The sequence below is a fragment of the Mycetocola sp. CAN_C7 genome, assembly GCF_015752285.1.
Lineage (GTDB): Bacteria > Actinomycetota > Actinomycetes > Actinomycetales > Microbacteriaceae > Mycetocola_A.
Window position 1 is genome coordinate 170990 of the sequence record NZ_JADOUY010000004.1, and the last position, 230686, is coordinate 401675.

General features: G+C 65.9%; 212 protein-coding genes, 6 tRNA genes, 1 pseudogene and 1 riboswitch (2 of these 220 cut by a window edge). Of the genes and pseudogenes, 139 read left to right on the plus strand and 80 right to left on the minus strand.

What is annotated here, in order from left to right:
- Positions 1-203: the beginning of an EamA family transporter gene (locus IWX78_RS10200; protein WP_196833423.1), read on the minus strand. The gene continues 775 nt to the left of window position 1, outside the view; 203 of the gene's 978 nt are visible here — the first part of the coding sequence; it begins with the start codon at positions 201-203; its stop codon lies beyond the left edge, outside the window.
- A 98-nt stretch (positions 204-301) separates the two neighbouring features.
- On the opposite strand from IWX78_RS10200, the gene IWX78_RS10205 reads away from it, so the two are divergent.
- Positions 302-859 (plus strand): CGNR zinc finger domain-containing protein, encoded by a 558-nt coding sequence (locus IWX78_RS10205; protein ID WP_196833424.1) that lies wholly within the window; start codon positions 302-304, stop codon positions 857-859.
- Positions 860-914: 55 nt separating this feature from the next.
- Here the strand turns inward: IWX78_RS10205 and IWX78_RS10210 are convergent, their stop codons facing one another.
- Positions 915-1586: a pentapeptide repeat-containing protein gene (locus IWX78_RS10210; RefSeq protein WP_196833425.1), complete on the minus strand. Its 672-nt coding sequence runs from the start codon at positions 1584-1586 to the stop codon at positions 915-917.
- 88 nt (positions 1587-1674) lie between these two features.
- Positions 1675-2472 (minus strand): Bax inhibitor-1/YccA family protein, encoded by a 798-nt coding sequence (locus tag IWX78_RS10215; RefSeq protein ID WP_196833426.1) that lies wholly within the window; start codon positions 2470-2472, stop codon positions 1675-1677.
- A 161-nt stretch (positions 2473-2633) separates the two neighbouring features.
- Between IWX78_RS10215 and IWX78_RS10220 the strand changes: the two genes are divergently transcribed.
- From IWX78_RS10220 to panD, 3 genes are read left to right on the plus strand one after another with little or no spacing between them, the layout of a single operon-like run.
- A complete protein-coding gene (locus tag IWX78_RS10220) occupies positions 2634-3647 on the plus strand; it encodes a glycerophosphodiester phosphodiesterase family protein (RefSeq protein ID WP_196833427.1) in 1014 nt (337 codons plus the stop codon).
- A gap of 47 nt (positions 3648-3694) precedes the next feature.
- Complete coding sequence (locus tag IWX78_RS10225) at positions 3695-6094, plus strand: ATP-dependent helicase (protein WP_196833428.1); 2400 nt, start codon at positions 3695-3697, stop codon at positions 6092-6094.
- A complete protein-coding gene (gene panD / locus IWX78_RS10230; protein WP_196833429.1) occupies positions 6094-6504 on the plus strand; it encodes an aspartate 1-decarboxylase in 411 nt (136 codons plus the stop codon). The genes IWX78_RS10225 and panD overlap by 1 nt, the downstream gene beginning before the upstream one ends.
- A 124-nt stretch (positions 6505-6628) precedes the next feature.
- On the opposite strand, the gene IWX78_RS10235 is transcribed toward panD, so the two are convergent.
- A complete protein-coding gene (locus IWX78_RS10235) occupies positions 6629-7396 on the minus strand; it encodes an oxygenase MpaB family protein (RefSeq protein WP_196833430.1) in 768 nt (255 codons plus the stop codon).
- Positions 7397-7558: 162 nt separating this feature from the next.
- On the opposite strand from IWX78_RS10235, the gene sucC reads away from it, so the two are divergent.
- The 8 genes from sucC (at position 7559) to IWX78_RS10275 (ending at position 18658) form a co-directional block, all read left to right on the plus strand.
- Complete coding sequence (gene sucC / locus IWX78_RS10240) at positions 7559-8722, plus strand: ADP-forming succinate--CoA ligase subunit beta (protein ID WP_196833431.1); 1164 nt, start codon at positions 7559-7561, stop codon at positions 8720-8722.
- A 16-nt stretch (positions 8723-8738) separates the two neighbouring features.
- On the plus strand, positions 8739-9626 hold the full coding sequence (gene sucD, locus IWX78_RS10245) for a succinate--CoA ligase subunit alpha (RefSeq protein ID WP_196833432.1): 888 nt from the start codon (positions 8739-8741) through the stop codon (positions 9624-9626).
- 99 nt (positions 9627-9725) lie between these two features.
- Positions 9726-11003, plus strand: coding sequence for a cell division protein PerM (locus IWX78_RS10250; RefSeq protein WP_196833433.1), 1278 nt, complete (start codon positions 9726-9728; stop codon positions 11001-11003).
- Between the two features lie 51 nt (positions 11004-11054).
- The gene (purN, locus tag IWX78_RS10255; protein WP_196833434.1) at positions 11055-11666 is read left to right on the plus strand and encodes a phosphoribosylglycinamide formyltransferase; all 612 of its coding nucleotides are present in this window, start codon (positions 11055-11057) and stop codon (positions 11664-11666) included.
- A 2-nt stretch (positions 11667-11668) separates the two neighbouring features.
- On the plus strand, positions 11669-13258 hold the full coding sequence (gene purH, locus IWX78_RS10260) for a bifunctional phosphoribosylaminoimidazolecarboxamide formyltransferase/IMP cyclohydrolase (RefSeq protein WP_196833435.1): 1590 nt from the start codon (positions 11669-11671) through the stop codon (positions 13256-13258).
- A 94-nt stretch (positions 13259-13352) separates the two neighbouring features.
- On the plus strand, positions 13353-14564 hold the full coding sequence (gene ddaH, locus IWX78_RS10265) for a dimethylargininase (RefSeq protein ID WP_196833436.1): 1212 nt from the start codon (positions 13353-13355) through the stop codon (positions 14562-14564).
- Between the two features lie 399 nt (positions 14565-14963).
- Positions 14964-16844 (plus strand): ABC transporter ATP-binding protein, encoded by a 1881-nt coding sequence (locus tag IWX78_RS10270; RefSeq protein WP_196833437.1) that lies wholly within the window; start codon positions 14964-14966, stop codon positions 16842-16844.
- Positions 16841-18658 (plus strand): ABC transporter ATP-binding protein, encoded by a 1818-nt coding sequence (locus tag IWX78_RS10275; protein ID WP_196833438.1) that lies wholly within the window; start codon positions 16841-16843, stop codon positions 18656-18658. Before IWX78_RS10270 ends, IWX78_RS10275 begins: the two co-directional genes overlap by 4 nt.
- A 69-nt stretch (positions 18659-18727) precedes the next feature.
- Here IWX78_RS10275 and IWX78_RS10280 read toward each other — a convergent pair whose 3' ends face one another.
- Positions 18728-19051 carry an MGMT family protein gene (locus tag IWX78_RS10280; protein ID WP_442929238.1) on the minus strand — a complete coding sequence of 108 codons (324 nt, stop codon included), beginning with the start codon at positions 19049-19051 and terminating at the stop codon, positions 18728-18730.
- A complete protein-coding gene (locus tag IWX78_RS10285) occupies positions 19035-19484 on the minus strand; it encodes a GNAT family N-acetyltransferase (protein WP_196833439.1) in 450 nt (149 codons plus the stop codon). Before IWX78_RS10285 ends, IWX78_RS10280 begins: the two co-directional genes overlap by 17 nt.
- Positions 19485-19627: 143 nt before the next feature.
- On the opposite strand from IWX78_RS10285, the gene IWX78_RS10290 reads away from it, so the two are divergent.
- The gene (locus IWX78_RS10290) at positions 19628-20842 is read left to right on the plus strand and encodes an NADP-dependent isocitrate dehydrogenase (RefSeq protein ID WP_196833440.1); all 1215 of its coding nucleotides are present in this window, start codon (positions 19628-19630) and stop codon (positions 20840-20842) included.
- Positions 20843-20908: 66 nt separating this feature from the next.
- Here the strand turns inward: IWX78_RS10290 and IWX78_RS10295 are convergent, their stop codons facing one another.
- Positions 20909-21328: a hypothetical protein gene (locus IWX78_RS10295; protein ID WP_196833441.1), complete on the minus strand. Its 420-nt coding sequence runs from the start codon at positions 21326-21328 to the stop codon at positions 20909-20911.
- 116 nt (positions 21329-21444) lie between these two features.
- Between IWX78_RS10295 and IWX78_RS10300 the strand changes: the two genes are divergently transcribed.
- Positions 21445-22224 (plus strand): glucosamine-6-phosphate deaminase, encoded by a 780-nt coding sequence (locus tag IWX78_RS10300; protein WP_334684679.1) that lies wholly within the window; start codon positions 21445-21447, stop codon positions 22222-22224.
- Positions 22225-22404: 180 nt separating this feature from the next.
- Here the strand turns inward: IWX78_RS10300 and IWX78_RS10305 are convergent, their stop codons facing one another.
- From IWX78_RS10305 to purU, 3 genes are read right to left on the minus strand one after another with little or no spacing between them, the layout of a single operon-like run.
- Entirely contained in the window at positions 22405-23757 is a 1353-nt protein-coding gene (locus IWX78_RS10305; protein WP_196833443.1) for an FAD-binding oxidoreductase, read from the minus strand.
- Positions 23754-24110, minus strand: a complete 357-nt coding sequence (locus IWX78_RS10310) for a YrdB family protein (protein ID WP_196833444.1) — start codon at positions 24108-24110, stop codon at positions 23754-23756. Before IWX78_RS10310 ends, IWX78_RS10305 begins: the two co-directional genes overlap by 4 nt.
- Before the next feature lie 20 nt (positions 24111-24130).
- Positions 24131-25006: a formyltetrahydrofolate deformylase gene (gene purU, locus IWX78_RS10315; protein ID WP_196833445.1), complete on the minus strand. Its 876-nt coding sequence runs from the start codon at positions 25004-25006 to the stop codon at positions 24131-24133.
- 172 nt (positions 25007-25178) lie between these two features.
- On the opposite strand from purU, the gene IWX78_RS10320 reads away from it, so the two are divergent.
- The 7 genes from IWX78_RS10320 to mnhG all read left to right on the plus strand — a co-directional run bounded on the left by IWX78_RS10320 (position 25179) and on the right by mnhG (position 32741).
- Positions 25179-26396, plus strand: coding sequence for an MFS transporter (locus IWX78_RS10320; RefSeq protein ID WP_196833446.1), 1218 nt, complete (start codon positions 25179-25181; stop codon positions 26394-26396).
- Positions 26397-26482: 86 nt separating this feature from the next.
- Positions 26483-29398 (plus strand): Na+/H+ antiporter subunit A, encoded by a 2916-nt coding sequence (locus IWX78_RS10325; protein ID WP_196833447.1) that lies wholly within the window; start codon positions 26483-26485, stop codon positions 29396-29398.
- Complete coding sequence (locus IWX78_RS10330; RefSeq protein WP_196833448.1) at positions 29395-29913, plus strand: NADH-quinone oxidoreductase subunit K; 519 nt, start codon at positions 29395-29397, stop codon at positions 29911-29913. The genes IWX78_RS10325 and IWX78_RS10330 overlap by 4 nt, the downstream gene beginning before the upstream one ends.
- Complete coding sequence (locus IWX78_RS10335; protein ID WP_196833449.1) at positions 29910-31472, plus strand: Na+/H+ antiporter subunit D; 1563 nt, start codon at positions 29910-29912, stop codon at positions 31470-31472. The genes IWX78_RS10330 and IWX78_RS10335 overlap by 4 nt, the downstream gene beginning before the upstream one ends.
- On the plus strand, positions 31469-32050 hold the full coding sequence (locus IWX78_RS10340; protein WP_196833450.1) for a Na+/H+ antiporter subunit E: 582 nt from the start codon (positions 31469-31471) through the stop codon (positions 32048-32050). The genes IWX78_RS10335 and IWX78_RS10340 overlap by 4 nt, the downstream gene beginning before the upstream one ends.
- Positions 32050-32313 carry a monovalent cation/H+ antiporter complex subunit F gene (locus IWX78_RS10345; RefSeq protein ID WP_196833451.1) on the plus strand — a complete coding sequence of 88 codons (264 nt, stop codon included), beginning with the start codon at positions 32050-32052 and terminating at the stop codon, positions 32311-32313. Before IWX78_RS10340 ends, IWX78_RS10345 begins: the two co-directional genes overlap by 1 nt.
- Positions 32310-32741 (plus strand): monovalent cation/H(+) antiporter subunit G, encoded by a 432-nt coding sequence (gene mnhG / locus IWX78_RS10350; protein ID WP_196833452.1) that lies wholly within the window; start codon positions 32310-32312, stop codon positions 32739-32741. Before IWX78_RS10345 ends, mnhG begins: the two co-directional genes overlap by 4 nt.
- Before the next feature lie 23 nt (positions 32742-32764).
- Here mnhG and nagA read toward each other — a convergent pair whose 3' ends face one another.
- The 7 genes from nagA to IWX78_RS10380 form a co-directional block, all read right to left on the minus strand.
- Positions 32765-33934, minus strand: coding sequence for an N-acetylglucosamine-6-phosphate deacetylase (gene nagA, locus IWX78_RS10355; RefSeq protein ID WP_334684680.1), 1170 nt, complete (start codon positions 33932-33934; stop codon positions 32765-32767).
- The gene (locus IWX78_RS16380) at positions 33931-34053 is read right to left on the minus strand and encodes a hypothetical protein (RefSeq protein WP_334684681.1); all 123 of its coding nucleotides are present in this window, start codon (positions 34051-34053) and stop codon (positions 33931-33933) included. Before IWX78_RS16380 ends, nagA begins: the two co-directional genes overlap by 4 nt.
- Positions 34050-34895 (minus strand): class II fructose-bisphosphate aldolase, encoded by an 846-nt coding sequence (locus IWX78_RS10360; RefSeq protein ID WP_196833453.1) that lies wholly within the window; start codon positions 34893-34895, stop codon positions 34050-34052. The genes IWX78_RS16380 and IWX78_RS10360 overlap by 4 nt, the downstream gene beginning before the upstream one ends.
- A 13-nt stretch (positions 34896-34908) precedes the next feature.
- Positions 34909-35826 carry a 1-phosphofructokinase family hexose kinase gene (locus IWX78_RS10365; RefSeq protein ID WP_196833454.1) on the minus strand — a complete coding sequence of 306 codons (918 nt, stop codon included), beginning with the start codon at positions 35824-35826 and terminating at the stop codon, positions 34909-34911.
- A complete protein-coding gene (locus tag IWX78_RS10370) occupies positions 35823-36770 on the minus strand; it encodes an ROK family protein (RefSeq protein WP_196833455.1) in 948 nt (315 codons plus the stop codon). The genes IWX78_RS10365 and IWX78_RS10370 overlap by 4 nt, the downstream gene beginning before the upstream one ends.
- Positions 36767-37660, minus strand: a complete 894-nt coding sequence (locus IWX78_RS10375) for an SIS domain-containing protein (protein ID WP_196833456.1) — start codon at positions 37658-37660, stop codon at positions 36767-36769. Before IWX78_RS10375 ends, IWX78_RS10370 begins: the two co-directional genes overlap by 4 nt.
- A gap of 79 nt (positions 37661-37739) precedes the next feature.
- Complete coding sequence (locus IWX78_RS10380; protein ID WP_196833457.1) at positions 37740-39266, minus strand: beta-N-acetylhexosaminidase; 1527 nt, start codon at positions 39264-39266, stop codon at positions 37740-37742.
- A gap of 219 nt (positions 39267-39485) precedes the next feature.
- Positions 39486-39590: riboswitch (ZMP/ZTP riboswitch) on the plus strand.
- Between the two features lie 42 nt (positions 39591-39632).
- On the opposite strand from IWX78_RS10380, the gene glyA reads away from it, so the two are divergent.
- The 3 genes from glyA to IWX78_RS10395 all read left to right on the plus strand — a co-directional run bounded on the left by glyA (position 39633) and on the right by IWX78_RS10395 (position 42371).
- Entirely contained in the window at positions 39633-40904 is a 1272-nt protein-coding gene (gene glyA / locus IWX78_RS10385) for a serine hydroxymethyltransferase (RefSeq protein WP_334684682.1), read from the plus strand.
- Complete coding sequence (locus tag IWX78_RS10390; protein ID WP_196833459.1) at positions 40901-41782, plus strand: bifunctional methylenetetrahydrofolate dehydrogenase/methenyltetrahydrofolate cyclohydrolase; 882 nt, start codon at positions 40901-40903, stop codon at positions 41780-41782. Before glyA ends, IWX78_RS10390 begins: the two co-directional genes overlap by 4 nt.
- Positions 41783-41885: 103 nt before the next feature.
- Positions 41886-42371 (plus strand): YbaK/EbsC family protein, encoded by a 486-nt coding sequence (locus tag IWX78_RS10395; RefSeq protein ID WP_196833460.1) that lies wholly within the window; start codon positions 41886-41888, stop codon positions 42369-42371.
- A gap of 87 nt (positions 42372-42458) precedes the next feature.
- On the opposite strand, the gene galK is transcribed toward IWX78_RS10395, so the two are convergent.
- The gene (galK, locus tag IWX78_RS10400) at positions 42459-43619 is read right to left on the minus strand and encodes a galactokinase (RefSeq protein ID WP_196833461.1); all 1161 of its coding nucleotides are present in this window, start codon (positions 43617-43619) and stop codon (positions 42459-42461) included.
- Positions 43616-44737, minus strand: a complete 1122-nt coding sequence (galT, locus tag IWX78_RS10405; RefSeq protein ID WP_196833462.1) for a galactose-1-phosphate uridylyltransferase — start codon at positions 44735-44737, stop codon at positions 43616-43618. The genes galK and galT overlap by 4 nt, the downstream gene beginning before the upstream one ends.
- Positions 44738-44838: 101 nt before the next feature.
- Here galT and IWX78_RS10410 point away from each other — a divergent pair, with 101 nt between their 5' ends.
- Together IWX78_RS10410 and IWX78_RS10415 are read left to right on the plus strand one after the other, a co-directional pair.
- On the plus strand, positions 44839-45651 hold the full coding sequence (locus IWX78_RS10410) for a DeoR/GlpR family DNA-binding transcription regulator (protein WP_196833463.1): 813 nt from the start codon (positions 44839-44841) through the stop codon (positions 45649-45651).
- A gap of 48 nt (positions 45652-45699) precedes the next feature.
- A complete protein-coding gene (locus IWX78_RS10415) occupies positions 45700-46632 on the plus strand; it encodes an aldose 1-epimerase family protein (RefSeq protein ID WP_196833464.1) in 933 nt (310 codons plus the stop codon).
- On the opposite strand, the gene IWX78_RS10420 is transcribed toward IWX78_RS10415, so the two are convergent.
- Both IWX78_RS10420 and IWX78_RS10425 read right to left on the minus strand, forming a co-directional pair.
- The gene (locus IWX78_RS10420; protein ID WP_196833465.1) at positions 46629-47138 is read right to left on the minus strand and encodes an FBP domain-containing protein; all 510 of its coding nucleotides are present in this window, start codon (positions 47136-47138) and stop codon (positions 46629-46631) included. The two genes, IWX78_RS10415 and IWX78_RS10420, sit on opposite strands and share 4 nt — an antisense overlap.
- Positions 47139-47367: 229 nt before the next feature.
- Positions 47368-48549, minus strand: coding sequence for a methyltransferase (locus IWX78_RS10425; protein WP_196833466.1), 1182 nt, complete (start codon positions 48547-48549; stop codon positions 47368-47370).
- Positions 48550-48724: 175 nt separating this feature from the next.
- Here IWX78_RS10425 and IWX78_RS10430 point away from each other — a divergent pair, with 175 nt between their 5' ends.
- The 3 genes from IWX78_RS10430 to IWX78_RS10440 are packed head-to-tail and all read left to right on the plus strand — an operon-like array spanning position 48725 to position 54489.
- The gene (locus IWX78_RS10430; protein WP_196833467.1) at positions 48725-49453 is read left to right on the plus strand and encodes a hypothetical protein; all 729 of its coding nucleotides are present in this window, start codon (positions 48725-48727) and stop codon (positions 49451-49453) included.
- Positions 49450-51036, plus strand: a complete 1587-nt coding sequence (locus IWX78_RS10435; protein WP_196833468.1) for a DNA polymerase Y family protein — start codon at positions 49450-49452, stop codon at positions 51034-51036. The genes IWX78_RS10430 and IWX78_RS10435 overlap by 4 nt, the downstream gene beginning before the upstream one ends.
- Positions 51037-51075: 39 nt before the next feature.
- Positions 51076-54489, plus strand: coding sequence for an error-prone DNA polymerase (locus IWX78_RS10440; protein ID WP_196833469.1), 3414 nt, complete (start codon positions 51076-51078; stop codon positions 54487-54489).
- On the opposite strand, the gene IWX78_RS10445 is transcribed toward IWX78_RS10440, so the two are convergent.
- Positions 54403-55359, minus strand: a complete 957-nt coding sequence (locus IWX78_RS10445) for an EamA family transporter (RefSeq protein ID WP_196833470.1) — start codon at positions 55357-55359, stop codon at positions 54403-54405. The genes IWX78_RS10440 and IWX78_RS10445 overlap by 87 nt on opposite strands.
- A gap of 90 nt (positions 55360-55449) precedes the next feature.
- Between IWX78_RS10445 and IWX78_RS10450 the strand changes: the two genes are divergently transcribed.
- Together IWX78_RS10450 and IWX78_RS10455 are read left to right on the plus strand one after the other, a co-directional pair.
- Positions 55450-55608 carry a hypothetical protein gene (locus tag IWX78_RS10450; RefSeq protein ID WP_196833471.1) on the plus strand — a complete coding sequence of 53 codons (159 nt, stop codon included), beginning with the start codon at positions 55450-55452 and terminating at the stop codon, positions 55606-55608.
- Positions 55609-55926: 318 nt separating this feature from the next.
- Positions 55927-57426, plus strand: coding sequence for a phosphatase PAP2 family protein (locus IWX78_RS10455; protein ID WP_334684683.1), 1500 nt, complete (start codon positions 55927-55929; stop codon positions 57424-57426).
- A gap of 65 nt (positions 57427-57491) precedes the next feature.
- Here the strand turns inward: IWX78_RS10455 and IWX78_RS10460 are convergent, their stop codons facing one another.
- On the minus strand, positions 57492-58241 hold the full coding sequence (locus IWX78_RS10460; protein WP_196833472.1) for a DUF429 domain-containing protein: 750 nt from the start codon (positions 58239-58241) through the stop codon (positions 57492-57494).
- 238 nt (positions 58242-58479) lie between these two features.
- Between IWX78_RS10460 and IWX78_RS10465 the strand changes: the two genes are divergently transcribed.
- A complete protein-coding gene (locus IWX78_RS10465) occupies positions 58480-59316 on the plus strand; it encodes an oxidoreductase (RefSeq protein WP_196833473.1) in 837 nt (278 codons plus the stop codon).
- Positions 59317-59347: 31 nt separating this feature from the next.
- Here the strand turns inward: IWX78_RS10465 and IWX78_RS10470 are convergent.
- Positions 59348-59420 (minus strand) — tRNA-Lys (locus IWX78_RS10470).
- A 101-nt stretch (positions 59421-59521) separates the two neighbouring features.
- Here IWX78_RS10470 and IWX78_RS10475 point away from each other — a divergent pair.
- The 4 genes from IWX78_RS10475 (at position 59522) to IWX78_RS10490 (ending at position 63726) form a co-directional block, all read left to right on the plus strand.
- Positions 59522-60151, plus strand: a complete 630-nt coding sequence (locus IWX78_RS10475; protein ID WP_196833474.1) for a DNA-directed RNA polymerase subunit beta — start codon at positions 59522-59524, stop codon at positions 60149-60151.
- Between the two features lie 25 nt (positions 60152-60176).
- The gene (locus tag IWX78_RS10480; protein ID WP_196833475.1) at positions 60177-61754 is read left to right on the plus strand and encodes a phosphatase PAP2 family protein; all 1578 of its coding nucleotides are present in this window, start codon (positions 60177-60179) and stop codon (positions 61752-61754) included.
- Positions 61755-62236: 482 nt separating this feature from the next.
- Positions 62237-62836 (plus strand): sigma-70 family RNA polymerase sigma factor, encoded by a 600-nt coding sequence (locus IWX78_RS10485; RefSeq protein WP_196833476.1) that lies wholly within the window; start codon positions 62237-62239, stop codon positions 62834-62836.
- A complete protein-coding gene (locus tag IWX78_RS10490) occupies positions 62833-63726 on the plus strand; it encodes an anti-sigma factor (protein WP_196833477.1) in 894 nt (297 codons plus the stop codon). The genes IWX78_RS10485 and IWX78_RS10490 overlap by 4 nt, the downstream gene beginning before the upstream one ends.
- A gap of 135 nt (positions 63727-63861) precedes the next feature.
- On the opposite strand, the gene pstB is transcribed toward IWX78_RS10490, so the two are convergent.
- From pstB to IWX78_RS10530, 8 genes are all read right to left on the minus strand, one after another.
- A complete protein-coding gene (gene pstB / locus IWX78_RS10495) occupies positions 63862-64641 on the minus strand; it encodes a phosphate ABC transporter ATP-binding protein PstB (RefSeq protein ID WP_196833478.1) in 780 nt (259 codons plus the stop codon).
- A gap of 14 nt (positions 64642-64655) precedes the next feature.
- Positions 64656-65774 (minus strand): phosphate ABC transporter permease PstA, encoded by a 1119-nt coding sequence (gene pstA, locus IWX78_RS10500; RefSeq protein WP_442929239.1) that lies wholly within the window; start codon positions 65772-65774, stop codon positions 64656-64658.
- On the minus strand, positions 65774-66733 hold the full coding sequence (gene pstC / locus IWX78_RS10505; RefSeq protein WP_196833479.1) for a phosphate ABC transporter permease subunit PstC: 960 nt from the start codon (positions 66731-66733) through the stop codon (positions 65774-65776). The genes pstA and pstC overlap by 1 nt, the downstream gene beginning before the upstream one ends.
- A gap of 109 nt (positions 66734-66842) precedes the next feature.
- The gene (locus IWX78_RS10510; protein ID WP_196833480.1) at positions 66843-67940 is read right to left on the minus strand and encodes a phosphate ABC transporter substrate-binding protein PstS; all 1098 of its coding nucleotides are present in this window, start codon (positions 67938-67940) and stop codon (positions 66843-66845) included.
- Positions 67941-68078: 138 nt separating this feature from the next.
- Positions 68079-69014 (minus strand): NUDIX hydrolase, encoded by a 936-nt coding sequence (locus IWX78_RS10515; protein ID WP_196833481.1) that lies wholly within the window; start codon positions 69012-69014, stop codon positions 68079-68081.
- Complete coding sequence (locus IWX78_RS10520) at positions 69011-71185, minus strand: RNA degradosome polyphosphate kinase (RefSeq protein ID WP_196833482.1); 2175 nt, start codon at positions 71183-71185, stop codon at positions 69011-69013. The genes IWX78_RS10515 and IWX78_RS10520 overlap by 4 nt, the downstream gene beginning before the upstream one ends.
- 105 nt (positions 71186-71290) lie before the next feature.
- Positions 71291-72169 (minus strand): mycothiol synthase, encoded by an 879-nt coding sequence (gene mshD, locus IWX78_RS10525; protein WP_196833483.1) that lies wholly within the window; start codon positions 72167-72169, stop codon positions 71291-71293.
- Positions 72141-72830 (minus strand): response regulator transcription factor, encoded by a 690-nt coding sequence (locus IWX78_RS10530; protein WP_196833484.1) that lies wholly within the window; start codon positions 72828-72830, stop codon positions 72141-72143. Before IWX78_RS10530 ends, mshD begins: the two co-directional genes overlap by 29 nt.
- Before the next feature lie 97 nt (positions 72831-72927).
- Here IWX78_RS10530 and IWX78_RS10535 point away from each other — a divergent pair, with 97 nt between their 5' ends.
- The 3 genes from IWX78_RS10535 (at position 72928) to ygfZ (ending at position 75076) form a co-directional block, all read left to right on the plus strand.
- Entirely contained in the window at positions 72928-73218 is a 291-nt protein-coding gene (locus IWX78_RS10535) for a hypothetical protein (RefSeq protein ID WP_196833485.1), read from the plus strand.
- Between the two features lie 137 nt (positions 73219-73355).
- Positions 73356-73952: an FABP family protein gene (locus tag IWX78_RS10540; RefSeq protein ID WP_196833486.1), complete on the plus strand. Its 597-nt coding sequence runs from the start codon at positions 73356-73358 to the stop codon at positions 73950-73952.
- On the plus strand, positions 73952-75076 hold the full coding sequence (ygfZ, locus tag IWX78_RS10545) for a CAF17-like 4Fe-4S cluster assembly/insertion protein YgfZ (RefSeq protein ID WP_196833487.1): 1125 nt from the start codon (positions 73952-73954) through the stop codon (positions 75074-75076). Before IWX78_RS10540 ends, ygfZ begins: the two co-directional genes overlap by 1 nt.
- A gap of 145 nt (positions 75077-75221) precedes the next feature.
- On the opposite strand, the gene IWX78_RS10550 is transcribed toward ygfZ, so the two are convergent.
- Entirely contained in the window at positions 75222-76025 is an 804-nt protein-coding gene (locus IWX78_RS10550; protein ID WP_196833488.1) for a class I SAM-dependent methyltransferase, read from the minus strand.
- Between the two features lie 54 nt (positions 76026-76079).
- Here IWX78_RS10550 and IWX78_RS10555 point away from each other — a divergent pair, with 54 nt between their 5' ends.
- Positions 76080-76829, plus strand: coding sequence for a phosphoglyceromutase (locus tag IWX78_RS10555; RefSeq protein ID WP_196833489.1), 750 nt, complete (start codon positions 76080-76082; stop codon positions 76827-76829).
- A gap of 73 nt (positions 76830-76902) precedes the next feature.
- Here IWX78_RS10555 and phoU read toward each other — a convergent pair whose 3' ends face one another.
- On the minus strand, positions 76903-77559 hold the full coding sequence (gene phoU / locus IWX78_RS10560; protein ID WP_196833490.1) for a phosphate signaling complex protein PhoU: 657 nt from the start codon (positions 77557-77559) through the stop codon (positions 76903-76905).
- A 184-nt stretch (positions 77560-77743) separates the two neighbouring features.
- Between phoU and IWX78_RS10565 the strand changes: the two genes are divergently transcribed.
- The gene (locus IWX78_RS10565) at positions 77744-78937 is read left to right on the plus strand and encodes a sensor histidine kinase (protein ID WP_196833491.1); all 1194 of its coding nucleotides are present in this window, start codon (positions 77744-77746) and stop codon (positions 78935-78937) included.
- Between the two features lie 12 nt (positions 78938-78949).
- On the plus strand, positions 78950-79630 hold the full coding sequence (locus IWX78_RS10570) for a response regulator (protein ID WP_196833492.1): 681 nt from the start codon (positions 78950-78952) through the stop codon (positions 79628-79630).
- A 36-nt stretch (positions 79631-79666) separates the two neighbouring features.
- Here IWX78_RS10570 and IWX78_RS10575 read toward each other — a convergent pair whose 3' ends face one another.
- Positions 79667-80137 (minus strand): hypothetical protein, encoded by a 471-nt coding sequence (locus IWX78_RS10575; protein WP_196833493.1) that lies wholly within the window; start codon positions 80135-80137, stop codon positions 79667-79669.
- 159 nt (positions 80138-80296) lie between these two features.
- Between IWX78_RS10575 and IWX78_RS10580 the strand changes: the two genes are divergently transcribed.
- The 4 genes from IWX78_RS10580 (at position 80297) to rlmB (ending at position 84467) form a co-directional block, all read left to right on the plus strand.
- Positions 80297-80779, plus strand: a complete 483-nt coding sequence (locus IWX78_RS10580; RefSeq protein WP_196833494.1) for a CarD family transcriptional regulator — start codon at positions 80297-80299, stop codon at positions 80777-80779.
- 105 nt (positions 80780-80884) lie between these two features.
- Positions 80885-82060 carry a 2-C-methyl-D-erythritol 4-phosphate cytidylyltransferase gene (gene ispD, locus IWX78_RS10585; protein WP_196833495.1) on the plus strand — a complete coding sequence of 392 codons (1176 nt, stop codon included), beginning with the start codon at positions 80885-80887 and terminating at the stop codon, positions 82058-82060.
- A gap of 9 nt (positions 82061-82069) precedes the next feature.
- A complete protein-coding gene (gene cysS, locus IWX78_RS10590; RefSeq protein ID WP_442929247.1) occupies positions 82070-83482 on the plus strand; it encodes a cysteine--tRNA ligase in 1413 nt (470 codons plus the stop codon).
- On the plus strand, positions 83472-84467 hold the full coding sequence (gene rlmB / locus IWX78_RS10595) for a 23S rRNA (guanosine(2251)-2'-O)-methyltransferase RlmB (protein WP_196833497.1): 996 nt from the start codon (positions 83472-83474) through the stop codon (positions 84465-84467). Before cysS ends, rlmB begins: the two co-directional genes overlap by 11 nt.
- 21 nt (positions 84468-84488) lie before the next feature.
- Here the strand turns inward: rlmB and IWX78_RS10600 are convergent, their stop codons facing one another.
- Both IWX78_RS10600 and IWX78_RS10605 read right to left on the minus strand, forming a co-directional pair.
- Positions 84489-85778 carry a DUF4032 domain-containing protein gene (locus tag IWX78_RS10600; protein ID WP_196833498.1) on the minus strand — a complete coding sequence of 430 codons (1290 nt, stop codon included), beginning with the start codon at positions 85776-85778 and terminating at the stop codon, positions 84489-84491.
- Positions 85779-85840: 62 nt separating this feature from the next.
- On the minus strand, positions 85841-86941 hold the full coding sequence (locus IWX78_RS10605; protein ID WP_196833499.1) for an ABC transporter ATP-binding protein: 1101 nt from the start codon (positions 86939-86941) through the stop codon (positions 85841-85843).
- Between the two features lie 275 nt (positions 86942-87216).
- Here IWX78_RS10605 and IWX78_RS10610 point away from each other — a divergent pair, with 275 nt between their 5' ends.
- The gene (locus tag IWX78_RS10610) at positions 87217-88155 is read left to right on the plus strand and encodes a DsbA family protein (RefSeq protein WP_196833500.1); all 939 of its coding nucleotides are present in this window, start codon (positions 87217-87219) and stop codon (positions 88153-88155) included.
- 7 nt (positions 88156-88162) lie between these two features.
- Here IWX78_RS10610 and IWX78_RS10615 read toward each other — a convergent pair whose 3' ends face one another.
- Positions 88163-89500 (minus strand): threonine/serine ThrE exporter family protein, encoded by a 1338-nt coding sequence (locus IWX78_RS10615; protein WP_196833501.1) that lies wholly within the window; start codon positions 89498-89500, stop codon positions 88163-88165.
- Positions 89501-89582: 82 nt separating this feature from the next.
- Between IWX78_RS10615 and IWX78_RS10620 the strand changes: the two genes are divergently transcribed.
- Together IWX78_RS10620 and IWX78_RS10625 are read left to right on the plus strand one after the other, a co-directional pair.
- Positions 89583-89656 (plus strand) — tRNA-Thr (locus tag IWX78_RS10620).
- Between the two features lie 29 nt (positions 89657-89685).
- The gene (locus IWX78_RS10625) at positions 89686-90657 is read left to right on the plus strand and encodes a DMT family transporter (protein WP_196833502.1); all 972 of its coding nucleotides are present in this window, start codon (positions 89686-89688) and stop codon (positions 90655-90657) included.
- On the opposite strand, the gene IWX78_RS10630 is transcribed toward IWX78_RS10625, so the two are convergent.
- Positions 90626-91159, minus strand: a complete 534-nt coding sequence (locus IWX78_RS10630; protein ID WP_196833503.1) for a nitroreductase family protein — start codon at positions 91157-91159, stop codon at positions 90626-90628. The genes IWX78_RS10625 and IWX78_RS10630 overlap by 32 nt on opposite strands.
- 7 nt (positions 91160-91166) lie before the next feature.
- Positions 91167-91568 (minus strand): peptide-methionine (R)-S-oxide reductase MsrB, encoded by a 402-nt coding sequence (msrB, locus tag IWX78_RS10635; protein ID WP_196833504.1) that lies wholly within the window; start codon positions 91566-91568, stop codon positions 91167-91169.
- Between the two features lie 212 nt (positions 91569-91780).
- Here msrB and IWX78_RS10640 point away from each other — a divergent pair, with 212 nt between their 5' ends.
- From IWX78_RS10640 to groL, 4 genes are all read left to right on the plus strand, one after another.
- Positions 91781-92065 carry a DUF3263 domain-containing protein gene (locus IWX78_RS10640; RefSeq protein WP_196833505.1) on the plus strand — a complete coding sequence of 95 codons (285 nt, stop codon included), beginning with the start codon at positions 91781-91783 and terminating at the stop codon, positions 92063-92065.
- A 76-nt stretch (positions 92066-92141) separates the two neighbouring features.
- Complete coding sequence (locus IWX78_RS10645) at positions 92142-92711, plus strand: LytR C-terminal domain-containing protein (RefSeq protein ID WP_196833506.1); 570 nt, start codon at positions 92142-92144, stop codon at positions 92709-92711.
- Positions 92712-92967: 256 nt separating this feature from the next.
- Positions 92968-93171, plus strand: coding sequence for a cold-shock protein (locus IWX78_RS10650; protein WP_196833507.1), 204 nt, complete (start codon positions 92968-92970; stop codon positions 93169-93171).
- Positions 93172-93388: 217 nt separating this feature from the next.
- A complete protein-coding gene (gene groL / locus IWX78_RS10655) occupies positions 93389-95008 on the plus strand; it encodes a chaperonin GroEL (RefSeq protein ID WP_196833508.1) in 1620 nt (539 codons plus the stop codon).
- A gap of 84 nt (positions 95009-95092) precedes the next feature.
- Here the strand turns inward: groL and IWX78_RS10660 are convergent, their stop codons facing one another.
- The 3 genes from IWX78_RS10660 to IWX78_RS10670 all read right to left on the minus strand — a co-directional run bounded on the left by IWX78_RS10660 (position 95093) and on the right by IWX78_RS10670 (position 98053).
- Positions 95093-95383, minus strand: a complete 291-nt coding sequence (locus tag IWX78_RS10660) for a WXG100 family type VII secretion target (protein ID WP_196833509.1) — start codon at positions 95381-95383, stop codon at positions 95093-95095.
- Positions 95384-95632: 249 nt separating this feature from the next.
- Positions 95633-97348: a HAMP domain-containing sensor histidine kinase gene (locus IWX78_RS10665; protein WP_196833510.1), complete on the minus strand. Its 1716-nt coding sequence runs from the start codon at positions 97346-97348 to the stop codon at positions 95633-95635.
- Positions 97349-97363: 15 nt separating this feature from the next.
- Positions 97364-98053 (minus strand): response regulator transcription factor, encoded by a 690-nt coding sequence (locus tag IWX78_RS10670; RefSeq protein WP_108391630.1) that lies wholly within the window; start codon positions 98051-98053, stop codon positions 97364-97366.
- A gap of 85 nt (positions 98054-98138) precedes the next feature.
- Between IWX78_RS10670 and folP the strand changes: the two genes are divergently transcribed.
- Both folP and IWX78_RS10680 read left to right on the plus strand, forming a co-directional pair.
- Positions 98139-99053, plus strand: coding sequence for a dihydropteroate synthase (gene folP, locus IWX78_RS10675; protein WP_196833511.1), 915 nt, complete (start codon positions 98139-98141; stop codon positions 99051-99053).
- A complete protein-coding gene (locus IWX78_RS10680; protein ID WP_196833512.1) occupies positions 99046-99807 on the plus strand; it encodes a pyrimidine reductase family protein in 762 nt (253 codons plus the stop codon). The genes folP and IWX78_RS10680 overlap by 8 nt, the downstream gene beginning before the upstream one ends.
- A gap of 19 nt (positions 99808-99826) precedes the next feature.
- Here IWX78_RS10680 and IWX78_RS10685 read toward each other — a convergent pair whose 3' ends face one another.
- From IWX78_RS10685 to IWX78_RS10695, 3 genes are read right to left on the minus strand one after another with little or no spacing between them, the layout of a single operon-like run.
- The gene (locus tag IWX78_RS10685) at positions 99827-101467 is read right to left on the minus strand and encodes a DNA repair helicase XPB (RefSeq protein ID WP_196833513.1); all 1641 of its coding nucleotides are present in this window, start codon (positions 101465-101467) and stop codon (positions 99827-99829) included.
- A gap of 45 nt (positions 101468-101512) precedes the next feature.
- Entirely contained in the window at positions 101513-103393 is a 1881-nt protein-coding gene (locus IWX78_RS10690) for a helicase-associated domain-containing protein (RefSeq protein WP_196833514.1), read from the minus strand.
- An 18-nt stretch (positions 103394-103411) separates the two neighbouring features.
- Positions 103412-103684 (minus strand): multidrug ABC transporter ATPase, encoded by a 273-nt coding sequence (locus tag IWX78_RS10695; RefSeq protein ID WP_334684684.1) that lies wholly within the window; start codon positions 103682-103684, stop codon positions 103412-103414.
- A 178-nt stretch (positions 103685-103862) separates the two neighbouring features.
- Between IWX78_RS10695 and IWX78_RS10700 the strand changes: the two genes are divergently transcribed.
- Entirely contained in the window at positions 103863-104246 is a 384-nt protein-coding gene (locus IWX78_RS10700; protein ID WP_196833515.1) for a cold-shock protein, read from the plus strand.
- Positions 104247-104293: 47 nt separating this feature from the next.
- Complete coding sequence (locus IWX78_RS10705; RefSeq protein ID WP_196833516.1) at positions 104294-105214, plus strand: DUF3027 domain-containing protein; 921 nt, start codon at positions 104294-104296, stop codon at positions 105212-105214.
- An 85-nt stretch (positions 105215-105299) separates the two neighbouring features.
- On the opposite strand, the gene serC is transcribed toward IWX78_RS10705, so the two are convergent.
- A complete protein-coding gene (gene serC / locus IWX78_RS10710; protein WP_196833517.1) occupies positions 105300-106412 on the minus strand; it encodes a phosphoserine transaminase in 1113 nt (370 codons plus the stop codon).
- Between the two features lie 127 nt (positions 106413-106539).
- Between serC and IWX78_RS10715 the strand changes: the two genes are divergently transcribed.
- From IWX78_RS10715 to IWX78_RS10725, 3 genes are all read left to right on the plus strand, one after another.
- The gene (locus tag IWX78_RS10715) at positions 106540-107235 is read left to right on the plus strand and encodes a metal-dependent transcriptional regulator (RefSeq protein WP_196833518.1); all 696 of its coding nucleotides are present in this window, start codon (positions 106540-106542) and stop codon (positions 107233-107235) included.
- Between the two features lie 274 nt (positions 107236-107509).
- Entirely contained in the window at positions 107510-108376 is an 867-nt protein-coding gene (locus IWX78_RS10720) for a C40 family peptidase (RefSeq protein ID WP_334684685.1), read from the plus strand.
- A 354-nt stretch (positions 108377-108730) separates the two neighbouring features.
- The gene (locus tag IWX78_RS10725; protein WP_196833519.1) at positions 108731-109231 is read left to right on the plus strand and encodes an HNH endonuclease; all 501 of its coding nucleotides are present in this window, start codon (positions 108731-108733) and stop codon (positions 109229-109231) included.
- Between the two features lie 3 nt (positions 109232-109234).
- Here the strand turns inward: IWX78_RS10725 and IWX78_RS10730 are convergent, their stop codons facing one another.
- On the minus strand, positions 109235-109615 hold the full coding sequence (locus tag IWX78_RS10730; RefSeq protein WP_196833520.1) for a VOC family protein: 381 nt from the start codon (positions 109613-109615) through the stop codon (positions 109235-109237).
- 212 nt (positions 109616-109827) lie between these two features.
- Here IWX78_RS10730 and IWX78_RS10735 point away from each other — a divergent pair.
- Positions 109828-109899 (plus strand) — tRNA-Arg (locus IWX78_RS10735).
- 88 nt (positions 109900-109987) lie between these two features.
- On the opposite strand, the gene IWX78_RS10740 is transcribed toward IWX78_RS10735, so the two are convergent.
- Positions 109988-110257 (minus strand): hypothetical protein, encoded by a 270-nt coding sequence (locus IWX78_RS10740; protein WP_196833521.1) that lies wholly within the window; start codon positions 110255-110257, stop codon positions 109988-109990.
- A 611-nt stretch (positions 110258-110868) separates the two neighbouring features.
- Between IWX78_RS10740 and IWX78_RS10745 the strand changes: the two genes are divergently transcribed.
- Together IWX78_RS10745 and IWX78_RS10750 are read left to right on the plus strand one after the other, a co-directional pair.
- Complete coding sequence (locus tag IWX78_RS10745) at positions 110869-114621, plus strand: AAA family ATPase (protein WP_442929240.1); 3753 nt, start codon at positions 110869-110871, stop codon at positions 114619-114621.
- Between the two features lie 64 nt (positions 114622-114685).
- Positions 114686-114910 (plus strand): hypothetical protein, encoded by a 225-nt coding sequence (locus IWX78_RS10750; protein ID WP_196833522.1) that lies wholly within the window; start codon positions 114686-114688, stop codon positions 114908-114910.
- Between the two features lie 35 nt (positions 114911-114945).
- Here IWX78_RS10750 and mscL read toward each other — a convergent pair whose 3' ends face one another.
- Genes mscL through IWX78_RS10765 form a run of 3 tightly spaced genes read right to left on the minus strand, consistent with a single transcriptional unit; the run spans position 114946 to position 116306 of the window.
- Positions 114946-115350, minus strand: coding sequence for a large conductance mechanosensitive channel protein MscL (gene mscL, locus IWX78_RS10755; RefSeq protein WP_196833523.1), 405 nt, complete (start codon positions 115348-115350; stop codon positions 114946-114948).
- Between the two features lie 26 nt (positions 115351-115376).
- Complete coding sequence (locus IWX78_RS10760) at positions 115377-115685, minus strand: FmdB family zinc ribbon protein (RefSeq protein WP_196833524.1); 309 nt, start codon at positions 115683-115685, stop codon at positions 115377-115379.
- Positions 115686-115727: 42 nt separating this feature from the next.
- Positions 115728-116306, minus strand: coding sequence for a 5-formyltetrahydrofolate cyclo-ligase (locus IWX78_RS10765; protein WP_196833525.1), 579 nt, complete (start codon positions 116304-116306; stop codon positions 115728-115730).
- An 85-nt stretch (positions 116307-116391) separates the two neighbouring features.
- Between IWX78_RS10765 and galU the strand changes: the two genes are divergently transcribed.
- The 5 genes from galU to ppk2 all read left to right on the plus strand — a co-directional run bounded on the left by galU (position 116392) and on the right by ppk2 (position 120036).
- Positions 116392-117285 (plus strand): UTP--glucose-1-phosphate uridylyltransferase GalU, encoded by an 894-nt coding sequence (gene galU / locus IWX78_RS10770; protein WP_196833526.1) that lies wholly within the window; start codon positions 116392-116394, stop codon positions 117283-117285.
- Positions 117286-117311: 26 nt separating this feature from the next.
- Positions 117312-117977 (plus strand): GNAT family N-acetyltransferase, encoded by a 666-nt coding sequence (locus tag IWX78_RS10775; RefSeq protein ID WP_196833527.1) that lies wholly within the window; start codon positions 117312-117314, stop codon positions 117975-117977.
- A gap of 76 nt (positions 117978-118053) precedes the next feature.
- Entirely contained in the window at positions 118054-118983 is a 930-nt protein-coding gene (locus tag IWX78_RS10780) for a large exoprotein (protein ID WP_196833528.1), read from the plus strand.
- Positions 118984-119026: 43 nt separating this feature from the next.
- Positions 119027-119099: transfer RNA gene (locus IWX78_RS10785), tRNA-Ala, on the plus strand.
- Between the two features lie 112 nt (positions 119100-119211).
- Positions 119212-120036, plus strand: a complete 825-nt coding sequence (ppk2, locus tag IWX78_RS10790) for a polyphosphate kinase 2 (protein ID WP_196833739.1) — start codon at positions 119212-119214, stop codon at positions 120034-120036.
- Positions 120037-120048: 12 nt separating this feature from the next.
- Here ppk2 and IWX78_RS10795 read toward each other — a convergent pair whose 3' ends face one another.
- The 4 genes from IWX78_RS10795 to IWX78_RS10810 are packed head-to-tail and all read right to left on the minus strand — an operon-like array spanning position 120049 to position 125409.
- Positions 120049-120909 carry an Fpg/Nei family DNA glycosylase gene (locus IWX78_RS10795; protein WP_196833529.1) on the minus strand — a complete coding sequence of 287 codons (861 nt, stop codon included), beginning with the start codon at positions 120907-120909 and terminating at the stop codon, positions 120049-120051.
- Between the two features lie 42 nt (positions 120910-120951).
- Positions 120952-122949: a glycosyl hydrolase gene (locus IWX78_RS10800; protein ID WP_196833530.1), complete on the minus strand. Its 1998-nt coding sequence runs from the start codon at positions 122947-122949 to the stop codon at positions 120952-120954.
- Positions 122950-122992: 43 nt separating this feature from the next.
- Positions 122993-123724, minus strand: coding sequence for an HlyD family efflux transporter periplasmic adaptor subunit (locus tag IWX78_RS10805; RefSeq protein ID WP_196833531.1), 732 nt, complete (start codon positions 123722-123724; stop codon positions 122993-122995).
- Positions 123721-125409 carry a glycosyltransferase family 2 protein gene (locus IWX78_RS10810; protein ID WP_196833532.1) on the minus strand — a complete coding sequence of 563 codons (1689 nt, stop codon included), beginning with the start codon at positions 125407-125409 and terminating at the stop codon, positions 123721-123723. The genes IWX78_RS10805 and IWX78_RS10810 overlap by 4 nt, the downstream gene beginning before the upstream one ends.
- A gap of 265 nt (positions 125410-125674) precedes the next feature.
- Between IWX78_RS10810 and IWX78_RS10815 the strand changes: the two genes are divergently transcribed.
- Complete coding sequence (locus tag IWX78_RS10815) at positions 125675-126097, plus strand: hypothetical protein (protein WP_196833533.1); 423 nt, start codon at positions 125675-125677, stop codon at positions 126095-126097.
- Positions 126098-126102: 5 nt separating this feature from the next.
- Here the strand turns inward: IWX78_RS10815 and IWX78_RS10820 are convergent, their stop codons facing one another.
- The 4 genes from IWX78_RS10820 to IWX78_RS10835 form a co-directional block, all read right to left on the minus strand.
- Positions 126103-126267: a hypothetical protein gene (locus IWX78_RS10820; protein ID WP_196833534.1), complete on the minus strand. Its 165-nt coding sequence runs from the start codon at positions 126265-126267 to the stop codon at positions 126103-126105.
- A 31-nt stretch (positions 126268-126298) separates the two neighbouring features.
- Positions 126299-127474, minus strand: a complete 1176-nt coding sequence (locus IWX78_RS10825; RefSeq protein ID WP_196833535.1) for a glycosyltransferase family 4 protein — start codon at positions 127472-127474, stop codon at positions 126299-126301.
- Positions 127475-127554: 80 nt separating this feature from the next.
- Entirely contained in the window at positions 127555-128820 is a 1266-nt protein-coding gene (locus IWX78_RS10830) for a DUF445 domain-containing protein (RefSeq protein ID WP_196833536.1), read from the minus strand.
- A gap of 47 nt (positions 128821-128867) precedes the next feature.
- Positions 128868-129890, minus strand: a complete 1023-nt coding sequence (locus IWX78_RS10835) for a DUF4349 domain-containing protein (RefSeq protein WP_196833537.1) — start codon at positions 129888-129890, stop codon at positions 128868-128870.
- 288 nt (positions 129891-130178) lie between these two features.
- On the opposite strand from IWX78_RS10835, the gene IWX78_RS10840 reads away from it, so the two are divergent.
- Entirely contained in the window at positions 130179-130745 is a 567-nt protein-coding gene (locus IWX78_RS10840) for an NADPH-dependent FMN reductase (protein ID WP_196833538.1), read from the plus strand.
- A gap of 23 nt (positions 130746-130768) precedes the next feature.
- Here IWX78_RS10840 and IWX78_RS10845 read toward each other — a convergent pair whose 3' ends face one another.
- On the minus strand, positions 130769-131977 hold the full coding sequence (locus IWX78_RS10845; RefSeq protein ID WP_196833539.1) for an MFS transporter: 1209 nt from the start codon (positions 131975-131977) through the stop codon (positions 130769-130771).
- A gap of 379 nt (positions 131978-132356) precedes the next feature.
- Here IWX78_RS10845 and nrdH point away from each other — a divergent pair, with 379 nt between their 5' ends.
- From nrdH to IWX78_RS10895, 10 genes are all read left to right on the plus strand, one after another.
- Positions 132357-132590 (plus strand): glutaredoxin-like protein NrdH, encoded by a 234-nt coding sequence (nrdH, locus tag IWX78_RS10850; RefSeq protein ID WP_196833540.1) that lies wholly within the window; start codon positions 132357-132359, stop codon positions 132588-132590.
- A gap of 114 nt (positions 132591-132704) precedes the next feature.
- Positions 132705-133106 carry a class Ib ribonucleoside-diphosphate reductase assembly flavoprotein NrdI gene (nrdI, locus tag IWX78_RS10855; protein WP_196833541.1) on the plus strand — a complete coding sequence of 134 codons (402 nt, stop codon included), beginning with the start codon at positions 132705-132707 and terminating at the stop codon, positions 133104-133106.
- Positions 133107-133120: 14 nt separating this feature from the next.
- Positions 133121-135238, plus strand: coding sequence for a class 1b ribonucleoside-diphosphate reductase subunit alpha (gene nrdE / locus IWX78_RS10860; RefSeq protein ID WP_196833740.1), 2118 nt, complete (start codon positions 133121-133123; stop codon positions 135236-135238).
- Positions 135239-135307: 69 nt separating this feature from the next.
- Positions 135308-136282, plus strand: coding sequence for a class 1b ribonucleoside-diphosphate reductase subunit beta (gene nrdF / locus IWX78_RS10865; protein ID WP_196833542.1), 975 nt, complete (start codon positions 135308-135310; stop codon positions 136280-136282).
- Positions 136283-136399: 117 nt separating this feature from the next.
- Positions 136400-137593 carry an HNH endonuclease signature motif containing protein gene (locus IWX78_RS10870; RefSeq protein ID WP_196833543.1) on the plus strand — a complete coding sequence of 398 codons (1194 nt, stop codon included), beginning with the start codon at positions 136400-136402 and terminating at the stop codon, positions 137591-137593.
- Positions 137594-138042: 449 nt separating this feature from the next.
- Positions 138043-139593: a molybdopterin-dependent oxidoreductase gene (locus tag IWX78_RS10875; protein WP_196833544.1), complete on the plus strand. Its 1551-nt coding sequence runs from the start codon at positions 138043-138045 to the stop codon at positions 139591-139593.
- 242 nt (positions 139594-139835) lie between these two features.
- A complete protein-coding gene (locus tag IWX78_RS10880; protein ID WP_196833545.1) occupies positions 139836-140990 on the plus strand; it encodes a BtrH N-terminal domain-containing protein in 1155 nt (384 codons plus the stop codon).
- A gap of 66 nt (positions 140991-141056) precedes the next feature.
- Positions 141057-141953 carry an ABC transporter substrate-binding protein gene (locus tag IWX78_RS10885; RefSeq protein ID WP_196833546.1) on the plus strand — a complete coding sequence of 299 codons (897 nt, stop codon included), beginning with the start codon at positions 141057-141059 and terminating at the stop codon, positions 141951-141953.
- Positions 141954-141967: 14 nt separating this feature from the next.
- Entirely contained in the window at positions 141968-142951 is a 984-nt protein-coding gene (locus IWX78_RS10890; protein ID WP_196833547.1) for an amino acid ABC transporter permease, read from the plus strand.
- Positions 142948-143715 (plus strand): amino acid ABC transporter ATP-binding protein, encoded by a 768-nt coding sequence (locus IWX78_RS10895; protein ID WP_334684686.1) that lies wholly within the window; start codon positions 142948-142950, stop codon positions 143713-143715. Before IWX78_RS10890 ends, IWX78_RS10895 begins: the two co-directional genes overlap by 4 nt.
- Here IWX78_RS10895 and hrpA read toward each other — a convergent pair.
- Positions 143712-147557, minus strand: coding sequence for an ATP-dependent RNA helicase HrpA (hrpA, locus tag IWX78_RS10900; protein ID WP_196833548.1), 3846 nt, complete (start codon positions 147555-147557; stop codon positions 143712-143714). The genes IWX78_RS10895 and hrpA overlap by 4 nt on opposite strands.
- Positions 147558-147686: 129 nt before the next feature.
- On the opposite strand from hrpA, the gene IWX78_RS10905 reads away from it, so the two are divergent.
- The 8 genes from IWX78_RS10905 to IWX78_RS10940 all read left to right on the plus strand — a co-directional run bounded on the left by IWX78_RS10905 (position 147687) and on the right by IWX78_RS10940 (position 154620).
- Positions 147687-148409 carry a hypothetical protein gene (locus IWX78_RS10905; protein ID WP_196833549.1) on the plus strand — a complete coding sequence of 241 codons (723 nt, stop codon included), beginning with the start codon at positions 147687-147689 and terminating at the stop codon, positions 148407-148409.
- Positions 148402-148698: a transcriptional regulator gene (locus IWX78_RS10910; RefSeq protein WP_196833550.1), complete on the plus strand. Its 297-nt coding sequence runs from the start codon at positions 148402-148404 to the stop codon at positions 148696-148698. Before IWX78_RS10905 ends, IWX78_RS10910 begins: the two co-directional genes overlap by 8 nt.
- Complete coding sequence (locus tag IWX78_RS10915; protein WP_196833551.1) at positions 148695-149612, plus strand: ABC transporter ATP-binding protein; 918 nt, start codon at positions 148695-148697, stop codon at positions 149610-149612. Before IWX78_RS10910 ends, IWX78_RS10915 begins: the two co-directional genes overlap by 4 nt.
- Entirely contained in the window at positions 149609-150361 is a 753-nt protein-coding gene (locus IWX78_RS10920) for an ABC transporter permease (RefSeq protein ID WP_196833552.1), read from the plus strand. Before IWX78_RS10915 ends, IWX78_RS10920 begins: the two co-directional genes overlap by 4 nt.
- Positions 150362-150419: 58 nt before the next feature.
- Positions 150420-151259, plus strand: a complete 840-nt coding sequence (locus IWX78_RS10925) for an aldo/keto reductase (protein ID WP_196833553.1) — start codon at positions 150420-150422, stop codon at positions 151257-151259.
- A gap of 21 nt (positions 151260-151280) precedes the next feature.
- On the plus strand, positions 151281-152093 hold the full coding sequence (locus IWX78_RS10930; RefSeq protein WP_196833554.1) for a DUF1684 domain-containing protein: 813 nt from the start codon (positions 151281-151283) through the stop codon (positions 152091-152093).
- 71 nt (positions 152094-152164) lie between these two features.
- On the plus strand, positions 152165-152761 hold the full coding sequence (gene msuE / locus IWX78_RS10935) for an FMN reductase (protein ID WP_196833555.1): 597 nt from the start codon (positions 152165-152167) through the stop codon (positions 152759-152761).
- Positions 152762-152790: 29 nt separating this feature from the next.
- The gene (locus IWX78_RS10940; protein ID WP_196833556.1) at positions 152791-154620 is read left to right on the plus strand and encodes a thioredoxin domain-containing protein; all 1830 of its coding nucleotides are present in this window, start codon (positions 152791-152793) and stop codon (positions 154618-154620) included.
- Positions 154621-154623: 3 nt separating this feature from the next.
- On the opposite strand, the gene IWX78_RS10945 is transcribed toward IWX78_RS10940, so the two are convergent.
- The 6 genes from IWX78_RS10945 to IWX78_RS10970 form a co-directional block, all read right to left on the minus strand.
- The gene (locus tag IWX78_RS10945; RefSeq protein ID WP_196833557.1) at positions 154624-155490 is read right to left on the minus strand and encodes a sulfurtransferase; all 867 of its coding nucleotides are present in this window, start codon (positions 155488-155490) and stop codon (positions 154624-154626) included.
- 107 nt (positions 155491-155597) lie between these two features.
- On the minus strand, positions 155598-156965 hold the full coding sequence (locus IWX78_RS10950) for an L-serine ammonia-lyase (RefSeq protein WP_196833558.1): 1368 nt from the start codon (positions 156963-156965) through the stop codon (positions 155598-155600).
- Between the two features lie 161 nt (positions 156966-157126).
- Complete coding sequence (locus IWX78_RS10955) at positions 157127-157699, minus strand: CoA-binding protein (RefSeq protein WP_196833559.1); 573 nt, start codon at positions 157697-157699, stop codon at positions 157127-157129.
- Entirely contained in the window at positions 157696-158985 is a 1290-nt protein-coding gene (locus tag IWX78_RS10960; protein WP_196833560.1) for an O-acetylhomoserine aminocarboxypropyltransferase/cysteine synthase family protein, read from the minus strand. The genes IWX78_RS10955 and IWX78_RS10960 overlap by 4 nt, the downstream gene beginning before the upstream one ends.
- Positions 158986-159061: 76 nt before the next feature.
- Positions 159062-160081, minus strand: a complete 1020-nt coding sequence (locus tag IWX78_RS10965) for a putative sulfate exporter family transporter (protein ID WP_196833742.1) — start codon at positions 160079-160081, stop codon at positions 159062-159064.
- Positions 160078-161736: a dolichyl-phosphate-mannose--protein mannosyltransferase gene (locus IWX78_RS10970; protein ID WP_334684688.1), complete on the minus strand. Its 1659-nt coding sequence runs from the start codon at positions 161734-161736 to the stop codon at positions 160078-160080. The genes IWX78_RS10965 and IWX78_RS10970 overlap by 4 nt, the downstream gene beginning before the upstream one ends.
- Before the next feature lie 59 nt (positions 161737-161795).
- Here IWX78_RS10970 and rsmI point away from each other — a divergent pair, with 59 nt between their 5' ends.
- The 6 genes from rsmI to IWX78_RS11000 all read left to right on the plus strand — a co-directional run bounded on the left by rsmI (position 161796) and on the right by IWX78_RS11000 (position 168955).
- Positions 161796-162614 carry a 16S rRNA (cytidine(1402)-2'-O)-methyltransferase gene (rsmI, locus tag IWX78_RS10975; protein ID WP_196833561.1) on the plus strand — a complete coding sequence of 273 codons (819 nt, stop codon included), beginning with the start codon at positions 161796-161798 and terminating at the stop codon, positions 162612-162614.
- A 105-nt stretch (positions 162615-162719) separates the two neighbouring features.
- Positions 162720-164300, plus strand: coding sequence for a methionine--tRNA ligase (metG, locus tag IWX78_RS10980; protein ID WP_196833562.1), 1581 nt, complete (start codon positions 162720-162722; stop codon positions 164298-164300).
- A gap of 57 nt (positions 164301-164357) precedes the next feature.
- Complete coding sequence (locus tag IWX78_RS10985) at positions 164358-165293, plus strand: TatD family hydrolase (RefSeq protein ID WP_196833563.1); 936 nt, start codon at positions 164358-164360, stop codon at positions 165291-165293.
- Positions 165290-166129, plus strand: coding sequence for a 16S rRNA (adenine(1518)-N(6)/adenine(1519)-N(6))-dimethyltransferase RsmA (rsmA, locus tag IWX78_RS10990; protein WP_196833564.1), 840 nt, complete (start codon positions 165290-165292; stop codon positions 166127-166129). Before IWX78_RS10985 ends, rsmA begins: the two co-directional genes overlap by 4 nt.
- 35 nt (positions 166130-166164) lie before the next feature.
- On the plus strand, positions 166165-167100 hold the full coding sequence (locus IWX78_RS10995) for a 4-(cytidine 5'-diphospho)-2-C-methyl-D-erythritol kinase (protein ID WP_196833565.1): 936 nt from the start codon (positions 166165-166167) through the stop codon (positions 167098-167100).
- A gap of 40 nt (positions 167101-167140) precedes the next feature.
- On the plus strand, positions 167141-168955 hold the full coding sequence (locus IWX78_RS11000) for an ABC-F family ATP-binding cassette domain-containing protein (protein WP_196833566.1): 1815 nt from the start codon (positions 167141-167143) through the stop codon (positions 168953-168955).
- Between the two features lie 148 nt (positions 168956-169103).
- Here IWX78_RS11000 and IWX78_RS11005 read toward each other — a convergent pair whose 3' ends face one another.
- On the minus strand, positions 169104-169307 hold the full coding sequence (locus IWX78_RS11005) for a cold-shock protein (RefSeq protein WP_090712708.1): 204 nt from the start codon (positions 169305-169307) through the stop codon (positions 169104-169106).
- Between the two features lie 326 nt (positions 169308-169633).
- On the opposite strand from IWX78_RS11005, the gene IWX78_RS11010 reads away from it, so the two are divergent.
- From IWX78_RS11010 to IWX78_RS11050, 9 genes are all read left to right on the plus strand, one after another.
- A complete protein-coding gene (locus IWX78_RS11010) occupies positions 169634-170728 on the plus strand; it encodes a fatty acid desaturase family protein (RefSeq protein WP_196833567.1) in 1095 nt (364 codons plus the stop codon).
- Between the two features lie 129 nt (positions 170729-170857).
- Complete coding sequence (locus tag IWX78_RS11015; RefSeq protein ID WP_196833568.1) at positions 170858-172177, plus strand: extracellular solute-binding protein; 1320 nt, start codon at positions 170858-170860, stop codon at positions 172175-172177.
- Positions 172178-172191: 14 nt separating this feature from the next.
- Entirely contained in the window at positions 172192-173139 is a 948-nt protein-coding gene (locus IWX78_RS11020) for a carbohydrate ABC transporter permease (RefSeq protein ID WP_196833569.1), read from the plus strand.
- Complete coding sequence (locus IWX78_RS11025; RefSeq protein ID WP_196833570.1) at positions 173136-174038, plus strand: carbohydrate ABC transporter permease; 903 nt, start codon at positions 173136-173138, stop codon at positions 174036-174038. The genes IWX78_RS11020 and IWX78_RS11025 overlap by 4 nt, the downstream gene beginning before the upstream one ends.
- A 25-nt stretch (positions 174039-174063) precedes the next feature.
- A complete protein-coding gene (arfA, locus tag IWX78_RS11030; protein ID WP_196833571.1) occupies positions 174064-175596 on the plus strand; it encodes an arabinosylfuranosidase ArfA in 1533 nt (510 codons plus the stop codon).
- A 479-nt stretch (positions 175597-176075) separates the two neighbouring features.
- A complete protein-coding gene (locus IWX78_RS11035; RefSeq protein WP_196833572.1) occupies positions 176076-176978 on the plus strand; it encodes a MetQ/NlpA family ABC transporter substrate-binding protein in 903 nt (300 codons plus the stop codon).
- Between the two features lie 78 nt (positions 176979-177056).
- A complete protein-coding gene (locus IWX78_RS11040) occupies positions 177057-178085 on the plus strand; it encodes a methionine ABC transporter ATP-binding protein (protein WP_196833573.1) in 1029 nt (342 codons plus the stop codon).
- Positions 178086-178087: 2 nt separating this feature from the next.
- The gene (locus IWX78_RS11045; protein ID WP_196833574.1) at positions 178088-178747 is read left to right on the plus strand and encodes a methionine ABC transporter permease; all 660 of its coding nucleotides are present in this window, start codon (positions 178088-178090) and stop codon (positions 178745-178747) included.
- An 85-nt stretch (positions 178748-178832) separates the two neighbouring features.
- Positions 178833-180803 carry a BCCT family transporter gene (locus tag IWX78_RS11050; protein WP_196833575.1) on the plus strand — a complete coding sequence of 657 codons (1971 nt, stop codon included), beginning with the start codon at positions 178833-178835 and terminating at the stop codon, positions 180801-180803.
- Positions 180804-180838: 35 nt separating this feature from the next.
- Here the strand turns inward: IWX78_RS11050 and IWX78_RS11055 are convergent, their stop codons facing one another.
- Entirely contained in the window at positions 180839-181339 is a 501-nt protein-coding gene (locus IWX78_RS11055; RefSeq protein WP_196833576.1) for a MarR family winged helix-turn-helix transcriptional regulator, read from the minus strand.
- Positions 181340-181417: 78 nt separating this feature from the next.
- Between IWX78_RS11055 and IWX78_RS11060 the strand changes: the two genes are divergently transcribed.
- The 3 genes from IWX78_RS11060 (at position 181418) to IWX78_RS11070 (ending at position 184024) form a co-directional block, all read left to right on the plus strand.
- A tRNA-Gln gene (locus tag IWX78_RS11060) sits at positions 181418-181489 on the plus strand.
- Positions 181490-181568: 79 nt separating this feature from the next.
- Positions 181569-183008: a bifunctional UDP-N-acetylglucosamine diphosphorylase/glucosamine-1-phosphate N-acetyltransferase GlmU gene (gene glmU / locus IWX78_RS11065; protein ID WP_196833577.1), complete on the plus strand. Its 1440-nt coding sequence runs from the start codon at positions 181569-181571 to the stop codon at positions 183006-183008.
- 38 nt (positions 183009-183046) lie between these two features.
- Positions 183047-184024 (plus strand): ribose-phosphate diphosphokinase, encoded by a 978-nt coding sequence (locus IWX78_RS11070; protein WP_196833578.1) that lies wholly within the window; start codon positions 183047-183049, stop codon positions 184022-184024.
- Positions 184025-184225: 201 nt separating this feature from the next.
- On the opposite strand, the gene IWX78_RS11075 is transcribed toward IWX78_RS11070, so the two are convergent.
- The 4 genes from IWX78_RS11075 to IWX78_RS11090 all read right to left on the minus strand — a co-directional run bounded on the left by IWX78_RS11075 (position 184226) and on the right by IWX78_RS11090 (position 187674).
- Positions 184226-184468: a hypothetical protein gene (locus IWX78_RS11075; RefSeq protein WP_196833579.1), complete on the minus strand. Its 243-nt coding sequence runs from the start codon at positions 184466-184468 to the stop codon at positions 184226-184228.
- Between the two features lie 108 nt (positions 184469-184576).
- Complete coding sequence (locus IWX78_RS11080) at positions 184577-185401, minus strand: CPBP family glutamic-type intramembrane protease (RefSeq protein ID WP_196833580.1); 825 nt, start codon at positions 185399-185401, stop codon at positions 184577-184579.
- A gap of 202 nt (positions 185402-185603) precedes the next feature.
- Entirely contained in the window at positions 185604-187061 is a 1458-nt protein-coding gene (gene gndA, locus IWX78_RS11085; protein ID WP_196833581.1) for an NADP-dependent phosphogluconate dehydrogenase, read from the minus strand.
- A 151-nt stretch (positions 187062-187212) separates the two neighbouring features.
- On the minus strand, positions 187213-187674 hold the full coding sequence (locus tag IWX78_RS11090) for a hypothetical protein (protein WP_334684689.1): 462 nt from the start codon (positions 187672-187674) through the stop codon (positions 187213-187215).
- Between the two features lie 247 nt (positions 187675-187921).
- Here IWX78_RS11090 and IWX78_RS11095 point away from each other — a divergent pair, with 247 nt between their 5' ends.
- The 5 genes and pseudogenes from IWX78_RS11095 (at position 187922) to IWX78_RS11110 (ending at position 191964) form a co-directional block, all read left to right on the plus strand.
- Positions 187922-188773 (plus strand): sugar phosphate isomerase/epimerase family protein, encoded by an 852-nt coding sequence (locus tag IWX78_RS11095; RefSeq protein WP_196833582.1) that lies wholly within the window; start codon positions 187922-187924, stop codon positions 188771-188773.
- A pseudogene (locus IWX78_RS16455) lies at positions 188770-188988 on the plus strand (Gfo/Idh/MocA family oxidoreductase); the annotation flags it as partial. The gene IWX78_RS11095 and the pseudogene IWX78_RS16455, both read left to right, overlap by 4 nt.
- 415 nt (positions 188989-189403) lie before the next feature.
- Positions 189404-190570: a Gfo/Idh/MocA family protein gene (locus tag IWX78_RS11100; protein ID WP_196833583.1), complete on the plus strand. Its 1167-nt coding sequence runs from the start codon at positions 189404-189406 to the stop codon at positions 190568-190570.
- 91 nt (positions 190571-190661) lie between these two features.
- The gene (locus tag IWX78_RS11105; RefSeq protein ID WP_334684690.1) at positions 190662-190814 is read left to right on the plus strand and encodes a hypothetical protein; all 153 of its coding nucleotides are present in this window, start codon (positions 190662-190664) and stop codon (positions 190812-190814) included.
- 88 nt (positions 190815-190902) lie between these two features.
- Entirely contained in the window at positions 190903-191964 is a 1062-nt protein-coding gene (locus IWX78_RS11110) for a LacI family DNA-binding transcriptional regulator (protein WP_196833584.1), read from the plus strand.
- Between the two features lie 54 nt (positions 191965-192018).
- Here the strand turns inward: IWX78_RS11110 and IWX78_RS11115 are convergent, their stop codons facing one another.
- Positions 192019-192666, minus strand: a complete 648-nt coding sequence (locus IWX78_RS11115; protein ID WP_334684691.1) for a sugar phosphate isomerase/epimerase family protein — start codon at positions 192664-192666, stop codon at positions 192019-192021.
- 162 nt (positions 192667-192828) lie between these two features.
- Between IWX78_RS11115 and uxaC the strand changes: the two genes are divergently transcribed.
- The 8 genes from uxaC to IWX78_RS11155 all read left to right on the plus strand — a co-directional run bounded on the left by uxaC (position 192829) and on the right by IWX78_RS11155 (position 201478).
- Positions 192829-194241 carry a glucuronate isomerase gene (uxaC, locus tag IWX78_RS11120; RefSeq protein ID WP_196833586.1) on the plus strand — a complete coding sequence of 471 codons (1413 nt, stop codon included), beginning with the start codon at positions 192829-192831 and terminating at the stop codon, positions 194239-194241.
- A complete protein-coding gene (locus IWX78_RS11125) occupies positions 194238-195737 on the plus strand; it encodes a mannitol dehydrogenase family protein (RefSeq protein ID WP_196833587.1) in 1500 nt (499 codons plus the stop codon). Before uxaC ends, IWX78_RS11125 begins: the two co-directional genes overlap by 4 nt.
- The gene (gene manD, locus IWX78_RS11130; RefSeq protein ID WP_196833588.1) at positions 195734-196972 is read left to right on the plus strand and encodes a D-mannonate dehydratase ManD; all 1239 of its coding nucleotides are present in this window, start codon (positions 195734-195736) and stop codon (positions 196970-196972) included. The genes IWX78_RS11125 and manD overlap by 4 nt, the downstream gene beginning before the upstream one ends.
- A 16-nt stretch (positions 196973-196988) precedes the next feature.
- Positions 196989-197540 carry a gluconokinase gene (locus tag IWX78_RS11135; RefSeq protein WP_196833589.1) on the plus strand — a complete coding sequence of 184 codons (552 nt, stop codon included), beginning with the start codon at positions 196989-196991 and terminating at the stop codon, positions 197538-197540.
- Positions 197541-197683: 143 nt separating this feature from the next.
- Positions 197684-198199 carry a gluconokinase gene (locus IWX78_RS11140; RefSeq protein ID WP_334684692.1) on the plus strand — a complete coding sequence of 172 codons (516 nt, stop codon included), beginning with the start codon at positions 197684-197686 and terminating at the stop codon, positions 198197-198199.
- Positions 198196-199596, plus strand: a complete 1401-nt coding sequence (locus tag IWX78_RS11145) for a GntP family permease (protein ID WP_196833590.1) — start codon at positions 198196-198198, stop codon at positions 199594-199596. The genes IWX78_RS11140 and IWX78_RS11145 overlap by 4 nt, the downstream gene beginning before the upstream one ends.
- 54 nt (positions 199597-199650) lie before the next feature.
- Complete coding sequence (locus IWX78_RS11150; RefSeq protein ID WP_196833591.1) at positions 199651-200424, plus strand: SDR family oxidoreductase; 774 nt, start codon at positions 199651-199653, stop codon at positions 200422-200424.
- Positions 200425-200434: 10 nt separating this feature from the next.
- A complete protein-coding gene (locus IWX78_RS11155; protein WP_196833592.1) occupies positions 200435-201478 on the plus strand; it encodes an L-idonate 5-dehydrogenase in 1044 nt (347 codons plus the stop codon).
- On the opposite strand, the gene IWX78_RS11160 is transcribed toward IWX78_RS11155, so the two are convergent.
- A complete protein-coding gene (locus IWX78_RS11160; protein WP_196833593.1) occupies positions 201471-202205 on the minus strand; it encodes a FadR/GntR family transcriptional regulator in 735 nt (244 codons plus the stop codon). The two genes, IWX78_RS11155 and IWX78_RS11160, sit on opposite strands and share 8 nt — an antisense overlap.
- Positions 202206-202519: 314 nt before the next feature.
- On the opposite strand from IWX78_RS11160, the gene IWX78_RS11165 reads away from it, so the two are divergent.
- The 15 genes from IWX78_RS11165 to IWX78_RS11235 all read left to right on the plus strand — a co-directional run bounded on the left by IWX78_RS11165 (position 202520) and on the right by IWX78_RS11235 (position 218943).
- Positions 202520-203122, plus strand: coding sequence for a 50S ribosomal protein L25/general stress protein Ctc (locus tag IWX78_RS11165; protein WP_196833594.1), 603 nt, complete (start codon positions 202520-202522; stop codon positions 203120-203122).
- A gap of 124 nt (positions 203123-203246) precedes the next feature.
- Positions 203247-203831, plus strand: coding sequence for an aminoacyl-tRNA hydrolase (gene pth, locus IWX78_RS11170; protein ID WP_334684693.1), 585 nt, complete (start codon positions 203247-203249; stop codon positions 203829-203831).
- Between the two features lie 56 nt (positions 203832-203887).
- The gene (mfd, locus tag IWX78_RS11175) at positions 203888-207502 is read left to right on the plus strand and encodes a transcription-repair coupling factor (protein ID WP_196833596.1); all 3615 of its coding nucleotides are present in this window, start codon (positions 203888-203890) and stop codon (positions 207500-207502) included.
- Positions 207503-207572: 70 nt separating this feature from the next.
- Entirely contained in the window at positions 207573-208451 is an 879-nt protein-coding gene (locus tag IWX78_RS11180; RefSeq protein WP_334684694.1) for an SDR family NAD(P)-dependent oxidoreductase, read from the plus strand.
- Complete coding sequence (locus IWX78_RS11185) at positions 208448-209875, plus strand: aldehyde dehydrogenase family protein (RefSeq protein WP_196833598.1); 1428 nt, start codon at positions 208448-208450, stop codon at positions 209873-209875. The genes IWX78_RS11180 and IWX78_RS11185 overlap by 4 nt, the downstream gene beginning before the upstream one ends.
- Positions 209865-210524, plus strand: a complete 660-nt coding sequence (locus IWX78_RS11190) for a MazG family protein (RefSeq protein ID WP_196833599.1) — start codon at positions 209865-209867, stop codon at positions 210522-210524. The genes IWX78_RS11185 and IWX78_RS11190 overlap by 11 nt, the downstream gene beginning before the upstream one ends.
- A gap of 36 nt (positions 210525-210560) precedes the next feature.
- Positions 210561-211853 (plus strand): histidine--tRNA ligase, encoded by a 1293-nt coding sequence (gene hisS, locus IWX78_RS11195; protein WP_196833600.1) that lies wholly within the window; start codon positions 210561-210563, stop codon positions 211851-211853.
- Between the two features lie 132 nt (positions 211854-211985).
- Positions 211986-213266, plus strand: a complete 1281-nt coding sequence (gene eno / locus IWX78_RS11200; RefSeq protein ID WP_196833601.1) for a phosphopyruvate hydratase — start codon at positions 211986-211988, stop codon at positions 213264-213266.
- A gap of 89 nt (positions 213267-213355) precedes the next feature.
- Entirely contained in the window at positions 213356-213910 is a 555-nt protein-coding gene (locus IWX78_RS11205) for an FtsB family cell division protein (protein WP_196833602.1), read from the plus strand.
- A gap of 43 nt (positions 213911-213953) precedes the next feature.
- A complete protein-coding gene (locus tag IWX78_RS11210; protein ID WP_196833603.1) occupies positions 213954-214487 on the plus strand; it encodes a DUF501 domain-containing protein in 534 nt (177 codons plus the stop codon).
- Positions 214484-215758: a S8 family serine peptidase gene (locus tag IWX78_RS11215; protein WP_334684695.1), complete on the plus strand. Its 1275-nt coding sequence runs from the start codon at positions 214484-214486 to the stop codon at positions 215756-215758. The genes IWX78_RS11210 and IWX78_RS11215 overlap by 4 nt, the downstream gene beginning before the upstream one ends.
- Before the next feature lie 44 nt (positions 215759-215802).
- Positions 215803-217230, plus strand: coding sequence for an NAD(P)/FAD-dependent oxidoreductase (locus IWX78_RS11220; protein WP_196833604.1), 1428 nt, complete (start codon positions 215803-215805; stop codon positions 217228-217230).
- A 290-nt stretch (positions 217231-217520) separates the two neighbouring features.
- Positions 217521-217593: transfer RNA gene (locus IWX78_RS11225), tRNA-Leu, on the plus strand.
- Between the two features lie 133 nt (positions 217594-217726).
- The gene (locus tag IWX78_RS11230) at positions 217727-217987 is read left to right on the plus strand and encodes a zinc-ribbon domain-containing protein (protein WP_196833605.1); all 261 of its coding nucleotides are present in this window, start codon (positions 217727-217729) and stop codon (positions 217985-217987) included.
- A gap of 92 nt (positions 217988-218079) precedes the next feature.
- On the plus strand, positions 218080-218943 hold the full coding sequence (locus IWX78_RS11235) for a class I SAM-dependent methyltransferase (RefSeq protein WP_196833606.1): 864 nt from the start codon (positions 218080-218082) through the stop codon (positions 218941-218943).
- Between the two features lie 8 nt (positions 218944-218951).
- Here IWX78_RS11235 and IWX78_RS11240 read toward each other — a convergent pair whose 3' ends face one another.
- Positions 218952-220619: a bifunctional 3'-5' exonuclease/DNA polymerase gene (locus tag IWX78_RS11240; RefSeq protein WP_196833607.1), complete on the minus strand. Its 1668-nt coding sequence runs from the start codon at positions 220617-220619 to the stop codon at positions 218952-218954.
- Between the two features lie 56 nt (positions 220620-220675).
- The gene (locus IWX78_RS11245) at positions 220676-222673 is read right to left on the minus strand and encodes an Ig-like domain-containing protein (protein ID WP_196833608.1); all 1998 of its coding nucleotides are present in this window, start codon (positions 222671-222673) and stop codon (positions 220676-220678) included.
- A gap of 234 nt (positions 222674-222907) precedes the next feature.
- On the opposite strand from IWX78_RS11245, the gene IWX78_RS11250 reads away from it, so the two are divergent.
- The 4 genes from IWX78_RS11250 (at position 222908) to IWX78_RS11265 (ending at position 227123) form a co-directional block, all read left to right on the plus strand.
- Positions 222908-224155: an alanine racemase gene (locus tag IWX78_RS11250; protein WP_196833609.1), complete on the plus strand. Its 1248-nt coding sequence runs from the start codon at positions 222908-222910 to the stop codon at positions 224153-224155.
- A complete protein-coding gene (locus IWX78_RS11255; protein ID WP_196833610.1) occupies positions 224152-225465 on the plus strand; it encodes a D-arabinono-1,4-lactone oxidase in 1314 nt (437 codons plus the stop codon). The genes IWX78_RS11250 and IWX78_RS11255 overlap by 4 nt, the downstream gene beginning before the upstream one ends.
- 129 nt (positions 225466-225594) lie before the next feature.
- The gene (locus IWX78_RS11260; protein WP_196833611.1) at positions 225595-226161 is read left to right on the plus strand and encodes a LemA family protein; all 567 of its coding nucleotides are present in this window, start codon (positions 225595-225597) and stop codon (positions 226159-226161) included.
- A gap of 80 nt (positions 226162-226241) precedes the next feature.
- Positions 226242-227123 carry a M48 family metalloprotease gene (locus tag IWX78_RS11265; RefSeq protein ID WP_196833612.1) on the plus strand — a complete coding sequence of 294 codons (882 nt, stop codon included), beginning with the start codon at positions 226242-226244 and terminating at the stop codon, positions 227121-227123.
- Between the two features lie 76 nt (positions 227124-227199).
- Here the strand turns inward: IWX78_RS11265 and IWX78_RS11270 are convergent, their stop codons facing one another.
- The gene (locus IWX78_RS11270; protein WP_196833613.1) at positions 227200-228636 is read right to left on the minus strand and encodes a hypothetical protein; all 1437 of its coding nucleotides are present in this window, start codon (positions 228634-228636) and stop codon (positions 227200-227202) included.
- 90 nt (positions 228637-228726) lie between these two features.
- Positions 228727-229974: a winged helix-turn-helix domain-containing protein gene (locus IWX78_RS11275; protein ID WP_196833614.1), complete on the minus strand. Its 1248-nt coding sequence runs from the start codon at positions 229972-229974 to the stop codon at positions 228727-228729.
- A 51-nt stretch (positions 229975-230025) separates the two neighbouring features.
- Between IWX78_RS11275 and IWX78_RS11280 the strand changes: the two genes are divergently transcribed.
- A protein-coding gene (locus IWX78_RS11280; RefSeq protein WP_196833615.1) for an AI-2E family transporter crosses the window boundary here: on the plus strand, positions 230026-230686 show its 5' portion. Its footprint extends 617 nt past the window's final position; 661 of the gene's 1278 nt are visible here — the first part of the coding sequence; its start codon is at positions 230026-230028; the stop codon falls past the right edge of the window.

A 230686-nucleotide genomic window follows, 5' to 3' on the forward strand; every position in this document is an offset into this window, starting at 1 on the left:
GGCACGAGCAAGACCACCGCTGCTCCCGCGATCCGCACGAGGACGGCGGCCCCGGGTGACCAGCCCGACTCCATCAGCGATTTCGCGAATGGACCGCTCAGCGCGAACATCAGCGCCGAACTCAACGCGATGACGATGCCGGATGCCTGCGCGCGGGTCGAGGGCGCGAGAACGGCATCCGTCTGGCTGCTCTGCGTCGTCATGGGATCTCCGTCCGTTTCCGCACCTCGGCCGGCCGGCTGTCAGGAGTGAAAGTGCGTTATGATCATGACAGTAGACCCGAACTGCGTCAGGAGTCAACATGCTCTTTGCACATGACACCGAAGTGTCACTCGCGACGACCGCTGCCCTCATCAATACCGTGCCTGGCGCGTCGCACAGCGGAATCGACGAGATGTCGACGGCCGAGCACGTTGTCGCCTTCCTCGACCGGTTCGAATTCACCGGATCCCGCACGGGCGACGCCGGGGAACTCGACGAGCTGCGCGCTCTGCGGCCGCGGCTGCGCGAACTGTGGACGCGAGACGAAGAGGGTGTCGTCGATCTCATCAATGGACTGCTGCGGGAATCGAACGCCCTGCCTCAGCTGGTCAGGCACGACGCCTGGGACTGGCATCTGCACGCGACCCCGGCGTCTGCGCCCGTCGCCGTCCGAGCGCAGGTGGAAGCCGCCATGGCCGTCATCGACCTCGTGCGCGCCGGTGAGCTGTCACGCCTCCGCGAGTGTGCGGCGGACGACTGCACGGCCGTCGTCGTCGATCTGTCCAAGAACCGGTCGCGCCGCTATTGCGATGTCGGCAACTGCGGAAACCGGGCGAACGTGGCGGCGTACAGGGCGCGACGATCGAGAGTGCAGTAGCGGCTCACAAGGGGGACGTTTTCGAGCCACAACTGCACTGTCGATCGGGAAGGACCTAGCCTTCGACCACGATTCCCAGCTGAGCGGCGAACAGTGCAGCGAGCTCCGTGACCTGGAATTCGTTGACGGTGGCTCCGGCGAGACCCTCGAGACCGTGCACAGCGCGGAAATCGAGGCCGCGCAGGTCGACGTGTTTGAGGGTGGCGCGCGTCACGTCGAGTGTTTTCACCGAACTGCCCGGGAACGCGACCCGGGTGGCCGTGACGCCGCCGAGGTCGAGCTCGTCGATGGTGCAGTCCTCGAACACCACATCGGTCAGGCGCGATCCACGCAGGTTGACGTAGCCGAGCTTGCACGAACTGATGCGCACCGCGTTCCACGTGGTGTCGAACAGTTCAGCGGAGCCCAGTCGCGAGCGCTCGAGAACGACGTCGCGCCAGGTTGACCGTGACATCCGCAGGACCGGTGCGTGCACTGTGCTCAGTCTGGTCTCGATGAATCGTGCTCCCCGGAGGTTCGCGTCGTCGATGTCGAGTCCGTCGAAGGCGCACTCCCGCAGGGTGAGCCCGGTGAGATCTCGCCCGCTGAGGTCGGAGTCGCTGAAGAATTCGAGTTCGCGCTCGTCATCGGATTCGATGGCTGCCGCGTCGCCGGCTGAGCGGTGGCTGGCCGCGCGGTCGGGACTGTCGCGGGAATCGATCCGTGGTGGGTGGGTCTGCGATTTCACGGGCGGATCCTGTTCTCGGGGGAGTGGGCAGAAGAAAACCCCCGCCGCGCCGGCGATGCCGGGCGGCGGGGGTCGGAGATCGGGTCGCTCAGTCGCGAGCGATCGCGAGCATGCGGAGGATCTCGAGGTACAGCCAGATCACCGTGACCATGATGCCGAAGGCGCCGGTCCAGCCGTACTTGCGCTGTGCCTTGTTCTGCACGCCCTTCTGGATGAAGTCGAAGTCCAGGACGAGCGAGTAGGCACCGAGGACGACGCAGAGGATTCCGAGGATCACTCCGAGAGGAATCCCGAAAACCAGCTCGCTGCGAAGACCGAACGCGTTGTCCGTGAGGCCGAACATCTGCATGCCGACGTTGATGAGAGAGAACACGAGATAGCCGACCATCGCGATCATGAAGACCTTGGTGGCCTTCTTCGATGCGCGGATCTTGCCGCTCGCGAACAGCGCCAGCGTCACGCCGACGACGGTCAGTGTCGCCAGGACGGCCTGGATCACGATGCCGGGGGCGGTCTGCTCGAAGATGTAGGAGATTCCACCGACGAAGATGCCCTGAGCGGCCGCGTACGCGAGGATCAGCGGAGCGGACGGCTCCTTCTTGAAGATGTTCACCAGCGCCAGAACGAAGCCGATGATGGCAGCGCCGAAGACGAGGGCGGGCATCGTTGCTCCGACGAACCAGCCGGCGATCGCACCGACGATGAGCACGCCGAAAGCGATCGCGCTCTTCATCACGGTGTCTTCGACCGTCATGCGGTCGGCCTGCACTGCCGGGCGGTTGTAGATGTCGTCGAGCTCGCTCGCGGTCGCGGTGCGGTGAGCAAGTACCTGCGCGCCTTGCTGGGCGAATGCCGGGTTGTTGAACGCCGGGTTGTTCATTGCCATGTCTGTGTTGTTCCTTCTCAGTCGTAACGGCTGGAATGTGGTCGGACCGCGAAGCGGAACCTGCACCCAATCTAGCGGTCTTTCCTGAGAAACATCGAGGATGACGGGCGTATTCCGAGTGCATCCTCTCTCGGCGGAGAGGGGCGAACTAGGCTCGGACCATGACACCGGCCCGGCCCCTCATCATCGGCCATCGCGGGGCGCCCGGGTATCGCCCCGAGCACACGCGGTCGTCGTATGAACTCGCCTTCGCCCTCGGCGCGGATGCCGTCGAGCCCGACATCGTCGCGACGAAGGACGGCGTGCTCGTGCTGCGCCACGAAAATGAGATCTCCGGTACCACCGATGTGGCGATCCGTCCCGAGTTCGACGGTCTCCGCACCACGAAGACCGTCGACGGCGTCGAGTTGACTGGCTGGTTCACCGAAGACTTCACCTGGCAACAGTTGTCGACGCTCCGGGCGAGCGAACGCATTCCCGACCTTCGACGTTCGAGTGCGAGCTTCGACGGGACGAACGGCATCCTGCGGTTACTCGACCTGCTCGAGATCATCGACGCGGCTTCCGACCAGACCGGGCGGGCGCTCGGACTGGTCGCCGAGATCAAGCACGCCACCTATTTCGAGCAGATCGGGCTGCCCCTCGATGAGCTGCTCGCAGCCGAGCTGGCCGGAACCGCCTTCGGCGACGGCAACGACCTGATCGTCGAGGCCTTCGAACAGACCATTCTGCAGAAGCTCTTCGCTCGAGGCCAGGCGGCCAGCTACGTCTACCTTCTCGAGAAGAAGGGCATGCCGTTCGATCAGGTCGCCCTCCATGGCACCGCAGCTCCGCGCTATGCGGATTCCCTGACGGATGCCGGTCTGGATGCGCTCGCCGCTGCGACAGACGGGTTCCGTCTCGACGGCATCAGCGTCGACAAGGCCGTGCTGCTCGCAGATGGAGCGTCGAGCGACCTCGTCGCGCGCGCCCACCGCAGGGGTCTCGCCGTCTACACCTGGACGCTGCGCCCCGAGAACGCCTTCCTTTCCCGACCGTTCAGGCTGCACGGGAAGAAATCGGAGTACGGCAACTGGCAGGAGGAGTTCCAGCGCATCATCGCGACGGGCGTCGACGGTGTGTTCTGCGATCACCCCGACCTCGGTGTTGCCGCGAGGGATACATTCGGCGAATGACCGCGGCGGCGGGCAGTGTCGGTCTCCCGGCCTAAACTGGAGGGGATATGGCGAGCACTCCAACCCCAAACACCCACCCTGCAGGCACCCCATCGGCGACCCCCGTCATTCTGGACGGCCGGTCGACGACCGCGCTGCCCGGCTCGGGCGGTTCGCAGCCCGGGGGGAGCCGGCTCCTCGATGGACTCAACCCGCAACAGCGCGAGGCCGTGGAGTACCGCGGGCAAGCACTGCTCATCGTCGCAGGCGCAGGGTCAGGCAAGACGAGCGTGCTCACCCGCCGCATCGCGAGCCTGCTCGAGAACCGCGAGGCCTGGCCGAGCCAGATCCTCGCCATCACGTTCACCAACAAGGCCGCGGCCGAGATGCGCGAACGCGTGCGTGCGCTCGTCGGTCAGGCGGCAGAAGGTATGTGGATCTCCACCTTCCACTCCGCCTGTGTGCGCATTCTCCGTCGTGAAGCCGAGAACTTCGGCTTCACGAGGAACTTCACCATCTACGACTCCTCCGACTCCCGTGTTCTCATCAAGCGGATCATCAAGGAGCAGGGCGCAGACGTCCTCGGCTTCACCCCGTCGAACGTCTCAGCCAAGATCTCCAAACTCAAGAACGAACTGGCAGACGTCGACAGCTATGCGCGGAACGCCAACCTGGAAGACCCCAACGAGGCGGCATTCGTTCAGATCTTCCGGGCATACACCCGCGCACTCACCGCGGCGAACGCCTTTGACTTCGACGATCTCATCGGTCAGACGGTGTTCCTGTTCCGGGCCTTCCCCGAGGTCGCCGCGGCATACCGGACCCGGTTCGCCCACGTCCTCGTCGACGAGTACCAGGACACCAACCACGCCCAGTACGCGCTCATCCGCGAACTCACCCGTCCGCCTGCTGTCGAAGACGGGGCACTCGTCGCCTCGGGCAACGGAGCATCCCTCACCGTCGTCGGCGACTCCGACCAGTCGATCTACGCGTTCCGCGGCGCAGACATCCGCAACATCGTCGAGTTCGAGCGCGACTTCACCGGTGCGAAGGTGATTCTGCTCGAGCAGAACTACCGCTCGACGCAGAACATCCTGACCGCCGCCAACTCGGTCATCGCCAACAACTTCGACCGCAAGGACAAGAAGCTCTGGACAGCGGTCGGCGACGGCGAGAAAATCGTCGGCTACACCGGTTACTCGGGCCACGACGAAGCACAATTCGTCGCAGACGAAATCGAGAAGCTCCACGCCGCCGGCACCCCGTACAGCGACGTCGCTGTCTTCTACCGCACCAACTCGCAGACCCGTGCGCTTGAAGAGATCTTCATCAGGTCGGCCCTGCCATACCGGATCATGGGCGGCACGAAGTTCTACGAGCGTGCCGAGGTGAAGGATGCCATGGCGTACCTCATCTCCGTGGCGAATCCGGCAGACATGCTCGCGCTCCGTCGCATCCTCAACACCCCGAAGCGCGGTATCGGCCCGGCCACCGAGACGGGACTGTTCAGCTTCGCCGAAGACAACGGCATCAGTTTCCGTGAGGCCATGCGCGAGGCCACCGGGCTCGGGCTCGGACCGAAGGTCACCAACGCGATTCTCTCGCTCTCCGCTCTCCTCGACGAGGGCGAGAAGCTCGTCGCCGATGGGAAGGTGTCAGAGGTCCTCTCGTTGCTCGTCACGAAGAGTGGTCTGATCGAAGCGCTCCGGGCATCCCGCGACCCGCAGGACGAGGCGCGCGCCGAGAACATCGAGGAGCTCGTCGCCGTCGCGAAGGACTTCGAACGCAACAACCCTGACGGCGAGCTCGTCGACTTCCTCACCGAAGTGTCCCTCGTCGCTGCAGCAGACGACCTGGACGACTCCAGCGGAACGGTGTCGTTGATGACTCTGCACACCGCGAAGGGGCTCGAATACGACGCCGTCTTCCTCACCGGAATCGAAGAAGATCTCCTCCCGCATCGGATGTCGGCGTCCGAACCCGGCGGGCCAGCAGAGGAACGCCGCCTGTTCTACGTGGGCATCACCCGCGCCCGCAAGCGGCTGTACCTGTCGCTGGCGATGACGCGGGCGCAGTACGGCGAGACCGCAGTGGCGATGCCGAGCCGTTACCTGCAGGAGATCCCGGCCGAGCTCATCGAGTGGCGCCAGTCGCCTGGCATGGCGAACTCACGCGGTGGCTCCCAGCCTCGAGCGCTCAACGCCAACCGCGGGCGGTATCCGGGCGGAGACCTGGCCAACAAGCCGTTCACCGAGAAGCGGGACTGGCCGAACCGCATCACCAACCAGGTACGAGACAACGGTGACCTCGAACTCGCCTCTGGCGATCGCATCCGTCACTCCGACTTCGGCGACGGGCGGGTGCAGACCGTCACAGGCGAGGGCGCCAAGCGCATCGCCCACGTCGCCTTCGACTCCGCCGGCCTCAAAAAACTGCTCATCAAGATCGCCCCGATCGAGAAGATCTGATGTTGCGCACGATGTTCACGGGGAAGATCCACCGTGCAACCGTCACCCATGCCGACCTGCACTACGTTGGCTCGGTCACGGTCGACCTCGACCTGCTCGACGCCGCAGACATGCTCCCTGGCGAACTCGTCGCCATCGTCGACGTGACCAACGGTCACCGGCTCGAGACCTACACGATCGCGGGGGAGCGGGGCAGCGGTGTGATCGGCATCAACGGCGCCGCCGCCCATCTGGTGAACGTCGGTGACCTCGTCATCCTCATCTCCTACGGCCAGATGACGACAGAAGAGGCGCGGGCTCTCGCTCCGAGCGTCGTCCACGTCGACGGGAACAACCGCATCGTCGCTGTCGGCAGTGACCCGGCAGAAGCGGTCGTCGCCGGGGTCGAATCGCCGCCGCTCGCGCTCTGAACGTACGTTCTCGGCCGCACAGCGGTTCATCCGTCGCGCGTGCCGGTTGTGGTCGTGGGTTCCTGGCCGTAGCGACGGATGAACGCGGGTGCCGGGAACGGGTGCGGATGAACGCCGTGTCTGCTCAACTGCGAAGCCGCCCGAGGTAAAACCGAACGGGCAGGTGACGGATGCCCCGGGGAATTCTGGGCCAGACGAAACGGATGACGCGAAGCATCCGATCGAACCGGCGCTGTTGCCGTTGCGTCCATCGGAAGCCGAACGGTTCTCGGAGTCGTTGAGGCAGCAGCCCGGCCGTCACCAGACGCACGGTGGGCAGGAGCGCCCGCACCCACAGCGGAGCAGCACGCGCCATGAGGAGCTCCCTGGAGACAGCGCGGGCTTCTTCCGTCACGTGGAGGTCGTCGATGTGTCGGTCGAACCAGGCACGGAAGTGCGTACGGGTTTCCGGCCAGAGGTCGGCAGGCATTTGCAGTGCCGTTCCGATGATCGCGTACTCCGCGTACACCTCTTCGGCCGCTTCGTCCTCGAGTGGACCGTGGACGAGGTCGTGAACCCGGGTGGCAGTGTCGTACAGGGTCGCGGCGACCCAGAGTTGCAGGTGGGGGTCGAAAGCGGAATAGGAGGGAGCATCCGCCGAGCGCTCGCCTGCCACAGGACCATGGGCCCGGTTCACCTGCCTGGACACGAGAGCTCGCTCAGCGTCGGTTCCGTACACCTGGGTGTAGACGAAGGTGAGCGTGGCATGAAGCCGGTCGAGAGGGCGGGAAGAAAAGTCGCTGTGAGCTGCAACACCGGCGCCGACCGCCGGATCCGCGATCTGCAGCAGGATTGCCCGGCCGCCACCGGCGATCAGGACGGCATCGCCGGCGATGTCGCGCAGAGTGCTCACCCGGGACACTGTAGTCCAGCCCCCTGCGCAGCGTGCCCGCGGTTCGCCCTGACGAAGTAGAGTGGAACCGGCCAAAATTCTCTCGGCATCGAGATACCTGACGCCGGGGGCCCGCCACCTCACGCGAACATCAGCAATGCACTCAGCGGAACGGAAACCCACGTGGATCTTTACGAATACCAGGCACGAGACCTGTTCGAAAAATACGAGGTCCCGGTGTTGCCGGGTATCGTCGCCGAATCGCCGGAGGAGGTGCGCGCCGCAGCCGAAAAGCTCGGTGGAGTCGTCGTCGTCAAGGCCCAGGTGAAGGTCGGCGGCCGCGGCAAGGCCGGCGGCGTCAAAGTGGCGAAGACGCCCGATGAGGCATTCGAGGCGGCGAAGGCCATCCTCGGACTCGACATCAAGGGTCACGTCGTCAAGCGCGTCATGGTCGCCGGCGGCGCCCGCATCGCCCAGGAGTTCTACTTCTCTGTGTTACTCGACCGGGCCAACCGTTCCTACCTCTCGCTCACCAGCGTCGAGGGTGGAGTCGAAATCGAGGTCCTCGCCGTCGAACGGCCCGAGGCTCTCGCCCGCATCGAGATCGACCCGATCGACGGCATCGACGCCGCGAAGGCGCACGAGATCGCGGTTGCGGCGAACTTCCCGGCTGAGCTCGTCGACAAGGTCGCCGACGTCTTCGTGAAGCTCTACAACGTCTACATCGGCGAAGACGCCACGCTCGTCGAGGTCAACCCGCTCGTCCTCACCGAGGAAGGCGACATCATCGCCCTCGACGGTAAGGTCTCGCTCGACGAGAACGCCGGATTCCGTCACCCCTCACACGAGAAGCTCGAAGACAAGGACGCCGCAGACCCGCTCGAGGCAAAAGCCAAGGCAAGCGACCTCAACTACGTCAAACTCGACGGTGAAGTCGGCGTCATCGGAAACGGTGCAGGACTGGTCATGTCGACCCTCGACGTCGTCGCATACGCCGGCGAGAGCCACGGTGGCGTGAAGCCCGCCAACTTCCTCGACATCGGCGGCGGAGCATCCGCAGAGGTCATGGCTGCCGGCCTCGACGTCATCCTCGGCGACCCGCAGGTGAAGAGCGTCTTCGTCAACGTCTTCGGCGGCATCACCGCATGCGACGCTGTAGCGAAGGGCATCGTCGGCGCCCTCGCCGAACTCGGTTCAGCCGCCAACAAGCCCCTCGTCGTCCGCCTCGACGGCAACAACGTCGACGAAGGCCGCCGCATCCTCAACGAGGCCAACCACCCGCTGGTCACCCTCGCCGCAACCATGGACGAAGGCGCCGACAAGGCCGCCGAGCTGGCTTCGAAGTAAAAGGACGAACGAAAACATGTCAATTTTCCTCAACAAGGATTCCAAGGTCATCGTCCAGGGCATCACCGGCGGTGAAGGCACCAAGCACACCGCTCTGATGCTCAAGGCAGGCACCAACGTCGTCGGCGGCGTCAACGCGCGCAAGGCCGGCACCACCGTCCTCCACGGTGACGTCGAACTGCCCGTCTTCGGCACCGTCGCGGAGGCGATGGAAAAGACCGGCGCAGACGTGTCGATCGCCTTCGTGCCGCCGGCATTCACCAAGAATGCTGTGATCGAAGCCATCGACGCTGAGATCCCCCTGCTCGTCATCATCACCGAGGGAGTCCCTGTCGGCGATTCGGCCGAATTCTGGGCCTACGCGCAGAAGAAGGGCAACACGACCCGGATCATCGGCCCGAACTGCCCCGGCATCATCACCCCTGGTGAGGCTCTCGTCGGAATCACCCCCGCGAACATCACGGGCAAGGGTCCGATCGGACTCGTCTCCAAGTCGGGCACCCTGACCTACCAGATGATGTACGAACTTCGTGAGATCGGGTTCTCGACGGCGATCGGCATCGGCGGAGACCCAATCATCGGTACCACGCACATCGACGCCCTCGCCGCGTTCGAGGCCGACCCCGAAACCCAGGCGATCGTCATGATCGGTGAGATCGGTGGAGACGCTGAAGAGCGTGCCGCCGACTACATCAAGGCGCACGTCACCAAGCCCGTCGTCGGATACGTCGCCGGTTTCACCGCACCTGAGGGCAAGACCATGGGCCACGCCGGCGCCATCGTCTCCGGCTCTGCCGGCACGGCTGCAGCCAAGCAGGAAGCTCTCGAGGCTGCGGGCGTCAAGGTCGGCAAGACCCCGTCTGAGGCAGCACGCCTCATGCGCGAGATCATCGCCGGACTCTAGCCCGACCGCGTTCGCGCACCGAAGGGCGGCAGGAAACTGCCGCCCTTCGTCGTGTTCCGGCCGGGGTTCCGGCTAACGGCCAGCTAAACTTCGAGTCGAATGAACCGCACAACGACAGCCCTGCTCGCCGCGCTCGAGGCCCTCATCACCGTGGCCATCGGCATCGGCATCTCCCTTGTTCCGCTCACCCTGCTGTGGGCCATCGAACACGGATTCTCCGCAGACTGGTTCTCGCTGTGGCGCGCAGCCGTCGACATCTGGCTCCTCGGAAACGGGGTCGCAATCCAGGTCGAACTCCCATCGGCCGTCGTCGCAGGGACCGGTCTACCGGCAGCGGCCGACCCGTTCACCGTCAGTCTCGCCCCGCTCGCCCTCACCCTGTTCTCGGTGGTCATGGGCGCGCGCGCCGGAGTACGGGCTGCGGCCACACGGTACTGGCAGAGCGCCGTGGCGGCCGGAATCGGCACCGTTGTCGTGCTGGCCACCGTCACTGCCGTCAGCGCTGCCGACCGTGCTCTCAGCCCGTCACTTGCCCAGGCCGTGATCTTCCCTGCGCTCGTCTACGGACTCGGTCTCGCCATCGGAGTCGTTCGCGGGTGGCACCGGATGCCGGCCGGCCACGATGGCAGGATCGGTCGCCTTGCCGAGCGGATCCAGGACCGGCTCGACGAGAAGTTCGACCGGTTCGACCGGGCGGTGGTCGGTGCTGCCCTCCGCGGGGGAGTCGCAGCAGTCACCGGCATCGTCGGGGTGTCAGCCGTGCTCCTCGGCCTGCTCATCCTCGGAAACTTCGGTCTCGTGACGAGTCTGTACCAGAGCGCCCAGCTCGGGGTCGCCGGGGGTGCGGTGACGACACTGGCCCAGATCGCGTTCGTCCCCAACCTCGTCGTCTGGGCGGCCTCGTGGCTCGTTGGCCCCGGATTCGCCCTCGGCACCGGGAGTTCCATCTCTCCGGTGAACACGATCGTCGGACCGATTCCCGGGCTCCCGATTCTCGGCGCTGTCCCGAGCGGCGACCTCACCTTCGGATTCCTCGGTCTCCTCGTTCCCGTCGCGATCGGATTCCTCGCGGCAACCCTGGTGCGACCGCGCCTCATCGCCGCCCTCCGCGGGCGCCCGCTGGTCGGGCGTCTCCTGCTCGCGGCCGTCGGCATCGGTGTGGTGTCCGGTGTGATGCTCGGATTGCTCGCCTGGTTCGCGGGCGGAGCCGTCGGGCCCGGGCGACTCGTCGACGTCGGGCCGAACCCCTGGCTTGTCGCCGCGTTCACCGCCGTCGAAGTGAGTGTCGCCGCCGCGATCGGTATGGCATCCGGTTCGACGTCGTCTGGTGAGCGCCACGCGCCCGTCTCCCTCCGGACCGCAGACCGTTCCCGCTGAGCGGCGCGACATCTGGCTGGGCGACCGGGCGCTCACCGGTAGAATCGGCCTGTGCTGAAAATCGTCGTGCTGATCTCGGGCACGGGGTCCAACCTCCGTGCTCTCCTTGACGCCTCCGCCGACGCGGCCTACCCCGCGCGCGTGGTCGCGGTCGGGGCTGACCGCGAGGCACCCGGCCTGCAGCACGCCGAAGCGTACGGCATCCCGTCATTCACGGTGCCGTACGGCTCGTACGATTCCCGCGCGGCCTGGGGTGATGCGCTCCTCGAGCAGATCCGGGTCTGGGAACCGGACCTCGTTGTTCTCAGCGGTCTGATGCGCCTCGTGCCGCCGAAGGTCGTCGACGCGCTGGCGCCGAACCTCATCAACACCCACCCGGCCTACCTGCCTGAGTTCCCCGGCGCCCACGGTGTTCGCGACGCCATCCGCGCCGGTGTCGACCAGACCGGAGCATCCATCATCGTCGTCGACAACGGAGTCGACCAGGGTCCGATCATCGTGCAGGAACGCGTCCCAGTGCTCCCCGGTGACACCGAACACGAACTTCATGAACGCATCAAACCCGTCGAGCGGCGGCTGCTGGTGCAGACCGTGCTCGACATCGCCAACGGACTCGACCTCACCGCGCTGTCGACCCGTCTTCCCGCCTCAATCAAGGAGTAACCATGGCAGGCCCCAGTCACGACAAGAGCCTCTACCGGGAACGCGACATCGTCCCCATCAAACGCGCGCTGATCTCGGTCAGCGACAAGACCGGCCTCATCGACCTGGCCCGGTCGCTCGCCGGAGCGGGCATCGAGATCGTCTCGACGGGTTCGACCGCGCAGACGATCAGAACCGCCGGCTTCGATGTCGTCGACGTCGCCAACGTCACCGGCTTCCCTGAATCGCTCGACGGCCGGGTCAAGACGCTGCACCCGTCGGTGCACGCCGGGCTCCTCGCCGACCTCAGGCTGGCTTCGCACGAGCAGCAACTCGACGACCTCGGCGTCGAGCCGTTCCAGCTGGTCGTCGTCAACCTGTATCCGTTCGTCGAAACCGTCGCCAGTGGTGCGGAGAACGACGACGTGGTCGAGCAGATCGACATCGGGGGACCCGCGATGGTCCGGGCCGCAGCGAAGAACCATCCGAACGTGGCCATCGTCGTGTCTCCGGCCAGTTACGCGGAAGTCATCGAGGCGGTGAACACCGGCGGTACGACACTCGCACAGCGGCGTGAATTCGCCGCGAGGGCGTTCTCACACACCGCCGCATACGACACTGCCGTCGCCGGCTGGTTCACCGACACCGCTGAAGGCTTCGGGGCCTCGCTGACGATCCAGGCCGAACTCGCGCACGTTCTTCGCTACGGCGAGAACTCCCACCAGGAAGCAGCGCTGTACCTCCGCTCAGGCGGCCAGGGCATCGCGCAGGCGACACAGCTGAACGGCAAGGAGATGAGCTACAACAACTTCGTCGACGCTGACGCCGCCGTGCGCGCCGCCTACGACTTCACCGAGCCGGCCGTTGCCATCATCAAGCACGCCAACCCGTGCGGCATCGCGGTCGCAGCGCCGAAAGCCCCTGATGCCATCGCCAGCGCACACAGCCGTGCGCACGCGTGCGACCCGGTGTCGGCGTTCGGTGGTGTCATCGCCGCCAACCGCATGGTCACGCTCAAGATGGCCGAAACGATCAAGGAGATCTTCACCGAGGTGCTCGTCGCCCCCGGCTTCGACGAGGATGCGCTCGACGTGCTGCGGACGAAGAAGAACCTCCGAATCCTCCGACTGCCCGAGGGCTTCACGCCTGAGCCCCTCGAGGCCAAGCAGGTGTCAGGCGGCATCCTCGTCCAGCAGGCTGACCGCTTCCCCCGCGAATCGGTCAGCTCGACCTGGACGCTCGCGGCCGGCGAACCGGCAGACGCCGAGACGCTCGCCGACCTCGCCTTTGCGTGGAAGGCCTGCCGTTCGGTGAAATCGAATGCCATCCTGCTCGCCAGCCATGGAGCATCCGTCGGTGTCGGAATGGGACAGGTGAACCGGGTCGACTCCTGCCAGCTCGCCGTCACCCGCGCGGGCGACCGTGCCGCCGGATCCGTGGCCGCGTCCGACGCGTTCTTCCCGTTCGCCGACGGTCTGCAGGTGCTTCTCGACGCCGGGGTCCGCGCCGTCGTGCAGCCGGGCGGTTCCGTCCGCGACCCTGAGGTCATCGCGGCAGCCCAGGCTGCCGGCGTGACCATGTATTTCACCGGAGAGCGCCACTTCTTCCACTGAGTCGGGTATGAACCGGCCGGGAGACTCCTGAGTCGTCTCCTGTGGGTGTCGCACGCGCACCGTGCCACTCCCGCAGGAGGCTAGGCTCGAGCCCATGACTGTTTCGTGGGGCCGACGGCTCGTTTCTTCCGCTCTGGCCGCTCTCTCCGTCGGTGTGGTCACGCACGCGGCGAGCGTGTTCATCTTCTTCATCGCCCAGGAGTACCAGGCGGCGGTGATCGGCCAGGTCAGCGACTTCTACTTCCTTGCCACCGTGTTCAGCGTTGTGCTGCTGTTCGTCTTCGGGATCGTCGGCGGGATGACACGCTGGTACACGGCGCTGGCAGCAGGGCTCTTCACCGGAATCGTCGCCTGCCTCATCGGAACAGGCATCACCACCGTCGCAGGAGGGTTCGCCCTCGACGCCGAGACGATCAGTTACCTCTGGAGCACCTTCGTCAGCATCAACGGTGTCTACGTCGTCGTCATCACCGTCCTCGCCGCGACCATCGGCCGGGCCGTCTACAACCGCATCGCAGGCGGGCGCAGTGCGGTCCCGGTCGCCGAGCGACGCATCGCCCTCGTCCGGATGCCCGCAGCGAACCTCGCCGACGGCCAGCTGACTCACCTCGAACGCTCAGACGTCGACACCGAGCTCGCCGACAAGCAGTGGGACGGATACGTCTCTGCTCTCGAGGAAAACGGCTGGACGACCCGCGAGGTCGGCTTCGCCGATTCACTGCCGGATTCCGTCTTCGTCGAGGACACCCTGGTGCTCCTCGGCGGCACCGCCGTGGTCACCCGCGCGGGAACCGACAGCCGCCGCGGTGAAACCGAGGCCGCTGAAGAGACGGCTACGGACCTCGGTCTCACCATCGAACGCATCATGAGCCCGGGAACGCTCGAGGGCGGCGACGTGCTCAAGGTCGGTTCGACCCTGTACGTGGGCCGTTCCAGCCGGAGCAACGCCGACGGCATCCGGCAGCTCCGCGCGATCGCAGCACCACTCGGGTATTCGGTCGTGGCCGTTCCGGTCACCCGGGCGCTCCATCTGAAGTCCACCATGACAGCGTTGCCAGACGGAACGATCATCGGTCACCCCGACCTCGTCGACGACCCGGCCTTCTTTCCGCATTTCCTCGCTGTTCCCGAGCGCGAAGGCGTTGCCGTCGTCGCACTGTCAGATGACACGGTGCTGCTGTCGTCGTCGGCCCCGGCAACGGCTGCCCTGCTCGAAGACCGCGGGTACACGGTGGTCAGCGTCGACGTCAGCGAATTCGAGAAGCTCGAGGGCTGCGTCACCTGCCTGTCGGTCCGCGTGCGCTGAGCCGAAAATAGTTCTTGCCCCTCGGTGCGATCCGGGCATAGGGTAAAAGGCTGTCGCGGTTCAGCGCCTGGTCGTTCGTTCGACCGGCGGCGTGCTGCAGGGGGCAGCAGAGCAGAAAGAACTGTGGTTCGAGGAGGACTGTCATGACGTATCACATCGCCGCGCCGACATCAGGGTCGACGGTATCGCGTGTCTCAGTCCGTGGTGCACTCGCCGTGCGCCGACCGGCCGTCGTGGGTGCCTGACCCGGCTTCTCCGCGCCGAAGCGCGGCCCGCTGAATTCCGGTAGTCCGGAATCCCTCGCCATCGTTCGACGTTCACCACAGGTGAGCACCCCCGCATTCCGGGAACATACCGCGCTGCCTTTCTGCCGGCAGCGCACGGAAGAGAAGTCCTCACATGCCTCGTCTCACTGACGACAAGAAGTCCCATAAGTCCGAGCTGTCGACAGCCGCAGCGCTGTGGCGCATCCTGCCGTATGCGCGCAAAGCCCTGCCGCGCATCGCGCTCGGCATGGTCGCCGCGCTCGGTGCCGGCCTCGTCGCGCTCGGAATTCCGCTGATCCTCGAAGCCCTCGTCGACGGTCCACTGGCGACCGGTGACACCTCACAGATCTGGTGGGCGGTGCTTGCCGTACTCGGGCTCGGTGTGCTCGAAGCCATCATGATCGCGCTCCGGCGGTGGTTTGTTCTCAAGCCGGGAACATATGTCGAGGCCGGAATGCGCAACGCGCTGTACGCCCGGCTTCAGGACCTGCCGGTGTCGTTCCACGACCGGTGGCAGTCGGGTCAGTTGCTCTCCCGCGCGGTCAGCGACCTCAACCTCATCAGGCGGTGGTTGTCGTTCGGCCTCGTCCTTCTCGTCGTCAACACGGTCACCATCGTCATCGGCGCCGTCGTGTTGTTCTACTGGCACTGGCTGCTCGGCACGATCTTCCTCGTGCTCGCTGTGCCGATCTGGATCTACGGGTTCGTCTTCGAGAAGAAGTACTCGGTCATCGCCCGTCGCAGCCAGGACCAGGCGGGTGACCTCGCGACCGCCGTCGAAGAGTCCGTTCACGGCATCCGGGTGCTCAAGGCGTTCGGCCGGGGAAAGTACGCGCTGCGCAATTTCGAGTCGCAGGCGGAGAGCCTGCGCGGCACCGAGATCGAGAAGGCCAAGGCCATCGCCGGTATCTGGCTGTGGCTGCTGCTCCTGCCAGACGTCGCATTCGCACTCTGCCTGCTCACCGGGGTGTGGCTGGCGTCGACCGGCGAGATCTCGGTCGGCCAGTTGTTCGCGTTCTTCGCCACGGCGACCGTTCTCCGCTTCCCGATCGAGTCGATCGGCTTCCTGCTCTCGATGACCTTCGACACGCGGACAGCGACCGACCGCTTCTTCGAGGTGCTCGACACCCCGAACTCGATCACCGACCCGGAACATCCGAAGACCATCCGAGACCCGCGCGGCCGGCTCAGCTTCGAGGACACCCACTTCCGGTACCAGGATTCGCCCGAACGCTTCCCCGACCTGCTCGACGGCGTCACCCTGACGCTCGAGCCGGGGGAGACCATGGCGCTCGTCGGACTGACAGGGTCGGGCAAGTCGACGCTGACCGCGCTCACCACACGGCTCTACGACGTGACCGGCGGCGCCGTGAAGCTCGATGGGGTGGACGTTCGCGACCTCACCCGCGAGGAACTTCGCAGGCACATCGCCATGGCCTTCGAAGACGCGATCCTGTTCTCGGCGTCCGTTCGGGAGAACGTCCTTCTCGGCCGGGGTGATCTCGACCCCCGCAGTCCTGAGGCCGAGGCCGTGCTCGACGAGGCGCTCGACATCGCGCAGGCCAACTTCGTCCGCGACCTGCCTGAGGGCGTCGAAACCCGGGTCGGTGAAGAGGGACTCAGTCTCTCGGGCGGGCAGCGTCAGCGACTGGCGCTCGCCCGTGCGGTGGCAGCCAGGCCGGCCGTCCTCGTGCTCGACGACCCGCTCTCAGCGCTCGACGTCGACACCGAAGCGCTCGTGGAAGCGGCGCTGCGCCGCGTGCTCGCCTCGACGACGGCTCTCATCGTCGCTCACCGTCCGTCGACGGTGATGCTGGCCGACCGGGTCGCCCTGCTTGAAAACGGCCGCGTGACCGCTGTCGGACGACACAGCGCACTCCTCGCGACGAACGAGCACTACAAGTTCGTGATCTCCAGCCTTGAAGACGAAGAGAAACGCGAAGCAGCAGATCAGATCGACAAGAGACTCGATGAATCGACGGCCGACGCCGATTCCGTGGAGGCGGGAGCATGACCAACACCTCAGTCCAGGGCGTCGAAGGCGAAGAGCGCGACGACTTCAGCACAAGCGAGAGCGCCCAGATCCGGTCGCGCTCGCTGCGGCTGCTCGGGTCGCTGCTGCGCCCATTGCGACTGCGGGTCGTGCTCACCATGCTCGTCGTCGTCGTGTCGACGGCCGCACAGGTGGCCGGACCGGCACTGATCGCGTTCGGCATCGACAGGGGGCTGCCGGCGGTTCTCGAGCAGAACGACTGGATGCCAGCGTTCCTCATCGTCGGGATCTACCTCGTGACCGGTATCGCCGGTGCCGGCCTGATCGCCTGGTACACGGTGCTCAGCGCCCGGATCAGCCAGACGATCCTCATCGACCTGCGCAAACGGGTGTTCCTCCAGACCCAGAAACTGAGCCTCGAGTTCCACGAGAGCTACACGTCCGGGCGGATCATCTCGCGCCAGACCAGCGACCTCGACGCCATCAGGGAACTCCTCGACTCCGGCATCAACCAGCTCGTCTCCGGGTTTCTCTACATGCTGTTCACGGGCATCGCGTTGTTCCTTCTCGACGGCACCAGCGGCCTCGTGCTGCTCGGGGCGCTGATTCCGCTGTACATCCTGACCCGGTGGTTCCAGAAACGCTCGCAGGTGCTGTTCAGGCAGTCGCGCGTGCAATCGGCCCGAGTCATCGTGCAGTTCGTCGAAACGATGACCGGCATTCGTGCCGTGAAGGCGTTCCGCAAGGAGAAGCGCAACGAGAAGGAGTTCGGTGCGATCGTCGAGGACTACCGCGACGTCAACGCGCGGGTGATCCAGCTGTTCGGGGTCTTCGACCCCGGCCTTGTGCTCATCGGGAACGTCGCCGTCGCGACGGTGCTGCTCATCGGTGCCTTCAGGGTGGTCGACGGTTCGCTCGCCATCGGTGCGCTGCTCGCTGTGGTGCTGTACACCCGCCGGTTCTTCGACCCGATGGAGGAGATGGCGATGTTCTACAACTCCTACCAGTCTGCAGCGGCAGCTCTGGAGAAGATCTCCGGCGTGCTCGAGGAGAAGCCGACCGTTCCTGACCCCATCGAACCCATCGACCTCTGGACGGCTCGCGGACACGTGAGCTTCGACGCGGTCACCTTCGCATACAAGGGCGACACGGTCGTTCTGCCCGAGTTCACCCTCGACATCCCCGCCGGACAGACCATCGCGCTCGTCGGTTCGACCGGCGCGGGCAAGTCGACGCTCGCGAAGCTCATCTCGCGCTTCTACGACCCGACAGACGGAACGGTGACGCTCGACGACGTCGACCTGCGAGACCTCCATCCCAAGGACCTGCGGCGAGCCATCGTCATGGTCACCCAGGAGGCGTACCTGTTCTCCGGCTCGGTCGCAGACAACATCGCAATCGGAAAACCGGATGCCACTCGTGACGAGATCACGGCGGCCGCGCGGGCGGTCGGCGCCGACACGTTCATTCGTGCGCTGCCGAACGGCTACGAAACCGACGTGAACAAGCGGGGCGGCCGGGTGTCAGCCGGGCAGCGGCAGCTCATCTCGTTCGCCAGGGCATTCCTGGCCGATCCGTCCGTTCTCATCCTCGACGAGGCCACCGCTTCACTCGACATCCCGAGCGAGCGGCTGGTACAGGAAGCGTTGCAGACGCTGCTCGCCGACCGTACGGCCGTGATCATCGCCCACCGGTTGTCGACGGTGGCGATCGCCGACCGTGTGCTCGTGATGGAGCACGGCCGCATCGTGGAGGACGGCACCCCGCGCGACCTCATCTCGGGCACCGGACGGTTCGCACAACTGCACGCGGCCTGGCGGGACTCGTTGGTCTAGTTCGGGGGCGCACGATTGTCAGGGCCGATGCTGCGAAAGCATCCTGATAACCGTGCGATCTCCTGTACCTCACACGAACGCGGATGCCGCCAGTCGGTAACCGCCGTCGGCCCGCGTGGCGAGCGGGGTCGCCTCCGCGCGGTAGTGCTCGAGCGCTTCGGAATCGTGGCCGGACGGAGGGAGTCCTCCCGCCCTGACCACGCGCCACCAGGGAACCTCACTGCCGTGGTGCGCCAGAACGCGTCCGACGCCGCGGGCCGATCGGGAGCCGAACGTGGCGGCAACCTGGCCGTAGCTCATCACGCGCCCGGGCGGAATCGTCGCGACGACATCGAGGACGGCGTCGACGAAGTCGTCCGGAGACATCCGCTCGTCGTCAGAGCGTGCGGACACCGATGGTTTCGCCGTACTGGGTCTCTCCGACCGGCTCGAAACCGACGCGCAGGAAGAAGGCTTCAGGGCCGGATTCCCCGGGCTCATAGATCACGTTGACATGATCGAAGCCGCGTTTCGCCGCCTCCTCGCTCAGCGCTTTGACGGCATACGTGCCGACCCCGCGACCCTGGTCGTCTGCATCGACATTGATTCGCCAGAGAATGCTGGCAAACTCGTCCTGCCCGTCCTGGTCGAAATTGGCCTGCACGAATCCGACGACTTCCTCGCCGTCGAGGATGACCCGCTGCCAGCTGGTCTCCGGGTTGACGACGGCAGCCGCGACCGAATACGACACCGGGGCGACGAACTGTTCCTGGCCGGGCTTGAGTGTGAGCGCGTTCACAGCGACGATCGTTGAGGCGGACAGTTCTTCAAGTCTGAGCTCAGGCATGGTTCAAGGGTATCCGGAAGCGCCTGAGATCGGGTAGCAGCGTTACTTTCCGCGTCGTCGAGATCTCTCGATATCAAGACAGTTGCCGCTCTCGGGTAAGCTTGTCCGCGGCCCGTCAGGCCCCACAAGCTAGGAGCTCTCCATTGTCAAAAATTAAGGTTGAAGGCACCGTCGTCGAACTCGACGGCGACGAGATGACCCGCATCATCTGGCAGTCCATCAAGGACACCCTGATCCACCCGTACCTCGACGTGAACCTCGAGTACTACGATCTCGGCATCGAGAAGCGCGACGAGACCGACGACCAGATCACCATCGACGCTGCGCACGCCATCCAGAAGCACGGCGTCGGCGTCAAGTGCGCGACCATCACGCCGGACGAGGCCCGTGTCGAGGAGTTCGGCCTGAAGAAGATGTGGAGAAGCCCGAACGGGACCATCCGCAACATCCTCGGTGGCGTCATCTTCCGCGAGCCGATCATCATCTCGAACATCCCGCGCCTGGTTCCCGGCTGGAACAAGCCGATCATCATCGGCCGTCACGCGTTCGGCGACCAGTACCGCGCCACCGACTTCCTGTTCAAGGGCAAGGGCACGCTCACCGTCGAGTTCACTCCCGAAGACGGTTCGGAGCCGCAGAAGTTCGAGGTCTTCCAGTCGCCTGGCGACGGTATCGCCCAGGTGCAGTACAACCTCGACGCGTCCATCCGTGACTTCGCCCGTGCGAGCCTCAACTACGGTCTCACCCGCAACTACCCGGTGTACCTCTCCACGAAGAACACCATCCTCAAGGCATACGACGGCCGGTTCAAGGACATCTTCCAGGAGATCTTCGACGCCGAGTTCAAGGAGCAGTTCGACGCTGCAGGGCTGACATACGAGCACCGTCTCATCGACGACATGGTTGCCTCAGCCATGAAGTGGGAGGGCGGCTACGTCTGGGCGTGCAAGAACTACGACGGCGACGTGCAGTCCGACACCGTCGCACAGGGCTTCGGCTCGCTGGGTCTCATGACGAGCGTGCTCGCGACTCCAGACGGCAGGGTCGTCGAGGCCGAGGCCGCACACGGGACAGTGACCCGTCACTACCGCATGCACCAGCAGGGCAAGCCGACGTCGACCAACCCGATCGCGTCGATCTTCGCCTGGACCCGCGGGCTCTCGCACCGCGGCAAGCTGGACGGCAACGATGCGCTCATCGAGTTCGCCAACACCCTCGAAGACGTCGTCATCAAGACCGTCGAGTCGGGCAAGATGACCAAAGACCTCGCGCTCCTTGTCGGCCCCGAACAGGCCTACCAGACCACCGAGGAATTCCTCGCTGAGATCACGGCGAACCTCAAGGCCCGCCTGGGCTGACACCCCGGAAACACGAAATGCCCCCGATCACCTGATCGGGGGCATTTTCGTTTTTCGGCCGGGGAGTCAGGCTCCGCAGACCTCCTGCACGTCGGTGAAGGTCGTTTCGATGTCGCCGAGAGCATCGGTGAGCGCGTCGGAGTCGACGTTGGCCTGGTCGGCTGCCGCTTTCTCCATCTCGGCGGCGAAAGCATCCAGTGCCTTCTCTGCCTTGTCGGTCGTGGTCTTGACCTCGGTGTTCGAGATCTTGCCGTTCGCGTCGGAGAACGCCGTTGCGAGATCGTCAACGGCGGTCGCGCCGGCCTCGGGGTCGTTGCCGAACTCGGCGACGCTCGCGCTCAGGTCTTCCTGCGCCTGAACCATGGTGGTCTGAACGATGGAGCAGGCGTCAGCCGTGCTCTGGCCGCCGGCGCACCCGGTGAGCAGAAGCCCGCCGACGGCGACGACACCGAGAACGGATGCTGTTCTGAAGCGATTTCTGGGCACGGAGAATCCTCTGGTCGATGGGAGGGAATCCGAAAACACTAGCAGCAGGGTCCGGGAGCAAACCGAGAGCCGCCTTCTGCCAGACTGAGAACAATCAACGGGGAAGGCAGGCGACTGTGGCAGAAGTAGTGATCGTCGGGAACGCGCAGGCGGCCGGGGAACTCGTCGCGGATGCGATCGCCGCGCTGATAACACGCAAGCCAGATGCCGTACTCGGCCTCGCCACCGGATCGACGCCGTTGCCGGTCTACCAGGCTCTCGCGCAACGCGCAGGCGGCCTCGAGCTCGCCGGGGTGTCCGGCTTCGCGCTCGACGAGTACGTCGGCCTGGCCGTGTCACATCCGGAGAGCTACCGCTCGGTGATCACCCGCGAGGTCGTCGAACCGATCGGTCTCGATCCCCACAGGATCCACGTGCCGGACGGACGCTCCGAAACCATCGAGTCAGCCGGATCCGACTACGAGAAAGCCCTGGTGGCTGCCGGGGGAGTCGACCTGCAGATCCTCGGTGTCGGCACAGACGGACACATCGGATTCAACGAGCCCGGTTCGTCGTTCGCGTCACTCACCCGGGTGAAAACCCTGACGGAACAGACCCGTCGAGACAATGCGCGCTTCTTCGACTCCCCCGATCAGGTTCCGATGCACTGCATCACCCAGGGTCTCGGGACGATCCTCCGGGCACGGCACCTGGTGCTGCTCGCGTTCGGCGAAGGAAAAGCGGATGCCATCGCCGCGTCGCTCGAAGGACCTCTGGCCGCCATGGTTCCCGGGTCAGCGATCCAGTTGCACCCGCACGCAACGGTGGTCGTTGATGAAGCGGCGGCATCGAAGCTCCGGCTCGCGGACTACTACCGCTACACCTACGCCAACAAGCCCGGGTGGCAGGGCATCTAGACGAGGTCGCGTGGCCGAGATGGCCGGGGGTCGCCGTCTCGTGGTCGGGATTGCCTGTGTCCGGGCTGCCGCCTTTCACGATGCTGCGCCTCGTGGGCAGGGCATCTAGACGAGGTCGCGTGGCCGAGATGGCCGGGGGTCGCCGTCTCGTGGTCGGGAATCCAGCCACGGATGGTCGCTTCAGAAGACCTTGCCGGGGTTGAGGATGCCCTGCGGGTCGAACACCTTCTTGATCTGCCGTTGCAGCTCGAGTTGGTCCTCCCCGAGCTCCTGACCCAGCCAGCGTTTCTTGAGGATGCCGATGCCATGCTCTCCGGTGAGCGTTCCGCCGAGTCTCAGTGCCGTTGAGAACAGGTCGTCAGCCGCCTGCCAGATGTGATCGGGAACGTCCGGCCCCTCGAAGATGAAGTTGGGGTGGAGGTTGCCGTCCCCTGCGTGGGCGACGGTCGGGATGCGGATGCCGTAGAGCTGCTCGATCCGCACGATCTCCGCGAACATCGCCGGGAGTGCCGTGCGCGGAACCGAGACGTCCTCGATCAGGGTCGTGCCGAGCGCCTCCATGGCCGGGTGCATCGCGCGACGCACAGCGAGCAGCCGTTCCCCTTCGACGGGGTCAATGGAGAGATCGGCGCGGCCACCGAGTGAGCGGATCACCGCGAGCGCTGCGTCTGCCTCTTCGGATGCCGCCGCGCCGTCGGTCTGCACGACCAGGTGCGCCTCACCTGGTGCGGTGTTCGCGAGGCCGAGAAGCGACGCCACCGCCGCCAGTGATGCGGAGTCCATCAGTTCCATCACGGCCGGCTGGATGCCCGCTGCCGTGATTGCGGCCGCGGCAGCTGCGGCATCCGTCACGGTCGGGAAGTACGCAGCGACGGTGGCGATCGTACCGGGGACGGCACGCCGGATTCGCACGGTCGCCTCGACGATGACGCCGAGGAGTCCCTCAGACCCCACCATCAGGGCGGTGAGGTCGAAGCCGGTGACGCCCTTCACGCTGCGGTGGCCGAGATCGAGCAGACGACCGTCCGCAAGGACGACCTTGAGGCCGAGTACGGCGTCGCGGGTCACCCCGTATTTGGCGCAGAGGAGGCCGCCGGCGTTGGTGGCGATGTTGCCGCCGACGGTGGAGATCGCCTTCGACGCCGGGTCTGGTGCGAACCAGAAGCCGTGGCCGGCGAGGATTCCGTTGAACGCTCCGTTGAGGATTCCGGGCTCGATGACCGCGAGTTGGTCTGCTTCGTTGATTTCCAGGACGCGGTCCATGGCGAGGGTGGAAAGCACGATCTCGCCGCCGGATGCGATCGAGGCGCCTGCGAGGCCGGTACCGGCGCCGCGGGTGACCACGGGTGTTCCGGTCGCCGTCGCGATACGCATCGTTTCCTGGACGTCAGCGATCGACCTGGCCGAGACGACGGCCAGCGGAGCTGACAGCGACCGGTGGCCTGATTTGTCTGCCTGTGTGACCGCCAGCGCGGCGGCATCCGTCGACACTGCATCGCCGAGGGCGGCGACGAGCCGGTCGACGACGGTCATTCCGACAGTTCCCTGCGGCCGTTCACCACACCGCTGATCACGGCGAGAACGCCGAAGACGATCGCGACGACGGGGACGCCCAGATCCCACCAGGCCAGCGCGGCCGCGCCCATCACGGCGATCTCGACGATGGCCTTACCGAACACATCGATCGAGAAGACGGCCTTCGGCGAGCGGAACAACGCCCAGAGCAGGATGGCGACAGCGGGAAGTGCGATGCCGAGCACGATGTTCCACGGCAACGGCCAGGCGGAGAAACCCCAGATGGCGAGGCTGACGACGGCGAAGATTTCGAGGAAGAACCTCAGGATGTCGTTCGGGGTGAGCGAGACATGATCAGTGGATTCCGGCACCGGTCCAGTGTAGATGCTCGTCACTTGAAGATGATCGTGCGGGCGCCGTCGAGCAGCACGCGATCCTCCGCGAACCACTTCACAGCCTGGGTGAGCGTGCGGCTCTCCTCGTCCTGGCCGATGGCCACGAGTTCGGCTGCGTTCCTGGAATGGTCGACCCGCACGACGTTCTGCTCGATGATCGGTCCCTCGTCGAGGTCGCTCGTGACGAAGTGGGCGGTCGCGCCGATGAGCTTGACCCCGCGGGCGTGCGCCTGCCGGTACGGGTTGGCGCCCTTGAAACCGGGCAGGAACGAGTGATGGATGTTGATGGCGCGACCGGCGAGTCGCTCGCACAGTTCGGGGGAGAGGATCTGCATGTACCTGGCGAGGACGACGAGTTCGATGTCGAACTCGTCGACGGCGTCGAGGATGCGCTTCTCGAACGCGGCCTTCGAAGGTGCATCCGTCACTGGCTGCGACTCGAACGGCACACCGTAGAACGCGGCGAGGTCACGGAGGCTGCCGTGGTTGGAGAGAACAAGGGGGATCTCGACGCTCAGCTGCCCCGCGCGCTGACGGAACAGCAGATCGTTGACGCAGTGGGCGGCCGTCGACGCGAGAACGAGGGTCCGCAGCGGGCGACCGACCACGTCGAGTCGCCAGGTCATGCCGTAACGGTCAGCCACTGGGGCGATCACGGACTCGAACTCGGCGCGGTCGCCGGGAGACTCGACCTGGAGCCGCATGAAGAACCGGCCGGTGTCAGCGCTCGAGAACTGCTGGCTCTCGGTGATGTTGCCTCTCGCCGAGACGATAGCCCCGCTGATGGCGTGCACGATGCCCGGCTGGTCGGCGCACACGAAGGTGAGGACCCAGTGGTTGAGGTGTTCGCGCGGGGCGACGTCAGCAGTCATCCTCCAAGGCTATTGCAGGACAGGCAGCTGCACTGTCTGTTGCCGCTGGTCTCGGGTACACTGGACGGTGGTCGGCGCATTCCGCTTGGCCCTGGGCGCGCACATCGGCGCGTAGACGAACTCGGATCATGCGGACTCCGCGACCGAGTGAACGCCGTCGTTGGATTCACCGATGACCACTTCTCCTCTTCCTGTCGCGCCCCGCGCGATACAGCCCCCGCCCGGACCGCGTCCCTTCCCGTGGATCGGCCTGATCGCCCTGTCCGCGACGGTCTTCCTCTCCATCTCGAGCGAGATGATCCCGACCGGTCTGCTCCCTGAGATGAGCAGTTCGCTCGGCGTCACCCCGTCACAGGTGGGGTTGCTCGTCACCGTGTTCGCTTTCACCGTCGTGGTGTCGAGCGCGCCGCTCACCGCGCTGACAGCCCGGGTGCCGCGCCACGCGCTGATGGTCGCCATCCTCGTCATCCTCGGCCTGAGCAATCTCCTGACGGCCGTCGCGCCTACGTACGAACTCGTCGTCGCCACCCGGATACTCGGCGGACTCGCACACGGTCTGTTCTGGGCCATGGTTCCGGCGTACTCCGCGCACCTCGTCGACCGCGAACACATCGCCCGCGCCGTGTCGATCACGCTCGCCGGTGGCACCATCGCTCTCGTCCTCGGTGTTCCACTCGGGACGGCTCTCGGGCAGAGCATCGGCTGGCGGTGGGCGTTCGCGGCCATCGCCTGCGCGCTGTTCGTCGGAGCGCTCGCCGTGATCCGCTGGCTTCCCCCGGTAGAGCGTGATCCGAAACCGGCAGCGGATGCGACGGCGAAACGCGATCCGTCTGTCCTTCCCGTCCTGCTCCTGTGCGTGACGGTAGCCATCGTGATGATCGGCAACTACGCGTTCTACACCTACATCGCCCCGTACCTCATCGATCGGATCGGCATCGCACCCGAGCACCTCAGCGTCGTGCTCTTCGGGTACGGCATCGCCGGGGCGCTCGGGCTCGTGTTGACGGGAACCGTGTTCGCGCGCCACACCAGTGGCGGTCTCGTGATGGCGCTCACCGTGAGCGCCGCGATCGTCGGGGTTCTGGCGGTCAGCGCCGGATCGCTGTGGATCTCACTCGTCGGCGTTCTGCTCTGGGGTCTCGCGTTCGGGCTGGTCCCGCCGCTGCTGCAGACGCGGCTCCTGCAGACCGCGAGCGCCCGGTTCCGTGACACCGCAAGCGCGTTCTACACGACGGCGTTCAACCTCGGCATCGGCGGGGGTGCGCTTCTCGGCGCGGTGCTGCTCGACAGTCGCGGTCTCGGTGCACTCCCGGTCGCGAACGTCGCACTTGTCGTGCTCGGTCTCGCCGTCGTCCTGGTCACCCTGCGACTCTCGGCGAGACGCGGCTGACCCGCCCGGGCCGACAGTCCATGGTCAGCCGGCTCCGGTTCACCGGTTAAACTGGACGGACACCCTGACGCAACCGAGAGACCTCCATGGCGCTGATCCTGCTGGCCTTCCTCGTCGTTTCGTGCGCCACCAGGACGCTCACGCGGGTCATGTCCACCCGGGTCTTCTACCTGATCTCTGTCCTGCCGTTCGCGGCATTCGCCTACACCCTCACACAGACCCCGACGGTGCTCAGCGGTGGAGAGGTCACCGAATCATACGAGTGGATTCCTCAACTGGGAATCTCGCTGTCGTTCCGGGTCGACACTCTCGCCTGGCTGCTCGCCCTCATCGTGACCGGCATCGGCGGCCTCGTGCTGGTCTACTGCGCCAGGTACTTCTCGAAAGACGAATCAGGGCTCGGCCGGTTCGCCGCATTGCTGCTCGCGTTCGCCGGAACGATGTACGGACTCGTCACCGCAGACGACATCCTCGTCATGTTCATGTTCTGGGAGATCACGAGCGTTCTGTCGTACCTCCTGATCGGTCACTACGTCGACCGCAAGGAGAGCAGGGGGGCCGCGCTCCAGGCCCTCCTCGTCACCACGCTCGGCGGGCTCATCATGCTCGTCGGCGTCGTGATGATCAGCGTGCAGGCCGGAACCACATCGATGGCCGCCATCATCGACGCCGGGCTCACCGGCCCGGCGACCACCGTGGCCATCCTGCTCATCCTCGTCGGCGCTCTCTCCAAATCGGCGATCGTGCCGTTCCACTTCTGGCTCCCCGCCGCCATGGCGGCTCCGACGCCGGTGAGCGCCTACCTGCACGCCGCCGCGATGGTCAAGGCCGGCATCTACCTCGTCGCCCGGTTCGCTCCCGGCTATGCAGACACCCCGGGCTGGGCGCCCGTGCTCATCGGACTCGGTGTCTGGGCCATGCTTGTCGGGGCGTGGCGTTCGCTCCGGCAATACGATCTCAAACTCGTCCTTGCATACGGCACCGTCAGCCAGCTCGGCTTCCTCATGGTGATCGTCGGCTTCGGAGGGCGGGATGCCGGTCTCGCGGGTGCCGCGCTCCTGCTGGCACACGCTCTCTACAAGGCCGCGCTCTTCCTCATCGTCGGAATCATCGACCACCGCGCAGGAACGAGGGACTGGCGGCAGCTTTCGGGCGTTGGCCGACGCAACCGGTCGCTCGCGGTCATCGCCTTCGTCGCGGTCGCGTCGATGGCCGGAATCCCGCCGCTGTTCGGCTTCGTGGCCAAGGAAGCCGTGTTCAGCGCGTTCCTCGAAGCCGCGCTCGCCGGCGATGTCTGGGGCTGGGTGGCGCTGATCGGAACAGCGGTCGGCTCGGTCCTCACCGTTGCATACAGCGCCCGGTTCTTCTGGGGCGCGTTCGCCTCACGCCCGGGAGTCGAGCCGTGCACGCTCCACGCGGACGGCTGGGGAATCCTCATCGCCCCCGCTATCCTCTCCGGAATCACCATCGCCCTCGGCTTCGCGGCCGCCCCGGTCTCGACGGCGCTCGAGCCGTACGCGGACACGATGGGTGACGGCGACTACCACCTCGCTCTCTGGCACGGCCTCGAACCGGCCCTCGGTATCTCGGCTGTCGTCGTGCTCGCCGGTCTCGCCCTGTTCTGGCGCCGCAGGTGGGTCGCTCGCATGCAGGAAGCGGTCCCGCCGACGATGGACATGTCGCGTGGATACTGGATGAGCGTACGGTTCATCGACCGGCTCTCAGCCAGGACGACGCTCTTCGCCCAGCGCGGCGGTCTCCCGCAGTACCTCGGAACGATCCTCGTGGTCTTCGTGGTCACCCTCGGCGCGGCCGCGACCATGAACAGGACCTGGCCAGACAGCATCCGACTCTTCGACTATCCGCAGCAGATGTTCATCGCGGCAGCGATGGCCATCGCCGCTGTCATGGCCGGGCAGGCGACGCAACGGATGTCGGCAGTTCTGCTCGTCGGCGCCACCGGTTTCGGCATGGTCGCCCTCTTCGCCCTGCACGGAGCCCCGGACATCGCCCTCACTCAGGCCCTTGTCGAACTCGTCACCCTCGTCGTCTTCGTGCTCGTTCTCCGGCGCCTGCCGATCAAGATCGCGCAGCGCAACAAACCGGTGAAACGCATCCTCCGCTCGGCCGTCGGCATCAGTGTCGGCGTCATCATGGCGATCGTCGCCGTCATCGCACTCGGCGCGCGCCAGGAGGAGAGCATCGCGGGCGAATGGCCGAGGCTCGCCTTCGAGGAGGGCCACGGCAGGAACATCGTCAACGTGGTGCTCGTCGACATCCGTGCGTGGGACACCATGGGCGAGATCGCCGTGCTCGTCGTCGTCGCGACGGGAATCGCCAGTCTCCTCTTCGTCACCGGCCGTGCCGGTCCGCTTCCACGGCTCAGCGGGTCGAAGCAGCAGCGCAGAGGGCGCAACAGGCGCAAGGTACTCACCGACCCGGTCGCTCCGGGCGCCGAGGCGAGCTCCAACCGGATGAGCTGGCTGCTCGCCGGTCGCACCCTTGCCCCTGACCACCGGTCCGTGCTGCTCGAGGTGCTCGTCCGGCTGCTCTTCCACCCGGCGATCGTCGTGTCCATCTACTTCCTCTTCGCCGGGCACAACTCGCCTGGAGGCGGTTTCGCCGGTGGCCTTCTCGCCGGTCTTGCGCTCGTCGCGCGATATCTCGCCGGCGGACGATTCGAACTCGCCGAAGCCATCCCCGTCGATGCGGGGAAGATCCTCGGCGCCGGCATCGTGCTCGCCGTCGGAACAGCCATCGGCTCCCTGTTCTTCGGGGCCGAGGCACTGCAGTCCGCCTACTTCGAGACCGATGTGCCGCTCCTCGGTCACCTGTCGTTCGGCACGTCGACGATCTTCGACTTCGGGGTGTACCTCGTCGTGGTGGGCCTCACCCTCGACATTCTCCGCAGCCTCGGCGCTGAGATCGACCGCCAGCAGGAGGAAGCCGACCTGTCGGCCGAATCCCGCGACGACTTCTCAGAGACCGAGGCCACCCGATGACCGCCTCGCTCACCCTCATCATCCTCATGGCCGTGATGTACGCCGTCGGCATCACCGTCATGCTCGAACGCAGCCTGACCCGGGTGCTCATCGGTTTCATGCTCGTCGGCAACGCCACCAACCTGCTCATCCTGATCGTGGGAGGGGAGAACGGAAGCGCACCGATCGTCACAGGAACCGCATCCGACGCGGCCATGGCCGACCCGGTCCCTCAGGTACTCATGCTGACGGCCATCGTCATCAACTTCGGCATCACCGCGTTCGTGCTCGCTCTCATCTACCGGTCCTGGTGGCTGGCCCAGCTCGGCGACCAGGGTGATGTGGTGCCAGACCAGCACGTCGACGACACCGAGGCGGCGACGGATGCCACCTTCGATGCGGTCGACCTGGACGACGCCGCCGTGCAGGAGGTCCTCGACGCCAGCAACGAACGGTCGGATGCCGCCGCGCCCATCGAGGTGGACCCGACACCCCCGGTCGACAGCGAACCGAAACCCGAAGAGGAGGCCAGATGAACGCCATCGTCCCCCTCGTCGTGCTCCTGCCGCTGGCCGGCGCTGCTGTCGCACTCGTCCTCGGCCGGTTCCGCCGTGCCCAGATCGCGGTGTCGACGCTCAGCCTGACCGCTGTGACGGTTCTCGCCATCATCCTTCTCGCCCACGTCGACACCCACGGCACCGTCGTCGTCGAGATCGGCGGGTGGGATGCGCCGTTCGGTATCGTCCTCGTCGCTGATCGGCTCGCGGTGATCATGGTGCTGATCTCGGCGCTCATGCTCCTCGGCGTTCTCATCTTCGCCGTCGGGCAGGGTATCGCCGATGGCGACCGCGAGACGCCGGTGTCGATCTTCCATCCCACCTATCTGATCCTGGCCGCAGGCGTGTTCGACGCCTTCGTTGCCGGTGACCTGTTCAACATGTATGTGGCATTCGAAATGCTGCTCGCCGCGAGTTACGTTCTGCTCACCCTCGCAGGCACCGGTGCCCGTATCCGTGCAGGCGTGACCTACATCATCATCAGCCTGACCTCGTCGATCATTTTCCTGGCCGCGATCGCGTTCATCTACGCGGCGACCGGGACGGTGACGATGGCGCTCATCGCCGAGCGCGTCCGCGACCTGCCCGCCGACGTGCAACTGATCCTCTGCATCGCCCTGCTCACGGCCTTCTGTGTGAAGGCGGCGGTGTTCCCGATGTCGTTCTGGCTGCCGGACTCCTACCCGACGGCTCCAGCACCGGTCACGGCGGTGTTCGCCGGGTTGCTCACCAAGGTGGGCGTCTACGCCATCATCCGCACAGACACTGTCCTGTTCACCGACGTCGACATCGACATACCGCTCATGGTGATCGCGTTCCTCACGCTCATCGTCGGCGTGCTCGGAGCACTCGCGCAAGCCGACATCAAACGGCTGCTGTCGTTCACCCTGGTCAGCCACATCGGGTACATGATCTTCGGCATCTCGATCGGGTCGACCGCGGCGCTCGCCGCAACCATCTTCTACATCGTCCACCACATCACGGTGCAGACCACGCTGTTCCTCGCGACGGGACTGGTGGAGCGCGTGGGCGGAACGACATCGATCAACCGGCTCGGCGGCATCCTGCGGGCGTCACCGCTCGTCTCGGTACTTTTCTTCATCGGAGCGATGAACCTCGGGGGAATTCCCCCGTTCTCGGGCTTCCTGGGCAAGGTCGGCCTGTTCCAGGCCGGCGTCGAACTCGGAACCCCCCTCAGCTACGTGCTGATCGGGGCCGGGGCGCTGACCTCCCTTCTCACCCTGTACGCGCTCGTGAGAGTGTGGAACATGGCGTTCTGGCGTTCGAGTGCCGACGTTGCCGGGTATTCGTCACCGCTTCTCGATTCGCTGGCCGAAGGCCCGGAAGACGAGGGGGAGACCGTGGGATCGAAGCGTGTACCCGCCCTCATGGTTGCTGCGACCACCGGAATGGTGGCACTGACGATCGGACTGACCGTCTTCGCCGGACCACTCTTCGAACTGGCGTCCCGCGCCGCAGCGAACACGGGCAACGAGTCGACCTACGTCGAATCCGTCTTCCCCGGAGGCATCCAGTGAGTCCGGAATCGCCTCGCCGCACCAGCCTGCGGAGCCAGCTCGCTCTCCTCGCCGGACTGGTGGTTCTGTGGTGCCTCGTGTGGGGCCAGTTCACTCCGCTGAGCGTGCTCACCGGGGTCGTCCTCGCCATCCTCGTCTCGCTGCTGTTCTATCTGCCGGCGATCGACCTCTCCGGCCGGGTGAACCCCTGGTTCCTGCTGGTGTTCTTCCTGCGACTCATCGTTGACATCGTCCGGGCGTCGATCGGAGTCGCCTGGCTCGTCGTCAAGCCCGGTTTCAGCCCGTCGAGTGCGATCCTCGCCATCCCGCTCGACACCCGCTCCGACCTCATCATGATGCTCACGGCCGAGTCCATCTCACTCGTTCCAGGATCGCTCGTCGTCGACATCGACCGTGAGGAATCCGTGCTCTACGTCCACGTCATCGACGTCAGGACCGACGAGGAACTCGAGGACTACCGGGGGAAGGTGTTCGCCACCGAGAGGCGCCTGGTCATGGCCATCGGATCCCGCGACGACGTCTGGCGCGTGAACCAGCCCAACGAACTCACCCGTGCGAGCAGGGAAAGGCCCTCCTGATGCAGATCGCCCTCATTCTCGCCGGAGTGCTGTTCAGCATTGGCGGTGTCTCCGCCCTCTACCGGATCATCCGCGGGCCGAGCCTGCTCGACCGCGTCATCGCCACAGACGTGTTCATCGTCACCATCATGTGTGTGCTCGGCACTGAGATGGCCCTCAACCACCACACCGATTCACTTCCGGTGATGCTCGTGCTCGCTGCATTCGGCTTCGTCGGCTCGGTGAGCTTCGCCCGGTTCATGGCTCAGCAGGACGAAGCATGATCCCCGACGGCATCCGCGATGGAATCACCGTCTTCCTCATCCTCCTCGCCGCGCTGATGTGCGCGGCAGCCGGGGTCGGGCTGTTCCGTTTTCCTGACGTGCTGTCACGACTGCACGCAGCAACGAAGCCGCAGATCCTCGGTCTCATGGCCATCTGTCTCGACATCGCCCTGAACTCGATCAGCGTCGGCTCGTTCGCCCTCATCACCGCGATCATCATCTTCCAAAGCCTCACGGCGCCGATCTCCGCTCACATGGTCGGTCGCGCAGCCTATCGCTCGGATCACGTGCGACGGGAGCTGCTCGTTCGCGACGAGCTTGCCGAGAGCATCGACCGGGCCGAACAGGACGCATCCTCCCGTCGGGCGGCCGCGGGGCGATCGTCGTCGCTCGCCGAGGAGAGCAGCGCAGCGCCGGCTGAGGACTAGGAGCCACGGCTCGGGCCCCGGGGTCAGCGCAGGCGTTCGCCTGCTGCCCAGACCGCGGTGACCGACAGGTCTGCGTCGAGGAGCACGAGGTCGGCCGCGTATCCTGCGGCGATCCGGCCGAGGTCCGCTCCGCGCCCGATCGCCCGGGCGGGAGTCGCCGTCAGGGCGGAGACCGCGTCGGCCAGGCTGATTCCCACCTCGGTCACTGCGCGCCGGAGCGCCGCGTCGAGGGTGAGTGTCGAGCCGGCGATCGAGCTCCCGTCGCTGAGCCTCGCGACCCCGTCGGTCACGGTGACGTCGAGCGTCCCCAACCGGTAGACGCCGTCGTCGGATCCCGCAGCGGCCATGGCATCCGTCACGAGCGCGATTCGCCCCGGAGCTGCCGCGAAAGCGATGCGGACCACTTCGGGGTGCACGTGGACGCCGTCGTTGATGAGTTCGAGCACGACCGACTCACTCGACGTGGCCGCCGCGACCGGGCCGGGGGCGCGGTGATGCAGGCCGTTCATCGCGTTGAACGCATGGGTGAGGATGCCAGCTCCCGCGTCGAAAGCGTGCCGCGCCTGGTCGACGTCGGCGTCGGTGTGTCCGATGGCCGCCGTGACGCCCGCGTCGGCGAGCTGACGGATGGCGTCGAGCCCGCCGGGCAGCTCAGGCGCCAGGGTGACCTGCCTGAGCGTGCCGCGAGCAGCATCGATAAGCCGGGCGACCGTGTCGGAGTCCGGCGCTCGGAGCAGGGCGGGGTCGTGCGCTCCCTTGTGGCCCGGGTCGAGGAACGGCCCCTCGAGGTGCGAGCCGAGGATCGTGGCGTCGGCGGCGGCGAGGTCGGCGATGACGCCGAGCTGGGTGATCAGCTCGTCGACCGGCGCCGTGACGAGGGAGAGCACCGACCGGGTGGTGCCTGCTGCGCGATGGACAGCGAGGGCGGTCCGGATGCCGTCGACGTCGTCACCGAACGAACGCCCGCCTCCGCCGTGGCAGTGGATGTCGATGAAACCGGGGCTGAGGTACGCTCCACCGGCGTCGACGACGGTAGGGGTGGCGTCGGGAAAACGGGAATGCCAGCCGGTGCCGATGCCGACCTCGGAGATGATCCCGTCGGAGACGGCGACCCAGCCGTCTGTCGAAACGGTACCGTCGGCGATGAGGGTGGCGGAGTGCACGATGAACGGTGCTGCGGAAGCTGTGGTCACGGGGCAACGATAACGGTGATACCCGTGGCTGTGAACGCGTCGACCTGCGCTGCGTCGATGCCGGCGTCGATGCAGGCAGCGGCGCTGAGCGGCGCGAACAGGCGGTCGGCGCGATTCATCCGGCTGGACGCGTCGCGAACAAGGTGAGCAGGCGCTCCGCTTCGGCGCTCAGAGCGGTTCGCCCCGCGGCGAGGTATCGCCGGGAGTCGACGAGGGCGGGGTCGGCGTCGAGGGCGTCGCGGACCGCGCGGGTGAAGAAACCGTTGAGGTGGGTGGAGACGTTGATCTTGGTCATCCCTGCGGCGATAGCGAGCACGATCTGGTCGTCCGGGACACCGCTCGATCCGTGCAGCACGAGGGGTGCGGGCACGGCTTCGGCGATCCGGGCGATGAGGTCGATGTCGAGAGACGCGTCTCGGTTCGACATGGCGTGTGACGAGCCGACCGCAACCGCCAGGGCGTCGACGCCCGTTTCAGCGGCGAACGCGGCGGCTTCTGCGGGGTCGGTGCGCACTCCGGGTGCGTGCGCGCCGTCCTTGCCCCCGATGGTTCCGAGCTCAGCCTCGACGAAGACGCCGGTCGCGTGTGCTGCCGCGACGACGCGCCGGGTGGCGGCGACGTTGTCGGAGTACTCGAGGTGCGCGCCGTCGAACATCACCGAACCGAAGCCCTGATCGATGGCCCGGATGGCGAGCGTCTCATCGGTTGCGTGGTCGAGGTGCACGGCGACGTCGGCCGTCGAAGCGGCTGCGATCGCGAGGGTGGCGGCCGCGATCGGCTCAAGCCCGCCGTGGTACGCGATGCAGTTCTCCGAAATCTGCAGGATCACGCCCCGACCGGAGCGCTCGGCCGCCGAGACGAGGCCCTCAGCGGTCTCGAGGGAGATCACGTTGAACGCGCCGACCCCGGTGTGATCGGCCGCCGCGCGGGCGACGAGGGTGCGTGTGGGGGTGAGTGGCATGGTTGGGACCTCGTCAGCTGGAGCGGGTTGTCAGGGTGAGTCGACGTTCGAGGGCGTCGCAGTCGGGGTGGATGCTCCCCGCCTGCGGTTCGAGCACGGCGGCGGCACCCCATGCGGCGGCTCGGGAGAGAATGGCACGGACGTCGCCGACACCGGCGCCGATCACTGATGCTGCGCCGGCGACGGCGGCATCCCCTGCACCCGTGGGGTTCCCCGGCAGCACGGCGTCGAGCGTGGCCCGCCAGACGGTGCCGTCTCTGGGGACGGCCATCATGCCGTCCTCTCCGAGTGAGACGAGGATGAGTCCTGCTCCCGCCGCCTGGAGCGCGCGGGCACCGGCCAGCGGGTCCGCCTCGCCCGTGGCCTCGGCGAGTTCCCGACGGTTGGGTTTCAGCAGACCGGCCCCGGCGGCAGCGGCGGTCAGCAGGTGTGACCCGGATGCGTCTGCAATCGTCGGCACCCCCGCGGTGTGAGCGAGCGCGACGAGGTCGGCGACGATCGAATCCGGTGCTCCAGGAGGGATGCTCCCCGAGACGACGAGGCAGCGGATGTCTGAGAGACGGGACCGTACGGCATCCAGCACCAGCGACCAGGTTCCCTCCGGCGCGATGCGGCCGGTCTCGTTGAGCACGGTGGTGCGCCCGGCAGAGGTCTCGACGATCGCCATCGACCGGCGGAGAGGACCGGGCACGGGAAGGAGCACGGAGGGGATATCGCCCAGGTCCCGTTCGAATTCGGCGAGGTCGTCTTCGCCCACGGGAGCGACGGCCACGGTGGCGAAGCCGCGCTGAGCGAGCACCCTGGCGACGTTGATGCCTTTGCCGCCGGCACGGGTCACAGCGGGGGCGACCCGGTGGGTCTCGCCGAGGTCGAGCTCGTCGAGGGTGACGGTGCTGTCGAGCGCCGGGTTGGCGGTGACGGTGAGGATCATGAGCGCACCCCGGCGAGGCGCTCGCGAGCGCCGATCGCCGCACCGACGAGCCCGGCATTCTCTCCGACCGAGGCGAGGAGAAGAACAGGTCGACGGTGGAACGTGAGCAGGGAGTTCATCCGTTCTTCGACCGGTTCGAAGAGTGCTGCGCCGGCCTGGGCAAGGCCGCCGCCGAGCACGATCGCCTCAGGGGCGAGCAGGGCGACGGACTGGGCCAGGGCGAGTCCGATGGCATCGGTCGCGTCCTTCCAGACGGATGCCGCGAGAACGTCTCCGGCGCGAGCCCGGTCGAGAACCTCCCGGGCTCCGTTGACCTGCGCGGCAGCATCGCGGTTGTAGAGCCGGGTGATGGCGCCGGCGGAACCGATCGATTCGAGGCATCCGTTGCCGCCGCACGCGCACGCGTTCCCACCGGGTTCGATGACCGCATGGCCGATCTCACCGGCGTAGCCGTGTGCCGAGTACGGCATACCGTCGAGAAAGATGGCGCTCGCGATGCCGGTTCCGATCACGACGACCAGGACATCGGCGTAGTTCCCGGCGGCTCCGAGCCTGTACTCCGCCGTTCCGGCCGCACGCACGTCGTGGGTGAACGCGACGGGAACGCCGAGCGCCGCGCTCGCCTGGTCGCGGAACGGCACGTCACGCCAGCCGAGGTTCTCGGCGTACCTGCCCACTCCGGCCTCGTCGTCGACGAGACCGGGGACGATGAGCCCTGCGGCCTCCGGCTGGATGTCGGGGAACCGATCAGCGAAGCCCCTGGCCAGGACGGTCAGCTGCGCAACGACCGCGTCGCCGCTGCCATCGGTGCTGTACGGCGTCGGAACCCGCACGACCTCGCGCAGCACGCCGTGCTCGTCGATCAGGCCGGCTTTGGTGTCTGTTCCGCCGACGTCGAAGGCGAGGACGGCGGAACCTTCACCGAGAAGAGAAGCAGTGGTCATGCGTCGAGGATGACAGACCGGGTGAGGTTGCGGGGAAGATCCGGGTTGAGTCCGGCGGCCAGCGAACGTTCGAGCGCGACCCGGTGCGCCCGTACGAGGTCGGCCAGTGGATCGAGGTCGGAGTTCTCGAACCTGGCGCCGGTGACGGCGATGTCGGCGTCGAGGCCGGACGGGGCGTCGCCGAACATCCAGACGGCCCGACCGGGTGCGGCGATGGCGAGCGGTCCGTGCCTGTATTCCATGGCCGGGTATGACTCGGTCCACGCCTGGCAGGATTCGCGCATCTTCAGGGCGGCTTCATGGGCGATGCCGACGGTCCAGTCCCGCCCGAGGAAGGTGACCTGCTCAGCGTCGATCAGTTCGGGGGAGAGGTCTTCGCCCAACGCCCGCTCGGCGTCGCGGATCGAATCGGTGACATCCGCTCCGGTCGACGCACGCAGGAGGGTGAGTGCCGTGGTGGCGAAGCGCGTCTGCACGACGCTCTTTTCGTCGGCGAACGGGAGTCCGATGATGTCGTCGGCGAGGTCGACGAGCGGGCTGGAGACGTCCCCGACGATGCCGATGGTCCTGATCCGCCCGCGGAGGCCGTCGACCAGTTCGAGCACCTCGGAGGTGGTGCCGGAGCGGGTGATCGCGATGACCGCGTCGTAGTCACGATCGAGGAACGCTTCTGATGCCGCGAAGGCATCGGTCTCGCCCTGCCCGGCGCCCTCACGCAGGGCGGCGTACGACTGGGCCATGAACCACGACGTTCCACACCCGACGACGGCGATGCGCTGGCCGACCGCGGGCAGCAAGGCGCGTTCGGCCGTGAGCTCGACTGCGCGGCTCCAGACTTCGGGCTGGCTGCCGAGCTCTTCTCTCATCCAGGCGCCGGGGGATGTCGTCATGGAAACTCCTGCCATTGTCGGCTCAGCGCCGCAGTTTGATCGATAGTGATTGAAATGCATGTTTTCCAATCACTATCGATCATTCCAGAGTTGACGACGAAACGCCAGACGGATCGAAGGCGCTGATTCCCAGGGCGCTGAAGCGCGGGTACCAGGAATCGAGGCGGCCGGAGAAGTGCTCCCAGTCGCGCCCCTGCGCTGGCGGCGCGACCGACCAGGCGATCTCGGCGATCGCGGCCAGCCGGGGGAATGTCAGAAAGTCGATGTCTGCCGGCGTGGCTACGGTCTCGGTCCACAACGGCGCCTCGACCCCGAGGATCGCGTCATCCGTCACTCCGGCGAGAATGGCACCCGGTTCCCACTCGTAAGCGTCGCGGACCGAGGTCGGTCCGCCGGCCCAGGCCTGGCCGATCGGCGTCGATTCGTCGTAGGTGATGTCGAGGTAGGCGACGTCGGCGGGGGAGAGGATGAGCGACCCACCCTGCTCGACGAAGGATGTCGCCAGCTCGGCCGCATTCTCTTGCGGTTCGACGAAGCTCCAGTATTGCCCGATCGTTCCCGGCGCGAGATCCCGACTGCGCCCGGCTTCATGCCAGGCGATCGGGATCTTGCCGTGACGCGCAACGAGCGCCGTTGCCCTCGCGATGAAACCGGGGAATTGTTCAGGCGGCGTCGTGTGCGATTCGTCTCCACCGATGTGCAGGTAGGGGCCGGGCGTCTGCGCAGCGACAGACCGGAAGATCTCGTCGAGGAACTGCCAGGTGGACGCGCTGTCTACGTCGAGGCTGGAGAACCCCACGTCGATGCCGGTGTACGGTTCGCGGGCGGTGTCATCTGCGTTGAGGTCCGCGTATGCGCTGAGCGCGGCATTCGTGTGGCCAGGGACGTCGATCTCCGGAACGACGGTGATGAACCGCTCGGCGGCGTACGCGACGATGTCCGCGTATTCCTCTTCGGTGTACGAACCTCCCGGCCCGCCTCCGACTTCGGTGGAGGCGCCGATGCCGGTGAGTTCCGGCCGACCGGTGATGGGGATGCGCCAGCCCTGGTCATCGGTGAGGTGGAGGTGGAGCACGTTGATCTTGAACAGGACGATCTCGTCGATGAAGTGTTTGACGGCATCCGGGTCGAAGAAGTGGCGCGCGACGTCGAGCATCGCGCCCCGCCAGGTGAATCGCGGGCGGTCGGTGATGACGGCGGCGGGGGCCTGCCAGGCTTCACTCTGCACCGATCGCCGCTCGATCGCAGCCGGGAACAGCTGGCGGAGCGACTGCACCGCATAGAACAGGCCGGCGGGTGTCGCGGCTGTGAGGGTTGCCCCGTCTCCTGCGGAGACCAGACGATAGCCTTCCGCGCCGAGGTCTGGGGCGTCTGCCGGGTCGAGATGCAGTGTGATGTCAGCCGCCCCGGCCGGGTCGGAATCGGTGGGGTCCTGCACGGGAAGCCTGTAGCCGGTGCTGGGGCGCAGGATCCCGGCCAGAAGATCGCCGACGGATGCTGCTGCTCCCGTTGCGAGGATTCGCGACGACTCGACCAGCGTGAACGGCGTTTCGCTGGCGATCGCGTGCAGATCGGTCGGTTGCGGGATGATGCGTACCGGGCTCATGGGTCAGACGCTCCTCTGGTGGGGTCATCGGGGGGTGTGGGCACTATCCAAGCACGCGCGGGCGCCGATTCCGCGGACGGTGTGCTGATCGGGTGATCTTCGCCCGTGAACCACGACCGTTCGACATCGGTGAGGTGCCTGACCGTCCGGAAAAGTGTGCCGGTCCGGCCGGCGGTGCCGACAGCCGAGAGGTGGGCCGGATCGCATCCGCTGCTATGATCGGACTGTCGTAACTGGCGTGCAGGCGGGGAGTGATTCCCGCCTCGGATGGTCACCATCGGGGAGCGACTGACACGGATTCGGCCGAACGCCTGGGTTGATACGGATTACCTTGAATTTGTCCGCCGCTGTCTAAAGGAGCCAGTTTTGTCCTCAACGTTCAATGCGCCTCTCTCCGAGGTCGACCCGGAGATCGCCGCCGTCCTCGAGCAGGAACTCGGGCGTCAGCGCGATTACCTCGAGATGATCGCCAGCGAGAACTTCGTACCCGTCTCCGTGCTGCAGTCCCAGGGCAGCGTGCTCACCAACAAGTATGCAGAGGGCTACCCCGGTCGCCGCTACTACGGCGGATGCGAGTATGTCGACATCGCCGAATCGCTCGCCATCGAACGGGCCAAGAGCCTCTTCGGCGCCGCATACGCGAACGTCCAGCCCCACTCGGGAGCGACCGCGAACGCCGCCGTGCTCTCGGCGATCGCCACTCCTGGCGACACCATCCTCGGTCTCGAGCTCGCCCATGGCGGTCACCTCACCCACGGTATGAAGCTCAACTTCTCCGGCAAGCTCTATAACGCCGTGTCGTACGGTGTCGATCCCGAGACGTTCCTCGTCGACATGAACGTCGTGCGCGACAAGGCGCTCGAGCACCGTCCGCAGGTCATCATCGCCGGCTGGTCGGCGTACCCGCGTCAGCTCGACTTCGCCGCATTCCGTGCCATCGCCGATGAGGTCGGCGCGAAGCTCTGGGTCGACATGGCACACTTCGCCGGACTCGTCGCAGCCGGCCTGCACCCGTCGCCCATCCCGTTCGCCGACGTCGTGTCGTCGACGGTGCACAAGACCCTCGCCGGGCCGCGCTCGGGAATCATCCTCAGCCGTGACATGGAGCTCGCCAAGAAGCTCAACTCCAACGTGTTTCCCGGCCAGCAGGGGGGCCCGCTCATGCACGTCATCGCAGCGAAGGCGACCGCGTTCCTGCTCGCGGCCCAGCCGGAGTTCACTGACCGCCAGGAGCGCACCCTCCGTGGTGCACACATCCTCGCTGAGCGACTCACTGCTGACGACTCCCGTGCCGCTGGCATCGACGTGCTCACCGGCGGAACCGATGTGCACCTCGTGCTCGCGGACCTGCGTCACTCCGAGATCAACGGCCAGCAGGCCGAGGACGCGCTCCACGAGGTCGGCATCACCGTGAACCGCAACTCGGTTCCGTTCGACCCCCGCCCGCCGATGGTCACGTCAGGTCTTCGGATCGGAACGCCTGCTCTCGCCACCCGTGGTTTCGACGATGCCGAATTCACCGAGGTCGCCGACGTCATCGCCACCGCTCTCAAGCCCGGTGCAGACATTCCTTCCCTGCGCACGCGGGTGAAGGCGCTCACCGACCGGTTCCCGCTGTACCCGGGTCTCGCCCAGTGACCGCTCGGATCCTCGACGGGAAAGCCGTCGCATCCGTCATCAAATCCGAGCTGAAGGAGCGCGTCACCGCTCTCCGCGAACGGGGCGTCGTGCCCGGGCTCGGCACCGTGCTCGTCGGTTCGGATCCTGGCTCGCAGTGGTATGTCGCAGGCAAGCACCGTGACTGCGCTGAGGTCGGGATCGAGTCGATCCGTCGCGATCTGCCCGAGTCGATCACGCAAGAGGAACTCGAGGTCGTGCTCGACGAGCTCAATGCCGACCCGGCCTGCACCGGATACATCGTGCAGCTGCCCCTGCCTGCACACATCGACACCGATGCGATCCTCGAGCGGGTCGACCCGGAGAAGGATGCAGACGGACTGCACCCGACCAACCTCGGGCGGCTCGTTCTCAATGTGAACCGGCCGATCCACACGCCACTGCCGTGCACGCCCCGTGGGGCGATCGAACTGATGCAGCGGCACGGCATCGAGCTCGCAGGCAAGCACGTTGTGGTCGTCGGCCGTGGGGTCACCGTCGGCCGGGCGATCGGTCCGCTGCTCACCCGCCGCGAGTTCAACGCGACAGTGACGCTCACCCACACCGGGACCGTCGGCCTCGACGACCTGCTGCGCACTGCCGATGTCATCGTCGCCGCAGCCGGTGTGCCCGGAATCGTGACGGCGTCGGCCGTGAAGCCGGGAGCCGTCGTGCTCGATGTGGGTGTCAGCCGTGAGACAGATCCGGAGACCGGCAAGAGCCGCGTCGTCGGAGACGTCGACCCGGCCGTTACCGACGTCGCGGGGTGGATCTCACCCAACCCGGGCGGGATCGGTCCGATGACACGCGTGCAGTTGCTCACCAACGTGGTCGACACGGCGGAGCGTCAGAACCCGTAGTCCGTGGAGAGAGCGCAGTTGTGGCTCGAAAACCTTATGTTTTCGAGCCACTACTGCGTTCTCGACGGGTACAGGGCGGCGACCGGGTCAGTAGGATTTCGCCATGACCGACAACCGGCCCAGCCATCCCACCGTCGAACGTGTGCTCGCCGAACTTCGGGCGGGCGGAATCGGCGGCGATGTGCGTTGGTTCGATGATGCGACGCCGACGGCCGTCCACGCCGCTGAAGCGCTCGGTGTCGAGGTCGGAGCCATCGCCAACTCACTCGTCTTCACGCTCGACGGCGAGCCGGTCCTCGTTCTCACCTCAGGCGCCCACCGCGTCGACACGCTCTGGCTGGGTGAACAGCTCGGCGGGCGACTCAAGCGAGCGGATGCCGCCACGGTCCGGTCGGCGACGGGGCAGGTGATCGGTGGGGTGGCCCCGATCGGTCACCCGGCTCCTGTGCGCACCTTCGTCGACACGGCGCTCGCCGACTACCCGGAAGTCTGGGCCGCTGCCGGGCATCCGCACACGGTATTCCCGACCACGTTCGAGCAGCTCGTCCGGCTCACTGGAGGGACCGCGACCGCAGTCGAGCCCGGCTGACCGCGCGAGGAGCGCTCGGGCTGTCAGTCGACACGCTCACCGGCTGCCGGACTCCGGCCTGGGCACCTGGTGAGGGTGTGGGCGCGGCTAATCGAGGCGCGACGCGCCGTCCGCTGCTGTCACCGTGAAGAGTTCCGGTTCGCGGAAGCCCCGGGCGGCGAACGCCGCCGTGACCGCGTCTGCCACGACCGGAAGCTCGGAAGCACGCACGAGCGCGATAGCCGCCCCGCCGAAACCTCCGCCGGTCATCCTGGCGCCGACAGCACCGGCTGCGCCGGCGGCCTCGACGGCCACATCGAGTTCAGGCACCGAGATCTCGAAGTCGTCGCGCATCGACACGTGGGAAGCGGTGAGCAGGTCTCCGATGGCCTCAGGCCCCTCCAGGCGCAGGGTACGCACCGTATCGAGCACCCGCTGGTTCTCGGTGAGAATGTGCCGCACGCGGCGGAACGTCTCCTCGTCGAGCACCTGGGCGGCGCGGTCGAGGTCGTCGACATCGAGGTCTCGCAGGGAGGACACACCCATTTCTCGTGCCCCGCGTTCGCACGACGCCCGACGGTCGGCATACCCACCGGTGGCGTGGGCGTGAGAGACACGGGTGTTGATGATGAGGAGCACCAGCCCTGCAGCGTCGAAGCCCAGCGGAATGACCTCGGCGTCAAGGCTGCGGCAATCGAGGAACACGGCGGCATCCGCACGGCCGAGCAGTGACGCAGACTGGTCCATGATTCCCGTGGGCGCCCCGACGGCCTTGTTCTCGGCGAGCTGCCCGACCCGGGCGAGGCGCTCGCGGTCGAATCCCAGGTCCCAGACCTCGGTGAGCGCGACGGAGACCGCGCATTCGATCGCCGCCGATGACGACAGTCCTGCTCCGATGGGGACGTCCGAGTCGATGTGGGCGTCGAAACCGCGGGCGGCCGCGAGGTCGGCCCCGAACTCGCCGAGTGCCCAGACCACGCCGAGCGGGTAGGCGGACCAGCCCGAGAGCGCGGCCGGTGTCACATCGTCCAGACCGATCCGGACGATGTCGTCGGTGTACGCCGTCGTGATCTGGATCGTTCGGTCATCCCGCGGCGCGAGGGCGACGACGGTGGAACGGTCGATCGCGAACGGGAAGACGAAGCCGTCGTTGTAGTCGGTGTGCTCCCCGATGAGATTGACCCGGCCGGGTGCGCGCCAGACGCCGGAGGGCTCACGCGAGAACCGCTCGGTGAAACCGGCTCGCGCCCTGCTGCTCAACTCGCTCATACGGGGTTCTCCTTCTCGGCGCGGGCGATCGCCTCGCGCACACGTTCTGCGGTCTGCTCCGGAGGGATGTCGCCGATCCAGGCGCCCATCGCCGCTTCGGAACCGGCCAGGTATTTCAGTTTGTCTGCTGCCCGACGGGGTGACGTGAGCTGCAACATCAGACGGATGTCGTCGCGCCCGACGGCGACGGGCGCCTGGTGCCAGGCGGCGATGTACGGCGTCTGGGTGTCGTAGAGCGCATCGACGCCGCGCAGGAGCCGCAGATACAGTACGGCGAGTTCGTCGCGCTCGTCGTCGGTGGTGCCGGCGAAGTCCGCGATGTGTCGGTGGGGGAGCATGTGCACCTCCACCGGCCAGCGCGCGGCGAACGGCACGAACGCCGTCCAGTGCTCGCCACGCAGGACGACACGATCCCCGGCCTGCTCACTGGCAAGGATGTCGGCGAACAGCGTCGGTCCGTAGGTGTCGACGGATGCCAGCAGCCGTTGTGTTCGCGGCGTGACAAAGGGGTAGGAGTAGATCTGACCGTGCGGATGCAGCAGCGTCACGCCGATCTCCACGCCGCGGTTCTCGAACGGGAAGACCTGCTGGATGCCGGGAAGGACAGACAACGCGGCGGTGCGTGACGCCCAGGCTTCGATCACGGTACGGGCGCGGGATCGGCTGAGCGACCCGAACGACCCCTCGTGTTCGGGGCTGAAGCAGACGACTTCGCAGCGTCCGACCGATGTGCGCGTCCTGCCGATGCCGACCTCGGCGAGATCGTCGAGTCCGCCAGGGGCGTTGTCATCCTCGAGCAGGGGACCGAACGACGGCGAACGATTCTCGAAGACGGCGACGTCGTAGTTGCTCGGAACCTCAGACGGGTTGGTCGCGGTTTGCGGAGCGAGCGGGTCGAGGTGAGCTGGTGGCAGGAAGGCACGGCTCTGGCGAGCGGAAGCGATCGAGATCCACTCGCCTGTGAGGGGATCCTGCCGCATGGATGCTGTCACCGGCCGGCCAGGCAGCTCGCGGCTGTCTGCCGATCGCTCAGGGCCGAGAGTGCTGTCGGCGTCGTCGAAGTAGATGATCTCGCGACCGTCGGCGAGGACATCCGACTGTGAGGTGATGGCAGACATCGTGGAGGAGCCTTCCGAGCGAGGGGCTTTCGAATACGTAAATGATTGTAGGCATGTGTTGAGCCATTGACAAGCAAACGAAAGTAAATGAAGATATGGCCATGCCGTCCCTCAAGCAGTCCGCCGACCTCGGCGAAGCGGTCCCCGCGCTGGTCCGCCGCGAGCGAATGGCGGAACTCATTGCCGGGCGTGGCTTCGTCCGCGTTGCGGAGCTGGCCGAGGCATTTTCGGTCAGTGAGGTGACGGTGCGCACCGACCTGGCCGCCCTCGACGAGGGTGACGGCATCCGTCGGGTACACGGAGGGGCGGTCCCGCGGGGTGCCCGCGCCCGGGAGACGAGTGTCGAGGAGTCGCTCGAGGCATCCGCTTCGGCCAAGCAGGCCATCGGCCGACTGGCCGCTTCGCTCGTCAGCTCCGGTCAGAGCATCCTGCTCGACGTGGGCTCGACGACACTCGCCGTCGCTCAGGCTCTGAAGGCGCGCACCGATCTCGAGGACGTCGTCGTGATCACGAACGGCCTGCACATCGCGCTCGAGCTCGAATCGGAGATCCCACGCTTCACCGTGATCGTGACCGGTGGGGCGCTGCGACCGCTCCAGCACTCACTCGTGCACCCGCTCGCCCGGACCGTTCTCGACCAGGTCCACGCCGACATCGCCATCCTCGGCTGCAACGGCGTCGATGTCGACGGTGGCGTCACGAACATCAACCTGCCGGAGGCCGACGTGAAACAGCTCATGGTCGCGGCGGCCGAGCGGATCGTCGTCGTCGCGGATGCCTCGAAACTCGGCCAGGTCAGCCTCGGGGCGGTGGCGCGGCTCGATCAGGTCGACCTGCTCGTCACGAGTGGTGGCGCAGATCACACCCTGATCGCCGAACTGGCCGCTGCCGGCGTCGAGATCCTCACAGCCTGACCGGCCTCGACTACGCTCGACACATCCACCGCCCAGAGGAGAATCCCCATGAACGCTGTCACCGGTGAGCAGTTCGACCTCAGCCTGGAGACGTCGTCAGGCGGCATCGTCGAGGCCACGATCACACAGGTGGCCGCTGGCATCCGTCGGCTGAGCGTTCACGGAATCGACATCGTGCCGCCATATGAGGCCGGCGTGCAGCGCCCCCTCGGCAGTGGGATGGTTCTCGTTCCGTGGCCGAATCGCATCCGTGACGGTCGGTGGATGCTCGACGGCGCTGAGCAGCAGCTTGCTCTCACTGAACCCAGGAAGAACAACGCCAGCCATGGGCTGCTTCGCTTCAGTCCGTATTCGGTCGCTGCCCGCACCCCGTCGACGCTGAGGCTCGATGCGCGGGTGTTCCCGCAGTCCGGATATCCGTTCCTGCTCGACACGATGGTCACCTACCGGCTCGTCGACGCCGGCATCGAGGTCACGCACACTCTCACAAACCAGTCGGATGCCGCGGCACCGGTCGCGATCGGAGCTCATCCGTTCTTCACCGTCGGCGACGTCGAGCCTGACGACCTCACGGTCACCGTTCACGTCTCCTCCCGCATCGAGGTCGACGAGCGCTCGCTGCCGACCGGTCAGGAAACGCCCGTCGACGGGACATCGTCCGACCTGCGCGGAGGCGTGCGCCTCGGCGACCTCGAGATCGACGCGGGCTTCAGCGGCGCTGAGTTCACCGACGGCATCTCCGAACATTGGATTTCAGCGCCGGACGGCCGCACCGTGACCGTCTGGGGCGACGAGAACTTCGCGTACTGGCAGGTGTTCACCACCGAGTTGTACCCCGGGCAGTCGAAGGCCGTCGCGATCGAGCCGATGACGGCTCCCGCCGACGCCTTCAACTCCGGCCAGGGACTGAAGTGGCTCGCCCCGGGCGAAACCTGGGAAGCCAGCTGGGGTGTGCGCGCCGACGGTTTCGCGCCGGTCTAGGGAATCTCGACGGCGTCCGGTCCCACACCGACGTCGTCCACGAACCGGCTGACCCGCTCCTGCAGACCGACGATCTGTTTCTCCCGCGCGGCCTTCACGTCGAAACCGAGGTAGGCGACTGCGGGGAGTTTGCGGGCGTTGATCGAGCAGCCGAAGTCAGCGCACACGAGCGTTCCGATCGTGTTGCCTTTGCGGCCGGCAGCGCCGGCTCGTTTGACGCCGTAGAAGACAACGTCATCGGCGAGGGTGATGTCCTGGCACCAGGAGCAGAGCACGCGTGCGCGGGGCAGGGCTTCGGCCTGCTGCAGGAGGATGCTGACGAGAACGCCGCCGCGGCGAAGCGTGACGTACGCGCGCCGCGGCATTTTGCGGTCGCGCCAGCCGAAGAAGTCGAGGCGGTCCCAGGTGATCGCGTCGAAGTCGAGGGGCAGGGTCATGTCGCTGACCTCCTTGCGGGAGGCATTGATGAACGATGAACGGATGTCTTTTTCGGTCAGGGAAAGCATGTGAGAGGTCTCCAGGCAGTCGGCTCGATGAGCCGGTTTCGATCCGGGCGGGGTGCGCCAGGCAGAGGGATCGCACAGGGGTCTGACCTCTGGTCAGGCAGCGATGCGCGAGTCTCACTGGAAGGTGAGACGGGTCGGCGAGGCGGAACTACCTCGTGCCGGCGAAGACAACGCCGGCAACCTCCTGACGCCCCGAGGGCGAATCCTGGTGGGACTGCATGGTCCAAGCCTATAGTGCAGTCGTGGTGTGCTGAGCGTTCCCGAGCCGCCAGAGAGACGTGACCTCTGCCGCCCTCGCGGCATGCAGGGGATCCCGACTGTCTGTCGACCTGGCGTGGGTCGGTCGGGTGTCCATCCGTCCGAGAACCGTGAGTCCGGCGTCGTCGATGGCGTCGAGGAGGTCGCCGCGGGAGCGCAGGCCGAGCCGTTCGGCGATGTCTGAGATGACCAGCCAGCCCTCTCCGGTCGGGGTCAGATGAGCGCTGAGCCCGGCAAGGTAGCCGGCGAGCATCCGTCCGTCCTCGTCGTAGACGGCGTAGTCGGTCGCCACCTTCGGCGTCGCAGGAATCCACGGCGGGTTGCAGACGACGATGTCTGCCCGGCCGTCGGGGAACAGGTCGGTTTCACGAACGGTCACGGTGTCGGCGAACCCCAGGCTGGCGATGTTCTCGCGTGCGCAGGCGATCGCGCGCGAGTCCAGATCGGTGGCGACGATGGTGCGGATGCCGCGGCTCGCGAGAAGCACTGAGAGCACGCCGGTTCCGGTGCCGATGTCGAACGCGGTCGATGCGGCTGCCGGGAGGGGTGCTGTTGCCACGAGGTCGAGGTATTCGCCGCGCACAGGAGAGAAGACGCCGTAGTGCGGGTGGATGCGGTCACCGAGAGCGGGCACTTCGACTCCGGTCGAGCGCCATTCCTCTGCCCCGATCACGCCGAGCAGCTCACGCAGCGAGACGACGGATGCCTCGCAGGCCTCACCCCACGCATGAGCGGCGGCAGAGCGGATGTCGGGGGAGCGGCGCAGGGGAACGGTGCCGTCCGCGGCGATCGGAACGAGGAGCATCCCGAGGATCGTTGCGCGTCTCAGCGCGGTTTCGCGCGAGCGGACGAAGGCCGCGGTGATGTCGTCGTTCTTCGGGGCGCGGCTCTCTGGCAGCCGTCTGCCCATCGCACTGAGCAGCTGCCTGGCATTGTGGAAGTCGTCGGTCCAGAGGATTGCGGTTCCGGCGGAAGCCAGCCGGAACGCGGTCGCCGCCGTCATCGAGTCGTCTCCGAGCACGACCCTGACCGGTGCAGGCCAGCCGCTCTCCGAGCGCCAGAGGGCGGATCGTGGCGAGCCGTTCTCGACCCAGTCGATGCGGGCGGGATCGACTGATCCGCTCGGTGTCTGGGTCTGAGTCCTCTCGGACATGGGTCTGCTTTCGGAGCATTTCTGACGGGTCGGGATGTGGTGTCCAGTATTCCATGGGGCGGGGCGGAGGGTGCTCGGGAGGGCAGGCGGGCGACCTGAGGCGGGTATCTCGAGCGACTCTCCCGGGCTGTTTCACCCGATTGACTTAATCGAACATGTGTTCGATTATTAACGCATGTCCCTGTCCGTCGCCCCCGTTCACTACCCCGGGAATCCGGGGCAAGCGACGAGCCAGGTGGCCGAACTGCAGGCGCGCATCAGGGGAATGCAGCGGACCCGGATAGATTCGCACGGGCTACCGACATCACCGGGCGTCGCTGAGCTGCTCCCCGGGGGAATGCTCCGCGCCGGCACCGCCTATTCGGTGCACGAATCGACGAGCCTCGCCCTTGCGCTCCTCGCTGGTCCGAGCGCCGCAGGGGCGTGGTGCGGCGTGGTCGGGATGCCGTCGCTCGGCGTCGAAGCGGCAGCGGCAGCAGGCGTCGACCTCGACCGTCTCGTCCTCGTTCCTGAGCCGGGAGCCCAGTGGCTGCAGGTCACCGCTGCACTCGCCGACGTCGTCACCGTCGTGCTCGCCCGCCCACCTGCACACCTCAGCGCCGCCGAGGTCTCACGGCTGGGCTCCCGGTTGCGGCAGCGGGGGTCGACACTCATCGCCCTGGGCGACTGGCCGCAGAGCGAGGCGACGTTGCGGGTCACAGATGATCGCTGGATGGGGCTCGGAGACGGCCACGGTTACCTGGCCGCCCGTCGGGTGACGGTCGCGGTCAGCGGACGCACCCTCACCGGCAAACCGCGGCGCAAGGAGCTGTGGCTTCCTGACACCGAGCAGGTGATCCGCCCGGCCGGACTGGCTGGAGTGTCCGCCCGTCCAGAGAGATATGACGATGCGGCCGTCTCATGACCACCGCATCTGTATCTTCCTCGCCTCTACCGGTGCGGACCCTGCTGCTCTGGTGTCCGGACTGGCCAACGAACGCCGCAGCTGTGGAACACAGCATCTCCTCGGAGGCGCCCCTGGCTGTGATCGACCGCGGCGAAGTGTTCGCTTGTTCGCCTTCGGCCCGCCGTGACGGCGTCCGTCGGGGCCTCCGGGTGCGTGAGGCACAGTCCCGCTGCCCCGACCTGATCGCGCTGCCATACGACCCGGTGCTCGACCATCGGGCATTCGAGCCGGTCATTGCGGCGGTCGAACAGATCGTCCCTGGCGTCCAACTCTCCCGTCCTGGGACGTGCGTGATGCGGGCGCGGGGACCGAGCAGGTACTACGGCGGTGAACGGCCGGCCGCCCAGGCGCTCTACGACACGCTCGCTGCCCTCGGGGTGCCCGGAGCCCGGCTGGGAATCGCCGACGGCCCCTTCGCCGCCGAACAGGCCGCGAAACTGCGTTCACCGACAGTGACGGATGCCGTCCGCATCGTCCCCGTCGGCAGTTCGCCCGAGTTCCTGTCCGGCTTCGGCGTCGACATCCTCGACCGCCCTGGACTGACCGGCCTGTTGCGCCGGCTCGGCATCAGGACTCTCGGCGACTTCGCCGCCCTCGATGAGATGCAGGTCCGCGACCGGTTCGGCCCTGACGGTGTGCTCGCGTACCGGCTGGCCTCCGGATCGGACCCGGGCGACATCGATGCCCGAACTCCACCGGCAGATCACTCGAGCGTCGTCGAGTTCGAACCTCCGCTCGACCGGGTCGACCAGGTGGCGTTCGCCTTCCGAACCGCCGCCGAGGAGTTCGTGGCGCGGTTGCAGGCCTCAGCTCTCGTCGCGACGGCGATTCGGATCGAGGTGTCGACCGATGGCGGCGATTCCCGTTCACGGACCTGGCTGCATCCGCGCTGGTTCACCGCGGGCGATGTGCTCGACCGGGTGCGCTGGCAACTGCAGGGTACTGGGCTGGTTGAGAGCGGACTCAGCAGCGCCATCTCCCGGCTCCGGGTCGAACCCGAGAGCGTCGACCCGGCAGGCAACCACGAGAACGGGTTGTATGGGGGAGCGACCGATGAACGCATCCACTCGGGATTGTCGCGGGTGCAGGGCATGGTCGGCCATGCCGGAGTGCTCACCGCGCGTATCGCCGGTGGCCGGCAGCCAACTGATCGCCGGGTGCTCGTTCCGTGGGGTGACCTGCCGCCGGGCGGGGAAGCATCCGTCCGTGCGGCGCAGGCGCTCCCGTGGCCGGGGCGGCTGCCCGGGCCGCCACCCGCCACCGTTTTTTCTGAGAGACAGCGGGTGCTGGTGCAGGCGGCAGGCGGAGGGGAGATCGCCGTCGACGACCGCGGGGAGCTCTCAGCCGTTCCCGTGCAGTTCACCGGGCCTGGGCGTGTTTCAGGACCTGTCAGCGCCTGGGCGGGCCCGTGGCCGGTCACCGAACGCTGGTGGGACGGTGGCCGTCGGCTCAACAGGTTTCAACTGGTCGACGGGAGCGGGGGAGCCTGGCTTCTCGTGCTCGACGAGTCCGGCTGGTGGGCTGAGGCCCGCTATGACTGAGCGGATGCAACACCGCGCGAGATCCGCGGGGGTGCGCTGATGGGCTGGCACAACCCTCCTGTGCCGTGGGCCGAGTTCGAACGCGCGCTCTCGGATGCGAGCCGCCCCGGCTCGCCTCCTCCGGGTGCAGACGGCGGAGACAGTCCCGCCTGGTCACGCAAACGGCTGGCATACGTTCCAGAACCACCCACACGTCCTGCCCCTGCAGGCGAGGCGGTGCCATACGTCGAACTGCACGCGCACTCCAACTTCAGCTTCCTCGACGGTGCATCGTCACCCGAGAAACTCGTCGAGGAGGCAGCGCGGCTGGGTCTTGACGGGCTCGCCCTCACCGACCATGACGGACTGTACGGGATCGTGCGGTTGGCCGAAGCCGCCGAAGCCCACCCCGGGCTGCGCACGATCTTCGGAGCCGAACTCTCGCTCGGTCTCAGCAAACCGCAGAACGGCGAGCCAGACCCGGAGGGCACCCACCTCGTCGTGCTCGCCAGGCGTGAAGAGGGGTACCACCGGCTGGCGGGTGCGATCACAGCGGCGCAGCTTGCGCACGGTGCCGAGAAAGGGCGGCCGCGCTACGACATCGACGACCTCGCCTCTGCGGCAGACGGAACCTGGCTGGTGCTGAGCGGATGCCGCAAAGGCGCAGTCCGCACCGCCCTCGCGACGGAAGGCGCGTCTGGGGCTCGTCGGGAACTCGCCGAGCTCGTCCGGCTGTTCGGCGACGGCAACGTGGTCGTCGAACTGTTCGATCACGGAAACCCCGGAGACACCACAGCGAACGACACTCTCGCTGAGTTGGCCGCTGCACTCGGGCTGCCGGTGGTCGCAACGACCGGGGCGCACTACGCGACGCCGGCGCAGCACCCGCTCGCCTCGGCGCTTGCCGCCGTTCGTGCCCGCAGGAGCCTCGACGACCTCGACGGCTGGCTGCCGGCATCCGGTGCCGCGCACCTCCGCAGCGGCGCCGAGATGGCCCGCAGGTTCGCGCGCTACCCGGGTGCTGTCGCCCGCACCGTCGACCTCGCCGACGAGCTGGCGTTCCGGCTGCGGAGCGTGAGACCCGGGCTGCCCCTGCAGGAAGTCCCTGAGGGGCACACGCCGATGAGCTGGCTGCGTGAACTCACCTGGCAGGGCGCCGCGAGACGGTATCCGGGCGCGGACGCCTCCGTCACCGAACGGATCGAACGGGAACTCGACGTGATCGAGCAGAAAGACTTCCCGGGCTACTTCCTCATCGTGCACGAGATCGTCCAGTTCGCCCGCAGCCGTGGCATCCTCTGCCAGGGGCGTGGCTCCGCCGCGAACTCGGCCGTCTGCTATTTGCTCGACATCACCGCCGTCGACTCGATCGCATACGGACTGCCGTTCGAACGGTTCCTTTCGAGCATGCGCGACGAAGAACCAGACATCGATGTCGACTTCGACTCCGACCGGCGTGAAGAGGTGATCCAGCATGTCTATGAGAGGTACGGGAGGTTCAACGCAGCCCAGGTGGCGAACGTCATCACCTACCGGCCCAAGTTCGCCGTCCGCGACATGGCCAAGGCGCTCGGGCACAGTCCCGGCCAGCAGGATGCCTGGTCGAAGCAGGTGGAACGCTGGGGATCCCTCAGTCCGAACGATGAGCACGACATTCCCCAGCCGGTGGTCGACCTCGCCAGGCAGGTGCTGACCTTTCCACGCCACCTCGGCATCCACTCCGGGGGAATGGTGCTCACCGATCGCCCGGTCGGCGAAGTATGCCCGATCGAGCATGGGCGGATGGCTGGCCGGACCGTTCTGCAATGGGACAAAGACGACTGCGCCTGGATGGGCCTGGTGAAGTTCGACCTGCTCGGCCTCGGCATGCTCGCCGCCCTGCAGTATTCGTTCGACCTGGCCGCTGAGCACTGCGGTGAGCGGTGGGACCTCCAGTCGATGCCGAAAGAAGAGCAGGGCGTGTACGACCAGCTCTGCCGCGCAGACACCGTCGGGGTGTTCCAGGTCGAGAGCAGGGCGCAGATGGGCATGCTTCCCCGGCTGCAGCCGCGGTGCTTCTACGACCTCGTGATCCAGATCGCCATGGTGCGGCCCGGTCCGATCCAGGGCGGCGCCGTGCATCCGTACATTCGGAGGCGAACGGGTGGTGAGCCTGTGACCTACCTGCACCCCGACCTCGAACCGGTGCTCAAACGCACCCTCGGTGTTCCGCTGTTCCAGGAGCAGCTCATGCAGATGGCCATGGTTGTCGGTGGCTGCACCGGTGAAGACGCCGACCTGTTGCGCCGGGCGATGGGCTCGAAGCGTGGGCAGGAGAAGATCGAGTCGCTCAAGGCCAAGCTCTACGCGGGAATGGCAGACAACGGCATCACCGGAGACGATGCAGACACGATCTACCTGAAGATCCAGGCCTTCGCGAACTTCGGGTTCGCCGAGAGCCACTCGATCAGTTTCGCCCTGCTCGTCTACGCAAGCGCCTGGATGCGCCTGCACTATCCGGCGGCGTTCCTCGCTGCCCTGCTCCGTGCACAGCCGATGGGCTTCTACTCACCGCAGTCGCTGGTGGCGGATGCCACGCGGCACGGCGTCGAGACGCTGCGTCCAGACATCCTGCTCTCCGGGGTGGAGGCGGTACTCGCGCCGCTCGACGCCGGATCTTCCGCTGAACCCCCCGGCCCTGACGCCTGTGTCGACGCGCACCAGCCTCCCGTCGAAGCGTTCGACCTCTCCGCCGACTTCGACCCGGCGACCCATCGTCGTGACGGTCGCTACGCCGTGCGTCTCGGGCTCGCCGGCGTGACATCCATCGGGGTGCGCAAGGCCGAGCAGATCGTGGCCGAACGGGAACGCGGGGGAGGCTACCGCGACATGCGTGACCTCGCCCGCCGGGTCGGCCTCACCTCCGCCCAGCTCGAAGCGCTCTCGGCAGCCGGAGCCTTCGACGTCTTCGGCATCTCACGGCGGGGCGCCCTGTGGGACGCCGAACAGGCATCCCAGGAACGCCCTGACCAGTTGCAGGGCAGCCACCTCACCGTGCAGCCGCCCCTGTTCGCGATGCTCTCCGGTGAGGAACAGGTGATCAACGACCTGTGGTCCACCGGGATCACCCCGGATGATCACCCGATCAGGTACGTGCGTCCCGCGCTCGCCGAACGCGGGGTGAAGAGTGCCGAGCAACTCAAGACCACCGAGTCAGGCCGGCGGATCGAGGTCGGCGGCGTCGTCACCCACCGGCAGCGGCCGGCAACAGCGAGTGGAATCACCTTCATGAACCTCGAAGACGAGACCGGGCTGGTCAACGTGATCTGCAGTGTGGGGGTGTGGGGTCGTTACCGCAGGACAGCCAGGGAAGCTCCTGCGATGATCGTTCGCGGCATCCTGGAACGGTCACCGGAGGGAATCGTCAACCTTCTCGCCGATCGGCTCGAGCCCCTGCCCCTCAGCGCCAGGACCAGATCCAGGGACTTCCAGTGATCCTCCGCGACTGGTCTTCCGCAGCCGGATCACGGCCATTGCCAGCCCGGTGAGCATCACAGCGCCACCGAGAAGTTCGCTGAGGGTCGGCACCTCACCCTGCACCAGCCATGCAGCGGCGATGCCGATGACAGGCACGAGCAGGGTGAACGGCACAACAGCGCTTGTCGGGTATCTGGCCATCAGGGTGTTCCAGATGCCGTACCCGATGAGCGAGGCGGCGACCGCCGTGTAGAGGGTGCTGAGGATGGCGACGAGCGAGAGGCTGGACAGTGCGCCGAAGACGGTGCCAGGGCCATCGAGCATGAGCGCGAGGGCGAAGGTCGGGATCGGCACGATGAGGGCAGACCACACCACGAGGGAGAGACCGGATGCCGCCTTTGCCCGGCGGCTGAGCACGTTGCCGATGGCCCACGACAGAGCTGCTCCGAGGGTGACGACAAGAGGCACCCATGGCGCCGTGACGCTGTGGCCGACCACGACGATGCCGAGACCGAACGTTCCGATGACGATACCGACCAGCTGGCGCCGGGTGGGACGCTCGCCGAGGAAGCCGGCCGAAATGACGACCGTCAGGATCACCTGCGTCTGCAGGAGCAGCGACGCCAGACCTGCAGGCATTCCCAGGTGGAGGGCGACATAGAGCAGGCAGAACTGGCCCAGGCTGAGGAACGTGCCGATGGCCAGGATGTTCCGCCAGCCGATGGTCGGTGGACGGACGAAGAAAACAGCGGGAATCGCGACGAGAACGAACCGGAGGGCCACGAAGACAAGAGGAGGGACACCGTCCAGTCCTTCGTCGATAATGACGAAGTTGACACCCCAGATCACCGCGACGAGCACGGCGAGGAGACTGTGTTTGAGGGTCACGTTCCCACTGTGGCACAGTCCCCGACCGGCCATCGCCGACCAGGCGGCGTCGACGACCACTGGCGCACGGATTTTCGCTAGACTGGATGTATGGCTTTCGTCCTCTCCTTCGCGCTGTTCATCGCCGGCTGTTTCCTCTTCGGCTTCGCGTTCACCATCGAGAGCTTCCAGGCCATCGTTTTCTTCGCCGGTATCGTCGCCATCGCGTTGTCGTTCGGTATCCCGGCACACGTCCTCGCCAAGCGCTAGGTTTCCTGTGGCCGGCTTCGGCTGGGAACGCTCGTCGCGAGCAGCTGATGAGCGTGTTCGGTCTCATCTGGCCTGGTCCTGCCACGCGTCGAGCGCGAGCCGCCGAGCCACCCTGAGCGACCGGCGGTCCCGCCTTCCTCCGAACGTCGACGTCGCGCGCGGATAACGCTTTCCAGATTTCCTTGCGCCCCGAACAGGGCTGTTGTCATAATGTCAGGACGTATTGATGTTCTGGGGGCGAACGCTCTGCCTTCCGGCGGTCGGTGCGTGATCGAGTGGTCACCGAGATCGCCGATTCCGTTTCAGGAGGACTCAAAGATGAAGCAACTCCCGTTCACCCGGAGGCCCGACGCCTCTCAGAGGATCGCCGTCGCACGCTCCGGCGCAACCGGACGCTCGCGAGCGTCCCGCCGCCGTGCAAGCGGTATGGTCGCAGCCGGTACCGGGCTGAGTATTCTGCTCTCCGGCGCAGGCGCAGGCGCCGCTGTCGCTGCTGCACCGTTCCCCGCCGACGATCTCACTCGCTCGTACCCGTCGAACGTTTCCTATCGCTATGAATTGATCATGGATTCGTTCACCGTGCTTCGGGACGACGAGGCGATCATCGCCCATAACGACGCGACGACGATCGCGATCAACAACTCGGCGTCACCCGAGCAGGTCGATCGCGCGATCGTCGACCAGTACGCCGATATGTCCATCTCCATGGCAGACGCTTTCGGGCAGAACCTTGGCGCCTTCTACACCGAGGGCCGGCTGAACGGTGAACTGCCCAAGGTGGAGGCGTTGATGGCGAAAGAGGGTGGATTGATCGGCTACCACTCGTCGTCAAACCCGTCGAAGGAGTTTTTCTCCTACGATCGTCCATACATCCGGATCCCTGAGCTGTTGCAGTACCGTGACAAGCCCGACGGTGACGCCTGGGAATCGACGAGCGGCTCGTTCCCCAGCGGGCATACCTCGCAGGCCTACTGGCAGGGAACCGCGTTCGCCGTCATGCTGCCCGAGCTCGCTCCCCAGATTCTGGCGCGAACTTCTGAGGCGAGCAACAATCGAATCGTCATGGCGGCTCACTATCCGCTCGACGTGATCGGCGGACGGATGATGGGCAACCACATCCTGGAACGCCGAATGACAGACAGCGAGTTTCGGCCTCTCATCGCTGCTGCCGCCTCTGAGTTGCGCGATTATCTGGAAACCCGATGCGGAGACACCATCGAGGTGTGCATCGCCGAGGACACTCCGTACCTGAACGATGAGGAATCACTCGCTGTCTACGAAGAGCGGATGACATACAGCTTCCCGCGGGTCGCCGCGAGCGGCCTGCCCGTCAGCGTCCCGGACGACGCCGAATCGCTCTTGCTCACGAGTCACCCGGACCTCACCGCTGAGCAGCGTCGTCGCGTGCTCGAACTCACCGCGATCGACTCCGGTTACCCCCTCGACCAGGGCAACAGTATCGGTGGATGGCAGCGGATCAATCTTGCCGCGGCCATGGCGGCTGAGGTCGTCGTCGCTCCTGACGGTTCGGTGTCACTGGCAGATGACGCTGCGCCGTCGCCGGAGCCTGAGCCTGATCCGTCCGACCCGGGCACCTCGCCTGATCCGTCGGACCCGGGCAACGCACCCGAGCCGAACGCTCCCGGGATGCCGGCGGACGTGGACGGCGCGATGCCGACCGCTGACGATTCCGCGGCCGCTGATGACCTCGCCGATACCGGAGCCGACCTGCCGGTCAGCGGGTTGGGCGCTGCCCTGATGGCGCTGGTCGCCGGGGCCGCCCTGCTGGTACTCCGCCGGCGTATCGCCCGTCAGTAATACAGAAACCGGGAGGGCGGGGGTCGGAACGTGGCGCCCCCGCCCTGACGCATCCCGGCCGGGCGCTACGTCGCCTGCGACACCAGATCGGCGAGTCGCCCTGATGGCAATGCGATCCAGCCTTCCCGCCTCGCCCGGTCGACGAGAGGCGGGGGCGGTGCCTCGTATCCGCCGAGCGCGGCATTCCGCGCGGCGAGCGCCGCGATGACCGCGTCGAGGGCATCCGCTGACCTGATCATCAGGTCGCTGTGACCTTCGAGTTCCAGCCACGGCGCGGCCTCCCTGAGCGCCAGGAGAAGCAGTGATCGGCTCCGTGGGTCGGCGCGGTATCCGGCCGTCGGGAGTCCCCACAGTCGCAGACTGGCTCCCGGGTACACCTCGACAACCACTCCGGAGCCGGAGCGGTCCACGGGAACGCCCGTCTCCTCGATCCGGCCGAGCAATCCGGCGCAGCGCATGGCGGTGAGCCCGAGACGGTCGGTTGACACACTGAGTGGCCACCGCCCCGTGAGGCGTCGAACCTCTCTGTCGGTCTCCCGGTAGGCGAGGGTGCGGCGCCAGTCCATCCCGCCGTCGACCCGCACCGAGCGGTTGTCGCCCGTGGCATGGGCGGTGACGAACTGAACGAACTCATCGGGCCAGCCGAGTGCACAATCGATCCCCAGCTTGTCGACGGTCCCCGCCGACTCGGCGATCTGGGCATCTGCAACGCCCAGATGGAGTTCTCGAAGCGACGCAGCCTGCCCCTGCCAGTCGATGACCGCGAGAGCGGTGCCCCTGCTCTCAGCGGCAAGGTCGACACCGGCTGTCAGCATCTCACCAGACTAAGCCGTCGCGCCGGGCCTCCGGGCGCCTGCGGGGCGGCACTGGACGCATTTTCGTGCGGGCGCGGAGCAAGCCTCCGCCAGAGCGGGTGCGGTCGAGTCGGAACTGGTCGTCTGACGCTGCGCCGCCGGGCGGCCTCCCGGCTGAGCAGGCGGGGTAGTGAGTCGGTGACGGGTAGGGTTTCCCAACACCGGCCGTCTTCTCATTCACCGACGAAGGAGTTCTCACATGCCCACATGGTTCATCACCGGATGCTCGACCGGCCTCGGCCGCGCCCTCGCCGAAGCCGTGCTCGACCGTGGCGACAACGCCGCCATCAGCGCACGCGACGTCGACAGCATCCAGGACCTCGCGGATGCTCACCCCGCGTCGACCCTCGCCCTCTCGCTCGATGTCACGAATCAGGCGCAGGTCACGGCTGCCGTCAGGGCGGCGGAAGAGCGCTTCGGCTCGATCGACGTGCTCGTGAACAACGCCGGCTATGGGTATCGTGCGGCCGTCGAAGAAGGAGCTGACGGCGATGTCCAGCAGCTCTTCGCCACCAACTTCTTCGGACCGGTGTCGCTGATCAAAGCCGTACTACCCCGCATGCGGGCACGACGATCGGGCACGATCGTCAACCTGTCGTCGATCGGGGCACGGATCTCTCCTCCCGGCTCCGGATACTACGCAGCAGCGAAGGCCGCGCTCGAGGGCATGACCGCCTCGTTGAAGAAAGAGGTCGAACCTCTCGGCATCGCCGTCATGGCCGTCGAACCCGGTGGATTCCGCACCGATTTCGCCGGGCGATCCCTGACCCAATCTGCCGAGCCGATCACTGACTACGCCGAGACCGCCGGTAAACGTCGCAAAGAGGTCGACACCGCTCACGGCACCCAGCCGGGCGACCCGCGCAAAGCAGCATTGGCACTTATCGAGGCCGTGGACTCGCCCGCGCTGCCCGGGATCCTCCTGCTCGGCGACGACGCCGTCGATGGTTTCCGTGACGCGCTCACCGCACTGCTCGCCGAGACAGAGAAGTGGGAGGAGCTGAGCCGGAGCACCACGATCGGGAGTGGATCGTGACGTCGCCTGCGGAAACGGCGACTGCGGAGGGTGGGCCCCGCCGGGCTCGAACCGGCGACCCGCGGATTAAAAGTCCGATGCTCTACCAACTGAGCTAGAGGCCCCAACACAGTTAATCTACCGGTTCCCGCTGGGAGCTGTGACCACCCCGATCCAGCCGCCGCGGAGTAGCGTTGAGCCGAGTCAGATGGGAGAGGGGACAGTGATGGCTGAAGACTTCCACAAGCCGACCAAGCTGCCGGGCAAGATCATCGAATCGTTCGTGGGCGGTATCGACCCGGCAGAGTCGAGCCGGATCGCCCATGAGACGGCGATGGCCCTGCTCGCCCGGGTTCGGCAGGACCCCGACCCCGACGTCGTCGATCGGCTCATCGCCTACACGGACGAACACGGGATCGACACCATCGCCGAACTGTGGTCGCGGGCGACGCCCCGCAGCCTGCCAGGTGCGCTCTGGCGGATCTACCTGCTTCGCCTGATGATCCGCGAAGACCCCCACGAGTCGAGTTTCCTGTTCCAGCGGGGCAGCGAGATCATCGGCACCATCGACCCTGTCGTGGCCGGTGCCTCGATGCCGACAGGTCCCGACGAGATCATCGTGCTGGCCGATCAGATTCTCCGCGGACTGTTCGAAGGCGACTTCGCCGTCGCTCTGGAGCGAGCGGCGGCATTCTGCCGCGTGTCTGCGGCGGGCAGCGCGAGCGTCGCAGACGATTCGGATGCCACTGCACCGGCGCGGTCGGCCGAACTCACCACCCGCGCACTTCGGCTCTCCACCCTCGCCGCTGAGCTCGGCAGTTGCGCGAAGCTCTGGCGGCACGAATCGCTCGACTGACATCCTGCCGCATTACTGTTGGGTCATGAGCCCGAGCCGCCTGGCACACCCGATCCTTCTGCTCAGGCGCGTCGCCGCACTGCCCGCCTGGGTCCGTCGCGTCGACGCGCGAGCCGGCAGACGGATCAACGCACGCGGGGTGCATCCTGGCGTCGACAGGAGCATGGTCCGACTCTCGCGCTCCGCTGACCGCGGCGTGCTCTGGTTCGGTGCCGCTGCGGTGCTTCTGCTGCTGACGAAGTACCGACCGGCTGTGCGCGGGGTGGCATCCCTCACCGTGGCGAGTGCAGTGACCAATCTGGTCGGCAAGGAGCTCTTCGGTGGCAGCCGGCCGCTCCTGAAAGACATTCCGGTCGGTCGCCGGCTCGTCAGCCGGCCCGAGTCCGGATCCTTCCCGTCGGGGCACTCGGCCAGCGCGGCGGCGTTCGCCGCCGGTGTCGCCCTCGAATCGCCGGCGATCGGTGCGGTGGTCGCCCCGGTCGCCGGTGCCGTCGCCTACTCACGACTGCACACCGGCGCACACTGGCTGTCAGACGTGCTCGGCGGTGTCGCGATCGGTGCCGGAGTGGCTGTTCTCGGCAAGCTGCTGTTCCCCGTTCCGCGTCGCCCTCCGAAGCGGGAAGGCGGTACACCTGTCGACTCGGCGGCGTCTCCGACCGGCGACGGGGTGTTCCTCGTGCGCAACCCGTCGTCAGGGGCTGCCGTCCTCGGGCGAGCCGATCCCGTTCCCACCCTGGAACGGCGTCTGCCAGACGCCCGCATCCATGTGCTCACCGACGACGAGGATGTCACCGCCGTCGTTCGAGCGGCGATCGATTCCGGGCAGCGCCCCCGCATCCTTGGGGTCTGCGGCGGCGACGGGATGGTCGCCACCCTGGCGCAGCTCGCCCGGACAGCAGGGTTGCCGCTCCTTGTTGTGCCCGGTGGGACGTTCAACCACTTCGCCCGCACCGCCGGAATCGACACGGTAGACGATGCGCTCGATGCGCTGGCCGCCGGCGACGGGCTTCGCGTGGACGTCGCCGAGCTGAAACTCGGAACGGTTGCTCCTGAGACGGTGATCAACGCGGCATCCGTCGGTCTTTATCCGGACTTCGTCGCCGCTCGAGAAGAGCTCCAGCCCGTGCTGGGCAAATGGATCGCCGGGGTCGTCGCGGCAGTGCGGGTGATCGGTCGGTCAGACCCGGTCGAACTCGTCGTCGACGACCGGCGGATCATGGCCTGGTCTCTCTTCGTCGGCATCAACCGCAACCACCCGCACGTCCCCGCCCCGATGCAGCGCCGCCGCCTGGACGACGGTGTGCTCGACGTTCGCATCCTGCACGCGCGCAGCCGGATCCAGGCCATCAGCGCGCTGTCGTTCGGCCGGCGCAGCAGCGCCGTGCTCGCCCGACTGGGCCTGTTGCCCGTCTCCTCTGTCGAATCGTTCACCACGCGGAACCTGCAAACGGCCGTCCGCCCCCGGGAAGGGCAGCCGACTGGCTTTGCACACGACGGCGAGGTGCGACTCGAGATCGACGGCGCAGAGACGCCGCAGGGCGGCTACCTCTCGCGGGTCAGGATTCTCGATGGCGGGCTCACCATCTACGCGCCGCGCCGCTGAACGGGCTCTGATTCTGTACAACGCCGGACGCCGCCAGCGCCCGGGCTGTTCGCGATTGGAGAACAGGGAACATCCGGAGCAGCAAGTTGTTACACTGATTCAGGCCGGGCCGCATAACCCCGGGCTCCAATTTTTGCCGCCGCGAGCGGCCTTCCGCCGAGAGGCGTTTTGCGGCCCGGCTCCTTTTCTTTTCAGCACTTCTCCCACCGCGAAGAGTCTGACAGTTGGCTGAAATCAGATACCCGGAGCAAACCGCTTGGGCGATCGCACCGAATCGTTGGTATGACCACACAGATTCGGCTGAACACCAGGTTCGCCCTCCCGGTGAATCTCGTGCCAGGCCTCCCCGCCGCTTACCCGACCGGCGATTGGCGAAAACACCGCCAGGATTTTGGGTAGGGGCTCGATCCCGGCAGCCGGGCGAACGATATCAAACCCGTCACTCGCCTGCATGCCGTCAACGCAATCGCGACAGACCTGACATGCTAGTCCTTGTGGAAAATGCTCCTGGTACCGAAAGCGAGATCGGCACGCCGTCGTCGACGCTTGAGGACTACCTCGGTCGCGTTGCTGCAGGGGACCAGCAGGCTTTCGCTTCGCTCTACGACCTGATGGCTTCGCGAGTTCTCGGCCTGATCCGCAAGGTCCTCATCGATCACGCGCAGTCCGAAGAGGTCGCCCAGGAAGTCTTCCTCGAGATCTGGCAGAACGCCACGCGGTTCGAGGTCGGCAGGGGAGCGGCAGCATCCTGGATCATGACCATCGCTCACCGCAGGGCGATCGATCGGGTCCGAGCTTCACAGGCCGGTCGAGACCGTGACGTGAAGATCGGCATCCGGGACTTTCCCACCGCATTCGACGAGGTCGCCGAATCGGCCGAAATCTCCATCGAACACGAGAGAGTGAGCCGTGCAATGGCAAACCTCACGGAGATCCAGCGACAGGCCGTATCGCTTGCGTACTACGGCGGATACAGCCAGAGCGAGGTGGCAGACATTCTGTCTGTTCCCCTCGGAACCGTGAAGACCCGTCTCCGCGACGGAATGATCAGACTACGAGACGAGTTGGGGGTGGCATCATGACCGAGCAGCAGAATCCTTCTGAGCTTGCGGGCGCATACGTCCTCAACGCCCTCAGCGACCAGGAACGGGTCGAGTACGAGCGTCACCTCGCGTCATCGGCCGACGCTCGTCGTGAGGCTGACAGCCTCGAAAACACCGCAGCACTGCTGGGGTTCGACGCCGAACCTGTCGAGCCGCCCGCCTCGCTGCGTGCCGACCTCCTCGCTGCCATCGCAACAACTCCTCAGCTTCCCCGCCAGACCGCGACGGATGTCTCCGACGCGGTCGCGACGCCTGCTCCGGTGGCGTCATCGGCCGCTACTCCCCAGCAGCAACAGCCTGCACGCCCGACGATCGTCCCGGCCGCTCCCGGCACGAAAGCGGCGACCACCAGGGCGTCCTCGACCAAGGCTCAGCGAAAAGCCGAGCGACGCTGGTATACACAGCCGCTGGCCTTCGCCGTTGCCGCCGTCGCTCTCGTCGCTGTGCTGCTCGGCGTCAACACCGTCACCAGTGCCCTCAACAACGGGAACGGCCTCACCCAGGCTCTCCAACTGGCCCAGATCAACGCCCAGCCCGATGCGCAGCGCGAGACGATCAAGCTGACCAACATCAACGACGACCAGCGCGTCGTCGCCACCCTCGTGTGGTCGGGTGACCTCGGCCAGTCCGTGATCATCGTCGACGGGCTTGCCTCGCTCCCCGATGAGAAGACCTATGAACTCTGGTACATCAATGACGAGGGGCCGGTCTCAGCCGGAACGTTCAACACGAGCGGCAACGGAGACAGCTGGCGCATCCTCGACGGAGAGATGGGAGCGGGGGACGCTGTCGGCGTCACGGTCGAACCCGCTGGCGGCTCCGAGCAGCCGACCACCGATCCGCTGATCGTCATCCACACCGCTGCTTAGGCAGCATCCGCTGCACGCTCGCATGGCAGCTGCCAATACGAACGATCGGTCCCGACGGGCTGCCCGCCGACTCGGCGAGTAACCATGCGGGACCGATCGTCATCCCCCCGGTGTCGAACCCAGGGTCGCGGATGTCTACCCGAAACGACCCGAAACGTAGTCTTCAGTCGCCTGAACGGTCGGCTGGGTGAAGATGGTGTTGGTGTCGCCGTACTCGATCAGCTTGCCCGGCTTGCCGGTGCCGGCAATGTTGAAGAAGGCGGTCCGGTCGGAGACACGCGATGCCTGCTGCATGTTGTGAGTGACGATGACGATCGTGTACTCGTTCTTGAGTTCTTCGATCAGGTCCTCGATGGCGAGGGTCGAAATCGGGTCGAGGGCTGAGCACGGCTCATCCATGAGCAGGATATCGGGGGAGACAGCGATCGCGCGCGCGATGCACAGACGCTGCTGCTGACCACCGGAGAGGCTCGAGCCCGGCTTGTCCAAGCGGTCCTTGACCTCTTTCCAGAGGTTGGCACCCTGCAGGGACGACTCGACGAGCTCGTCTGCGGCAGGCTTCGAGATGCGGCGGTTGTTGAGCGACACGCCGGCGAGCACGTTCTCACGGATCGACATGGTCGGGAACGGGTTCGGGCGCTGGAACACCATACCGATGTTGCGGCGGACGAGCACAGGATCGACCCCTGCCGCGTACAGGTTGTCGCCGTCGATGAGGACCTGTCCCTCGACGCGGGCACCTGGGATGACCTCGTGCATCCGGTTGAGGGTGCGGAGGAACGTGGACTTGCCGCAGCCGGACGGGCCGATGAATGCGGTCACGCTGCGGGGTTCGATGGAGAGCGAGACGTCTTCGACGGCGAGGAACTTGCTGTAGTAGACGTTGAGGTCTTTGACTTCGATGCGCTTGGACATGGTTTCCTTTGGTGCTAACGGCCGAGCTTGGGGGAGAAGATGCGGGCGACGATCCTGGCGATGAGGTTGAGCGCCATTACGATGAGAATGAGGGTGAGCGCTGCGGCCCATGCGCGGTCGATGTATGCCTGAGCGTCCGTACCCTGGCTGACGTACGAGCTGTAGACGAAGACCGGAAGGCTCTGCATGCGCCCGTCGAACGGGTTGTAGTTCATGTTCTGCGTGAACCCGGCAGCGACGAGGAGCGGAGCGGTCTCGCCGATGACGCGGGCGATGGCGAGCATGACGCCGGTGGTGATACCGGCGATCGACGTGGGCAGGACCACCTTGAGAATGGTCAGCCACTTCGGTACACCGAGTGCGAACGCCGCCTCGCGCAGTTCGTTCGGGACGAGACGCAGCATCTCTTCACTCGATCGCACGACGACGGGGATCATCAGCACGCTCAGTGCGACGGCCCCGGCGATTCCGAGCCGGATGCCCGGTCCGAAAATGAGGGTGAAGAGCGCATAGGCGAACAGGCCGGCGACGATCGACGGGATGCCGGTCATCACGTCGACAAAAAAGGTGATCGCGCGGGCGAGGGCGCCGCGGCCGTATTCGACGAGGTAGATCGAGGTCAGCAGGCCGATGGGAACGGAAATCACCGTTGCGATGCCGGTCATGATCAGAGTTCCGACGATGGCGTGGAGCACACCGCCGCCTTCACCGACGACGTTGCGCATCGACTCGGAGAACAGCTGCAGGTCGAATCGGGCTGTTCCTCGCGAGAGGACGGTGATGAAGAGCGAGATCAGGGGAGCGAGGGCGATGATGAACGCGCTCGACACGAGAGTCGTGACGAGGCGGTCCTTCGCCTGGCGTACACCTTCGACGAGAAGTGCGGTGATGTAGATGAACAGTCCGTTGAGCACACCGGTGAGGACGATCGCCCCTGCGACGTTGTAGGCGTCGCCTGACGCCATCTGGAACAGCGCGAAGATCGCGACGCTCACGGCGAGGGAGATGCCGAGGACGATCCAGGGAACGGGTTTGCCGAGGCGCCCGCTGGCGTAGACGTTGCTCATCTGGCCGTTGGACGGGCGGTTGAGGGGTGCTTTGCCCTGGGGCGGAGCTGCCACTGTCTGTGCCATTAGTTCGCTCCCGAGAATTCTTTGCGGCGGTTGATGACATAGCGCGCGAGGGCGTTGATGACGAGCGTGATCGCGAAGAGCATGAGGCCGGTCGCGATGAGGAGGTTCACGTTGTAGCCGTACGCCTCGGGGAAGCTCAGTGCGATGTTCGCGGCGATGGTGCTGGGGTTCGATGAGGTCAGCAGGGCGAAGGTGATCGCGCCGGAGGAAGAGAGCACCATGGCGACGGCCATCGTCTCACCGAGGGCACGCCCGAGGCCGAGCATCGCTGCGGAGATGATGCCCGCGCGACCGAACGGGAGCACGGCGATCCGGATCATTTCCCACCGGGTGGCGCCGAGGGCGAGGGCGGCCTCCTCGTGCAGCACGGGAGTCTGCAGGAAGATCTCGCGGCAGAGTGCGGTGATGATCGGAAGGATCATCACCGCGAGCACGACCGCTGCCGTGAGGATGGTGCGACCGGTACCGGATGCCGGCGGGGCGAACAACGGGAACCAGCCGAGGTTCTCGGTCAGCCAGCTGTAGAACGGCTGAACGGCAGGGGCGAGGGTGTTGGCGCCCCAGAGGCCGAAGACGACCGAGGGGACGGCCGCAAGGAGGTCGATGATGTAGCCGAGGCCCTGGGCCAGTCGGCGCGGTGCGTAGTGCGAGATGAAGAGTGCGATTCCGATCGCGACCGGAACAGCCATGACGAGGGCGATCGCCGCTGACCAGATGGTTCCGAACACGAGGGGGACGACATACGACCAGAAGTTCTCGCCTGCGAGGATCGAGATGTCTTCGGGGTCGGTCGTGATCGCAGGAACGCTCTGCACCACGAGGAAGGCCGCGACCGCAGCGAGGGTCGCGAGGATCAGGGAACCTGCGGTGAGCGCCGCGCCGGAGAAGACCCGGTCGGCGAGCCGCTGGACCGGCTTGGGGGGAGCGCTGGGCGCCTGGGCGACCGCTGGCGACGTCATCTGCTGGTTGTCTCCTGTAGTGGTGGACGAGTTGCTGCGGATGCAGCTCAACCCGGGAGAACCCCGGTTGCGCCTGTGGATCAGGCGCAACCGGGGTCATGAGGCGGTGTTACTTGATGAGTTCGATCGCAGCCTGTGACTTCTCTGCAATGGTGGAGGAGATCGGGGCGGAACCTGCGGCATCCGCGGCGACCGTCTGGCCCTCTTCGCTCACGATGTAGCTGAAGTACTCCTTCACGAGCGTTGCAGCGTCGGCATCCTCGTACTCGACGCAACCGATGAGGTAGCTGATGAGAACGATCGGGTAGACGCCCGACTCGGTGGATGCACGGTCGAGTTCGATGGCGAGGTCGCCTTCTCCGCGACCTTCGGCTGCGGGGGAGGCGTCGACGATCGCTGCTGCTGCTTCAGCGGAGTACGGGACGTACTCGTCGCCGACCTTGATCGCGACGGTTCCGAGGTCACCGGCACGCGAAGCATCCGCGTATCCGATGGTTCCGGTTCCACCGGTGACGGCGTCGATCACGCCGGAGGTCTGCGATGCAGCCTCTCCGCCATCGACCGGCCACACGCCGTCAGCTTCCCAGGTCCACACGTCCGGTGCGACGACGTTGAGGTAGTCGGTGAAGTTCTCGGTGGTTCCCGAGTCATCCGCCCGGTGCACTGCGGTGATCGCCAGGTCGGGCAGTTCAGCGTCTTCGTTCTGCGAAACGATGGCCTCATCGTTCCAGTTGGTGATGGTTCCTGCGAAGATGCCGGCGACCGTCGCCGCGTCGAGGTTGAGCGTGTCGATGCCCTCGAGGTTGAAGATCACGGCGATCGGGGAGATGTAGGCGGGCAGTTCGACGATGCCGCTGCCGGGAACGCAGGAGGCGAACTCGTCTGCGGCCAGTTCCTCATCGTTGAATGCGCGGTCGGAACCGGCGAATGAGCTTCCGCCTGCGATGAAGGTGTCGCGGCCGGCGCCGGATCCGGCGGGGTCGTACTCGACGGTCACATCGGGGTTGGTGCCCTGGAAGGCGGCGACCCAGGCTTCCTGTGCCGACTGCTGCGACGAAGCGCCGCCGCCGACGAGGGTTCCCTGGAGGTCGCTGGTGACCTCGTCGGTGGAACCGGATGCGGCGCCTTCGTTCGTGGCGCAGGAGGTCAGGGTGATCGCAGCGAGAGCTGCAACGACCGCGACGCGGCCGGCTTTCGAGAACTTCACGGAATTGTTTCCATTCGTTGTGATTTCGGGACGGGCCGGTGCAGGCCCACAAGGAACGGTAAGCAGGCGGTCTTACGAGATTCCCTCACAATGGTGAACGGAAGGTTAACGACTGGGGACGGCTCCCGGAAACGCGGCTCAGGCGCGGGGTTCGTGTGTCTCAATCGTGATGATTCCTGAGCTCGGATTCGTGACAGACAGGTGCACGATGCTGAACGCGCCCGTCGGAAGGTCTGCAGCGGTGGAGAGATACGAGCCAGTGATGCTCCCGGTGGCGAGGGCGATCTCGCGCAGGATCTCGGGAAGTACAGGCCCGTGGCTGCAGAGCACGGCGGTCTTCCGCGCCCGAACGCGCTTGCCGACGACCTTGCGCACATCCGCCTCGCCCTGTTCCCAGGCATCCTGGCTGATGAGATCGGTGCGGCGCAGGTCGATCCCGGTCGCCGCGGCAAGAGGGGATGCCGTTGTGACGCAGCGAGCGGCAGTGCTGGTGATGATCCGCCTCACCCCGAACGCCTGCAGCGAGGGAACGATGCTTGCTGCCTGCTCGACGCCTCTTGCGGTGAGCGGGCGGCTCGCGTCTGTGCCGTCCCACCCGGATGCCTGTACCGCTTTCCCGTGACGGAGGGCGACGATCGCGAACGTCGACGTGACTCCCTCCTCGAGCAGCTTCAGAAACGCATTGACGATGTCGACGTCGCGGTCGTAACTGAGGTAGCTCCGGGCTTTTCGCGGGGAGACCCATTCCAGGGCGGCGACTTCGCCGTTGGGCACGAACGTGGATGCCCGCACAGCGGCGTCGCTCACCTCGGCCGCCCAGTAGTGGACGACCTTTTCGCGGCCGCTCGTCAGGTGATAGCGGGAGACGCCGAGAGGGACGCCGAGGGCGACGGTGAGCCCGGTCTCTTCGAGGATCTCGCGAACGGCCGTCTGGGGGAGCGATTCACCCGGGTCGACCTTGCCCTTGGGCAGGGTGACGTCGGCGTACTTGGTGCGGTGGATGACGAGGAGGTGGACTTTCCCCTCGATCACCCGCCAGCAGACCGCCCCGGCTGCGTAAACCGCGCTCGTCACCGGCGCGACCTCGGCCGCCGCCTGAGGCTGGTCTTCAGCATCAGGCGATCCTGCAGGTCGACGAGTGGAGTGCCGTCTTCGTCGGTGGAGTGGCGTTCCCACAGGCCGTCGTTGCCGAGGTGCCAGGACGACGTGCGGCCATCCATGGCGACATCGAACAGACCCTCGATCTCGCTGAGGTGCGCTGGCGCGACGAGCCGCACGAGCGCCTCGACCCGACGGTCGAGGTTGCGGTGCATCATGTCTGCGCTGCCGATGAAGATGTGGGGGTCGCCGTCGTTGACGAAGGAAAAGATGCGGGAGTGCTCGAGGAATCGGCCGAGGATCGACCGCACCCGGATGTTCTCGCTCATTCCGGGCTGACCGGGTTTGAGGCTGCAGATGCCGCGGACCCAGATGTCGATGGGCACACCGGCCTGGCTGGCCCGGTACAGCCCGTCGATGATGGCTTCGTCGACGATCGAGTTCACCTTGATGCGGATGCCGCTCTGCTTGCCGGCTTCGGCGTTCCTGCGTTCCTGGTCGATGTGCTTGAGCAGGCCCTTGCGCAGGTGCAGCGGAGCGACGAGGAGACGCTTGAACTTCTTCTCGATCGCGTACCCCGAGAGTTCGTTGAACAGGCGCGTGAGATCCTTGCCGACCTGGGGATCGGCGGTGAACAGGCCGAGGTCCTCGTAGATCCGGCTGGTCTTCGGATTGTAGTTGCCTGTGCCGATGTGGCTGTAACTCTTGAGAGTGCCCTTTTCCTCACGGATGACGAGCGCCAGCTTGCAGTGAGTCTTGAGTCCGACGAGTCCGTAGACGACGTGAACGCCGGCCTTCTCGAGCTTGCGCGCCCAGGAGATGTTCGCCTGCTCATCGAAGCGCGCCTTGATCTCGACGAGGGCGAGCACCTGCTTGCCTGCCTCGGCCGCGTCGATGAGTGCTTCGACGATGGGCGAGTCTCCTGAGGTGCGGTACAGGGTCTGTTTGATGGCGAGGACCTGAGGGTCTGCCGCAGCCTGCTCGAGGAACGCCTGCACGCTCGTGGCGAAGGACTCGTACGGGTGGTGGACGAGGACGTCCTGCCGCGAGATCGCGCCGAAGATGTCGGCCTTGGCTGCGGGTTCTGCTGGCTGGAACTGCATGACGGTCGTCGGGACGCGGGGAGGGTAACGCAGGTCCGGGCGGTCGATGCCGGAGAGGCTGAACAGGCCGCCGAGGTCGAGCGGCGCAGGAAGGCGGTAGACCTCCTGGTCGGTGACGTCCAATTCGCGAACGAGCAGGTCGAGGGTCACGTCGTCCATGTCCTCGGTGATCTCGAGGCGGATGGGCGGGCCGAACCGGCGGCGCAGCAGTTCCTTCTCGAGCGCCTGGATGAGGTTCTCTGTCTCGTCTTCCTCGATTTCGACATCCTCATTCCGCGTGACACGGAAGACATGGTGTTCGATGATCTCCATGCCGGGGAACAGGTCGCCGAGGTGATTGGCGATGAGGTCCTCGAGCGGGATGTACTGCACGTTCTCCAGCGACGCGGAGGGGTCGACCGGCACGAAGCGCGGCAGCATCTGCGGCACCTTGAGCCGGGCGAATTCCTGGCGGCCGGTCTTGGAGTTGCGGACCCGGATGGCCAGGTTGAGTGACAGGCCGGAGATGTACGGGAACGGATGTGCCGGGTCGACGGCGAGTGGCATGAGCACGGGGAAGATCTGCTGGCCGAAGTAGTCGCGGAGTCGGTCGTGGTCGTCGTCTGTGAGAGAGTCCCAGGTCACCACGCTCACACCGGCGGCCTCGAGGTCGGGTTTGACCAGGTCGGCCCAGGCGCGGGCGTGGCGGCTCTGCAGTTCGTGCGCCGTGTCCGAGATGTCGCTCAGGACATCCGCCGGCGCACGTCCGACGTTCGTGGGAACCGCGAGACCGGTGAGAACGCGCCGTTTCAGACCGGCGACACGCACCATGAAGAATTCGTCGAGGTTCGAGGCGAAGATGGCCAGGAAGTTCGCACGTTCCAGGGCGGGGACCGTGGGGTCCTCGGCCAACTCCAGCACCCGCTGGTTGAAGGCGAGCCAGCTCACTTCGCGGTCGAGGTACCGTCCTTCAGGGAGGGCCGGATCGTCCCTCTCGAAGACCGGGTCGAAGTCGTCGTCGTCGCCGCCAAGACCCGAGTCGAGCGCAATGCTGTCTGCAGTCATGCCAACATCTTGTCACCTCGGCGATGCCGTCGGGGACAGGCCGGTGACATCGCCCGTGAACAACGTGTAACGGTGCGAAGAGGTGCGCGGGTGGTCGGGATGCCGTCAGGCTGCGGGGGTGCGCCTGTACTGCACATCGACCGTGTGATCGGTGAAACCGAGCGACCGGTAGAGGTTCACCGCCGCCTCATTGTCTTGCTCGACGTAGAGCGACGCCGTCGTCACCCCGCGTTCACGCATCCGTTGCAGACCGGCGAGCATGAGCGAACGACCGAGGCCACGCCCGGGTTCGCTGACCCCGATGACATAGATCTCGCCGTGGCTGTCGTCGATCTTCAGCCAGTTGTATCCGATCATCCGGCCGGAGTCCTCCCGGGCGAGGAGGAAGTCCCCGGCATCGAACCAGGGTTCGGCCCGTCTGGCACGCAGGTCGTCGACGGTGAGCCGACCCTGTTCCGGGTGGTGTGCGAATACCCGGGCGTTGAGCTCGATCCACTCGTCGTCGTCGACGTCTGGCCTGAATGTGGTGATGGTGTCGACGGGAGCTGCTGACGGTGCGTTACCGAGCGGCATCCGCAGCTGGAGCAGGACGCGGACCCGTTCGAAACCGGTTCGTGCAGCGAGGGCCCGTGCGGCCGGGTGGTCGCCGTGCGCCCAGGCGAGAAGCGACGGCGGCACGTTGCCGAGCAGTTCGCGAAGCATGGACGAACCGAACCCCGCTCCGCGCCACTCCGGATCGATGACGAACTCGAGTTCGCCCTGGCCGAGCACGGCAGCGCCGACCACGATCTCGACGGCACTCGGTGATTCGGGTGGTGCGAGGACGACGATGAGCGACCGGGCGCCGGTCTCGAGGTCGACGAGGGCCTGGTCGTTGAATGGTGAGGCGCCGTCGCCGGCGACTGCACGCCGGATCAGCTGGTCGAACGCAGCCCGGGTGCCGGCATCCCCGATGTCACGGACGCGGAGCGTTGGCCTGGGCATTGTCGTCCTCGTACACGTTGAAGCGATACCCGACGTTGCGGACCGTTCCGATCAGCTGTTCGAGGTCGCCGAGCTTCGCGCGCAGCCGCCGAACGTGCACGTCGACGGTGCGGGTGCCACCGAAGTAGTCGTATCCCCAGACCTCGCTCAGCAACTGTTCACGCGTGAACACGCGCGACGGGTGCGTGGCCAGGAAGCGGAGGAGCTCGAACTCCTTGTAGGTGAGGTCGAGCGGTTTGCCCTGCACCTTCGCCGAGTAGCTGGCCTCATCGATGACCACGCCGGAGGTCTGGATCTTGGTCGACGTCTGTTCGAGGGCCTGGCGTCCGATGGCAAGGCGGATGCGGGCGTCGATCTCAGCAGGCCCGGCCGCGTCGACGAGGACGTCGTCGACGCCCCAGTCGGCGCTGACTGCGCTGAGCCCGCCTTCGGTGAGCACGACGAGCAGGGGCACAGTGAGCCCGGTGGTGCGCAGGATCTTGCACAGCGACTTGGCCCCGGCGAGGTCCGTTCGCGCGTCGATGATGATGACATCGCTCGATGGCGCGTTGACGAGCTGAGCCGGCTGAGCCGGGATTTGACGCACACGGTGACTGAGCAGGCCGAGGGATGGCAGTACGTCGTTATCGACCCGTGAGGTCAGAATCAGCAGTTGCGCCACGCGTGACCTCCAGTGATTACCTGAACCCATACTAGCTTTCGCTGGTCAGTGGTCTGAACGCTCACCCGTCGGCAGCCGGATCAGGCAAGATAGAGGTATGACCGACGCCCCGCTGACGCCTTCGCGATCCTGGCGTGAAATCTTCGCGGTCTGGGGAGTCGCGCTCGTCGGCGCCATCCTCGTGGCCGTGTTCGCACCCCACGACCTGCGGTTCACCTGGCTCGCCATCGCCCTCGCCGCCTGCACGCTGCTGACGTTCGTGCTGCAGCTTCTCACCCACCAGAAGGTCGGCTTCATCGACCGGCTGTCGATCAGCGTCGTCGGAGTACTGGGGATTCTCACTCTGGCCGCCGCGATCATCGGCTTCTCCACTCTTTTCGAGGGATAGACTGCCGGTATGGATCTCGTCGCGCTCGAACTCTTCTTTGTCGGACTGCTCGTCCTGGCCAGCCTCGCGATCGCCGGCATCTCTGTCGTCGTACTCGTCAACCTGTTCCGCGGCCAGCGCTGACTTCCGGCACGCCGATGATCGAGATTCCGACCGGCCTGCCCGCCGAACTCGTCCCGCTGTCCTGGCTTCTCGGGGTCTGGGAAGGCAGTGGCGTCGTCGACTACGCGACCGCCGACGGGACGATCAGTTCCGAGTTCGGCCAGCGGGTCAGCTTCAGCCATGACGGAATGCCGTACGTCAACTACACCTCGTACACCTGGCTGCTCGACGACGAGCGCACCGGTCTTGTCGCCGAGACCGGCTACTGGCGGCTGCACCGCGCGCAGGCCCAGGGCGATCCGGGGCCTGCGATGCTCCCCGGCGTCGGTGACCGCCCGTTCCAGACCGCCGAAGACGTCGAGACGCTCCGTAACGCTGAAGGCGGGTTCGACGTCGAAGTCGCGCTCGTGCATCCGACCGGTGTGAGCGAGTTGTATCTCGGTCAGATCCGCGGCCCGCGCATCGATCTGGCGACCGATGCCGTGATGCGGACGGCAGGAGCGAAGGAGTACGCCGCGGCGACGCGACTGTACGGACTCGTCGACAACCACCTGCTCTGGGCCTGGGACATCGCCGCGCTCGGCCAGGATCTCCGCACCCACGCGTCCGGCCGACTCGCGAAGGCCGACTGATGGTCGACCCGTCACCCTTCCTGTCCCGCCCGGCCGCTGTCGCCCTCCCTGACGCGGTCGACTCCGGGGTTCCGTCCCATTACGGCAGTCCGTCGATCGAACAGCGGATGCTCGCCGCAGGTGAGGCGATCGTCGACCTGTCGAATCGCGGCGTCGTGTCGATCGCCGGCCCGGATCGTCTGAGCTGGCTGAACTCGATGACCTCAGCCGAGCTGACACGTCTCGCCCCTGGCGGGTCGAGCGAGACGCTCTTCCTGGACCCCAACGGCCGCCTCGAATATGCGGCCGGGATCATCGACGACGGTGTGACCGCCTGGTTGCTCGTCGAGCCCGACGCGGTCGAACCGCTGGTGGCCTGGCTCAACCGCATGAAGTTCATGCTGCGGGTGGAGATCGACGATCGCACCGCAGAGTTTGCCCGGGTCGGTTTCGTTCGCACCGATTCGTCGCCTGAGCTGCCCGTTGCTGCGCCGAACGGGGTTCCGCTCGTGTGGACGGACCCGTGGCGTGAGGTCGCGCTCGGTGGGCACCAGTACGCGCGCGGCGAGCATCCGTCTGCCGACTGGTCGTGGGCCGAGGCCCTCGTTCCGCGAGACGCTCTCGATGCGCTTGCTTCCGGTCCCGTGCCCGCTGCCGGCTCCCTCGCCGCGGAGGCGCTGCGTGTCGCCGCCTGGCGTCCGCGGCTGGCGACCGAGGTCGATGAGAAGACGATCCCGCATGAACTCGACTGGCTGCGCAGTGCCGTTCACCTGTCGAAGGGTTGCTACCGCGGCCAGGAGACGATCGCCAAGGTGCACAATCTCGGGCATCCGCCCCGGAGGCTCGTTCTGCTTCATCTCGACGGCTCCGACTCGGTACTCCCCGGGCGTGGTGCCGAGGTGCGAGCCGACCGCAATGGCGAACCGACGACGGTCGGATCGGTCACGACGGCCGTGATGCACCACGAGCTCGGCCCGATCGCCCTCGCGGTCGTCCGGCGCAACGTCGACCCGGCCGCTGTGCTCACCGTGGATGAGGACGGCATCAGCATCGCGGCTGCCCAGCAGGTGATCGTGCCGTCGGACGCCGGTGCCGTCGCCGATGTGCCGCGTTTGCCACGGCTCGGAGCTGTGCGCCGCTCATAGCCCGGCCGGCACTGCGGGGACAAGAACGGTTGCTCACCGGCAGCGTTCCCAGCCAATAGTGTCGTCGCTGGATGCCGCGCGCGGTGCGGCGACACGAACGGTTGCCCGGCCGCGAACGTTCCAGCCCTTCGTGTCGTCTGAGCGGTCAGGCGACCGCCGCCCACGCCACCGTGAACTCGCCGAGTCGCCACCTCGTGCGCCGTCCTTCGAGCGGCCAGCCGGCATCCGCCACCCCGGCCAGGGCGGCCTGCCACCGCTGCACCGGTCCGTAGACGGCCAGCGGCGCGGCGTATTGCCACTGCCGATCGAGTTCGGCCATCAGATCGTAGATGCGTTCACCAGGCACATTGTGATGGATGAGTGCCTTCGGCAGGCGCTCGGCCACGATCGACGGCCGCTCCAGGTCGGCGAGTCGCAGCGACACCGTCAGCGACTGTGGTCCGTCCGGCGACACGGCGATCCAGCTCGCGACCCGCCCGATCTCATCGCAGGTGCCTTCGACCAGGATGCCTCCGGGTTGCAGACGCGACGTCATCAGCGACCACGCGTTCGTCACCGCAGACTCGTCATACTGCCGCAGCACATTGAACGCACGGATGACCGCTGGTCGCCTCGCGCCGGCCAGCGGCACCTCGAATCCTCCAACGGCGAAGGAGACGTCTGCGGTGGGGGAGAACGACGTGCGTCCCGCCCGCACCCCGACGAGCTGCGCACTCGCGCTGCGCACCCGCGCTGGATCGATCTCGAGCCCGATCACCTCGACATCGGACCGCACCGTCGACAGCCGGGTGTGCAGTTCGAGACTCGTGACGGCACTCGCCCCGTATCCGAGGTCGACGACGAGAGGATCGTCTGAGCGCGCGACGACGTCGAGGGTCTGCATCCAGCGGTCCACCCGGCGGAGCCTGTTCGTGTTCGTCGTCCCGCGCGTGATGGTTCCGACAGGCATCCGTCCATCCTCTCAGTCCGCAAATCGGAATCTGCTGATCGCTAGAGTGGAGGCATGTCTTTGCCATATACCCTCATCCTGCTGCGCCACGGGAACAGCGACTGGAACCAGAAGAACCTGTTCACCGGCTGGGTCGACGTGCGTCTGAGCGACCAGGGTGTCGCCGAGGCGAACCGCGCCGGAGAACTGTTGAACGAATCAGGACTCGCTCCGGACATCCAGTACACGTCACTGCTCACGCGCGCCATCCAGACCGCCAACATCACGCTCGATGTCGCCGACCGCGCCTGGATCCCCGTCAAGAGGACCTGGCGACTGAACGAGCGTCACTACGGCGCACTGCAGGGCAAGGACAAAGCCCAGACCCTCGCGGAGTACGGCCCCGAGCAGTTCCAGACCTGGCGTCGCTCGTTCGACGTTCCGCCGCCCCCCATCGACGACGACAACGAGTACTCGCAGGCCCACGACCCGCGCTACGTCGGCATCGACGGAGACATTCCGAAGACGGAATGCCTCAAGGACGTCATCGACCGGATGCTCCCGTACTGGCACTCGGACATCACCGTGGACCTCGCAGCAGGCATGACGGTCCTCGTCACCGCGCACGGCAATTCGCTCCGCGCCCTCGTGAAACACCTCGACGGTATCTCGGACGACGAGATCGCCGAACTGAACATCCCGACCGGCATCCCGCTGGTCTACCGACTCGACGAGAACTTCGAGCCGATCGGAACGGCGGAGTACCTCGACCCGGATGCCGCAGCTGCCGGCGCCGCTGCCGTGGCCGCTCAGGGCAAGAAGTAACAGTCAGCGGCTGAACAGAGAGAAGAGGCGCGAACCGAACGGTTCGCGCCTCTTCTCTCTGTTCCTCGGACGATCAGTCTTCGGTGTCGGGGATCCAGTCACCGGTCGCGAGGTACTGGACCTTCTTGGCGATCGACACAGCGTGGTCGGCGAACCGCTCGTGGTAGCGCGAGGCGAGTGTCGCGTCGACGGTCGCGATCGGCTTGCCCTTCCAGGTCTCACCGAGAACCTTGTCGAACACGCTGACGTGCAGGTCGTCGACCTTGTCGTCTTCGTTCCTGATCTCCTCAGCAAGACGGACGTTCTGGGTGCGCAGGAGCTCAGTCAGTTTGTGTGAGATCTCGACGTCGAGGCGACCCATCTCGGCGAACGTGGTGCGCAGTCCCTTGGGGACGGCGCGTTCGGGGAAGCGGTAACGGGCGAGCTGGGCGATGTGCTCGGCCATGTCTCCCATGCGCTCGAGCGACGAGCTGATCCGCAGCGCGCTGACGACGATCCGCAGGTCTCGGGCAACCGGCTGCTGCCTGGCCAGGATGTTGATGGCGAGTTCGTCGAGGGCGACGGTGAGCTCATCAATGCGAACGTCGTTCTCGATGACCTCTTCGGCCACGGTGACGTTCGATTCGTTGAACGCCTGCACCGCACTGGTGATGGAGATCGTCACGAGCTCCGAGATGGCGACGAGCCTGTCTTGAACTTCGGCCAGCTCCTGCTGGAATACTTCACGCATCGAATCTCCGTTTCGGATGTCTGGCCCCGCCGTGACTCGCGGGCGCCGGGGGACACAGGCCCCTGTGCAACCCTGTCGTGGCCAGGTTAACGTTTGGTGGCGCCCGCCTGAACACTTGCATAAATGCCCTGATGCCAGGCCTGGTCCGGCCGGGGCGGTCCGGCCATGCCTCTAATCTAGTCGTATGGACTCCACCTGGCTGGTGCTCGTTTCGCTGGTTCTCGGCCTTCTCATCGGCGCGGGTTTCGTCGTCGCCGTCTTTGCAGCAGCGCGACGCGGCGAACGTGTCGCCAAGGTCGTCACTCCTTCCGTTCCAGACGGGGTGAGCCAGGTGCTCGACGCGCTCGACAGCGCCGGGATCGTGGTCGACCCCTCCGGGAACGTGGTCAAGGCATCACCGGGTGCTCTCGCGCTCGGCCTCGTTCGCGACGGGAAGATCGCGAACGCCGAGTTCGTCCGGCTCGCCAGTCAGGTGCGCGACACCGGTGATCCCGTCACCGAAGACGTCGACATCACTCGAGGACCGTTCAGCGACGTGAGCCTGAACCTCACCGTCAGGGCCGCGCGACTCGGTACACGCTATGTCCTTGTCCTCGCGCAGGACCACACCGAATCCCGCAGGCTCGATGAGGTCCGCAGGGACTTCATCGCCAATATCAGCCACGAGCTCAAAACCCCGATCGGAGCGGTCAGTCTGCTCGCCGAGGCGCTCGACTCCGCCGCAGACGACGCCGGCCAGGTTCGCCGATTCGCCGCGCGGCTGAGTACCGAAGCCAAACGGCTGGCTCGGATCACCGGCGAGATCATCGACCTCTCGCGACTGCAGGCCGCTGACGCCCTGCACCAGCCCGAACTCCTCGCCATCGACACCGTCATTGCCGCTGCCGTCGACCAGAACCGGGTTGCAGCGGATGCCTGCGGGGTCACCCTCGTCGCGTCGCGGGATCCGGATGCCCGGGTCTACGGCGACGAGGCGCTCCTCGTCGTCGCCATCCACAACCTCATCGCCAACGCGATCGCCTACTCGCCGACTCGGGGGCGAGTCGGCGTCGGCGTCTCCCGCCGCGATGGACTGGTCGAGATCGCCGTCACCGACCAGGGTGTCGGCATCCCCGAAGAGGACCGCGCCCGGGTGTTCGAGCGCTTCTACCGCGTCGATCAGGCGCGTTCCCGGCACACCGGGGGCACAGGGCTCGGGCTCTCCATCGTCAAGCACGCCGTTCAGAACCATGGAGGGGATGTGCGGGTGTGGTCGCTGGTCGGCAAAGGGTCGACATTCACCATCCGACTCCCCGAAGCCCAGGAGAAACCGCTCACCGGGCAGATCCCCATCACTGGTTCAGCGGAGAACGCCGCCAGTTTCGACAACGCAGGTTAGGACCAGACACCGATGACACGAATTCTTCTCGTCGAAGACGAAGTAGCGCTCAGCGAGCCACTCGCCTACCTTCTGGGACGAGAGGGATACGATATCGACGTCGTGCAGGACGGGCGCAGCGCTATCGCCTCGTTCCTCGCGGAGGAACCGGATCTCGTGCTCCTCGACCTCATGCTTCCCGGCATCCCCGGCACCGAGGTGTGCCGACAGATCCGTGCCGTCTCGTCGACGCCGATCATCATGCTGACCGCGAAGGACTCCGAAGTGGACATCGTCGTCGGGCTTGAACTCGGGGCAGACGACTACGTGACCAAGCCGTACTCCAGTCGTGAACTCCTCGCGCGGATCCGCGCTGTCCTGCGTCGCCGGACCTCCGAAGACGAGATCGACGATTCGGTGCTGGAGGCAGGGACCGTGCGAATGGACCTCGAGCGTCACACCGTCGAGGTGAGCGGCTCCGAGATTCCTATGCCTCTGAAGGAATTCGAGTTGCTTGAATTGCTGCTGCGGAATGCGGGCAGGGTGCTGACTCGCGGGCAACTCATCGACCGGGTGTGGGGAAGCGACTACTTCGGTGACACCAAGACGCTTGACGTACACATCAAGCGCATCAGGTCACGGATCGAAGAGAGCCCGTCCGAACCGCGGATGCTCGTCACCGTTCGGGGTCTCGGTTACCGCTTCGAAGCCTGAGCGCCGCTGCCCGTCGGCGAGGACGGGCGGCGGTGATTACTCTGCTGAGCTTTCCGGGACGAACTCGCTGTATTCCTCAAGCGATCCGTCGAGTACAGGAACGAGGAGTTCGACGCCGGTCTCGTCGCCGTACTGGAAATAGACGGGGAGCAGGGCACCTGGCTTGGTGTCGATGCCCTCGAGGAGGATCGGATCCTCGTCTTCAGCGCCGAACGACACCGTCGACTGCCGGGGGATGCCCGTGACGAGCGACTCGCCGTCGCCGAACTGGACTGTGAGGTTCTGGGAGACGCCCGAGTTGGTGATCGAGAGGAGAAGGTTGCCGTCTGTGCCGTCGCCGCTGATGATGACAGCGTTGCGCAGTTTGAGGTCGCCGATGCGCCCCGAGACACCGTCGCTCGCGTCATAGTGCTCGGTCGTGCTCTGAGGAGAGATCAGGTTGCACGCACTCGTGCCCAGTACGACGGATGCCGCCAGTACGACGGATGCGATCAAACGCGCCTTCACAGGTCCTCCAAGAACACAGGGGGTGCATGAGCGCTGTCGCGATCAATGCGGAACGAGTCCGAGTTTAGCCTAGCGAGCGCTGGCGTCCGGTCGGGGCAGGGCGAACTTTAGTGCATGCCCACTGTGGTATTCTGGTAGATGCTGAAGGGATACACATCCATGCTTTTTGAGGTTGGCGAAACCGTCGTATACCCCCACCACGGAGCCGCAACTATTGCGGAAGTGAAAACTCGGGTCATCAAGGGAGAAGAGAAGCTTTATCTGAAGCTTCGCGTCACCCAGGGTGACCTCGTTATCGAGGTGCCCGCTGAGAACGTCGACCTGGTCGGCGTTCGTGACGTGATCGGAAAAGAAGGACTTGAACGCGTGTTCGACGTTCTTCGTGCGCCGTTCACAGAAGAACCCACGAACTGGTCGCGCCGATACAAGGCCAACCTGGAGAAACTCGCCTCAGGCGATGTCATCAAGGTGAGTGAGGTCGTCCGCGATCTGTGGCGTCGTGACCAGGACCGCGGCCTGTCTGCAGGCGAGAAGCGGATGCTCGCCAAGGCGCGCCAGATTCTCATCTCGGAACTCGCCCTCGCGGAGAAGACCGATGAAGAGAAGGCGTCTACCGTCCTCGACGAGGTCCTCGCTTCTTAACAGTCCCGACACGCTGAAGTCTCGACAAGCTCGACCACCGGGTATCCGGTGGTCGAGTTTTTGTCGTACCTGGAGTGATGCGCGGGGTGGCTAAGCTCGGGAACTATGAACAGTCGCCCCCCGATCGTCGGCGTCATCGTCGTCGCCGCCGGCAGCGGCACCCGGCTCGGTGCCGATCGCCCCAAAGCGTTCGTCGAACTGGCCGGTCGCACCATTCTCGAGCGCAGCCTGTTCCCCATCTTCGGGATGCACCGCGAAGCGCAGGTCGTCGTCGTCGCACCTCAGGACCTCGTGGTCGAGGCCGGCGACATTGCGGCACGGGCAGCCGGCCCGGCCGCAGCAGCCGTCTCAGTCGTCGCAGGAGGACCCAGCAGGCAGCAGTCGGTCGCGGCCGGCCTGGCCGCCCTCACCGACAGCATCCGCATCGTCCTCGTGCACGATGCCGCTCGCGCTCTCACTCCGACGTCTGTTTTCGACGGCGTCGTCGCCGCTGTCGCACAGACCGGTTCCGGCATCGTCCCCGGCGTCGCCGTCCAGGACACGGTGAAGCGGGTCGACGGCGACGAGACGGTCGTCGAGACGGTCGACAGGTCCGAGCTGCGGTCGATCCAGACGCCGCAGGCGTTCCCCCGGGCGGCGCTCGACGAGGCATACGCGGCGGCAGACGCCGAACACACCGACGACGCTGCGCTCTTCGCCGCCGCTGGGAACACCGTTTCGGTCGTCGACGGGGATGCAGCCTCGTTCAAGATCACAACACCGTGGGACCTGCGCAGGGCTGAGGGGCTGATCGCGGCGCAGGGGTCAGGCATCCGCACCGGGATCGGCGTCGACGTCCACGCCTACGACGAGTCGGCGGAACTGTGGCTCGCCGGTCTTCACTGGCCAGGAGAGCCTGGGCTCGCCGGGCACAGCGACGGCGACCCGGTCAGCCATGCCGTTACTGACGCGTTGCTGTCAGCCGCCGGCCTCGGAGACATCGGCAGCGTCTTCGGCACAAGCGATCCCGAATTCTCCGGCGCACACGGTGAGGTTTTCCTGCGTGCGACGGTGTCGAAGCTGCTCGACGCCGGTTTCACCATCGGCAACGTCGCCGTGCAGCTGATCGGGAACAGCCCGCGCTTCTCGCCCAGACGGCAGGAGGCAGAATCGCTCCTCAGCGGCCTGCTCGGGGCACCGGTCAGCGTATCGGCGACGACGACCGACGGTCTCGGTTTCACTGGCAGGTCTGAGGGTGTCTGCGCGATCGCGACGGCGACGGTGATGCCCCAGTACTCTTGAGTGGTGGCAATGCAACTCTATGACTCCCGGGCGCAGGCCCTCCGTGACTTCGTTCCCCTCGTCGACGGCAAGGTCGGGCTCTACGTCTGCGGACCCACGGTTCAGTCCTCTCCGCACATCGGTCACCTGCGTTCAGCGCTCGTCTACGACCAGCTGCGCCGCTGGCTCAACTACTCCGGCTACGACGTCACCCTCGTGCGCAACGTCACGGACATCGACGACAAGGTGCTCGTCAACGCGACCGGCGCTGAAGAGTGGTGGGCGCTCGCGTACCGAACCGAACTGGAGTTCTCAGCCGGATACCGTGCTCTCGGCATCCTTCCCCCGACGTACGAGCCGCGCGCGACGGCGAGCATCCAGCAGATGCATGCCATCATCGACCGACTCCTCGCCAACGGCCACGCCTATGCCGCGGAAGACGGCTCTGGCGACGTGTACTTCGACGTGCGCAGCTGGCCCGCGTACGGCGAGCTGACCAGGCAGAACATCGACAGCATGGAAGCGGCGACGGATGCCGACCCGCGCGGCAAGCGCGACGCTCGCGACTTCGCCCTGTGGAAGGGGCACAAGTCCGACGAGCCGGCTTCCGCGTCGTGGCCGAGCCCCTGGGGAGACGGTCGACCCGGCTGGCACATCGAATGCTCCGCCATGTCGAGCAGGTACCTCGGCGCGGCTTTCGACATCCATGGGGGTGGCCTGGACCTCCGGTTCCCGCATCACGAAAACGAACTGGCTCAGTCCAGCGCGGCAGGAGATCCGTTCGCGAGCTACTGGGTGCACAACGGTCTTGTGAACGTGAACGGCCAGAAGATGTCGAAATCGCTCGGCAACTCGATCTACGCCGCCGATCTGCTCGGTGCAGCGCGGCCGATCGTCGTCCGGTACTACCTGGGGCAGGCGCATTACCGTTCCACCATCGACTACCACGACGGCGCGCTGACCGAGGCCGAGGCCGCGCTCGACCGCATCGAGAGCTTCCTCGACCGGGTGTCCAGGCGCCTCACCGGAACCCGGTTCGCCGGCACAGGAACCGAGCAGATTCCGGATGCCTTCGCCGCCGCAATGAACGACGATCTGTCGATCCCGCAGGCGCTCGGCGTATTGCATGACACAATAAGGCAAGGCAACGCGAGCATCGACAGCGAAGATCTTGCTCGCGCCGCGTCCGCGCAGGGGCAGGTGATCGCCATGACCGAGGTTCTGGGCATCAATCCGCTCTCGGCCGAGTGGTCGCACGGTCAGGACCGTGCCGTCCATGGGGTGCTCGACACCCTCGTCGACCAGCTGCTCGATCAACGCCAGAAAGCCAGGGCGGCCCGCGATTTCGCGGCCGCAGACAGAATCCGCGATCTCTTCACCACTGCGGGTATCACGATTGAAGACACCTCGACAGGTGCACATTGGAGTATTGATGGCCAGTAAGTCACGCCCAGGGGCGGTACGCAAGACCAAGAAGGGCCCGGTGAAGGGCACAGGTGGCCTCGGCCGCAAGTCGCTCGAGGGCAAAGGACCGACGCCGAAGGCCGAAGACCGCACCTATCACGCCGCAGGCAAGCGCAAGATCGCCAAGGATCGGCTCAATCAGGCGCAGGCCAAGACCGGTGCTCGCACCGGAACGGCGCCGGTCGCCGGTCGGAAGCCGAAACAGAAGCAGTCGGATGACAGCGAGATCGTGACCGGTCGCAACTCCGTGCTCGAGGCACTGCGGGCGAAGATCCCCGCGTCCGCCCTGTACATGGCCACCAGGATCGAGTTCGACGACCGGGTGAAGGAGGTCCTGGCGCTCGCCACAGCTCGTGGCCTGCCGATCCTCGAAGTGATGCGCCCGGAACTCGACCGGCTGGCGGGCTTCGACTCGGTGCACCAGGGCCTCGCGCTCAAGGTGCCTCCGTACTCGTACGCCCATCCCACCGAACTGCTCGAGCTGGTCGTCTCGCGCGGCCACAAGCCGCTGTTCGTTGCTCTCGACGGCATCACCGACCCCCGCAACCTCGGCGCCATCATCCGCTCCACGGCCGCATTCGGCGGCCACGGCGTGATCGTTCCTCAGCGCCGTTCGGTCGGACTGACGGCGTCAGCGTGGAAGACCTCGGCCGGCGCAGCAGCACGGACACCCGTCGCCATGGCGACGAACCTGACGCAGACCCTCAAGGCATTCAAGTCGGCCGGTGTGTTCGTGATCGGCCTCGACGGCGACGGCACCACCGACCTGCCGGGCCTTCAGCTGGCTGATCGTCCTGTGGTCATCGTTGTGGGCAGCGAGGGCAAGGGACTGTCGCGTCTGGTCGCCGAAACGTGCGACGCAATCGTGTCGATCCCGATCTCGGCGGCGACAGAATCGCTCAACGCCGGGATCGCGGCATCCGTCACGCTGTACGAGATCTCGAAACTGCGCGCGAAGAAGTAGCCGCTCGACCGCGACCGGGTCTCAGACCCGGTCGCGCCAGTTGGCGTCGTTCCCGTCGGCGACGACGTCTGTGGGCATGGTGATCGAACCCGTCAGGGGCACGATCACCGTGGCCTCGTCACGGCGGTGCCTGAGGATGTCATTGATGTATGAGGTCAGCGCCTCCGAGAGGGGGATGTCACGTGCCTCGCGCTGCGACATGAACCAGCGGTGTTCGAGCAGCTGGTGGAAGACCTCGGCGGGTTCGAGCTTGCCCTTGAGGTCACGGGGGATCGACTTGACGACCGGTTCGAACACCCGGATGAGCCACTCGTGGGCCATCATCTCCTCGTCCATATTCGATTTTCCGAACGTGGCGTTGTAGGAGTCGAGGTCGTTGAGGAGCCTGCGTGCCTGGTTCTCGCCGGCGTCCAGTCCGGTGAGCCGCAGCAGTCGGCGCTGGTGGTGACCGGCGTCGACGACCTTCGGCTGGATCCGCACCTTCGTGCCCCCGGCATCCGTCTTGATCGCGAGCTCTTCGATGTCGAAACCGAGGGCGTTGAGACGGTGCACGCGCTCGTTGATGCGCCAGCGCTCACTGGATGAGAAGGATTCCGCTCCGGTGAGCTCGGCCCAGAGCGAGCGGTAGGCGGCGACGATGCCGTCGGAGAGCTGGATGGGGTCGAGTTCGACGTCGACCCGTCCGCCGGCTTCGAGGTCCATCAGTTCGCCGGCAATGTTGACGCGGGCGATCTCGAGGTCGTTCTCGCGCTGCCCGTTCGACAGGCCACCCTCGTAGAGCTTGCCGGTCTCGGCATCGACGAGGTAGGCAGCGAATGCTCCAGCGTCGCGACGGAAGAGGGTGTTGGAGAGGGAGACGTCTCCCCAGAAGAAACCGGCGATGTGCAGCCGGACGAGGAGCACAGCGAGGGCATCGACAAGCCGTCCGGCGGTGTCTGGACGGAGCTGCTGGGAGAAGAGTGCACGGTAGGGGAGGGAGAACTTCAGGTGCCGGGTGACCAGCACGCTCGGCAGCGGCTCGTTCGAGTCGTCCGCCCGGCCGGTGATGACCGCAACGGGGTCGACGCACGGAATGTCGAGGCGCTGCAGGGTGCGGAGCATGTCGTACTCGCCGCGTGCCATCTCTGACGTCGTCTCCTTGACGGCGACGACGTAGCCGGAGAGGTTGGCGAACCGGACCAGGTGGCGGGAGATGCCCTTGGGCAACGAGGCGATCGTCTCGTTCGGCCAGTTCTCCAGCGGCAGGTCCCAGGGCAGGTCGAGCAGGGCTGGATCGACAGTCGCTGCTGTGATGTTGAGTGAAGCGCTCATGGTGGCTTAAACAGTAGCGCCGGCTGACGGAGGACAAGTCCCCATCAGCCGGCGCGATGCTGTTAGTCGACGGAGACTGCCGCGTTGAGGCGCAGGCCGGACTCGGTGTCGAACAGGTGCACGTGGCGCGGGGTCGGGATCAGGAAGACCTTCTCGCCTGCGTGCGCGTGGAGACGGCCGTCGACACGGGCAACGAGGTCCGTACGCTTGCCGTTCACGTCAGCGTGACCGTAGAGGTAGCCGTCCGCTCCCAGCTCTTCCACGAGGTCGACCTGGACCTCGAGGCCGTTGCCCGGCTCGGTCGAGACTTCGATGTCCTCGGGGCGGACACCGACGGTGACCTGCTTGGCACTGGCCTGACCCATGACGTCACGATCGACCGGAACGACGCGGGCGCCGAACTGGATGCCGCCGTCAGCGACGTCTGCGGTGAGCAGGTTCATCGCAGGCGAGCCGATGAAGCCGGCCACGAAAACGTTCTGCGGCTTCTCGTAGAGGTCACGGGGAGTTCCGACCTGCTGCAGGACGCCGTCCTTGAGCACAGCGATCCGGTCACCCATGGTGAGCGCCTCGGTCTGATCGTGCGTGACGTAGACCGTGGTGACGCCGAGACGACGCTGGAGCGAGGCGATCTGCGTCCTGGTCTGGACGCGGAGCTTGGCGTCGAGGTTCGACAGCGGCTCGTCCATGAGGAACACCTGCGGCTGACGCACGATGGCGCGGCCCATGGCGACGCGCTGACGCTGACCGCCCGAGAGGGCCTTCGGCTTGCGGGTCAGGTACTCCTCGAGGTCGAGCAGCTTGGCGGCCTCGAGCACGCGGGTCGCGCGCTCATCCTTGTTGACTCCGGCGATCTTCAGGGCGAAGCCCATGTTCTCGGCGACGGTCATGTGCGGGTACAGCGCATAGTTCTGGAAGACCATGGCGATGTCGCGGTCCTTCGGCGGCACATCGGTGACGTCGCGGTCACCGATGAGGATGCGGCCGTCGTTGACCTCTTCGAGGCCAGCGAGCATGCGCAGGGACGTGGACTTTCCGCAACCGGACGGGCCAACCAGAACGAGGAACTCGCCGTCGGCGACCTCGAGGCTGAGCTTGTCAACGGCGGCGCGGGTGCCACCGGGGTAGAGCCGGGTGGCGTTGTCGAACGTGACGGATGACATGTTGTATTGCTCCTTCACCGGCAGGTACGTGCCGGACGATCCGAGTGAATGGATACATGCAGTGCGTGCTGCGTTGCATGCGCGCTTCCGTGCTGATGCACGGTCACGATAATCCTCAGTATGCCATGAAGCTCCCGAATGCGGGGTACCGGGCCTGTGTGCGCTCTCGCCGTCCAGCATCCGTTTGGGCATTTCCCAGACTGCGCAACTACGATCGGTGGGTGTTGGGTTCGGCAGGCCGTGCCCGGCTGCCTACCTACCCGAAGCGAGGATTCATGGACAACGGCGGATCGAAGGTTCCTCCGACGAAGAACCAGCGTCGTGAGGCGACTCGGGAGAAAGCGAAGGAACTTCGGGACGCCCAGCGCAAGCGGGAGCGCCGGAACCGGGTCTTTCTCCAAGGTGGAATCGTCGTCGCCGTTCTGGCCGTCATCGCCGGTGTTGCTTTCATCATCACCAGTGCGATCCGCCCACCGACTCCCGGCCCGGCCAACATGGCCAGTGGCGGAATCGTGATTGGCGAGCAGCTCGATGTCGTCGAGAGCCCCGCGTTGGCAGCGGGCGCAGACCCTGTCCCGACGACCATCGATCCGAACGTTCCGAACATCCGGATCTTCGTCGATTACCTGTGCCCCCTCTGTGGACAGTTCGAGGACACTAACGCCGAGCAGCTCGCCACCTGGGCCGACAACGGCACGGCGACCGTCGAATACCACCCCATCGCGATCCTCACAGGCAAGTCCGCGGGCACACAGTTCTCGTTGCGTGCGGCCAATGCGGCTGCGTGCGTGGCGAACTACACGCCGAACAACTTCTTTGCCTTCAACACCCTGATGTTCGAGAACCAGCCGGAAGAGGGCACAGAAGGGCTCTCGGACGAGGAACTGAAGGACATGGTCGCGACAGCGATCGAGACCGACGCAGGAACGGCACCGGCCGGCCCGGCGCAGAGCAGGATCGAAACCTGCATCGATGACGCCACCTACAAGTCCTGGGTCCAGGCGGCGACGGACCGCGCCACGACCGAGGCTGTTCCCAACTCGTCACTCGACAAGGTCAAGGGCACGCCGACCGTTCTCGTCAACGACAAGCAGTACACCGGGTCGATCACCGACGACAAGGAATTCCAGGCGTTCGTGCTCTCGGTTGCGAGTGAGACCTACGCGAAGTCGAGTCCGAGCCCGAGTCCGAGCCCGTCAGCACCGGCCGAGTAGGCCGCAGCTAGATCTTCTCGTCCTGTTTGCGGCTCAGCCGCACCTGGACGCCCATCAGCGGACCGACGAACCGGCGCTGGATGCGACGGGCGGGGCCGAGCGCGTTCTGCACGAGGTACTGACCGAGCAGGGCTCCTGCTGCGAGGGCGACAGCGACCGACGCGGCCTCCAGCATGCTCAGCAGCCCGTCGATGGACCCGTCGCTCAACTCCAGCAGCCCGCGGAACAGGATGAGGCCGGGGACGAGCGGCACGAGGGCCGACACGACGAGCGGCAGCGGGGGAGTGCGCACCACCCGCGATGCGACCGCAGACAGCACTCCGACCACGAGGGCCGCTGCCGCTGCCGCCCAGGCCACGCCGAAACCGGCGGCCTGCGCGGTCGAGAAGACGAGATAGGCGACGATCCCCAGCGCGCTGACCGCCCAGATCGCTCGGGGAGGCACTTCGACGGCGAGGGCGAACCCGACGATGATGACGACGGATGCGGCGAGCAGCAGCGGGATCTCGGCGAGGGTGGGCGCGACATACGGCTCGATGTCGAGAACGAGGCCGAACCGCGCAAGAAGCGTTGTCGCGCCTGCGACCCCAGCAACGAGTCCCCCGGTGATGAGCAACGCCTCGAGCACACGCGCTGTTCCTGTCACGTAGAACCCGGAGAGTACGTCCTGGACGGCACCGAACGACGTCACCCCGGCGAGGAGCATGATGATGGTTGCCACCACGACCAGCGAGGAGTTCGCTGCCGGGTCGATGAAATGGACGATCGCAGCGACAAGCGGACCGATCGCACCGCCGGCGAGCGTCTGGTAGAACACCGAGATCCGGGTCCGCGCGAGCCTGCCGGTGAGGAGGTCGACGACGAAGGTCGCCACGAAAGCAGCGACAATGACGAGCGGCCCGCCACCCAGCAGGAACGCGGCTCCGGTTCCGACAAGGCTCCAGCCGATCCGCCGGACGATGACCGGGTAGATCGGGCGCGCCGCGATGATGGCGTTGACCCGGGCTCGGGCTTCGCCCACCGGGATCGGGTCGTGCAGCAGGTCGTCGATGAGCGTCGACGTGTTCGTCAGCCGGGTGTAATCCAGCGTGCGGTACTTGACGTTCCTGGACCGGGTGATGCTGTCACTCGAGGCGGGATCATCCCAGGAAAGGGTGATCACCGTGTGCGTGACATCGGCTTCGCACCCTTTCAGGCCGTAGGCACGGGTGACGGCGATCATCGTGGCCGTGGCATCCTCGGCACTCGCACCTGAAGCGAAGATCACTTCTCCGCACCGGATGGCCAGGTCGAGAACCGGCCGGCTGAGGTCGATGGATCCGGTCGATGGGGACTGGTCTGGCATGCGTGTCTCTCGTCGGGGTCCGTCAGTCAAGGATGCCATGGCAGATGCATGTGCGAGCGTTCGTTATGCTTGTTGGGTCCATGCCGCCTTAGCTCAGTTGGCCAGAGCAGCGCACTTGTAATGCGCAGGTCGTCGGTTCGAATCCGACAGGCGGCTCTCATGAACGATCTCCACTCTTCAGCCCGATGAACGCCCAGGCATCATCCGGCAGCGTCCCCCCGTGGCTCGCCGTCACTCTCGCAGCGATCTGCGGTGCGCTCGCAGCGGTGCAGACCCGGCTCAACGGGACGCTCGGCGCGACCCTGGGCGACGGATTCGTGGCCGCAGCCATCTCGTTCGGCTCCGGGCTCCTCATTCTCACCGTCGGTCTCGCTGTCGTCAGACGGGGCAGGGTCGGCCTCGCGCTCGTGGGTCGCGCGCTCGCGGCCAGGGAGATGCCGTGGTGGACGGCGCTCGGCGGGTTGTCCGGAGCGTTCCTCGTGCTGTCGCAGGGCATCACCGGGGCGGTTGTTGGCGTCGCCCTGTTCAGCGTCGCGCTCGTGGCAGGTCAGACCGTCTCGGGCCTCGTGCTCGACCGGATCGGTTTCGGCCCGCACGGCGTGGTGGCGGCCAGCTGGACGCGGGTGGCAGGAGCCGCCCTGGCGATCATCGCTGTTCTCTGGTCGGTCTCCGGCCAGATCGGGGGTGACGTCCCGCTCTGGATGCTCGGGATGCCGCTTCTCGCCGGATTCGGGGTCGGCTGGCAGTCGGCGGTCAACGGCCGGGTCAAGGCGGCAGCAGACAGCGCCTTCGCTGCCACCTTCATCAACTTCGTCGTCGGAACGACGGCGCTCGTCACCGTCATGCTCGTGCGGGCGGGATTCGTCGGCTGGCCGGATGGGTTGCCCGCCGAGCCGTTGCTCTATCTCGGCGGTGCGATCGGGTGCATCTTCATCGGTGTGAACGCGTTCCTCGTCTCCCACACCGGTGTGCTGATTCTCGGCCTCGGCACCGTGGCCGGGCAGCTGGTCGGTTCGATCATCATCGACGCCGTCGTTCCCGGTGGAGCCGCTCTCGGGTTCGCGACGATCAGCGGTGCAGCGCTCGCCCTGGCGGCCGTTGCCATCGCGACCCTGCGAGTTCGTCCTACAGCGCCGAGAGGAACTTCTCCGGGTTGATGCGGGGGCGGTGCCCCGGTCGGGCTCCTGCCGGGATTCCGCCGACGTAGAGCCACCCGAGGAGCTGTTCGTTCTTCGCGAGCTTGTGCATCTTCCGAACCGGCTTGGATCGCGTGTGGTGGCCGGTCCGCCAGAGCACCCCCCATCCGGCGTCGTGGAGAAGGAGGCTGAGGACGTGCGCCACACCGGATGCCACGGCCTCCTGCTCCCACGCGGGAACCTTCCCGCTCTTCTTCACCGTCACGACGACGGCGATCAGGAGCGACGCCCTGAGCGGTTTCGTGGAGGGCCTGTCGTCGCCTTCAGCCTTGGCGATGGCCCGGCCGAGCTTGTCGCGGGCTTCGCCGCGCAACTCGATCAGCCGCCAGGGCTGAAGGGCCCCGTGGTCGGCGACGCGGGCCGCCGCCGCGACGAGGGGCAGCAGCTCCTCGTGCGTCGGTGCATCCGCCGTCACCTTCGACCAGGAGCGCCGTCCTGAGACGACGTCGACGAGATTGGACACGTGACCGCTATTCGGCCGGAGCGAAGTTGAGAGCGAGCGAGTTCATGCAGTAACGGTCGCCCGTCGGAGTGCCGAACCCGTCGTCGAACACGTGCCCGAGGTGGGAGTCGCAGGCAGCGCAGCGCACCTCGGTGCGCACCATGCCGAGCGTCGTGTCTTCGATCAGGGTGACGGCCTCGGGCTTGACCGACTCGTAGAAGCTCGGCCAGCCGCAGCCCGAGTCGAACTTCGTGCCGCTCTTGAAGAGCTCCGCCCCGCAAGCCGCACAGGTGTACAGGCCCGAACGGCTCTCGTCGAGGAGTTCACCCGTCCACGGGCGCTCCGTCGCAGCTTCGCGGAGTACCGCATACTGCTCGTTCGACAGTTCCTGGCGCCACTCTTCGTTGCTCTTGTTGACCGGCTGGGTCATCGGTATCACTCCTCATGGATAAGTTTCCTGCGTCTTATCTAACCTGCTTCGCGCCCGTGATGTTCCCCGAGACCCCCGTAACTGGGCAAACACTGTGCGTCGTCAGCCAGGCTTGCCCCGGATCCCGTGCGGTGCAGCGTTTCTCCGGTCGCGTCAGGATTAGTATGGCGACACGGCCATGGGCAGGACCGAGATGTGAACGGTGGTGGACGATGAGCGGAAAGCCGGATGGATCGGCGCACGGGCACGCAGTCCTCGACGAACGGGACCTCGCCATCCTCGATTTCGAGAACCAGTGGTGGCAGCACGCCGGGCTGAAAGAAGAGGCGATTCGTTCCACATTCTCCTTCTCGCCCACCCGGTACTATCAATTGCTGGGCGCTCTCATCGATTCGCCCGCCGCTCTCGTGCACGATCCCCTTCTGGTGAAGCGCCTCCAACGGCTCCGCGACACCCGACAGGCCGCACGGCGGGCGCGAGCGCGGAACGCGGACTGACAGTCAGGATGCCGGCGCCGACGGCACTTCTCAGCACCGCTCAGCACGCAATAGCGAAGGATTTCTCAGCACCGATATGCCACACCACTACGCCAGGGACAGGTTCGACGACGTTCCAGCCGACCTGAAGCGCGTCGGAGCGCACCGCGCACCCCTCCGCCCTGGCCGTCGCTGGATGATCGTCCTCTGGTCGGCTCTCGCTGTCGTCGTTCTCGTCGCCGGCGGCATCCTCGGTCTCAACCTGCTCGGTGACCGGATCGACTTTGTCGATACGTCGACCCCGGTGCCCTCAGCCGCTGAGCCTACCGAGACCCCGACCGCCGCTCCGACGATCGACCCGGACTCCATGGTCACCGTGCTCAACGGAACTGAGACGCGGGGACTGGCCACCGCCGCCATCGAGAAACTCAACGCCGCAGGCTGGACACAGAGCATCACCCCAGGAAGCGCGTCCGCCTCGGATGTGGAGTCGACGACGGTCTACTACGAGGATCCGTCCCAGGAAGGTGCAGCGCGAGGGCTCGCCGAGGCCCTGGGCATCGGGAACATCGGACTGTCGACGCAGTTCCAGATCCCGGTCGGGGAGGGCGAGGAACCCATCCTGCAGCTGACCGTAGTGCTCGGGTCGGACTACGCCGCCCTCTAGCGCGCCCCTGCCCGTCGGCGGTTGAGTGTTTCCGCGGTGTTTCGGCGGTATTGAGGAACGGAAAACTCCCGATTCTGCGGCAGAAACTCCTGTCGGATCAGCCTGTGTGCTCGCTAGTATCTGGAACTGGTCACACATTGTGCTTCACCTCACGGCCCTCCTGGCAGGCGCGGCTCGGCACGATCGCCTGGCAGCGCCACGGCAGACCCGGGTGGGCGATTGCCTGCACGGAGAACACAGCAATTGGGAGTAACACATGGCGAATGGAACCGTGAAGTGGTTCAACGCTGAAAAGGGCTACGGCTTCATCACCGTCGACGGAGATGGGCAGGACGTCTTCGTCCACTACTCCGCCATCGACAGCAGCGGGTACAAGTCGCTCGAGGAGGGCCAGCAGGTCAGCTTCGAGATCGGCACCGGAGCCAAGGGCCCGCAGGCAGAGGCGGTCCGTCCGGCCTGATCCGCACCGATCCTCACCATGCCGTCCGCGTTCAACGCGGGCGGCATGGTGTCGTTCGGATGCGTGGCATCGCCTCCGGGTTCCGCCCCCGGCGTAACCTGCCGCTCTCGGTCGGGTGAGCTTGCACTCGCAGGGGCAGAGTGCCAGAATCGTGTTAGCACTCGCATTCGTTGAGTGCTAACCACGTTCATCACGTCCGGGAGGGACGAAAAACCACATGGCAAAAATCATTGCTTTTGACGAGGAAGCCCGCCGCGGCCTCGAGCGCGGCCTGAACATTCTGGCCGACACCGTCAAGGTCACGCTTGGCCCCCGCGGTCGCAACGTTGTCCTTGAGAAGAAGTGGGGCGCCCCCACGATCACCAACGATGGCGTGTCCATCGCCAAGGAGATCGAACTCGACGACCCCTACGAGAAGATCGGCGCCGAGCTGGTCAAGGAAGTCGCCAAGAAGACGGACGACGTCGCCGGCGACGGAACCACCACCGCTACGGTCCTGGCCCAGGCGCTCGTCCGCGAGGGCCTGCGCAACGTCGCAGCCGGCGCTGACCCCATCTCGCTGAAGCGGGGCATCGAGAAGGCCACTGCGGCCGTCATCGAAGAGCTCATCGCCAACGCGAAAGAGGTCGAGACCAAGGAAGAGATCGCGGCTACGGCCTCCATCTCGGCCGGCGACGCCGAAATCGGCGCGATCATCGCCGAGGCGATCGACAAGGTCGGCAAGGAAGGCGTCGTCACCGTCGAGGAGTCGAACACCTTCGGTACCGAGCTCGAACTGACCGAGGGCATGCGCTTCGACAAGGGATTCCTGTCGGCGTACTTCGTCACGGACCCGGACCGCCAGGAAGCTGTGTTCGAGGACCCCTACGTCCTCATCGCGAACTCGAAGATCTCCAACATCAAGGACCTGCTCCCGATCGTTGACCAGGTCATCCAGTCGGGCAAGCAGCTCCTCATCATCGCCGAGGACGTCGACGGCGAAGCTCTCGCGACTCTCGTCGTCAACAAGATCCGTGGCATCTTCAAGTCGGTCGCCGTCAAGGCTCCCGGCTTCGGCGACCGCCGCAAGGCTCAGCTGCAGGACATCGCGATCCTCACCGGTGGACAGGTCATCTCCGAAGAGGTCGGCCTCAAGCTGGAGAACGTCACCCTGGACCTCCTCGGCCGTGCACGCAAGGTCGTCATCACCAAGGACGAGACCACCATCGTCGAAGGTGCCGGAGACGTCGAGCAGATCGCGGGCCGTGTCGCCCAGATCCGCAAGGAGATCGAGAACACCGACAGCGACTACGACCGTGAGAAGCTGCAGGAACGTCTGGCCAAGCTGGCCGGCGGCGTTGCGGTCATCAAGGCCGGAGCAGCGACCGAGGTCGAGCTCAAGGAGCGCAAGCACCGCATCGAGGACGCTGTCCGTAACGCGAAGGCTGCCGTTGAAGAGGGCATCGTCGCCGGTGGTGGCGTTGCACTCATCCAGGCGGGTAAGACCGCTTTCGAGAAGCTCACCCTCACGGGTGACGAGGCAACCGGCGCGAACATCGTCAAGGTCGCCATCGACGCTCCGCTCAAGCAGATCGCACTGAACGCCGGCCTCGAGCCGGGTGTCGTTGCAGACAAGGTCCGCAACCTGCCCGTCGGACACGGCCTCAACGCCGCGACCGGCGAGTACGTCGACATGCTTGCTGCCGGCATCAACGACCCGGTGAAGGTCACCCGCTCGGCGCTGCTCAACGCATCGTCGATCGCCGGATTGTTCCTCACGACCGAGGCCGTCGTCGCCGACAAGCCGGAGAAGAACCCGGCTCCGGCCGGCGACCCGACCGGTGGCATGGACTTCTAAGTCCGGAACACTCGTTCAGGCAGCGGGGCGTCTCCTTCGGGAGGCGCCTCGCTGTCGTGTGTGGCGGCCGGGCGCGGGGTGCCGTCAGATCCGGAAGAGGTCGGTGTTAGACCGCTCGATCTCCTGGTACTGCGCCCCGGCTCGTTCGAGCGCCGTCGTGATGTGCACAGCGCTCTCCTCGACGCGTCGCTGGGTGACGCGCCAGTCGGCGATCACTCCCTGGAACGCCGCAGACGCCTCACCCGTCCACGACGACTGCAGGTCGGTCAACTGATTCATCATCGCGTTGACCTCACCCTGGATGGTCTCGATCCGGGCCCGGACCGATCCGGTTGCTCCTATGACGGCGTCACTGTCGACCTGGTACCTGGTCATGTTCTCCTCCTCGTGCGGATGCCGGGCGGCACCCGTCGGTCGACGCTACGGCGGGCACCGCCGGGGAGCGCCTGCCTGGCCGGGGTGGGGGAGGGAGGATCACTGCCGCCCCGCTGTTGAGGGCGCTGATGAGGCGCTGGTGAGGGGCGCCAGGAGCCGTCGCTGCTGCTCTGTCACTGAGTTGCTGTCCTGCTCTGTCACTGTGTCGCTCTGTCGCTGGGTTGCTGCGGGCGCGTCACCGGGAAGGCGTCAGATGGTCGGAGCCGACGGTTCGCTGCTGGTGCCGGCGAGCGGCAGGGTGATCCGGAACGTGGCGCCACCGCCAGGCGTCTCTGAGACGCTCACCGTTCCGTTGTGTGCGGCGACGATCGACGACACGATCGCGAGCCCGAGGCCTGAGCCGCCTGTCTCGCGTGTGCGTGAACTGTCTGCGCGCCAGAAGCGCTGGAAGATTTTCTCGCGGATCTGCGGAGGAACCCCGGGTCCGTGGTCGATGACGGCGATCGTCGCCTGCCCGGTCGCGGGATTCGCCGACACACCGATCTCGAGCGGGCTGTCCTGAGGTGTGAAGCGGAGAGCGTTGCCGACGAGGTTGGTGACGACCTGGCGCAGCTTGTTCTCCTCACCGAGAACGATCGCCGGTGTCTGCGGTTTGCTCGCAGGAGTGATCGAGAGGTGCGGGTCGATCCTCACAGTTGATCCGGTGTCTGTGGACTTCTTGGGGCGGCGCTGACGCAGGCGGGCCAAGGTGGCACCCGCGAAGGCGATCGGTCCGGTGGCCGTCGGATCGTCGCTTCCCTGCTGGGGTCTGGTCACACCGGTCGCCGGCGTGGCCGGTTCGGTCGTCGGCTGTTCGGGTGCGGGCCTGGGCGGGTTGTCGACGACCACCCTGACGGTGCGGCCGGGAGATGACGCGTTGGTGTCGAGGGCGGCATCCCGCGCGATGGGGGAGAGGTCGACAGGGGTGAGCACCATGGGCTTCGTCTCGTCGAGCCTGGCCAGTTCGAGAAGGTCCTCGACGAGTCCGCCCATGCGGATCGCTTCTTTCTCGATCCGGTCCATTGCCTGGCTGAGTTGATCGGAGTCCTGAAGCGCACCCATCCGGTACAGCTCGGCGTAGCCGCGCACCGTCACGAGGGGAGTGCGGAGCTCGTGGCTGGCGTCGCCGACGAATCGCCTCATCTGGTCGATGGTGCGCGCGCGGTCGGAGAACGCCTGGTCGATGCGCGCGAGCATGGTGTTGAGGGATCGGTTGAGCCGGCCGACCTCGGTGTTCGGAGTAGCAACCGCGAGCCGCTGGCTGAAGTCGCCGTCGGCGATGGCGGCTGCGGTGTGTTCGACCTCACGCAGCGGATGGAACGTACTCGTGACGAGCAGCCGGGTGAGGAGAGCGCCGATGATGATGACGCCGAGCCCGAGGCCGAAGAAGATGGTGAGGTAGGTGGCGATGATCGTCTCGGTCTCTCGCATCGAGATCGCGACGAGCACCACTCCGATCGAGCCCTGGTGGTCCCACTGGTACGGCACGACGACGGCGTGGTAGGTCGTCTTGCGGTCTGCACTGTGCAGCTCGAAGACATTGTCCTGTTTCACGGCGTCGCTCAGCATGAAGGTCGGGCTGATCACCGGGAGTGTGCGGGTCGGCCGGTCCTGCCAGGTCGCAGCCTCGAACTCACCGTCGGCGTTGTAGATCGCCGTGAAGTAGTCAGATGACAGGTTGTCGCGGACCATGTCGCCGGCGTTGTCGTCCTCGGCTGCGTCGAGGTTGAGGAAGCCTGGCGGCACAGGGGACTGCGCCGCGGCGACGAGATCGGAATCAACCTTGCTGATGAGCGCAGGGCGCAGCATCACCACGGTTCCGACGCCGGCGACGAGCAAGCCGAAGGTCAGGACGAGCACGGTCACGCCGGTGATCTTCGTGCGCAGTGAAATCGCGTTCCACCACTCGGCTACTTGATCGTGCATTTACCCGTATTCGGTCTACGCCTTCGCTGTCTTCAGCATGTAGCCGAATCCGCGCTTGGTCTGGATGAGAGGTTCCGTCGAGAACTGATCCAGCTTGCGTCGCAGGTAGGAGATGTAGCTCTCGACGATGCCGGCGTCCCCGTTGAAGTCGTACTCCCAGACATGGTCGAGGATCTGTGCTTTGCTCAGCACCCGGTTGGGATTGAGCATGAGGTAACGCAGAAGCTTGAACTCGGTGGGACTCAACTCGATCGGCGTCTCACCGACGAGAACCTCATGGGTGTCCTGATCCATGGTGAGTTCGCCCGCGCGGATGACGGCATCCTCATCAGCATGCATTGTGCGCCTGAGGATTGCCTTGATGCGGGCCACGATCTCGTCGAGGCTGAATGGTTTCGTGACGTAATCGTCACCACCGACGGTGAGGCCCATGATCTTGTCTTCGGTGTCGTCTTTTGCGGTGAGGAACAGGATGGGGGCGGTGTACCCGGCGGAACGGAGGCGTTTCGTCACGCCGAACCCGTTCATGTCTGGGAGCATGACGTCGAGGATGATCAGGTCAGGCTCTTCTTCCAGAACGGCCGAGATGGCCTGGGCGCCGTTTCCGACGGCTCGCACGGCAAAGCCGGCGAAACGGAGGCTCGTGGTGAGCAGGTCGCGGATGTTCGGTTCGTCATCGACGATAAGGATGCGTGGTCCAGTCATGTACCCAGTATCTGCGTGTTGGCTGAATTGTTCCTGAACGTCGCCGGTGCACGAGTTGAGGGGAGAGGTGAGGCACGATGGACCTATGACTGACACCGGGTTGCCACGGTCCGCTGAGCGGCTCGCCCTGATGCGCACGATCGGTGCCCACTCGTTCGATTTCTCCCGGCAGGTGGCGGTGATGGCTGTCGTCAATCGCACGCCGGACTCGTTTTACGATCGAGGCAGTACATTCGCGTTCGATGCGGCGGTGGCTGCCGCACTCGCAGCCGTTGATGACGGAGCCGACATCATCGACATCGGAGGCGCCCCGTTCGCGCCCGGACCAGAATTGCCCGTGTCCGACGAGGTGGATCGGGTCGTCCCGGTCATCAGGGCCATTCGCGCAGCATCCGACGTCGTCATCTCTGTCGACACCTTCCAGCCCGAGGTGGCGCGCGGGAGCATCGAGGCGGGCGCCGACCTCATCAACGATACGACGGGGCTCCGTGACCCCGAGATGGCTCGCGTCGTCGCTGACAGTGACGCCTCCATCGTGATCACCCACAGCCTCGCCGAACCACGCACGCCGGTCGCCCGGCCGACGTACGACGACGTCGTCGCCGATGTCGTCGCCTTTCTCAGCAACCGGATCGACGCTGCCGTGAGCTCCGGAATCCCCGCCGCACGCATCCTGATCGACCCGGGCCACGACCTCAACAAGAACACCCTGCATTCGCTTGAACTGACCAGGCGGTTCGGGGAGGTCGCGGCGCTCGGCTACCCGGCGCTCGCCGCGGTCTCGAACAAGGATTTCATCGGCGAGACCCTCGACCGTGACCGGGGCGACCGGGTCGACGGATCGCTGGCTGCTGCTGTCGTCGCCATCATGAATGGCGCACGCATCATCCGCATGCACAACATCCGACCGGCGGTGGATGCCGCCCGCATGACCGAAGCGATCCTCGGCTTCCGCGCTCCCGCCTACCTGCGGCACAACATGGGGGATGCCAATGACTGAGCCTGCCATCCGATCTCTTGTTCCCGGCGGAGGTGATCTCGACGACGGTGCGATCCTCGAGCTCTACACCGTCGCGGACCGCACCGAGCAATGGCTGCGAGTGAACTTCATCTCGAGCGTCGACGGTGCCGCGACCTCCGACGGCTTGTCTGCCGGGCTCGGTTCGGCGGCAGATCTCCGGGTTTTCGACCTGCTGCGCCGGCTGTGCGACGTCGTCGTCGTCGGCGCGGGAACGGTGAGGGCTGAGGGCTACGGCCCGATGCGGCTGGAGTCCTCCGCTGTCGACTGGCGTCGTGCGCACGGCCTGCCTGCCCACCCGGTGTTCGCGATCGTGTCTGCCGGGCTCGACCTCGACCCGGAGTCCCGAATCTTCACCGACGCTCCCGTCCGACCGATCGTCATCACCGTCGAGGGAGCGCCGATCGAGAGGAGAAAAGCGCTCTCCGTCGTGGCCGACGTGCTCATCGCGGGCACATCAGACGTCGACCCCACACGGATGCTCCGCCTGCTGGCGGAGCGCGGACTCGCGCAGGTGCACTGCGAGGGTGGCCCGCGATTTTTCGCCGACCTCGTGCGCGGCGACGCGGTCGACGAGATCTGCCTGACCATCGGCCCGGCACTCGAGGGGCCTGGCGCTCCCCGGATCGTCGCGGGAGCCACAGCAACAGAACGGCGCCCGATGGATCTCGCTCATGTCCTGGAATCCGACGGAACGCTGCTTCTCCGGTACACCCGACCGCACACGAACGCCTGACCTGCAGGCCGGCGACCGCTTACGCGGCGAGGGCGTGCGCGTCGAGGATCGTGTAGCTGTACCCCTGCTCGGCGAGGAACCGCTGACGGTTCTGCGCGAAGTCCTGGTCGACGGTGTCGCGGGCAACGAGCGTGTAGAAGTTCGCACTGAGCCCTGACTCCTTCGGTCGGAGGAGACGACCGAGGCGCTGCGCTTCCTCCTGACGCGAACCGAACGAGCCGGAGACCTGGATAGCCACCGTCGCCTCGGGGAGGTCGACCGAGAAGTTGGCGACCTTCGACACGACGAGGACGGAGATCTCGCCGACCCGGAAGGCCTGGAAGAGTCGTTCACGTTCGTCGACAGCTGTGGCGCCAGTGAGCTTCGGAGCGTTCAGGGCTTCTGCGAGCTCGTCGATCTGGTCGAGGTACTGGCCGATCACGAGGATGCGTTCACCCGGATGCCGCGCGACGAGGTCGCGAACGACTCCGAGCTTGGCGGGAGCGGTCGCTGCGAGCCGATACCGGTCGTCGTCGGATGCCGCGGCGTAGCTGAGCCGGTCGGTCTGTGGGAGGTCGATTCGCACCTCGTAGCAGGAAGCGGGGGAGATGAAACCCTGGGCCTCGATCTCCTTCCACGGCGCGTCGAATCGCTTCGGACCGATGAGGCTGAACACGTCGCCCTCGCGACCGTCTTCGCGCACCAGGGTGGCCGTGAGGCCCAGTCGACGCCTCGCCTGCAGTTCGGCGGTCAGCTTGAACACCGGTGCGGGCAGCAGGTGCACCTCGTCGTAGACCACGAGGCCCCAGTCCATCGCGTCGAGGAGTGCGAGGTGAGCGTACTCGCCTTTGCGGCGTGCGGTGAGGATCTGGTAGGTGGCGATCGTCACCGGCTTCACCTCTTTGAGCTGGCCGGAGTACTCGCCGATCTCGTCTTCGGTGAGGGTGGTGCGGCGCAGGAGTTCATCCCGCCACTGCCTCGCCGAGACGGTGTTCGTCACGAGGATGAGGGTATTCGTCTTGGCGGTCGCCATGGCGCCTGCACCGACGAGGGTCTTGCCAGCACCACAGGGGAGCACGACGACTCCGGAGCCGCCCTCGAAGAAATTGTCGATGGCCTTCTGCTGGTAGTCGCGCAGATGCCAGTCATCCTCGAGCAGGCCGATCTCGTGCGGTGTACCCGGGGTGTACCCGGCGAGGTCCTCGGCCGGCCAGCCGATTTTCACGAGCTCCTGCTTGAGCTGACCGCGCGCCCACGGTTCGACGAGGTAGGAGTCGGGTGTGGGGTGGCCGATAAGAAGAGGGGCGATGCGCTTGGCGTGCGAGATCTCGGTGAGCACCGCTTCGTCGTTGGACTGCAGCACGAGTTCGCCGTCATCGTTGCGTTCGATGATGAGGCGACCGTAGCGCCCGACGGTTTCGGTGATGTCGATGGACACCGTTGGCGGGATCGCGAACTTCGAGTACTTTTCGAGCGTCGCCAGCATGTCGGCCGAATCGTGGCCGGCTGCCCGGGCGTTCCACAAACCCAGCCGGGTGATCCGGTAGGTGTGGATGTGCTCGGGGGCGCGTTCGAGCTCCGCGAAAACGGCGAGGTCGTGCCGGGCGTCCTCGGCGAGGGGGTGCGCGACCTCGAGCAGGACAGTGCGGTCGCTTTGGACGATGAGAGGGCCATCAGACATAGCTAGCCAGCCTAGTCGGGTCGCCTGTGAACTCGGTGCGCGCGCCTACTTCAGTTCGAGGATGCTGGAGAGCGGCAGGGTGCGCTCGATGTCGGCTTTCTTGTCGCGGCCGCGAAGGCGCCCGCCTGACACACCCGTCGGTTCGAGAACGAACTCCATCGGTCCGGAGCGCGGCACATCGACCGTGACAGTGATGGTCTGTTTCGCGCGGATGGCCGCGTCGATCTGCCGGGCGATCCACGCCAGGTCTGTGCCTCCGGATGCGTCGGCCTCCGCCTCACGCAACCGTGCGATGAGGTCGCCATGGTCGACCTCCGCCGGTGCCGAGACCGGGTGAGCGACACGACGACGCCGAAGGCTGATCGTCTCGCCCTCCGTATTCTCGGCGGCGACCGGATACCGCGCGTCGCTGAGCGCCCAGAACACGACCTCGAAATCGAAGCGGCTGATCATCCGATGCACGCCGGAACGGCGCAGGCCGAGCGAGCTGAGTGCCTGATCGACATCGAGCAGCCCGATCATCGCGCTGTCGTCCGAACGGACGTAGCTGCTCGCCCCGCTCGACGCGGCATCCGCTGTCTCGACCGTCAGAGGCCCGACCCGGACCATGCCGAAGCGGGAGGCGGCCTGTGAGATGAGGTACTCGACCGGCTGCGGGATGCCGGTGAGCGAGAGGGCAGACAGGAATTCCAGCATTCCTTCGGCGGTCTCGCCCGAAGAGAGGGCCCTGTTCACGCTCTCGGGTGACAACCGGTAGCTGAATGCCTGGGCGCGGCCTTCGAGGTCGGCGAACGCGCGCAAACGCACATCGGTGCGGGGTTCGAGCGGCCCGGGAGAGATGATCGTGAGGTCGTGCTGGAGGTACACCTGGCGCACGTGGGTGGGAAAGTGGGAGGACATCGCTGCTGCGGCGGCCGTCGCATCCGTTTCGAGGAGGATTCTGCCCGCGGTGCTCGGTACCTGGGCTCCGGTGGACGGGCCACTGGTGATGCCCAGCATCCTGGCCTGATCGGTGACCCGCGAGACCTGGGTGGAGATCCAGTCTCCGCCTGCCGGGTAGAGCCAGTGCGCGTACTCCTGCAGGGCACCGCCCCACGTGGAGCGGGTCCGTCCGCTGAGAACCTGTCGCACCTGCGGAGGAAGGGCGCCGAGCCACGCGTCGGCGAGCACGCGCCACCGTTCGCCAGCCGTCAGTTCGAGCCAGTCCTCACCGGCCGGTGCTGTGAGCCACATTCCGGGTTCGTGGCTGACGAGACCGGCACGCACGGTGAGATCGAGGTAGGAGTCCACGGCCGCGTGATCGACCTGCATGGCGTGGGCCAGGCGTTTGCGTTCCGGCAGCGCCGGACCGCCCTTGCCCAGTTCCCTGGCCGGATGCACGAGCAGTTCGGTGAGCAATTCAGCGCTCGCCGAAGTGGTCTGGAAGGCGTGCTCGGCGGCGCTGAGATCGGTGAGCGCGGCTGCCTCGGCCGGCTCGGACGCGGGGAGGGCAGGGGGAGGCGTTGCGGCAAGGTGCGTCGCAATGGGCAGATCGGGTGTCGACCAGCCGTCGAGAACGGTGGCGACAGCATCGATCGCCGCGAATCGGTCACCCACGCGGCTGAGGAGCGCACGCTCGGCTGCGAGACCGGCGCGCCCGGCGACCTCGACCGGATCGAGAGAGTCCCCACCGAACGAGGCGTGGCGACTGGCGATTTCTGTTGCGGAGAGGGGTTCAGGCGTCGATGCGGCAATCACACTGAGTGTCAGCCGGTCGAGTCGTTGCAGCGCTGATCGGATTCCACCGGCGTCGAGCAGGAGCTCGGCAAGATCGAAGAAGTCGGTGACGCGCGCCTGCGGCTGAATCCGGCGTTCGGTGAGCAGGGCTTCGAGGCCGGTGTCCGGGAGCGCCCGAAGACTTCCGGCGAGGGTCAGGATGTCAGTCATGGGCTGCCGGCGTTCCGGTCAGTTCTGGCTTCGTCGGGATTCACGGGCGCGGCGCACCGCGCTGGAGATCATCAGCGTGATCAGGAGCACGATCGCAAGTGGAAGCCCGATGTACGGGACCATGACGACGACGGGCCAGAGCCCGGCTGCGAAATCGTCCGACCCCATGCCCTGCCCTGTTCCCACCATGATCGCGATGAAGGTGCCGACGGAGAGCAGCACCAGGGCGAGGAGCATGAACGCGAGGACCCGCTCGAGGCGGCTGGCGTTATGCGGTTGAGGATCGGTCACAGTCCTCAGGATATCGGCACCGGTGTTGCGATGCCCAACGCGACCGACACGCCGAGCTTTCGCTGACGCTCTAAGCTGGAGAGGCGGGGTTCATCCCGTTCGACCGCGGTTACTGCCGTGGCGACAGCATCGCACGCCGGATTCCCCGGTGTGTCCAGTTCACAGCGAGGTTTGGTCCATGCCCACCGGCAAGGTTAAGTTCTACGACGAGGAAAAGGGCTTCGGCTTCATCGCGAGCGATGACGGTCAGGAAGTCTTCCTGCACGCATCCGCTCTTCCCGCAGGCGTGACCTCCGTCAAGGCGGGCAGCCGGCTCGAGTTCGGCATCGCCGACGGCAAACGTGGCGTTCAGGCGCTGTCTGTTCGTGTGCTCGATGCTCCGCCGAGCCTGGTCAAGATGAAGCGCAAGCCCGCCGATGACATGGCGATCATCATCGAGGACCTCGTGAAGCTGCTCGACGGGCTCGGTGGGGACCTCCGCAAGGGCCGCTACCCCGATAACGCCCACAGCCGCAAGATCGCACAGTTGCTGCGTCGCGTGGCCGACGAACTGGACGCGTGATCGCCGCGCCAGGCTGGGCCCGCCGTCTTTTTACGAGGAGCACTCCGATGACCGACACCGAGAACTCCACCCAGAATCCGTCGGCTGACGGGGCCGATGCACCTGTGACGGCAGAGGTTACGCAGGCGCCGCAGACGGATGTCGTCGACCCGGCTCCTGCCGCCGAGTCCGGTCCGGACGCGCAGACGACGCCGGCGCCAGATACTGCCGACGGCACTGTCGCAGACGTCGCCTCGTCTGACGGAAGCGCGTCGGCTGCAGGCGAGTCCGCCGTGAACTCGGATGAGCCCGAGGTCGCGGGTGACGGCGAGCAGGATGAGGGTCGCCCCGACGCCGCTGAGGCTCCGCCTCGGCCGGCTCCCGTTGCCGACGAGGTTCTCCGGGCCTCGGTCGACGTCGCGCGCGCTGCCCTGCTCGACGTCACACCTGAATCGACCATCGGTGCCGTTGTCGGTCACGCCGCCGAGGACGATCACGTACTCTCTCTCTTCTTCGAAAGCACGCTCGCCGGGTACCCCGGCTGGCACTGGACGGTCACCCTCGCCCGAGTCGGCGATGACGGTGAACCGACCATTCTGGAAACCGAGCTCATGCCAGGCGAGAATGCCCTCCTGGCGCCGGACTGGGTGCCGTGGTCTGAGCGCCTCGCGGACTACCAGGCGTCTCAGGAAGTCGCCGAAAGCGAGGCGCGCGCGCTCGCCGAGGCGGCGGCGCTGCTCGATGAGGGCGACGACGACGAAGAGGACGACGACGACGAGTTCAGCATCCTTCACGCCGGAGACGTCGACGGTGTCGACGTCGACGAGATCGATGAGAACGATTCTGACGACGACGAGTCGGACGACGACGACGATGACGACCAGTCAGACGACGACGACGACGACGAGGATGACGACGACGAGTCAGACGACGACGACGACGACGATGAGGACGAGTACGGCGACAAGGGAGCTGAACGCAGCTACTGAGCCGGACCGGCTCCCAGCCGGGACTGCCTGCACAGGAAATGCCCCCTCAGATCGAGGGGGCATTTCCTGTCGGGTCGGGCTCGGCCTACAGGGCGCCGACCACGTACTCGATGCTGCGGGTGAGCTGGCGCACGTCGTCGGGGTCGATCGCGGTGAAGGTCGCGACGCGCAGCTGGTTTCTGCCGAGCTTGCGGTACGGCTCCGTGTCGACGATGCCGTTGGCGCGGAGTGCCTTCGCGATCGCCGTCGCATCGATCGACTCATCGAAGTCGATGGTCACGACCACCTGGGAACGGTGAGCAGGGTTCGTCACGAACGGCGTCGTGTACGACGTCTTCTCGGCCCAGTCGTACAGGTGAGACGACGACTCGAGGGTTCGCGCTGACGCCCAGTCAAGTCCGCCGCTGGAATTCATCCACTCCAGCTGGCTGTCGAGCATGACGAGCGTTGCCAGGGCGGGTGTGTTGAGGGTCTGGTTGAGCCGCGAATTGTCGACCGCGTTCTTGAGGCTGAGGAACTCGGGAATGTACCGGTCGGATGCGGCGACGCGCTCGACTCGTTCGATCGCAGCCGGCGAGAAGAGGGCGAACCAGAGCCCGCCGTCTGACGCGAAGTTCTTCTGCGGGGCGAAGTAGTAGACGTCCGTCTCTGACGCGTCGACCGAGATCCCGCCTGCCGCGCTCGTGGCATCCACCACCGTCAGGGCACCCGGGTCGCCGACGACCCGCTGTACGGGTGCCATCACTCCTGTGGATGTCTCGTTGTGGGGCCACGCGTAGACGTCGACGCCGGCAGTGACCTCCACCTCGCTGCGGGACCCGCCAGGGGCCTCACGCACGAGCGGTGCTTCGAGCCAGGGGGCTGCGGCCGCTTTCGCGAACTTCTGACCGAACTCGCCGAAGACGAGGTTCTCGCTGCGCCGTTCGATCAGGCCGAACGCGGCGGCATCCCAGAACGCCGTCGATCCGCCGTTGCCGAGGACGACCTCGTAGCCGTCGGGGAGAGCGAACAGGTTCTCGAAACCGGCGCGAACGCTGCCGACGAGTTTCTTCACCGGGGCCTGGCGGTGCGACGTACCGAGCAGGGTGGCGCCGGCGCGAGCGACGGCATCCAGCTGCTCCTCCCGCACTTTCGAGGGTCCGCAGCCGAATCGACCGTCTGCTGGCAGGAGTTCTGTGGGGATCGCGATCTCAGGCATTCCCTCATCCTAGAAGGCGCAGGATGCCGGATGGACGATGAACGGACGGTGAACGGGCTCGAGCGCCGCGAGTCTTCTCATCCCCGCTAGGCTGGTCGCAATTGCGCTGAACCATGGGGAGCCGTCAATGACTGATCTGATTGACACCACCGAGATGTACCTCCGTACCATCCTTGAGCTGGAAGAAGAGAACATCGTGCCGCTTCGTGCACGGATCTCTGAGCGACTGGGACACTCGGGACCGACGGTGTCTCAGACGGTCGGGCGGATGGAACGCGACGGACTCGTCGTCGTCTCCGGCGACCGGCACCTCGAACTCACGGGTACCGGACGGAGCAAGGCCGTGCACGTCATGCGCAAGCACCGGCTCGCCGAACGACTCCTCAGCGACGTGATCGGCCTGGAGTGGGAGTACGTCCACGAAGAAGCCTGCCGCTGGGAGCACGTGATGAGCGAGCAGGTCGAGCGCAAACTCCTCGCCATGCTCGACCACCCCACCGAATCGCCCTATGGCAACCCGATTCCCGGCCTCGATGAACTCGGCGACGCGCCTGCCGGGACTTTTTCTCACGGTGTGACCAATATCGTCGAACTCGTGCGCAGCGGATCCGAGCCGGTCACCGCCACGATCCGTCGCCTCGGTGAGCCGGCGCAGGTCGATCCGGAGCTCCTCGTTCAGCTCAAGCAGGCAGGAATCCTCCCTGGAAACGAAGCGGTCTTCTCGGCCGTCGGTTCGTATGTCCTGGTTCAGGTCGACGGGCTCGGCAACGGACTCGAACTGCCCAACGAGGTCGCAGGACACATCTTCGTCCAGACCCCCTGACCCGGCTGGGTCGCGCTCACGGCCAGCCGCCGTGACCGGTCGATGTCCGTTTCGCCTCGATTCGCCGTTACCTGTTCGTTATTTTTCTGCGAATAAAGGTGACAAATTGGTAACGGTCACGTACCCTCGGATAAGTCCGAAGGTCGCCAGTCGATCGCAGGACCCGATGTAGGGCGCCTCTCTTGCTCGTCTCCCTCCGTCGCGCACCCGATATTTTCCTTGCGGACGAGACAGTGGCCCTAATCTGCTGTGCGAGGCGCCGGAGGTTTGCACTTTGGCCGAAAACACCAACCCGGGCGCACCCGGTGACTCGATGAAGCCGACAGGCTCAGACGCCGGCGAACGCCAGGTAGCAGTTTCCCGCCGCGGCACTGTCAGCCGTCGTTTCGCTCCCGCCGCCCCGTCGTCGTCGACGGGCCCGGCCTCCAAGCCGAAGGCGCAGACCAAACCCACCGGCTGGCGCGCGTGGCGGTCGACCGCGATCATGGCACTCGTCGTCCCCGGCCTGTTCGCCACCATGGCTCTTCCCGCCTACGCCTTCACTCCCGTGACCGACGACGCCGACGGCACCTCGGAACTGCAGTCGCTCAAGGAGTCAGGCGCTCAGTCGCTCTCGGTCGACGAAGACGTCGCAGCAAACGCAGTGACGCGTGACGCGTACTCCGCAACCACAGTCGCAGAGCTCGCCGCCACCAAGGCAGCCGCGGACGCGGCCGCCCAGCGGGCCACCTTCGTCGACACACAGTCGACGTTCACCGGGCCGTCGGCTGAGGACTACCTTTCAGCGCCTCCGTACCCGGAATTCAGCCTCGAGCAGGTCTTCTCGGTCGCGCTGCAGTACCAGGGCGTGCCGTATGTCTACGGCGGAGCAACTCCTGCCGGCTTCGACTGCTCGGGCTTCGTCAAATACGTCTACGCCCAGTTCGGCATCAACATGCCGCACTCGTCGACTGCCCAGGGCAACATGGGCACGCGGATCTCCGTCGAGGATGCTGTTCCTGGCGACCTCGTGGTCAGTGCAGGTCACATCGGTTTCTACGCCGGCAACGGCATGATCCTTCACGCCTCGCGTCCGGGAACCCCGCTGCGCATCGGCCCGATCTACGCAGACAACTGGTGGGTCGTCCGGATCGGAATCTAGATCTCGGCTTCTTCGGACTGAGCCTGCTGTCCATCCGGTGAACGGCAGGTCACCCAACTGAGAATCGGCGTGCCTTCGTCTGAAGGCACGCCGATTTTGGGTTACATTAAAGCTCTGACCTTTGGAAAGTGCAGGAAAGCTCATGGATCGAATACCCGGCATCCACACCACGGATGCTTGCGGTTGCCTCGAGACAGGGCCCGCCGGCTACTCATGTCACTGCCGCTCGTCGGTTGTGGAAAGGCGCTGTCTGTAAAGACGGCGCCTTTTTTGTTGCCTGGATCCTGTTCTTCTCACCGGTCGGAGAGAACCGAATGACCGTGAAGCCGTCACGGCGATTTGAGAGGAACCGACATGCGCACACTGGTGTTGAACGCCGGGTACGAACCCCTTGCCATCGTTTCATTCCGACGTGCGCTCGTGCTCGTCATGAATCAGAAAGCGTCGATCGTCGAGATCGACACTGGGCATCCGGTGTGGGGAACGGACGGCGCGCATGACCGGCCGGCAGTGATCGTTCTTTCACGGTACGTCAAGATTCCGAGTTCGCGTCGGGTACCGGTGACCCGGCGGGGTGTGCTGCGTCGAGACGCGAATCGATGCGGGTATTGCGGTACGTCGGCATCGACGATCGACCACATCATCCCGCGGTCGCGTGGGGGAGCGGACTCGTGGGAGAACCTCGTCGCCTGCTGCCTGCGGTGCAACAACACGAAGAGTGACAGGACCCCCGGGGAGATGGGCTGGTCGCTGCGAACCAAGCCGCGAATGCCGTACGGGCCGACGTGGGCGGTGCGTGGCGCCGAGCGCGCCATGCCCGCGTGGGACCAGTACCTCACTCCGGCCGCAGCCTGACACTCAGACCCGTGACTGCGAGAGGCAGATGAAGTTGCCCTCGCTGTCCCTGAACCATGCGCTGTACTCGTCGTCGTACTCGGCGACTCCGTCGACGGTGCGGAACTCGTCGGCGTCGTAATCCTCGAATGTGACGCCGGTACCGCGGAGCTCGGCCATGGTCGCGTGGATGTCCTGAACCGCCCAGCAGATCTGGGTGTTCTGCGCGGTACCCGCGTTCGGCGTCTGGTAGATGAGGAGGTCGGGGGCGCCGACGGCGCCGTAAAGAAGGCCCTCCTCGGTGACGCGCGTCGGTTCGAGGCCGAGCTTGTCGCGGTAAAAGGCGTGAGCCCGCTGAAGGTCAGCAGCCGGGAGGACGGTGAATGAGGCGGATGAGGTGAGCATGATGTCAACTCCGTGCGGGTGTGGCCGGTTGCGGCCGGGTGTGACGCTACCGGTCTGGTGCGTCTGATCGAGGAGAATGCGGTGGCTGAGCAGGGCCGGATGTTCCGCCGACCGGGGGAGACGCCGCGTGGTGGGCGCGTTCACTCCGCATGGTACGCCTGCGCGCGGTCGTCGCACAGGGGGTATCCGGCTCCGCTAAACTTGACCGGTCAGCCTCTGTAGCTCAATGGAAGAGCACCTCCGTCCTAAGGAGTTGGTTGGGGGTTCGAGTCCCTCCAGGGGCACATCTCTCGGGTCGAACAGGCGGAGCCGATACCGAAGCTCAGCTTCGGCATCGGCCCGTCTGCCCGGCATTCCCTGGGTGTGTCCACGTCATCGCAGGCGGGTCAGATCCGAGCCCCACTGCTCATACTCGTTGCGCAGTTGCTCCAGCAGGAGCCGTCGATCGAGCGGCTCGGTCGCAACACGGAGCCGGTGACGCCGGCCGGCGGGCCGTCGTCCCCAGGTGATGAGGGCGACACCGACGCGCAGCGCCGCACGGTCGAGCAGACCGACGCGTCGCACCGGGCGGCTCCGGACGGCGGGGACGGGTTGGGGCGGGTGGTCCTGACGGCCGCGGACGGCCGTGAGCTGAGTATTCATGGTGATGTTTTCCTTGCGTGGATGTGGCGGATCCGGGCGCGCTGAGAAGAGCGTTCGGGGTCGCCGAAAACAGGTACCGCCTGGGAGCGGCGAAAAGACCGACACGCGGGAGGCATGTCGGACACGGGGTGGATGACCGCAGGGCAGGCGAAGGCAGAGAACTGCCGGCCGGGCCGGGTCGGGCTTCGGAAGCGTCACCACCGTCTGGACCGGTGGGTTTCCCTAGCGGCCGATCAGGCGGTGAAGACGCCGACGAAGCCAGCGGTGTGGACTGCGAATGCAGACTGTGGATTAATCACGCTTGGCTCCTTTCGTCAAATGGCGTAGGCATCACCGTAGTGGAATCGCGGGTTGGCGCGCAAGACCTTTTTGGTGACGTCTCGCCGATCGCGACTGCAGCACTCGCTCCACAGCTACAGGGTCGCCAGCGTTCTGCTCAGAACGGGTGGGCCCCCGAGGTCGACCGGCCCGCCACCGTTCACCGAATACGACCCCTGTTCCATCGGCAGCGACAACTGTTCGGGGGGCGGAGAACTTCCGAACACGCCAACTCGGCGAAAAACCGGTGATGCTACCGGCGATTGGCTCTGCAAGCGCTTAGGGTGTGGGTTGTGTGGCGGCTAGACAAGAAACCAGATGCGAGCGATTTTGATATCGACGACGCAAATACGTCGCTCGCGCTCTCAGTCACCAGTCCGACTGGTCTGAGCGTCGGCGATCCGAACTTCTCGGTGGGAAACGTGGCAGAGACGGAACGGCAACGCTGGCGCAGCCAGCTCGCAGCAGTCGGCGGTACGTCGCCCCTGCTGCACTTCGTCGACGAACCGCGAACCCGCATCGAACTCAGTTCGACACACCCGGGCGGCCTGCCCCAGTTCATCACCGGCCATTCGACGCTGCTCTCGAACCTGATCCGCGACGAGCTCGCCCTCCGCAGCGCCAAGGTCGCTGCGGACCAGATCACCGTCAAAGGCATCGAGCTCCGCACCGTGCGCGGCATCGAATCCGTCCACCTGGCCATCGGACTCGCCCAGTGGCGCAACGGGAACGAAGACTTCTCCGCTCCCGTTTTGCTGCGTCCGGTCGCGATTCGCCGTTACGGCCGCGATTTCGAACTCAAGCTCAAGGGCGCCCCGTTCCTCAACCCGGAACTGGCCCGTGCATTGCACGACCAGTACCGCATCACTCTTGACGCCGAATCCTTCGAAGCCCTCGCCGTCACCAACGGCGTCTTCAAACCGCAGCCGGTCATCGACCGGCTCCGCGGGCTGACCCAGCACCTCGACTGGTTCAGTGTTCAACCACGACTGGTCGTTTCCTCCTTCGCCGGTGTCGGTACCGCCCTCGCCCGCGACGCCGGGGACCTCGAACACCCCGTCCTCGACGCGATCGCCGGCAACCCCGGAGCGCGTCGACTTGTCGAGGGCCTGTTCAGCCCGGTGGATGCCATCGGCCAGGACGACCGCCCCCCGACGACCGACACCCTTCTGCTCGACGCTGACACCGAGCAGGAGAACGTGATCGCGCAGATCACCGCCGGCCACTCGATCGTCGTCACCACGCTGCCGGGCACCGGCGGCACCCAGACCGTCGTCAACGCCATCGGGGAGCTCGTTTCGCAGCACAAGCGCGTTCTTGTCGTCAGTGCCAGGCGATCGAGTCTCGACGGCATCCGTCACCGCTTCAGCAAGGTCGGGCTCCCCGGCTTCACCGTGAGCCCCGGCACGATTCGCCGCGACCTCATCCAGGCGATCTCGCGTAACGAGAAAGCGGTCGCGCCCAAGGTGGCCGACGTCGACGACGCCCTCGTGCGCCTGCGCAAGGTCCTCCTCGACTACCGCGGCTCGCTCGGTCGTGTCGACGGCGGCCTCAGGGTGAGCGTCATCGACACGCTCGAAGCCCTCACCCGCCTCGGCAATCTTCCGGTCCCTCCCACCACGTCGGCCCGTCTCGACCTCGCCTCGCTCGAGAAACTCGCCGGCAACCGCGATCTCATCGCGCGCAAGCTGGCGACGGCTGCCGCCCTCGGCGAGTTCCAGTACGGCCCGAACGATTCGCCATGGTACGGCGCGCAGTTCTCGAGCACCAAGCAGGCGAAAGCCACCCACGATCTCGCGAAGAAGCTCCACCGCACCGAGCTGCCCCGCCTGCTCGAACGCGGTTACGAGCTCATCGGCCAGACCCGCATGCGCGCGTTCGAATCGGTCGAGGAACTCGGCGTGTACCTGCGCCTGCTGCTCGACGTGCGTGAGACGCTCGACAAATTCCAGCCCAGCGTCTTCGACCGGTCGCTCGGTGAACTCATCGCGGCGACGAGTGCACGGCGGGATGCCCCCGCGATGTCGTCCGCGAACCGCAGGCGCCTGAAGAAACTCGCCCGCGAATACGTGCGACCCGGTGTGCACGTCGCCGACATGAACGCCGCCCTTCGTCGGATCCAGCAGCAGCGGACCCTGTGGCAGCGTTACGTGGCCGCCGGTGTGACCCCTGAAGTTCCACTCGGCATCGCCGACGTGCAGGTCGCGTACCAGCGTGTCGTTGAAGACCTCGGAAAACTCGATGTCCCACTCGGCCGCGACAAGTCCGCAACGCTCATCGCTCTCCCGGTCACGGAGCTGGTCCGTCTGCTCTCCGGCCTTGCCGCCGACTCGCAGGTGATGGAGAACCTCCAGGAGCGCACGACCCTCATCGCCGAGCTGCGAGAGAAGGGTCTCGCTCCACTGATCACCGACCTGTCGGTGCGTCACGTGCCCGAGAGCCAGGTCGCAGCCGAACTCGAACTCGCGTGGTGGCAGTCGGTGCTCGAGCACATGCTCGCGACCGACCGCGCACTGCTCGGCGCCAATACGAGTGTGATCGACCGTCTCGAGGCCGACTTCCGCCTGGTCGACGAAGCGCACGCATCGGCATCCGGTGCCCTGCTCGGAGCGCTGCTCGCCGACACCTGGAAGATCGGCCTCGTCGACTTCCCTGACGAAGCAACGGCGCTCAAGAAGCTGCTGCGCGGGGACGGCGCAACAGCGGCGCGCCTCGAAGCCACAGCACCGCACCTGTCGAAGGTGCTCTCGCCGGTGTGGCTGGCTTCCCCGTACGAAGTGCACCTCATCCCGGACGGCCTCCGATTCGACACCGTTTTCCTCGTGGATGCCGGCGCGACAACGCTGGCCGAGAACGCGGGAGCCATCCGCCGCGCCCGTCAGATCGTGGCGGTCGGAGACCCGGTGACGCAGAGCCCGACACCGTTCGACATCGCGATCGGCGACGCCAGGCACCCCGATGCGGCCGACGACGTCGACGCACGACATGCCGACTCCGCTCTCGCGCACCTGTCCGGTCTGCTCCCGACCCTCACCCTCACCCGCAGCTACCGTGCGGGAGGCGAAGACCTCGCCGAACTCGTCAACCATCGCTTCTACGGCGGTGAGATCGAGTCACTCCCCTGGGCAGGTTCGTTCCTCGGTCACGGCAGCCTCACCCTCGACTACGTCCCCAACGGACACGGCATGCCCGACCCCGAGAGCGGGGGAGTGGAGAGCGTCGACGCCGAGGTCGCCCGGGTCGTGAACCTCGTGCTCGAGCACGCCATCAACCGGCCGCGAGAGTCGCTCATGGTCATCACGGCCAGCGAGAAGCACGCCACGCGGGTGCATCAGGCGGTCATCTCCGCCTTCGCGATGCGGGCCGACCTGTCTGACTTCATCCTCAAGGAGAGGGCGGAACCGTTCACGGTCCTCACCCTCGAGCAGTCCGTCGCCGAGAGCCGCGACCGGGTGATCTTCTCACTCGGCTACGGTGTCACCCCACACGGTCGGGTGCTGTCCAACTTCGGATCGCTCGGCAAGCCGGGCGGAGACCGCCTGCTCGCTGTCGGAATGACCCGCGCGCGCCGATCCATGGTCATCGTCTCGTGCATCCGGCCCGAGGACATCGATGTCGACAGGATGCAGCACGGCATCGCAGCGCTCACCGAGATCCTGCGGCAGCCGGTGCAGCATGTTCCGACGCCCCCGGCGACGGATGGTGCCGAACCGATGCTCCTCGACCTCGCCGAGCGACTCTACCGCCAGGGATTGTCTGTCGAAGTGGGCTACAGGGGCAAGCTTGCCCTCGTCGCCTCCTACGACGGCAAAGCCATCGCAGTGGAGTCCGACCCTGAAGTCGGTTCTGACTCATTGCGGGAGTCGTTGCGGCTCAGACCCGACGTGCTTCGGCGCCTCGGCTGGCACTACCTGCGGGTGCACAGCTTCGACCTCTTCAGCGACCCGAACGGTGTCGCGAAGAAGATCGTCTCCATGCTCGGTGCTCCGCCGGCCGCAGCAGCTGACGATGACTCGACGGATGCCCCGAGCGACACGGACGCGTAGAGCCCGCAGCCGACCGGCGCCGGTCGGGTTCGCGCCCCCCTTTCGGACGGCTTAAACTGGGGGCATGACCGCGTCCAGCCCTCCGAACGACTCTGCGACGCCCGCCGTGCGTCGAGTGCTTGGATCGCGTCGCGCGGTGCTGCCGGGGGCGTCCGGAGCGGATCCGACTCCGCAGGAGCGCGTCGACCCGGTGCGAGCGGCGGAAGACACCGATGCTCCCTGGGGAGTGCGAGCGCAGGATTCGAACGACGACCAGTTGAAGAGAGACGTTCCACCGCACTGGGCCTGAGCGCCCGATCCGCCTCGTGAACCGTGAGCCGTCGGCTACTTGCGCAGGCTGTTCTTCGCGAGGAGGTCGCGGATTTCGGTGAGCACGTCGATCTCAGTGACCGGCTTGTCCTCCTGAACAACACCTGCCTTGCGGCGCGATTCCGCGTGCTCCTTCATCTTGTTGATGGGAAGAACGAAGACGAAGTACACGACAGCGGCGACGATGAGGAAGGTGATGATCGCACCGAGGACGGCGCCGAACTTCAGCTCTGCGTCACCGATCGGCACGTTGAACGCCTCGTTCAGGCTCTCAGCCTTGAAGAGGGCGCCGATCAGCGGATTGAAGATGTTCTCGACGATGGCATTGACGACAGCGGTGAACGCGGCACCGATGACCACGGCGACGGCAAGGTCGATGACGTTGCCCCGCATGATGAAATCCTTGAAACCCTTGAGCATGGGCGATGCCTCCTGTCTGGGAGCGGTCAGGACGCTGCAGCCGCGCTGTTGCTCCCCGAGCTTCCGGCGGAGCTGCCCGAAGCCGAAGACGACGATACCGTCTTCTCCGCCTTCTTCGAGGAGCCGGACTCGGACTTCCTCGAGTCGCCGGACTCGGACTTCCGTGAGTCGTTCCGGTAGAAGCCGGAACCGTTGAACGTGACGCCGACGGCGCTGAAGAGCTTACGGAGCTTGCCCTGGCAGGTCGGGCATTCGGTCAGCGACGCGTCGGTGAATGACTGCTGGATGTCGAAGGCAGTGTCACAGACGGTGCATTTGTAGGAGTACGTGGGCATGTGGGTTTCCTGGTCGTCGCGGCAGTGTGCCGGGTCTTGGGTCTAAAACTCGAGGATGCGTGACGGCGTGACGACGCCGTTCACCGGCTGATCGTGCCGTTCACGGGGAATGTCCGGCTGGACCTCGTAGTCGTACACGACGCCGTAGACCGGCGGGCACTTCTCCATGGAGCCGAGGGTCTTGTCGAAGTAGCCGCGCCCCCAGCCCAGGCGTGTTCCGTCGGTGCCGATGGCCGCAGCCGGAACGACGATCAGGTCGACCTCGTTGATCGCGATCGGGCCGAGCAGCTCGCCCACCGGCTCGGGCATTCCGTAGAGGCCCTCGGTTTCGGTGCCCTCGTCGCCGGTCGTCCAGTCGAGCAGTCCGTCTTCGCGACTCACCGGGAACAGCACCCGCACATCGTTGGCGAGAGCCCAGTTGAGGAAGGGCCGGGTGTTCGGCTCGTTCGGCGCCGAGAGGTAACAGGCGATACTGCGAGCGTCGAGCCCGGTGACCAGCGCGACCAGGTTGTTCGTGACCCCGATGGTGGCCTTCTCGCGTTCGCTCGCCGTGAGGTTCTGGCGACGTTCCCGTAATTCGGCGCGGAGAGCGCGCTTCTGGTGGTCTGCGGGCGTCAGCATTGACCCATTCTAAGCGGGGATGCCTGACAGGCGGCATCCGTTCGCTGGCAGCGGTTCCGGGGAACGCGACCGCTACGATTGAGCCATGTCTTCCTCAGTGCGCAAAGTCGTCATTCCTGCCGCGGGCCTCGGTACCCGCTTCCTCCCGGCCACGAAAGCCATGCCGAAGGAGATGCTGCCCGTCGTCGACAAGCCGGCCATCCAGTACGTGGTCGAGGAAGCTGTCAGCGCTGGCCTGCACGACGTCCTGATGATCATCGGGCGCAACAAGAACGCGCTCGCCAACCACTTCGACAAGGTCACCGAGCTCGAGCTCGCACTGGAGGCGAAGGGCGACACGAAGAAACTCGACCGCGTCATCGAGTCCAGTGAGCTCGCCGACATCCACTTCCTCCGCCAGGGCGACCCGCGCGGACTCGGTCACGCGGTGCTCCGCGCCCGCAGGCACATCGGCAACGAGCCGTTCGCCGTTCTTCTCGGTGACGACCTCATTGATGCGCGCGACCCGCTCCTCACCACGATGATCTCCGAGCAGGAGAGCCGCGGAGCAACGATCATCGCCCTCATGGAGGTCGACCCTGACACGATCCACATGTACGGCTGCGCCGCCGTCGAGGAAACCGAGAATCCGGACGTCGTGCGGGTGACCGGCCTGGTCGAGAAGCCCTCACGGGAAGATGCGCCATCGAATCTCGCCATCATCGGTCGCTACGTTCTCACCCCTGAGGTCTTCGACATCCTCGAGAAGACCGAGCCTGGCAAGGGCAACGAGATCCAGCTGACCGACGCATTGCAGGTGCTCGCGGCTGACCAATCCATTGCGGGCGGGGTGTACGGCGTGATCTTCCGCGGCCGTCGTTACGACACCGGAGACCGTCTCGACTACATCAAGGCCATCGTGCAGCTCGCATCCGACCGCGAGGACCTCGGCGTCGACCTGAAGCCCTGGCTCAAGGAATTCGCGGCGAAGCTCGACTAGCCCTCCACCGTCAGAAGGAGACCGCGGTGCCACTACCCGTGCCTGTGCTGAGTGACGGCGCGATCTCGGTTCGCCCGGTCCGCGTGCGCGATGCGAAAGCGATGGAGCATGAGCTCCTCAGCAACCGCTCGTGGCTGCGGCCGTGGGAGGCGACCAGCCCATACGCGCCGCGCTCGTTCGACATGCGTTCCAGCATCCGGTCGCTTCTGCAGAATGCACGGTCAGGGGGCGGGCTGCCGCTTGTGATGGAGTACGAGGGCCGGCTGGCCGGCCAGTTGAACGTCTCGGGCATCACATACGGCTCGCTGTCTTCGGCGACGCTCGGGTACTGGGTGTCCCAACGGTTCGCCGGGAAAGCGGTCACTCCCACCTCTGTCGCCCTCGCGACCGACTACTGCTTCACCGAGCTGAGGTTGCACCGGATGGAAGTCTGCATCCGTCCGGAGAATGCTCCGAGCCTCCGTGTCGTCGAGAAGCTCGGGTTCCGCTACGAGGGTTTCCGCCGCAGGTACATCCACATCAACGGCGACTGGCGCGACCACTTCTGTTTCGCTCTCGTGCGCGAGGAGGTTCCGCAGGGGGTGCTGCGCCGCTGGCGGAACGGCGATGTCCCCGAAGGAGCAGCCACCGTTCCCGACGTCGACCGGGTCGCATCGCAGACACCCCTGCTCCCGCCCCCTGCCCTCTTCTAACCTTCAACCTCAACTTTCAGGTGACACACCCTCCGCAATGAAGTGGGAACGACCTGATCGCTCGTACGTTAGAGCCATGAATGGTGGCGGGCTCCTCAGCGGCGGAATAGTTTTCGCTCTCGCTGCTGCGCTCTGGGTCGTCTATCTGCTGCCCACCTGGCTCCGCCGCAGCGAGTATGTGGCCGTCGAGCGCAACGCGATCCGCCTGCAGCAGACGCTCCGTATCCTCGCCGAGACCTCTGAGGTCCCGCAGGAGATCCGGGTAGAGGCCACAGCGCGCGACGTCGCGGAACAGCAGAAGATTCTCAGGCAGGTCGAAGCGGATGCCCGTGAGCGCGCCCGCCTCGAAGCCACCGTCTCCGCCGAAAACGCACGCGCAGCCGCATCGGCTGCGATCGCGTCGCTGCGAGCGGAACCACGGGTCCGCCTCGCGAGGGCGCGACGTCGAGCCCGGCTTACCGCGACCGGCATCCTCGTCGTCTCACTCCTCACCGCCGCGGGCGGCGGCTGGATCCTCGCGTCGACTGCGTCTCCCGTCCTGCTCGCATCCGCCGGCGTCACCGCACTCGTGGCAACGGGAGCACTCGTGCGGATGGCACGCGTGACGGCGAGAAGCGCGCCGATCGTGGTCACTGTGCAGAAATCCCCATCGGCGGACGTCTTCGTTCCTGTCCACGTCGAGGCAGAGGCGCCAGCAGCTGCGACATGGACTCCGCTTCCGCTTCCGAAGCCGTTGCACCTGTCGCACGGATCCGCCGCAGCAGAGGCCATCGCCCAGGCCGATGCTCACGACGCCCTCCGCCGTGCCGCGATCGCCCAGGTCATGGCATCCCGGGCAGAGGAACAGGCACCGGTCGTTCCGACGATCGCCGCTCCGGTGATCGAACAGCCGGCTGCCCGCCACGACACCCCGAGCCGATTCGCCGGCATGGGAATCGTGGATGAGACCGAGATCGCGCCCACGGATGTCACGGCGATCCTGCAACGGCGCCGCGTCGCGAGTTAGTGGATTCTCCGCAGACGAACGCGTGATAATCTGGACGACACCAGGGCCTATGGCGCAGTTGGTAGCGCGCCTCGTTCGCATCGAGGAGGTCAGGAGTTCGAATCTCCTTAGGTCCACCCTGTACGTCGACACCGCCCCTCGTTCGATGAGATTCGTCGACGAGAATGGTGACAAGTGCCACCACCGCCAGACACCTTCGTCCGGCATCCGAGCGAGGAAGGGCACCTGATGTCCGGTTCCAAGAAGTCGAAGAAGAAGCGCCTGGATAAAGCTGTCTACGAGGCCGAACTCGCCCGGCTGCAGGTGGAGCTCGTCACCATGCAGCGTTGGATCTCATCGAACGGTGCCCGCGTGCTGGTGCTGTTCGAGGGACGGGATGCCGCCGGCAAGGGTGGTGCGATCAAACGCATCATCCAGTACCTCAATCCTCGTTCCGCCCGCGTCGTCGCACTCCCCACACCGAGCGAGCGGGAACGTGGCCAGTGGTACTTCCAGCGGTACATCGAGCATCTTCCCACCGCCGGCGAGATCGTCCTGATGGACCGGTCCTGGTATAACCGCGCCGGCGTCGAACGGGTCATGGGCTACTGCACCGAGGAGGAGTACGACCGATTCGTCGCGCAGACGCCCACATTCGAGCGGCTCCTCGTCGAGGACGGCATCATCCTCATCAAATACTGGTTCTCGGTGTCGGACACGGAGCAGCAGAAGCGTTTCAAGTCGCGTCTCAAAGACCCGATGCGCCGGTGGAAGCTCTCGGAGACCGACCTGGCGTCGATCACCAAATGGGAGGACTATTCGCAGGCCAAGGACAGCATGTTCGAGGCGACGGATGCCCCTGGTGCGCCCTGGTGGACCGTCGAGAGCGACGACAAGCGGTCGGCGAGGCTCAACGTCATCGCGCACCTCCTGTCCCAGGTTCCGTATGAGGCGAGCGAACCGCCGACCGTGACGATCCCGGATCGGCCGGAGGCTACGGAGACCGATCGTCCGGACAAGGACGAGCAGCGTTTCGTGCCGAACCTGGCGAAGGCTCTCGGCGCACAGAGCTGAGCAAGCCGGCCGTTATTTGAGCAGTCGGGAGAGCACCCGGTCGGCCAGTGGCTTGCCGCCGGTCTGGCAGGTCGGGCAGTACTGGAAAGTCGTATCGCTGTAGATCACCTGTCTGACGGTGTCTCCGCACACCGGGCAGGGCTCACCCGTGCGGCCGTGCACCTGCATTCCCGACTTCTTCTCTTTCTTCAGTTCGGAGGCAGCGAGACCGTCTGCCCGGTCGATCGCGCCGGCGAGCGTTGCCTGCATCACCTCGAACAGCATCGCGGCCCGGTCGGCGTCCATCGACGCCGGGGTGAACGGCGACATGCGGGCGGTGTGCAGTATCTCGTCTGAGTAGGCGTTGCCGATGCCGGCGATCAGCGACTGGTTGCGGAGGACACCCTTGATCTGCGACCGGCCGGCCCGGGCGAGGATGCCCCTGAACACGTCGACGGTGAAGTCGGGAGAGAGCGGGTCAGGGCCGAGCCTCACGATCCCCGGCACGTCGAGGGGGTCACGGACCACGTACACGGCCAGGCTCTTCTTCGTGCCGGCCTCGGTGATGTCGAAGCCCGACCCGTCATCGAGCACGAGTCGCGCGGCCAGGGCCGTTCTGCCCCGTTTTCCGGCAGGTGCGGGTGCGTCAGCTCGCCAGCGGATCCACCCGGCGCGTGCCAGGTGGATGATCACATGCAGGTCATCGACCTGGATGTCGAGGAACTTGCCGTGCCGTTGCACGTCGACGACCGTGCCACACGCGAGAGCGGTGACGGGTGGATCGAACGTCTTCAGCGCGGCGAACGACACGACGTCGAATCGCTCGAGGGTGCGGCCGCCGAGTCGGGCGCCGAGATCGGCGACGAGCGTGTGGACTTCTGGAAGTTCGGGCACCGTCCCAGTCTGGGCCGAACCGGCGACATTCGTCCAGCGCCTTTACCCCGCGGTCTGCGACAGAAGCCACGCGAGCAGATAGGTCCGGCTGTTGCCGTCATCGATGCGATCCTCAGGGAGTTCGGCACTGGCGTCGAGCGCCGCCGCAGCGGCATCCGCACCGGCCAGCGCCGAATACATCAACAGGTAGTCGCCGAAGAGCACGTCGAAACCGTCTGGGGTCGCCTCGTCGACGTTCGCGATGATGCGCTCCGGGTCGCCGGCCAGGTAGCCGGAGATCGGGCTCATGGGCAGCACGAGGATTCCGAGCATGGCGCTGGGTTCGGCGCTGAACCAGGTCGCGTAGTCCCGCTTCCCGCCCCAGACCAGCGACGTGATCGTGTGATCGAAACCCTGGTAGACGGGGGCGTCCAGCGGGAAATCGGTCCAGTATGCGCGGGCGGATGCCGCCTCGGCCGATAGCAGCCAGGTCGCCTCGGCGAGCAGGTCAGGCTGGTCGCTGGCCTGCGCCCAGAGCGCAAGGCCGTTCCACGCGGTCACGGCCTCCGAACTGGACTCCTGGTTGTTCCCGTCACCGAACGGTGACGTACCGCTTGCCCAGGAATGACCGGCGTACGCATCGAACACTCGACGCTCGGGAAAGTACGAGCTCGGCCCGCTGGTCGCGAGGTCGGCTGCCAGCAGATTCATCACCGGGGCCCAGGTGGCGGCGAGCTCCTCGTTGTCGGCCGCGACCACCCCGGCCGCGTAGAGGAAATAGCCGTAGTGAAAGTGGTGGTCGTTGAACTCGTCGGAGCCGAAAGAGGGTTCGAGTCCGACGATCCCACGCGCGGCAGGGTCGTAGACGAAACATCGGGCCGACCGGTCGTCGCAGCCGGCCGGGTCCATCCACGTCCCGATCTCGGCCACGAGCAGATCCTCGAGAGTTGTCGCGACGTCGTCTGCGTCGATGGCGCGCGCGATGCTGAGCAGATTCGCCAACCGGTAGAGCGCCTTGCCGCCGAAGTAGGTGTCTGCGGGGAGCGCCGTCGTCGCCGCGACATCGGATCTGAGTTGCGTGTCGAGGCGCTTCAGCGCTTCCGCATCGAGCCCGGAAAGATCCACGGAACCGGTCGGGGTGAGCACCGGGGCCGTCCAGCTCAGCGTCGTCGTTCGGCACAGGCGGAGTTCGCCAAAGACGCTGGGGTACGTCCCCACTGTGCAGTCGGCGTCGGCCGGTTCCTGATGGGGCATGGCAACGACCAGCGTCTCAGCGGCACCAGCCGTCGTGTAGGTGATCGCGGTCGTTGCGACCTGCTCGTCGGTGGCGTAGCTGAGACTGGTTCCGGTCACCGGGTTCCGCGCGGCCGCAGCGAGCACGTCGAGCGCGCCGCCGGTGGGCAAGGCAAACCAGGTCACGCTCTGCCCGGCCGTGACGGCAACTGCTGTTCCCCCGTCGGTCGGCGCCGTGTCGGACACGAGACCGTAGGTCGTCGCACCGACCGTCGCCGTCGCCACGCCGTCGTCGGACGACGGCGTGAACGGCGTCTCCATCGTCACCGTTGCCGTCGTCGACGCGGTGAACGTGACGAACGGTGAGCCCTGAGCGATCACGGTACGACCGATCTCCACCCCATCGGCCAGCTGCGCCACGGTCACGGATGCGGTGTCAGAGGAGACCACCTCCTGCTCCTGCGCACCGACATCGACGCTGACCGCCCCGTTGAACCCTCCCATGATGACCGCGGGCGACGACGACACGGCGGGAAGCCCGAAGCTCATCCCGCCATCGATCAGCTGGAACGAGAGCGGGAGGGGGAAGACCGGCATCGACGGCTCGCCGAACACCAGGCCGGAGAACCACCGGTTCGTCGGGGGGATCAGCCCATCGGCGAGCCGGGCATCGGGGAGGGCGGTCACCGTGCGGTGTGGAACGCTGTCAACGAGCGGCTCGACGAGAGAGTCGGGAAAGATCGGGGGCATGGACGAGGATGCCGTCTGGCCGGTTCCGTCGTCACTCCCGGGCCAGGCGCACCCGCCCAGCGGCAGCATCAGGCTCATGACGATCGCAATCGCAAGGCGACGCCCGGTCCGGGTGCGCACCTCACACCCCGATCTGTCGAAGGAAGTCGAAGAAGCTATCGCTGACCCCGGCGAGCGGGCCATCATTGCGCAGCCGAAGGGTGGCGGCGACCGGGGTTCCTCTGGACATCAACCCGTTGTGCCCACCGTCCACCAGGTCGGCGCTGGTGACGACGACCGTCGTGGTAGCGTTCCCGTCCGTCGTCGAGACCTGGACGGACGTCGCACGCCCGGTGATCCGCTGATAGTCGGGAAGCAGGATGTCGACGGCTGCGCCGGTTTCGATACGGCCGTAGTCTCTGCTCGTGAGTTCGAACTCGGCGGCGACGAAGAGGGAACCGGTGCGGTCGATCATGGCAAGCACCTGACCGGCCTGGACGAACGAGCCCGTCTCCGTCGACACCTCCCTGACAGTCCCCGCCACCGATGCGGTCAGGGTGATCGTGCCGTCATCAGTGACCGAGTACGCGATGGTCTCCGGTTTGAGCAGCCCTTCCGCGAGATCGGCCTGCAGGGTCGTGCTCAGTACGACGAACAGCGGATCGCCCTGCTCCACCCGTTCGCCGTCGCTCACGAGGCGTTCGATGACGGTGCCCCCGTAATCAATGCCGACCGGGAACCTCTCCGCCTCGATGGAGGCAGAGTCGCTCACCACCTGTGACTGCCGTTGGGTGAAGACGAGGGTGAGCACAGCCACGAGCCCGACAACAACGACGAGCCCGATGACGAGCTTCATCCGATTCCGCCACGTCATGACGTCACCGCCGTCGGCATCGCCGCTGAGGCGGTGCCGACCGTCATCCGGGCCGACGGCCGGACCGAAGCGAACGCTGCGGCTTCGCGGACGGCCGTAGCGACGAAGCCGCCGAGGATGATCGTATTGGTGACGTTCCAGGCGGTCGCGAGCGTCAGCATCCCGTTGTCGACGTCACGCCAGACGGCGACGATCGAGGTCAGAAACAAGAAGACGAAAAAGAGGACCTGGGGAATCATCACGTTGAACGGCGATCGTGCCCGATTCTTGTCACCCGTTGCCGTCCACTTCTGCTCCTTGCCGAGGAGCACGTTGAACAGTGCGGTCACGTAGATCGGAAATGACGCCGTGGCCAGCATCAGCGTCTCCCACCTGAACGATCCCATCGTGTAGAACGCCAGGACGATCTGCAGGAGGTAGAAGCCCGCGTAGTAGAGCACCCACGTCATCAGTGAGGTGTCGAGATGGACCGGCCGGAGTTCGAAGAAGATCTCGAGCGGAGGGACGAGGAGGAGGAGCAGGGGGGAGATGCCGGTGAGATAGAACGACGCAGTGACGAGGTACTGCAGCCGCTGGTCGACGGTGAGGCGGCTCCGGCGGCTGAACAGGTTGTGCTGGAGAAGGATTTCGAATCCACCCGTCGCCCACCGCAACTGCTGTTTCGTGTATGCCTCGATGGTGTCGGGGGCGTCGCCGACAGCGAGGACGAGCGGAATGTAGACGGTTTTCCATCCCCGCTCGTGAAGCATCAGCGATGTCCAGACGTCCTCCGATTTCGAGTCGGTGTGCATTCCGCCGATCTCGTCAACGGCTGTGCGCCGCAGAATGACGTTCGTTCCCACGCAGAATGCCGCATTGAAGCGGTTTCTTCCCGGTTGGATGAAGCGGTAGAAGACCGACTGCATGTATCCGGCTCCACGCGAGATCACGTTGTGCAGGTTGCCGTAACTCTGGGGGGTCTGGACGAACGCCACTCGGTGGTCTGCGAAGAACGGGACGGTTTCGACGAGGAAGTCGTTGTTCGGGACGAAGTCGGCGTCGAGGATCATGAAGAACTCGCTTCTGGTGAGGGCGAGCGCGTGATTGATGTTGCCGGCCTTGGCACCGCCACCGCTGAGCCGACGCACGTAGCGCGCGCCGAGTTCGGCGGCCAGCGATCTCACCTCATCGGACTTGCCGTCGTCGAGGACCCAGGTGAGGTGGGCACCCGTCATCGCGATGGCGGCGGTGACCGTTCGCCTGATCGTGCGGATGTCCTCGCCGTACGTTGTGATGAACACGTCGATGGAGACCGGCGTATTCGCCAGATGCATCGTCCAGCGTTCCGGCGAATCGCCGAAGCCATCCCTCAGAATGTCGCGCGAGCGGAAGAGCGAGCCGTGCGCCTGATGGAAGGCAAAATCTCTCGGATCATGAGCGGCAGACAGGATCGTCCACATCGAGAGGAGGGCCTGCGCGATCAGGATGGATTCGGCGGTGATGACCATGATGTACGGCAGCCAGTCCCCGCGACTGCCGGGGTTGAGGAGGAAGCCGGTGTACGCCAGGATGCCGATCGTCGCGATCAGCACGAGCAGGACGAGCGATGGGGACTGCGATCTGCCGTTCTCAGAGGAGCGGACGGGCAGGGTCGGCTCCGTGGCGAGCGCGGTGGCGAGAGGGGCGCGGGACTCTATGGACGTCATGACGAACTCTATTCGGGAGAAGAGTTGGTGCGGTCTGTCTCGGCGCGACCACTGACGTGCGGCGGTGTGCGGGCGAGAGGTCAGAGCGACGTCGTCGGCGTCCGGGCGGATGCGGCGAAGTGCGGGTGCCATGTCCGGTGGTGCCACTCTAGGATCCCGGAACGAACATGAGTAGTCCTCACTGTTTCGGTCTCGTAAACACTTCGTTGCGACGTCGCGCTGCACCGATCGCTAGGCTGGGGGAACCGCAGCCAGGAGGAGTTCGATGTTCGAGTGGATCTGGGGCATCGCCATCGTGGCCATGCTCGTCACCGTGATCATCCTGTTCGGTCGCCGGATGAAGGGCGCATTCTCCGCCGAGGGATCCGCCCGGTTCGACACCACCGAAATCCCGCCTGACGACCCCGAGAGCCGTGAGTTCATCGTTCGTGATGACGAGACGGGTTCGCGCATCCAGTTCGCGACACTGCACGAGCACGGCACGGTGCTCACGATCGTCGTGCCGGCGAAACACCTGCGCAAGGGAGTCGAGGTCGACCTGTTCGAGGCCGCGCTCCCTTCGGCGCCCCAGGTTCGCACCTGGACGTGGCCGCAGACGACCCCCGACGGATATGCGGCGCTTCAGATCATCGCCAGGCGGATGCCTGACATCGCCTTCCTCGACGCCCAGGGGAACCGCGTTCCCTGACCCTGTCAGTCGGAGTCGACCGGTGTGTCACAACGCCAGCAACTGTCGCCTGTGCGTTCGTTCAGTGCCCCGCAGACGTCGCAGACGAGAGTCAGCCAGCACGCCGCCTCGCCGCCCGCCTGCGCCGCCGGACGTCTCGTGTTCTCGTCCGTGGTCGTCGGTTCTGCCATGGCTCCATGGTCCCACCGTGTGCCGACACGGTCAACGACGAGGCGACCTCGCCCCGGCCCACGGCCGGAATGCTCCGGGCCCGGTCGCATTCGGCGTCGCATCCGCCTCGATCGCTGAACTGTAATGACCGATGAGCGCGCCGCACACACTCTTCCAGGTGCGGGGAAGGACGCCGGCTCGGGCAGCAGCAGCGAAAGCCTGCCGCTTGGTCTCGTCACCGGTCAGGTCTGAGACGCGCGCCCGGAACTCGTCGAGGTCGCCTGGACGGTAGAGCCAGCCGGTGCGGCTTGAATCCACGAGGTCGACCGGGCCGCCGCGGCCGGTGGCGACGACAGGGACCCCGCTTGCCATGGCCTCCTGGATCGTCTGGCAGAAGGTCTCGAGCTCGCCCGGATGCACGAAGACGTCGAAGCCGGAAACGGCGGTGGCCAGGTCGGTGCCGGAGAGGAAACCCAGGAAGGCCGCGCCGGGCAGAAGTCGCTCAAGGCGTGAGCGCTGCGGGCCGTCGCCCACGATGACGAGCCGGGTGTCGGGGATTCCGACGAGCGCGCGGAGATCTTCGACCTGCTTCTCGGCGGCGAGACGGCCCACATACCCGATGATGCGTTCACCGTTCGGTGCCAGGCGCCTGCGCCACACCTCATCCCGGTGATCAGGGGAGAATCGCTCTGCATCGACCCCCCTGACCCACAGTCGCGTGCGCGGGATGCCGTGAACGGCGAGCTGGTCCATCGCGTATCCGGAGGGGGCGAGGTTGAGGGTCGCCCTCGAGTGGATGCGTCGGACCTGGTCCCAGAGCAACGGTTCCGCCTGCGGGAAGCCGTAACGGCTCGCGTACGCGGGCACATCCGTCTGGTAGACCGCCACGGTCGGCACCCCGAGCCGTTCGGCGGCGCGCAACCCACGCCAACCGAGGACGAACGGAGACGCAAGGTGAACGACGTCCGGCTGGAAGGCCATCAGCAGGCGGGTGAGCCTGGCGACACCACCGGCGGCCAGCCGGACGTTGGGGTAGGACGGCAGCGAGAACGCGGGGAGGGACGTGACGGGGTAGCCGTGGTGCTCGGTCGGGGTGTCGGATGCTTTCGGGGCGATCACGATGACCTCGTCGCCGCGCTCCTCGAGGTGGTCGAGCACGCGGAGGAGCGAGTGCGTGACTCCGTTCATGTGCGGCAGGAAGGACTCGGCAACCAGTGCGACTCTCATGCCACCAGCGTGCTGGAGCTGGACCGACGGCAGCCGAAAAGAGGGCAGCGTTCAGTTGGCCGGGAGGTGACAGCTTGGTGTCAGTGACCGAACACCGCGGACGCGACGGTGAAGATGGTCAGTCCGGCGAGGGCACCGACGACGGTGCCGTTGATCCGGATGAACTGCAGATCCTTTCCGACCTGCAGTTCGATCTTGTCGCTAGTCTCCTGAGGATCCCAGCGCTCGATCGTCTCGGTGATGACACCGGCGATGTCGTGACGGTGATTGTCGACGAGCGACACCGCGGCATCCGTCACCAGTTCGTCGATCTTTCCCGCGAGCCGTTCGTCCCTGCCCAGGCGCTCGCCGATGTCGATGAGGGTCGCGGTGAGCTGCTGCCGCAGACCGCTCGAGGGGTTATCGAGTGAGGAGACCAGCGCGGTCCTCGTCGTGTTCCAGGCTCGGGACGCCAGATCCCTCACGCGCGGGCTGTCGAACACCTCGGTCTTGGTCTGTTCCAGTGCTGCGATGGTGTCCGGGTCCTCCTGCAGCTTGCGGGTGAGTTCGGACAGATAAGTGTCGAGCGCGCGTCTCGCCGCGTGGTCGCCATCGGTCCGCACCCGGCGGACGAACTCGACGGCCTCACGGTAGATCCGTTCGTCGACGAGACGGTCGACGAACGAGGGCAGCCAGCCGGGCAGTCGGGCCGACACCAGCCGTGAGAACGCAGCCGGATTCGCTGTCAGCCACTCGTCGAGTCCGTCGAGCAGAAGGTTCACTGCACTGTGGTGCCCGCCGTCCGCGATGAGCTGCTCGCCCCAGGCGCCGAGGTGCTCGCTCCAGCCCGGGTCGATGAGATGGGTGCGGGTGAGCTGCTCGACCAGATCCTGCACGTCGTCATCGTCGAGCAGGTCGAGCAGGCCTTTCGCCGCCCCGGAGACTTCGTCGGCGACGCGGGTGGCGTTGGTGGGCCGGGCGAGCCAGGCTCCGATCGTCCGACCGAGCCTGATCGATTCGAGCTTCTGCCTGACGACAGCCGTCGAGAGGAAGTTCGATTCGACGAATTCGCCGAGACTCGCTCCGATCTCGTCCTTTCGTCTGGGGATGATCGCGGTGTGCGGAATTTTCAGGCCGAGAGGATGCCGGAAGAGCGCGGTCACCGCGAACCAGTCTGCGATCGCGCCGACCATGCCCCCCTCGCTTGCCGCGCGGACCCACGCAAGCCACGGCACCTCGTCCTGCAGGGCGAACGACACGCAGAAGATGACGGCCATCAGTCCGAGCAGGGCAGTCGCCGTTCGCTTCATTTGGACGAGGGCGACCCGTCGTTCGGCATCCGCGGGGCTGTCGATCAGAGTCGTCATGCGCCCATCGTATGTCGACGGGGACGAGGCCCAGGTGGGCTTGCCTTCTACCGGCTGGCGTCGGTCGACGGTGAGCCCACAGCGACCTGGTTCTCACGCGGAGGAAGTGGCGGTCGCGGCGGAATCCGGCCGTCGGATCCCGCCGTCGGTGGCCAGGATTCTTCCGGCCCGAAGCTAGGCCCTGGAGCCGGACCTCCGGATGCCGGCGGAACCGTCGGCCGTCGATCCCTTCTGCGCACGAGCCACCAGATCAGCACAGCGAGCAGCCCGACCGGGATCAGCCAGGGGATCAGGACCCCCATCACGACCAGCAGGCCGCCGATGAAGGCGAGAAGTGACTGGAAACCGACGACGACACCGCCCCAGAAGTCTCCGGGAGCAGCGCCGGCAACCGCGGCGGGAGCCGTGATGTACACCTCGACCGTCGCGAAGTCGACGAGGTCTCCGAGGGACTCCCGCTGGGCGGTCAGCCCGTCGAGTTCAGCCTGTCGCTGCGACAACGCGGACTCGAGGTCGATGAGGTCCGCAGTCGTCGTCGCTTGTGAGATGAGTGTCAGCAGTCGTCCGACGCTCGTCTCGAGGGCGGTGATGCGGGCATCGAGGTCTGCCACTTCCGTCGTCACATCCGTCTGGCTGAGAGATGATCTGACCAGCTCGCCGACGGTCTTCAACTCGAGGAGGGTTTCGTCGAGGTCATCAGACGGAACGCGAAGCACGAGTTGTGCGGCCTCCTGCTGGTTCTCGTCCGTCGGGATGTCTGTGCGGCTGTCGACATGACCGTCGACGTCGAGCACGATCTCGACGGCAGCGTCTGCCGCGGCGACAGGGGCGTTCGACGTCAGCGACATCGATGCGGAACTGATGACCGACCGCTCCTCGCTGGAGGCACCCCCCGAGCGCTTCTCGTCCTGAGGAGCAAGGTCGCGCCCCGGAATGGCGCCACCGTCTGCCGGCGCGTCACCCTCTGATGAACCCGCCGAGCATCCGACGAGGAGAAGACACGTCATGAGAACAGCGATGACAGGCGTGGTGCGGCGGGTCAGGCGCCGGCGGATCGGCTGGAGCTCCATGCTCACACTCTAGAATTCGCGGGAGTCTCGCGGTCGATTCGTTGCTCACAGTATCGTCACGATCCGGAACACGGAGGAATCGCCGGCGCGCCACTCCCCATAGTTGGGGGGTTGCAGCGCCGCTCCGGCAGAGCATGCTAGAGGTCACGTACCCGTGTTGCCCCGCTCGAGTACCTCCCTGAAATCCCGCGAGGACTGCTGCCCCCAGTATTCGCCTTTTGCTGGAGATCTACCCTTATGTTGGAAAAATACCCAACTGACCGGGGGCCCGAACCCTCGATCAGACTTATGGTCATCATTGGAAGCGTACGACCAGGCCGCGCCGGACTTTCCGTCGCACTCTGGGTTCACGAACACGTGACGGAACGCGGCGGCTTCGACATCGACTTCGTCGACCTGGCAGAACTGAACCTGCCCATGGTCGATGAAGTGAAACTGCCTCGACTGCACGACTACAGCCGCAGGCACACACTCGCGTGGAGCGAGCGTGTGGCGCAGGCTGACGCGTTTCTGTTCGTCTCTCCTGAGGTGAATTACAGTTACGCGCCGGCGCTCAAGAACGCGCTGGACTTTCTCTACGACGAGTGGGGAAAGAAGCCCGTCGGGCTGGTCAGCTACGGCGGCCGGGGTGGTGGAGCCTTCGGTGCCGCAGCACTGCGACCGGTGCTCTCATCACTGGGCCTCGTCGCAGCGAGCTCGCACGTCGACATCATGCAGGCGTCGCACCAGATCGATGATGGCTTCTTCGTGCCGGACGACCAGCAGGTCGCCAGGCTCGACGGACTCATCGACGAGCTGGGGGCTCTCGCCCCGGCGCTCCGGACGGTGCGTGCCGCCACACTCGTAGCGGGCTGAGCGATCCGATCCAGGTTTTCCCGTTACGACGGGTGAACCTGGATCGGCTCTGTGTCCGGAATGGGGCTGGCGTCGCGGCCGCGGAGGTCGGGATGCCAGCGCTTTCCGAGCAGCGGAACGAGGAATCCGACGAGGGCGAAGAGAGCTGCTGCCCAGAACGCGCCCTCGGCACCACGTGAGTCGATGAGCAGGCCGGCGACGGCGGAGCCGAGCGCGGCACCGATGAGCTGACCGGTACCCACCCAGCCGTACGCCTCCGCAGTGTCGCTGAACTTCACGCTCGCGGACACCATGGCGAAGAGCACGGTGAGGGCGGGGGCGATGCCGATCCCCGCGACGAACAGGGTGATCGAGAGCAGGACGGCGTTCGAGAAGAAGATCGACACGGCCATGCCGACGAACACGATGGACATCCGGCGCGCGAGAGCCCACGGCCCGATCGGAATGTGGCCGAGGGTCAGGCCGCCGGCCAGACTGCCGAGCGAGAAGATTCCGAGCACGAGGCCGGCCTCGAGGCCGTCGTGACCGAAGGTCGCAACCACCCCAGCTTCGACAGCCGCGCACGCGCCGATGAGCAGGAACCCGACCACGGTCGCCAGAAGAACGGGCGGTCGTTTGAGCACCTGGCCGAGTTTGCGTTTGCTCCGGGGGATTCGGACGCGACCGACCTCGGGCGATGCGATGAACCAGGCACCGCCGAAGACCATGATCACAACGGCGACGAGGATTCCCCAGTCCGTTCCCACCTGCGTGGAGATGAAGGTGGTGATGACCGGCCCGAGAACCCAGATGATCTCCTGAGCGGATGCATCGAGCGAGAACAACGGAGTGAGCTGTTTGGAGTTGACCATCTTCGGGTAGATGGTCCTCACCGCTGGCTGGATCGGGGGAGTGGCCAATCCGGCGACGAGAGCGAACGCCATATAGAAGGGAACAGACATTTCGACGAGCGCGACGGCCGTCACGGTCACAGCGCACACCACGAGGGTGAGCACCAGGACGCGACGCATGCCCCAGACACCCATCCACCGGCTGGTCAGTGGGCCGGCAGCGGCCTGCCCGACGCTCGCGGCCGCGAGCACGAGTCCGGCAGCACCGTATGATCCGGTGACCTGCTCGACATGGAGCAGGAAGGCGAGCGACAGCATCCCGAACGGAAATCGGGCGACGAGCTGAGCGGCGATGATTCGAGCGACGCCTGACGTTTTCAACAGGCTGGAATATGCGCTCATGAGGTCAATTGTATGGAGGCGGGAACACCCGAAGATCAAGGGTTCGGGTTCAGGCTCACGACACGCCGAATGTGTGTCGCCGGGGAAATTAATTGTCGGTGGTGCGGCGTAGCGTGAGAACTGTGGACAAGTCGCTCCGTCACCACGCTCGAGTCGCTCAATTCCGCCCTTTTCGTCCCAGCGACGGGTGTGGATAAAAGGGTGGAGAAACGGTGGAAAACGGAACAAAACGGTGGAAACGGATGTTGATAACTACAGGCGTGTAACTACTAGTGGTTGGGGTGCTCCCTAAAGACGCCAACTATATGTAGTATTGGACAACCGGCCAGCCACCATCGGCCGCCGACAGATGTGAACGAAGAAGAAGGGCCCCATTTCGATGACAATCACGGTCTACACCAAGCCGTCGTGTGTCCAGTGCACCGCGACGTATCGCGCGCTCGACAACAAGGGTATTGAGTACGAAATCCTCGACCTGTCTGCCGACGAGAACGCTCTCGAAGCGGTCAAGGCGCTTGGCTACCTCCAGGCCCCCGTTGTCATCACCGATGAGGACCACTGGTCGGGCTTCCGGCCAGACAAGATCAACGAGCTGGCTTCGCGTCTTTCCTGATTGGATCTCGACAAGCGGCACTCGACGTGGAGATCTCGACACGCTCGATCAGCGTCTTTGATGTGGATCTCGACAAGCTCGATCAGTGACTTTCAGTAATCCGGGGGTGAAGCGATGACACAGCTGGTGTACTTCTCCAGCGTTTCGGGCAACACCCGGCGCTTCATCGACAAGCTCGGAGTCCCGGCCGCAAGGATCCCGCTCCACGCAAAGGAGCCGGCCCTCACGGTCCAGGACCCATACGTGCTCGTCACGCCCACATACGGTGGCGGTGACGGTAACGGCGCCGTACCCAAGCAGGTCATCCGGTTTCTCAACGACGAGAAAAACCGGAACCTGATCCGCGGAGTCATCGCCGCAGGCAACACGAATTTCGGCGAGGCATACGGCCTGGCAGGAGACATCATCTCTGCCAAGTGCACGGTGCCTAACCTGTATCGCTTTGAAGTATTCGGAACACCAGACGACGTGCGCGTCGTTCACGAAGGATTGGAATCATTTTGGCTGGAACAGTAGTGACCGAGGTCCCCATGGACACCGGGATGGATTACCACTCGCTCAATGCGATGCTCAACCTGTACGGCCCGAACGGCGAGATCCAGTTCGAGAAGGACCAGGAGGCCGCGCGCGAGTACTTCTTGCAGCACGTCAACCAGAACACGGTCTTCTTCCACTCCCTGCGGGAGCGACTCGACTACCTCGTTGAGAAGGAGTATTACGAGAAGGCCGTTATCGATGCCTACTCGTTCGACTTCATCACCGCACTCAACGACCTCGCATACTCGAAGAAGTTCCGCTTCCAGACCTTCCTCGGCGCGTTCAAGTACTACACCTCGTACACGCTCAAGACCTTCGACGGCAAGCGTTACCTCGAGCGCTTCGAGGACCGCGTTGTCATGACAGCACTCGGACTCGCCCAGGGCGACGAGAAGCTCGCAACCGCTCTGGTCGAAGAGATCATCGCCGGTCGTTTCCAGCCGGCCACCCCGACCTTCCTCAACTCGGGCAAGGCCCAGCGCGGCGAACTCGTCTCCTGCTTCCTGCTGCGAATCGAAGACAACATGGAGTCGATCTCGCGCGGCATCAACTCGTCGCTGCAGCTGTCGAAGCGTGGCGGCGGCGTCGCCCTGCTGCTGTCGAACATCCGAGAGGCCGGCGCTCCGATCAAGCAGATCGAGAACCAGTCCAGTGGAATCATCCCCGTGATGAAGCTCCTCGAAGATTCCTTCAGCTACGCCAACCAGCTCGGTGCGCGCCAGGGTGCCGGTGCCGTCTACCTGCAGGCGCACCACCCGGACATCATGCGGTTCCTCGACACCAAGCGGGAGAACGCTGACGAGAAGATCCGGATCAAGACGCTGTCGCTCGGTGTCGTCGTGCCCGACATCACCTTCGAGCTCGCCAAGAAGGGCGAGGACATGTACCTCTTCTCGCCGTACGACGTCGAGAAGGTCTACGGGGTGCCGTTCGGCGACATCTCCGTCTCGGAGAAGTACTACGAGATGGTCGACGACGCGCGTATCAAGAAGACGAAGATCAAGGCCCGCGACTTCTTCCAGACGCTTGCCGAGATTCAGTTCGAGTCCGGCTACCCCTACATCATGTTCGAAGACACCGTGAACAAGGCGAACCCGATCGAGGGTCGCATCAACATGTCGAACCTCTGCTCGGAGATCCTCCAGGTCAACACCCCGACCACGTACAACGCCGACCTGTCGTACGACGTCATCGGCAAAGACATCTCATGCAACCTCGGCTCGATGAATATCGCCCTGTCGATGGACTCGCCTGACTTCGGCCGCACCGTCGAGACCGCCATCCGCGGCCTCAGTTCGGTGTCGGACCAGAGCCACATCGAATCGGTCCGGTCGATCGAAGACGGCAACGACAAGTCGCACGCCATCGGCCTCGGCCAGATGAACCTCCACGGCTACCTCGCCAGGGAGCGCGTCTACTACGGCTCAGAAGAGGGTATCGACTTCACGAACATCTACTTCTACACGGTGCTGTTCCACGCTCTGCGGGCATCGAACCGGATCGCCATCGAGCGCGGTATCGCTTTCGACGGTTTCGAGAAATCGACGTACGCGACCGGAGCGTTCTTCGACAAGTACACCGACCAGGTGTGGCAGCCAGCCACCGAGCGGGTGGCCGAACTGTTCGCGACCTCCGCTGTCGCGATCCCGACGCAGGCCGACTGGGCCGCGCTGAAGGCATCCGTGATGGAACACGGCATCTACAACCAGAACCTCCAGGCTGTTCCGCCGACCGGGTCGATCTCGTACATCAACAACTCGACGTCGTCGATCCACCCGATCGCGTCGAAGATCGAGATCCGCAAGGAGGGCAAGCTCGGGCGGGTCTACTACCCGGCTCCGTTCATGACGAACGACAACCTGGACTTCTACCAGGATGCCTACGAAATCGGCGCCGAGAAGATCATCGACACCTACGCGGCTGCAACGCAGCACGTCGACCAGGGGCTGTCGCTCACGTTGTTCTTCAAGGACACGGCGACGACGCGTGACATCAACAAGGCGCAGATCTACGCATGGCGCAAGGGCATCAAGACCATCTACTACATCCGTCTGCGCCAGCTCGCGCTTGAGGGTACTGAGGTGGATGGCTGCGTCAGCTGCATGCTCTGACCCTGGCTCGAAACCCGCTCGATCAACGCCGACACGCTCGATCAACGCACTCACTAAGGAACAACACGAATGATTGACAAGCTCAAGCTGGTCGACCACGTCCAGGCGATCAACTGGAACAGGATCGAGGACGAGAAAGACGTCGAGGTCTGGAACCGCCTCGTCAATAACTTCTGGCTGCCCGAGAAGGTGCCGCTGTCGAACGACATCCAGTCGTGGAACACCCTCACCCCCGAGGAGCAGCAGCTGACGATGCGGGTCTTCACCGGCCTCACCCTGCTCGACACGTTGCAGGGTACCGTCGGCGCCGTCTCGCTGATCCCGGATGCGATCACCCCTCATGAAGAGGCGGTCTACACCAACATCGCGTTCATGGAGTCTGTGCACGCCAAGAGCTACTCGTCGATCTTCTCCACCCTTTGCTCCACCAAGGAGATCGACGAGGCATTCCGCTGGTCGGTCGAGAACGAGAACCTTCAGAAGAAGGCCGCGATCGTCATGGACTACTACACCGGTGACGACCCGCTCAAGCGCAAGGTGGCATCGACCCTGCTCGAGTCGTTCCTCTTCTACTCCGGGTTCTACCTGCCGATGTACTGGTCGAGCCGTGCCAAGCTCACCAACACGGCAGACATGATCCGCCTCATCATCCGTGATGAGGCCGTGCACGGCTACTACATCGGCTACAAGTTCCAGAAGGGTCTCGAGAAAGAGACCGAGGAGCGCCGCCAGGAGATCAAGGACTACACGTTCAACCTTCTGTTCGAGCTCTACGACAACGAGGTGCAGTACACGCAGGACCTCTACGACACCGTCGGTCTGACCGAAGACGTCAAGAAATTCCTGCACTACAACGCCAACAAGGCCCTGATGAACCTCGGCTATGAGCCGATGTTCCCGAAGACGGTCACCGATGTGAACCCGGCGATCCTGTCGGCGCTCTCGCCGAACGCCGACGAGAACCACGACTTCTTCTCGGGGTCGGGTTCGTCGTATGTCATCGGTAAGGCTGTTGTCACCGAAGACGCGGACTGGGACTTCTAACCCGGGTGCAGAGAGTGCGGTCGTCCGGAAGGGCGGCCGCATTCTCGTGTCCGGGCGTGGGGCGACGGCAGAGTCGTGTGCCGAAAGCGATGTCAGTGGTCGGGTGTTCATCGATTCATGGAAGGCACCGCAGCCCCGGCAGAGCACAGCGACTCCGACGACCGCGTCGCGATCAACGAAACGACGCTGTCTGCCACCATCGCCGATACCTGCAGTTCCCTGCTTGACGCTGTAGCCCTGATCGAGCGGATCGAGGCGAAGCAAGACGCGTGGAAGATCGACTTCATCGACCAGGCGCGGCGGGTCGCTGAAATCTCCGAGCACGGGCTGGTGGCCGTCGGGTCGTCTCTGAGCCCCCGTCAGAAAGGAGAGATGGTGCAGCGGTCGTTTCGTGCCGAGGTGGCCGGCGTCCTCCACATTCCTGAGGGAACTGCCGGGCAACTGATCGACGACAGCTCGGCGCTCATGCACCGGCTGCCCGCCTCGCTCGCCGCGCTCCGCGCAGGAGACATCAGTCTTCGCCATGCCCGGGTGATCGTCGACCAGACATCGTCGCTCGACGAGCAGACAGCACACGCGCTCGAAGCGGCGGTGCTCCCATTTGCGCAGACACTCACGGTGTCCCGGTTCCGGCAACAGGCGCGTGTTATTCGAGAGCGGATCGACGCCGATTCGGCTATCGAACGCACGACGAGGTCCGCGAAAGACCGTCGGCTGGAGTTCGTTCCTGCGCCAGACGGCATGGCCTGGCTCAGCCTGTACACGACAGCGCCTGAAGCCCGGTCTCTCTACGCAGCAGTCCGTGAGGCGGCAATGAGCCTCCAACGCACTGACGAGGCGCGAACTGTGTCGCAGCTCGTCGCAGACGTGTGCGCCGATGCTCTCGCCGCCGGGCTGGCCGGAGAGCGCGCTGCGGGGCCGTCGACAACCGCATTCGGCCGGATCGAGCCGACCGTGGTGGTCACCGTTCCAGCCATGACGCTCTTGGACGTGAGTGACGAACCCGGCGACCTTGCAGGCTATGGTCCCATCGACTCAGACACCGCCAGAAGGCTCGCCGGAAAATCGAAGACCTGGTTGCGGCTCCTGACCGATCCCGTGTCAGGCGCGCCACTGACGCTCGGACGAACGAGGTACAAGCCAACCAAACGGATGCGCGAATATCTGGCGCTTCGCGACGGGTTCTGCAGGTTCCCCGGCTGTTCCCGACGGGCGAGGCATTGTGAGATCGACCACACACAGGCGTGGCTCACGGTGGGCGAACCGACTGCGGCAACCTCTCACACCTGTGCCCCATGCACCATCGGCTGAAGCATCAGACGACCTGGCAGGCGAAGCAACTCGGGGGCGGGATCCTCCTGTGGACCTCACCAGATGGGCGCACCCAGGTCACCGAGCCAGACCTCCGATTTCAGCAGGTGTCGTCCCGGCCTCCGCCAGGACCACCGGTGACGTCGGCGCCGTCGGCATCCAGGAGCCCGTCTCGCTTCACGACCCTGACGCCAACCGGGGCCGATGACCATCCGCCGTTCTGAGTGAAGCGAGGATATCGCGGGTGGCCTGTGCACGCGTGTTGAGAAGCGCCGCCCCTGAGAGACACCGGCGTTGAGAAGCGCCGCCCCTGAGACGCACCGGCGTTGAGAAAGCACGCCGTTGAGAAGCGCCGTTGTTCCCGAGGCGTCCCCGTGCCAGAAGATGCGCATTCCGATCTCGGACCACACTCCGACCACATGCGCAGGATGCGGGACTAGCCTGAACGCATGACAGACCGGCGCCGCTCCCAACCGCGGTGGGTTGGGCCGGCCGCTGCCGGCGTTGGAGCGGTCGCATTCGGTGCCGGGATCGGCGAACTCGGTGCTGCGCTGCTCGCCCCGGAGTCGAGCCCGGTCATCGTGGTGGGGTCTCTGCTCATCGACCTCGCACCGTCGTGGGCAAAGGACGCTGCGATCGCGCTGTTCGGAACCGCAGACAAGGTGGCCCTCCTGATCGGCATCGGTATCGCGCTCACGGTGGCCGCAGGGGCAGCCGGCGTGTCCGAGGCTCGACGACCACCCGTCGGGCGGCTTGTCATCGCCCTCCTCGGCGTGGTCGGAGCGGTCGCTGCGTCGACGAGAGCCAACCCACCGATGCTCGCGGTCGCTCCTGCCGCGCTTGCCGCGCTTGCCGCGGTTGTCGCGCTGCAGATCCTGACTCCCCGTGTGCCGGATGCCGCAGGCGGCGTGACGGACACAGGGCAGGCGACGGGCATCGACAGACGGCGTTTTCTCGGCTGGGCAGGGGGAGCGGCAGCGATCGGCGCGCTCGCCGCTCTCGGGGGGTACGCCCTGCAGGCAGGGAGCAGGAGCATCGCGGCGATTCGCGATGCCATCATGCTGCCGAAGCCCGCATCGACCGCCACGGTTCCCGCGGCATCCGAATTCAAGATCGACGGTCTCAGCGCTCTGGTCACGCCCAACGAGGAGTTCTACCGGATCGACACGGCGCTCTCGGTTCCAGCGGTCGACCCGTCGGACTGGAGCCTGCGAATCCACGGCATGGTGGAGCGTGAGATCACGATCACCTGGGACGAACTGCTGGCGCTGCCGCTCGAGGAGAGCGTCACGACCCTCGCCTGCGTCTCGAACGAGGTGGGCGGCGGGCTGATCGGCAACGCCTTGTGGCTCGGCTACCCGATTCGCGAGATGCTCGCGCGGGCGTCGCCGAGCGATGACGCCGACATGGTGCTCTCGCGTAGCATCGACGGGTTCACCGCGTCGACTCCTCTCGCCGTGCTCGAAGACGACAGGAACGCCATCCTCGCGGTGGGCATGAACGGCGAGCCCCTTCCTCCTGAGCACGGATTTCCGGTCCGGATGGTCGTTCCAGGGCTCTACGGGTACGTTTCGGCCACGAAATGGGTGACCGAACTCGAGGTGACGCGCTTCGACGCGGCATCCGCATACTGGACCGACCGTGGGTGGAGCGATCGAGGGCCGGTGAAGATCTCGTCGCGCATCGATGTTCCGAGCGCACGGCAGTCGCTCGCAGCCGGCACGATCACGGTCGCCGGAGTCGCCTGGCACCAGCACGTCGGGATCGATCGCGTCGAGGTGCAGGTCGACGGCGGCAGCTGGCGAGAGGCAACACTTGCACCTGCGATCTCGATCGACACCTGGGTGCAGTGGCGATATGACTGGGAAGCGTCCGCTGGAACCCACAAGTTGCGGGTGCGCGCGGTCGGCACGGACGGTGAAATCCAGATTTCGGACAAGCAGGGTGTGCTTCCTGATGGAGCGACCGGGCTCGACGAACGGACCGTCGACGTGCTTTGAGCGACGGAGCGTCACGAGAACGAACGGGCATGTTGCAGCGCAGCGGGGCGATGCGTATTCTCGGACTACGGCGTCGTCACACGCCTGATTCCCTGACCAGCGGCCCACACCCGCAGGCAGTGCGGGAACAAGGTGATCGTTCATCGTGGCGGGCGACTCCTTTTCGATGATCTCGGCAATCGTGGTCAGCACGGGTCCGGTGTGGGTCGGACGGCGTGCTCACGGCCACGGGAGAGAACATCATGACCCAGCGTCACTCGGCCAAGAAGCTGATCCGAGCGCGGATGTCCCGCACCGGCGAGAGCTATACGACAGCGTTTCGCCGTCTCCAGTCGGAGCGGGAGCATCACGGGCATCCCGATGCAGTGTCGGGCTATCCGAGTTTCGGTGCCGCCTCCCACGGGCCATCCGCTCTGGCCCGTCACCTTCTCGCCGTTCGGGGGATCGGTGTGTCCGAACCGATGGCATTCGGCCTCGGCGGCGGGGTCGGGTTTCTCTATGCTGTCTTCGAGTACCGCGCGGTGTCGCATCCGCTTCTCACGATCGTGGCGCAGCACCATCCGAAGCCCTGGCTGGAGAGTGTGGCCGAGCACCTACGCCTGGACCTCTCGACGACGACGTCGAGCGGGCCGGCTTCGGCTCTGACGAAGCTTGATGCGTCACTCGACGCGGGATCGCCCGCCTGGCTCACGGTGGGCAGGGGGCACCTCGCCTGGCACGAGGCGACATCAGACGAGGAAGCGGCAGACCCCTATCCGATCGTCGTCGCCGGGCGGTCGGCTGGGCGGTACCTCATCGACGACACCGCGTCTGACCCGCACCTTATCCCTGCAGACCGACTTGCGACGGCGTGGGCCGCTCACCGAAAAGGCCGGTTCGGTCTGACGACCATCAGCTCACCGGTTTCGGTTCTTGACATCGGTCACGCCGTCCGTTCGGCGATAGCGATGACGACAGCGCATCTCACCGGACCTGTGCTCGGAAATTCGTTCGACGTCAACATCGGCGTGAGCGGTATGGAACGCCTACTCGCGGACCTGGAGGACGAGGGGACGAAGAGGGGGTGGGTGCGCCGATTCGGGTCTGCGGAGTCGTTCGCGGCCGGGATGGCGCGACTGGCGGAGTGTCTGACCTGGTCGCACACCGCTCCGGCGGCTGGCCGCCCGTTGTACGCCGAGTTCCTCGACGAGGCTGGCCCGGTGTCGGGCATGGCGCTCGGCCCCGCAGCCGAGACCGCACGCGACGCCGGCGCGGTCTGGGCCACCATCGCCGACCTGGCCGCAGACGCGACCGACCCCGGCCGAACGATCACCGAATTGGCCGTCAGGGTGCGCTCCGTCCTCGTTCTCGAGCGCCGGCTGGCCGCGGAACTCGGATCGGCACTCGACGCGGTCTGACCGGGTCGAGGTGGGCTAGTCTCGAAAGCGCCATCATCGGCATTTGCGAGAGTAAGGACGATCTTCATGCGCATCAAGACTTTTGTTGCACCCCTGGCACTTGCGGCGGCTGCTGCCCTCCTGCTGACGGGCTGTGTGAACAACGAGACCGCACCGTCGAAGGGTGGTGACGGGGCCAGCGGCGTCTCCGTTGACGAGGCAAGTGTCGCGCTGCTCCCCGATGACATCAAGGAGGCCGGCAAGCTGGTCATCGGCACGGATGCCAACTACCCGCCGAACGAGTACAAGGATTCGGACGGCACGGTGATCGGCTGGGAGATCGACCTGATCGACGCTATGGCCGCCAAGCTCGGGCTTGAGACCGAGTACAAGGCGTCGCAGTTCGACAACATCATCCCCTCGATCGTCGGCAACAAGCTCGACTTCGGGCTCTCGTCCTTCACGGACACCATCGAACGTGAAGAGCAGGTCGACTTCGTCAACTACTACACGGCAGGCGTCCAGTGGGCGTCGACCAAGGGTACCGAGGTGGATCCGAACAACGCCTGCGGGCTCAAGGTCGCCGTTCAGTCCACCACCTTCCAGGACACAGAAGAGGTCCCGGCCAAGTCGGACGCCTGTGTGGCTGCAGGAAAGGAACCGATCGAGAAACTGCAGTTCGAGGCCCAGGATGCCGCCGCGAACGCGGTCGCTCTCGGCCAGGCCGATGCGTTCAGCGCTGACTCCCCGGTGACTCTTTACGCCATCGCCCAGAACGGCGACAAGCTGCAGGCCGCTGGCGAGACCTTCGACGAGGCGCCGTACGGCCTCCCGATCGCCAAGGACAGCGAACTGACCGAGGCCATCGTGTCCGCCTTCGAAGCTCTGATCGCCGACGGAACCTACACCGAGATCCTCGACGAATGGGGTGTCGCTGACGGCGGTCTCGATGAGATCACGATCAACGCAGCCTCGAAGGGCTAATCATGCCTGCAGACATGCAGAACCCACCGGCGCAGCGGGACACGGCAGCGCCGGTGGGTGCCGGCCCGATCAAGGCCATCAAACTGCGGCACCCGTGGCGCATCGTCATCGCGGTCGTCCTGGTTGCCATGCTCGCCCTGTTCATCTGGGATGCGGCGCTCAGGCCCGCGTACGACTGGCCTGAGTACGGCAAGTACATCTTCGACCGGCGCATTGCCGCGGCAGCGTGGGTGACCATACAGCTCACCGTCTACTCGATGATCATCGCGATCATCCTCGGGCTTCTGCTTGCCGTGATGCGGCTCTCGCCGAACCCCGTGGTGAAGAGCGTGGCCTGGCTCTACCTCTGGATCTTCCGGGGCACCCCCGTGTACGTCCAGCTCGTGTTCTGGGGCCTGATCTCGGTGATCTACAACACCATCGACATCGGTGTACCGGGACTCCAGCCGCTCGCGTCGTGGGAGACCAGCGAACTGCTGAACACGTTCACCCTCGCCGTGATCGGCCTGGCGCTGAACGAGGCCGCATACATGGCGGAGATCGTGCGCGCGGGTATCCTTTCCGTCGACAAGGGCCAGGAAGAGGCGGCCACAGCCCTCGGCATGAGCTGGCCACAGACCATGCGGCGCATCATTGTTCCGCAATCGATGCGCATCATCATCCCGCCGACGGGTAACGAGGTCATCTCAATGCTCAAGACCACGTCGCTCGTGGTCGCCGTGCCATTCAGTCTTGACTTGTACACCCGGTCGCGTGACATCTCGGCCGTGAACTTCAACGTCGTCTCCATGCTGCTCGTCGCGTCGAGCTGGTACCTGCTGTTCACGTCCATTCTCATGGTCGGCCAGTACTTCCTCGAGAAGCGGTTCTCCCGCGGCATCGGCGCGATGCGCCTCGATAGAAACGCTCCGATCGACGACTCGGCCGATGTCGGAGTGAACACAGGCGCTCAGCCCGCTCAGACACCGAAATCGCACGAGGAAGGGGGCAGGACATGACGGACGCACCGATGGTCCGCGCCGAAAGCGTCTGCAAGAACTTCGGCTCCAACCAGGTCCTCAAGGGCATCACGCTCGAGGTCGCGCGCGGCGAAGTGATGTGTCTCGTCGGACCAAGCGGGTCTGGCAAGTCCACATTCCTCCGCTGCATCAACCACCTCGAGCGGGTCGACGCCGGACGCCTGTTCGTCGACGACGCTCTCGTCGGGTATGAGCAGCGCGGTGACAAGCTCTACGAGCTCAAGCCGAAGGTCGCCGCCCGCCAGCGCCGGGACATCGGCATGGTGTTCCAGCGGTTCAACCTGTTCCCACATATGACCGCGCTCGAGAACGTCATCGAGGCACCGATCCAGGTGCGCGGACTGAGCCGCTCCGCAGCGACGGCGAAGGGCAGGGAACTGCTCGAGCGCGTCGGTCTCGCCGACCATATCGACCATTACCCCGCGCATCTCTCTGGCGGGCAGCAGCAGCGCGTCGCCATCGCCAGGGCACTGGCCATGGAACCGAAGCTCATGCTGTTCGACGAACCGACCAGTGCACTCGACCCGGAACTCGTCGGTGAAGTTCTCGACGTGATGAAGGAACTCGCGAGCACGGGAATGACGATGATCGTCGTCACCCACGAGATGGGTTTCGCCCGAGAGGTCGCCGATTCCCTCGTCTTCATGGACGGAGGGGTCGTCGTCGAGTCCGGTAACCCGCGAGAGGTCCTGGCCAACCCGCAGCACGGCCGGACGCAGGCGTTCCTCTCGAAGGTGCTCTAACCGGCGAGAACCTTGCGGATGCGCTGTAGAGACACACTCTCTGCGGCGCCAATGTTCTGGGCGAACAGGCTGAGCCGGAGTTCCTCGAGCATCCAGCGCGCCCGTCCGAGGTGTGGAGGCGCAAACCGGTCGAGCGGAATCGTCCCGCCAGCTGCTTCGAACAGAGCCGTTGCGGTCTGGATCTCGTTCATCCAGACGCGGTCGCGGTTCGGGTTGTCTGGGAGTTTCTCGGCCCGGTAGGCGATTCCGGAGAGGTATCGGGGCAGCTGCGCCAGCCGCGCCGAACCGGTAGTCGAGACGAACCCGGCGAAGATGAGACCGTTCAGCTGGGCGGTCGCGTCAGACAGTGCGGGGAGCAGCGAGAGGCTCGTCGCCCGCTTCAGCGCCTTCTCTGCGGTGCGGGCCGCGGTGAGGACCTTGGCGGTGAGCGAGACGGTGTCGAACATCGTGTTCATCACGGCGCCGGATACCCGGTCGCGCACGGTTTCGAACTCCACACGCATGAACAAGCATCCGTCAGAGGCAACGCGGAACAGGATGTCGTCGATGCAGGCGATGAGGCAGTCGTCGAAGAGAGCCTGGGTCGATGGGTACGGGCTTGTCGCTAGGACCAGCTTCTCGGCGCCGGTGAGGTGTTGCTGCACGTAGCTGACCGGTGACGGCACGGCGAGGAGCAGCAGCCGCCGGACACCACCGGGCATAGCGCGACGTTGATCGGCCTCGGTCGCCATGATTCGAATGGAGACGGATGTTCGATCGTCGACGAGCGCAGGATAGCCGCGGATGGTGTTACCCGCGTGCCTGGTGTCGACAAAGCGCGGGAGTTCATCGAAGTCCCAGCGGGTGATGCCGGACCGTTCCAGCGCGTTAGGCGTGGCCTCGGCCACCTTCGCCACACTTTCCCGGGTTCGGGAGGCAAGCCGGTTCTGCAGTTCGGCGAGGTCCTTGCCTGCCGCGACCGGCCTGCCTTTCTCATCGACGACCCGGAAGGTCACCCGAAGATGCCCGGGAATGCGTGAGAGATCGAAATCGGATGCCTCGATGGGCATATAGGAGAGCCGCTTGACGGCAATGGCCAGGTGGGCGGCAAGAGTGTCGTTGTTCGTGGCCTGAGCCTGGGGCTGCGGCGGGACGTCCGGCAGTTCTGCCATAAGCCGCCGCGCCCAGTCCGCAGCAGGCACGACGTTGCGGCGAATGGCTTTCGGGAGCGATTTGATCATCGCGGTGACGAGATCCAGCCGCAGCCCCGGCACCTGCCAGTCGAAACCCGCCGGCGAAAGTCGGGGGAGGAGCGGAAGGGGCACCTGTACGGTGACACCGTCGTCGTCCGCGCCGGGTTCGAAGCGGTAGCGGAGGCTCAGTTTCTGATCGCCCTGCCGCCACGTCGGCGGGAACTGGGCGTCGTCGACCTCAGGGGCGTCGTCGGGGAGCAGATCTTCCTGCCGCATCGTGAGCAATTCAGGAGTGACCTTCTTCGCCTGGCGCCACCAACCCTCGAAGCTGCGGGTCGAAAAGACATCGGCGGGGATGCGGGAGTTGTAGAAGTCGAAGACGGCTTCATCGTCGAAGAGGATGTCGCGACGGCGGGTGCGTTCCTCGAGCTCGGCGAGTTCCTTCCGCAGTCGACGGTTGGCCTTGTCGAACGCCTGGGGAGACTCCCACTCGCCTTCCACGAGTGCGTGCCTGAGAAACAGCTCTCGCGAGAGTTCCTGGTCGATGCGCGAGTACTGGACACGGCGGCGGGGCACGATGGCGAGGCCATAGAGCATGACCTTCTCCCAGGCGACAACGGCACCCTGCCCCTTTTCCCAATGGGGTTCGGAATAGCTGCGTTTGACGAGGTCGCCGGCGATCTCCTCGGCCCAGGCCGGGTCGATGGCGGCGTTGGTGCGGGCGAACAGGCGTGAGGTCTCCACGAGTTCGGCCGACATGAGCGCGTTCGGTTGCTTCTTCACGAGTGCTGACCCGGGGAAGATCACGAAACGGGTCTGACGGGCTCCAATGTAGTCACCCTTTCGGGCAGGTCCCGGCCGCCCCTGCTGTTTGCCGCGAGCCGTGTTCGCTGCCGCAGCCGCGGCATCCTTCAGCCCGATGTGCGAGAGCAGGCCGGCGAGAAGTGACTTGTGGATGCCGTCCGGGTTTGTCGCCCGGTCGGAAAGGGTGAGTCCGAGCGGCTTCGACAACTGCCGAAGCTGGCGGACGACATCCTGCCATTCGCGTACCCGCAGGTAGTTGAGGAACTCGGTCTTGCACAGTCGTCTGAATGCGCTCGACCCCAGCTCCTTCTGCTTGTCCTCGAGGTAGTTCCACAGATTCAGGAGGGAAAGGAAGTCGCTCGTCGGGTCGGTGAACCGAGCGTGCTGTTCATCCGCCTGCTGGCGTTTTTCGAGTGGACGCTCCCGCGGGTCCTGAATGGTGAGCGCTGCGACGATCGCCATCACTTCGCGCGAGACGCCGTGTCTCTTCGACTCGACGACCATCCGGGCGAAGCGCGGGTCGATCGGCAGGCGGGACAGGTCGCGTCCGACACGGGTGAGTTTCGGCGTCACCCCCTCCGCAGTGCTGATGGCGCCCAATTCACGGAGCAGGTCGACACCGTCCTTGATGCCCCGCGAGTCCGGCGGCTGAAGGAACGGGAAAGCCTGGATGTCACCGAGTCCGAGCGACACCATCTGCAGGATCACGGCCGCGAGGTTGGTGCGGAGAATCTCGGGTTCGGTGAATTCCGGCCGGGCAGTGAAGTCCTGCTCGGAATACAGCCGGATGGCGATGCCGTCGCTGGTGCGCCCTGACCGTCCTGATCGCTGGTTGGCGGACGCCTGCGAGATCGCTTCGATGGGTAGTCGCTGAATCTTCGACCGCACGCTGTACCGCGAGATGCGGGCCGTTCCTGCGTCGATCACGTACTTGATCCCCGGAACGGTCAGGCTGGTCTCGGCGACGTTCGTCGCCAGCACGATGCGCCGCCGGACCCCGGCCACTGAACTGGGCTGGAAGACGCGGTGCTGTTCGGCCGAACTGAGCCGACCGTACAGCGGGAGGATCTCGGTGACCCCTGCACCGCCTGAGGCGTAGCGGGCGCGGAGGGCGTCAGCGGTGTCGCGGATCTCCGTCTCACCGCTGAGGAAGACGAGGACGTCACCCATCGACTCCTGGGCCAGTTCGTCGAGAGCCGCAGTGATGCCGTCGATCGGGTCCACGTCGGGTTGCGTCTCACCCGCATCGTCCTGATCCTCGTCGTCTGCAGGAACATCGGCCACGAGCGGGCGGAACCGGATCTCGACGGGGAAGGTGCGGCCGGACACCTCGACAATCGGCGCGTCATCGAAGTGGCGTGAGAAGCTCTGCGGGTCGATCGTCGCCGACGTGATAATCAGTTTGAGGTCGGGGCGCTTCGGCAACAGCTGCTTGAGGTATCCGAGCAGGAAGTCGATGTTGAGGCTGCGTTCGTGGGCCTCGTCGATGATGATGGTGTCGTATGCACGCAGCATCCGGTCGCGGTGAATCGCGTTGAGCAGGATGCCGTCTGTCATCAGCTTGACCTTGGTGTCCGAGCTGGCCTGATCGGTGAACCTGACCTGGTAGCCCACGACCCCTCCGAGCTCAACCCCGAGTTCGTCGGCGATGCGCTCAGCGATCGTCCGGGCGGCCAGACGTCTCGGCTGGGTGTGGGCGATCGATTCACGGCCCAGCTCAAGCAGGATCTTCGGCAGCTGCGTCGTCTTTCCCGATCCGGTCGCCCCGGCGATGATGATCACCTGATGGTCGCGAACGACCTCGGCGATCTCGTCCTTCATCTGGCTGACGGGCAGCTCGGGAGGGTAGGAGATCGTGAAAGACATAGCCCTCCATCGTAGGACACTCCGCCCGCGGGCTCGCCGATCCCTTCGCCGTCGTCCGTGGATCTGGCGACCATCGAGGAGCTGACAAATTCATTGACCAAGCAAAGTGGTTTGTGATACAAAGTAACCATGAACTCACCAGACCACGGAGACCGGGCATCCGGATCCACGACGAACGCGAACATACCCGAGGGCGACGAGCCGCTCGACCCGGCAGCCATGCTCGACCTTCTGCAGGTGCAGCAGCGCAGCGTCACCACCCAGATGGGCAGCTTCGTCGGAGTGATCACCGCGACGTGGGGCGTCGCCTGGCTCGTCGGGTTCCTCCTCCTCTGGCTGATCGACGGCGCCCGGCCGGGGTTCGCTCTCCCGCTGCCGATCGCAGCGTGGGGATTCGGCATCCTCATCGCCATCGCGATCGTTATCTCGATCGTCCTCGGCGTGCGCAACAGCCGCGGGGTCAAGAGCTCACCGGCGAGTGTGTTCACCGGTGCCGTCTACGGGTCGACCTGGTCGGTGTCGATGATCGCCCTGTACGTCTTCGGTGCCGGCCTTCTGGTCAACGGGATGCCGCCGTCCGTGGCGAGCATTTACTTCCCGTCCGCATTCGTTCTGATGACCGGGGTGCTGTTCATGGTGTCAGGCGCGATCTGGCACGCCATCCCTGCGCTTGTCAGCGGCATCTGGCTGGTCGTCGTCGCCGTCGTTGCGCCGTTCTTCCAGTACCCCAACCACTACCTCTTCCTCGCGCTGGCCGGCGGCGGTGCCTTTATCGCTCTCGCGATCGGTTCCGAAATCTACGCCAGACGGGTGCGCCGCTCGGCTCGGTCTGGGGCCCGCGATCATGGCTGACCTCGACCCGGTCATCCACGCCCAGGCCCGGCTGCGCATCACCGCTGCACTCGCAACGCTGGAATCCGGCGAGAGCATCTCGTTTCCGCGGCTGCAGGAGATCCTCGACATGACCGCGGGCAACCTTTCCACGCATCTCAGCAAGCTGGAGGCGGCCTCATACGTCCTCGTCACCAAGACCCATCAGGGCAAGACACCCGTCACCTACCTCGAACTGACCAGGAGTGGTCGACGCGCATTCGAGGACTACACCGAATCACTGCGCGCCCTGCTGGGAGAAGTGTCATGACCGCACTCGCTCACTTCGACCACGTCACCCGCCGGTTCGGTCAGGTCACCGCGCTGAACGACGTGTCGCTTGAGATCGATGCCGGCCGCATCGTCGGCCTCCTCGGCCCGAACGGCGCAGGCAAATCGACGTTGCTGTCGCTTCTCCAGGGTCTCCGTCGTCCGACGAGCGGCACGGTCGAACTGTTCGGTGCGAGCCCCTCCGACTACCGCACCCGGCGCTTCCTCGGCTCGACGCCGCAGGAGACCGCGCTTCCTCCCACGCTCCGTGTCGGCGAAGTGATCGACTTCGTCGGAAAACATTTCGAGGACCCGGTACCGACGGCCGCAGTCGCCGATGAGTTCGGGCTGTCGACGATGCTGAGAAAGCAGACAGGGGCGCTCTCCGGAGGGCAGAAACGGCGGCTGAGCGTTGCGCTGGCTTTCGTCGGCCGGCCGAAGCTCGTCCTCCTCGATGAACCGACCACCGGGCTCGACGTGGATGCCAGACGAACCCTGTGGGATGCCGTTCGACGACAGCACGAGCAGGGGGCGACCGTGGTCGTCACCAGCCACTATCTCGACGAGATCGAGGCGCTCGCGGAGCGGGTGGTCGTACTCGGCGGCGGCATCATCCTCGCCGACGACGATCTCGGAGCCGTTCTGGACCGTGTCGGGCTGCGGATGTTGCGCCTGCGGACTCCGGATGTCGCGGCAGTGTCGCGCCTGACGAGTGTCGTCTCCGCCCGGGAGGAAGAAGACGGATCACATACCTTCTTCACTCGGAATGCGGACGCCGCGGTCACCGAGCTGGTGCATTCCGGCATCCCGTTCGGCGGGCTCGCCGTCCGCGGCGCAAGCCTCGAGGAGGCCTTCCTCACCCTCACCGGCGGTGCCAACGGTGCGCCGGCCGTCGAAGGAAGCAGTCGATCATGAGCGTTCTCCGCCTCGCCGTCGTCCACGCGAAGTACTCCCTCCTCGAGACGATGCGCGTTCCCATCGCCGTGATCGGCTCGCTCGTCTTTCCGGCGCTCGCCCTGCTGTTCTTCGTCGTGCCGCAGGAGATCGTCGCCGCAAACCCCCTGTTCGCCACCCAGGCGGTGATCTCGCTCAGTGTGTTCGCCGTGATGTCGAACTCACTGTTCAGTTTCGGTCTCTCCATCGCCGAAGACCGGGAGAAGCCGTGGGATCCGTACCTGCGCACTCTTCCGGCTCCCGGCATCTCGCGGGTCCTCTCCTACATTTTCTCGATCGGCCTGATGGGGCTCGTGGCAATCATCCCGGTGATCGTGATCGGCGGGATCTTCACGGCGGCGGAAGCGCCTCCGTGGCGCATCCTGTTCGGCTTCGGAGCGCTCGCCGTCTCCGCCCTGCCGTTCATGCTCATCGGAATCGCCGTCGGCTACTCGATGCCGTCGAAGGCTGCCATCGCGGTGGTCCAGGTAATCATGTTCGGGTTCGCCTTTGCCGGCGGCCTGTTCCTGCCGCCGATCATGTTCGCCCCGTGGCTTGACACCCTCTCGAAATTCTTCCCGTCCAGGCAGGCTCGCGACGTCGTGATCTGGGCTGTGCAGGGCGGTGAGCTCGAGATCTGGGCCTGGGTCGGCATCCTGATCTGGACCCTCGTCATGCTGGCGGTCGCACTCGTTCTCTTCAGACGCGACCAGGGTCGTCGATTCCGCTGACGGCGAAGCGGAGGCCCCGTCGTTGGGAACACCGGTCACCGAGTGGTTAGCTGGAACGATGACAACATCGTGGAACGGTCCAGTACTTCCCCTCAACTTTGGCACAACCATCCCGCAGCTCGGCTTCGGCGTCTTCAAGGTTGACCCGGACGACACCGAACGCATCGTGACCGATGCTCTCGAGGTGGGCTACCGGCACATCGACACCGCAGCGATCTACGGCAACGAGGAAGGGGTCGGGCGGGCGATCGCGAAGAGCGGCATCCCGCGCGAGGACCTCTTCATCACCACCAAGCTGTGGAACGCAGACCAGGGCACCCAGTCGGCGTTCGACGCCATCGACCTCAGCCTGGGCAAACTCCAGCTCGACGCGGTGGATCTCTACCTCATTCACTGGCCGACCCCGCAGCGTGACCTGTACCGCGAGAGCTGGAAGGCACTCCAGCAGATCCAGGCCGACGGCAAAGCAACGGCGATCGGTGTCTCGAACTTCCTCGTCGAGCATCTCGAGAATGTCATCGCCGACGGCGGTGTGGTCCCGGCCGTGAACCAGATCGAGCTCCACCCCGCCTTGCAGCAGCGTGAGGTTGTCGACTTCTCCCGCGAGCACGGAATCCAGATCGAAGCGTGGGGACCGCTCGGCCAGGGCAAATACCCGCTGTTCGACGAGACGAGCGTTGCTGGGGCCGCTGCCGCCCACGGCAAGTCGCCTGCACAGGTCGTTCTCCGCTGGCACCTGCAGAACGGCTTCATCGTGTTCCCGAAGTCGAACAGCCGCGAGCGTATCGCCGAGAACCTCGATCTTTTCGATTTCGAACTGACGGATGCCGAAGTCGCCGCGATCTCCGCGCTGGAGCGCGACGGTCGGGTCGGCTCGCATCCGAACGACGTCAACTAGCCGGTGGAATCGACGACGTCCATGGCGCTGCCCGACGCTTTCGACACGAGCACCGAGGACTTCTCGGGTGATTGGGTCAGCTGGCATGACGCGAGGGAACGGCGGACCGGGTCACCGCTCGGCCTCGCATCGCTCGCTGCCACCCACTGGCTGGCTGCAGCACCCAGCGCCTACGACGGTGTGCCGGGCCTCTGGCACGCAGCCCCTGACGGCATCGTCGGCACCGGTCACGACCTCGACGGACTGACCCTGCTTCAGGGCGGTCGTCCGCTCGGGGTCATCACAGGCGACGCGGTCACGCTCACCGAGGGGCAGGACATCGAGTGGGGCGATAGACGGTTGCGGTACTTCGAGCGTGACGGGGCCCTCGCGCTCCGCCTGCTCGACCCGGATGCGCCGACCCGCACGGTTCTGCGAGGGATCGACGCGTTCGAGCCGGACGAGCGGTTCGTGTTCACGGGACGATTCCGCGCGGCAGAACCTGAGGCCAGCGTCGAGTTCACCACCATCGACGGCCACCGCTCCGACGACACCCCGGCCGGTGTGGTCGATATCGACCTGCCTGACGGCCCGGTGTCGCTCACCGTCACGCGGGAACGCGGGGGACTCCACGCCGTGTTCGCCGACGGAACGAGCGGTGCAGAAAGCTATCGCTTCCGTTTCCTCGACATGGCTCCTGCCGACGAGAACGGTGCAGTGCTCGTGGATTTCAACCGCGCCTACCTGCCACCGTGCGCCTTCAGCGACTTCTACGTCTGCCCGCTTCCTCCCGCTGGCAACAGGTTCGGGTCGCCGATTCGGGCCGGGGAGAAGAACGTTCTCCTCGCCACCTGACGCATCGGTGCGCATTACGTCGTATTGCGCACCGATGGCGACCGCCGCGTGAAGCGGCGTAGCGTCGCTTCATGGTCGAAATCGCTGGAAACCGTCCCCTCAGGGTCGTCGCCGTCTGCGGCAGCCTGCACGCCCCGTCGAAGACGAGCGTGCTGGTGTCGGCCATTCTCGACACCATCGCGCAACACCACGACATCACCAGGCACGTCATCGAGCTCAGTGACATCGGGCCGGAGTTCGCCGGCGCGCTCACCCGCGAGCAGGTGGCTCCGAGCGTGGAGGAGGAGTTGCAGCGGATCGAAGACGCCGACCTTCTCATCGTCGCCAGCCCCGTCTACCGGGGGTCGTTCACCGGGCTGTTCAAGCACCTGTTCGACTTCGTCGGGCAGTATTCGCTCGTCGACAAGCCGGTGCTCCTCGCGGCCACCGGAGGGGGTGAACGCCACGCTCTCATCCTCGAGCACCAGTTCCGGCCGTTGTTCGGCTTCTTCCAGGCGCTCACCCTGCCGATCGGTGTCTACGCGTCGACGTCTGATTTCACCGAGTACACGCTCACATCGGACACAGTGAAATCGCGGGTGGAACTCGCCGTGCTCCGCGGGCTGCCGTTCGTGCGCAATCGTGACCGCGAATCCGACGAGGTCTCCCCGTACGTGGGTGCCTGGTAGCAGCCGGGCTGTGAACCTAGGCTGGGAGCATGGTCAACCGCCTCGCAACAGCCATCAGCCCGTATCTCCGCTCCCACGCCGACAATCCGGTCGACTGGCGGGAATGGGGACCTGGGGCATTCGCCGACGCGGCCGAACGCGACGTCCCCGTCTTCCTGTCGATCGGCTACTCCACCTGCCACTGGTGCCACGTGATGGCGCGGGAGTCGTTCAGCGATCCCGACATCGCTGCGGTGCTCAACGCCGGTTTCGTGAGCATCAAAATCGACAGGGAGGAGTACCCGTCCGTCGACGCCAGCTACCTGGCCCAGGCCGCAGCGTTCACCGGACAGCTCGGCTGGCCGTTGAGTGTGTTCACCACCCCCGGCGGGGTCGCCTTCCACGCGGGCACCTACTTTCCCCCCGAACCGATCCAGGGTCACCCGTCGTTCCGCCAGGTCCTCGATGCCGTGCAGGACGCCTGGATTCACCGGCGTACCGAAGTCATGCAGAACGCGGCAGCGATCGGTGAAGCGGTTGCGGCATCGATCGTGCCTGACGGCGGAACCCTGCCAGGCCCCGCCGAACTCGACGCCGCTGTCGCACGGCTCGCCGCGCATGAAGACCTCCAGTACGGCGGACTCGGCGGCGCCCCCAAATTTCCCGTCGCCCCTGTCCTCGCCTTCCTGCTCGCCACAACAGACGCGCTCGGCACACGCACGCTCGAACGGATGGCCGCGACGCCGCTGCGTGACCCGGTCGAGGGCGGATTCTTCCGGTATGCAACGAAACGCGACTGGAGCGACCCCCACTACGAACGGATGCTCTACGACAACGCGCTCCTGCTCGACACCTACACGACAGCGTGGGCGGACGACGGTACACGGGAATGGGCGCGAGACGCGGCCGACGGTATCGCGGGTTTCCTTCGCTCGGTGATGCAGCTTTCCACCGGCGGCTTCGCCAGTGCTCAGGATTCCGAGTCGACGATCGACGGCATCCGCTCGGAGGGCGGGTACTACGCGGCGGATGCGGTCGATCGAGAGCTGCTCGAACCGCCGGCGCTCGACGAGAAAGTGCTCGCAGGCTGGAACGGGCTGGCGATCGCCGCCCTGGCCCGTGCCTCGGTCGTGTTCGACCGGGCGGACTGGCTCGAGTCGGCGCGCTGGGCAGCCGACTACCTTCTCGAGAACCACATCGACAGGGATGGACGTCTCATTCGTGCCTCTGTGGCTGAACGGCGATCGGCCGCTCGGGCCACACTCGAGGACTACGGCATGCTGGCCGATGGCCTCCTCGTGCTCTCCTCGGCGACCGGGGAACCCGCATATGCGATCGCCGGCCGCTCGCTGGTCGACGACATTCTCGCTGCCGGCGCGGCTGCGGGCGGCTCAGCGGTCTTCACGGAGCCAGGGGGAGGGGACCCGGTGCTTGCCGGTCACGGCCTCACCGTCGCCGGTGACCCGTCTGAGGGAGCGTATCCGTCGGGGATCAGTGCGAGCGCGCAGGCGGCGTGGCGGCTTCACCTGCTGACCGGCCGTCGCGACTACCTCGACGCGGCACGAACGGCGCTCGAGCCGCTCGCCGAACTCGCGGTCGCGAACCCGGTCTCATTCGGGGCCGCGCTGACCCTGATGCGCCGGTTGACCAGCGCGTCGGTGCAACTCGTTGTGGTGAGCCCTGACGACAGTGTGAACGAGGCCCTGCCTGACAGCATCAGACGGAAGCTCACCGACGTGACCGCTGTGGTCACCGAGCAGCAGGCCAGAGAGTTCGCGTCGGCGGGTTTCGACCTGTTCAGAGGGCGAACGACCCGGAACGGCGCACGAGCGGCTTACCTGTGCGAGGATTTCGTCTGCCAGGTGCCGACGGAGGTGTGAACGTCAGACGACACGTGGTGCAGACGGGTCTGCGGCCCATTCGTCGAGCGAGCCGTCGTACACCATCACGTTTGGCCGACCGGCGAGCACGAGGCTCAATGCCGTTGCGGCCGCAGCGACACCTTCGCCGCAGTACGCGATCACGCGCTCGCCATCGGAGACGGCCCGGGGGTAGAGGGCGAGAAGTGCCCGCGGTTCGAGGAAGGTTCTCGAGCCGCGTTCGACCAGGTGAGCAGCGGGAACGTTGACGCTGCCGGGGAGATGACCCGGGCGTCGATTTGATCCGGTGGTGCCCCGGAACTCGCCCGGGGGGAGCGCGCAGACGAGCACACCGGGGTCCGATCCGGCAACGATGCGCTCCACCTGCGATTTGTCGGCCCAGATGCCCGGCTTCTCGGATGCGACGATTCCGCCGATCCGCGCTTCGACCGCGCCGGCGTCGGTGTCGCGCCCCTCGACCAGCCACGCGGTCAGTCCGCCGTCGAGCACCGCCACGGTCTCGAACCCGAAACCGAGCAGCAGCCACCACAGCCGTGCCGCCCAGACCCCGCCGCCGCTGTCGTAGACGACGACAGCGGTCGATTCCCGGATCCCGACGGATGCCGCAGCGCGCTCGACCACGACGGCATCCGGTCGGGTGAACGGATGAGTCCCGTCCGGATCGCTGAACACATCGAGAAGGTCGGCGAAAACGGCACCGGGAATGTGGCCGTCGACGAGGTGCCGCTCGCGACCGGAGAGATATTTTCGCGCTCCAGAGCTGTCGCGCATCACGAGCACGGTGGCATCGAGCACGACGAGGTCGTCCGATCCGAGATGGTCGGCCAGCCATTGCGTCGTCACGGTCGGACCGCTGAGGAGGGGAGGCATGATGACACGCTACGACCGGGCGGAAGCACTGCGCCTCTGAACCTGACACACACCGTCACCGGGCGTCATATCGTGTCGGGTTGCCTGACCTGGAGCGCAGTGTCTGCTCAGCACTCGATGACGTTGACGGCGAGGCCGCCCTCGCTCGTTTCCTTGTACTTGGTCGACATGTCGACCCCGGTCTGGCGCATTGTCTCGATCACGGTGTCCAGGGAGACGAGATGGCTGCCGTCGCCGTGCAGCGACAGCCGCGCGGCGCTGACGGCGGTGGATGAGGCGATCGCGTTCCGTTCGATGCATGGCACCTGCACCAGGCCGCCGACCGGGTCGCAGGTCAGCCCGAGGTGGTGTTCCATCGCGATCTCGGCGGCGTTCTCGACCTGCCCGGGTGTTCCGCCGAGCACGGCGCAGAGCGCACCGGCAGCCATCGCGCACGCCGATCCGACCTCGGCCTGGCATCCACCTTCAGCACCGGAGATCGAGGCGTTCGCCTTGAACAGCGAGCCGATCGCTGTCGCGGTCAGCAGGTAACGGCGGATGCCCTCGGCGGACGCTCCCGGCACGAATCGGAGATAGTACGAACCGACCGCCGGGATGATTCCGGCAGCCCCGTTGGTCGGGGCTGTGACGACACGGCCGCCCGCAGCGTTCTCCTCGTTGACGGCAAGGGCGAACGAGTGAAGCCACTCGCCGGGGAGTTCCCGGCCGCTCTCGGCTTCGGCGATCTCGAGATGCTGCCGCACGGCGGCGGCACGCCGTTTCACTCGCAGCCCGCCGGGGAGCTCACCGGAACCGGCGAGTCCGTTCTCGACCGACTCGCTCATGGCCGCCCAGATGGCGTCGAGTCCGGCGTCGACCTCGGCCGCCGACCTGACCGCTTCCTCGTTGCGTCTCGCGATCTCGTCGATCCGCAGCCCGGAGCCGGCGCACAACTCGAGAAGCACAGCCGAGCTGGGGAACGGCATCGGGTAGTCCAGCGTCGACCGGGCGGACAGGTCCTCGCCCTCTCTGCGGATGAAGCCGCCGCCGACGGAGTAGTAGGTCTCGCTGGCGAACGGTGTCGGACCGCCGTCCCACGCCGACAGCGTCATCGCGTTGGGGTGTCCTGGCAGCCGGGTGCGCGGTTCGAAGCTGACATCCGCCTGCTCGAAAACGATCGGATGCTCGCCGCCGAGCCGCAGAGTCGCACCGGGCGTGAGGCCGGTCCATGCGCTACGCACTGCAGCGGGGTCGCATGTTTCGGGTTGCATGCCGGCGAGCCCCGCGACGACGGCATCCGGTGTTCCGTGACCGATGCCGGTCGAGCCGAGCGAGCCGTAGAGCACACACGTGACGCGGACGACCGAATCGAGGGATCCGGCGCCCCTGATCACGTCGACGAACGCACGGGCAGCACGCATCGGACCCACCGTGTGCGAACTCGACGGACCGATGCCGATCGAGAACAGCTCGAATGCAGAGACGTAGGCCGTCATGTCGCCTCCTCGCGAATCCTGCTCCCCGAAGGAGCACCCCGCCACTCTAAATGCGGCGGGGAGAGACGGCGTCACGGGCAGCACGTGTAGGCGGTGCTGCGCAAGAAAACGGTGCAGATTCCGATGAAGCCGGCCGAAAGTTGCGCGGCCGGGTCGAATCCTTAGCGCAGTCCCTTGCGGGAGGTGATCTGGCCGGTGTCGAAGCCGAAGAGGTTGAGCCCGCCGTTAAAACGGGCGTGCTCGACCTTGATGCAGCGATCCATCACGACGGTGAGCCCCTTCTCCTCGCCGTAGCGGGCAGCCTCTTCGTTCCAGATCCCGAGTTGAACCCAGACCGTCTTCGCACCGCTGGCCAGCACGTTCTCGATCACAGACGGTATGTCGCTCGCCTTGCGGAACACGTCGACGATGTCAGGCACCTCGGGAAGCGATGCGAGGTCCGGGTATGCCTTCTGACCGAGGATCTCGTCAGCGTTCGGGTTGACGAAGTACACGCGGAAGTCGCTCGACTGCAGCAGGTACGTCCCGACGAAGTAGCTGGAACGGGCCGGGTTCGGCGAGGCACCGACGATCGCGACCGATTTCGCGTCGCGCAGGATGCGGAGTCTTTCCTTCGCGTCAGGACCCACCCACGTCCGCTGCGATTTCAGCAGTTTGGCGAGGGGGGAGTCTGCAGGGAGCGAACAGGTGAGGCCGTTCTGCAGCTGGGTGGGAACGAGGTCGGTCATGGTCATGCCTCCACTGCCTGAGTGAGCGCCTGGTCCAGGTCGTAGATGATGTCGTCGACGTCTTCGATGCCGACGCTGAGCCGGACGACGCCCGGCAGGACCCCGGCGTCGACGAGTTGCTGCTCGGTGAGCTGCGCGTGCGTCGTCGATGCGGGGTGGATGATGAGGGTCTTGGTGTCGCCGATGTTGGCGACGTGGCTGGCGAGGTCGACGGACTCGATCAGTTTCTGGCCGACGGCCCTGCCACCCTTGACCACGAAGCTGAACACGCTGCCCGGCCCCTTCGGCAGATACTTCTTCGCCCGGTCGTGGTGTGGGTGCGACGCGAGGCCGGCCCAGTTGACGGCGTCGATCCGCGGGTCCTGCTCGAGCCATCGCGCGACGGTCGCCGCGTTGTCGACGTGGGCCTGGATCCGGTACGACAGCGTCTCGACGCCCTGCGCCAGCTGGGCGGCCGACGTGGCCGAGAGGGCCGGACCGATGTCACGCAGCTGCTCGGCCCGGAGGCGGGTGAGGAAGGCGTACTCGCCGAAGTTGCCCGACCACTCCAGTCCGCCGTAACTCGGGACCGGCTGCCCGAACAGCGGGAACTTGTCACTGTGCCAGTCGAACCGCCCGCTCTCGACCACGACGCCGCCGAGCGTGGTGCCGTGTCCGCCGAGGAACTTCGTTGCGGAGTGTGTGACGATGTCTGCGCCCCACTCGATCGGCCGGTTGAGGTACGGAGTCGCGATGGTCGAGTCGATGACGAGAGGGATACCGTGCGCGTGAGCGACGTCGGCGAGACCAGCGATGTCGGCGATCTCCCCTGACGGGTTCGCGATGGTTTCGGCGAAGATCAGCTTGGTCTTCTCGGTGATCGCCGCCGCGTAGTCCTCAGGGTTCGCCGACTGGACGAAGGTTGTCTCGACGCCGAACCGGCGCAGGGTGACGTCGAGCTGGGTGATCGACCCGCCGTAGAGGTTCGCCGACGCGACGATGTGGTCACCGGCCCCGACGAGGCTGGCGAAGGTGATGTACTGCGCAGCGAGACCGGATGCCGTCGCGACGGCGCCGAGGCCACCCTCGAGGCTCGCAACCCGTTCCTCGAAACTCGCCACAGTGGGGTTCGCGAGACGGGAGTAGATGTTTCCGTACTTCTGGAGGGCGAATCGCGCGGCAGCATCCGAGGTGTCGTCGAAGACGAAGGCCGTCGACTGATAGATGGGAAGCGCTCGGGCCCCCGTCGCTGAATCAGGGATGTTGCCTGCGTGGATTGCCCGGGTGCGGAAGCCGTATTCGCGATCTGCCATCCCTCGAGGTTACCGGCTGTCTCGCGAGCGGGCTCTGCGCCGTCGTAACACTGTGACGCATGCTCGCGACAGGCGGTCAGCCTGCGATATGCACGGCGGTGAGTGCGAGTCCGGCGATGAGGATCCACGACAGCAGTCCGACCAGCAGGGACCGCGACCCTGTGGTCAGCATCCGCCGGAGATTCACCCCGGCACCGAGGGCGAACAGCGCCATGGCGAGCAGAACCGTCTGTAGCCCGTCTGCAGCACCGAGCACCTCGTCAGGGAGGGGGACGAATGTCCGCACCAGAATTGCGGCGATGAACCCGGCCACGAACAGGGGCACGAGAGGCGGACGCTTCGCCGTCGTCGTGACCGATCGGCGGCGTTCGACGACGGCCGCGACGGCGACGATCGGGGCGAGCATGAGCACGCGCGTGAGTTTGACGACGAGAGCGATGGCGAGCGCGCCGGATCCGGCGAGCTGCGCGGTCGCGACGACCTGGCCGACGTCGTGGACCCCGGCGCCGACCCAGTGCCCGAATTCGATGGTGTCCAGGCCGAGCGGATGCCAGAGGGCGGGCAGCACGAAGATGGCGAGCGTTCCGCACAGGGTGACGAGCGCGATCGGTGCCGCCTGGTCGGAGTTCTTCGCCCGCACCACGCCTGCCATCGCTCCGATGGCGCTGGCGCCGCAGATGGCGAAACCGGTGGCAAGCAACAGGGGTTCGGAGCCGGGGAGACGGAACAGTTTGCCGAGCAACCAGGTCCCGCTGAAGGCGAGGAGGACGACGGCCACCGTGCTGAAGAAGGTGACCCAGCCGAGACCGGCGACGTCGACGAGGCTGAGTTTGAGGCCGAGCAGCACGACGCCGATCCGCATCAGGCGTCGGGCGGACAGCGCGATCCCCGGGGCGAGTACGCCGTCGAGGAAGGCGCGGGTGACCGGAAGCTGCCCGACCACGATGCCGAGGATCACGCACACGGTGAGCAGTGGCACCACCGGAACGACGAGATGGATGCCGGCGGAGACTCCGACAGCTGCCGCGGCGACGAGGAGACCTGGCGTGAGCGCACGCCAGCCGCCCGGTGCTGCTGCGACGCGCGTCGGGGTCAGATCCACGTCGGCAGCCAGGAGTGGAGCATCCAGAACCAGTACGGAACGGTGGTCGCCGACCACAGCGGGTACCAGAACGCGGAGAGGAGCGTCGAGGCGATGAGGAACACGAAAGTCAGACCGATCCCGCGCTCGCGCCGCCAGCGTTCGTCGGTCGGTGATCCGAGCACGATTCCGATGGTCAGGACGAGACCGAGCAGCAGGTAGGGGAGGAAGACGATCGTGTAGAACTGAAAAACCGTTCGCTCGGTGTACAGCAGCCACGGCAGGTATCCGGCGACGATGCCCATGAGGATGAGGCCGACCCGCCATTCGCGGTACCGGGCGAGCCGGTAGACGAGGTAGAGCATCGCGGCGACGGCCGCCCACCAGATCAGGGGATTCGCGATCGACGTGATGGCCTGGGAACACGGTTCAGCGACACAGCCGTCCTCACCCGCGCCGGGGGAGGCGTACCACATGCCGGTCGGGCGGGTCATCGCGAGCCAGCCGAGCGGGTTGGCAGAATACGGGTGCGGCTGGGTGAGACCGACATGGAAGGTGTAGATCGACTGCTGATAGTGCACGAAGCTCTGCCAGGCCGGAGGCACCCAGGAGAACGCTCCCGTCCAGGCGTTCCCTGCCTGTGTGGCCCATTGCCGGTAATACGCGTTGTCAGACAGGAACCAGCTGGTCCAGGTCGCGAGGTAGACGGCGAGGGCTGGGGGGACGAACGTCAGGAAAGTTGCAGGACCCTGGGTGAGGACCGAGGAACTGCTCCACAGCCCGAGACCCAGTCGCCGCCGGGCGAGAGCATCCACGACGATGAGATACAGGCCGAACGCGGCGAGGAAGTAGAGCCCGCTCCACTTCACACCGCTGGCGAGACCGAACATCAACCCGGCGGCCAGCACCCAGGGGCGCCACCAGATCACCGGACCCCAGAGCGGTTCCGTGCCGCGCGCGCGGACGGCGGCCACCCGGTCGCCGAGGATGCGTTCGTGTCTGCTCCGGTCGAGTAACACACAGCCGAAGCCGAGCAGCGTGAAGAGCATCACCGAGTTGTCGAGCACGGCCACCCGCGACATCGCGATGGCCTGGCCGTCGATGGCGAGGAGGAAACCGGCGACGACCGCGAGGAGCGTCGACGCGAACAGCCGGCGGGCGACGAGCATGAGCACGACGACGGCGAGAGTGCCGACGATCGCCGTCGAGATCCGCCAGCCGAAACTGTCGCCGGCGCCGAACGCGGCCATCCCGATGGCGATCAGCCACTTGCCGAGTGGCGGATGCACGACATAGGACGGGTCGCTCAGGAACCCGTCGGTGTCCCCGCCGTTGAACGCGGCATCCGCATTCTCGGGCCAAGCGGACTCGTAGCCGTTCGACCACAGCGTCCAGGCGTCCTTCACGTAGAAGGTCTCGTCGAACACGAGCGCGTGCGGGTGGCCGAGGTTCCAGACCCGCAGAATGCCCGCGAACAGGGTGACCAGGATCGGCGCGCCCCAGTACCAGGCCAGCCGGCGGCGCCTCGTCGAGAGCATCCGTCCTGCCCAGTCGTCCAGCCGCGAACCGCGTTCGACCGGTTCGACTGCGACCTCGTCGGTCGGATCGGGGGCGTCGCCCGGCTGACCGGCGACGACCTCGACGAACGGCGCGCGATTCGGGGTGGACACCCTGCAATGCTAACCACCGGTGCGGCTCCGCCGAACGGGCGGGATGGGAGACTGGAGCCATGATCATCCTCGCAGCGACCCCGATCGGCAACCTCGGCGACGCGTCGAAACGCCTCGTCGACGCGCTCAGCACCGCGGAGGTCGTCGCCGCAGAAGACACCCGCACGACGGTGAAGCTCCTCAAAGGGCTCGGCATCGCGCACAAGCCCCGGCTGGTGAGCCTGCATGAGCACAACGAACGCGAGAAATCTGCCGAACTCATCGAGCTCGCGCGGGAGAGCGACCTGCTCGTGCTCAGCGATGCGGGAATGCCGACCGTCTCCGATCCGGGCTACCACCTCGTCGTCGCCGCCGTCGCTGCCGGCGTCGGCGTCACCGTCATTCCCGGTCCGAGCGCGGTCATCACGGCGCTCGCCGTCTCCGGGCTGCCGACCGACCGCTTCACCTTCGAGGGGTTCCTGCCGCGCAAGCACGGGGACCGGGTACAGGCGCTGCGGCTGCTCGAACATGAAAGACGCACGATGGTCTTCTTCGAGTCGCCGAACCGACTGGCCGCCTCGCTCGCCGATGCGGCATCCGTTTTCGGCGCCAACCGGCGCGTGGTCGTCTGCCGTGAGCTCACCAAGATGTTCGAAGAGGTCAAGCGCGGGACCGCGACGGAGCTGGCCGAATGGGCCGAGGCCGGGGTGCGTGGCGAGATCTGCGTCGTCGTTGCCGGAGCGGAGAAGCGCGAGTTCGACCTGCATGACGGCGTCGTCCAGGTGCTCGAACTCGTCACGGCGGGGGAGCGGCTGAAGGATGCCACGGCGCAGGTCGCCGAAGCGACCGGGTTGAGCCGTCGTGAGCTGTACCAGGCCGCCCTCGCGGTCAAGAACTGACGCGAGTTGCGGGGTTTGCGGGGTCGCAGCGTCCCGTCACCCCCTCAAACCCAGTAACTCGGGCGGGGGCGTAACCCATCAGAGTCCGGCCATAGGATTGTTCCCATGGCCAGCGGCAAATCCTTCTACATCACCACGCCCATCTTCTATGTGAACGATGCGCCCCACATCGGCCATGCCTACACCGAGGTCGCTGCAGACGTTCTCGCACGCTGGCACCGCCAGGCGGGCGACGACACCTGGTCGCTGACCGGCACGGACGAGCACGGCGAAAAGATCCTCCGCACCGCCACAGCGAACGGCACGACGCCGAAGGAATGGGCGGACAAGCTCGTCCACGAAGCGTGGAAACCGCTGCTCAAGACCATCAACATTCAGAACGACGACTTCATCCGCACCACGGACGAACGCCACGAGACCAACGTTCAGCTGTTCCTCCAGCGCTTGTACGACGCCGGGTACATCTACTCCGGCGAGTACGAGGCCCTCTACTGCGTCGGTTGTGAAGAATTCAAGCCGCAGTCCGAGATCGTCGACGGCACCGGTCCGTTCAAGGGTCAGAAGGTGTGCGCGATCCACTCCAAGCCGCTCGAACTGCTGCGCGAGAAGAATTACTTCTTCCGGATGAGTGACTTCACCGAGCGCCTGCTCGCCCTGTACGAGGAGCGTCCGGACTTCGTCCAGCCCGAGTCCGCGCGCAACGAAGTCATCCAGTTCGTCCGTCAGGGACTCAGCGACCTGTCGATCTCGCGATCGAGTTTCGACTGGGGCGTCAAGGTTCCGTGGGACGACTCCCACGTCGTCTACGTCTGGTTCGACGCGCTGCTCAACTACGTCACCGCCGTCGGTTACGGCCAGGATGAGGAAGAGTTCGCCCGTCGCTGGCCTGCGACCCACATCGTCGGGAAAGACATCCTCCGGTTCCACGCCGTCATCTGGCCGGCGATGCTCATGGCCGCAGGACTCGATGTTCCGAAACAGGTCTTCGGGCACGGCTGGCTCCTCGTCGGTGGCGAGAAGATGTCGAAGTCGAAGCTCACCGGAATCGCGCCAACCGAGATCACCGACACATTCGGGACGGATGCCTTCCGGTACTACTTCATGCGCGCGATCGCCTTCGGACAGGACGGCTCGTTCAGCTGGGAGGACCTGTCCGCCCGGTACCAGGCCGAGCTGGCGAACGGTTTCGGCAACCTCGCTTCACGCGTCGTCGCCATGGTGGCCAGGTACTTCGACGGTGTCGTTCCCGCAGAGACCGACCCGCTCGAGGCCGACCTGGCCATCCGTGCCGTCGTGGCCGAGGCATCCGCTCACGCGGACGCTGCCATCGACAAGCTCGCCATCCACGACGCCCTCGCGTCGATCTGGACGATCGTCGACGAGCTGAACGGCTACATCACCGACCAGGAGCCGTGGGCTCTCTCGAAGGACGACGCCCACCGTGACCGTCTCGGCACCGTGCTCTACACGGCCCTCGAAGGGTTGCGCGCCCTCGCGGTGCTCCTGTCCCCGGTTCTGCCCGAGGCGACAGCACGGCTGTGGACGTCGCTGGGAGCGACAGTTACCCTCGGCGAGCTCGACGCTCAGCCGCTCCGCGAGGCAGGCACGTGGGGCCAGCTTTCCGCCGGGATCACGGTCTCGCCGCTCGAGGCCCTGTTCCCGCGGATCGAGAGCACGGTCGCCTGACCCGAGCAGCACTGGCGGGGCCGTCCCCGTCCGGCAAAGTGGGGTACCGTCGAAGCCATGACTGATTCCGGTTCGACGCGCACGGAGCTCAGCTACCCTCCGCTTCCTGAAGCGCTGCTGGTGCCGGTGTACGACAACCACACGCACCTCGACCCCGCCGTCTCCTCCGGGCGCCCTGTCGCCGACGATGCGCTCGGCTACCGCGAGCAGCTGGATCGGGCGTCGAGCGTCGGAGTGCGCGGGATCGTCCAGGTGGGCACCGACGTCGAGAGTTCGATCTGGAGCGCCGAGACCGCCGCGATCGAACCACGGATGCTCGCCGCCGTCGCGATCCACCCGAACGAGACGCCCAGGCTCGACGCCGACGGAACACTCGACGCCGCGCTCGCCGTGATCGACGAGCTGGCATCCCGGCCCCGGGTGCGGGCCATCGGCGAGACAGGGCTCGATTTCTATCGCACCGGCCCGGATGGCCGCGAGGCACAACAACGGTCCTTCGAGGCCCACATCGCCATGGCCAAGGCACATCACCTCGCGCTGCAGATCCACGACCGTGACGCTCACGCCGAGGTCCTGGAGACGCTGCGTCGGGTGGGCGCCCCCGAACGCACCGTGTTCCACTGTTTCTCCGGCGACGCCGAGCTGGCCCGCGAGTGCGCGGAGAACGGCTGGTTCATGTCCTTCGCCGGTACGGCCACGTTCAAGAATGCGCAGAACCTCAGGGATGCGCTCGATGTCGCGCCACGGAGTCTGCTCCTCGTCGAAACGGATGCGCCATACCTCACCCCGATGCCCTACCGTGGCCGGCCGAACGCCCCATATCTGCTGCCGCACACCGTCCGCGCGATCGCCGCCCACGTCGGCACCGATCCGTCGATGCTCGCCGCCCAGATCTCGTCGAACACGGAGTACGTCTACGGCCACTGGGACGATGAACCGGTGACCTCGCAAACCGACCCGTACGACACCCCCACCCAGAAGGACGGCGAATGAGTCTGCTCGGCCCCGCAGAGATCCGTGACCTCGCCGAAATGCTCGACGTGCAGCCCACGAAGAAGCTCGGCCAGAACTTCGTCGTCGACGCGAACACGGTCCGTCGGATCGTCAAGGTCGCAAAGGTGGCCGCTGGTGAGCACGTCGTCGAGGTCGGCCCCGGTCTCGGCTCGCTGACTCTGGGACTTCTCGCCGCAGGAGCGAGCGTCGTCGCCGTCGAGATCGATCACCGCCTCGCCGATCAACTGCCCAGGACCGTCGAGCTCCTGCAGCCGGGAGCGCCGCTCACCGTGGTCAGCGCAGATGCCATGCGCATCACCGATCTCCCCGGCGACCCGACTCGGCTCGTCGCGAACCTGCCGTACAACATCTCGGTGCCGGTGTTGCTGCACCTCCTTGAGCACTTCGAATCGATCCGCGCAGGCGTTGTCATGGTGCAGGCGGAGGTCGGTCACCGGCTCGCCGCAGAACCGGGTTCGAAGATCTACGGCAGCCCGAGCGTCAAGGCCAGCTGGTACGGTGCCTGGCGAACAGCGGGCACCGTCAGTCGGCAGGTCTTCTGGCCCGTCCCGAATGTCGACTCCGTGCTGGTCGGGTTCGACCGTCGTGACGACGCGATCGGTACCGAAGACGAGCGTGTCACCACCTTCGGCATCGTCGACGCTGCATTCCAGCAACGACGCAAGATGCTCCGGCAGTCGCTTGGCCAGCTCCTCGGTGGCTCTGCTGCCGCGACGGACGCCATGACCGCTGCGGGGATTGCCCCGACGGCACGCGGTGAGGAACTCACCGTCCACGACTTCCTCGCGATCGCACGTGAGGTGGCGAAGCGCTGAACGCCCGGTCAGCCGCGCTGCGTTAGGTTGGAATCATGACCGCTTCCGAGGCCCAGACGTTCGCACACGCACGGGCTCCCGGGAAGATCAATGTCTTCCTCGCGGTCGGCGAACTCATGGATGACGGCTACCACGACCTCGCAACGGCCTACCAGGCGGTCTCGCTCTACGAAGACGTTCGCGCGTATCCTGCGACCGATTTTTCTGTCTCGTTTTCCGGCCCGATCGACACCTCATCTCTCGCCGTCGACGGCAGCAACCTCGCCATCAAGGCGGCCAGGCTGCTCGCCCGCAAGACCGGTCATCGGGGAGGAGTGCGCCTCGAGGTTGAGAAACGCGTGCCCATCGCTGGTGGAATGGGTGGCGGTTCGGCAGACGCCGCAGCCAGTCTGCTCGCCTGCGACGCTCTGTGGGGCACCGAAGTGTCACGCGACGAGCTGCTCACCCTGGCAGCGAAACTCGGGGCCGACGTGCCGTTCGCTCTGGCAGGCGGCACGGCCATCGGCACGGGCAGGGGCGACCGTCTCAGCCCCGCGCTCGCGAAGGGCACGTTCCACTGGGTGCTCGCCGTCGCCGAGTTCGGGATGTCGACTCCGGATGTCTATCGCGCCCTCGACGCCCATCGTGAACGGCATGCGCAGGACATCTTCCCGGCACAGGCCCAGCCCACTGTCGACGCGGAGGTTCTTCAGGCCCTTCGCGCCGGCGACGCCAGACAGCTCGCCGAGGCCATGCACAACGACCTCCAGGCGGCGGCACTGCACCTCGCACCGGGGCTCGGCACGATCCTCGAACTCGGTGAGCAGATGGGTGCACTCGCTGGCATCGTCTCCGGATCAGGACCGACAGTGGCCTTCCTCGCCCCCGATGCCGACACCGCCCTCGAACTCCAGGTCGGACTCAGTGCATCGCGGCTGAAGGTGCTTCGCGTCACCGGTCCTGTCCACGGCGCCCGTCTGCTGCACGACTAGCGTGTCAGGCGGCGTGACCGTCGGCGCTTAGTCTTGAGGGGTGGCCCATCTTCTCGGAGCGGAACAGCTCCACCTTGAATATCCGACCCGTGTGATCTTTGACTCCGTCACCGCCGGGGTGAACGAAGGCGACCGGATCGGTGTCGTGGGGCGCAACGGAGACGGTAAGTCGACTCTGCTGTCGCTTCTTTCCGGCCGGATCGAGCCCGACGGAGGCCGGGTGACCCGGCGCCGCGGCGTCACGATCGGCATGCTCGACCAGCGTGACGAACAGCCGGACGACCTCGTCGTGTCTCAGGCGATCGTCGGAGACGCCGAAGACCATGAATGGGCGGGCAGTGCACTCATCCGCGACGTCATCGCCGGACTCATCCAGGACATCCCCTGGCACGCCACGATCGGTTCGCTGTCGGGCGGCCAGCGCCGCCGCGTCGCCCTCGCCGCTCTGCTCGTCGGCGACTGGGACGTCATCTTCCTCGACGAGCCCACCAACCACCTCGACGTCGAAGGCATCGCCTGGCTGGCGCAGCACCTCAAAAAGCGGTGGTCACCGTCCAGCGGCGGGCTCATCGTCGTCACCCACGACCGGTGGTTCCTCGACGAGGTCTGCACGGCGACCTGGGAGGTGCACGACCGGCTCATCGAGCCGTTCGAGGGCGGATACGCCGCGTACATCCTGCAGCGGGTCGAACGCGACAGGATGGCCGCTGCGACCGAGTCCAAACGACAGAACCTCATGCGCAAGGAACTTGCCTGGTTGCGCCGCGGCGCACCGGCCCGCACCACCAAGCCCAAATTCCGAATGGATGCCGCGTACGAGTTGATCGAGCACGAACCCGAGCCCCGCAACGCGGTGGCGCTGGCCCAGATGGCCACCGCCAGGCTCGGCAAGGACGTGGTCGACCTGCTCGACGCCGGGGTGACCTACCCGGACCCCGAGTCCTCGACCGGGACGAAGACCGTGCTCAAGGACATCGAATGGCGGATCGCGCCCGGTGAGCGGACCGGCATCCTCGGTGTCAACGGCGCCGGTAAGTCCACGCTCCTCGGCCTCGTGACCGGGACGGTCGAACCGACATCCGGGCGGGTGAAGCGCGGCAAGACCGTGCGCATCGCGAGCCTGACCCAGCAGCTCGACGAGCTGAAGGACATCGAACACGAACGGGTGTCGGCGGTCGTCGGGATGCAGAAGACGTCGTACGTCACCGGCGACAAGGAGATGACGCCCGGGCAGATGCTCGAACGTCTCGGGTTCAGCAGCGCTCAGCTCTCAACACCGGTGAAGGACCTGTCCGGCGGGCAGCGCAGGCGGCTGCAGCTTCTGCTGATCCTGCTGGACGAACCGAACGTGCTGATCCTCGACGAACCGACGAACGACCTCGACACCGACATGCTCGCCGCCATCGAGGACCTCCTCGACTCCTGGCCTGGCACGCTCCTCGTGGTTTCGCACGACCGGTACCTCGTCGAGCGGGTCACCGACCAGCAGTACGCCGTCCTCGACGGTCACCTCAGGCATTTGCCCGGAGGTGTGGACGAGTACCTGGCGCTGCGCTCGGGCCAGGGCGCTGCAGCACTCATCGCGCCGCTCGCAGCCGACCAGCCGTCCGCATCCGCCTCCTCCCCGAAACTCGGGGGAGCGGAGCTCAGGAACGCGCAGAAAGAGATCGCGTCGACCGACCGCAAGATTCAGAAGATGCGGCAGCGGATCGTCGACACCCACGAAGCGCTCGCCACCCACGACCAGAACGACTACGTCGGACTCGGTGAGATTAGCGACCGCCTGCGCGGCCACGAAGCAGACCTCGCCGGGCTTGAGACGCGGTGGCTCGAACTCTCCGAGCTGCTCGAGTAGGGCGGCCGCGCGGGGCTCGGCCACCTCTCACCTCGGCGTTCACCTCAAGGTTTCACCTCAAGAAAAAAGCCGGCCTCCACGTTTTCACGTGAAGGCCGGCTTTTCAAGAATTACAGGTCAGCCGAAGCCGACGACGTAATCGTTGTGGTTACAGCGGGCGGATGTTCTCAGCCTGCAGGCCCTTGGGGCCCGTTGCGGTTTCGAATTCAACCTTCTGGTTCTCTTCGAGCGAGCGGAAGCCGCTGGAAGCGATGGCCGAGAAGTGCGCGAACACGTCGGCGCTTCCGTCGTCCGGAGCGATGAATCCGAAGCCTTTTTCTGCGTTAAACCACTTGACGGTTCCTGTTGCCATGATGATCTCCTTAGGAGTCTTGCGGAAATGACGACTGTCGCCATCCCAAATGCGGCGTACCTGTCCGCTCCTACAAGAAACGGCGGCTCTTCAGATGAAGGAACCGCCGTAAATCAATCACTGCGTAACACTACTACTGCGCCGCCAAGACTAACCCAGACTTGGAGCGAGCGCAAGCGCACGTGTCTTTCCGCTGAGTATATGCCGGTTTTAGTACTGTAATCAGACTGCGGCATATGTCCTCGCGTAATGTCGGGGCTATCCCGGGCACATGCCCGTTCACATCACGGCTGGGAAGTCGGGCCCATTATGTTTAGGGAGGTGCCATGACGCTCAGCGCGACCCTTGGCCCAGTACGCACGACCACCACGCGAATCGACGGCGCGGTCAACCCGACCGCAACGTTCGCGGCTCTGCTGAAGACCGTGCGCGAAGCCGGGCTTCTCCAGCGCCGCACCGGGTTCTACATGCTGGTGCTTTCGGCTCTCACCCTCGCCCTCGGTGGCCTGGTGACCGGCTTCATCCTGCTCGGCGACTCCTGGTTCCAGCTGCTCATCGCGGCCGGCCTCGGTCTGGTCCTGACGCAGTTCGCTTTCGTGGCCCATGAGGCCTCGCATCGACAGGTCTTCGAATCCGGCCCCGCGAACGACCGGCTCGGACGCATCCTCGCCGACGGCGTTGTTGGCATCAGCTACGCCTGGTGGATGACCAAGCACACGCGGCACCACGCCAACCCGAACACGGTCGGCAAGGACCCGGACATCGAGGTCGACACGATCTCGTTCATCGAGGAAGACGCATCGAAGGCCAAGGGATTCCTCGCCTTCATCACCCGTCGCCAGGGTTACCTGTTTTTCCCGCTCCTCACTCTCGAGGGCCTGAACCTTCACTTCCGCAGCATCCTGACGCTGTTCACGACCGAGAAGGTCGACAAGCGCTGGCTTGAGTTCACCCTCATCGGGCTGCGTCTCAGCCTGTACGTCGCTGTGCTCTTCATGTTCCTGCCGCTCGGAATGGCGTTCGCGTTCCTCGGTGTGCAGATGGCCGTCTTCGGCGTCTACATGGGCGCGTCGTTCGCCCCGAACCACAAGGGAATGCCGCTCATCGCCGAGGGAGCGAAGATCGACTTCCTCTCCAAGCAGGTGCTCACCAGCCGCAACATCCGCGGCCGTGGAATGAGCTACTTCATGGGCGGGCTCAATTACCAGATCGAGCACCACCTGTTCCCGAGCATGCCTCGCCCGCACCTCAAGCACGCCCGAGAGATCGTCATCGAGCACTGCAAGACGATCGGCGTTCCGTACACCGAGACCACCCTGGTGCGCTCGTACGCGATCGTCATCGACTACCTGAACCGGGTCGGCCTGTCTGCCCGTGACCCGTTCGACTGCCCGATGGTCAACCAGTTCCGGCGCCCCTGACCCCAGAGCAAATCGTCCCCCGCAGCATCCGTCACCGGTGTGCTGCGGGGGATTTTTGCATTCGCGAAGAAAAAGCTTGCGCCATTTCTACAACGCTGTAAAGTTGGGCAGGTTCACAAGGGAGTGCACATGACTGACCAGTTCAACCTGTCGCGACGGACCATTCTGCTCGGCGGCGCCGCCGTTCTCGGCAGCGCTTTTCTCGCGCCGACCCTGTCAGGCTGTGCCGCAGTCGGGGCAGGCGGCACCCGACCTCTCAAGTTCTGGCATCTGCTGTCAGGCGGAGACGGAGTCGTCATGGCCGGCCTCGTTGACGCGGCGAATGAGGCCAACCCGGAGTTCCGCGCCACCCAGACCGTGCTCGCGTGGGGAACTCCGTACTACACGAAGCTCGCCATGGCGTCGGTCGGAGGGCGTGCACCAGACGTCGCGATCATGCACGCCTCCCGGCTTCCCGGCTACGCGCCCGGCGGTCTCCTGGACCCCTGGGACGTCGGTCTGCTCGAGGAGTTCGGGGTGAGCGAACAGGACTTCCCTCCGCGCATCTGGGAGAAGGGCATCATCGACGGCGACCTGTTCTCGATCGCACTCGACGCGCATCCGTTCATCATGATGTACAACACCGACATCGCCGAGCAGGCCGGAGTTCTGGGCGATGACGGCAGACTCGTCGAGATCACCTCCCCGGAGCAGTTCATCGAGGTCGCATCGGCGATGCAGGCGGTGACGGGCAAACACGGTCTGTCGTACGGCTACCTCGGCGACGGTGCCCAGATGTGGCGCCTGTTCTACACCTTCTACAAGCAGCTCGGCGCTGACATGTCGCTCACCCCTGGCGAGCCCGCACAGATCGATAAGGATGCGGCGATCACCGCCCTCGATTTCATCAAGCAACTGCTCGACGGCACGGTCGCCGCCACCAACGGCGACTACGCAACGGCGGTGGCCGAGTTCGTCAACGGAGAGAGCGGCCTCTTCTTCACCGGGGTGTGGGAACTCCCGACAGCGGTGAACGCCGGGATCCCGTTCGACGCGCAGCCCATCCCGAACCTGTTCGGAACCCCGGCGGCGTACGCGGATTCCCACGCCTTCGTCCTGCCGCACCAATCGTCCCCGGACGAAGACCAGCGACGCGAGGTATACCGTTTCGTCTCCAGCATTCTCAAGGGATCGTTCGACTGGGCGGGGGCCGGCCACATCCCGGCCTACCTGCCGATCATCGAGTCGCCCGACTACGCCGAGCTGATCCCGCAAGCGAACTACGCCTCGGCTGCCGACGTGCTCAATTACGATCCGCCCGCCTGGTTCACCGGCTCGGGCTCGGACTTCCAGACCTACTTCGCCGAGCACGTCCAGGGCGTGTACCGAGGTGGGGACTCCGCCGAGGGCATCCAGGGATTCGAGCGCCGCCTCAACGTGCTCCTCGCCAAACCCAACCCGGTCGCCTGAGTAAGGAGCCTGCAATGACAACATCAGCACTCAGCAGCCGCGCGCAGGCGCAAGCGGGCCCGGCAGCCGCAGACACCAAACGCGCCAGGCAACGGTCGACGAACCTCGCCGGCTGGGCGTTCTTCGCGCCGTTCGGCATCTTCTTCGCGCTGTTCCTCGTCGGGCCGATCCTCTACGGCCTCTACCTCAGCTTCACTGGAACGACCCTCACCGGGGCCGGCGGTGATTTCGTCGGCTTCGCCAACTACGCCGAAGCACTCGCTGACGCCGACATGTGGCGGTCGATGCTCAACACGCTGTGGTTCACCATTCTCTCCACCATTCCGCTCGTGCTCGTCGCCCTCATCATGGCGCTTCTCGTCGATCTGGGATTGCCGGGGCAGTGGCTCTGGCGGCTGTCGTTCTTCATGCCGTTCCTCCTGGCCTCGACTGTCGTTTCGCTGTTCTGGATCTGGCTCTTCAACCCGCAACTCGGCCTCATCAACGAAATGCTCAAACCGTTCGGCGTCGAGCCGATCGCCTGGCTGCAGGATCCACAGTGGGCCATGCACGGTGTGGTCGTCGCGACAGTGTGGTGGACAGTCGGCTTCAACTTCCTGCTCTACCTCGCCGCGCTTCAGAACATCCCCGAGCAGCAGTACGAGGCGGCATCCATCGACGGGGCGGGCAAGTGGCGCCAGCTGTTCTCGATCACGATCCCACAGCTCGCGCCGACCACAGGGCTGATCCTCATCCTGCAGATCCTCGCATCGCTCAAGGTGTTCGATCAGGTGTACCAGATGACGGCGGGCGGGCCGGGTGGTGCAACCAGGTCTGCGGTGCTCTACATCTTCGAGACCGGCTTCACGGGCTACCGCTTCGGCTACTCTGCAGCGATCTCCTTCGTTTTCTTCGCCCTGATCGTTCTCGTCTCGATCATCCAGATACGCATCACCTCGCGAAACAGGGGGGCAAAGTCATGACCGCCGTCGACACGACCGAAACGACCGTCGAGGTCCCGGCCCGCCGGGCAGCGCCGCACAAGCCGGGGGAGCGCCGTTTCGGCGCAGGCAGGATCGTGGCCATCGCGGTCCTCATCCTTCTCGCGGTCGCCTGGCTGCTCCCGTTCGCGTGGGCCATCGTCACGTCGCTCAAGAGCGAAGCGGATGCCGGTGCGACGCCGGTCTCCTGGCTTGCTCCCAACGGCTTCACCTTCGAGGCATACGCCAACGTTCTCGCCGAGGGCAACATCCCGGTGTGGGCGATCAACAGCCTGCTGAGCTCAGTGGTGATCACGATCCTCACCCTCGGAACCTGCGCGCTGGCGGCATACGCCTTCTCCCGGATCGATTTCGCCGGCCGCCGCTGGCTCTACGTCGTCGTCATCGCGTCGATCATCATCCCACCGCAGGTGCTCATCATCCCGTTGTTCTACGAAATGCTCGCCTTCAACATGGTCGACACCTACTGGGGGCTCATCCTGCCGCAGGTCGTCGCACCGCCGATGGTGTTCATCCTCAAGAAGTTCTTCGACCAGATCCCGATCGAACTCGAAGACGCTGCGCGGGTCGATGGGGCCAACCGGCTCCGGATTTTCTGGACGATTGTCCTGCCGCTCTCGCGCCCGATCCTCTCGGCTGTGGCGATCTTCGTCTTCATCGCCGCCTGGAACAACTTCCTCTGGCCGTTCATCATCATCAACGACACGTCGCTGATGACACTCCCCGTCGGCCTGCAAACGGTGAAGAGCGCCTACGGGGTGCAGTACGCCCAGAACATGGCCATGGCGCTGCTCGCAGCAGCACCGCTCATCATTCTCTTCCTCTTCTTCCAGCGTCAGATCATCAAGGGCATCGCCACCACCGGCTTCGGCGGGCAGTGAGCGGCCTGCATCGAGAAAGGCAGTCATGACCCGCGCCCGAATCACCCTCGACCGCGACTACACCGTGGGCGACGTGCCCCGCCGGCTCTTCGGATCGTTCGTCGAACACATGGGACGGTGCGTCTACACCGGCATCTACGAACCGGGGCACCCGTCAGCCGATGCGGACGGCTTCCGTACCGACGTACTCGACCTCGTGCGCGAGCTCGGTCCCACCGTCGTTCGCTACCCGGGAGGCAACTTCGTCTCCGGCTACAACTGGGAAGACGGCGTCGGCCCGGTGGAGGACCGGCCGCGCCGGCTCGATGGGGCATGGCACACACTCGAGACGAACGCATTCGGGCTGCACGAGTTCATGGCCTGGTCGAAGCTCGCCGATGTCGAGGTGATGCAGGCCATCAACCTCGGTACGAGGGGAGTGGATGCCGCGCGGGAACTCGTCGAGTACGCCAACCACCCTGGCGGGACCTATCTGTCCGACCTGCGCAGGTCGAACGGTGCGGCCGAACCGTTCGACATCCGTCTCTGGTGCCTCGGCAACGAGCTCGACGGGCAGTGGCAGATCGGCCACAAGACGCCAGACGAGTACGGCCGTCTCGCGAAGGAGGCGGCGAAAGCGATGCGCTACGTCGACCCGACGATCGAACTCGTCGCCGTCGGAAGTTCGAACTCGGGCATGGCGACATTCGGCGAGTGGGAGCACACGGTGCTCTCGCACGCCTACGACGAGGTCGATTACATCTCGATGCACGCCTACTATCAGGAGTTCGACGGAGACGCCGCGAGCTTTCTGGCGTGCGCGCTCGACATGGACCACTTCATCGAGTCCGTGGTCGCGACTGCGGATGCCGTCCGTGCGCGCGGGCGGCACTCGAAACGCATCAACCTCTCCTTCGACGAGTGGAACGTCTGGTACCAGAGCGGACGTGACACGGAAGACCAGCTGCACCGGGTGCAGGAATCCGGCTGGAGGGAGCATCCGCGCCTGATCGAGGACGAGTACACGATGACGGATGCCGTCGTCGTCGGCACGTTGCTCAACTCACTGCTGCGGCACGGTGACCGGGTGAAGATCGCGAACCAGGCGCAGCTCGTCAACGTGATCGCGCCGATCCTCACCGAGGAGAACGGGCCGGCCTGGCGTCAGGCCATCTTCTGGCCGTTCGCGCGGATGGCTGCTCTCGCTCGCGGGCGGATCCTCAGCGCGCGCGTGGCCGCCGACCGGATCGAGACGGCCAGGTATGGCGACGCGGATGTGGTGGACGTGAGTGCGACCTGGGATGAGGAGAACTCGCGGGTCGCGTTGTTCCTCGCCAACCGCAGCCTCGATGACGCGGCTGAGGTCGAAATCGCTCTGCATGGGTTCACGCCCGAGCACATCGTGCGGGCCGAGGTGCTCGAGGCGCCAGACGACGCGGATCGGAACGTCTCCAACACGAAGGATGCCGAGCGCGTGAGACTTCAGCCTCTCCGGGGCGTCACCGTGTCGGACGGGGGAGTGGCGCTCCGGCTGCCCGCCCTGTCGTGGGCAGTGATCGAGGTCGACGTCGCCGTCTGACATCCGCCCCCATTGTGCGGACGACGGATTGAAGGTTGCTCGGACGACAAATTCAGGAGATTCTCCCGACACGCCGTGGTGAGAGCGTTCCCATCCGGAGTGTCGTCATGAATCTCCTGAATTTGGGGCACTCTCCTGAATTTGGGGCACTCTCCTGAGGTTGGACTCAGCGAAGTGCGGAGACCAGAGTGCGCAGGGCACTGAATTCATCGTCGTGCGCGCGCGGATGCCGTCATCCGCCGGTCATGAGCGCGGATGCCGCTCCAATCGAAGTTTCTGAGGATGCTCCCCGAATCAGCGGAATAATCTATTACAGAACGTGACGTACCGCTTCGCTATTTGGAGATTTCCCAGCTATTTTGGTTCTCGTGCCAGCGTCGACGCGGCGCAGCCCCTCCACTCTTTTCCTCCGGGAATTCCCGGTGTTCGCTGTGCCCGCCCCCGGCTCTCCCGCCACACATCGAAGCAAAGGAAACACAGTGAAGAAGACGTCCCTCAAGAAGAGCATCCTGGCCTCGCTGGCCGTCGTGCCGATCGCCGCGCTCCTCGCCGGCTGCGCTGGCCCCGCCAGCGAGTCCACCGAAAGTGAAACGGAAACGGTCAAGATCGGCGTCGTGGGCGCCAGCGACCCGTACTGGGAGATCTACGTCGACGCCGCAGCAGACGAAGGCATCACCGTCGAGCTCGTCGACTTCTCGGACTACAACCAACCGAACCCCGCGCTGGCCGAGGGAGAGGTCGACCTCAACCAGTTCCAGCACATCATCTACCTCGCCGACTACAACGAGGCCAACGGACAGGACCTCGTTCCGGTCGGTGCGACGGCCATCTACCCGCTCGGCCTGTACTCGACGCAGTACGAGAACGTCGAAGACATCCCGGATGGTGCAACGGTCGCCGTGCCCAACGACCCGAGCAACCTCGCCCGTGCCCTCCTCGTGCTGCAGTCGGCCGACCTCATCACCCTCGACGGAGGCGGCAGCGCGTACTCGACGATCTCGGAGATCGACGAGGCGGAGTCGCGGGTGAAGGTCACCGAACTCGACCCGACCCTGACCGCAACCTCTCTTCCGGACGTCGCCGCGGCGATCATCAACAACGACTTCATCGTCGACTCGGGTCTCGAGGCGACCGATGCCATCGCGCAGGACGACCCGTCTGATCCCAACGCCCTCCCGTACGCCAACATCTTCGCGGCCCGTGCCGAGGACAAGGACAACGAGACCTTCAAGAAGCTCGTCGAGATCTACCAGAACACGCCGGCAGTGACCGAGGCCGTCATCGAGCACTCCGGCGGAACAGCCGTGATGCTGACCACGCCGGTCGACGACCTCGTCGCGTCGTTGAAGACGGTTCAGGAGCAGATCGCCGAGCAGGGCTAACACCCGTTTCAGCCCGATCACAGCGGAGGGCGCCGGAGCAGTGCTCCGGCGCCTGTCCGCGTCAGCGAGAGGAACACCGTGAGTATCGTCAGCATGACGGATGTCGTCAAGAGCTACCCGGCAGCCGCCAAGGGAGGCGCCCCCGTCGTCGCAATCGACGGTGTGACTCTCGAGGTCGAGAAGGGTGAGGTCTACGGGATCATCGGCTACTCCGGTGCAGGCAAGTCCACTCTCGTGCGACTGGTCAACGGCCTCGAGAAGGCGACATCGGGCAGCATCGTCGTCAACGGAACCGAGATCACCTCGCTGCGTGAGCGGTCGATGCGCGCCGTTCGCGGAGACATCGGGATGATCTTCCAGCAGTTCAACCTCTTCAACTCGAAAACGGTGGCCAGGAATGTGGCGTACCCGCTCGAGGTAGCCGGAAGACCCGCTGCGGAGATCACGGCCCGGGTGGCCGAGATGCTCGCCTTCGTCGGGCTGAGTGACAAAGCGAAGAACTACCCCGACCAGCTCTCCGGCGGGCAGAAGCAGCGGGTGGGCATCGCCAGGGCGCTGGCCACCTCACCCTCACTGCTGCTCGCCGACGAAGCGACGAGCGCCCTCGACCCCGAGACGACGAGCGAGGTCCTCGGCCTTCTCGACCGGGTGAACAGGGAACTCGGCGTCACCATCATTCTGATCACCCACGAGATGGACGTCATCCGCAGTCTCGCCACCAAAGTGGCTGTGATGGACGGAGGGCGGATCGTCGAACGGGGCGACGTGTTCGACGTCTTCTCCCAGCCGCAGAATCCGGCATCCGCCCGGTTCGTCTCCACCGTGGTACAGGGCATCCCGTCGCCGACCGACGTGGCCACCCTCAAGGTCCGCCACGACGGCAGGATCGTCACCTTCTCATTCCGGGACGGCAACGACTCGCAGGCTCAGGTCTTTCTCGATCTCGCCGCCGCAGGCATCCGGTTCGAACTCGTCTACGGCGGAATCAACGACATCCGCGGCCGGGCTTTCGGACACCTCACCCTCGCTCTCACCGGTCAGGATGCCGCGATCGATGCGACGCTCGCCCGAATAGCCACCCATTCAGAAGTGACGGAGGTGCGCTGACCATGGACAAGCTCATCGACCTCCTTCCCCTGCTCGGCGAGGCAGCATGGGAGACGTTGTACATCGTCGCCGCCAGCCTCGTCTTCGGCGGAATCGCCGGACTGTTCATCGGCCTCGGCCTGTACGTCACCCGAGCCGGTTCGATCCTCGAGAACCGGGTCGCGTTCACAGTGATCAACGTCTTCGTGAACATCTTCCGGCCGATTCCCTTCATCATCTTCATCGCGGCCATCCAGCCACTCGCCCGGCAGGTGCTTGGCACCGGCATCGGAAACGGCGCCCTGATCTTCGCCATCTCGATCGGAGCGGCATTCGGCATCAGCCGCATCGTCGAACAGAACCTGCTGACCGTCTCACCCGGGGTCATCGAGGCGGCGCGTGCTGCAGGAGCGGGCCCGTTCCGGATCATCCGCACCATCCTGCTGCCTGAAGCGCTCGGGCCGCTGATCCTCGGATACACCTTCGTCGTGATCGTGATCGTCGACATGACAGCCGTCGGCGGATACATCGGCGGCGGAGGTATCGGTAACTTCGCCATCCAGTACGGGTACCGGCAGTTCAACCCGATCGTGACCTGGGCGGCGGTGCTCGTCGTGATCATCTTCGTGCAGCTCATCCAGTTCTTCGGCAACTCGCTGGCCAGAAAGATCATGCGTCGCTGAGCAGCCGGTGCCCCGTCGCCGCTTTCGACGGCGGCCGGGGTGACGACTAGCATGGTGGGTCTCTGACCGCCGACACCGGGGAACCATGCCTGCAGACACGCAGAACGAATCACCGACCGAGCACCCCAAACCGACGAAGGGCGCTGCGAAGCGCATCCTCAGTGAACTGACCGAGGCCGATGTCTCGGTTCACCCGGCCCTCATTCCGGGAATCGGGGTGGAGGACACCGGCCGCACGTTTCCGACCAACTGGTGGGTCTTCGCCATCGCCGGGGTCTTCGTGGTCGGCTTCATCGGATGGGGCCTGATCGACAGCCCGGGCATGGGCGCCGTCTCATCGGGGGCATTGACCTGGGTCTCCACCAACTTCGGCTGGCTGTTCTCGCTCCTCACGATCTTCGTATTCGCCTTCATGATGATCGTCGGGTATTCATCGACCGGTCACATCCGTCTGGGCTCAGACGACGAGAAGCCGGAGTACTCCTTCGTTTCGTGGATCGCGATGCTCTTCAGCGCCGGCATGGGAATCGGGCTGCTGTTCTTCGGACCCTACGAGCCCCTCGAGTACTTCACCAACGTGCCACCGGCGTTCGACGTCGATCCGGGGAGTCGCGACGCCATGCACAGCGCCATGGCACAGACCATGTTCCACTGGGGGCCGATGGCATGGGCGTACTACGCGCTCGTCGGCGGTGCGATCGCCTACTCGGCGTATCGTCGTGGGCGGTCGCCGCTCATCTCGGCGATCTTCGATCCGATCTTCTCCGACCGCACCAAGGGCGTGTTCGGGGCGGTCATCGACATTTTCGCGATTATCGTGACGCTGTTCGGAACCGCTGTCTCTCTCGGCATCGGAGCGCTGCAGATCGGCCGGGGCATCGAGGTCGTCGCCGGCGTCGGTGAGCTGGCCAACACCGTCATCGTCGGCATCATGGTCGTACTCACCATCGCATTCATCATCTCGGCGGTCTCGGGAATCAAGCGCGGCATCCGCGCCCTGTCGAACGCGAACATGGCACTCGCTCTGTGCCTCGGCCTCTTCGTCTTCATCACCGGGCCGACCCTGTTCCTGCTCAACTTCATCCCAGCCGCAGGCGTGACCTTCTTCGAGGACCTGGGGACGATGCTGCAGCGATCCGCCGCCGAGGGGCCCGAAGCGGCCGCTTTCATGGAGACCTGGACCACGTACTACTGGGCCTGGTGGGTGTCGTGGACGCCGTTCGTCGGAATGTTCGTCGCGAAGATCTCCCGCGGACGGACGCTCCGGGAGTTCGTCACCGTCGTCATCGTCGTGCCGTCCCTCGTGTGCCTGGTGTGGTTCGGAATCTTCGGGGGCACCTCGATGTGGCTCCAGCAGACGGCCAGCGCGATGGATGCCGCCGAAGAGAGCCAGGACATTCTCTTCGTCGTGCTCGACAACCTGCCCTTCGGTGTGATCACCTCGGTCGTCGCCATGCTGTCCATCGTCATCTTCTTCATCACCAGCGCCGACTCGGCGTCGATCGTGATGGGCTCGATGACCCAGCGCGGGCGCCCGGAGCCGTCGCACTGGGTGACCATCGTGTGGGGCCTCGCCCTCACCGGCATCGCCGTGACCCTCCTGCTCGCCGGTGGCTCGGAATCACTCAACGCCCTGCAGGCGCTCGTCACCGTCTCGGCCCTGCCGTTCGCCGTCGTGCTCATGCTCATGATGGTCGCGTGGTGGCGTGGCCTGCAGACCGACCCGTACATCATCCGTCGAAAGTACGCCCGCGTCGCCATCGCCGAGGGTGTGCGTGCCGGGATCGAGAAGCACGGAGACGACTTCGTCTTCGCGGCAGGAGAAGTCGCTCCAGAGCAGGGAGCCGGAGCATGGCTCGACACCGAGAACCCTGCTCTGAGCGACTGGTACGAAGAGGCTCGAACCGGCGCGATCGACGTGATCGACACCGATGCGGAGATCTCACCTGGCGCGATTCAGGAGAGTGGGCGAGAGCGCCCCGACCACGTCGCATCCGGTGACACCGCGACCACCGTCGAACGCAAGCCCGGTGACCCGGCCGACGACAAAGCCTGACCTGTGCAGGCCGCCGCGAGGGCGGTCAGGGCCGGTCAGCCCTGGTCGAACCCCATGCTGAGCTTGCGGAGCAGGGCAGCGAGCCTCAGCTGATCGGCGGTCGACAGCGCTGACAGCAGCTCGGCCTCTGCGTCGACGAGGCGCGTGATGGCCGCGTCGACCCGGGTCAGGCCGGTACCGGTCATCACGACAAGGATCCCGCGACCATCACCCGGGTCTGCCTTCCGTTCGACGAGACCGGATGCTACGAGCCGGTCGATCCTGTTGGTCATCGTTCCGCTAGACACCAGCGTCTGCTGGAGAAGTTGCTTCGGGCTCAACGTGTACGGGTCGCCTGCCCGGCGAAGTGCGCTCAGCACGTCGAACTCCCACGACTCGAGCTTCGAGCGGGTGAACGCCGTGCGGCGGGCCCGGTCGAGGTGGCGGGTGAGGCGGCCGACCCGGGACAGGACCTGCAGGGGAGCGAAGTTGAGGTCGGGTCTTTCGTGCTGCCAGGCCTCGACGATGCGATCTACTTCGTCGTTGTCTTCGGGCATGCGTCCATTATGGCGGCTGGCCGGCGGCGGGCAGTTCAGGAAGTATCTGGCAGACTTGGTTCCTGCACGCGAGTGCGGTCCGCCTTAGTGTAATGGCAGCACGGCAACCTTTGGAGTTGTTCGGTCCAGGTTCGAGTCCTGGAGGCGGAGCGGAGAATCCCGGCCACACAGGACCGGCACGACAGACCACCATCAGGGCTCGCGCCCGCCGCACTCTCGGGGAGAACCTGTGCCAGACACCAAGCTCGCCATCGTCATCCTGGCCGCAGGCCAGGGAACACGGATGAAGTCCTCGACACCGAAGCTGCTGCATCCGATCGCCGGTGTGCCGCTCGTCGGGCACGTGCTCGCGACCGCCAGGGCGCTTGACGCCGCCCACGTCGTCGCCGTCGTCCGGCACGAGCGTGACCGTCTCGTCGAGGTGATCACCGCCGAGCTCCCCGACAGCATCATCGTCGACCAGGACGACGTACCGGGCACCGGCCGCGCCGTCGAGCAGGCGGTCGCAGCGCTTCCCGCCGACTTCGATGGTGATGTGCTCGTCGTCAACGGTGACGTGCCCCTTCTCGACGCCGAGACGCTCGCCTCGCTCGTGACCAGGCACCGGGATTCCGGAACGGCTGCGACCCTGCTCTCTGCGATCCTCGATGATGCGACCGGGTACGGCCGCATCATTCGCGGGAACTCCGGCGGACTGGACTACATCGTCGAGCAGAAGGACGCGTCAGAGGCGGAACTCGCGGTGCAGGAGATCAACGCCGGCGTGTACCTCTTCACGCTGGGTACGCTTCGTGCGCAACTCGCCAATCTCACCACAGACAACGCACAGGGCGAGAAGTACCTCACCGACGTGGTCGGCCTGCTCCGGTCAGCGGGCGGAGGGGTCGACGCCATCCCGGTCGCCGAGCCATGGCTCGTCGAGGGGGTCAACGACCGCGCGCAGCTGAGCGTGCAGGCCTCCCGCCTCAATGCCCTGATCGTGCGTGGCTGGCAGCTGGCCGGAGTCACCGTCCAGGATCCTGCGTCCACCTGGATCGACCTCACAGCGACCCTCGCACCGGATGTGACGCTCAAGCCGGGCACGCAGATCCTCGGAGCGACCGTGATCGAGACCGGCGCCGTGATCGGCCCTGACACCACCCTTGTCGACTGCGAGGTCGGGGAGGGCGCCGAGGTGAAGCGCACAGACGCGACCCTCGCCGTGATCGGTGCCGGGGCATCCGTCGGACCGTTCTCGTACCTGCGCCCAGGCACGCTCCTCGGCGCGGACGGCAAGATCGGCGCCTTCGTCGAGACGAAGAACGCGAAGATCGGCACGGGCTCGAAGGTGCCGCATCTCTCCTATGTCGGCGACGCCGAAATCGGAGAAGGCTCGAACATCGGCGCCGGGAGCATCTTCGCCAACTACGACGGCGTGAAGAAGCACTCTTCGGTGGTCGGCTCCCACGTGCGTACCGGGTCGCACGGCGTCTTCGTCGCTCCGGTTAGAATTGGCGACGGAGCGTACACCGGTGCTGGAACGGTCGTCCGAAAGGACGTCCCGGCCGGATCACTGGCCATCAGCGTCGCCCCGCAGCGCAACATGGACGGCTGGACACAGTCCCACCGGCCAGGCACGGCAGCAGCCCAGGCGGCTGAGGCAGCACAAACTTCTCACGAAGACAACTAAGCAGCAAACGCCGACGGTGTCGGCAGGAAGCAGGGGTCGTGTCGGGCATTAAAAGCAGTGGAGTGAAACGACTCGTTCTCGTGTCAGGCCGGGCGCACCCACAACTGGCCATCGACATCGCTTCGGAACTCGGTTCTGAGCTCGTCCCGACGGATGCCAGGACGTTCGCGAACGGGGAACTCTACGCCCGCTTCGACGAGAGCGTCCGGGGCAGTGACGCCTTCGTCATCCAGTCCCACACCGCCCCCATCAACGAGTGGCTGATGGAACAGCTGATCATGGTCGACGCGCTCAAGCGGGCATCGGCGAAGCGCATCACCGTCGTCGCACCGTTTTACCCGTACGCCCGCCAGGACAAGAAGGGCCGCGGCCGCGAGCCGATCTCGGCTCGCCTTGTCGCCGACCTGTTCAAGGTGGCCGGTGCCGACCGCATCATGTCGGTCGACCTCCACGCCGCCCAGATCCAGGGCTTCTTCGACGGCCCCGTCGACCACCTCTTCGCGATGCCCGTGCTTCTCAACCACTTCCGCGAGAAGCTCGACCCCGAGACGCTCACCATCGTCTCTCCCGACATGGGTCGGGTGCGCGTCGCCGACATCTGGAGCGACAAGCTCGGCGTGCCGCTTGCCATCATCCACAAGCGTCGCGACCCGCTGGTGCCGAACCAGGTTTCCGTTCACGAGATCGTCGGTCAGGTCGAAGGGCGCGTCTGCCTGCTCGTCGACGACCTCATCGACACCGGACGCACGATCGTCCGCGCGGCCGAGGCGCTCAAGGCTGCCGGGGCAATCGGCGTCGTCGTCGCTGCCACCCACGCGGTCTTCAGCGATCCGGCAACCGAGATCCTGCAGAGCGACTTCATCGACTCGGTCGTCGTCACAGACACGTTGCCGATCCCGGAGGAAAAGCGCTTCGAGCGCCTCACCGTGCTTCCGATCGCACCGCTGCTCGGTCGTGCTATTCGTGAAGTGTTCGAAGATGGCTCGGTGACGAGCATGTTCGACGGTGCCGCGTAGAACGCTCTGTGCGATGACATAAGGAGGGGGCGGGATATCCCGACTATCCCGCCCCCAAGAATCTCCGGAATGCCACGTCGTCCGGGTGCTCTCATTAGCACCTAAGCGAGGCAACTCGGGGGAGGTTCTTCTGCTGTCCATGCTAGGTCCGATTCCCCGTGGTGCACACGGGGTTGACAGTCTGCCAGGAACGACCCTCTCTCAGCGGCCCGAGAAGCCTCCGCCGTCCGCCGCGGCGATCCGGGTGCTCTGCTCGATGAGCTCGTCCTCGGAGATGGCGATTCCGGCATCCACGAACCGCTGACGGAGAGCGTCGAGAATCTCGGCCTGGTCGTGGCCGCCGAGGTCGGCTTCTTCCTGTACGAGGATGCCGGCGACTTTGTCCTCGATGGGCTGCGGGTGCTGGTCTTCCACGGGGGCGTTCTGGGTGCTGTCGTCGGTCATGGGATCTCCTTCACGGTTGGGATCCCCATTGTCCTCCGTCGACAGGCGCAGGCGCACCGATCGGGGGCGCACCCGGACGATTCCCAGATCCGCGGCTGAGGTCGGGGCTCAGTAGAGGAAGATGGCCAGCCATTGCGGGTTGTGGGCGTGCAGGAGCACGAGGAAGAGCACCAGGTCGAAGAGCAGGTGCACGCTGACGATATAACTCAGCGACTTGGTCTGCTTGAAGATCCAGCCCTGCACCAGTGCGAACGGGAAGATGAGAAACGGTCCCCAGGAGTGGAAGCCGAGTTCCCAGAGGAACGAGGTGAACAGCACGGCCTGGATCAGGTTTGCCTGCCAGTCAGGGAAATGCCGCCGCAACAGGGTGTAGCAGGTGCAGATGAAGAACAGTTCGTCCCAGATCCCCAATGCGTTCGTGCCGAGGAAGAGCCGCCCGATCTCGGCGGGTTCGGATGCTGCCGGCCAGTTCTCGTAGACGCCCGTTGGGATCATGTAGATCGGCAGCAGGATCCAGCCGAGCACGAGCACGGCGATGAGGTACCACCACTCGACCTTCGTCCAGCGCTGGCCGGTGGCGACGGGGAATCGGATGGCATGGTCGCGGTAGACGAACCGGGAGACCAGGTAGGGGACGAGGACAGCACCGGCGAGGGCGAGGCCCATGACGACCATGTGTTCCCACGAGATGTCGGTGTTGATCTCGACGAGGCTGATGATGCCGAGCCCGGCGGCAATGAGCAGCAGATCCTTCGCGAGGGCGCGGTTGACCACCACAGCGGCGACAAGCGCAGCGAGGAGCACGACGTAGCCGCCAGGACGCCAATGCAGACCGAACAACAACAGCCCGGATGCCGCGAGCAGTACTCCCGGCAGCAGGTTCCAGCTGGCTGCCCGCCTGGTATCCGGGCGGATCGTCAGATTCGTCGTCATGGTGCCTTCCGGGTTCGGGCGATACGTCAAGGGTACCGGTACCACCTCGCCGCTGACCTGAACGCCCGACAGGATCCGGTGTGCTCAGATCGCCGGATTCTCCTGTCAGGCGTGCATCCGGAGCAGAATCTCCTGTTGAGCGGCAGCACGAAGATCGGGCCCCCACCGCTGCAGCGGAGAGGGCCCGAAGAGCCGGCCCTGCCTAGTGGCTGTCCGTTGCCTGGATCTCGCTGCGGTCGCCGGACCACAGCGTGTGGAAGGTGCCAGCAGCATCGGTCCGCTTGTAGGTGTGAGCGCCGAAGAAGTCGCGCTGACCCTGCACGAGGGCGGCCGGGAGCCGCTCAGCGCGCAATCCGTCGTAGTACGACAACGACGAGGAGAACGCCGGAGCAGGGATACCGGACTGAGCCGATGCGACGACGACGCGACGCCAGGCATCCTGAGCGCCGGCCATCGCGTCAGCGAAGTACGGAGCGGCGAGCAGGAGCTTGAGGTCGGGGACGGCCTCGTACGAGTCCGCGATGCGGTTGAGGAACTGGGCACGGATGATGCAACCGCCCCGCCAGATCTTCGACACGGCGCCGAGGTCGATGTTCCAGCCGTATTCGTCAGCGCCGGCCGCGATGGCGTCGAAGCCCTGCGAGTATGCAACGATCTTCGAGGCGTACAGCGCAAGGCGGACGTCTTCGATGAAGGCGTCCTGATCGTCGACGGTCCAGGTGTCGCTCGGTCCTGGCAGATCGGATGCCGCGTCACGCTGCTCCGGGTGCGACGACAGACCGCGCGCGAACACGGCTTCGGCGATGCCGGAGACCGGCGTTCCCAGGTTGAGCGCGGTCTGGACAGTCCACACCCCGGTGCCCTTCGAACCGGCCTGGTCGACGATGACGTCGACGAGAGGCTGACCGGTCCTGGCGTCGACCTGGCGCAACACTTCTGCGGTGATCTCGATGAGGTAGCTTTCGAGCTCACCCCTGTTCCACTCGGCGAAGACCTCGGCGATCTCGGCGGGGGACTTGCCCGTACCGCGGCGGATCAGGTCATACGCCTCGGCGATGAGCTGCATGTCGGCATATTCGATGCCGTTGTGGATCATCTTGACGAAGTGGCCTGCGCCGTCTGTTCCGATGTGCGTGACACACGGCTCACCTTCGGCGATCGCAGCGATCGACGCGAGGATCGGGCCGAGGGTCTCGTAGGCTTCGGCGGAACCGCCCGGCATGATCGACGGCCCCTTGAGCGCGCCTTCCTCGCCACCGGAGATCCCGGCACCGACAAAGTTGATGCCCGTCTCACGGACCGCCTTCTCGCGACGGATCGTGTCGGTGAACAGCGCATTGCCGCCGTCGACGATGATGTCACCCGGTTCGAAGAGCTCGGTCAGCTGGTCGATGACCGCGTCGGTGCCCCTGCCCGCCTGCACCATGATGATCGCGGTGCGGGGCTTCTGCAGCGACGCGACGAAGTCCTCGATCTTCTCCGAGGCCACGAAACCGGCCTCGGGGTGCTCGGTGATGAGCGTGTCGGTCTTGGCCCATGAACGGTTGTAGACCGCAACGGTGTTGCCCTCGCGGCTGGCCAGGTTCCTGGCCAGGTTCGAGCCCATCACCGCCAGCCCGACGACGCCGATGTTGGCCTGGGCCTGTGATGTATCCGCCATGGAGGTCTCCTCTTGTGGTGAGCGGTCAGGAAGAACGGGAGCCGGAGGCAATCCGGAAGAACGGGAGCATGGCGAGAAGGCCGTGCTCCCTGTACACGCTAGCAAATCGGGTATGTCCGATTCCTCACGTGACGATGGAACCGGCGTGAGGCTACAGGCGGGTCCCGAACGTGTCGCACCACACCTTCTCATTGAACGTGCTGGTGTATTCCGACAGCCCCTGAATCTTTTCGACGGTCACTGCCCGACCGCTGATGCCATAGAGCCGGATCCGCTTACGGGTGTCTGGTGTCAGGGGGAGATTCTGCTGGGTGTCCTTCACCAGGGTGACCGTCTTGTCGGCGATGTCGGCAGCGATGGCATGGTGTTCGGCGCTGCCGATGACCGACAGGGCGTCGGTCGACGGCACGAGCTCGTCCCGCGGGATGGTGTGGAGACCGAGCGAGGCCTCCAGCGCGAGGATCCGGATGACGGCGTCGTGCAGTCGTTCGTCGCAGCCGGCCGCGATCGCTGCTGGAACGAGGTCTCTCCGCCTCATCGCCTGGGTCATTCCGACCATCATCGAGGCATCGGTGAGGATCACCCGGTGGAACTGTGCGCGGAGATCGACCATGAGGAAATCCTTGTTATCCGGGCAGCGCGGGGGAGGAGACGCCCGCTTGTGGCCTATCCCGCACTGTGCCCGGCGGTTTCGTCAACCGGTTGCCACGGATCACGGTGGATTACCATGGCCACTCGGACGCTCATTTGGCAATCGGTTGCAGGATCGACGGTCGCCGCCTAAGCTGACCGGAGTGCCCGGCGGAGAAGCCCGCCGAGGGTTCCCAGAGACGTGAACGACGAAAAGGTGGCTCGGAGACATGACCAAACCCGAATCTGTGACCTGGACCCTGTCGGGTTTCGGCGACGAGATCTCCCCTGACCCGGCGATCCAGATGGCGGTGCTCGAGGCGCTCGGTGCTTCTCACCTCGAGGTGAGAAGCACCTGGGACGTGAACGTGGTCGATCTCACCGACGATCAGCTCTCGGCGCTCGCCGGCCAGCTGACGGCACAGGGCTTCCAGGCGTCTGCTGTCGCATCACCGATCGGCAAGGTCGATGTTTCGCTCGATCCGGAACTCGAGGTGGAACGCCTGCGCAGGATCATCCGCGTCGCGCATGCCCTCGGCACCCCGAACATCCGCATCTTCTCGTTCTTCCGAGGAGACGGTGTGACGGTCGAATCCACGCGCGATGCGGTGATGTTCCGCATGCGACGACTGGCAGATGAAGCCGAACGCGAGGGCGTCACTCTCCTGCACGAGAACGAGAAGGGCATCTACGGCGACACCCCCGAGCGCGTGCTCGACCTCGTCGAGTCCGTCGGCTCGCCGGCTCTCCGGCTGGCCTGGGACAGCGCCAACTTCGTCCAGGTGGGTGTCGAGCGCCCCCACGACACCGGGTTCGCTCTCCTCCGGCAGTACCTCGACTACCTTCAGGTGAAGGACGCCGTCGCGGCGACGGGCCAGGTGGTCCCCGCCGGGCACGGCGATGGCCAGGTGCTCGAAACCCTCACCGCGTTGCGCGACGACGGCTATACCGGGTTCGCCTCGCTCGAGCCCCACCTCAGCGCAGCGCACTCCCTGGGCGGATTCTCGGGCCCCGCCGCATTCGGGCAGGCGGCCCGCGCATTCGCCGGACTGCTCGCCGAAATCGGCGTGAGCACGAAATGACTCGGGCTACCGTCGCCATCGTCGGCGCCGGCCCGATCGCGCGTGCCCACGCCCGCGTCGTCGTCGCCCACCCGGACCTGCGGCTTGTCGCGGTCATCGCTCCGGAGGAGGCAGGATCGCTGTTGATCGATACCGTCGTGAACCGGTTCGCGGGCGAGGGAGTGCGACTGTTCGCAGACCTCGCCGACCTCCTTGAAGCGGCCGAGATCGACATCGTCGCCATCGGAGAGGTGGAGGACGCTTCGGTCGCCCGATCGGCCGTCTCCGCAGGCAGGACAGTCGTCGGCGGCGAGGGTGCTGAAGCGACCGGGCCCGGTCGCCGATCACCGTGCCCTGTTCGACGAGATCTCACCGGACGTGATTCAGATCTGCACACCGCACGACACCACGCCGCTCTCGCGATCGACGCGCTCGAGCGCGGGATTCATGTGGTTCTCGAAAAGTTTCTTACCCACACCAGGGACGAGGCAGACCGGCTGATGCTCGCCGCGGAGAGCGGTTCTGGATCGTCGCCGAAGCGGCACGGAAGTCGTTCGACATCATCCAGGACGTCTACGACCAGTCGTACCCGGAGCGGGCGGGACAACGCACCAGAAAACTCTCAGACCCCACGGAACGGAACCCACAGATATGACGAAGAAAGTCCGCCTCGGAATCATCGGGCTCGGTGCCCAGGGCTCCACGTATGCGTCATTCATCGCCGACGGCCTCGTGCCCAACATGGAGGTTGCAGCGATAGCAGACCACGACCAGACGAAAGCGGCCGTCGCCTCCGAGCGTTACCCGGATGCCGCGTTCTTCGGCAACCACATCGACCTGCTCGAGAGTGAAACGGTCGACGCGATCATCACCTGCGTTCCGCACTTCCTCCACCCGCAAATGGGTATCGACGCGCTGGAACGCAACGTTCACGCGCTTGTCGAGAAGCCGGCAGGGGTGTACACGAAGCAGGTTTCCGAGCTCAATGCCGTCGCCGCGTCGAAGCCGGAGTTGAGCTTCGGCATCATGTTCAACCAGCGCAACAACCCGCTGTACATGCGGCTCAAGGAGATCGTCGACAACGGCGAGATCGGGAGCATTCTGCGCACCAACTGGATCATCACCAACTGGTGGCGTCCGCAGGGATACTACGACCAGAGCGCCTGGCGCGCCACGTGGGGCGGAGAGGGCGGGGGAGTCCTGGTGAACCAGGCCCCGCACCAACTCGACCTGTGGCAGTGGATCTGCGGTGTCCCCGTCTCGGTCTATTCGAAGGTCGCGTTCGGGTACCGACGCAACATTGCCGTAGAAGACGAGGTCACCGCTCTCGTCGACTATGGCAACGGGGCCACCGGGGTGTTCGTCACGGCCACCCACGAGTTGACCGGAACCGATCGCTTCGAGATCGTCGGCGACCGGGGCAAGATCGTCGTCGAGAACAGCAAGACCGCAACCGTGACCCGGCTCAGCCGTCCGGAACGGGAGATCTCCGAGGGCATGGGGATGGACGACGTACGCAAGCTGTTCATGGGCCAAATGAATCTCGCGGAGCTGTACACGCAGGAGATCATCGAGTTCGACTCGGCGTGGGGCTCTCAGCACGCCGGTGTTCTCGAGAACTTCGCGGCGAACATTCTCGACGGCACGCCGTTGCTCGCGCCCGGTTCGGACGGCATCATGGGTGTCCGTCTCGCGAACGCCATTCACCTCTCTGCCTGGACAGGGCAGGAGGTCTCACTCGACTTCGACGACGAGCTCTTCCTCAGCGAGCTCAACTCGCGAATCGCAGAAGAGGGCCAGTTCTCCGGACGCCCCTGACGTTGCGAAACCGAACGACCCCGTCGCGGCGCGGCGGGGCCGTTTTGCGTACCGACTGGGTGGCGGATGTTGATTTCGGCAACGATTGTTTGTGACCGTGCACCCGGAGCATCCGTACACGCAGCGGCTGCTGCTCGCCTCGCCCGTGCCTGACCCTGATCGCCAGGAGCACCCTCGAGCCAACCGCCGCCGGCTGCTTGCGCAGCAGCGTGAACAGGACATTCAGGCGGGCGTCGCGGCGTAGGCCGGGTTTCCGGTCCGTGCGATACCGTAGTCCCGACCGCAGAGGCGGCCGCGAGACGGCGTGAAACCGCGCCCGGAGGAGTACCCAGATGCCCACTGAGGCCGTTGCGAATGAACCGAGCCAGCCCGCACGCCGCGGGTCTCGCGGCAAATCGGCTCCGACGATCTATGACGTAGCCAGGCTGGCCGGCGTGAACCCGTCGACGGTCTCCCGTGCGCTCAGCCAGCCTGGGCGGATCAACATCAAGACCGAGGAGCGGATCCACCAGGCCGCGAAAGACCTCAACTACCGGCTCAACCCGATGGCGCGAGCGTTACCGACCGGCCGCACCAATACCCTCGGCCTCCTGCTGGCCGACATCACCAACCCGATGATCTTCGGCATCGTTCGCGGAGCCGAACAGGCGGCAAGCCAGGAGGGGTACACCCTCGTCATCGCGGAATCGCAGGAGTCAGGGGAGCGCGAGGCGACGACGGCCGAGCGGGTGCAGCCGTCGGTCGACGGCCTCATCCTCGGCACCACCCGGCTCGACGATGAACGGATCCAGAACCTCGCGGCGTCGAAACCTCTTGTGCTCATCAACCGTGACGTCGAAGGCGTGTCGAGCATCCTCCCCGATGTGAACCCGGGCATCGATCAGGCGCTTGCTCACCTGCAGGAGCTCGGACACACAAGCGTCGCCTACCTCTCCGGGCCGGCGAACTCGTGGATGAGCGGCACCCGCTGGGCCAGCCTGCTCGAACGGGCACCAGCCAGGGGAATGTCGATCGTCGAGATCGGCCCCGGCGTGCCGACCCTCGACGGAGGCCGGGCAGCGCTGTCCCGGATCATCGCCTCTGGCGTCACCGCCGTCGTCGCATACAACGACCTCATGGCCATCGGCCTGCTTCGCGCGGCAGGGGAGCAGGGCATCGACGTACCCGGTCGGATGAGCATCATCGGCTTCGACGACATCTTCGGCTCCGACTTCACCACGCCGGCGCTCACCACCATCAGGATGCCGCTGGCGCTCGCCGGGGAGCGAGCAGTGCGTCTCGCGCTTCAGATGGTCGGTTCTGGCGGGGACCGCGTGATCGCCCCCGTCGCGGGGGAAAAGCCCATCGTCACCGAGCTCGTCGTGCGTTCTTCGACCGGGCGCCCGACGCGCTGACGCCGGCAGGCGAGTGCGGTCGGACACTCCGCACGGGAGCGACGGTGGCCGCGACTAAAAGAGGTCGCTGTAGCCGAGCGCCATGAGGTTCTCCCTCGACGTCGTCAGGCAATCGAAGACATCCCGCCCATACACATCGTCCTGCTTGACGAGAAGATACTCCGCACCGCTCCTGATGCTCTGCTCGACGATGCCACGGAAGTCGAGATTGCCTTCTCTCACCTCGGCGAACTGTACGACACCGGTGAACGCCGCCATGAAGGCGGGGACGTCGCCCTCAGCCAGCGCCTGGAACGCCGAGTCCGGCAGCGAGCCGATGCGGTAGTCCTTGAGATGCACCATCGCCACCCGGTCGCCGTACTTCGCGATCGTGGAGACCGGGTCGAGGCCACCCCGTTGGATCCAATGCACATCGAGCTCGAGACCGAGAAGTGGCGCACGGTCCGCGATGGTGTCGAGCAGCTGCTTGCCGTCGTACGTCGCGAATTCGATGTGGTGGTTGTGGTGGTAGAGCCGGATGCCGTGTTCGGCAAGGCGGGCCGCGACATCGTTGGTCGCGTCGCAGAACTCGAGCACGGTGTCGAGCGAGCCCATCGCGTCGAACGGGAGCATGCCGATTCGGATCATCGACACGTCGAGGGCTTTCGCGTCTTCGGCACAACTGTCTTCGAGCATCATGGCCTGAACGCCGATTTTCGCCACTGAGATTCCTCCAGGGATTCGCGGCATCCGACCGTGGAAGCCGGTTGACAGCTCGGGGGACTCCGAACGACGGCACCCTCTACGCTGTCAGTTGTTATGGAGAGGACGGCTTGGCAACCGGTTGACACAAAGACCGACTCACTGTTGAATGGAGGAGTGTCAATGAAGCTGCAACTCGACCAGGACCGACTGTTTCCCTCTGACCCCGCCACGCGCGACGTGGCCAGGGCGCTGTACGAACAGGTCGCCGACCTGCCCATCATCTCGCCGCACGGCCACGTCGCTCCATCACTCCTCGTCGACGACCAGCCGTTCCCGGATCCCGCCGAACTCTTCATCAGGTTCGACCACTACGTCACCCGGCTGATGCACGCCGCCGGGGTCGACCTCGACGCCCTCGGGATACCGAGCACGTCCGCGTCGATGCCGGTCGCCTCACCACGCGAGGTCTGGCGCACCTTCAGCGCACACTGGCAGCTCTATGCCGGTACGGCATCCGGCTACTGGCTGCAGAGCACGTTCAGTTCGCTCTTCGGTATCGATGTCCATCCGGATGAGTCGAACGCCGATGCGCTGTACGACCGGATCCAGGCCGCCCTCGTCACGCCCGAATTCCGGCCTCGAGCACTCTTCGCCCGTTTCGGCATCGATGTGCTGGCGACGACGGACGACCCGATGGACGACCTCGCGGCGCACCGGGCGCTCGCAGGCGATCCCTCGTTCAACGGGCGTGTCCTTCCGACCTTCCGGCCGGATGCCTACCTCAACCCGGCCACTCCGGGGTGGTCGTCGAACGTCGGCAGGCTCGCGGACTGGAACGGCAGCTCCGTCTCGAGCTATGCCGGGTACATCGAAGCGCTCGCCGGTCGCCGCCGGTTCTTTGTCGAGAACGGGGCCGTCTCGGCCGATCACGGAGTGTTCGAGCCCTTCACCCTCGACCTGGCGCCGTCGGATGCCGCGTCTCTCTTCGATCGCGCCCTCACCGGTTCGCTCACCGCCGGCGAGGCCCGGGCGTTCACCGGCCACATGCTGATGGAGAGCGCCAGGATGAGCGTCGAAGACGGACTCGTCATGACCGTTCACCCCGGCGTCTATCGCAACCACTCGAGCGAGACGTTCGCCGCGTTCGGTCCGGACACCGGACACGACATCCCCGTGACCACCACGTACGTGGAGAACATCCGTCCGCTGCTCGAGCGCTACGGCAACGAGAAAGACTTCCACCTCGTGCTGTTCAGCGTCGACGAAACGGTCTATTCGCGTGAGGTCGCACCGCTGGCCGGCTTCTACCCCAGCGTCTACATCGGTGCACCGTGGTGGTTCCTCGACGCCCCGGATGCCGTTGCGCGGTTCCGGTCGGCCGTGACCGAGACGGCCGGCTTCTATCGCAGCTCCGGTTTCATCGACGACACCCGCGCCTTTCTCTCCATTCCCGCCCGCCACGACATGGCCCGCAGACTCGATTCCGCGTTCCTGGCCCGACTCGTACGAGAGGGCCGGATCGCCCAGCCCGCCGCCGAACGGATCGTGCGGGACCTCGTCGACGCGCTGCCCCGAAAGGTTTTCAAACTGTGAGCACTGCAACCGTCCCCGCCGTCCCGCTCACCCGGGCGGCCCTCGCCGACCGGGACGGGCGAGCGGATGCCGTCGCTGCTCCCGTTCGGATCGTCCACATCGGGCTTGGCGCATTCCATCGCGCCCACCAGGCCTGGTACACGGCGCAGGTCGACGAAGCCGGGGAGTGGGGGATCGCCGCATTCACCGGCAGGAACCCGACGGCCGCCGCGGAACTCGCGCCGCAGGGCGGGCTCTACACGGTGATCGAACGATCGTCGAGCGGCGACAGCGCCTCCATCGTGACGAGCATCGTCGACGCTGTCGATGGAGCCGACCTGGAGCGTTTCACCGCCCTGATGGCAGCGCCGTCGACGGCCATCGTCACCACGACGATCACCGAGGCCGGCTACCGGCTCACGCCAACGGGTCAGCCCGACCTCGACGACGATGCCATGCGCCACGACATCGCCTGGCTTTCGAGCAACCTCGACGCCGAGTCGAGGGACCGCGACGGCGGACCGAGCACGACACTCGGCCGGCTCGTCCTCGGGCTGAACGCCAGGCAGCTCTCCGGCGGAGGTCCTCTTGCCGTCGTCCCCTGCGACAACATGCCAGACAACGGCGCATTCGTGAAAACCGGGCTCACTGCCCTCGCCGCCCTTTCCCATCAGGTGACAGCCGACTGGATCAGCGAGAACGTCTCCTTCGTCTCCACCTCCGTCGACCGCATCACGCCGAAGACAACGGCTGCAGACGTCGAGACGGCTGCCCGCCTCACCGGATGGTCGGATGCCGCCCCCGTGATCACCGAACCGTTCAGGGACTGGGTGCTGTCCGGGAACTTCCCGGCCGGGCGCCCGGCCTGGGAGCGCGCGGGAGCCCGCTTCGTCGATGAGATCGAGCCATTCGAGCGCCGAAAGTTGTGGCTGCTCAACGGCTCACACACCCTGCTCGCCTATGCAGGCGCGCTGCGCGGCCACGAGACCGTCGCATCGGCCATCGCCGACCCGACCTGCCGCACCTGGGTCGACGGGTTCTGGGACGAGGCCTCCCGTCATCTCCCCGACGGCCTCGACCTGGCCGATTACAGGGTGTCTCTCATCGAGCGCTTCACCAACGCAAATATCGAGCATCGGCTCGCACAGATCGGCATGGAAGGCGTGATGAAGCTCCGTGTGCGCATCGTTCCCGTGCTGTTCGCTGAGCGGGCGGCCGGGCGGGACGGCGCTGCAGGCATCCGTGCCATCGGTTCCTGGCTGGCACTCGTCATCGCTGGAGCCGATCTTCCCGATTCCTTTGCTGACGACATCGCGAACGCACTCGCGCTCGGTGACTCGGCAGATGAGGCGCTCCTGCGACTCATCGACGACCGGCTGGTCGACAACGCAGATCTGCTCGTCGAGATTCGGGCAGGAGCAGCTGACGCTCGCCGCAGCACCCCCGTGGCCGCCCTCACGGAGCCGAGACGCCGCGAGACGCGTAACCACCCACTCACGATCAAGGAATCACCATGAAAATTGAGAAGGCCGACGTCATCGTCACGAGTCCCGACCGCAACTTCGTGACACTGAAGCTCACCACAGAAGACGGCATCAGCGGCCTCGGAGACGCCACCCTCAACGGGCGCGAACTCGCAGTCGTCGCCTACCTGACGGAGCACGTCGTTCCGCTGCTCATCGGACGAGACGCACGCAACATCGAAGACACCTGGCAGTTCCTCTACCGCAGCGCATACTGGCGCAGGGGCCCGGTCACCATGGCTGCCATTGCCGCGGTCGACGTCGCGCTGTGGGACATCAAGGCGAAGGCAGCCGGCATGCCGCTGTACCAGTTGCTCGGCGGCGCCTCACGCACCGGGCTGATGGCGTACGGGCACGCATCGGGCAAGTCGCTTCCCGAACTCTTCGACAGTGTGCGCGAGCACCAGGAGCAGGGATACAAGTCGATCCGGATCCAGACCGGTGTTCCTGGCCTCAAATCCATCTATGGCATCGCCTCCAACGCCACGTTCGAAGCGAACGCGGGCGTTCGATACGACCACGAGCCCGCCCAGCGCGGTGCGCTCCCCGCCGAGGAGGACTGGGACACGCGCAGCTATCTTCGTCATGTGCCCACGGTGTTCGAGGCTGTGCGAAACGAGTTCGGCCCCGAGATCCCCCTGCTCCATGACGGTCACCACCGGATGACGCCGATCCAGGCGGCGAAGCTCGGCAAATCGCTCGAGCCGTACGATCTGTTCTGGCTCGAGGATTGCACCCCGGCCGAGAACCCTGAGGCTCTGCGACTGGTTCGACAGCACACCACGACGCCGCTCGCCATCGGTGAGATCTTCAACACCGTCTGGGATTACCAGCAGATCATCCGTGAGCAGCTCATCGACTACGTGCGCAGTGCGGTCACCCACACCGGTGGCATCTCACACCTTCGGAAGGTGCTCGATTACGCCTCCCAGTACCAGATCAAGTCAGGTATGCATGGTCCGACAGACATCTCCCCGGTCGGTATGGCCGCCGCGATGCACCTCGGCATGGCGATCCACAACTTCGGGATCCAGGAATACATGCAGCACGGCGACAAGACCAATGCTGTCTTCGAGCAGTCCTTCACCTGGAATGACGGAATGCTGCACCCGGGCAACAAGCCGGGTCTCGGCGTCGAGCTCAACGTCGACGAGGCCGGAAAGTACCCGTACGAGACGGCATACCTGCCGTACAACCGTCTCGCAGACGGCACCGTTCACGACTGGTGACTGGAAGAATCGACGCATGACCATCGACACCGACAACCGAGCATCCTCCGGTGCCCAGATCATCGTGATGGGGGTCTCCGGTTCAGGCAAGAGCACGATCGGGGCCCTCATCGCCGGTGCACTCGGGGTTCCGTTCGTCGACGGCGATGCGCTGCACCCGCAGTCGAACGTCGAAAAGATGGCCGGAGGCACCCCGTTGGACGACGACGACCGCTGGCCCTGGCTGGCCACGGTCGGGTCGACGCTGGCGGATGCCGGGCGCGATGGTGGCGGCATGGTGATCGCCTGTTCCGCACTGCGCCGGGCGTACCGAGACGCCATTCTGCAGAACGCGCCCGCGACCCGGTTCGTGCACCTGTCGGGATCCCGGGAGGTACTGGCATCCCGCCTCGAGGGTCGGAGCGACCATTTCATGCCGCCGAGCCTTCTCGATTCGCAGTTTGCGGCCCTCGAGCCTCTCGCACCGGACGAACCCGGCATCGTGGTCGATATCGACCAGTCGGTCCCGGACATCGTCGCGGAGGCTGCGCGTGCCGCCTCCGCTGGAGGTTGCGCCACGTCAGCGTGACCGAACTCTCCGCGCCAGAAGCCGATCGATTTGACTCCGATCGGACGGCTGGTAGGGTCGCTATTTGAAATCTGATTTATTGGCTCATCTTGCTGCTGTAATCGGATGTAATGGAGCGTCCACCCTGTCAGCCCGGAGAGTTCATGAGTTCATCCAGCACGCCCCCGATCATCGTGATGGGGGTGCAGGGTTCCGGCAAGTCCACGATCGGCCGCGAGCTCGCTGCCGTCATCGGCGCGACGTTCATCGACGGTGATGACCTGCACAGCGCCGAGGCTAAAGCCACGATGGCCGCAGGCACCGCCCTCACAGACGACGATCGCGCGCCCTGGCTCGCGCGTGTCGCGCAGGCAGCAAGCGACGCGCGTTCCCGCGGCGAACTCGTCGTGCTCGCCTGTTCCGCGCTCAAGCGTCGTTACCGCGACAGCATGCGCGAGGTCGAGCCGAGCCTGGTCTTCGTGCACCTGTCCGGACGACAGGACCTCGTGGCCGACCGGCTCTCAGCGCGCAACCACGAATACATGCCGACCACCCTTCTCGACTCGCAGTTCGCGACTCTCGAGCCACTCGCCTCCGACGAGGCCGGTCTGTCGGTCGACGTCACCGCAGCCCCGGACGAGATCGTCCGGCTGATCCTGAAAGAGATTGAACAACGATGACCGATCTTGAATTGAACTGGGTTCTCTCAGCTCCCGCCCTCCTGGGGATCGCCGCGCTGGGCATCGCCCTGCTGCTTGTCCTCATCATGAAGTTCAAGATCCACGCCTTCCTCGCGTTGATCATGGTCAGCCTGCTGACCGCCGTTGCGACCGGCATCCCGACCGCGTCCCTGGTCCCGACCCTGCTGACCGGTTTCGGTGGAACCCTCGGCAGCGTCGCGCTCCTCGTCGGCCTCGGAGCGATGCTCGGGCGGATGCTCGAAACCAGCGGTGGAGCCCAGGTCCTCACCGACGCGCTGATCCGGAAGTTCGGGGAGAAGCGTGCACCGCTCGCCCTCGCCATCGCCTCACTCATGTTCGGGTTCCCGATCTTCTTCGACGCCGGACTCGTCGTCATGCTGCCGATCATCTTCGCGGTCGCGCGCCGTCTCGGTGGTTCGTTCCTGATGTACGCATTCCCCTCTGCTGTGGCTTTCTCGGTCATGCACATCTTCGTTCCCCCGCACCCCGGTCCCGTCGCGGCGACCGGTCTGCTCGGCGCAGACGTCGGACTCGTACTCATCTTCGGTCTCGTCGTTGCCCTCCCGACCTGGTACCTCGTCGGTCACCTGTTCGGCGGATACGTCGGGCGCAAGTACAACCTTCCTGTGCCCTCGATCCTTCGCGGTTCGAACGGCGACTTCACCGAATTCGAATCTTCGCCGAAGCTCCGGACGATCCTGTTCCTCCTCCTGCTTCCTCTCGGACTCATCTTCCTCAACACCGGCCTGAACATGCTCGCGACCGCCGGCGTCGTGTCGCTCGACGACACCTGGGTCCAGATCCTCCGCGCTCTGGGTGAAACCCCCGTCGCCCTTCTCATCACCGTCGTGTTCGCCATGTGGCTGCTCGGCTGGGCGAAGAACAAGTCGGGCAACCTCGTCGAGTCAGTCGTCGACAGTGCACTCGGCCCGGTGTGCGCGATCATCCTCATCACTGGTGCCGGTGGAATGTACGGCGGCGTGCTCCGCCAGAGCGGGATCGGGGATGCCATCGCAGCCTCGCTCAACGCGATCGGACTGCCTGTCATCGTTGCGGGCTTCGTGATCGCTGCGATCGTGCGTCTGGCGCAGGGCTCGGCAACCGTCGCCCTGACCACCGCCGCCGCGCTCCTGCAGCCCGTCGTGATGGGCAACCCCGACTACAACCCGGTGCAGCTCGTCGCCATCGTGCTCAGCCTCGCAGCCGGATCGGTGTTCGCCGGCCACGTCAACGACTCCGGCTTCTGGCTGGTCAGCCGCTTCTTCGAGATGGACGCGAAGACCACACTGAAGACCTGGACGGTTGGCCAGGCCCTCATCGCTGTGATCGGTTTCGTCTTCGCACTGGCGATCTTCGTCATCGCCGGGGCTCTCTAGGTCCAACGAAGGGGCGGCCGGTCCGGTCGCCCCAGACACGAAAGGCTGTGCCCTGTGGCATCCTCACTCTTCGACCTCACCGGCAGGGTCGCCCTCATCAGCGGTTCGAGCAGGGGGATCGGGTCGACCATCGCGCGCGGTCTTGCCGAAGCCGGAGCGATCGTCGTGCTCAACGGGCTCGACCCTGATCGACTCGAAGCGACCCGGTCCGCGTTCGCCACCGAGTTCGGTGCCGGGAACGTGTTCGCCCGTGCCTTCGACGTCACCGACGCCGATGCGGCTGCAGCAGGGATCGACTGGGTCGAGTCCGAAGTCGGACCCCTGCGGATCCTCGTCAACAACGCAGGCGTCCAGCACCGGGTTCCGATGCTCGATCTCGACGTCGCCGACTGGGATCGCGTTCTCGCCACCAACCTGACCAGCGCCTTCCTCCTCGGCCGGGAAGCCGCTCGTCGGATGATCCCGCGTGGCCTGGGCAAGATCATCAACGTGGCGTCGGTCCAGGCGGACCTTGCCCGACCGACGATCGCGCCATACACGGCGTCGAAGGGCGGGGTGCGCAACCTGACCCGCGCGATGACCGCCGAGTGGGCGGGCAGTGGACTGCAGATCAACGCGATCGCACCCGGCTACATCCACACCGAGATGACCCAGAACCTCGTCGATGATGAGGCCTTCAACTCGTGGATTCTCGGCCGTACCCCCGCTTCCCGTTGGGGCACGACAGCAGACCTCGTCGGGCCGGCCGTCTGGCTGGCGGGCGACGGATCAGACTTCGTCAACGGACAGGTCGTCTTCATCGACGGCGGTATGACCGTTGTCGTTTAGGGAGAATTCCATGAACCTGCCCGAGAGCACCCCGGCCGTCGTCGCCCACGCCGCTGGCGACCTCCGTATCGACGAGATCGCCGTCCGGCCGCCGACCACGGGTGAAGCACTCGTCGAGATCGCCTTCGGAGGTATCTGCGGGTCCGACCTCCACTACTGGACCCACGGCGCCGCGGGGGAATCGATCCTGCGTGCCCCGATGATCCTCGGCCACGAGGTCGTCGGGACGGTCGTCGCCGCGGCGGAAGATGGCAGTGGCCCGGCGGTCGGGACCCGGGTCGCCGTTCACCCCGCGACTCCCGGTGACGGAGACGGCTCCCGGTACCCGGCAGACCGGCCGAACCTCTCACCCGGTTGCACCTATCTGGGAAGTGCGGCACGGTTTCCGCACACCGACGGCGCCTTCGCCCGATTCGTCAGCCTCCCCAGCCGGATGCTCCGCCCGCTGCCAGACGGACTGTCACTGCGGGATGCCGCGATCGCCGAACCGGCGGCCGTCGCCTGGCACGCCGTCGCCCGGGCAGGAGACCTCGCCGGCAAGCGCGTCCTGGTCATCGGCGCAGGCCCGATCGGTTCGCTCGTCGTTGCCGTCGCCCGGCGGGCCGGAGCCGGCGAGATCATCGCGACGGACGTCCATGACTTTCCCCGCGACAACGCCACTCGACTGGGTGCAGACCGCACACTCGACGCCGGAGACGCTGACGCGATCGCCGCGGTCCAGGCCGACGTCGTCATCGAATCCTCCGGCAGCGCCCGCGGCCTCGCGTCAGGCATCCGTGGAGCCGCCCGGGGAGGTCGCGTCGTGATGGTCGGATTGCTTCCGGCGGGCGAGCAGCCGGCCTTGCTCTCGCTGGCCATCACCCGCGAACTCGAACTCGTCGGCTCGTTCCGCTTCAACGATGAGATCGACGAGGTGCTTGACGCGCTCGCCGACGGGTCGCTGGTGACCGGGCCCGTCGTCACCCACGAATACGACGTCGCCGATGCGTTGACGGCGTTCGACATGGCCAGGAACGCGGCCGTATCCGGGAAGGTCCTGCTGCGCTTCAGCTGATCGCGGGGGAGCGGCCGGGGTAGACCCGGTCTTCATCGGCCCAGACACCCTCGACCTCGGCGATGGTGCGGCGCATGATGTCATCCATGGCCTGGCGGGCTGCTGCCGGCCTGCGTCCCTGGATGGCGTCAGCGACGTCCACATGCAGCTGAAGTGCCTCCTCGTGCGGGTGCGACGGCATGAGACCTGATCGGGTGCGACCGGTCAGGATCTCGCCGATCATGCCGTCAAGTTGTGCGAACAGTTCGTTCCCTGATGCGGCGAGGACGAGGGAGTGAAAGCGGATGTCGAGGGCGAGGAACGAATCCAGGTCGCCGGAGCGGCCGATCGTACGCAGCTGGGCCGCGACAGACAGGAGCTCGGCCGAGAGATCGTCTGGAGCATGGGTCGCCGCCAGCTCTGCCGCAGCCGGTTCGACCGCAGACCGCAGTTCGGTGAGCGAACGGAACTGGGTGCCCTTGCCGTCCGACGCAAGTCGCCACCGGATGATCGACGGATCGAGGAGATTCCAGCGGGTCAGGGGAAGCACCCGGACGCCGACGCGCTTCACGCTCTCGACGAGTCCGAGGGACTGGAGGACCCGGACAGCCTCCCGGACGACCGACCGCGAGACATCGAGTTCGGTCTCGATCTTCTCGGCGTGCATCGTGTGGCCCGCAGCGAGTTCGCCGGAAACAATGCGTCTGCCCAGGCTGTCGATGACCAGGCTGTGCAGGCGGGAACTCATTGCTCAACAATAGCCAGCCGATGGCGCCGTGCGGGGTCCCGACAGGCCGGAGTCCCGCTGCAGCGTCAGACGTACGGTAGACTGGGCGACTGAACTTCGGCGAGGGATGCTGCACGTGCGTCGTGCAGTGCGGCATCCGTTATCGACGCGGTGGGCGAGGCATCCGGGATTTTCTTCCTGAACACGGCTTTTCCTCACGCTGACATGCGTTCGAGTTGACATGGAGTCCGGTTCGCCCCGGGCTCCTCCCCGACCATCCGGAGCGCGCTCCGGTTCACGCGATACTGAGCCCCAGGCTCACCCAAGGAGACACCATGGCTGACGACAACAAAGTAGTCGCAGAAACCCGCACCTCGTTCGGCAAGGGCGCTGCCCGCAAGCTGCGCGCCGCTGGCAAGATCCCGGCCGTCATGTACGGTCGTGGCACCGAGCCGAAGCACGTCGCCCTTCCGGCGCACCAGATCGGCCTCATCATCCGTAAGTCGAACGCGGTGCTCGAGCTCGACATCGACGGCGTCGAAAGCCTCGCGCTCGTCAAGGACGTTCAGAAGGACCCTGTGCTCCGCATCATCGAGCACCTCGACCTCATCGTCGTCATCAAGGGTGAGAAGGTCACCGTCGACATCCCCGTGCACCTCGAGGGCGAGTCCTCTCCTGGCACGGTGCACTACGTCGACGCCACGACGCTGTCGATCGAGGCGGAAGCCACCCACATCCCCGAGTACGTCGTCGTGTCGATCGAGGGTCTCGAAGCCGGCGCCCAGGTTCTCGCGAAGGACGTCGCACTGCCCACCGGCTCCACCCTGCTCAGCGACCCCGACCTGCTGGTCGTCGCTGTGTCTGAGCCGGACGAGACCGAAGAAGAAGCCGAAGCAGCTGCAGAGGCCGAATCCGAAGAAGCACCGGCCGCCGAGTAACATCCGGTCGAACGTCTCCGAGCCTGCCCGGTTCGCAACCACCCGAGAACATCGTGGTTGCGAACCGGCGGGCTCGTCGGCTTAAGGAGAACTCATGTGGTGGAGCAGGAAGAAGGAGCCGGACGTGGCAGAGAACACCTGGCTCGTGGTCGGCCTCGGCAACCCCGGCCCCGCCTACGCGCGCAACAGGCACAACGTCGGCCAGATGGTGGTCGATGAACTTGCGGCACGGACGGGTTCGGGTTTCCGGAAGCACAAGACCCCAGCACTCGTCGCCGAGGGGTTCGTCTCCGCCGGCGGTCCGAAGTTCGTGCTCGCCAAGCTCAACAGTTATATGAACGTCTCCGGGGGCCCCGTCGCCGCCCTGCTCCGGTTCTACTCGCTCGACCCGTCCAGGCTCATCGTCGTCCACGATGAACTCGACCTGCCGTTCGACACCGTCAGGCTCAAGCAGGGTGGGGGACACGGGGGTCACAACGGGCTCCGCGACATCGCCAAGGCGGCCGACAGCCCGGAGTTCCTGCGGGTCCGCGTCGGTATCGGGCGCCCGCCCGGTCGCCAGGACGCCGCAGACTTCGTTCTCAGGGATTTTGCCGGCGCCGAGCGCGAGCTGCTCCCCAACCTCGTCTCGGATGCCGCCGACGCCGTCGAACTCATCGCGACGAGCGGCCTGCAGGCCGCCCAACTGAAAATCCATTCGCCGTCCTGAGCGCCAGCACCGGCCCGGCCGGCAAGCGTGTCACTGGTGCCGCGTAGACTGTTGCGGTGATCCTTCAGGGCTTAATCGCAGCGCTTTCGCGCGCCTCCACATTCGACAACGCCCTCGGCTACGCCGGCCGCGACGCCGATTTCTCCGTCACAGACGGCCTCAGGGCCCCCCTTCTCGCCGGGCTCATCGACGCCCGCCGGGCTTCCGGGCTCCCGCCTGCCCTCTTCGTTGTCACACCGACCGGTCGAGACTCCGAATCGTTGCGCGCCGCACTCGAGAGCGTCGTTCCGGACGCTCGTATCGTCGACTTTCCGGCCTGGGAGACGCTTCCACACGAACGGTTGAGCCCGAGCGCCGAGATCGTCGGCAAACGTCTCGCCGCTCTGCGTGAAATGACCGGTTGGAACCGGCAGAGCCCGCTCATCGTGGTCGCGTCCGTGCGTGCCGCCCTGCAGCCGCTCGCAGACAACCTCACCGAGGTCGAGCCCGTCCCGCTGGTGGCAGGAGCCCGAGGGCACGACCTCGCCCGGCTGGCCGGTCAACTCGTCGAACTCGCGTATGTTCGGGTCGACATGGTGTCCCGCCGCGGGGAGTTCGCGGTACGCGGTGGCATCCTCGACGTGTTCCCTCCGGTGGCTGAGCATCCGTACCGAGTCGAGTTCTTCGGAGACGAACTCGAACAGATCAGGGCGTTCTCGGTCGCAGACCAGCGTTCCCTCCCGGAACCCGTTGACCGGATCGGGCTCCCACCTGCCCGCGAACTCCTTCTCAATGCGGCGGTGCGCCAGCGGGCGGCCGAGATGCAGCACGAGTTCCCCAGCATGACGGCGTTGCTCGAGAAGATCGCCAATGGCATCCCGGTCGAGGGCATGGAATCCCTCGCCCCAGCCCTGCTCGACCGGCTCGTGCCCGTCAGCCACTACTTTCCGGCCGGAGCGGCTGTCGCGGTTATCTCGCCCGAACGCGTCGCCACCCGAGCAATCAGTCTCTCCGAAACGAACCGCGAGTTTCTCGCCGCGGCGTGGAGCGCGGCGACCGCCGGGGCGCAGGCACCCATCGACCTCGCGAGCGGGGAGTTCATCAGTCTCGGCGATCTCCGTGACGCCACACGGTTCAGTGCGCCGGGTGCGCCCGCTCCCGACCACCCCTGGTGGACGCTCAGCACGTTTCAGCAGGGACCGGACGATGTGCTCCCCGAGGAGCGCGAGATGGACGAGCTGCTCACGGTCAGGGTCGCGGCCGAACCTGTGCCGAGTTTCTCCGGGAACGTCGACGGTGCAATCGACCATGTCGCGTCGCGGCTGCGCGACGGCTGGACCGTTGCCATCGCCGCCAGGGGAGCCGGCCTCGTCGAACGCGCCAGAGACGTTCTGGCCGAGCGTGAGGTCCCCGCGCGTCTCGTCGCTGAATTCCCGTCGGACCCTGAGCCGGGGATCGCCTACCTGTTGCAGGCGACGGCGGAGAGCGGATTCGAACTGGTTGAGGCCAAACTGGCGCTGATCAGCGAAAACGAGTTCTACGGACGCACTGTCGGCTACGACTCGCGCCAGGTGAAGAAGCTGGCTTCGAAACGCAAGAACGTCGTCGACCCGCTGCAGCTCAAGACCGGGGACTACGTCGTGCACCAGACCCACGGCATCGGCCGATTCGTCGAACTGAGCCAGCGCGAGGTCTCCAGCGGTGGACGCAACCCGACAAAGACCCGGCGCGAATACCTCACCCTCGAATACGCGCCGTCCAAACGGGGTTACCCGGGCGACAAGCTGCTCGTGCCGACCGACCAGCTCGACCTGCTCAGCCGATACGTCGGCGGAGAGGCGCCTGCACTGTCGAAGATGGGCGGAAGCGACTGGTCACAGGCGAAGAGCCGGGCCCGCAAGGCCGTGCGCGACATCGCCGTCGAACTCGTGAAGCTGTATTCGGCACGGATGGCATCGAAAGGGTTTGCGTTCAGCCGGGACACTCCGTGGCAGCGTGAGCTGGAGGAGGCTTTCCCGTTCGCGGAGACGCCCGATCAGCTCACCACCATCGACGAGGTGAAGGCCGACATGGAACGGCCCATCCCGATGGACCGGCTGCTCTCGGGTGACGTCGGGTTCGGCAAGACCGAGGTGGCCATCCGCGCCGCGTTCAAGGCGGTGCAGGACGGTAAACAGGTGGCCATGCTCGTGCCGACGACGCTTCTGGTGAAACAGCACTTCGAGACCTTCTCCGAACGATTCGCCGGGTTCCCCGTGCACCTCCGTGCGCTCAGCCGGTTCCAGACCGCCAAGGAAGCAAAGGAGACCCGCGACGGACTCGAGCGCGGAACCATCGACGTCGTCATCGGCACCCATCGTCTGCTGAGCGACGGCATGAAATTCAAGGACCTGGGACTCGTCATCATTGATGAGGAGCAGCGCTTCGGCGTCGAGCACAAAGACGCTCTCAAGAAGCTCAAGACCAACGTCGACATTCTTGCGATGAGCGCGACGCCGATCCCGCGCACCCTCGAGATGGCGGTGACCGGCATCCGTGAGATGTCGACGCTGGCAACGCCGCCGGAGGAACGGCATCCGATCCTCAGCTTCGTCGGACCGTACAGCGAGAAACAGGTCGGTGCGGCGATCCGCCGTGAGCTGCTGCGCGAAGGACAGATCTTCTTCGTACACAACCGCGTATCCAGCATCAACAGGATCGCGGCCCAACTGGCCGAGATCGTCCCGGAGGCACGTATCGCTGTCGCACACGGCCAGCTCTCCGAGAACGTCCTCGAACGCGTCGTCGTCGACTTCTGGGAACGCAAGTTCGACGTTCTCGTCTGCACGACCATCATCGAGACCGGCCTCGACATCCAGAACGCCAACACGATCATCATCGACCGGGCAGACAAATACGGTCTGAGCCAGCTGCACCAGTTGCGCGGGCGGGTCGGCCGCGGTCGTGAACGGGCGTACGCATACTTCCTCTACGACGAGAACAAGCCGCTCTCCGAGACCGCCCACGACCGGTTGTCGACGATCGCCGCCAACAACGAGCTGGGCAGCGGAATGCAGGTCGCGCTCAAGGATCTCGAGATCCGTGGTGCAGGCAACCTGCTCGGCGGCGAGCAGGCCGGCCATATCGCCGGGGTGGGTTTCGACCTGTACCTGCGCATGATCGGAGAAGCGGTCTCCGACTTCCGTGGCGACGTCGCCGAGGGGCAGACCGAACTGCGGCTCGAGCTGCCCGTCGATGCCCACATCCCCGAGGACTACGTCGACAGCGAGCGGCTCAGGCTCGAGGCCTACCAGAAGCTGTCGGCGGCATCCGGCCCGGCTGCCGCCGACGACCAGATCGGCCTCGTCATCGAGGAACTCGCCGACCGCTACGGTGAGCCTCCTGCGCAGGTGCAGAACCTCATCGCCGTGTCGCAGCTGCGACAACGAGCACAGCGCGTCGGGCTGAGCGAACTCGTGGCGATGGGCAGCAACCTCCGTGCGGCGCCGGCCAACCTGCCCGACTCGCTGCAGGCCCGGCTGCGCCGGATGTACCCTGGCGGCAAATACCTCGCCCAGGCCAACGCGCTGATCGTGCCGATGCCAGACAAACACGGCGAAAAACTCGACGACGCCGAGCTGATCGCCTGGGTCGGGCAGTTCCTCGATGCGCTCTTCCCGCTCCCGCCGAAGGAGGCGACCGCCGCGTCGTAGCTGTTCAGCGACCGTCGAGTTCCTGGCATCGATTAGGGTGGGGATCCACAGCATCCGATGGAGGTTTCCCGTGGCATTCACCGTCGCACACGCCCGCGTCCTGGTGACGGGAGGCGCGTCGGGGATGGGACGGATCTACGCCGAGCGCGCGGTCCGTGAACAGGCCGAATCGGTCACACTGTGGGACATCGATGCCCTGGCCCTCGACGAGACGGCGAGCGCACTCTCCGGCTTCGGCACAGTGATCCACACCCGCGTCGTCGACGTCTCCCTGCTCGACGACGTGGCGGATGCCGCCAGGCACGAACTCGGCGAGGGTCGTGTGCCGGACGTGCTCATCAACAACGCGGGCATCGTGCGGGGGAACGGCTACTTCTGGACCTCGGACTCCCGGCGTGACACGGAACCGACGATGCGGATCAACGCGATCGCACCGATGCATGTCACTCGTGAATTCCTCCCCGCCATGATCGAGGATGCCTTCCGTGAGAAGCGGATCCTCAACGTGGCGTCGGCGGCCGGCACACTGTCGAATCCGCGGATGAGTGTCTACGCCGCGTCGAAATGGGCAGTGATCGGCTGGAGCGACTCCGTCCGGCTCGAACTCGAGCGGTCGGGCAACGGACACGTTCGCATCACAACCTTCTGCCCGTCATATGTCGCGACCGGAATGTTCGAGGGCGCCCGAGGACCACTCCTCACTCCGGTTCTGCACCCCGATGTGGCCATCGACCGGGCGTGGCAGGCCATGCTCGCGGGGAAAGCGTTCAGGATGACCCCGTGGACCGTCACCCTGGCGAGTGTGCTTCGTGGTGTCCTTCCCCGGCCGCTCTGGGACATCGTTGCCGACCGCGTGTTCCATGTGTATTCGAGCATGGATGACTTCGCCGGCCGCGAGACGGCAGTCGCCCCCACCGAGCGGACCTCAGACGACGCGAGTCGCGCATGACCGACGTGCTCGCCCCCGAGATCCCCGCCCTCCTGGCTGGGTTGCGCGACACCTACCACTCGGGCCGGACCAAACCCCTGGCCTGGAGACTGCGGCAGTTGCGAGGTCTGCGTCGGATGCTCCTCGACCAGGGCCAGGAACTCGAGAGGGCCCTGGGCCAGGACCTCGCGAAAAGCCCGATCGAATCGCAGCTCACCGAGATCGGCGTGGTGCTGGGCGAAGCCGACCACGCTCTCCGGCACCTTCGCCGGTGGCTGCGCCCGAAACGCGTTCCTGTGCCGCTCACGGTAGCTCCGGCGACTGCGCGCGTGATCCGTGAGCCGCTCGGCGTCGTGCTCATCATCTCGCCGTGGAACTACCCGGTCCAGTTGTCGCTCGTCCCGGTCGTCGGGGCTCTCGCCGCCGGCAACGCCGTCGTGCTCAAACCGAGCGAGTTCGCCCCCGCCACCTCCGAACTCCTCGCACGGTTGCTGCCCGGCTACCTCGACAGCGACGCGGTCGCGGTCGTCGAGGGCGGGGTCGAGGAGACCACCCGGTTGCTCACGGAGCGTTTCGATCACATCTTCTTCACCGGGAACGGAACAGTCGGCCGGATCGTCGCGCGGGCTGCAGCGGAGCATCTGACCCCGGTGACCCTGGAGCTCGGCGGCAAATCACCGGTCTACGTCGACGCGGATGCCGACCTCGCCACCACCGCTGACCGGCTCGCGTGGGGCAAATTCATGAACGCGGGCCAGACCTGCGTCGCCCCTGACTATGTGCTCGCGACTGGGGAAACAGCGAGTCGACTCGTCCCGCTTCTCCGCGCCGCCATCGGCAGGCTGTACGGACCCGACCCGAGCACGAGCACGGACTACGGACGCATCGTCAACGACCGGCAATTCACCCGGCTCACCGGTCTCCTCGACGGGTTGAATCCGGAGATCGGTGGAACGGTGGATGCCGGCAGCCGCTACATCGCCCCGACGGTGATCGACGGCGTGGCCGCCGACGCTCCGATCATGAGCGAGGAGATCTTCGGCCCGCTTCTCCCGATCGTGCACGTGTCAGGCCCGGACGAGGCCATCACCGTCATCGCCAACCGCGACAAACCGCTCGCGCTCTACCTGTTCACACGCTCCAGCGTGCTCGTTCGCCGCTTCCTCCGCGACACCTCGTCCGGTGCCGTCGGCGTCGGCATCCCCGCCGCACACCTCTTCGTCCCCGGGCTCCCGTTCGGTGGGGTGGGGGAGAGCGGCGTCGGCCGCTATCACGGGGAGTTCTCGATCGACACCTTCAGCCACCGCAAGGCCGTGCTCGCCAAACCGATGCGCCCTGACACGGTGAAACTCGCCTACCCACCGTTCTCGGCTCGCCGCGAGCTATTCGCCCGGCTGTTCATCGCGCGGACCGGATCACGGAGCGGTCAGGCCGATGACCGATAGTCCTCTGCCGAACATGGACGCGCTCGCCGCCTCGATGAGGACCGTGCTCGACACCTGCGTCTGGAGTCAGACGAGAACGCACGCGTCGCTCGTCACCTACCTCATCGAGGAGAGCTATGAGCTCATCGATGCCGTCGAGGCCGATGATCGCGACGTCATGCTCGAAGAGCTCGGCGACGTGCTCCTGCAGGTGGTGTTCCACGCCGAGATCGCGAATCGGACCCCGGCTGAGCGGTTCTCACTCGACGACATCGCCCGTGCTGCGAACGAGAAGATGATCCGACGGCATCCGCACGTCTTCGGGGAAGAGACCGCCCTCACCGTCGACGACGTCTGGCGGGTCTGGAGTGCCGCGAAGGCTGCAGAGAAGTCCACGAGGACGAGTGCGCTCGACGGGATTCCCCAGAGCATGCCTGCTCTCGCACTCGCCGAGAAGGTGCTCACCCGTGCCGAGCGGGCCGGTCTCGTTGCGCCGGCCGGACGATCGGTGCAGCAGTTCACCGACGAGGCTGAGCTCGGGAAGCTGCTCCTCGACATCTCCGCGGATGCCCGGGAGCAGGGACTAGACGCGGAGCGCGCGCTCCGCACCGCACTGCGGGAGCTGCAGGACGGAATCCGGGAGCGGGAACGCGACGACCGCGACGACTGAACGGAGTGGCACGAGGCCACGTGCCAGAATTGAGGCATGGCCTCACCTGTGACACCGCCCCGCGGCATGCGCGATTTTCTTCCCCGAGACAAGGCCAGGCGCGAACACGCGCTCGGGGTCATCCGGCGGGTCTACTCCGATTTTGGTTTCGACGAGATCGAGACCCCGGTTGTCGAGGACTTTGCCCGACTGCACTCCGGACTCGGAGGCGACAACGAGAAGCTGGCGTTCAACGTCCTCAAGCGGGGACTGACCGCCGAGGATGCCGCGGCGGCAGCGACCGCAGACAGCCTGGACTCCCTGACAGACCTCGGCCTCCGATTCGACCTCACTGTGCCGCTCGCCCGGTTCTATGCCAGCCACCGGGCCGACCTCCCGCCGGTCTTCCGGTCGATCCAGATCGCCCCGGTCTGGCGGGCCGAGCGGCCGCAAAAGGGGCGCTACCGTCAGTTCGTCCAGTGCGACATCGACATCATCGGCGAGCCGGGTCCCCTCGCCGAAATCGAACTCATCACTGCCACCTCCGCTGTGCTCGGAGCGCTCGGCCTCACCGACTGCCGGGTGCGGATCAATGACAGACGGCTGCTCATCGGCATGCTCGAGGTTTTCGGATTCGACCGTTCCGAGCACGCCGGTGTACTCATCACCGTCGACAAGCTCGACAAAGTGGGTACGGATGGCGTGATCACCGAGCTGCGTCAGCGCGGGGTGACAGCGGCAGCTGTCGAACGACTCGACGAGTACCTTGCTCAGCCGCAACCGGACGTTCTGCCGTTCGGTGAAGACCAGATCCGTTCCCTCCTGCCGGCTGGCGTGGATGCCACGGTGATCGCCGACCTGGCCGCCATCGGTCTCGCTGCGGGCGGCACGGGCACCCCGGTCGTCTTCGACCCGTTCCTCGTGCGGGGGATGGGCTATTACACCGGGCCGATCTTCGAGATCGAGCACCCCGAGCTCGGCTACTCGCTCGGCGGCGGAGGCCGCTATGACGGCATGATCGGGCGGTTCCTCGGCCAGGACGTGCCAGCAACCGGGTTCTCGATCGGCTTCGAGCGGATCGTCGACCTGGTCGACCTGCAGGAGAACGACCGAGCGGCATCCGCTGTTCTCGTCTACGACCGCGACGTGTCGCCGGCGAGGCTCGTCGCTCTCAAGTCCGAACTCATCGCGGCGGGAACCCGGGTCCGGTTGGAGAAGCGGGTGAAGAACGTCACCTCCCTGCTCGACCGGGTCACCGCAGAGGGATTCCGTTCATTCGCGGTCGTCACGGCGGCAACCGCATCCGTCGCGGATCTCGAGCTGAAGCCGCTCGGCGCCCGCAGCGCCTGACCCAGCAGAAGCCCGTTCCCTGGGTGGGGCGAAACGTCCTCGTAACCTGACGGGACCGGATGGCTAGACTGAACCCCGGGTCAACGTCGCTCCACACAATTCACCGCAACACCCCTGAACAGGAGAAAAACTGTGGCACTCATTGAGGCTGTAGGCGCTCGCGAAATTCTGGATTCCCGTGGGAACCCGACGGTAGAGGTCGAGGTGCTGCTCGACAACGGTGTCGTCGAGCGTGCCGCTGTGCCGTCCGGCGCATCGACCGGAGCATTCGAAGCATACGAATTGCGTGACGGTGACTCGGACCGCTACCAGGGCAAGGGTGTCCTCAAGGCGGTCGACGCGGTCCTCGACGAGATCGGTGCCGCTGTCGAAGGCCTCGAGGCCGACGACCAGCGTCTGCTCGACAAGACGCTGATCGACCTCGACGGAACCGACAACAAGGAGCGCCTCGGCGCCAACGCCATCCTCGGCGTCAGCCTCGCCGTCGCGAAGGCAGCAGCCCAGGCCGCTGACCTGCCGCTCTACCGCTACCTCGGTGGACCGAACGCCCACGTGCTTCCGGTTCCGCTTCTCAACATCATCAACGGTGGCTCACACGCCGACAACGATGTCGACATCCAGGAGTTCATGATCGTTCCCCTCGGAGCCGAGAGCTTCTCAGAGGGCCTGCGCTGGGGCGTCGAAACCTACCACGCGCTCAAGGCGCTTCTGAAGTCGAAGGGCCTCGCCACCGGACTCGGAGACGAGGGCGGTTTCGCGCCGAATTTGCCGAGCAACCGTGCCGCACTCGACCTCATCGTCGAAGCCATCACCAACGCCGGTTACACCCCTGGGAAGGACATCGCGCTCGCACTCGACGTCGCCGCAACCGAGTTCTTCACGGACGGCGCATACCGGTTCGAGGGCAAGCAACTCTCCGCCCAGGAGCTCAGCGCGTACTACGTCGAGCTCGTCGCCGACTACCCGCTCGTCTCCATCGAGGACCCGCTCGAGGAGGAGGACTGGGAGGGCTACCAGCACCTCACCGCCGAACTCGGCGACAAGGTGCAGATCGTCGGAGACGACCTCTTCGTCACCAACCCGACCCGTCTCGCCAAGGGAATCGACCTCTCGGTCGGCAACTCCATCCTGGTGAAGGTCAACCAGATCGGCACCCTCACCGAGACGCTCGACGCGGTGTCGCTCGCCCAGCGATCCAGCTACACGGCGATCCTTTCTCACCGCTCGGGGGAGACCGAGGACACCACGATCGCCGACCTCGCCGTCGCCACGAACGCCGGTCAGATCAAGACCGGTGCGCCTGCCCGTTCGGAGCGCGTCGCCAAGTACAATCAGCTGTTGAGGATCGAAGAAGAGCTGGGCGAATCCGCGGTGTACGCGGGTCGCAGCGCCTTCCCCCGGTTCTCGGCGTAAACCAGGCCAGTCAACTCCCGGTGTGCGCTGAGAAATCGGCGCACACCGGGAGTTGTGCGTGACGCGACGATACGAGGGGGACTCCAGCAATGGCACGACGACCGGGATCCACCAGGGCGGCGCGCACCCGCGCGAGCAAGCGCAACGCGGCTCTGCCCGAACCCGTCGTCGCCGTCGACGAATCGGAGGCAGGCAGCTGGATCCGCGGCATCCGTTTCTCCGGGTTCGGCCTGCTGATGATGGCTCTCCTGGTCCTCGGCATCATCGTGATCGCACCGAACCTCAAGGCTTACGTGGAGCAACGCCAGCAAATCGCGCAGTTGCAGGCATCCGTCGACTCGAACGAGAGCGACATCACCCGGCTGACCGCCGAGAGGGAACGCTGGAACGACAGCACATACGTGATGACACAGGCCCGCGACCGGCTCTTCTACGTGAACCCGGGTGAGGTCAGCTTCATCGTCATGAACGATGTGGATGCCGCGCTGTTCGGTGAAGATGCCGCGCCGGTCAGCACCGAACTGACCGCAACGAAGGTCGACTGGGCCGAGTCTCTGCTCGCGTCGATCCTCAGCGCTGGTCTCGCCGACGTCGCGACGGAAACGGATGTCGCTCCGGTGCCGCAACCCGAACCGACGCCGTGAGCGTGCGCCAGAAGCAGACCTGCCGAGCAGGGATAATGGACTCATGACGACACCGCCATTCGACACAGTGACGGACGACGACATCCGGGCGGTCTCCGCCCAGCTGGGCCGGCCGGCACGCAATGTGGTCGGCATCGCCGCGCGGTGCGTGTGCGGGACACCGACAGTGGTGTCGACAGCGCCCCGTCTCGACGACGGAACGCCGTTCCCGACCTTCTACTACCTGACCCACCCCGCAGCGACGGCAGCAGTGTCGACGCTCGAGGCGACGCAGGTGATGAACGAATACAACGACCGGCTGGCCGCCGATGAGGATCTCCGTTTCGCATACGCAGCAGCGCACAACGCATACCTGGCCGATCGGGAGAGCATCGCTCTCGTTCCGGAGCTCGCCGGGATCTCGGCGGGCGGGATGCCGGTACGCGTCAAGTGCCTGCACGCCCTTGTCGGACACGCCCTGGCAGCAGGTCCAGGAGTGAACCCGGTGGGCGACCTGGCCCTGGAGCGTGCAGACTGGACTCCGACGGTGTGCCAGTGCATCGTCGACAGCAAAGGAACCGCCCAGGCGGGGGAATGAGCAGGGGCATGCAGAAGCGTCGGGGGATCTTCGCAGGCGGGCTGGTCGCAGTCTTCGTGCTGGGCACGGTGACGGCCGGTGTCACACCGGTGAGTGCCGACCCGGTCCGTGACGCACAGTACTGGCTCGCCGAATACGGCGTCGCAGACGCCTGGGAATTCAGCACAGGCGAAGGCGCCACAATCGCCATCATCGATACGGGGATCGCGGACGGCCCCGTCGAGTTCGACGGTGCCGTCGTCGCCGGGCACGACGCGTCAGGTGTCGGAAGCTCCGACGGTCGGACTCCCGTCGGGGGAGCGGACGAGAACCCCCACGGCAGCTGGGTGGCGTCGCTCGCCGCCGGCCGCGGAAACGGTTCAGGCAACGGAGTCATCGGAACGGCTCCAGACGCCGACCTCATTGCCATCTCGGTCGGATTCGGTTCGAGCGGCTCAACGATCCCGTTCGAAGACCAGATCGCCGACGCCATCCACTTCGCCGTGGACAACGGCGCTGACGTGATCAACATGTCGCTCACCACGAACACCAAGGACTGGCCGCAGAGCTGGGACGAGGCGTTCACCTACGCATACGACCACAACGTCATCGTCGTCGCTGCCGCCGGAAACCGGGGGAGCGGAACCGACGAGGTGGGCGCGCCTGCGACCATCCCCGGCGTGCTTGTCGTCGCGGGAGTGGATCCGGCCGGTGCCGCCAGCTACGACGCATCCAGCCAGGGCATCACCCTCTCGGTTGCAGCCCCCAGCGAGGAACTCGTCGGCGTCTCGCCAGACGGTAGCTACGTGCAATGGGCGGGAACGAGTGGCGCATCGCCCATTGTCGCCGGAATCGCGGCACTGGTGCGTTCACGGTACCCGGACATGGACACGGCCAACGTGATCAATCGCATCATCCGCACCGCCACCCCGGTGGCAGGGCAGGAGCTTCCGAACGCGCTTTACGGATACGGCTACGTCAACGCGGTCGCTGCTCTGACGGCGGACGTCGCAGCGGTCGACGAGAACCCGATGGGCGATCTCGCCGCCTGGATCACGACCTATCGCAAGGCGGCGGCCACACCGAAGCCGGTGCCGGAAGACACAGGAACCATCCCGACCGTTCCGCCGCTCGACACCGTCGCCGCACCGGCGAACCCGTTCCTGCCGACGCGCGACACCCTGCTGTATGTCAGCCTCCCGCTCGCCCTGTTCCTGGGAACTGGTACTCTGGTAGTGCTCGGTGCCATCGGTGCCACCCGGCATCTCAAGCGGGTGGCTCGCAGGCAGTAGCCTGTTCGAGTCCTTGCGATCCCCCCAGTAGGAGTATTCTCACCGTGCCAAAAATTCTGATTGTCGGCGGCGGCTATGCCGGTTTTTACACCGCATGGAAGCTGGAAAAGTGGCTGCGCGCAGGCGAAGCCGAGGTCACGATCGTCGACCCTCTTCCGTACATGACGTACCAGCCGTTCCTCCCCGAGGTCGCAGCCGGCTCGATCGAACCGCGCCATGCGGTCGTCGCGCAGCGTCGTCACCTCAAGAAGACCACGGTGATCACCGCCAAGGTCACGAACGTCAACCACGCCGAGAAGAAGGCCACCATCGTTCCGGCGATCGGTGAGGCGTGGGAGTTCGACTACGACATCGTCGTCGTCACCGCCGGTGCTGTTTCGCGTACCTTCCCGATCCCCGGTGTCGCTGACGAGGCCATCGGCCTCAAGACGATCGAAGAGGCTGTCGCGATCCGCGACCGCGTTCTCGCGAACTTCGACAAGGCTGCCAGCCTCCCCGCAGGCCCTGAGCGCGACCGCCTGCTCAACTTCGTCGTCGTCGGCGGCGGTTTCGCCGGCATCGAGGTCTTCGCTGAACTGCGTTCGTTCGCGAGCGCGCTGCTCAAGCGGTACCCGCAGATCGCGTTCGACGACATCCAGTTCCACCTCATCGAGGCCATGGGACGCATCATGCCCGAGGTCAGTCTCAAGACCAGCCACTGGGTGCTCAAGAACCTCGCCGAGCGCGGTGCGCTCGTTCACCTCGACACCCAGCTCTCGTCTGCGGTCGGCGGCAAGATCGAGCTCTCCACCGGCGAGTCGTTCGAGTCGGACCTCATCGTCTGGACGGCCGGTGTCATGGCCAACCCGCAGATCGTGCGCAACACCGACCTTCCGATCGAAGAGCGTGGCCGCCTGGTCGTGCGTCCTGACCTCCGCGTCGGCACCGACGACGAGATCATCCCGGATGCCTGGGGTGCCGGTGACGTCACCGCGATCCGCGACCTCTCCGGTGGTGGTGTCGGTGGGTTCTGCGTACCGAACGCTCAGCACGCCGTCCGTCAGGGCAAGCTCATGGCGAAGAACATCGTTGCGGTTCTCCGTGGTGAAGAGCCGAAGCAGTACCTGCACAAGAACATGGGCGCCGTCGCCGGCCTCGGTATCGGTGTCGGTGTGTTCCAGTCGGGCAAGATCGCGATCAAGGGACTCCCGGCCTGGTTCGCCCACCGTGGCTACCACGGCCTGGCCATGCCGACGTGGGAGCGCAAACTGCGCGTCATTGCCGGCTGGGTCGGCAACGTGTTCCTCGGCCGCGACATCGTCAACCTCAGCGCCGTGCAGAACCCCCGTGCTGCGTTCGTCGAGTTCGCCTCACGTCCGAAGCCGCCGGCAGCTGCAGAGCCAGCGGCAGACGCTGCCCCGGCGAAGAAGGCTCCGGCGAAGAAAGCGGCGAAGCCCGCCGCCGAGAAGGAAGCCGTCGCTGCCTCGAAGTAGCATCCGTCTGTGAGGCGAGCCCGGTCCGGAATGGACCGGGCTCGCTCTCGTCAGCCCACGTGGAGGCATCCGCCGCTGTGCTGCGCTGCACATTCAGGAGAGCTCTGCGAGTTCAGGAGAGCTGCCCAGTCAGGAGAAACTCCACATTCAGGAAATTCTCGCGACACGCCGCCTGCGGAGACCCCCGGAACGGCGTGTCGCAGCAGATCTCCTGAATCTGGATGTCGACAGGGCTTCGGTGCAGCGTCGGTCGTGGGGCCGGCGGGCTCGGCAATAAACTGAGGCAGCACGCCCCCGTAGTCCAATGGCAGAGACAGGCGACTTAAAATCGCTCCAGTGTGGGTTCGAGTCCCACCGGGGGTACACGCGGCCGTCGCGATGAGTGCTGCCTATTCTCGTCCACGCGGCCGTTCCAGTTGCAGTCCGGTACTCAAGTGCCCCATCGGCCGGGCGCAAGCCCCTCTTCGTCGAACGTCCCGCTCCGTACACTCGACGGATGCTCCTCATTTTCGGCACCACGCTTCGCAACCGTATCCTCACCGTTGTGCGCTTCGTGTGCGAGTACTGTCGCACGGATGCCAGCCAGCAGGTGACCGAGAACGCCACGAAAGTGTCGGTCTTCTTCATCCCGCTGTTCACGGTGTCGCGCCGGTACTCCGTCGCCTGCTCGAATTGCGGCGGCGTGACCGCCCTCACGAAGGAGCAGGCGACAAGCGGCATGCAGTGGGCAGAACGGAACCGCCCGGTCACCAACTGACCGAACCGGCCTCCCGCCCCCTGTCGCCGGTACCCAGCCGCGCGTAGACTGCCGCGCACTGCGCAGCGTCGCGCCTCAGGCAGGAGAACCTCATGCAGGACCACACCGGCACGCACGCCGACTTCGGCTCCGGAATGGACCCGGCCGTCGCCAGGCATTACGGGAACCCTCAGCTCGAGGTCGCCATCCTGGGCGCACTGACGGCGACCGGGCGTGACATCGACCACCTGCAGCCTGACGACCTCCTCACCGTCGACGAATTCCACATCGGAGGGGTACAGTCGGCACGCGACCTCGCCCTCGCCGCCGGGATCACCGCTGGATCGCGGGTGCTCGACGTCGGATCCGGCATCGGAGGACCCGCCCGGCTGTTCGCCTCCCATTACGGCGCAACCGTGGTCGGGGTGGACGTCACTCCCGAGTTCGTGCGAACGGCGGCGTCGCTCACCGAACGCACGGGTCTCGCCGACCAGGTCGCCTTCGTCGACGCCAGCGCCCTGAACCTGCCCTTCGCCGACGAAGAGTTCGATGTCGCAACGCTCCTGCACGTCGGCATGAACATCGCAGACAAAGGAACCGCATTCGCCGAGGTGGCCCGCGTGCTGAGGCCCGGGGGAGTCTTCGCGATCTACGACGTCATGCGGTCAGCAGAGGGAGACCTGGCCTACCCGCTCCCGTGGGCTGCGACCGCCGCCATCTCGTTCCCGGCGTCCCGTGCCGCGTACGAGGATGCCCTCGGTGCGGCCGGGTTCACCGTTGAACGTCACCGCGACCTCCGCGACGCCGGAATCGAATTCATCGAGGCCATGCCGAAACCGGCTCAGGGGGAGCGGCCGTCACCGCTCGGGATGCACCTCGTGCTCGGACCTGACGGGCGGACACGGATGACCAACCTTCTCCATGCGATGAAGGCCGGGCTCCTCGCCCCGGTCGAACTGATCGCCAGGAAGAGCTGAATGCGCCTCTACTTGGCCTGGTCGTAACTCGACACGACGGCGACGCTGAGGGCGAAGTCGACCGGGAACGTGCCGAACAGGAGCCGGCCGGCATCCGCCGCCGCGTCTCTGATCGCCTCGGCGACCTGGTCGGCGAGGGGCGCGGGGGAGTGCACCATCACCTCGTCGTGCAGGAAGAGAACGAGGTGCGGTCGACTGTCAGCGTCGCCGAGGGCGCACAGCCGCTGACGCAGCCCGGCCATCCAGCACATCGCCCACTCGGCAGCGGTGCCCTGAGCGACGAAGTTGCGTGTGAAGCGCCCCCAGTCGCGTGCGGCGAGACGTGCGCGGCGTTCGTCGGCCGGGGTGGCGTCCGGCGATGCCCCTGCACGCTGCACCTCGCGCCAGCCGTCGCTCGGCAACGGGGAACTCCGCCCGAGCCAGGTGCTCACCTGCTCGCCACGTTCTCCCGCTCTGGCGGCCGCCTCGACGAGCCCGATGGCCAGCGGAAACGCCCGCGTGAGCTTCGGCATCAGCTGGGCGCTCTCACCGGTCGTTGCGCCGTACAGAGCGCCGAGCATCGCCAGCTTCGCGTGCGCCCGGGTGTTGACCACGCCGGCGTCGACGAGTCCCTGGTAGAGGTCGAGCCCGCGGCCCGCCTTCGCCATCGCCTCATCGCGTGACATGGCCGCGATGATGCGGGGTTCGAGTTGGGACGCGTCTGCGACCACAAGTGTCCAGCCGTCGTCGGCACGCACGGCTCCTCGCACCTGCGCAGGCAGCTGGAGCGCGCCCCCGCCCCGGGTGGCCCAGCGCCCGGTGACGACACCGCCGACGACGTACTCGGGGCGGAACCGTCCGTCGGTGATCCACGCCTCCATCCACGCCCAGCCATTCGCCGACAGCAGGCGAGCCCCCTTCTTGTATTCAAGCAGTGGGGCGATCACCGGATGCCGTAACTCCCGCAGCTCCCATTTGCTCGTCCCCGATACGCCGAGTCCCGCCTTTTTCAGCGCCCTGAGCAGATCGGGTTGCGAGTCCGGGTTGAGGGCAGGGGCCTGGAGAGCCGAGCGGATCTCATCGGCAAGCGCCTCGAGCTTTGCCGGGCGGCCACCGAATTGCGGACGGGGACCGAGCACCTCGGTGAGTGTTGCAGCGTGCACCTCGGCGCTCCACGGCATCCCTCTGCTCCTCATCTCTTCGGCGATGAGTGCGCCGCAGGACTCCGCCGCAAGCAGCAGCCGAAGCCGGAACGCCGCCCCCGGGTCGGCTGCGGCCAGGGTGTCGAGGACCCGACGTTGCAGGAGGAACTCTTCCAGCGGATCAGTCTCGTCGTCGTGCGGCTCGTCATCGAAGAGTGTGTTCTGACGCTGCCCGGGCGGGTGAGGCGGCAGATCCCACGGCGTTGCAGACCTTTCGGCAAGCTCGGAGTTGCGTGTCGACTGCGCCAGCCGCAGGATGCGGTGACAGAGCCGCAGGTCGTGTGACCGTTCGACGGCCACGCCGGATTCGAGGAGCATCGGGTACCACAGGGTCGTGTCACTCCAGACCCAGCGGGGGCGGTCGCGTTCGCGCCTGGCGATGTCGGAGAGCACGTCGGCAGGCTCGACGTGCACCGGAGGGGAGAGGATGCCGTCGTCGCTGACCTCGGTGAGGGTCACCGCCCCGCGGGGAGACCCTGACAGCACGATGAACACCTGTTCATTCTCGCGCAAACGACCGACAGCGGCGGCATCGTCGGACGGCGAGCGGGTCAGTCAGCGGTGAGAGCTGGCTGGATGACCCGGCGCCACAACCACACCGAGAAGCCGAGCGCGCCGAAACCCAGGCCGATGAATACCGCGATGAGAATGCCTCCGTTGGTCTGCCAGACGTCGACGACCGGTGCGAGCAGCGCAAACAACACCGTGAGAACGATGGTCGCTGCCGCGAACCACACCGGCCGCGACCAGACCAGCAGGGCGCGACCGTCGAGCCGACCGAGCGGGATCAGGAGGATGGCGGCCGATCCGATTCCGGCCATCGCCCCGATGTTGGCGACTTCGGTGAGGAGGGTATCGATGAAGCCGGATGCCGGGCCCAGCAGCGTCGATGCCAGCCAGGCCAGCACCCCGAAGACGAAGACGGTCCCGACGCGCAGGAGGGCGAGGACGCCCCGCGTCGATCGAGCGCCAGCGGCCACAGTGGCGGTGAACACGATTCCGAACACCAGTGCGGGCTGGAGGTCGAGCACTCGCGAGAGCAGAGCGACAACTCCGACGGTGAGAAGGAGCCGGGGTGCGAGAGTCACCCGCACTGCGTCTGTGAACAGTTGACGCGCCAGAAGCCGCGGAAGGACGGTGGAAGCCAGGTTGAGGAGCGCGACGGCGACCACCGAAGCCAGGAAGACGCGCAGGTACTCCGGCTGGCCGTGGACCGGGTTGGCGAAGAGCGCGATTCCGCCCGCTGCCACGACGATGCCGATCGCGGCGGCGATAGCGCTCGGTGAGGCGACGAGGGGGAGCGGGTCGTCGTGGGTGGGAACCCTGTTGCGCCCGGTGAGGCTCAGCGCCTGGGGCTGTGGTCTCCTGCCACCCACCGTCGTTGCGAGCATCCGCGCAGGAACGAGGAGCAGGAGGATGGCGACACCGGCGAGGATCAGGGCTCGCAGCCATGACAGCTCTCCGGCGCCGAGAACAGGAACACCCGAGGTGAACGGCGTCGAACTGACCCAGCTGTCCGCCATCGGCGGCGGCCCGGCGTCGGGGCTCGTCGGTGTCGGGGCCGTCGGGGTCGGAGAGGCGCTCGGCGGGTCGACGGGTGCGACGGGAGCGGGGGACGGGTCGACGCCCTGTGTCGGGTCGGGAGCCGGCGTCGCCGCCGCGGGCTCGGCGACTCTCACCCCGACGGGCCTGCTTCCGCCGCCGACGTTGCCTGCGACATCCTTCTGGAACGCCGTCACCGTCAGCGTTCCTGTCGGCAGCGACTCGCTCGTGCACGACCAGTTGCCACGCGAGACCGTTGCCGTGCATACGGCGACGTCTGAGCCGGATGCCGTCACCGCGAAGACGTCGACCGTTGCCCCGTTCTCGCCGGTTCCCGAGAAGCTCGACCCGGCCGGGCGGAGGGCGCTCCCTGCCGTCGGGGAGGTGATGCGCGGGGCACCCGGCGGGTCGACGTCGAGAAGGATCCTCCGTGCGGCGCTGGGGCCCGAGAACTGATCTTCGCTGAACGAGGTGGACTGGGTGGCCGTCACCGTGAACGTTCCGCTTCCGATCGTCCGCGGCAGCACGTAGGCCCAGGTGCCATCAGACGCGGCTGGGAAGCTCCACGACCGTCCACCGCCGATCGACAGCGTGATGGTGGCGTCAGGGTACCCGCCGCCCTGCACGAGGCCGCTCGTCGGCTGGGCGCTGCCTGCTGCGATGGTCGGCGGGGCGAGGATGTCGAGAGTCACCGGTTCCGATTCGGTGTTCGGCATGCCTGGCACGAGCTGGACGGCGGAGAGCACGATGCCCGGCCCGCTCGGCAGGCGAGAGACGGCACACGACCAGGTCGGCTTGTCGTTGTCGACGGTGCAGACGTTGGTGCGCGACGAACCTGCGAGAACCTGGATCTCGGAGTTCGGAGTCTTGGTTCCCGTGACCGTCGCTGAGGAGGAGCCGATGAACGACCCGGACACCGGAGACGTGATCGTCGGAGCGGAAGCAGACTCGGGTGCGACGGGGTCGGGTTCCGCGTGGGCAGCAGCGGGGGCGATCAACGCAAGCATGAGCGAGACGGTTGCCACGAGGAGCGGCGCGATGGCTCGCGAGCGTCGCCGTATCGGCTCCGCCGACAGGCCCCCGTTCGGCGCCGCTGATCTGAATATCCCCACTGTGCTTCCATTTACAAGGCCAGCTCGCATCAAGTCAAACCGCCACGCCTGTTTGGGGGCCATTCTCAGGCTCGCCGACCGGCCAACGCGTCGGATCCTCCACTAACGTGGTGCACAGGAAGGACGGTCATGGTCATCACGCTCTCCGCACGGGGCAAGGCGAGCGCTGACCCGGCGCCATGGCTCGACTCCCGACGTTTCTGGACCGGCATCGACGACTCCACGGCCGGGCTGGAAACTCCGCTGGCGGTCCTGCACCTCGGAGCCCTCCGTTTCAACACCCACGACCTCGTCCGTCGCGCCGGGGGCAAACCCGTCCGCGTCGCCAGCAAATCGATCCGCGTGCGGGGACTCATCGATGCCCTCCTGGCAACGGACGGATACGCCGGCGTTCTGGCCTTCACCCTCCCCGAGGCACTCTGGCTCGCCGACACCGTCGACGACATCGTGGTCGGCTACCCGACAGCGGATGCCGCGGCGATTCGCCGGCTGGCCACCGATCCCGTCGCGGCCGCCCGGGTCACCCTCATGGTGGACTCGGTCGAACACCTCGATTTCATCGACACGTGCATACCGCCCGGTTCGAGGGAGACGCTCCGGCTCTGCGTCGAACTCGACGTGTCCTGGCAGGCCGCGCCGCTCGGGCACGTCGGAGTCTGGCGCTCGCCGGTACGAACGGCTGCGGAGGCCGAGCTCCTGGCTCGAACGATCGGATCCCGACCTGGTTTCACCCTCGTCGGGATGATGGCGTACGAAGCCCAGATTGCAGGGATCGCCGACAGGACGACGTCCCGGAACGCCTGGTCGACCACGCTTCGCTGGATGAAACGCAACTCGATCCTTGAACTCACCGAACGGCGCGGAGCGGCCGTTGCCGCTGTTCGCCGCGTGAGCGATCTCGAGTTCGTGAACGGCGGGGGGACGGGGTCGTTGGAGAGCACCTCCCGCGACGAATCGGTGACCGAGCTCGCCGCGGGCAGCGGCATCCTCGGCGGGCATCTGTTCGACAACTACCGTACATTTCATCCGGCACCGGCAGCATCCTTCGCCCTCTCCGTCGTGCGCAAACCCTCACCGTCGATGGCCGTGATCCTCGGCGGCGGGTGGGTAGCCTCCGGCCCACCCGGTATCGATCGGATGCCGCGCCTCGCCTGGCCAGAAGGCCTCGAGCTGATCCCGCGCGAGATGGCGGGGGAGGTGCAGACGCCCATCCGGGGGAAAGCGGCCACTCTGCTGTCCACCGGAGACCGGGTGTGGCTGCGCCACTCCAAATCGGGCGAACTGAGTGAGCGTGTCAACGACTTCGTCGTCGTCGACCAGGGGGCGGTCGTCGACCGCCTGGTGACCTATCGCGGCGAAGGACAGGCGTTTCTGTGACAGCGACCGGAGCCGTGTGGCACAACTGGGCACGAACAGAGCACGTCAGACCGCTGCGCGTCGAGCGACCACGCACGACCGCGGCGGTGCAGCGGGCGGTGCGGGCCGCCGCCGGCTCGGGAATCCCCATCAAAGCGGTCGGCTCCGGTCACTCCTTCACCGGCATCGCCGTCGCAACCGGTGTGCAACTCGCCCTCGACGACCTCTCCGGGCTGATCGGTCGCCCGACCGCCGATGGCCGGGTGACGTTCTACGCCGGAACCCGCCTGCACGAGATCCCGCGACTGCTTGCACCATACGGACTCGCCATGGCGAACCTCGGTGACATCGATCGTCAGAGCATCAGCGGAGCGATCTCCACCGGCACTCATGGCACCGGTTCGGTGTTCGGCGGGCTCGCCACCCAGGTTCGCGGGATGACCCTGGTCACCGGAGAAGGAGAGATCCTGCGCGTCGACGATACGACGAATGCCGAGCTCCTCCCCGCCGTCGCCCTCGGTCTCGGTGCGCTCGGCATCATCGCCGAAGTGACGCTCGCCTGCGTTCCCCGATTTCTGCTCGAAGCGGTCGAGCAGACCGAGCCGCTCGCCGACGTGCTCGACACCGTGGCCGAGCGGACGGCATCCGCGGATCATTTCGAGTTCTACTGGTTCCCTCATACCGAGACAGCGCTCACGAAGACCAACACCAGACTTCCGGGGTCTGCTGCACGCAAGCCGCTCTCCCCCATGTCCCGCTGGGTCGATGACACCCTCGTCGCGAACGGGCTGTACCGGGCTCTGTGCTTCACCGGCACCGTTCTTCCTCCCGTCATTCCCGTTGTGAACCGTCTCGCCGGGAAGCTGACAGGCAACCGGCGCTTCACCGACCGCTCGCACCGCGTGTTCACCACGAAGCGCACCGTGCGCTTCCGTGAGATGGAATACGGCCTGCCCGCCGAGCACGTGCCCGCCGTTCTCCGCGAGATCGAATCGCTGATCGCTCGCAAGCGCTGGCGTATCAGCTTCCCGATCGAGGTGCGCTTCGCGCCGGCAGACGATCTCTGGCTGTCGACCGCGACGGGCAGGGCGACCGGGTACATCGCCGTTCACCGTTACCACCATGAGAACCCCGAGCCCTACTTCCGCGCGGTCGAAGCGATCTTCCACGAATACGGTGGCCGGCCGCACTGGGGAAAGATGCACACGCAGGGTGCCGCGTCGCTCGCCGGTCTCTATCCACGCTTCGACGACTTCGTTGCATTGCGGGATCGCCTCGATCCCCGACGGCTCTTCGCCAACCCGTATCTGAACCGGGTGCTCGGCGACTGACACCCCGAGCATTTGCCTTGAGTGTGGCCCTCCTCCCCAGTCGACGGCTGGGTCCAGCCCCTAGAATGGTGGAGTTCACAGGCGCCGACTGCGCGCTCTGCACGCTCAGCACACAAGGGAGTCCTCGCCATGGAATGGCTCATTCCGCTACTCATCGTCGTCGCACTCGCGGCCATCGTCGGCATCTATTTCTGGGTGACGTACAACTCCCTGGTGTCGCTCAACGTTCGCGTTGACGAGGCATGGAGCGACATCACGGTGCAGCTCAAGCGTCGCGCGGATCTCATCCCCAACCTGATCGAATCGGTCAAGGGCTACGCCGCACACGAACGTGCCGTGTTCGAAAACGTCACCAGGGCTCGCGCCGAGACGCTGGGCGCCCAGGGGCCGGCAGACGCCTCAGCCGCTGAGAACCACATGCAGCAGGCGCTCAAGTCGATCTTCGCGGTTGCCGAGGCGTACCCGCAGCTCCAGGCCAGCCAGAACTACCTGCAGCTGCAGGGTGAACTCGTCGACACCGAAGACAAGATCCAGGCCTCGCGCCGGTTCTACAACGGTGGTGTGCGGGAACTCAACACCAAGATCAAGGTGTTCCCCAACAACCTCATCGCCAAAAACCTCGGCTTCACCGAACGCGAGTTCTTCGAGGTCACAGACAACGCGGCGATCGCTGAGCCGCCTCGCGTGCAGTTCTAGAGGTCAGACTCATCCGACGGCTCGAGTGTGCGCGAACAGCGCGCACTCGGGCTGTTTCTGTCTTCGCGAAAGGACACTGAATGTACCGGGCCATCCGCAGGAACAAAGTGAACACCGTGGTGATCATTTTCGTGTTCCTGCTCATCATCGGCGGTCTTGGCGCCCTGGCCGGTGCGATCTACAACAGCCCGACGATCACGATCTTCACTCTCGTCGGGGCGACGCTCTACGCCGTGATGCAGTACTTCTTCGCGTCCCGCCAAACCCTCGCGGTGAGTGGCGGCCGTGAGATCCAGAAGGCAGACAACCCGCGGCTGTACCGCATCGTCGAGAACCTGGCGATCACCACAGGCATGCCGATGCCCAGGGTCTACCTCATCGACGACCCGGCACCGAACGCGTTCGCGACCGGTCGCGACCCACAGCACGCCTCCGTCGCCGCAACGACGGGCCTGCTCGACATCATGACCGACTCCGAACTCGAGGGCGTCATGGCCCACGAAATGGGACACGTGCGCAATTACGACATCCGCGTGTCGATGATCGTCTTCGGTCTCGTCGTCGCCGTCGGGTTCCTCGCCGACATGCTCGTGCGTATGGCCTGGTTCGGCGGAGGCAACCGCAACAACAACGGTGGCAACCCCATCGTCCTGGTCTTCGGTCTGGCCGCCATGATCGTCGCCCCGTTGCTGGCCAGCCTCGTGCAGATGGCCGTCTCGCGGCAGCGTGAATACCTGGCGGATGCCACTGGCGCGTTGACCACCCGTCACCCGGAAGCCCTCGCCAGTGCACTCGAGAAGCTCGCGGCGTACGGTCGGCCGATGCGTCGCCAGAACTCGTCGATGGCGCACCTCTGGATCTCAGACCCGGCGAAGCCCGGTGCTGTCGCCCGGCTGTTCAGCACCCACCCGCCCATCGGGGAACGGGTGGAGCGGCTGCGCACCATCGGCGGCGGCTTCTAGCCCACGCGGGCGCTGCCGGAAACGACAAGCGGGGCGGACCTTTCGGTCCGCCCCGCTTCGCTGTGGTCGTCGAGGTTTAGTAGATGTCCTCGAGCGTGACCTCGTCCTCCTCGATGACGATCGAGCCGTCGAGGTTCCAGTCGGTGCCGGTGGTGTAGCTCTCGGTGCCGGTTCCTCCGCCATACAGCGTTCCGGTCGCCGTAGCTGTGACCTTTCCGCCCTCGGTGGAGAAGTACCGACCCGATTCATCGACCGTGACCACCGGGTACTTGTCGACCTTGTACTTCATCGTCGGCTCCGAGGAGAAGTCGTAGGTCGCTCCGGTGTACATTCCGCAACCCTCAGGGTCATCGGTGGTGGATGTGGCGCACTCGTCCAGGTGGGCATTGAGCGCCTCCTGAACAGCCTTCGTCAGGCCCTCGCTCGGTGTGAGCTCGACGTCGATGGCCTCGTAGCTGGCCTTCGAGCCGGTACCGGCAACGAAGGTCTGCGCTTCAGCTTCGAAGAAGTCGCCCTCAGGCGCCCCGATCTCATAGGAGGCCGGGTAGGCGGCGAGTTCGTAGTTCTTGCCGAAGTCGACGTCAGTGCCGTTCACCGAAACCGACGTGCCCTGGCTCGTGTACACGTAGACCGAGGAGAGCAGCGGCTTGTCGAGCTTCCACTTGTCGAAGAAGACGCCCTGCTTGCCGTCCTTGCTGAGCTCGAGCACATCGTCGAATGCGGTGCCGTCGACGCTGTATGAGACCTCCGCGTAGGCCGAGTCGCCGCGCGTGGACACCTTCGTGACCTTGGCGTTCTTCATGAACGCCTTGGCTTCGCCGAGGACGTCGTCCGAGAGCAGAGCCGCGGCGTTCTTGGTGACACCCGGGTCGACGAGCTTGTTGGCCTCAGAGGCCTTGCCCTGGCTGATCGCGGTGAGGTAGCTGCGCACGGTCGCTTCAGGACCGTACTGGGTGCTGTTCACGACGTTGATGACGACCGAGCCGATGATGAGCAGAAGAACCAGCCCGGCGGCGAGTGCCGAGAACAGGATGATTTTCTTCTTCTTCTTGGGGTCCATCGGCTGACGCTGGGCGCCGGCCTGCTGCGGGTAGCCCGGCTGGGGCGGGTAACCGGCTGGCGTCGCGTTCTGGGGGTAGGCGCCCGGGGCGTAACCGGCCTGCGCCTGGCTCTGGTTGCCGGACTGCTGCGCGCCCTGGGAATACGCACCCTGGGTGTATGCGCCTGCTGCCTGCGCGCCCTGGCTGTATCCGTCAGTCGGGCCTTGTCCCTGGCTGTAAGGGTTCTGCGGCTGGTTCTGGCCGTATGGGTTCTGTTGCGCCTGCGGCTGGTCCTGGCCGTACGGGTTCTGCGCCTGCGGCTGGTCCTGGCCGTACGGGTTCTGCGCCTGCGGCTGGTCCTGGCCGTACGGGTTCTGCTGTGCGTTCGGGTCCTGGCCGTATGCCCCCGTGTGGTTGTCGTCGGGCACGGACCCGTCGCCCCCGGGTCCTGTTGGTGTCTTTTCGTCCGACATAAAAACTCCCCTTCGTCGTGCGTGATCGCTGTAAACCTAGCATCGACGGGCCTCGCGACGGGGCCGGTAGGGCCGGAAAAACGGCCTGATCTATGGGGAGTTCTCCCCATCGGCCCCCGCAGACTGGGGGCGGATGCCGAGTGCGGATGCGAGTGCATGCGCGAGCGTCCCGCTGTCACGAACGGTGATCCGTTCGTTCTGCTGCCAGTCCGCGGTCCGGCGAAGCAGGTCGGCGACGCGCTCGGCAGCATCCGCGGGGGCTCCGGGTTCGAGCCACGCCGACTGCACCAGCAGGGTGCGAGTCGCGCGGTCGTTCTTGAGGTCGACCCGTGCAGCCAGCTGGTCATCGAGAAGCACAGGAAGGACGTAATAACCGTGAACACGCTTGTGTTTCGGCGTGTAGATCTCGATCCGATAGTGGAAGTCGAACATCCGGTTGGCACGGTCCCTTGCCCAGACGACAGGGTCGAACGGGGAGAGCAGCGCTGACGTTTCCAACCGCCTCGGACGCCGGGCATCGCGGTGAAGCCAGGCCTCCCGCGGCCGTTTTCCGCGCATCCAGCCCGGAACCGTCACGGGAAGCAACTCGCCATCGTCGACGAGGTCGGCGACAGCGAGCCTGGTGTCAGCCGACGACAGTCGATAGTAATCGGCGAGGTCGTCGAGGGTCGCGATGCCGTGGGCCACGGCGGATCGGCGAACGAGTTCCCGGATCGCGTCACCCCGCGGAACGTCGCGATCGATGACCGCGGGCGCCAGCACCTGCGAGGGGAGGGCGTAACGCCGCTCGAAACCTGCTCTGCCTGCCGAAACGATGTCACCCCAGCGGAACAGGGTCTCAAGTCCGATTTTGACGTCTGACCAGCCCCACCACGGCCCGACCCGTTTGTTGGCGTCGTGCTCGATCGCGCTGGCGGCCATCGGGCCCTTCTCAGCAAGCTCGCTGAGCAGCCAGTCGAGGAACTCGGAATTCGCCGTGCCCCAACTCTGGGGATCGCGCGCGCTGCGATCACGGTAGTACTGCATCCGCCACCGAAACAGCGGCCAGCTCGACTGCGGCATGATCGTCGCCTCGTGCCCCCAATACTCGATGTATCGACCCCGGGGCGCGAACGTCAGTGCGTCGAGCAGGGCCTTGTCGTACGCTCCGAGGCGGGCGAACACCGGGAGGTAATGGCTCCGCTCGAAAACATTCACCGAATCGATCTGCAACACCCCGAGCCGGTCGACGAGGGCGTTCAACTGGCGGGTGCCGGGAGACGCGGGGGCTTGGCGCCCGAAACCCTGGGCGGCCAGTCCGATTCGTCGCGCCAGGGCCGGGGAAACGGTGTCGCTCATAGCTCCTGACGTTAGCGTCTGCCGCCGACACCCGCGGCATAGACTGTTCCGGTGGCGAAGTCGACTGAACACAACTGGTGGGGTCGCGTCTTCCGACCGACCGGCACCGCAGAATCCGACCACGTACCGACGACCGATATTCACGATGATGTTCCGAGGGGTATCCGGATAGCGGGTGCCTGGTCGTGGCGCCTTCTCGTGATCGCCGCCGCCATCGCCGTGCTGGTGCTTCTCATCGTGCAGCTCAGGCTCATCGTCATCCCGTTGCTCATCGGTGTGCTCGTCTCGGCCCTTCTCGTGCCGTTCATCGACTTCCTCACCCGTCATCGCTGGCCGCGCGGTCTGGCCATCGCGACGGCGATCCTCGGCACCCTCGCCGTCGTCGGCGGGTTGCTGTGGCTGGCCATCTGGCAGATCACGAGCGACTTCGAGGTTGTCCGGGAACGCTCCGTCGCATCGTTCGAAGAGCTGAAGGCCTACCTCCTCGCCTCGCCCCTCCACCTGACCGAAGCGCAGATCAACGATTTCATCGCGGATGCCGTCAGCGCCATCCAGAACGACGGCCAGGCGCTGCTCAGCGGCGCCCTGTCGCTCGGCAGCACGCTCGGGCACGTCGCGACCGGCGTGTTCCTGGCCATCTTCTGCCTGATCTTCGTTCTCATCGACGGCAAGGGGATCTGGGGCTGGATCGTGCGGCTCATGCCGAAGAAGG

Coding starts and splice junctions, on each gene's coding strand:
- nrdE (WP_196833740.1), top strand. CDS start 133,121: ATGGACACCGGGATGGATTACCACTCGCTCAATGCGATGCTCAACCTG.
- galK (WP_196833461.1), bottom strand. CDS start 43,619: ATGAGCGAGTTGAGCAGCAGGGCGCGAGCCGGTTTCACCGAGCGGTTC.
- IWX78_RS10825 (WP_196833535.1), bottom strand. CDS start 127,474: ATGAGAGTCGCACTGGTTGCCGAGTCCTTCCTGCCGCACATGAACGGA.
- IWX78_RS10840 (WP_196833538.1), top strand. CDS start 130,179: ATGGTCATCATTGGAAGCGTACGACCAGGCCGCGCCGGACTTTCCGTC.
- IWX78_RS11250 (WP_196833609.1), top strand. CDS start 222,908: ATGGTCATCACGCTCTCCGCACGGGGCAAGGCGAGCGCTGACCCGGCG.
- IWX78_RS10670 (WP_108391630.1), bottom strand. CDS start 98,053: ATGACTGGACCACGCATCCTTATCGTCGATGACGAACCGAACATCCGC.
- IWX78_RS10730 (WP_196833520.1), bottom strand. CDS start 109,615: ATGCTCACCTCATCCGCCTCATTCACCGTCCTCCCGGCTGCTGACCTT.
- nrdF (WP_196833542.1), top strand. CDS start 135,308: ATGATTGACAAGCTCAAGCTGGTCGACCACGTCCAGGCGATCAACTGG.
- IWX78_RS10625 (WP_196833502.1), top strand. CDS start 89,686: ATGAACGCCCAGGCATCATCCGGCAGCGTCCCCCCGTGGCTCGCCGTC.
- IWX78_RS11185 (WP_196833598.1), top strand. CDS start 208,448: ATGACCGACGTGCTCGCCCCCGAGATCCCCGCCCTCCTGGCTGGGTTG.
- IWX78_RS10455 (WP_334684683.1), top strand. CDS start 55,927: ATGAAGCAACTCCCGTTCACCCGGAGGCCCGACGCCTCTCAGAGGATC.
- IWX78_RS10580 (WP_196833494.1), top strand. CDS start 80,297: ATGCTTTTTGAGGTTGGCGAAACCGTCGTATACCCCCACCACGGAGCC.
- IWX78_RS10475 (WP_196833474.1), top strand. CDS start 59,522: ATGGCTGAAGACTTCCACAAGCCGACCAAGCTGCCGGGCAAGATCATC.
- IWX78_RS10645 (WP_196833506.1), top strand. CDS start 92,142: ATGCCACACCACTACGCCAGGGACAGGTTCGACGACGTTCCAGCCGAC.
- IWX78_RS10685 (WP_196833513.1), bottom strand. CDS start 101,467: ATGTCTGATGGCCCTCTCATCGTCCAAAGCGACCGCACTGTCCTGCTC.
- sucD (WP_196833432.1), top strand. CDS start 8,739: ATGTCAATTTTCCTCAACAAGGATTCCAAGGTCATCGTCCAGGGCATC.
- manD (WP_196833588.1), top strand. CDS start 195,734: ATGAAAATTGAGAAGGCCGACGTCATCGTCACGAGTCCCGACCGCAAC.
- IWX78_RS10660 (WP_196833509.1), bottom strand. CDS start 95,383: ATGACCAGGTACCAGGTCGACAGTGACGCCGTCATAGGAGCAACCGGA.
- IWX78_RS10925 (WP_196833553.1), top strand. CDS start 150,420: ATGACAACATCGTGGAACGGTCCAGTACTTCCCCTCAACTTTGGCACA.
- IWX78_RS10420 (WP_196833465.1), bottom strand. CDS start 47,138: ATGCTTTCCCTGACCGAAAAAGACATCCGTTCATCGTTCATCAATGCC.
- IWX78_RS10345 (WP_196833451.1), top strand. CDS start 32,050: ATGCAGATCGCCCTCATTCTCGCCGGAGTGCTGTTCAGCATTGGCGGT.
- IWX78_RS10225 (WP_196833428.1), top strand. CDS start 3,695: ATGGCGAGCACTCCAACCCCAAACACCCACCCTGCAGGCACCCCATCG.
- IWX78_RS10945 (WP_196833557.1), bottom strand. CDS start 155,490: ATGCCTCCCCTCCTCAGCGGTCCGACCGTGACGACGCAATGGCTGGCC.
- IWX78_RS10665 (WP_196833510.1), bottom strand. CDS start 97,348: ATGCACGATCAAGTAGCCGAGTGGTGGAACGCGATTTCACTGCGCACG.
- IWX78_RS10650 (WP_196833507.1), top strand. CDS start 92,968: ATGGCGAATGGAACCGTGAAGTGGTTCAACGCTGAAAAGGGCTACGGC.
- IWX78_RS10205 (WP_196833424.1), top strand. CDS start 302: ATGCTCTTTGCACATGACACCGAAGTGTCACTCGCGACGACCGCTGCC.
- IWX78_RS11020 (WP_196833569.1), top strand. CDS start 172,192: ATGACAACATCAGCACTCAGCAGCCGCGCGCAGGCGCAAGCGGGCCCG.
- IWX78_RS10615 (WP_196833501.1), bottom strand. CDS start 89,500: ATGCCAGACCAGTCCCCATCGACCGGATCCATCGACCTCAGCCGGCCG.
- IWX78_RS10765 (WP_196833525.1), bottom strand. CDS start 116,306: ATGCTGACGCCCGCAGACCACCAGAAGCGCGCTCTCCGCGCCGAATTA.
- rlmB (WP_196833497.1), top strand. CDS start 83,472: ATGGCCAGTAAGTCACGCCCAGGGGCGGTACGCAAGACCAAGAAGGGC.
- IWX78_RS10810 (WP_196833532.1), bottom strand. CDS start 125,409: ATGACGTCCATAGAGTCCCGCGCCCCTCTCGCCACCGCGCTCGCCACG.
- IWX78_RS11075 (WP_196833579.1), bottom strand. CDS start 184,468: ATGACCGACGACAGCACCCAGAACGCCCCCGTGGAAGACCAGCACCCG.
- galT (WP_196833462.1), bottom strand. CDS start 44,737: ATGTCTGCCATCACCTCACAGTCGGATGTCCTCGCCGACGGTCGCGAG.
- IWX78_RS11260 (WP_196833611.1), top strand. CDS start 225,595: ATGGAATGGCTCATTCCGCTACTCATCGTCGTCGCACTCGCGGCCATC.
- folP (WP_196833511.1), top strand. CDS start 98,139: ATGACTGACACCGGGTTGCCACGGTCCGCTGAGCGGCTCGCCCTGATG.
- IWX78_RS11215 (WP_334684695.1), top strand. CDS start 214,484: ATGAGCAGGGGCATGCAGAAGCGTCGGGGGATCTTCGCAGGCGGGCTG.
- ispD (WP_196833495.1), top strand. CDS start 80,885: ATGAACAGTCGCCCCCCGATCGTCGGCGTCATCGTCGTCGCCGCCGGC.
- IWX78_RS10605 (WP_196833499.1), bottom strand. CDS start 86,941: ATGTCATCCGTCACGTTCGACAACGCCACCCGGCTCTACCCCGGTGGC.
- groL (WP_196833508.1), top strand. CDS start 93,389: ATGGCAAAAATCATTGCTTTTGACGAGGAAGCCCGCCGCGGCCTCGAG.
- IWX78_RS10540 (WP_196833486.1), top strand. CDS start 73,356: ATGATCGAGATTCCGACCGGCCTGCCCGCCGAACTCGTCCCGCTGTCC.
- IWX78_RS10215 (WP_196833426.1), bottom strand. CDS start 2,472: ATGGCAATGAACAACCCGGCGTTCAACAACCCGGCATTCGCCCAGCAA.
- IWX78_RS10890 (WP_196833547.1), top strand. CDS start 141,968: ATGCAGAACCCACCGGCGCAGCGGGACACGGCAGCGCCGGTGGGTGCC.
- ygfZ (WP_196833487.1), top strand. CDS start 73,952: ATGGTCGACCCGTCACCCTTCCTGTCCCGCCCGGCCGCTGTCGCCCTC.
- IWX78_RS10835 (WP_196833537.1), bottom strand. CDS start 129,890: ATGGAGCTCCAGCCGATCCGCCGGCGCCTGACCCGCCGCACCACGCCT.
- IWX78_RS10410 (WP_196833463.1), top strand. CDS start 44,839: ATGCCGTCCCTCAAGCAGTCCGCCGACCTCGGCGAAGCGGTCCCCGCG.
- IWX78_RS10370 (WP_196833455.1), bottom strand. CDS start 36,770: ATGACCACTGCTTCTCTTCTCGGTGAAGGTTCCGCCGTCCTCGCCTTC.
- IWX78_RS11205 (WP_196833602.1), top strand. CDS start 213,356: ATGGCACGACGACCGGGATCCACCAGGGCGGCGCGCACCCGCGCGAGC.
- IWX78_RS11025 (WP_196833570.1), top strand. CDS start 173,136: ATGACCGCCGTCGACACGACCGAAACGACCGTCGAGGTCCCGGCCCGC.
- IWX78_RS10425 (WP_196833466.1), bottom strand. CDS start 48,549: ATGTCCGAGAGGACTCAGACCCAGACACCGAGCGGATCAGTCGATCCC.
- IWX78_RS10550 (WP_196833488.1), bottom strand. CDS start 76,025: ATGCCTGTCGGAACCATCACGCGCGGGACGACGAACACGAACAGGCTC.
- IWX78_RS10760 (WP_196833524.1), bottom strand. CDS start 115,685: ATGCCCACGTACTCCTACAAATGCACCGTCTGTGACACTGCCTTCGAC.
- IWX78_RS10705 (WP_196833516.1), top strand. CDS start 104,294: ATGACCGACACCGAGAACTCCACCCAGAATCCGTCGGCTGACGGGGCC.
- IWX78_RS10780 (WP_196833528.1), top strand. CDS start 118,054: ATGAATGGTGGCGGGCTCCTCAGCGGCGGAATAGTTTTCGCTCTCGCT.
- IWX78_RS10415 (WP_196833464.1), top strand. CDS start 45,700: ATGAACGCTGTCACCGGTGAGCAGTTCGACCTCAGCCTGGAGACGTCG.
- IWX78_RS10395 (WP_196833460.1), top strand. CDS start 41,886: ATGACCGACAACCGGCCCAGCCATCCCACCGTCGAACGTGTGCTCGCC.
- IWX78_RS10955 (WP_196833559.1), bottom strand. CDS start 157,699: ATGACCATGACCGACCTCGTTCCCACCCAGCTGCAGAACGGCCTCACC.
- IWX78_RS10220 (WP_196833427.1), top strand. CDS start 2,634: ATGACACCGGCCCGGCCCCTCATCATCGGCCATCGCGGGGCGCCCGGG.
- mscL (WP_196833523.1), bottom strand. CDS start 115,350: ATGCTCAAGGGTTTCAAGGATTTCATCATGCGGGGCAACGTCATCGAC.
- IWX78_RS11190 (WP_196833599.1), top strand. CDS start 209,865: ATGACCGATAGTCCTCTGCCGAACATGGACGCGCTCGCCGCCTCGATG.
- nrdH (WP_196833540.1), top strand. CDS start 132,357: ATGACAATCACGGTCTACACCAAGCCGTCGTGTGTCCAGTGCACCGCG.
- IWX78_RS11005 (WP_090712708.1), bottom strand. CDS start 169,307: ATGGCAACAGGAACCGTCAAGTGGTTTAACGCAGAAAAAGGCTTCGGA.
- IWX78_RS10910 (WP_196833550.1), top strand. CDS start 148,402: ATGGCTGACCTCGACCCGGTCATCCACGCCCAGGCCCGGCTGCGCATC.
- IWX78_RS10610 (WP_196833500.1), top strand. CDS start 87,217: ATGGACAACGGCGGATCGAAGGTTCCTCCGACGAAGAACCAGCGTCGT.
- IWX78_RS10450 (WP_196833471.1), top strand. CDS start 55,450: ATGGCTTTCGTCCTCTCCTTCGCGCTGTTCATCGCCGGCTGTTTCCTC.
- IWX78_RS10950 (WP_196833558.1), bottom strand. CDS start 156,965: ATGACGGCCTACGTCTCTGCATTCGAGCTGTTCTCGATCGGCATCGGT.
- IWX78_RS10435 (WP_196833468.1), top strand. CDS start 49,450: ATGACCACCGCATCTGTATCTTCCTCGCCTCTACCGGTGCGGACCCTG.
- IWX78_RS10915 (WP_196833551.1), top strand. CDS start 148,695: ATGACCGCACTCGCTCACTTCGACCACGTCACCCGCCGGTTCGGTCAG.
- hisS (WP_196833600.1), top strand. CDS start 210,561: ATGGCCTCACCTGTGACACCGCCCCGCGGCATGCGCGATTTTCTTCCC.
- msrB (WP_196833504.1), bottom strand. CDS start 91,568: ATGACCCAGCCGGTCAACAAGAGCAACGAAGAGTGGCGCCAGGAACTG.
- hrpA (WP_196833548.1), bottom strand. CDS start 147,557: ATGTCTTTCACGATCTCCTACCCTCCCGAGCTGCCCGTCAGCCAGATG.
- IWX78_RS10750 (WP_196833522.1), top strand. CDS start 114,686: ATGACCGCGTCCAGCCCTCCGAACGACTCTGCGACGCCCGCCGTGCGT.
- panD (WP_196833429.1), top strand. CDS start 6,094: ATGTTGCGCACGATGTTCACGGGGAAGATCCACCGTGCAACCGTCACC.
- metG (WP_196833562.1), top strand. CDS start 162,720: ATGGCCAGCGGCAAATCCTTCTACATCACCACGCCCATCTTCTATGTG.
- IWX78_RS10740 (WP_196833521.1), bottom strand. CDS start 110,257: ATGAATACTCAGCTCACGGCCGTCCGCGGCCGTCAGGACCACCCGCCC.
- IWX78_RS11210 (WP_196833603.1), top strand. CDS start 213,954: ATGACGACACCGCCATTCGACACAGTGACGGACGACGACATCCGGGCG.
- IWX78_RS10725 (WP_196833519.1), top strand. CDS start 108,731: ATGCGCACACTGGTGTTGAACGCCGGGTACGAACCCCTTGCCATCGTT.
- IWX78_RS11235 (WP_196833606.1), top strand. CDS start 218,080: ATGCAGGACCACACCGGCACGCACGCCGACTTCGGCTCCGGAATGGAC.
- arfA (WP_196833571.1), top strand. CDS start 174,064: ATGACCCGCGCCCGAATCACCCTCGACCGCGACTACACCGTGGGCGAC.
- IWX78_RS10985 (WP_196833563.1), top strand. CDS start 164,358: ATGACTGATTCCGGTTCGACGCGCACGGAGCTCAGCTACCCTCCGCTT.
- IWX78_RS10305 (WP_196833443.1), bottom strand. CDS start 23,757: ATGACCGTCGTCGACCGGCTCGTCGCCGCCCTCGGCGATGCAGTGTCG.
- IWX78_RS10815 (WP_196833533.1), top strand. CDS start 125,675: ATGTTCGAGTGGATCTGGGGCATCGCCATCGTGGCCATGCTCGTCACC.
- IWX78_RS10485 (WP_196833476.1), top strand. CDS start 62,237: ATGCTAGTCCTTGTGGAAAATGCTCCTGGTACCGAAAGCGAGATCGGC.
- IWX78_RS10880 (WP_196833545.1), top strand. CDS start 139,836: ATGACCCAGCGTCACTCGGCCAAGAAGCTGATCCGAGCGCGGATGTCC.
- IWX78_RS11265 (WP_196833612.1), top strand. CDS start 226,242: ATGTACCGGGCCATCCGCAGGAACAAAGTGAACACCGTGGTGATCATT.
- IWX78_RS11095 (WP_196833582.1), top strand. CDS start 187,922: ATGACCAAACCCGAATCTGTGACCTGGACCCTGTCGGGTTTCGGCGAC.
- rsmA (WP_196833564.1), top strand. CDS start 165,290: ATGAGTCTGCTCGGCCCCGCAGAGATCCGTGACCTCGCCGAAATGCTC.
- purU (WP_196833445.1), bottom strand. CDS start 25,006: ATGACTGCTGACGTCGCCCCGCGCGAACACCTCAACCACTGGGTCCTC.
- IWX78_RS10960 (WP_196833560.1), bottom strand. CDS start 158,985: ATGGCAGATCGCGAATACGGCTTCCGCACCCGGGCAATCCACGCAGGC.
- IWX78_RS10270 (WP_196833437.1), top strand. CDS start 14,964: ATGCCTCGTCTCACTGACGACAAGAAGTCCCATAAGTCCGAGCTGTCG.
- ddaH (WP_196833436.1), top strand. CDS start 13,353: ATGACTGTTTCGTGGGGCCGACGGCTCGTTTCTTCCGCTCTGGCCGCT.
- IWX78_RS10490 (WP_196833477.1), top strand. CDS start 62,833: ATGACCGAGCAGCAGAATCCTTCTGAGCTTGCGGGCGCATACGTCCTC.
- IWX78_RS10460 (WP_196833472.1), bottom strand. CDS start 58,241: ATGCTGACAGCCGGTGTCGACCTTGCCGCTGAGAGCAGGGGCACCGCT.
- IWX78_RS16380 (WP_334684681.1), bottom strand. CDS start 34,053: ATGAATCGCGCCGACCGCCTGTTCGCGCCGCTCAGCGCCGCTGCCTGC.
- IWX78_RS10885 (WP_196833546.1), top strand. CDS start 141,057: ATGCGCATCAAGACTTTTGTTGCACCCCTGGCACTTGCGGCGGCTGCT.
- IWX78_RS11165 (WP_196833594.1), top strand. CDS start 202,520: ATGGCTGACGACAACAAAGTAGTCGCAGAAACCCGCACCTCGTTCGGC.
- IWX78_RS11055 (WP_196833576.1), bottom strand. CDS start 181,339: ATGCCCGAAGACAACGACGAAGTAGATCGCATCGTCGAGGCCTGGCAG.
- IWX78_RS10555 (WP_196833489.1), top strand. CDS start 76,080: ATGTCTTTGCCATATACCCTCATCCTGCTGCGCCACGGGAACAGCGAC.
- IWX78_RS10285 (WP_196833439.1), bottom strand. CDS start 19,484: ATGCCTGAGCTCAGACTTGAAGAACTGTCCGCCTCAACGATCGTCGCT.
- IWX78_RS10640 (WP_196833505.1), top strand. CDS start 91,781: ATGAGCGGAAAGCCGGATGGATCGGCGCACGGGCACGCAGTCCTCGAC.
- serC (WP_196833517.1), bottom strand. CDS start 106,412: ATGCCTGAGATCGCGATCCCCACAGAACTCCTGCCAGCAGACGGTCGA.
- IWX78_RS11160 (WP_196833593.1), bottom strand. CDS start 202,205: ATGAGTTCCCGCCTGCACAGCCTGGTCATCGACAGCCTGGGCAGACGC.
- IWX78_RS11110 (WP_196833584.1), top strand. CDS start 190,903: ATGCCCACTGAGGCCGTTGCGAATGAACCGAGCCAGCCCGCACGCCGC.
- rsmI (WP_196833561.1), top strand. CDS start 161,796: ATGATCATCCTCGCAGCGACCCCGATCGGCAACCTCGGCGACGCGTCG.
- purH (WP_196833435.1), top strand. CDS start 11,669: ATGGCAGGCCCCAGTCACGACAAGAGCCTCTACCGGGAACGCGACATC.
- uxaC (WP_196833586.1), top strand. CDS start 192,829: ATGAAGCTGCAACTCGACCAGGACCGACTGTTTCCCTCTGACCCCGCC.
- IWX78_RS10895 (WP_334684686.1), top strand. CDS start 142,948: ATGACGGACGCACCGATGGTCCGCGCCGAAAGCGTCTGCAAGAACTTC.
- IWX78_RS10565 (WP_196833491.1), top strand. CDS start 77,744: ATGGACTCCACCTGGCTGGTGCTCGTTTCGCTGGTTCTCGGCCTTCTC.
- IWX78_RS11245 (WP_196833608.1), bottom strand. CDS start 222,673: ATGCTTGCGTTGATCGCCCCCGCTGCTGCCCACGCGGAACCCGACCCC.
- IWX78_RS10920 (WP_196833552.1), top strand. CDS start 149,609: ATGAGCGTTCTCCGCCTCGCCGTCGTCCACGCGAAGTACTCCCTCCTC.
- IWX78_RS11155 (WP_196833592.1), top strand. CDS start 200,435: ATGAACCTGCCCGAGAGCACCCCGGCCGTCGTCGCCCACGCCGCTGGC.
- gndA (WP_196833581.1), bottom strand. CDS start 187,061: ATGGCGGATACATCACAGGCCCAGGCCAACATCGGCGTCGTCGGGCTG.
- IWX78_RS10905 (WP_196833549.1), top strand. CDS start 147,687: ATGAACTCACCAGACCACGGAGACCGGGCATCCGGATCCACGACGAAC.
- IWX78_RS10320 (WP_196833446.1), top strand. CDS start 25,179: ATGACCACTTCTCCTCTTCCTGTCGCGCCCCGCGCGATACAGCCCCCG.
- IWX78_RS11275 (WP_196833614.1), bottom strand. CDS start 229,974: ATGAGCGACACCGTTTCCCCGGCCCTGGCGCGACGAATCGGACTGGCC.
- IWX78_RS10845 (WP_196833539.1), bottom strand. CDS start 131,977: ATGAGCGCATATTCCAGCCTGTTGAAAACGTCAGGCGTCGCTCGAATC.
- IWX78_RS10250 (WP_196833433.1), top strand. CDS start 9,726: ATGAACCGCACAACGACAGCCCTGCTCGCCGCGCTCGAGGCCCTCATC.
- IWX78_RS10875 (WP_196833544.1), top strand. CDS start 138,043: ATGACAGACCGGCGCCGCTCCCAACCGCGGTGGGTTGGGCCGGCCGCT.
- IWX78_RS11270 (WP_196833613.1), bottom strand. CDS start 228,636: ATGTCGGACGAAAAGACACCAACAGGACCCGGGGGCGACGGGTCCGTG.
- IWX78_RS10275 (WP_196833438.1), top strand. CDS start 16,841: ATGACCAACACCTCAGTCCAGGGCGTCGAAGGCGAAGAGCGCGACGAC.
- ppk2 (WP_196833739.1), top strand. CDS start 119,212: ATGTCCGGTTCCAAGAAGTCGAAGAAGAAGCGCCTGGATAAAGCTGTC.
- IWX78_RS11015 (WP_196833568.1), top strand. CDS start 170,858: ATGACTGACCAGTTCAACCTGTCGCGACGGACCATTCTGCTCGGCGGC.
- IWX78_RS10700 (WP_196833515.1), top strand. CDS start 103,863: ATGCCCACCGGCAAGGTTAAGTTCTACGACGAGGAAAAGGGCTTCGGC.
- IWX78_RS10365 (WP_196833454.1), bottom strand. CDS start 35,826: ATGATCCTCACCGTCACCGCCAACCCGGCGCTCGACAGCACCGTCACC.
- IWX78_RS10380 (WP_196833457.1), bottom strand. CDS start 39,266: ATGAGCCCGGTACGCATCATCCCGCAACCGACCGATCTGCACGCGATC.
- IWX78_RS10715 (WP_196833518.1), top strand. CDS start 106,540: ATGACTGATCTGATTGACACCACCGAGATGTACCTCCGTACCATCCTT.
- IWX78_RS10465 (WP_196833473.1), top strand. CDS start 58,480: ATGCCCACATGGTTCATCACCGGATGCTCGACCGGCCTCGGCCGCGCC.
- IWX78_RS10940 (WP_196833556.1), top strand. CDS start 152,791: ATGGTCAACCGCCTCGCAACAGCCATCAGCCCGTATCTCCGCTCCCAC.
- IWX78_RS10570 (WP_196833492.1), top strand. CDS start 78,950: ATGACACGAATTCTTCTCGTCGAAGACGAAGTAGCGCTCAGCGAGCCA.
- IWX78_RS10330 (WP_196833448.1), top strand. CDS start 29,395: ATGACCGCCTCGCTCACCCTCATCATCCTCATGGCCGTGATGTACGCC.
- nrdI (WP_196833541.1), top strand. CDS start 132,705: ATGACACAGCTGGTGTACTTCTCCAGCGTTTCGGGCAACACCCGGCGC.
- IWX78_RS11010 (WP_196833567.1), top strand. CDS start 169,634: ATGACGCTCAGCGCGACCCTTGGCCCAGTACGCACGACCACCACGCGA.
- IWX78_RS11090 (WP_334684689.1), bottom strand. CDS start 187,674: ATGGTCGATCTCCGCGCACAGTTCCACCGGGTGATCCTCACCGATGCC.
- mshD (WP_196833483.1), bottom strand. CDS start 72,169: ATGCCCAGGCCAACGCTCCGCGTCCGTGACATCGGGGATGCCGGCACC.
- phoU (WP_196833490.1), bottom strand. CDS start 77,559: ATGCGTGAAGTATTCCAGCAGGAGCTGGCCGAAGTTCAAGACAGGCTC.
- IWX78_RS10690 (WP_196833514.1), bottom strand. CDS start 103,393: ATGACTGACATCCTGACCCTCGCCGGAAGTCTTCGGGCGCTCCCGGAC.
- IWX78_RS11230 (WP_196833605.1), top strand. CDS start 217,727: ATGCTCCTCATTTTCGGCACCACGCTTCGCAACCGTATCCTCACCGTT.
- IWX78_RS10535 (WP_196833485.1), top strand. CDS start 72,928: ATGACCGACGCCCCGCTGACGCCTTCGCGATCCTGGCGTGAAATCTTC.
- IWX78_RS10325 (WP_196833447.1), top strand. CDS start 26,483: ATGGCGCTGATCCTGCTGGCCTTCCTCGTCGTTTCGTGCGCCACCAGG.
- IWX78_RS10480 (WP_196833475.1), top strand. CDS start 60,177: ATGAGCCCGAGCCGCCTGGCACACCCGATCCTTCTGCTCAGGCGCGTC.
- IWX78_RS11145 (WP_196833590.1), top strand. CDS start 198,196: ATGACCGATCTTGAATTGAACTGGGTTCTCTCAGCTCCCGCCCTCCTG.
- IWX78_RS10520 (WP_196833482.1), bottom strand. CDS start 71,185: ATGACTGCAGACAGCATTGCGCTCGACTCGGGTCTTGGCGGCGACGAC.
- IWX78_RS10440 (WP_196833469.1), top strand. CDS start 51,076: ATGGGCTGGCACAACCCTCCTGTGCCGTGGGCCGAGTTCGAACGCGCG.
- IWX78_RS10870 (WP_196833543.1), top strand. CDS start 136,400: ATGGAAGGCACCGCAGCCCCGGCAGAGCACAGCGACTCCGACGACCGC.
- IWX78_RS10820 (WP_196833534.1), bottom strand. CDS start 126,267: ATGGCAGAACCGACGACCACGGACGAGAACACGAGACGTCCGGCGGCG.
- IWX78_RS10430 (WP_196833467.1), top strand. CDS start 48,725: ATGTCCCTGTCCGTCGCCCCCGTTCACTACCCCGGGAATCCGGGGCAA.
- pstA (WP_442929239.1), bottom strand. CDS start 65,774: ATGGCACAGACAGTGGCAGCTCCGCCCCAGGGCAAAGCACCCCTCAAC.
- IWX78_RS10930 (WP_196833554.1), top strand. CDS start 151,281: ATGGCGCTGCCCGACGCTTTCGACACGAGCACCGAGGACTTCTCGGGT.
- IWX78_RS10995 (WP_196833565.1), top strand. CDS start 166,165: ATGACCGCTTCCGAGGCCCAGACGTTCGCACACGCACGGGCTCCCGGG.
- IWX78_RS11100 (WP_196833583.1), top strand. CDS start 189,404: ATGACGAAGAAAGTCCGCCTCGGAATCATCGGGCTCGGTGCCCAGGGC.
- IWX78_RS10600 (WP_196833498.1), bottom strand. CDS start 85,778: ATGAGCGCTTCACTCAACATCACAGCAGCGACTGTCGATCCAGCCCTG.
- galU (WP_196833526.1), top strand. CDS start 116,392: ATGTCTTCCTCAGTGCGCAAAGTCGTCATTCCTGCCGCGGGCCTCGGT.
- IWX78_RS10680 (WP_196833512.1), top strand. CDS start 99,046: ATGACTGAGCCTGCCATCCGATCTCTTGTTCCCGGCGGAGGTGATCTC.
- IWX78_RS10830 (WP_196833536.1), bottom strand. CDS start 128,820: ATGACGACTCTGATCGACAGCCCCGCGGATGCCGAACGACGGGTCGCC.
- IWX78_RS10805 (WP_196833531.1), bottom strand. CDS start 123,724: ATGACGTGGCGGAATCGGATGAAGCTCGTCATCGGGCTCGTCGTTGTT.
- IWX78_RS10335 (WP_196833449.1), top strand. CDS start 29,910: ATGAACGCCATCGTCCCCCTCGTCGTGCTCCTGCCGCTGGCCGGCGCT.
- cysS (WP_442929247.1), top strand. CDS start 82,070: ATGCAACTCTATGACTCCCGGGCGCAGGCCCTCCGTGACTTCGTTCCC.
- IWX78_RS10360 (WP_196833453.1), bottom strand. CDS start 34,895: ATGCCACTCACCCCCACACGCACCCTCGTCGCCCGCGCGGCGGCCGAT.
- msuE (WP_196833555.1), top strand. CDS start 152,165: ATGGTCGAAATCGCTGGAAACCGTCCCCTCAGGGTCGTCGCCGTCTGC.
- pstC (WP_196833479.1), bottom strand. CDS start 66,733: ATGACGTCGCCAGCGGTCGCCCAGGCGCCCAGCGCTCCCCCCAAGCCG.
- mnhG (WP_196833452.1), top strand. CDS start 32,310: ATGATCCCCGACGGCATCCGCGATGGAATCACCGTCTTCCTCATCCTC.
- pstB (WP_196833478.1), bottom strand. CDS start 64,641: ATGTCCAAGCGCATCGAAGTCAAAGACCTCAACGTCTACTACAGCAAG.
- IWX78_RS11045 (WP_196833574.1), top strand. CDS start 178,088: ATGGACAAGCTCATCGACCTCCTTCCCCTGCTCGGCGAGGCAGCATGG.
- IWX78_RS11135 (WP_196833589.1), top strand. CDS start 196,989: ATGACCATCGACACCGACAACCGAGCATCCTCCGGTGCCCAGATCATC.
- IWX78_RS11050 (WP_196833575.1), top strand. CDS start 178,833: ATGCCTGCAGACACGCAGAACGAATCACCGACCGAGCACCCCAAACCG.
- IWX78_RS11140 (WP_334684692.1), top strand. CDS start 197,684: ATGAGTTCATCCAGCACGCCCCCGATCATCGTGATGGGGGTGCAGGGT.
- IWX78_RS10375 (WP_196833456.1), bottom strand. CDS start 37,660: ATGACGACATCCCCCGGCGCCTGGATGAGAGAAGAGCTCGGCAGCCAG.
- IWX78_RS11080 (WP_196833580.1), bottom strand. CDS start 185,401: ATGACGACGAATCTGACGATCCGCCCGGATACCAGGCGGGCAGCCAGC.
- IWX78_RS10800 (WP_196833530.1), bottom strand. CDS start 122,949: ATGAGCCTGATGCTGCCGCTGGGCGGGTGCGCCTGGCCCGGGAGTGAC.